This window comes from Thermodesulfovibrio sp. 3907-1M, from assembly GCF_040450955.1.
In the GTDB taxonomy this organism is placed as follows: domain Bacteria; phylum Nitrospirota; class Thermodesulfovibrionia; order Thermodesulfovibrionales; family Thermodesulfovibrionaceae; genus Thermodesulfovibrio; species Thermodesulfovibrio autotrophicus.
Genome location: NZ_CP144373.1, coordinates 171,640 through 400,648, shown reverse-complemented (window position 1 = coordinate 400,648; position 229,009 = coordinate 171,640). Strand labels below are relative to the sequence as shown.

General features: G+C 35.9%; 251 protein-coding genes, 6 tRNA genes, 1 other RNA gene, 3 pseudogenes, 2 CRISPR repeat arrays and 1 riboswitch (2 of these 264 running past the window's edge). Of the genes and pseudogenes, 86 read left to right on the top strand and 175 right to left on the bottom strand.

The genetic code is table 11. From position 1 onward, the window contains the following. The 10 genes from leuS to V4D30_RS02145 all read right to left on the bottom strand — a co-directional run. Positions 1-1,517 carry the 5' portion of a leucine--tRNA ligase gene (leuS, locus tag V4D30_RS02190; protein ID WP_353684619.1) on the bottom strand. It extends 1,036 nt beyond the left edge of the window, so 1,517 of the gene's 2,553 nt are visible here — the first part of the coding sequence; its start codon is at positions 1,515-1,517; its stop codon lies off the left edge, out of view. Between the two features lie 370 nt (positions 1,518-1,887). Further along, positions 1,888-3,351: an ammonia-forming cytochrome c nitrite reductase subunit c552 gene (locus V4D30_RS02185; RefSeq protein WP_353684618.1), complete on the bottom strand. Its 1,464-nt coding sequence runs from the start codon at positions 3,349-3,351 to the stop codon at positions 1,888-1,890. Positions 3,352-3,363: 12 nt separating this feature from the next. Continuing rightward, positions 3,364-3,801: a cytochrome c nitrite reductase small subunit gene (nrfH, locus tag V4D30_RS02180; RefSeq protein WP_353684617.1), complete on the bottom strand. Its 438-nt coding sequence runs from the start codon at positions 3,799-3,801 to the stop codon at positions 3,364-3,366. A 76-nt stretch (positions 3,802-3,877) separates the two neighbouring features. After that, entirely contained in the window at positions 3,878-4,555 is a 678-nt protein-coding gene (locus V4D30_RS02175) for a cytochrome c biogenesis protein CcdA (RefSeq protein WP_353684616.1), read from the bottom strand. Further along, entirely contained in the window at positions 4,552-5,034 is a 483-nt protein-coding gene (locus V4D30_RS02170) for a MogA/MoaB family molybdenum cofactor biosynthesis protein (protein ID WP_353684615.1), read from the bottom strand. Before V4D30_RS02170 ends, V4D30_RS02175 begins: the two co-directional genes overlap by 4 nt. Next, a complete protein-coding gene (locus V4D30_RS02165) occupies positions 5,031-5,465 on the bottom strand; it encodes an MOSC domain-containing protein (protein ID WP_353684614.1) in 435 nt (144 codons plus the stop codon). The genes V4D30_RS02170 and V4D30_RS02165 overlap by 4 nt, the downstream gene beginning before the upstream one ends. Positions 5,466-5,485: 20 nt before the next feature. Then, positions 5,486-6,322 carry a universal stress protein gene (locus V4D30_RS02160; RefSeq protein ID WP_353684613.1) on the bottom strand — a complete coding sequence of 279 codons (837 nt, stop codon included), beginning with the start codon at positions 6,320-6,322 and terminating at the stop codon, positions 5,486-5,488. Further along, positions 6,319-6,624, bottom strand: a complete 306-nt coding sequence (locus tag V4D30_RS02155; RefSeq protein ID WP_353684612.1) for an MTH1187 family thiamine-binding protein — start codon at positions 6,622-6,624, stop codon at positions 6,319-6,321. Before V4D30_RS02155 ends, V4D30_RS02160 begins: the two co-directional genes overlap by 4 nt. A gap of 13 nt (positions 6,625-6,637) precedes the next feature. After that, complete coding sequence (locus V4D30_RS02150) at positions 6,638-7,855, bottom strand: glyceraldehyde 3-phosphate dehydrogenase NAD-binding domain-containing protein (RefSeq protein WP_353684611.1); 1,218 nt, start codon at positions 7,853-7,855, stop codon at positions 6,638-6,640. A 21-nt stretch (positions 7,856-7,876) separates the two neighbouring features. After that, positions 7,877-11,953: a PEP/pyruvate-binding domain-containing protein gene (locus tag V4D30_RS02145; protein WP_353684610.1), complete on the bottom strand. Its 4,077-nt coding sequence runs from the start codon at positions 11,951-11,953 to the stop codon at positions 7,877-7,879. Between the two features lie 76 nt (positions 11,954-12,029). Between V4D30_RS02145 and purF the strand changes: the two genes are divergently transcribed. From purF to ssrA, 5 genes are all read left to right on the top strand, one after another. Next, positions 12,030-13,442 carry an amidophosphoribosyltransferase gene (gene purF, locus V4D30_RS02140; RefSeq protein ID WP_353684609.1) on the top strand — a complete coding sequence of 471 codons (1,413 nt, stop codon included), beginning with the start codon at positions 12,030-12,032 and terminating at the stop codon, positions 13,440-13,442. Continuing rightward, complete coding sequence (locus V4D30_RS02135) at positions 13,439-14,566, top strand: aminopeptidase (RefSeq protein ID WP_353684608.1); 1,128 nt, start codon at positions 13,439-13,441, stop codon at positions 14,564-14,566. The genes purF and V4D30_RS02135 overlap by 4 nt, the downstream gene beginning before the upstream one ends. Positions 14,567-14,575: 9 nt before the next feature. Continuing rightward, entirely contained in the window at positions 14,576-14,761 is a 186-nt protein-coding gene (locus V4D30_RS02130; protein WP_353684607.1) for a hypothetical protein, read from the top strand. Positions 14,762-14,794: 33 nt separating this feature from the next. After that, positions 14,795-15,244, top strand: a complete 450-nt coding sequence (smpB, locus tag V4D30_RS02125; RefSeq protein WP_353684606.1) for an SsrA-binding protein SmpB — start codon at positions 14,795-14,797, stop codon at positions 15,242-15,244. Positions 15,245-15,254: 10 nt separating this feature from the next. After that, positions 15,255-15,606, top strand: a transfer-messenger RNA (tmRNA) gene (gene ssrA, locus V4D30_RS02120). 38 nt (positions 15,607-15,644) lie between these two features. Here the strand turns inward: ssrA and V4D30_RS02115 are convergent. The 9 genes from V4D30_RS02115 to V4D30_RS02075 form a co-directional block, all read right to left on the bottom strand. Continuing rightward, entirely contained in the window at positions 15,645-16,370 is a 726-nt protein-coding gene (locus V4D30_RS02115; RefSeq protein WP_353684605.1) for a hypothetical protein, read from the bottom strand. Positions 16,371-16,424: 54 nt separating this feature from the next. After that, positions 16,425-17,852 carry an ATP-binding protein gene (locus V4D30_RS02110; RefSeq protein WP_353684604.1) on the bottom strand — a complete coding sequence of 476 codons (1,428 nt, stop codon included), beginning with the start codon at positions 17,850-17,852 and terminating at the stop codon, positions 16,425-16,427. After that, entirely contained in the window at positions 17,849-19,120 is a 1,272-nt protein-coding gene (locus V4D30_RS02105; protein WP_353684603.1) for a methyl-accepting chemotaxis protein, read from the bottom strand. The genes V4D30_RS02110 and V4D30_RS02105 overlap by 4 nt, the downstream gene beginning before the upstream one ends. Beyond that, positions 19,009-19,452, bottom strand: a complete 444-nt coding sequence (locus V4D30_RS02100) for an MCP four helix bundle domain-containing protein (protein ID WP_353684602.1) — start codon at positions 19,450-19,452, stop codon at positions 19,009-19,011. Before V4D30_RS02100 ends, V4D30_RS02105 begins: the two co-directional genes overlap by 112 nt. A gap of 261 nt (positions 19,453-19,713) precedes the next feature. Continuing rightward, positions 19,714-20,544, bottom strand: a complete 831-nt coding sequence (locus V4D30_RS02095) for a universal stress protein (RefSeq protein WP_353684601.1) — start codon at positions 20,542-20,544, stop codon at positions 19,714-19,716. Between the two features lies 1 nt (position 20,545). Then, entirely contained in the window at positions 20,546-21,295 is a 750-nt protein-coding gene (locus tag V4D30_RS02090) for a hypothetical protein (RefSeq protein ID WP_353684600.1), read from the bottom strand. Position 21,296: 1 nt separating this feature from the next. Then, positions 21,297-22,553 carry a sulfite exporter TauE/SafE family protein gene (locus tag V4D30_RS02085; protein ID WP_353684599.1) on the bottom strand — a complete coding sequence of 419 codons (1,257 nt, stop codon included), beginning with the start codon at positions 22,551-22,553 and terminating at the stop codon, positions 21,297-21,299. A gap of 52 nt (positions 22,554-22,605) precedes the next feature. After that, positions 22,606-22,749 carry a hypothetical protein gene (locus V4D30_RS02080; RefSeq protein ID WP_353684598.1) on the bottom strand — a complete coding sequence of 48 codons (144 nt, stop codon included), beginning with the start codon at positions 22,747-22,749 and terminating at the stop codon, positions 22,606-22,608. Positions 22,750-22,917: 168 nt separating this feature from the next. Next, complete coding sequence (locus tag V4D30_RS02075; RefSeq protein ID WP_353684597.1) at positions 22,918-24,210, bottom strand: sigma-54 dependent transcriptional regulator; 1,293 nt, start codon at positions 24,208-24,210, stop codon at positions 22,918-22,920. A gap of 52 nt (positions 24,211-24,262) precedes the next feature. On the opposite strand from V4D30_RS02075, the gene mutS reads away from it, so the two are divergent. Genes mutS through V4D30_RS02060 form a run of 3 tightly spaced genes read left to right on the top strand, consistent with a single transcriptional unit; the run spans position 24,263 to position 28,392 of the window. Next, positions 24,263-26,851: a DNA mismatch repair protein MutS gene (mutS, locus tag V4D30_RS02070; protein ID WP_353684596.1), complete on the top strand. Its 2,589-nt coding sequence runs from the start codon at positions 24,263-24,265 to the stop codon at positions 26,849-26,851. Further along, a complete protein-coding gene (gene coaE / locus V4D30_RS02065) occupies positions 26,844-27,455 on the top strand; it encodes a dephospho-CoA kinase (RefSeq protein WP_353684595.1) in 612 nt (203 codons plus the stop codon). Before mutS ends, coaE begins: the two co-directional genes overlap by 8 nt. Then, a complete protein-coding gene (locus V4D30_RS02060; RefSeq protein ID WP_353684594.1) occupies positions 27,442-28,392 on the top strand; it encodes a bifunctional riboflavin kinase/FAD synthetase in 951 nt (316 codons plus the stop codon). Before coaE ends, V4D30_RS02060 begins: the two co-directional genes overlap by 14 nt. Here the strand turns inward: V4D30_RS02060 and V4D30_RS02055 are convergent. Then, positions 28,381-30,246 (bottom strand): hypothetical protein, encoded by a 1,866-nt coding sequence (locus tag V4D30_RS02055; protein ID WP_353684593.1) that lies wholly within the window; start codon positions 30,244-30,246, stop codon positions 28,381-28,383. The genes V4D30_RS02060 and V4D30_RS02055 overlap by 12 nt on opposite strands. 87 nt (positions 30,247-30,333) lie before the next feature. On the opposite strand from V4D30_RS02055, the gene V4D30_RS02050 reads away from it, so the two are divergent. The 6 genes from V4D30_RS02050 (at position 30,334) to recG (ending at position 35,206) form a co-directional block, all read left to right on the top strand. Further along, positions 30,334-30,732 (top strand): tetratricopeptide repeat protein, encoded by a 399-nt coding sequence (locus V4D30_RS02050; RefSeq protein WP_353684592.1) that lies wholly within the window; start codon positions 30,334-30,336, stop codon positions 30,730-30,732. A gap of 10 nt (positions 30,733-30,742) precedes the next feature. Then, positions 30,743-31,114 (top strand): PA2779 family protein, encoded by a 372-nt coding sequence (locus V4D30_RS02045; protein WP_353684591.1) that lies wholly within the window; start codon positions 30,743-30,745, stop codon positions 31,112-31,114. A gap of 112 nt (positions 31,115-31,226) precedes the next feature. Continuing rightward, a complete protein-coding gene (locus tag V4D30_RS02040) occupies positions 31,227-31,451 on the top strand; it encodes a hypothetical protein (RefSeq protein WP_353684590.1) in 225 nt (74 codons plus the stop codon). Positions 31,452-31,582: 131 nt separating this feature from the next. Next, positions 31,583-32,074: a ribosome maturation factor RimP gene (gene rimP, locus V4D30_RS02035; RefSeq protein ID WP_353684589.1), complete on the top strand. Its 492-nt coding sequence runs from the start codon at positions 31,583-31,585 to the stop codon at positions 32,072-32,074. Positions 32,075-32,078: 4 nt separating this feature from the next. Beyond that, complete coding sequence (gene nusA, locus V4D30_RS02030; protein WP_353684588.1) at positions 32,079-33,137, top strand: transcription termination factor NusA; 1,059 nt, start codon at positions 32,079-32,081, stop codon at positions 33,135-33,137. Positions 33,138-33,142: 5 nt separating this feature from the next. Then, positions 33,143-35,206: an ATP-dependent DNA helicase RecG gene (gene recG, locus V4D30_RS02025; RefSeq protein ID WP_353684587.1), complete on the top strand. Its 2,064-nt coding sequence runs from the start codon at positions 33,143-33,145 to the stop codon at positions 35,204-35,206. Here recG and V4D30_RS02020 read toward each other — a convergent pair. Beyond that, on the bottom strand, positions 35,193-35,960 hold the full coding sequence (locus V4D30_RS02020) for a GGDEF domain-containing protein (RefSeq protein WP_353684586.1): 768 nt from the start codon (positions 35,958-35,960) through the stop codon (positions 35,193-35,195). The genes recG and V4D30_RS02020 overlap by 14 nt on opposite strands. Before the next feature lie 162 nt (positions 35,961-36,122). On the opposite strand from V4D30_RS02020, the gene V4D30_RS02015 reads away from it, so the two are divergent. Together V4D30_RS02015 and nth are read left to right on the top strand one after the other, a co-directional pair. Continuing rightward, positions 36,123-37,151, top strand: a complete 1,029-nt coding sequence (locus tag V4D30_RS02015; protein WP_353684585.1) for a zinc-dependent alcohol dehydrogenase family protein — start codon at positions 36,123-36,125, stop codon at positions 37,149-37,151. A 1-nt stretch (position 37,152) separates the two neighbouring features. Continuing rightward, a complete protein-coding gene (gene nth / locus V4D30_RS02010; protein ID WP_353684584.1) occupies positions 37,153-37,785 on the top strand; it encodes an endonuclease III in 633 nt (210 codons plus the stop codon). On the opposite strand, the gene fdhD is transcribed toward nth, so the two are convergent. Further along, positions 37,782-38,543, bottom strand: coding sequence for a formate dehydrogenase accessory sulfurtransferase FdhD (fdhD, locus tag V4D30_RS02005; RefSeq protein WP_353684583.1), 762 nt, complete (start codon positions 38,541-38,543; stop codon positions 37,782-37,784). The genes nth and fdhD overlap by 4 nt on opposite strands. A gap of 89 nt (positions 38,544-38,632) precedes the next feature. On the opposite strand from fdhD, the gene V4D30_RS02000 reads away from it, so the two are divergent. The 3 genes from V4D30_RS02000 to uvrB are packed head-to-tail and all read left to right on the top strand — an operon-like array spanning position 38,633 to position 41,953. Beyond that, on the top strand, positions 38,633-38,953 hold the full coding sequence (locus V4D30_RS02000) for an iron-sulfur cluster assembly accessory protein (RefSeq protein ID WP_353684582.1): 321 nt from the start codon (positions 38,633-38,635) through the stop codon (positions 38,951-38,953). A 3-nt stretch (positions 38,954-38,956) separates the two neighbouring features. Then, positions 38,957-39,928: a porphobilinogen synthase gene (gene hemB / locus V4D30_RS01995; RefSeq protein WP_353684581.1), complete on the top strand. Its 972-nt coding sequence runs from the start codon at positions 38,957-38,959 to the stop codon at positions 39,926-39,928. Positions 39,929-39,937: 9 nt separating this feature from the next. Further along, entirely contained in the window at positions 39,938-41,953 is a 2,016-nt protein-coding gene (gene uvrB / locus V4D30_RS01990) for an excinuclease ABC subunit UvrB (RefSeq protein WP_353684580.1), read from the top strand. Here uvrB and V4D30_RS01985 read toward each other — a convergent pair. From V4D30_RS01985 to V4D30_RS01945, 9 genes are read right to left on the bottom strand one after another with little or no spacing between them, the layout of a single operon-like run. Beyond that, a complete protein-coding gene (locus tag V4D30_RS01985; RefSeq protein WP_353684579.1) occupies positions 41,943-42,725 on the bottom strand; it encodes a helical backbone metal receptor in 783 nt (260 codons plus the stop codon). The two genes, uvrB and V4D30_RS01985, sit on opposite strands and share 11 nt — an antisense overlap. Further along, positions 42,722-43,225 (bottom strand): bifunctional adenosylcobinamide kinase/adenosylcobinamide-phosphate guanylyltransferase, encoded by a 504-nt coding sequence (gene cobU / locus V4D30_RS01980; RefSeq protein WP_353684578.1) that lies wholly within the window; start codon positions 43,223-43,225, stop codon positions 42,722-42,724. Before cobU ends, V4D30_RS01985 begins: the two co-directional genes overlap by 4 nt. Before the next feature lies 1 nt (position 43,226). Next, the gene (cobD, locus tag V4D30_RS01975; protein ID WP_353684577.1) at positions 43,227-44,264 is read right to left on the bottom strand and encodes a threonine-phosphate decarboxylase CobD; all 1,038 of its coding nucleotides are present in this window, start codon (positions 44,262-44,264) and stop codon (positions 43,227-43,229) included. Beyond that, on the bottom strand, positions 44,261-45,235 hold the full coding sequence (gene cbiB / locus V4D30_RS01970) for an adenosylcobinamide-phosphate synthase CbiB (RefSeq protein WP_353684576.1): 975 nt from the start codon (positions 45,233-45,235) through the stop codon (positions 44,261-44,263). The genes cobD and cbiB overlap by 4 nt, the downstream gene beginning before the upstream one ends. Then, positions 45,232-46,713, bottom strand: coding sequence for a cobyric acid synthase (locus V4D30_RS01965; RefSeq protein WP_353684575.1), 1,482 nt, complete (start codon positions 46,711-46,713; stop codon positions 45,232-45,234). The genes cbiB and V4D30_RS01965 overlap by 4 nt, the downstream gene beginning before the upstream one ends. Further along, positions 46,698-47,474 carry an adenosylcobinamide-GDP ribazoletransferase gene (cobS, locus tag V4D30_RS01960; RefSeq protein ID WP_353684574.1) on the bottom strand — a complete coding sequence of 259 codons (777 nt, stop codon included), beginning with the start codon at positions 47,472-47,474 and terminating at the stop codon, positions 46,698-46,700. The genes V4D30_RS01965 and cobS overlap by 16 nt, the downstream gene beginning before the upstream one ends. Next, positions 47,464-48,507 (bottom strand): nicotinate-nucleotide--dimethylbenzimidazole phosphoribosyltransferase, encoded by a 1,044-nt coding sequence (gene cobT / locus V4D30_RS01955; RefSeq protein WP_353684573.1) that lies wholly within the window; start codon positions 48,505-48,507, stop codon positions 47,464-47,466. The genes cobS and cobT overlap by 11 nt, the downstream gene beginning before the upstream one ends. Then, positions 48,501-49,160 (bottom strand): diphthine--ammonia ligase, encoded by a 660-nt coding sequence (locus V4D30_RS01950; protein ID WP_353684572.1) that lies wholly within the window; start codon positions 49,158-49,160, stop codon positions 48,501-48,503. The genes cobT and V4D30_RS01950 overlap by 7 nt, the downstream gene beginning before the upstream one ends. Continuing rightward, positions 49,148-51,127, bottom strand: coding sequence for a TonB-dependent receptor (locus V4D30_RS01945; protein WP_353684571.1), 1,980 nt, complete (start codon positions 51,125-51,127; stop codon positions 49,148-49,150). Before V4D30_RS01945 ends, V4D30_RS01950 begins: the two co-directional genes overlap by 13 nt. A gap of 30 nt (positions 51,128-51,157) precedes the next feature. After that, positions 51,158-51,355: riboswitch (cobalamin riboswitch) on the bottom strand. Positions 51,356-51,394: 39 nt separating this feature from the next. Between V4D30_RS01945 and V4D30_RS01940 the strand changes: the two genes are divergently transcribed. Then, complete coding sequence (locus tag V4D30_RS01940; protein WP_353684570.1) at positions 51,395-52,150, top strand: NAD-dependent deacylase; 756 nt, start codon at positions 51,395-51,397, stop codon at positions 52,148-52,150. A 26-nt stretch (positions 52,151-52,176) separates the two neighbouring features. Here V4D30_RS01940 and V4D30_RS01935 read toward each other — a convergent pair. Continuing rightward, positions 52,177-52,249 (bottom strand) — tRNA-Lys (locus tag V4D30_RS01935). Positions 52,250-52,300: 51 nt separating this feature from the next. Here V4D30_RS01935 and V4D30_RS01930 point away from each other — a divergent pair. Together V4D30_RS01930 and V4D30_RS01925 are read left to right on the top strand one after the other, a co-directional pair. After that, positions 52,301-52,783: a methylated-DNA--[protein]-cysteine S-methyltransferase gene (locus V4D30_RS01930; protein ID WP_353684569.1), complete on the top strand. Its 483-nt coding sequence runs from the start codon at positions 52,301-52,303 to the stop codon at positions 52,781-52,783. A gap of 15 nt (positions 52,784-52,798) precedes the next feature. Beyond that, on the top strand, positions 52,799-53,536 hold the full coding sequence (locus tag V4D30_RS01925; RefSeq protein WP_353684568.1) for a DUF815 domain-containing protein: 738 nt from the start codon (positions 52,799-52,801) through the stop codon (positions 53,534-53,536). Here the strand turns inward: V4D30_RS01925 and V4D30_RS01920 are convergent. The 13 genes from V4D30_RS01920 to V4D30_RS01860 all read right to left on the bottom strand — a co-directional run bounded on the left by V4D30_RS01920 (position 53,516) and on the right by V4D30_RS01860 (position 66,617). Next, the gene (locus V4D30_RS01920; RefSeq protein ID WP_353684567.1) at positions 53,516-55,030 is read right to left on the bottom strand and encodes a 2-isopropylmalate synthase; all 1,515 of its coding nucleotides are present in this window, start codon (positions 55,028-55,030) and stop codon (positions 53,516-53,518) included. The two genes, V4D30_RS01925 and V4D30_RS01920, sit on opposite strands and share 21 nt — an antisense overlap. Next, positions 55,008-55,829: a CDP-diacylglycerol--serine O-phosphatidyltransferase gene (gene pssA, locus V4D30_RS01915; RefSeq protein WP_353684566.1), complete on the bottom strand. Its 822-nt coding sequence runs from the start codon at positions 55,827-55,829 to the stop codon at positions 55,008-55,010. Before pssA ends, V4D30_RS01920 begins: the two co-directional genes overlap by 23 nt. Next, entirely contained in the window at positions 55,829-56,449 is a 621-nt protein-coding gene (locus tag V4D30_RS01910) for a phosphatidylserine decarboxylase family protein (RefSeq protein WP_353684565.1), read from the bottom strand. Before V4D30_RS01910 ends, pssA begins: the two co-directional genes overlap by 1 nt. Beyond that, positions 56,446-57,459: a ketol-acid reductoisomerase gene (ilvC, locus tag V4D30_RS01905; RefSeq protein WP_353684564.1), complete on the bottom strand. Its 1,014-nt coding sequence runs from the start codon at positions 57,457-57,459 to the stop codon at positions 56,446-56,448. Before ilvC ends, V4D30_RS01910 begins: the two co-directional genes overlap by 4 nt. 143 nt (positions 57,460-57,602) lie before the next feature. Beyond that, positions 57,603-60,311: an AAA domain-containing protein gene (locus V4D30_RS01900; protein ID WP_353684563.1), complete on the bottom strand. Its 2,709-nt coding sequence runs from the start codon at positions 60,309-60,311 to the stop codon at positions 57,603-57,605. A gap of 15 nt (positions 60,312-60,326) precedes the next feature. Continuing rightward, positions 60,327-60,695, bottom strand: a complete 369-nt coding sequence (locus tag V4D30_RS01895; RefSeq protein WP_353684562.1) for a hypothetical protein — start codon at positions 60,693-60,695, stop codon at positions 60,327-60,329. A 77-nt stretch (positions 60,696-60,772) separates the two neighbouring features. Continuing rightward, complete coding sequence (locus V4D30_RS01890) at positions 60,773-61,336, bottom strand: hypothetical protein (RefSeq protein ID WP_353684561.1); 564 nt, start codon at positions 61,334-61,336, stop codon at positions 60,773-60,775. A 10-nt stretch (positions 61,337-61,346) separates the two neighbouring features. Further along, positions 61,347-63,296: a tetratricopeptide repeat protein gene (locus V4D30_RS01885; RefSeq protein WP_353684560.1), complete on the bottom strand. Its 1,950-nt coding sequence runs from the start codon at positions 63,294-63,296 to the stop codon at positions 61,347-61,349. 38 nt (positions 63,297-63,334) lie between these two features. Then, entirely contained in the window at positions 63,335-63,904 is a 570-nt protein-coding gene (locus V4D30_RS01880; protein WP_353684559.1) for a hypothetical protein, read from the bottom strand. 86 nt (positions 63,905-63,990) lie between these two features. Further along, positions 63,991-64,743, bottom strand: coding sequence for a complement resistance protein TraT (locus V4D30_RS01875; protein ID WP_353684558.1), 753 nt, complete (start codon positions 64,741-64,743; stop codon positions 63,991-63,993). Positions 64,744-64,807: 64 nt separating this feature from the next. Next, positions 64,808-65,305, bottom strand: coding sequence for a DUF4410 domain-containing protein (locus V4D30_RS01870; protein WP_353684557.1), 498 nt, complete (start codon positions 65,303-65,305; stop codon positions 64,808-64,810). A 61-nt stretch (positions 65,306-65,366) separates the two neighbouring features. After that, entirely contained in the window at positions 65,367-66,161 is a 795-nt protein-coding gene (locus tag V4D30_RS01865; RefSeq protein WP_353684556.1) for a hypothetical protein, read from the bottom strand. A gap of 36 nt (positions 66,162-66,197) precedes the next feature. Continuing rightward, complete coding sequence (locus V4D30_RS01860; RefSeq protein ID WP_353684555.1) at positions 66,198-66,617, bottom strand: hypothetical protein; 420 nt, start codon at positions 66,615-66,617, stop codon at positions 66,198-66,200. A 262-nt stretch (positions 66,618-66,879) separates the two neighbouring features. Between V4D30_RS01860 and hisC the strand changes: the two genes are divergently transcribed. From hisC to V4D30_RS01840, 4 genes are read left to right on the top strand one after another with little or no spacing between them, the layout of a single operon-like run. Next, positions 66,880-67,941, top strand: coding sequence for a histidinol-phosphate transaminase (gene hisC / locus V4D30_RS01855; RefSeq protein WP_353684554.1), 1,062 nt, complete (start codon positions 66,880-66,882; stop codon positions 67,939-67,941). Beyond that, positions 67,938-68,513 carry an imidazoleglycerol-phosphate dehydratase HisB gene (gene hisB / locus V4D30_RS01850; protein WP_353684553.1) on the top strand — a complete coding sequence of 192 codons (576 nt, stop codon included), beginning with the start codon at positions 67,938-67,940 and terminating at the stop codon, positions 68,511-68,513. The genes hisC and hisB overlap by 4 nt, the downstream gene beginning before the upstream one ends. Further along, positions 68,510-69,238: an FAD-dependent thymidylate synthase gene (thyX, locus tag V4D30_RS01845; protein ID WP_353684552.1), complete on the top strand. Its 729-nt coding sequence runs from the start codon at positions 68,510-68,512 to the stop codon at positions 69,236-69,238. The genes hisB and thyX overlap by 4 nt, the downstream gene beginning before the upstream one ends. A 13-nt stretch (positions 69,239-69,251) precedes the next feature. After that, entirely contained in the window at positions 69,252-70,160 is a 909-nt protein-coding gene (locus tag V4D30_RS01840) for a cysteine synthase family protein (RefSeq protein ID WP_353684551.1), read from the top strand. 1 nt (position 70,161) lies between these two features. Here the strand turns inward: V4D30_RS01840 and V4D30_RS01835 are convergent, their stop codons facing one another. Next, on the bottom strand, positions 70,162-70,560 hold the full coding sequence (locus V4D30_RS01835) for a metal-dependent transcriptional regulator (RefSeq protein ID WP_353684550.1): 399 nt from the start codon (positions 70,558-70,560) through the stop codon (positions 70,162-70,164). Between the two features lie 344 nt (positions 70,561-70,904). On the opposite strand from V4D30_RS01835, the gene V4D30_RS01830 reads away from it, so the two are divergent. The 11 genes from V4D30_RS01830 to V4D30_RS01780 all read left to right on the top strand — a co-directional run bounded on the left by V4D30_RS01830 (position 70,905) and on the right by V4D30_RS01780 (position 87,052). After that, positions 70,905-72,137: a DUF1887 family CARF protein gene (locus tag V4D30_RS01830; RefSeq protein WP_353684549.1), complete on the top strand. Its 1,233-nt coding sequence runs from the start codon at positions 70,905-70,907 to the stop codon at positions 72,135-72,137. A gap of 30 nt (positions 72,138-72,167) precedes the next feature. After that, on the top strand, positions 72,168-73,733 hold the full coding sequence (locus V4D30_RS01825) for a hypothetical protein (RefSeq protein ID WP_353684548.1): 1,566 nt from the start codon (positions 72,168-72,170) through the stop codon (positions 73,731-73,733). Beyond that, positions 73,730-74,392, top strand: a complete 663-nt coding sequence (locus tag V4D30_RS01820) for an RAMP superfamily CRISPR-associated protein (protein ID WP_353684547.1) — start codon at positions 73,730-73,732, stop codon at positions 74,390-74,392. Before V4D30_RS01825 ends, V4D30_RS01820 begins: the two co-directional genes overlap by 4 nt. A gap of 1 nt (position 74,393) precedes the next feature. Continuing rightward, positions 74,394-75,902: an RAMP superfamily CRISPR-associated protein gene (locus tag V4D30_RS01815; RefSeq protein WP_353684546.1), complete on the top strand. Its 1,509-nt coding sequence runs from the start codon at positions 74,394-74,396 to the stop codon at positions 75,900-75,902. A 2-nt stretch (positions 75,903-75,904) separates the two neighbouring features. Further along, positions 75,905-77,224 (top strand): RAMP superfamily CRISPR-associated protein, encoded by a 1,320-nt coding sequence (locus V4D30_RS01810; RefSeq protein WP_353684545.1) that lies wholly within the window; start codon positions 75,905-75,907, stop codon positions 77,222-77,224. Beyond that, complete coding sequence (gene csx19 / locus V4D30_RS01805) at positions 77,218-77,781, top strand: CRISPR-associated protein Csx19 (protein WP_353684544.1); 564 nt, start codon at positions 77,218-77,220, stop codon at positions 77,779-77,781. The genes V4D30_RS01810 and csx19 overlap by 7 nt, the downstream gene beginning before the upstream one ends. Positions 77,782-77,794: 13 nt before the next feature. Beyond that, on the top strand, positions 77,795-79,702 hold the full coding sequence (locus tag V4D30_RS01800) for an RAMP superfamily CRISPR-associated protein (protein ID WP_353684543.1): 1,908 nt from the start codon (positions 77,795-77,797) through the stop codon (positions 79,700-79,702). A gap of 14 nt (positions 79,703-79,716) precedes the next feature. Beyond that, positions 79,717-82,248, top strand: coding sequence for a CRISPR-associated endonuclease Cas1 (gene cas1 / locus V4D30_RS01795; protein ID WP_353684542.1), 2,532 nt, complete (start codon positions 79,717-79,719; stop codon positions 82,246-82,248). Then, the gene (cas2, locus tag V4D30_RS01790) at positions 82,232-82,525 is read left to right on the top strand and encodes a CRISPR-associated endonuclease Cas2 (RefSeq protein ID WP_353684541.1); all 294 of its coding nucleotides are present in this window, start codon (positions 82,232-82,234) and stop codon (positions 82,523-82,525) included. Before cas1 ends, cas2 begins: the two co-directional genes overlap by 17 nt. A gap of 115 nt (positions 82,526-82,640) precedes the next feature. Then, positions 82,641-83,699: direct repeats of the CRISPR family, unit length 35 nt; unit sequence TCCAAACAGGAATCCCTGACGTCAGGGGCTGAGAC. A 463-nt stretch (positions 83,700-84,162) separates the two neighbouring features. Then, a CRISPR array of direct repeats spans positions 84,163-85,025; the repeat unit is 35 nt; unit sequence TCCAAACAGGAATCCCTGACGTCAGGGGCTGAGAC. Positions 85,026-85,375: 350 nt separating this feature from the next. Next, on the top strand, positions 85,376-86,158 hold the full coding sequence (locus V4D30_RS01785) for an inositol monophosphatase family protein (protein WP_353684540.1): 783 nt from the start codon (positions 85,376-85,378) through the stop codon (positions 86,156-86,158). Between the two features lie 3 nt (positions 86,159-86,161). After that, positions 86,162-87,052, top strand: a complete 891-nt coding sequence (locus V4D30_RS01780; protein ID WP_353684539.1) for a cation diffusion facilitator family transporter — start codon at positions 86,162-86,164, stop codon at positions 87,050-87,052. Here the strand turns inward: V4D30_RS01780 and V4D30_RS01775 are convergent. After that, positions 86,997-87,518, bottom strand: coding sequence for a hypothetical protein (locus tag V4D30_RS01775; RefSeq protein WP_353684538.1), 522 nt, complete (start codon positions 87,516-87,518; stop codon positions 86,997-86,999). The genes V4D30_RS01780 and V4D30_RS01775 overlap by 56 nt on opposite strands. Positions 87,519-87,565: 47 nt before the next feature. On the opposite strand from V4D30_RS01775, the gene V4D30_RS01770 reads away from it, so the two are divergent. Beyond that, on the top strand, positions 87,566-88,414 hold the full coding sequence (locus V4D30_RS01770) for a tetratricopeptide repeat protein (protein ID WP_353684537.1): 849 nt from the start codon (positions 87,566-87,568) through the stop codon (positions 88,412-88,414). A 1-nt stretch (position 88,415) separates the two neighbouring features. Here the strand turns inward: V4D30_RS01770 and V4D30_RS01765 are convergent, their stop codons facing one another. The 7 genes from V4D30_RS01765 to V4D30_RS01735 all read right to left on the bottom strand — a co-directional run bounded on the left by V4D30_RS01765 (position 88,416) and on the right by V4D30_RS01735 (position 93,199). Beyond that, a complete protein-coding gene (locus tag V4D30_RS01765) occupies positions 88,416-89,966 on the bottom strand; it encodes an AAA family ATPase (protein ID WP_353684536.1) in 1,551 nt (516 codons plus the stop codon). Beyond that, entirely contained in the window at positions 89,963-90,457 is a 495-nt protein-coding gene (locus V4D30_RS01760) for a L,D-transpeptidase family protein (RefSeq protein WP_353684535.1), read from the bottom strand. Before V4D30_RS01760 ends, V4D30_RS01765 begins: the two co-directional genes overlap by 4 nt. Next, positions 90,432-91,211, bottom strand: coding sequence for an S-methyl-5'-thioadenosine phosphorylase (mtnP, locus tag V4D30_RS01755; protein ID WP_353684534.1), 780 nt, complete (start codon positions 91,209-91,211; stop codon positions 90,432-90,434). The genes V4D30_RS01760 and mtnP overlap by 26 nt, the downstream gene beginning before the upstream one ends. 27 nt (positions 91,212-91,238) lie before the next feature. Further along, positions 91,239-91,312: transfer RNA gene (locus tag V4D30_RS01750), tRNA-Arg, on the bottom strand. Between the two features lie 18 nt (positions 91,313-91,330). Continuing rightward, complete coding sequence (gene queF / locus V4D30_RS01745) at positions 91,331-91,699, bottom strand: preQ(1) synthase (RefSeq protein WP_353684533.1); 369 nt, start codon at positions 91,697-91,699, stop codon at positions 91,331-91,333. Next, positions 91,675-92,679 carry a ferrochelatase gene (hemH, locus tag V4D30_RS01740; protein ID WP_353684532.1) on the bottom strand — a complete coding sequence of 335 codons (1,005 nt, stop codon included), beginning with the start codon at positions 92,677-92,679 and terminating at the stop codon, positions 91,675-91,677. The genes queF and hemH overlap by 25 nt, the downstream gene beginning before the upstream one ends. Continuing rightward, the gene (locus V4D30_RS01735; RefSeq protein WP_353684531.1) at positions 92,630-93,199 is read right to left on the bottom strand and encodes a flavin prenyltransferase UbiX; all 570 of its coding nucleotides are present in this window, start codon (positions 93,197-93,199) and stop codon (positions 92,630-92,632) included. The genes hemH and V4D30_RS01735 overlap by 50 nt, the downstream gene beginning before the upstream one ends. Positions 93,200-93,271: 72 nt before the next feature. Between V4D30_RS01735 and yedF the strand changes: the two genes are divergently transcribed. Further along, complete coding sequence (gene yedF, locus V4D30_RS01730; protein WP_353684530.1) at positions 93,272-93,856, top strand: sulfurtransferase-like selenium metabolism protein YedF; 585 nt, start codon at positions 93,272-93,274, stop codon at positions 93,854-93,856. 44 nt (positions 93,857-93,900) lie between these two features. Beyond that, entirely contained in the window at positions 93,901-94,512 is a 612-nt protein-coding gene (locus V4D30_RS01725; protein ID WP_353684529.1) for a tetratricopeptide repeat protein, read from the top strand. Here V4D30_RS01725 and V4D30_RS01720 read toward each other — a convergent pair. Next, positions 94,488-95,792, bottom strand: a complete 1,305-nt coding sequence (locus tag V4D30_RS01720; RefSeq protein WP_353684528.1) for a UDP-glucose/GDP-mannose dehydrogenase family protein — start codon at positions 95,790-95,792, stop codon at positions 94,488-94,490. The two genes, V4D30_RS01725 and V4D30_RS01720, sit on opposite strands and share 25 nt — an antisense overlap. 160 nt (positions 95,793-95,952) lie before the next feature. Here V4D30_RS01720 and V4D30_RS01715 point away from each other — a divergent pair, with 160 nt between their 5' ends. From V4D30_RS01715 to V4D30_RS01705, 3 genes are all read left to right on the top strand, one after another. After that, on the top strand, positions 95,953-96,249 hold the full coding sequence (locus V4D30_RS01715; protein ID WP_353684527.1) for a hypothetical protein: 297 nt from the start codon (positions 95,953-95,955) through the stop codon (positions 96,247-96,249). Positions 96,250-96,389: 140 nt separating this feature from the next. Next, a complete protein-coding gene (locus V4D30_RS01710; RefSeq protein ID WP_353684526.1) occupies positions 96,390-96,497 on the top strand; it encodes an RCKP-type rubredoxin-like domain-containing protein in 108 nt (35 codons plus the stop codon). A gap of 15 nt (positions 96,498-96,512) precedes the next feature. Continuing rightward, entirely contained in the window at positions 96,513-96,698 is a 186-nt protein-coding gene (locus V4D30_RS01705) for a rubredoxin (protein ID WP_353684525.1), read from the top strand. A gap of 33 nt (positions 96,699-96,731) precedes the next feature. On the opposite strand, the gene V4D30_RS01700 is transcribed toward V4D30_RS01705, so the two are convergent. From V4D30_RS01700 to V4D30_RS01665, 8 genes and pseudogenes are all read right to left on the bottom strand, one after another. Next, positions 96,732-96,806: transfer RNA gene (locus V4D30_RS01700), tRNA-Glu, on the bottom strand. 7 nt (positions 96,807-96,813) lie between these two features. Continuing rightward, positions 96,814-96,886 (bottom strand) — tRNA-Lys (locus V4D30_RS01695). A 352-nt stretch (positions 96,887-97,238) separates the two neighbouring features. Continuing rightward, positions 97,239-98,633 (bottom strand): hypothetical protein, encoded by a 1,395-nt coding sequence (locus V4D30_RS01690; RefSeq protein ID WP_353684524.1) that lies wholly within the window; start codon positions 98,631-98,633, stop codon positions 97,239-97,241. A 147-nt stretch (positions 98,634-98,780) separates the two neighbouring features. Then, positions 98,781-99,314: a hypothetical protein gene (locus tag V4D30_RS01685; protein ID WP_353684523.1), complete on the bottom strand. Its 534-nt coding sequence runs from the start codon at positions 99,312-99,314 to the stop codon at positions 98,781-98,783. Between the two features lie 457 nt (positions 99,315-99,771). Further along, on the bottom strand, positions 99,772-100,071 hold the full coding sequence (locus V4D30_RS01680) for a hypothetical protein (protein ID WP_353684522.1): 300 nt from the start codon (positions 100,069-100,071) through the stop codon (positions 99,772-99,774). Between the two features lie 306 nt (positions 100,072-100,377). Further along, positions 100,378-100,881, bottom strand: a pseudogene (locus V4D30_RS01675) (transposase); the annotation flags it as partial. A 46-nt stretch (positions 100,882-100,927) separates the two neighbouring features. Further along, positions 100,928-101,983: an HNH endonuclease family protein gene (locus V4D30_RS01670; RefSeq protein WP_353684521.1), complete on the bottom strand. Its 1,056-nt coding sequence runs from the start codon at positions 101,981-101,983 to the stop codon at positions 100,928-100,930. A 101-nt stretch (positions 101,984-102,084) separates the two neighbouring features. Then, positions 102,085-102,891: a DUF262 domain-containing protein gene (locus V4D30_RS01665; protein ID WP_353684520.1), complete on the bottom strand. Its 807-nt coding sequence runs from the start codon at positions 102,889-102,891 to the stop codon at positions 102,085-102,087. 208 nt (positions 102,892-103,099) lie between these two features. Here V4D30_RS01665 and V4D30_RS01660 point away from each other — a divergent pair, with 208 nt between their 5' ends. Continuing rightward, on the top strand, positions 103,100-103,489 hold the full coding sequence (locus V4D30_RS01660) for a hypothetical protein (RefSeq protein WP_353684519.1): 390 nt from the start codon (positions 103,100-103,102) through the stop codon (positions 103,487-103,489). Continuing rightward, a complete protein-coding gene (locus V4D30_RS01655) occupies positions 103,482-104,039 on the top strand; it encodes a hypothetical protein (protein ID WP_353684518.1) in 558 nt (185 codons plus the stop codon). The genes V4D30_RS01660 and V4D30_RS01655 overlap by 8 nt, the downstream gene beginning before the upstream one ends. A gap of 308 nt (positions 104,040-104,347) precedes the next feature. Here V4D30_RS01655 and V4D30_RS01650 read toward each other — a convergent pair whose 3' ends face one another. Next, positions 104,348-104,623, bottom strand: coding sequence for a DUF4145 domain-containing protein (locus V4D30_RS01650; protein WP_353684517.1), 276 nt, complete (start codon positions 104,621-104,623; stop codon positions 104,348-104,350). A gap of 407 nt (positions 104,624-105,030) precedes the next feature. On the opposite strand from V4D30_RS01650, the gene V4D30_RS01645 reads away from it, so the two are divergent. Both V4D30_RS01645 and V4D30_RS01640 read left to right on the top strand, forming a co-directional pair. Continuing rightward, positions 105,031-105,357: a type II toxin-antitoxin system antitoxin SocA domain-containing protein gene (locus V4D30_RS01645; RefSeq protein WP_353684516.1), complete on the top strand. Its 327-nt coding sequence runs from the start codon at positions 105,031-105,033 to the stop codon at positions 105,355-105,357. Between the two features lie 12 nt (positions 105,358-105,369). Next, a complete protein-coding gene (locus V4D30_RS01640) occupies positions 105,370-105,522 on the top strand; it encodes a hypothetical protein (RefSeq protein WP_353684515.1) in 153 nt (50 codons plus the stop codon). Positions 105,523-105,684: 162 nt separating this feature from the next. Here V4D30_RS01640 and V4D30_RS01635 read toward each other — a convergent pair whose 3' ends face one another. After that, positions 105,685-106,566: a TIR domain-containing protein gene (locus V4D30_RS01635; RefSeq protein ID WP_353684514.1), complete on the bottom strand. Its 882-nt coding sequence runs from the start codon at positions 106,564-106,566 to the stop codon at positions 105,685-105,687. A gap of 277 nt (positions 106,567-106,843) precedes the next feature. Between V4D30_RS01635 and V4D30_RS01630 the strand changes: the two genes are divergently transcribed. The 5 genes from V4D30_RS01630 to V4D30_RS01610 all read left to right on the top strand — a co-directional run bounded on the left by V4D30_RS01630 (position 106,844) and on the right by V4D30_RS01610 (position 112,717). Continuing rightward, a complete protein-coding gene (locus V4D30_RS01630) occupies positions 106,844-107,614 on the top strand; it encodes a hypothetical protein (RefSeq protein ID WP_353684513.1) in 771 nt (256 codons plus the stop codon). 32 nt (positions 107,615-107,646) lie between these two features. Next, complete coding sequence (locus V4D30_RS01625) at positions 107,647-107,868, top strand: hypothetical protein (protein WP_353684512.1); 222 nt, start codon at positions 107,647-107,649, stop codon at positions 107,866-107,868. Between the two features lie 204 nt (positions 107,869-108,072). Next, positions 108,073-110,355 (top strand): N-6 DNA methylase, encoded by a 2,283-nt coding sequence (locus V4D30_RS01620; protein WP_353685148.1) that lies wholly within the window; start codon positions 108,073-108,075, stop codon positions 110,353-110,355. A 1-nt stretch (position 110,356) separates the two neighbouring features. Continuing rightward, the gene (locus V4D30_RS01615; RefSeq protein ID WP_353684511.1) at positions 110,357-111,775 is read left to right on the top strand and encodes a restriction endonuclease subunit S; all 1,419 of its coding nucleotides are present in this window, start codon (positions 110,357-110,359) and stop codon (positions 111,773-111,775) included. Between the two features lie 240 nt (positions 111,776-112,015). Next, positions 112,016-112,717 (top strand): phosphoribosylanthranilate isomerase, encoded by a 702-nt coding sequence (locus V4D30_RS01610; protein WP_353684510.1) that lies wholly within the window; start codon positions 112,016-112,018, stop codon positions 112,715-112,717. A 37-nt stretch (positions 112,718-112,754) separates the two neighbouring features. On the opposite strand, the gene V4D30_RS01605 is transcribed toward V4D30_RS01610, so the two are convergent. Together V4D30_RS01605 and V4D30_RS01600 are read right to left on the bottom strand one after the other, a co-directional pair. Beyond that, complete coding sequence (locus tag V4D30_RS01605) at positions 112,755-113,465, bottom strand: nuclease-related domain-containing protein (protein WP_353684509.1); 711 nt, start codon at positions 113,463-113,465, stop codon at positions 112,755-112,757. A 138-nt stretch (positions 113,466-113,603) separates the two neighbouring features. Then, the gene (locus V4D30_RS01600; protein WP_353684508.1) at positions 113,604-113,864 is read right to left on the bottom strand and encodes a hypothetical protein; all 261 of its coding nucleotides are present in this window, start codon (positions 113,862-113,864) and stop codon (positions 113,604-113,606) included. Positions 113,865-114,046: 182 nt separating this feature from the next. Between V4D30_RS01600 and V4D30_RS01595 the strand changes: the two genes are divergently transcribed. Continuing rightward, positions 114,047-114,286 carry a hypothetical protein gene (locus V4D30_RS01595; protein WP_353684507.1) on the top strand — a complete coding sequence of 80 codons (240 nt, stop codon included), beginning with the start codon at positions 114,047-114,049 and terminating at the stop codon, positions 114,284-114,286. Between the two features lie 12 nt (positions 114,287-114,298). On the opposite strand, the gene V4D30_RS01590 is transcribed toward V4D30_RS01595, so the two are convergent. Then, on the bottom strand, positions 114,299-114,535 hold the full coding sequence (locus tag V4D30_RS01590; RefSeq protein ID WP_353684506.1) for a hypothetical protein: 237 nt from the start codon (positions 114,533-114,535) through the stop codon (positions 114,299-114,301). A gap of 289 nt (positions 114,536-114,824) precedes the next feature. Between V4D30_RS01590 and V4D30_RS01585 the strand changes: the two genes are divergently transcribed. The 4 genes and pseudogenes from V4D30_RS01585 to V4D30_RS01570 all read left to right on the top strand — a co-directional run bounded on the left by V4D30_RS01585 (position 114,825) and on the right by V4D30_RS01570 (position 116,193). Then, entirely contained in the window at positions 114,825-115,127 is a 303-nt protein-coding gene (locus V4D30_RS01585) for a hypothetical protein (protein ID WP_353684505.1), read from the top strand. Between the two features lie 457 nt (positions 115,128-115,584). Further along, positions 115,585-115,680, top strand: a pseudogene (locus V4D30_RS01580) (transposase); the annotation flags it as partial. Positions 115,681-115,729: 49 nt separating this feature from the next. Beyond that, positions 115,730-115,945: a hypothetical protein gene (locus V4D30_RS01575; RefSeq protein ID WP_353684504.1), complete on the top strand. Its 216-nt coding sequence runs from the start codon at positions 115,730-115,732 to the stop codon at positions 115,943-115,945. A gap of 41 nt (positions 115,946-115,986) precedes the next feature. Continuing rightward, the gene (locus V4D30_RS01570) at positions 115,987-116,193 is read left to right on the top strand and encodes a hypothetical protein (RefSeq protein ID WP_353684503.1); all 207 of its coding nucleotides are present in this window, start codon (positions 115,987-115,989) and stop codon (positions 116,191-116,193) included. A gap of 364 nt (positions 116,194-116,557) precedes the next feature. On the opposite strand, the gene V4D30_RS01565 is transcribed toward V4D30_RS01570, so the two are convergent. The 6 genes from V4D30_RS01565 to V4D30_RS01540 all read right to left on the bottom strand — a co-directional run bounded on the left by V4D30_RS01565 (position 116,558) and on the right by V4D30_RS01540 (position 120,436). After that, a tRNA-Phe gene (locus V4D30_RS01565) sits at positions 116,558-116,630 on the bottom strand. 80 nt (positions 116,631-116,710) lie between these two features. After that, positions 116,711-117,202 carry a pantetheine-phosphate adenylyltransferase gene (coaD, locus tag V4D30_RS01560; RefSeq protein ID WP_353684502.1) on the bottom strand — a complete coding sequence of 164 codons (492 nt, stop codon included), beginning with the start codon at positions 117,200-117,202 and terminating at the stop codon, positions 116,711-116,713. A gap of 2 nt (positions 117,203-117,204) precedes the next feature. Further along, positions 117,205-117,708 carry a 16S rRNA (guanine(966)-N(2))-methyltransferase RsmD gene (gene rsmD, locus V4D30_RS01555; protein ID WP_353684501.1) on the bottom strand — a complete coding sequence of 168 codons (504 nt, stop codon included), beginning with the start codon at positions 117,706-117,708 and terminating at the stop codon, positions 117,205-117,207. Between the two features lies 1 nt (position 117,709). Then, positions 117,710-118,360, bottom strand: coding sequence for a phosphoribosylglycinamide formyltransferase (purN, locus tag V4D30_RS01550; protein ID WP_353684500.1), 651 nt, complete (start codon positions 118,358-118,360; stop codon positions 117,710-117,712). After that, the gene (gene hemE, locus V4D30_RS01545) at positions 118,353-119,381 is read right to left on the bottom strand and encodes a uroporphyrinogen decarboxylase (protein WP_353684499.1); all 1,029 of its coding nucleotides are present in this window, start codon (positions 119,379-119,381) and stop codon (positions 118,353-118,355) included. Before hemE ends, purN begins: the two co-directional genes overlap by 8 nt. Then, positions 119,378-120,436 (bottom strand): radical SAM protein, encoded by a 1,059-nt coding sequence (locus tag V4D30_RS01540; RefSeq protein ID WP_353684498.1) that lies wholly within the window; start codon positions 120,434-120,436, stop codon positions 119,378-119,380. The genes hemE and V4D30_RS01540 overlap by 4 nt, the downstream gene beginning before the upstream one ends. A 22-nt stretch (positions 120,437-120,458) precedes the next feature. On the opposite strand from V4D30_RS01540, the gene V4D30_RS01535 reads away from it, so the two are divergent. The 4 genes from V4D30_RS01535 to V4D30_RS01520 are packed head-to-tail and all read left to right on the top strand — an operon-like array spanning position 120,459 to position 124,519. Then, the gene (locus tag V4D30_RS01535; RefSeq protein WP_353684497.1) at positions 120,459-121,982 is read left to right on the top strand and encodes a sodium-dependent transporter; all 1,524 of its coding nucleotides are present in this window, start codon (positions 120,459-120,461) and stop codon (positions 121,980-121,982) included. After that, positions 121,979-122,917: a biotin synthase BioB gene (bioB, locus tag V4D30_RS01530; protein ID WP_353684496.1), complete on the top strand. Its 939-nt coding sequence runs from the start codon at positions 121,979-121,981 to the stop codon at positions 122,915-122,917. The genes V4D30_RS01535 and bioB overlap by 4 nt, the downstream gene beginning before the upstream one ends. Position 122,918: 1 nt before the next feature. Then, the gene (locus V4D30_RS01525; RefSeq protein ID WP_353684495.1) at positions 122,919-123,641 is read left to right on the top strand and encodes a 6-carboxyhexanoate--CoA ligase; all 723 of its coding nucleotides are present in this window, start codon (positions 122,919-122,921) and stop codon (positions 123,639-123,641) included. Further along, positions 123,638-124,519 (top strand): diacylglycerol kinase family protein, encoded by an 882-nt coding sequence (locus V4D30_RS01520; RefSeq protein ID WP_353684494.1) that lies wholly within the window; start codon positions 123,638-123,640, stop codon positions 124,517-124,519. Before V4D30_RS01525 ends, V4D30_RS01520 begins: the two co-directional genes overlap by 4 nt. Here V4D30_RS01520 and V4D30_RS01515 read toward each other — a convergent pair. From V4D30_RS01515 to V4D30_RS01495, 5 genes are read right to left on the bottom strand one after another with little or no spacing between them, the layout of a single operon-like run. Continuing rightward, entirely contained in the window at positions 124,491-125,267 is a 777-nt protein-coding gene (locus V4D30_RS01515) for a flagellar motor protein MotB (protein WP_353684493.1), read from the bottom strand. The genes V4D30_RS01520 and V4D30_RS01515 overlap by 29 nt on opposite strands. Continuing rightward, a complete protein-coding gene (gene motA, locus V4D30_RS01510) occupies positions 125,257-126,123 on the bottom strand; it encodes a flagellar motor stator protein MotA (RefSeq protein WP_353684492.1) in 867 nt (288 codons plus the stop codon). Before motA ends, V4D30_RS01515 begins: the two co-directional genes overlap by 11 nt. Further along, a complete protein-coding gene (locus V4D30_RS01505; RefSeq protein ID WP_353684491.1) occupies positions 126,124-126,651 on the bottom strand; it encodes a PilZ domain-containing protein in 528 nt (175 codons plus the stop codon). Between the two features lie 14 nt (positions 126,652-126,665). After that, complete coding sequence (locus V4D30_RS01500; protein WP_353684490.1) at positions 126,666-127,307, bottom strand: OmpA family protein; 642 nt, start codon at positions 127,305-127,307, stop codon at positions 126,666-126,668. Further along, a complete protein-coding gene (locus V4D30_RS01495; RefSeq protein WP_353684489.1) occupies positions 127,304-128,065 on the bottom strand; it encodes a flagellar motor protein in 762 nt (253 codons plus the stop codon). The genes V4D30_RS01500 and V4D30_RS01495 overlap by 4 nt, the downstream gene beginning before the upstream one ends. 61 nt (positions 128,066-128,126) lie before the next feature. On the opposite strand from V4D30_RS01495, the gene miaA reads away from it, so the two are divergent. Beyond that, positions 128,127-129,059 carry a tRNA (adenosine(37)-N6)-dimethylallyltransferase MiaA gene (miaA, locus tag V4D30_RS01490; protein WP_353684488.1) on the top strand — a complete coding sequence of 311 codons (933 nt, stop codon included), beginning with the start codon at positions 128,127-128,129 and terminating at the stop codon, positions 129,057-129,059. A gap of 7 nt (positions 129,060-129,066) precedes the next feature. Continuing rightward, positions 129,067-129,570: a hypothetical protein gene (locus tag V4D30_RS01485; protein ID WP_353684487.1), complete on the top strand. Its 504-nt coding sequence runs from the start codon at positions 129,067-129,069 to the stop codon at positions 129,568-129,570. Here V4D30_RS01485 and moaC read toward each other — a convergent pair. The 15 genes from moaC to hydG form a co-directional block, all read right to left on the bottom strand. Continuing rightward, a complete protein-coding gene (gene moaC / locus V4D30_RS01480) occupies positions 129,567-130,040 on the bottom strand; it encodes a cyclic pyranopterin monophosphate synthase MoaC (RefSeq protein WP_353684486.1) in 474 nt (157 codons plus the stop codon). The genes V4D30_RS01485 and moaC overlap by 4 nt on opposite strands. Then, positions 130,037-130,768: an SDR family oxidoreductase gene (locus tag V4D30_RS01475; RefSeq protein ID WP_353684485.1), complete on the bottom strand. Its 732-nt coding sequence runs from the start codon at positions 130,766-130,768 to the stop codon at positions 130,037-130,039. The genes moaC and V4D30_RS01475 overlap by 4 nt, the downstream gene beginning before the upstream one ends. Beyond that, on the bottom strand, positions 130,755-132,284 hold the full coding sequence (locus V4D30_RS01470; protein WP_353684484.1) for a DHA2 family efflux MFS transporter permease subunit: 1,530 nt from the start codon (positions 132,282-132,284) through the stop codon (positions 130,755-130,757). The genes V4D30_RS01475 and V4D30_RS01470 overlap by 14 nt, the downstream gene beginning before the upstream one ends. Before the next feature lie 249 nt (positions 132,285-132,533). Next, positions 132,534-132,605: transfer RNA gene (locus V4D30_RS01465), tRNA-Val, on the bottom strand. A gap of 370 nt (positions 132,606-132,975) precedes the next feature. Next, complete coding sequence (gene feoB / locus V4D30_RS01460; protein ID WP_353684483.1) at positions 132,976-135,117, bottom strand: ferrous iron transport protein B; 2,142 nt, start codon at positions 135,115-135,117, stop codon at positions 132,976-132,978. Further along, positions 135,114-135,341 (bottom strand): ferrous iron transport protein A, encoded by a 228-nt coding sequence (locus V4D30_RS01455; protein ID WP_353684482.1) that lies wholly within the window; start codon positions 135,339-135,341, stop codon positions 135,114-135,116. The genes feoB and V4D30_RS01455 overlap by 4 nt, the downstream gene beginning before the upstream one ends. Further along, a complete protein-coding gene (locus tag V4D30_RS01450) occupies positions 135,338-135,568 on the bottom strand; it encodes a FeoA family protein (RefSeq protein ID WP_353684481.1) in 231 nt (76 codons plus the stop codon). Before V4D30_RS01450 ends, V4D30_RS01455 begins: the two co-directional genes overlap by 4 nt. 12 nt (positions 135,569-135,580) lie before the next feature. Further along, on the bottom strand, positions 135,581-136,732 hold the full coding sequence (locus tag V4D30_RS01445) for a carbohydrate porin (RefSeq protein WP_353684480.1): 1,152 nt from the start codon (positions 136,730-136,732) through the stop codon (positions 135,581-135,583). Continuing rightward, the gene (locus tag V4D30_RS01440) at positions 136,729-137,034 is read right to left on the bottom strand and encodes a DUF2325 domain-containing protein (protein WP_353684479.1); all 306 of its coding nucleotides are present in this window, start codon (positions 137,032-137,034) and stop codon (positions 136,729-136,731) included. Before V4D30_RS01440 ends, V4D30_RS01445 begins: the two co-directional genes overlap by 4 nt. 185 nt (positions 137,035-137,219) lie before the next feature. Then, the gene (gene purE / locus V4D30_RS01435) at positions 137,220-137,705 is read right to left on the bottom strand and encodes a 5-(carboxyamino)imidazole ribonucleotide mutase (RefSeq protein ID WP_353684478.1); all 486 of its coding nucleotides are present in this window, start codon (positions 137,703-137,705) and stop codon (positions 137,220-137,222) included. Next, positions 137,705-138,553: a zinc metalloprotease HtpX gene (gene htpX / locus V4D30_RS01430; RefSeq protein WP_353684477.1), complete on the bottom strand. Its 849-nt coding sequence runs from the start codon at positions 138,551-138,553 to the stop codon at positions 137,705-137,707. The genes purE and htpX overlap by 1 nt, the downstream gene beginning before the upstream one ends. Positions 138,554-138,692: 139 nt before the next feature. Then, positions 138,693-139,640, bottom strand: coding sequence for a [FeFe] hydrogenase H-cluster radical SAM maturase HydE (hydE, locus tag V4D30_RS01425; protein WP_353684476.1), 948 nt, complete (start codon positions 139,638-139,640; stop codon positions 138,693-138,695). Next, the gene (hydF, locus tag V4D30_RS01420; RefSeq protein WP_353684475.1) at positions 139,633-140,901 is read right to left on the bottom strand and encodes a [FeFe] hydrogenase H-cluster maturation GTPase HydF; all 1,269 of its coding nucleotides are present in this window, start codon (positions 140,899-140,901) and stop codon (positions 139,633-139,635) included. The genes hydE and hydF overlap by 8 nt, the downstream gene beginning before the upstream one ends. A 13-nt stretch (positions 140,902-140,914) precedes the next feature. Next, positions 140,915-141,217 (bottom strand): hypothetical protein, encoded by a 303-nt coding sequence (locus V4D30_RS01415; RefSeq protein ID WP_353684474.1) that lies wholly within the window; start codon positions 141,215-141,217, stop codon positions 140,915-140,917. After that, positions 141,192-142,697 (bottom strand): [FeFe] hydrogenase H-cluster radical SAM maturase HydG, encoded by a 1,506-nt coding sequence (gene hydG / locus V4D30_RS01410; RefSeq protein WP_353684473.1) that lies wholly within the window; start codon positions 142,695-142,697, stop codon positions 141,192-141,194. The genes V4D30_RS01415 and hydG overlap by 26 nt, the downstream gene beginning before the upstream one ends. 40 nt (positions 142,698-142,737) lie before the next feature. On the opposite strand from hydG, the gene V4D30_RS01405 reads away from it, so the two are divergent. Further along, on the top strand, positions 142,738-143,091 hold the full coding sequence (locus V4D30_RS01405) for a hypothetical protein (protein WP_353684472.1): 354 nt from the start codon (positions 142,738-142,740) through the stop codon (positions 143,089-143,091). 131 nt (positions 143,092-143,222) lie between these two features. Here V4D30_RS01405 and V4D30_RS01400 read toward each other — a convergent pair whose 3' ends face one another. The 11 genes and pseudogenes from V4D30_RS01400 to fabG all read right to left on the bottom strand — a co-directional run bounded on the left by V4D30_RS01400 (position 143,223) and on the right by fabG (position 152,155). Next, positions 143,223-144,704, bottom strand: coding sequence for an aspartate ammonia-lyase (locus V4D30_RS01400; RefSeq protein ID WP_353684471.1), 1,482 nt, complete (start codon positions 144,702-144,704; stop codon positions 143,223-143,225). Then, on the bottom strand, positions 144,701-144,961 hold the full coding sequence (locus V4D30_RS01395) for a TM1266 family iron-only hydrogenase system putative regulator (protein WP_353684470.1): 261 nt from the start codon (positions 144,959-144,961) through the stop codon (positions 144,701-144,703). Before V4D30_RS01395 ends, V4D30_RS01400 begins: the two co-directional genes overlap by 4 nt. 86 nt (positions 144,962-145,047) lie before the next feature. Beyond that, positions 145,048-145,329: a hypothetical protein gene (locus tag V4D30_RS01390; protein WP_353684469.1), complete on the bottom strand. Its 282-nt coding sequence runs from the start codon at positions 145,327-145,329 to the stop codon at positions 145,048-145,050. A 41-nt stretch (positions 145,330-145,370) separates the two neighbouring features. Then, positions 145,371-145,694: an iron hydrogenase small subunit gene (locus V4D30_RS01385; RefSeq protein WP_353684468.1), complete on the bottom strand. Its 324-nt coding sequence runs from the start codon at positions 145,692-145,694 to the stop codon at positions 145,371-145,373. Positions 145,695-145,719: 25 nt separating this feature from the next. After that, entirely contained in the window at positions 145,720-147,105 is a 1,386-nt protein-coding gene (locus tag V4D30_RS01380) for a [Fe-Fe] hydrogenase large subunit C-terminal domain-containing protein (protein ID WP_353684467.1), read from the bottom strand. 19 nt (positions 147,106-147,124) lie between these two features. Beyond that, positions 147,125-148,894 (bottom strand): NADH-dependent [FeFe] hydrogenase, group A6, encoded by a 1,770-nt coding sequence (locus tag V4D30_RS01375; RefSeq protein ID WP_353684466.1) that lies wholly within the window; start codon positions 148,892-148,894, stop codon positions 147,125-147,127. Positions 148,895-148,913: 19 nt separating this feature from the next. Next, positions 148,914-149,240: an NADH-ubiquinone oxidoreductase-F iron-sulfur binding region domain-containing protein gene (locus tag V4D30_RS01370; protein WP_353685147.1), complete on the bottom strand. Its 327-nt coding sequence runs from the start codon at positions 149,238-149,240 to the stop codon at positions 148,914-148,916. A gap of 90 nt (positions 149,241-149,330) precedes the next feature. Then, positions 149,331-149,738, bottom strand: a pseudogene (locus V4D30_RS01365) (hydrogenase iron-sulfur subunit); the annotation flags it as partial. Positions 149,739-149,911: 173 nt separating this feature from the next. Next, positions 149,912-151,150 (bottom strand): beta-ketoacyl-ACP synthase II, encoded by a 1,239-nt coding sequence (gene fabF, locus V4D30_RS01360; RefSeq protein WP_353684465.1) that lies wholly within the window; start codon positions 151,148-151,150, stop codon positions 149,912-149,914. A 6-nt stretch (positions 151,151-151,156) separates the two neighbouring features. Next, complete coding sequence (gene acpP / locus V4D30_RS01355; protein ID WP_353684464.1) at positions 151,157-151,393, bottom strand: acyl carrier protein; 237 nt, start codon at positions 151,391-151,393, stop codon at positions 151,157-151,159. A gap of 24 nt (positions 151,394-151,417) precedes the next feature. Next, positions 151,418-152,155: a 3-oxoacyl-[acyl-carrier-protein] reductase gene (fabG, locus tag V4D30_RS01350; protein ID WP_353684463.1), complete on the bottom strand. Its 738-nt coding sequence runs from the start codon at positions 152,153-152,155 to the stop codon at positions 151,418-151,420. 208 nt (positions 152,156-152,363) lie between these two features. Between fabG and V4D30_RS01345 the strand changes: the two genes are divergently transcribed. Continuing rightward, complete coding sequence (locus tag V4D30_RS01345; RefSeq protein WP_353684462.1) at positions 152,364-152,864, top strand: hypothetical protein; 501 nt, start codon at positions 152,364-152,366, stop codon at positions 152,862-152,864. Here V4D30_RS01345 and V4D30_RS01340 read toward each other — a convergent pair. The 25 genes from V4D30_RS01340 to V4D30_RS01220 all read right to left on the bottom strand — a co-directional run bounded on the left by V4D30_RS01340 (position 152,856) and on the right by V4D30_RS01220 (position 179,519). Beyond that, positions 152,856-153,611 (bottom strand): Wzz/FepE/Etk N-terminal domain-containing protein, encoded by a 756-nt coding sequence (locus V4D30_RS01340; protein ID WP_353684461.1) that lies wholly within the window; start codon positions 153,609-153,611, stop codon positions 152,856-152,858. The genes V4D30_RS01345 and V4D30_RS01340 overlap by 9 nt on opposite strands. Before the next feature lie 13 nt (positions 153,612-153,624). Beyond that, positions 153,625-153,747, bottom strand: coding sequence for a hypothetical protein (locus V4D30_RS01335; RefSeq protein WP_353684460.1), 123 nt, complete (start codon positions 153,745-153,747; stop codon positions 153,625-153,627). Positions 153,748-153,750: 3 nt separating this feature from the next. Further along, the gene (locus V4D30_RS01330) at positions 153,751-155,598 is read right to left on the bottom strand and encodes a nucleoside-diphosphate sugar epimerase/dehydratase (RefSeq protein WP_353684459.1); all 1,848 of its coding nucleotides are present in this window, start codon (positions 155,596-155,598) and stop codon (positions 153,751-153,753) included. A 366-nt stretch (positions 155,599-155,964) separates the two neighbouring features. Next, complete coding sequence (locus tag V4D30_RS01325) at positions 155,965-157,050, bottom strand: glycosyltransferase (RefSeq protein WP_353684458.1); 1,086 nt, start codon at positions 157,048-157,050, stop codon at positions 155,965-155,967. A gap of 403 nt (positions 157,051-157,453) precedes the next feature. Then, positions 157,454-158,734 carry a nucleotide sugar dehydrogenase gene (locus V4D30_RS01320; protein ID WP_353684457.1) on the bottom strand — a complete coding sequence of 427 codons (1,281 nt, stop codon included), beginning with the start codon at positions 158,732-158,734 and terminating at the stop codon, positions 157,454-157,456. A gap of 5 nt (positions 158,735-158,739) precedes the next feature. Then, positions 158,740-159,873, bottom strand: a complete 1,134-nt coding sequence (locus tag V4D30_RS01315) for a glycosyltransferase family 4 protein (RefSeq protein WP_353684456.1) — start codon at positions 159,871-159,873, stop codon at positions 158,740-158,742. After that, on the bottom strand, positions 159,852-161,177 hold the full coding sequence (locus V4D30_RS01310; protein ID WP_353684455.1) for a hypothetical protein: 1,326 nt from the start codon (positions 161,175-161,177) through the stop codon (positions 159,852-159,854). The genes V4D30_RS01315 and V4D30_RS01310 overlap by 22 nt, the downstream gene beginning before the upstream one ends. Next, complete coding sequence (locus V4D30_RS01305) at positions 161,167-162,381, bottom strand: glycosyltransferase (RefSeq protein ID WP_353684454.1); 1,215 nt, start codon at positions 162,379-162,381, stop codon at positions 161,167-161,169. Before V4D30_RS01305 ends, V4D30_RS01310 begins: the two co-directional genes overlap by 11 nt. Then, the gene (gene asnB / locus V4D30_RS01300) at positions 162,372-164,291 is read right to left on the bottom strand and encodes an asparagine synthase (glutamine-hydrolyzing) (protein WP_353684453.1); all 1,920 of its coding nucleotides are present in this window, start codon (positions 164,289-164,291) and stop codon (positions 162,372-162,374) included. Before asnB ends, V4D30_RS01305 begins: the two co-directional genes overlap by 10 nt. 5 nt (positions 164,292-164,296) lie before the next feature. Continuing rightward, positions 164,297-165,388 carry a glycosyltransferase family 2 protein gene (locus V4D30_RS01295; RefSeq protein WP_353684452.1) on the bottom strand — a complete coding sequence of 364 codons (1,092 nt, stop codon included), beginning with the start codon at positions 165,386-165,388 and terminating at the stop codon, positions 164,297-164,299. Positions 165,389-165,689: 301 nt separating this feature from the next. After that, positions 165,690-166,361, bottom strand: a complete 672-nt coding sequence (locus V4D30_RS01290) for a methyltransferase domain-containing protein (protein WP_353684451.1) — start codon at positions 166,359-166,361, stop codon at positions 165,690-165,692. Continuing rightward, a complete protein-coding gene (locus V4D30_RS01285) occupies positions 166,342-167,718 on the bottom strand; it encodes a flippase (protein ID WP_353684450.1) in 1,377 nt (458 codons plus the stop codon). Before V4D30_RS01285 ends, V4D30_RS01290 begins: the two co-directional genes overlap by 20 nt. Then, a complete protein-coding gene (rfbD, locus tag V4D30_RS01280) occupies positions 167,685-168,518 on the bottom strand; it encodes a dTDP-4-dehydrorhamnose reductase (RefSeq protein ID WP_353684449.1) in 834 nt (277 codons plus the stop codon). Before rfbD ends, V4D30_RS01285 begins: the two co-directional genes overlap by 34 nt. 13 nt (positions 168,519-168,531) lie before the next feature. After that, entirely contained in the window at positions 168,532-169,524 is a 993-nt protein-coding gene (locus V4D30_RS01275; RefSeq protein ID WP_353684448.1) for an SDR family oxidoreductase, read from the bottom strand. After that, positions 169,517-170,104: a dTDP-4-dehydrorhamnose 3,5-epimerase gene (gene rfbC, locus V4D30_RS01270; RefSeq protein WP_353684447.1), complete on the bottom strand. Its 588-nt coding sequence runs from the start codon at positions 170,102-170,104 to the stop codon at positions 169,517-169,519. The genes V4D30_RS01275 and rfbC overlap by 8 nt, the downstream gene beginning before the upstream one ends. Continuing rightward, a complete protein-coding gene (gene lhgO, locus V4D30_RS01265; protein ID WP_353684446.1) occupies positions 170,082-171,311 on the bottom strand; it encodes an L-2-hydroxyglutarate oxidase in 1,230 nt (409 codons plus the stop codon). Before lhgO ends, rfbC begins: the two co-directional genes overlap by 23 nt. A 197-nt stretch (positions 171,312-171,508) precedes the next feature. Beyond that, the gene (locus V4D30_RS01260) at positions 171,509-171,661 is read right to left on the bottom strand and encodes a hypothetical protein (RefSeq protein ID WP_353684445.1); all 153 of its coding nucleotides are present in this window, start codon (positions 171,659-171,661) and stop codon (positions 171,509-171,511) included. Beyond that, positions 171,658-171,858, bottom strand: coding sequence for a hypothetical protein (locus V4D30_RS01255; protein WP_353684444.1), 201 nt, complete (start codon positions 171,856-171,858; stop codon positions 171,658-171,660). Before V4D30_RS01255 ends, V4D30_RS01260 begins: the two co-directional genes overlap by 4 nt. A gap of 34 nt (positions 171,859-171,892) precedes the next feature. Next, the gene (gene rfbA, locus V4D30_RS01250) at positions 171,893-172,777 is read right to left on the bottom strand and encodes a glucose-1-phosphate thymidylyltransferase RfbA (RefSeq protein WP_353684443.1); all 885 of its coding nucleotides are present in this window, start codon (positions 172,775-172,777) and stop codon (positions 171,893-171,895) included. A 1,146-nt stretch (positions 172,778-173,923) separates the two neighbouring features. Then, positions 173,924-174,907, bottom strand: coding sequence for a UDP-glucose 4-epimerase GalE (gene galE / locus V4D30_RS01245; protein ID WP_353684442.1), 984 nt, complete (start codon positions 174,905-174,907; stop codon positions 173,924-173,926). A 491-nt stretch (positions 174,908-175,398) separates the two neighbouring features. Beyond that, positions 175,399-176,697 (bottom strand): nucleotide sugar dehydrogenase, encoded by a 1,299-nt coding sequence (locus V4D30_RS01240; protein ID WP_353684441.1) that lies wholly within the window; start codon positions 176,695-176,697, stop codon positions 175,399-175,401. A 98-nt stretch (positions 176,698-176,795) separates the two neighbouring features. Further along, positions 176,796-177,425, bottom strand: coding sequence for a hypothetical protein (locus V4D30_RS01235; RefSeq protein WP_353684440.1), 630 nt, complete (start codon positions 177,423-177,425; stop codon positions 176,796-176,798). Between the two features lie 149 nt (positions 177,426-177,574). Beyond that, complete coding sequence (locus V4D30_RS01230) at positions 177,575-178,084, bottom strand: UpxY family transcription antiterminator (RefSeq protein ID WP_353684439.1); 510 nt, start codon at positions 178,082-178,084, stop codon at positions 177,575-177,577. Further along, positions 178,072-178,653 (bottom strand): winged helix-turn-helix transcriptional regulator, encoded by a 582-nt coding sequence (locus V4D30_RS01225; protein ID WP_353684438.1) that lies wholly within the window; start codon positions 178,651-178,653, stop codon positions 178,072-178,074. The genes V4D30_RS01230 and V4D30_RS01225 overlap by 13 nt, the downstream gene beginning before the upstream one ends. Before the next feature lie 482 nt (positions 178,654-179,135). Then, the gene (locus V4D30_RS01220) at positions 179,136-179,519 is read right to left on the bottom strand and encodes a hypothetical protein (protein ID WP_353684437.1); all 384 of its coding nucleotides are present in this window, start codon (positions 179,517-179,519) and stop codon (positions 179,136-179,138) included. A 392-nt stretch (positions 179,520-179,911) separates the two neighbouring features. Between V4D30_RS01220 and V4D30_RS01215 the strand changes: the two genes are divergently transcribed. Then, a complete protein-coding gene (locus V4D30_RS01215) occupies positions 179,912-180,559 on the top strand; it encodes a hypothetical protein (protein ID WP_353684436.1) in 648 nt (215 codons plus the stop codon). A gap of 28 nt (positions 180,560-180,587) precedes the next feature. Here V4D30_RS01215 and V4D30_RS01210 read toward each other — a convergent pair whose 3' ends face one another. Further along, positions 180,588-181,991 (bottom strand): hypothetical protein, encoded by a 1,404-nt coding sequence (locus V4D30_RS01210; RefSeq protein WP_353684435.1) that lies wholly within the window; start codon positions 181,989-181,991, stop codon positions 180,588-180,590. A gap of 208 nt (positions 181,992-182,199) precedes the next feature. Between V4D30_RS01210 and V4D30_RS01205 the strand changes: the two genes are divergently transcribed. The 5 genes from V4D30_RS01205 to V4D30_RS01185 all read left to right on the top strand — a co-directional run bounded on the left by V4D30_RS01205 (position 182,200) and on the right by V4D30_RS01185 (position 185,619). Next, on the top strand, positions 182,200-182,505 hold the full coding sequence (locus tag V4D30_RS01205; protein WP_353684434.1) for a hypothetical protein: 306 nt from the start codon (positions 182,200-182,202) through the stop codon (positions 182,503-182,505). A 295-nt stretch (positions 182,506-182,800) separates the two neighbouring features. After that, the gene (locus V4D30_RS01200) at positions 182,801-183,028 is read left to right on the top strand and encodes a hypothetical protein (RefSeq protein WP_353684433.1); all 228 of its coding nucleotides are present in this window, start codon (positions 182,801-182,803) and stop codon (positions 183,026-183,028) included. Continuing rightward, positions 183,025-183,369, top strand: coding sequence for a hypothetical protein (locus tag V4D30_RS01195; RefSeq protein ID WP_353684432.1), 345 nt, complete (start codon positions 183,025-183,027; stop codon positions 183,367-183,369). Before V4D30_RS01200 ends, V4D30_RS01195 begins: the two co-directional genes overlap by 4 nt. A 193-nt stretch (positions 183,370-183,562) precedes the next feature. Beyond that, complete coding sequence (locus tag V4D30_RS01190; protein ID WP_353684431.1) at positions 183,563-185,389, top strand: ATP-dependent helicase; 1,827 nt, start codon at positions 183,563-183,565, stop codon at positions 185,387-185,389. Positions 185,390-185,421: 32 nt separating this feature from the next. Beyond that, positions 185,422-185,619, top strand: coding sequence for a helix-turn-helix transcriptional regulator (locus V4D30_RS01185; protein WP_353684430.1), 198 nt, complete (start codon positions 185,422-185,424; stop codon positions 185,617-185,619). A 31-nt stretch (positions 185,620-185,650) separates the two neighbouring features. Here V4D30_RS01185 and V4D30_RS01180 read toward each other — a convergent pair whose 3' ends face one another. From V4D30_RS01180 to V4D30_RS01150, 7 genes are all read right to left on the bottom strand, one after another. Beyond that, positions 185,651-186,151 carry a hypothetical protein gene (locus V4D30_RS01180; RefSeq protein WP_353684429.1) on the bottom strand — a complete coding sequence of 167 codons (501 nt, stop codon included), beginning with the start codon at positions 186,149-186,151 and terminating at the stop codon, positions 185,651-185,653. 234 nt (positions 186,152-186,385) lie between these two features. Next, positions 186,386-186,616: a hypothetical protein gene (locus V4D30_RS01175; protein WP_353684428.1), complete on the bottom strand. Its 231-nt coding sequence runs from the start codon at positions 186,614-186,616 to the stop codon at positions 186,386-186,388. Further along, positions 186,588-186,776, bottom strand: a complete 189-nt coding sequence (locus V4D30_RS01170) for a hypothetical protein (protein ID WP_353684427.1) — start codon at positions 186,774-186,776, stop codon at positions 186,588-186,590. Before V4D30_RS01170 ends, V4D30_RS01175 begins: the two co-directional genes overlap by 29 nt. Before the next feature lie 14 nt (positions 186,777-186,790). Then, on the bottom strand, positions 186,791-187,156 hold the full coding sequence (locus tag V4D30_RS01165; protein WP_353684426.1) for a hypothetical protein: 366 nt from the start codon (positions 187,154-187,156) through the stop codon (positions 186,791-186,793). Between the two features lie 52 nt (positions 187,157-187,208). Continuing rightward, positions 187,209-187,541, bottom strand: a complete 333-nt coding sequence (locus V4D30_RS01160) for a hypothetical protein (protein ID WP_353684425.1) — start codon at positions 187,539-187,541, stop codon at positions 187,209-187,211. After that, positions 187,520-187,750 (bottom strand): DUF1599 domain-containing protein, encoded by a 231-nt coding sequence (locus tag V4D30_RS01155; protein WP_353684424.1) that lies wholly within the window; start codon positions 187,748-187,750, stop codon positions 187,520-187,522. The genes V4D30_RS01160 and V4D30_RS01155 overlap by 22 nt, the downstream gene beginning before the upstream one ends. A gap of 48 nt (positions 187,751-187,798) precedes the next feature. Beyond that, complete coding sequence (locus V4D30_RS01150; protein WP_353684423.1) at positions 187,799-188,206, bottom strand: hypothetical protein; 408 nt, start codon at positions 188,204-188,206, stop codon at positions 187,799-187,801. Between the two features lie 296 nt (positions 188,207-188,502). Between V4D30_RS01150 and V4D30_RS01145 the strand changes: the two genes are divergently transcribed. After that, a complete protein-coding gene (locus V4D30_RS01145; RefSeq protein WP_353684422.1) occupies positions 188,503-188,673 on the top strand; it encodes a hypothetical protein in 171 nt (56 codons plus the stop codon). Positions 188,674-188,691: 18 nt separating this feature from the next. Here the strand turns inward: V4D30_RS01145 and V4D30_RS01140 are convergent, their stop codons facing one another. Then, on the bottom strand, positions 188,692-188,964 hold the full coding sequence (locus V4D30_RS01140; protein ID WP_353684421.1) for an HU family DNA-binding protein: 273 nt from the start codon (positions 188,962-188,964) through the stop codon (positions 188,692-188,694). 203 nt (positions 188,965-189,167) lie between these two features. Between V4D30_RS01140 and V4D30_RS01135 the strand changes: the two genes are divergently transcribed. From V4D30_RS01135 to V4D30_RS01125, 3 genes are read left to right on the top strand one after another with little or no spacing between them, the layout of a single operon-like run. Further along, positions 189,168-189,452: a hypothetical protein gene (locus tag V4D30_RS01135; protein WP_353684420.1), complete on the top strand. Its 285-nt coding sequence runs from the start codon at positions 189,168-189,170 to the stop codon at positions 189,450-189,452. Next, entirely contained in the window at positions 189,427-189,720 is a 294-nt protein-coding gene (locus V4D30_RS01130) for a hypothetical protein (protein ID WP_353684419.1), read from the top strand. The genes V4D30_RS01135 and V4D30_RS01130 overlap by 26 nt, the downstream gene beginning before the upstream one ends. Then, positions 189,717-189,953, top strand: a complete 237-nt coding sequence (locus V4D30_RS01125) for a hypothetical protein (protein WP_353684418.1) — start codon at positions 189,717-189,719, stop codon at positions 189,951-189,953. The genes V4D30_RS01130 and V4D30_RS01125 overlap by 4 nt, the downstream gene beginning before the upstream one ends. A gap of 19 nt (positions 189,954-189,972) precedes the next feature. On the opposite strand, the gene V4D30_RS01120 is transcribed toward V4D30_RS01125, so the two are convergent. Beyond that, the gene (locus V4D30_RS01120) at positions 189,973-190,305 is read right to left on the bottom strand and encodes a hypothetical protein (protein WP_353684417.1); all 333 of its coding nucleotides are present in this window, start codon (positions 190,303-190,305) and stop codon (positions 189,973-189,975) included. A gap of 286 nt (positions 190,306-190,591) precedes the next feature. On the opposite strand from V4D30_RS01120, the gene V4D30_RS01115 reads away from it, so the two are divergent. The 6 genes from V4D30_RS01115 to V4D30_RS01090 all read left to right on the top strand — a co-directional run bounded on the left by V4D30_RS01115 (position 190,592) and on the right by V4D30_RS01090 (position 193,694). Next, positions 190,592-190,798: a hypothetical protein gene (locus V4D30_RS01115; protein ID WP_353684416.1), complete on the top strand. Its 207-nt coding sequence runs from the start codon at positions 190,592-190,594 to the stop codon at positions 190,796-190,798. Positions 190,799-191,034: 236 nt separating this feature from the next. Beyond that, positions 191,035-191,373, top strand: a complete 339-nt coding sequence (locus V4D30_RS01110) for a hypothetical protein (protein WP_353684415.1) — start codon at positions 191,035-191,037, stop codon at positions 191,371-191,373. After that, a complete protein-coding gene (locus V4D30_RS01105) occupies positions 191,373-192,104 on the top strand; it encodes a hypothetical protein (RefSeq protein ID WP_353684414.1) in 732 nt (243 codons plus the stop codon). The genes V4D30_RS01110 and V4D30_RS01105 overlap by 1 nt, the downstream gene beginning before the upstream one ends. 14 nt (positions 192,105-192,118) lie before the next feature. After that, the gene (locus tag V4D30_RS01100) at positions 192,119-193,051 is read left to right on the top strand and encodes a ParM/StbA family protein (RefSeq protein WP_353684413.1); all 933 of its coding nucleotides are present in this window, start codon (positions 192,119-192,121) and stop codon (positions 193,049-193,051) included. 15 nt (positions 193,052-193,066) lie between these two features. Then, complete coding sequence (locus V4D30_RS01095) at positions 193,067-193,480, top strand: hypothetical protein (RefSeq protein WP_353684412.1); 414 nt, start codon at positions 193,067-193,069, stop codon at positions 193,478-193,480. Between the two features lie 7 nt (positions 193,481-193,487). Further along, positions 193,488-193,694, top strand: a complete 207-nt coding sequence (locus V4D30_RS01090; RefSeq protein ID WP_353684411.1) for a YgiT-type zinc finger protein — start codon at positions 193,488-193,490, stop codon at positions 193,692-193,694. On the opposite strand, the gene V4D30_RS01085 is transcribed toward V4D30_RS01090, so the two are convergent. Further along, positions 193,681-195,357 carry a DEAD/DEAH box helicase gene (locus V4D30_RS01085; RefSeq protein WP_353684410.1) on the bottom strand — a complete coding sequence of 559 codons (1,677 nt, stop codon included), beginning with the start codon at positions 195,355-195,357 and terminating at the stop codon, positions 193,681-193,683. The genes V4D30_RS01090 and V4D30_RS01085 overlap by 14 nt on opposite strands. A 372-nt stretch (positions 195,358-195,729) precedes the next feature. On the opposite strand from V4D30_RS01085, the gene V4D30_RS01080 reads away from it, so the two are divergent. Further along, positions 195,730-197,682, top strand: a complete 1,953-nt coding sequence (locus tag V4D30_RS01080; protein ID WP_353684409.1) for an AAA domain-containing protein — start codon at positions 195,730-195,732, stop codon at positions 197,680-197,682. Positions 197,683-197,737: 55 nt separating this feature from the next. After that, positions 197,738-198,028, top strand: coding sequence for a hypothetical protein (locus V4D30_RS01075; RefSeq protein ID WP_353684408.1), 291 nt, complete (start codon positions 197,738-197,740; stop codon positions 198,026-198,028). A gap of 26 nt (positions 198,029-198,054) precedes the next feature. Here V4D30_RS01075 and V4D30_RS01070 read toward each other — a convergent pair whose 3' ends face one another. After that, a complete protein-coding gene (locus tag V4D30_RS01070) occupies positions 198,055-198,357 on the bottom strand; it encodes a hypothetical protein (protein WP_353684407.1) in 303 nt (100 codons plus the stop codon). Positions 198,358-198,527: 170 nt separating this feature from the next. On the opposite strand from V4D30_RS01070, the gene V4D30_RS01065 reads away from it, so the two are divergent. Beyond that, the gene (locus V4D30_RS01065; protein ID WP_353684406.1) at positions 198,528-198,950 is read left to right on the top strand and encodes a hypothetical protein; all 423 of its coding nucleotides are present in this window, start codon (positions 198,528-198,530) and stop codon (positions 198,948-198,950) included. Here the strand turns inward: V4D30_RS01065 and V4D30_RS01060 are convergent. The 29 genes from V4D30_RS01060 to V4D30_RS00920 all read right to left on the bottom strand — a co-directional run bounded on the left by V4D30_RS01060 (position 198,947) and on the right by V4D30_RS00920 (position 225,656). Next, on the bottom strand, positions 198,947-199,243 hold the full coding sequence (locus V4D30_RS01060) for a hypothetical protein (RefSeq protein WP_353684405.1): 297 nt from the start codon (positions 199,241-199,243) through the stop codon (positions 198,947-198,949). The genes V4D30_RS01065 and V4D30_RS01060 overlap by 4 nt on opposite strands. Before the next feature lie 50 nt (positions 199,244-199,293). Beyond that, a complete protein-coding gene (locus V4D30_RS01055) occupies positions 199,294-202,101 on the bottom strand; it encodes a conjugal transfer protein TraG N-terminal domain-containing protein (protein ID WP_353684404.1) in 2,808 nt (935 codons plus the stop codon). Next, positions 202,091-203,488, bottom strand: a complete 1,398-nt coding sequence (locus V4D30_RS01050) for a conjugal transfer protein TraH (RefSeq protein ID WP_353684403.1) — start codon at positions 203,486-203,488, stop codon at positions 202,091-202,093. The genes V4D30_RS01055 and V4D30_RS01050 overlap by 11 nt, the downstream gene beginning before the upstream one ends. A 151-nt stretch (positions 203,489-203,639) precedes the next feature. Continuing rightward, positions 203,640-205,019: a transposase gene (locus V4D30_RS01045; protein ID WP_353684402.1), complete on the bottom strand. Its 1,380-nt coding sequence runs from the start codon at positions 205,017-205,019 to the stop codon at positions 203,640-203,642. A 113-nt stretch (positions 205,020-205,132) separates the two neighbouring features. Then, positions 205,133-205,582, bottom strand: a complete 450-nt coding sequence (locus tag V4D30_RS01040; protein WP_353684401.1) for a TraV family lipoprotein — start codon at positions 205,580-205,582, stop codon at positions 205,133-205,135. A gap of 23 nt (positions 205,583-205,605) precedes the next feature. Further along, positions 205,606-206,322, bottom strand: a complete 717-nt coding sequence (locus V4D30_RS01035; protein WP_353684400.1) for a PH domain-containing protein — start codon at positions 206,320-206,322, stop codon at positions 205,606-205,608. Positions 206,323-206,336: 14 nt separating this feature from the next. Next, positions 206,337-207,545 (bottom strand): TraB/VirB10 family protein, encoded by a 1,209-nt coding sequence (locus V4D30_RS01030; protein ID WP_353684399.1) that lies wholly within the window; start codon positions 207,543-207,545, stop codon positions 206,337-206,339. Positions 207,546-207,550: 5 nt separating this feature from the next. After that, positions 207,551-208,828, bottom strand: a complete 1,278-nt coding sequence (locus V4D30_RS01025; RefSeq protein ID WP_353684398.1) for a type-F conjugative transfer system secretin TraK — start codon at positions 208,826-208,828, stop codon at positions 207,551-207,553. Further along, positions 208,828-209,400 (bottom strand): TraE/TraK family type IV conjugative transfer system protein, encoded by a 573-nt coding sequence (locus V4D30_RS01020; protein WP_353684397.1) that lies wholly within the window; start codon positions 209,398-209,400, stop codon positions 208,828-208,830. Before V4D30_RS01020 ends, V4D30_RS01025 begins: the two co-directional genes overlap by 1 nt. Next, positions 209,397-209,543, bottom strand: coding sequence for a hypothetical protein (locus V4D30_RS01015; protein ID WP_353684396.1), 147 nt, complete (start codon positions 209,541-209,543; stop codon positions 209,397-209,399). The genes V4D30_RS01020 and V4D30_RS01015 overlap by 4 nt, the downstream gene beginning before the upstream one ends. 70 nt (positions 209,544-209,613) lie before the next feature. Continuing rightward, positions 209,614-209,880, bottom strand: coding sequence for a type IV conjugative transfer system protein TraL (traL, locus tag V4D30_RS01010; protein WP_353684395.1), 267 nt, complete (start codon positions 209,878-209,880; stop codon positions 209,614-209,616). 47 nt (positions 209,881-209,927) lie between these two features. Further along, on the bottom strand, positions 209,928-210,230 hold the full coding sequence (locus tag V4D30_RS01005; RefSeq protein WP_353684394.1) for a hypothetical protein: 303 nt from the start codon (positions 210,228-210,230) through the stop codon (positions 209,928-209,930). A 25-nt stretch (positions 210,231-210,255) separates the two neighbouring features. Then, complete coding sequence (locus V4D30_RS01000) at positions 210,256-210,873, bottom strand: OmpA family protein (protein ID WP_353684393.1); 618 nt, start codon at positions 210,871-210,873, stop codon at positions 210,256-210,258. Continuing rightward, entirely contained in the window at positions 210,833-211,606 is a 774-nt protein-coding gene (locus V4D30_RS00995; protein ID WP_353684392.1) for a type-F conjugative transfer system pilin assembly protein TrbC, read from the bottom strand. Before V4D30_RS00995 ends, V4D30_RS01000 begins: the two co-directional genes overlap by 41 nt. Continuing rightward, positions 211,582-212,586, bottom strand: a complete 1,005-nt coding sequence (locus V4D30_RS00990) for a TraU family protein (protein WP_353684391.1) — start codon at positions 212,584-212,586, stop codon at positions 211,582-211,584. Before V4D30_RS00990 ends, V4D30_RS00995 begins: the two co-directional genes overlap by 25 nt. Further along, positions 212,564-213,193, bottom strand: coding sequence for a hypothetical protein (locus V4D30_RS00985; protein WP_353684390.1), 630 nt, complete (start codon positions 213,191-213,193; stop codon positions 212,564-212,566). Before V4D30_RS00985 ends, V4D30_RS00990 begins: the two co-directional genes overlap by 23 nt. A gap of 1 nt (position 213,194) precedes the next feature. After that, complete coding sequence (locus V4D30_RS00980) at positions 213,195-215,204, bottom strand: hypothetical protein (protein WP_353684389.1); 2,010 nt, start codon at positions 215,202-215,204, stop codon at positions 213,195-213,197. Beyond that, the gene (traN, locus tag V4D30_RS00975) at positions 215,205-217,679 is read right to left on the bottom strand and encodes a conjugal transfer protein TraN (protein WP_353684388.1); all 2,475 of its coding nucleotides are present in this window, start codon (positions 217,677-217,679) and stop codon (positions 215,205-215,207) included. A 208-nt stretch (positions 217,680-217,887) separates the two neighbouring features. Beyond that, a complete protein-coding gene (locus V4D30_RS00970; RefSeq protein ID WP_353684387.1) occupies positions 217,888-220,413 on the bottom strand; it encodes a TraC family protein in 2,526 nt (841 codons plus the stop codon). Position 220,414: 1 nt separating this feature from the next. Further along, the gene (locus V4D30_RS00965; protein ID WP_353684386.1) at positions 220,415-221,356 is read right to left on the bottom strand and encodes a conjugal transfer protein TraF; all 942 of its coding nucleotides are present in this window, start codon (positions 221,354-221,356) and stop codon (positions 220,415-220,417) included. Beyond that, complete coding sequence (gene lepB / locus V4D30_RS00960) at positions 221,353-221,961, bottom strand: signal peptidase I (protein WP_353684385.1); 609 nt, start codon at positions 221,959-221,961, stop codon at positions 221,353-221,355. The genes V4D30_RS00965 and lepB overlap by 4 nt, the downstream gene beginning before the upstream one ends. Beyond that, entirely contained in the window at positions 221,900-222,226 is a 327-nt protein-coding gene (locus V4D30_RS00955) for a hypothetical protein (RefSeq protein WP_353684384.1), read from the bottom strand. Before V4D30_RS00955 ends, lepB begins: the two co-directional genes overlap by 62 nt. Then, on the bottom strand, positions 222,223-222,969 hold the full coding sequence (locus V4D30_RS00950) for a DsbC family protein (protein WP_353684383.1): 747 nt from the start codon (positions 222,967-222,969) through the stop codon (positions 222,223-222,225). Before V4D30_RS00950 ends, V4D30_RS00955 begins: the two co-directional genes overlap by 4 nt. Positions 222,970-223,017: 48 nt before the next feature. Continuing rightward, positions 223,018-223,509 (bottom strand): lytic transglycosylase domain-containing protein, encoded by a 492-nt coding sequence (locus V4D30_RS00945; protein WP_353684382.1) that lies wholly within the window; start codon positions 223,507-223,509, stop codon positions 223,018-223,020. After that, positions 223,499-223,858 (bottom strand): hypothetical protein, encoded by a 360-nt coding sequence (locus tag V4D30_RS00940; protein ID WP_353684381.1) that lies wholly within the window; start codon positions 223,856-223,858, stop codon positions 223,499-223,501. The genes V4D30_RS00945 and V4D30_RS00940 overlap by 11 nt, the downstream gene beginning before the upstream one ends. A 16-nt stretch (positions 223,859-223,874) precedes the next feature. Next, positions 223,875-224,165, bottom strand: a complete 291-nt coding sequence (locus V4D30_RS00935; protein WP_353684380.1) for a VRR-NUC domain-containing protein — start codon at positions 224,163-224,165, stop codon at positions 223,875-223,877. Positions 224,166-224,226: 61 nt separating this feature from the next. Next, entirely contained in the window at positions 224,227-224,418 is a 192-nt protein-coding gene (locus tag V4D30_RS00930) for a hypothetical protein (protein ID WP_353684379.1), read from the bottom strand. Further along, complete coding sequence (locus V4D30_RS00925) at positions 224,399-224,986, bottom strand: hypothetical protein (RefSeq protein WP_353684378.1); 588 nt, start codon at positions 224,984-224,986, stop codon at positions 224,399-224,401. The genes V4D30_RS00930 and V4D30_RS00925 overlap by 20 nt, the downstream gene beginning before the upstream one ends. A 1-nt stretch (position 224,987) precedes the next feature. Beyond that, a complete protein-coding gene (locus tag V4D30_RS00920) occupies positions 224,988-225,656 on the bottom strand; it encodes a hypothetical protein (RefSeq protein ID WP_353684377.1) in 669 nt (222 codons plus the stop codon). A gap of 268 nt (positions 225,657-225,924) precedes the next feature. On the opposite strand from V4D30_RS00920, the gene V4D30_RS00915 reads away from it, so the two are divergent. Then, positions 225,925-226,116, top strand: coding sequence for a hypothetical protein (locus tag V4D30_RS00915; protein ID WP_353684376.1), 192 nt, complete (start codon positions 225,925-225,927; stop codon positions 226,114-226,116). Between the two features lie 89 nt (positions 226,117-226,205). On the opposite strand, the gene V4D30_RS00910 is transcribed toward V4D30_RS00915, so the two are convergent. The 4 genes from V4D30_RS00910 to V4D30_RS00895 are packed head-to-tail and all read right to left on the bottom strand — an operon-like array spanning position 226,206 to position 227,421. Then, the gene (locus tag V4D30_RS00910) at positions 226,206-226,706 is read right to left on the bottom strand and encodes a metal-dependent hydrolase (RefSeq protein ID WP_353684375.1); all 501 of its coding nucleotides are present in this window, start codon (positions 226,704-226,706) and stop codon (positions 226,206-226,208) included. Beyond that, entirely contained in the window at positions 226,687-227,094 is a 408-nt protein-coding gene (locus tag V4D30_RS00905) for a hypothetical protein (RefSeq protein WP_353684374.1), read from the bottom strand. Before V4D30_RS00905 ends, V4D30_RS00910 begins: the two co-directional genes overlap by 20 nt. After that, positions 227,075-227,281 carry a helix-turn-helix domain-containing protein gene (locus V4D30_RS00900; protein ID WP_353684373.1) on the bottom strand — a complete coding sequence of 69 codons (207 nt, stop codon included), beginning with the start codon at positions 227,279-227,281 and terminating at the stop codon, positions 227,075-227,077. Before V4D30_RS00900 ends, V4D30_RS00905 begins: the two co-directional genes overlap by 20 nt. After that, entirely contained in the window at positions 227,257-227,421 is a 165-nt protein-coding gene (locus V4D30_RS00895; RefSeq protein ID WP_353684372.1) for a helix-turn-helix domain-containing protein, read from the bottom strand. Before V4D30_RS00895 ends, V4D30_RS00900 begins: the two co-directional genes overlap by 25 nt. 843 nt (positions 227,422-228,264) lie before the next feature. On the opposite strand from V4D30_RS00895, the gene V4D30_RS00890 reads away from it, so the two are divergent. After that, positions 228,265-229,009: the 5' end (the start) of an ATP-dependent RecD-like DNA helicase gene (locus V4D30_RS00890; protein WP_353684371.1), read on the top strand. The gene runs 1,004 nt beyond the window's last position; the window shows 745 of its 1,749 coding nt (coding positions 1-745); its start codon is at positions 228,265-228,267; its stop codon lies beyond the right edge, outside the window.

Genomic DNA, 229,009 nt, shown 5'->3' with positions numbered 1-229,009 from the left:
AATGCCTCTTCATCATGAAGTGAGCAGTATCTCACAAAATACCATGAGGAATCCACAAAGGTATCCATTGTGTCTGTCTCTCTTCTGGCATCACCACCGCATAGAGGGCATTTTGTTCTATAAAACTCGTCAACATATTTAAGCGGAGACTCACCTTTACCTGTTAAGCTTACATTTTCAGGAAGTATCACCGGTAAATCCTTCTCAGGCACTGGAACAATACCGCAGTGGTTGCAATAGATTATGGGAATTGGTGTTCCCCAGTAGCGCTGTCTTGAGATTCCCCAATCACGAAGCCTGTAATTGACTGTTTTCTTGCCAAGTCCTTTTTCCTCAATGTAATCTGCCACTGCTTTTTTGCCCTCTCGGGATGTAAGCCCTGAAAATGCTCCTGAATTAACCATAACTCCTTCTTCTTCGTATGCCTCTTTGATGGGTACGGGTAAATCCTTTTCAAAAGGTTTTATGACGACTTTTATAGGAAGCCCATATCTTACGGCAAACTCAAAATCCCTCTGGTCATGGGCTGGAACGCTCATTATTGCGCCTGTTCCGTATTCTATAAGGACAAAGTTAGCAATCCATATGGGAACTTTTTCTCCGTTAAGGGGATTTATTGCATATTTTCCTGTGAATATGCCTTCTTTAATCTCAGGCTCACGCTGAAGCTTTCTTATTCTCTTTAAAGCCTCCCTGTCCTCACAGAGCCTTTCTGCAAGGGGATGCTCTGGTGAGATACACATGAATGTTACTCCAAATATTGTATCTGGACGGGTTGTAAAGATTCTTAATGCCTCATTCATTCCATCAATGGGAAAATCAACCTCAACGCCTTCACTTTTTCCAATCCAGTTACGCTGCATTGTGAGAACCTTTTCAGGCCAGCCAGTGAGTCTGTCACAGTCCTTAAGCAGCTCTTCAGCATAGGCAGTAATTCTTAAAAACCACTGCTCAAGCTCTTTCTGTTCAACCTGAGACTCACATCTCCAGCAGGCTCCGTCAATTACCTGCTCATTGGCAAGAACTGTGGCACAGGAAGGACACCAGTTAACAAAAGATGATTTTCTGTAGGCAAGCCCTTTTTCGTAAAGTTTAAGGAATATCCATTGATTCCATCTGTAGTATTCAGGAGAGCATGTGGTTACCTCACGCCGCCAGTCATAGCTCAAACCAAGCTTTATTAGCTGAGATTTCATGTGGTCTATATTCTCATAGGTCCATTTTGCAGGATGCACTCCGTGCTTTATTGCTGCGTTTTCAGCAGGAAGTCCGAAGGCATCCCAGCCCATTGGATGAAGCACACTGAAACCTTTCATCCTCTTGTATCTTGCAATAACATCGCCAATTGCATAGTTCCGGACATGTCCCATATGAATTCTTCCTGATGGATAGGGAAACATCTCAAGGCAGTAAAACTTCTTCTTTGAAGTGTCTTCATTTACTTCAAAAACTCTGTTTTTAAGCCACTCATTCTGCCATTTTGCCTCTACGCTTTTGAAATCATAGTTTTGATTCATACTGCCTTATCTGCCTCCTTGTGAGTTTTTATGGTTAATTATAACATATTGCATTTTACATTATTACATTAAGTAGACACTGCTTAAGCTCGGTATAACAGAGTGATAGGTCATTCCGAACGAAGTGAGGAATCTTCTCTTACTAAAAAAAGAAGGGATTGCCACGCCTGACTCTGTCGGGCTCGCAATGACAGAAAAGAGGAGACACTGTCTTCGCCTCTGGATGACATTTGAGTTGTCATCGTATATTAGATCATACACGAGGAGAAGGGAGGACAGAAAGGGCGTTAAGAAGCATAGATAAATTTAATGAAAATTAATAAAAAAGCCTCTGTTCTCAAAAAAACAAGAACAGAGGCTTTCTAATGAATTACTTAAGTAATGCTTCTATATTTTGCTGCGTTCCGTATGGATCTCTAAATTCCTGTTCAGGCTTAAAGTTAAGTTTCTTTTCTCCACGATTGTTAAGATATTTCTTAAGTTCAAGATCTATATTTACAGGAACCTGCTCTCCAGCCTTTGCAAGCATTGTTCTTAAAATCGCCTCAGACTTTGATGCATAGGCAGTAGCATCAGCAAGAATTCTTCCAGCTTCAGTAGGATTATGGAAACCAATAGAATTTTCAGCACCAATAAAAATAACTCTGTAGAGTGCCTCAAGATATAAGTCTTTTGCCTTATTGTAAAGACCCTGATCAAGCTTTTTTCCGCTTTCCTGTGCTTTATTTGCGATTTCAAATAACTTTGCAGTAACTGCTGTCTGATATCCTGCCCTGAGTAGCAAACTCATTGTTCTGTCCTGAATTGCAATTACCTGCTGTTTTAGCCATTCAGGTGTTTCGCCATGACATTGCAGACATGCTTTCATGTCAGACTTTAGCGGGCTCATAATTCTATGCTCAGAAACTTTAAAGCCTCCCATTTTCTTATAGGGCATATGACAGTCTGCACAGGAAACTCCAGCATTCCAGTGAATAGAGTTATTTGAGAAAAATTCAAATTCAGGATGTCTTATATAGGCAAGCTTAAATCCCGTGACAGCCTGTTTCCACTCAGCGTAAGCTGGATCACTTTTTAGAACTTTTATAATGTTTTCAATAGAAATTCCTCCAAGTTTGCTTCCCTGCCATGGGAAGAAAACTCCTGTTGGTTTCATATCTTTATCTCTTGGAACAACATAAGTTACATGGCACTGAGCACAGATGATGCTGCGCATCTGCTGATGAGTAATATTGTTGGTATCAACTCCCATTGTCTGCAAAGCTTTAACAAGAGTAAATCCTCTTCTTATCTGTAATGAAGCATCCTTTGGATTGTGGCAGTCAATACATGAATCTCCGAGTCTTCTGTGTTTTTCAGGTATCCAGCTCCATACTTCTTTATAGGGTCTGTTATAATAGGCAAGTCCGTATTTTGCTTCAAGCTCAGGTGCATATGAGGTTTTACAGGTAAGGCAAACTCCGCCTGGCTTAAGTCTTGAAGGATCAATTTCAAGCTGGTCAATTACTCTGTAAAAATGCGACCTTGGTTCATTATATTCAATGCCAAATCCCCATCCATTGTAAAGCAATGCCATAAAAGGATACTCCGAGAGTTTATCGTAGATAACCTTATCCGCATCCCACCCCCTCTTGTACTTACTCTTTCCAGCTGGCGTTGGTTCCTGTGATTGCTTATACATCTCATAGTGAATTGGATAAACCTTTCCCCATACTTCAGGATCAACTTCATTTTCTGGGATGGTTGTTGCTTTAAATTCCTTTGCTTTTTCAGGAGAACATGCAAACAGAATAAACAAAGCTAAACACCATAAAATGAAGCTAAATCTTTTCATCAAAACACCTCCTTAAAGGGTTTCTCTAAAACCTGCCTGTCTGTGGGATATTCTTCTATGACAATCCCAGCATTTTCTATCTGACACATCAATTCGGGAAACCATTCCTTCATGACATCTGATGCAGTTCTGCTGAATTGTTTTTGTTCCATGAGCAGAGATTGTTATTCTATCAGGAACGCTTCCTGAATAAAAATGCACTATATCCTTTGTTCCATCAATACCCTTCCATACATAGAAATTAACCTTTGAATCATTGGGTAGATGACAATCAACACATTTAAGTGTATTATGCAGTCCTCCTTTCATTAAGGTTATGTATTGTTCCTCCATGACATGGCATTTAGCACAAAATTCTGAAGAGTTGGTTTTTGCAAGAATCCGAGGAGAAAGGATAGCTACAATTATAAGAAAAATTGTTACTGAAATAATTATCCAGCCCCTCCCCATAATTCACCCCCCTTTTTTTTTGTTTTAGGCTGTTCAAATCTTCACAGTTAAATTATACCTAACCTGCCGCCAAAACTCAAACTGTTGCTATTCCAAAAATCATTATTAGTCCTAAAATTATTAATAAAAATCCAATGATGTAATTGAGCCATTTGAAAAGCTTCATGAATTTTCTCAGATATCGCATGGCTGTATCAATCAATAAAGAAGACAGCATAAAAGGTATAGCAATTCCAAGTGAGTATGCTCCGAGCATTTTTAATCCTGTAATCACGCTTCCACTCATGCCTGAATAGATTAAAATACTTCCAAGCACAGGTCCTATACAGGGTGACCATCCTGCTGCAAAACCAACTCCAATAAGGAATGCTCCAAGTGGTGTGCCAAATTTTTGCAGTTTTATGTTGAGCCTGAATTCTCTCATCAGTAAACCTTTTTTTATAAGTCCAATAAGAAGCAAACCAAATAAAATTAAGAAAACTCCACCAATTGTTCTCAGATAATCCTGATAATCAAAGAAAATACTTCCAATAAGTGAACTTCCAGCGCCCAAAGCAAGATATACAGTTGAAAAGCCAGCAATAAACAAAAGAGTGTGAAACAAAATACGGAGTTTAGAACTACCCTGAGAAATTTCAGTTATTGAGAGTCCTGAAAATAGTGAAACATATACGGGAAGTAAAGGTAAGATACAGGGAGAAAAAAAGCTTAAAAATCCACCTGCAAAAGCTGCAGTCAGTGTTATCTCATTCATCTACCGCAGTCAGAAGGATCTCCCATGAGTTTGTCCATTGCATGGGGAAGTGCATCCATTATTGTTTCTAAGGATTCTCTTACAGCTTTCGGGCTTCCAGGAAGATTTACTATTAAGGTTTTTCCTCTTATACCGGCAATTGCTCTTGATAAAATTGCGGTCTTTGTTTTCTTGTATCCTTCCCATCTCATAGCCTCTGCAATTCCAGGAACTTCCTTTTCAATAACTTCACGGGTTGCATCAGGGGTTACATCCCTTGGATAAAGCCCTGTTCCACCATTTGTGAAAACTAAATCTGCTGTGGATGAAGCTTCAAGAATTGCTCGCTTTATTTCTTCCTTTTCATCTGGAACTATTCTGTAAAAAACAACATCTGCCCATGAAGAAACCATCTCCTCAATAACTTTTCCACTCATGTCTTCCCTTTCACCCTTTGAACCTTTATCAGAAACAGTAATTATGGCAACTTTGTATTTCATAGCATTAATATTTCATCTCCAACTTTAATTTTTCCTCCCTTCAAAACTCTTGCAAAAACTCCCTCTTTTGGCATGATGCAGTCACCAATAGTTTTAAAAATCTCACATTTACTATGACAGCTTTTACCGTGCTGAGTAATCTCAAGGATACATTCTCCAACCTTTAGCTTTGTTCCCACAGGAAGGCTTAGTAAATCAACTCCTTCAGTGGTGATGTTTTCTGCAAAATCTCCATAGTTGAGATTTAAACCTTTTGACCTCATTTTCTCAATGCTTTCAATGGATAGCAGACTGATCTGTCTGTGCCAGTGGGAGCCTGCATGAGCATCTCCTTCAATTCCAGAGTTTTCAATAACCATTGCCTCTGAAACAGCTTTTTTTGTTGTCCCTTTGTTTTTGCTTATGTTTATTGAAACCACCTTACCAGTCATAATAGCATTATAAAACAAATTTAAGGAATAAGCAAAACAGGTTTCACAGAATTTTTTATAACACTCTCAGCAACACTTCCAATTATTACTGCCTCTGTATAGGATCTTCCCTTAGAACCCAATACAATCAAATCTACCTCTTTTGATTTTTTAAGAATCTCTTCTGCTGGACTGCCTGATATAACTTCATAATGAAGGGTTTTATCAATTTTTTGAATCTGCTGATGAGCTTCTTCTTTCAGATTGCCAATATATTTCTCTATCTCTGAAGGTTCTTCAATAATCCCTCTTATCTTCTGCTCTGGCACAACATGTAAAATTTTTAATTCAGAACTCCATTTTTTTGCTATTTTCCGGGCAATCTCTAAAGCTTTTAATGAATAAGTAGAAAAATCTAAAGGGCATAGAATTTTTTTTATTTTTATAGCCTCAGGACTGATCTCTTTAAACTCCTCTCCCTTCACAATCAAAACAGGCACCTTCAATCCCTTAAGAATTCTTTCAGAAGTGGAAGGTCTTGTTATGTGTGTCTTAAATCCCATTACTGCAAAGGCTTTTTCATCTTTTATAACTTCTTTTATGCTTTCAATTAGCCTTCCAAAAGCAACTTTAAACTCCACATTTACCTGCATTCTGCCAAGCTCTTCAGCCAGTGATTTCAGTTTCTCTTCAATCTTCTTTTTTTCTTTGCTAATATAAGGCATTAAATAAGCAGGTGGAGTAAGGGTATACTCCATTATATGAAAGAGGCAGAGGCTTTCACAATCAAAAGTATCCTTAAGCCAGACTGCATATGAAAGCACGCTCCGGGTAGCAGGTTTAAAATCTATAGCAACATAAATTTTCTCTGGATTCATTTTTTCACCATTTTTCCAAGTTTTTCTTCAACAGACTTAATCTTTGCCTCAATTCTTCCTTTAGCGCCTTTTCTGTCATCAATCTTAATATCAATTACTACTCTTTCTACTTCTTCCATTAGTGCGTCTCTACATCTTTTTATAAGATCCATTACTTCATCCCATTCTCCCTCTAAAATTGTTCCCATTGCGTGAAGTTTATAGGGAATTCCGCTGTTATCAACAATTTTGATTACCTTTGCCACATATTCACTTACACTTACGCCTGCTCCTAAGGGAACTATGCTGAATTGTGCGAGCATGTTCTACCTCCTATCAATAAACATCTTCAGCAACCTTTACTGTAAGGTCACCGAGCATGTTTGTGTAACTGCCAAGCTCATTGTCATACCAGCCATAAATAACTGCCTGAGTTACAGGAATCTGCAACTTGTCAGTAACTGGTGCACCAATGTTGCACATCTTTGATATATCAAGAGTGATCATCGCCGTTCTTGTGTGAGTTTCACTTCCCTCAATTATTGCTGCAGGACCAAAAAATCCAATTATATCAGTGGATACTTTCTGATCTTCTGTGAAAAGTAGATATCCTCTCTTTTCCCTTTCTTGAGCTTCCCTGTAAATTTTGTTTATAAGCTCTCCATCAATTATGTTGTTGTCTTCATCTCTAAAAGCCACAACAAGTATTATTAATGACCCTGTTACAACAGGCACTCTTACAGATTGAGCAATAAATCCTATATTTTTCATTTCCGGTAAAACAAGTGCAAGGGTTTTTGCTGCTCCTGTGCTTGTAAGAATTATGTTATTCATGGCAGAACGAATTTTTCTTAAATCTTTTGCGTCTGTTTTTGGAACTCTGTCAAGAACCTGTTGAGAGGCTGTTACTGCGTGAACAGTTGCCATGGACACACTCAGGATTCTTTCAGCACCAAAATAATCAAGAAGAGGTTTCATCATATGGGCTAAACATGTAGTGGTGCAAGATGCACCAGAAATGATTATGTGTTTTTTGCTGTCATACATCTCCTCATTAATTCCCATTATCACTGTAATAGAGTCTTCTGGGATGTCCTTAGCTTTGTCTTTGATTTTAAAAGGAGCGCTAACCAACACTTTGTATGCTCCAGATTCAAGATGCCCTCTTACTGAACCCTCTTTTGCATCAGCGGGCAATGTGGGATCAAGAAATTTTCCTGTTGTATCAACAACAAGCCTTGCACCATGTTTTTCCCATCCAATTTCTTTTGGATTTCTATTTTCAGTAAGAATCTTTACCGGGATTCCGTCAATAACAATTGTAGAATTTGCTTCATCAATTTTTTCTATGACTGATTTTGAACGATAACCGTAAAGATAATTATGAAGTCTGCCATAAGTGGAATCATGCTCAATATAAAAAGCAACATCTTTTAAAGATTGTCCAACTTTTCTGCCAAGATTAACAACAATCTGAGAAAACTGTTTTCTTCCCACATGATGCCATAAAGTAAGCTTACCGATTCTTCCAAGACCATTAATTCCCAGAATCATTTTTAAACCTCCTTTTTAGTTTTAAAAATAATCACCTGTAAGATAAATTGTTTGCGTTGGATGCTTTCCAAGATATACCAGCCCATTTCTGCCGTCAATGCTTATAAAGTCTCCCTTTTTGAGTATCTTTTTCCCAATTCTACATTTTTTCTCGTTCTGATAAACAATCATTCTTGAAAAACCAACAACACAGGTTTTACCAAGTTTTGTGGCAATTATGGAGGCATGGGATGTAGAGCCTCCTCTTGCAGTAAGTATTCCATCTGCTGAGGCGATGTGAACAATATCATCTGGAACAGTATCTGCTCTCACAAGAATGACAGGCACAAGCGGGTCTTTTTGTTTAAACTCCCTTATGTCATCAATGTCAAAAACAATTCTACCAGAGAGAGCTCCACCACTTACACCTATACCTGTCCCGACTTTGCTTTCCGTCAAAGATTCTCCGGGAATGAATACACTCATAAGCTGCCTTTTAGCATAACTCATCTCCCTTGTCTGAAGAATGTATAAATCATTTCTACCCCTTCCCTCAAAGGTAAACTCAATTTCCTGATGATCCCATCTTTCTTTGTAAATCAACTTCTCAGCAATTTCCAGCAGAGATTCATAAATTTCAGGGAATGCTTCTTCAAGAGATTTTTCACTCTCTCTTCCTTCAATAATTTTCTGCTCCACTGAAATAGGATAAGTTTTTACCAGTCCAGAAACAATGTCTTCACCCTGAGCTCCTGGAGTATAATCACCCCACAACATGAGTGTATCTGTGGATTCTTTAGGATTTCTTGTAAACAGAACACCAGAACCAGAATTTGCATCAAGATTTCCAAATACCATCTTCTGAACAATGGCAGCTGTGCCCCAGTCTTCAGAAATTCCAAGAATTTCTCTGTAAGCCTTTGCCTTACCTGAATACCAAGAATTGAAAACCTGTGAGATTGCTATCTCAAGTTGCCTCCACGGGTCTTCCTCTATATAAATCCCTTTTGATACTATAAAATCTTTATATGCCATTGCCACTTCTTTCATCTGCAGTGGTGTAAACTGAATTTTAAGCTCTGCTTTATATTTTTTCTTAAAATCGTTGATAATGCTGTCAAACTCATCTCTATCCAGTCCAAAGGACATTCCCCAGCACTGTAAAAATCTTCTGTAACTGTCCCAGACAAACCAGGGTTTGCCAGTTTGTTTTATAAGTCCCTCTATGATTTTTTCATTTATTCCAACATTTAAAAAAGAATTCATCATACCTGGCATTGATAAAGCTCCACCACTTCTTACAGAAACAAGTAAAGGATTTGCTGAATCTCCAAAGGTTTTCTTTGTAAACAATTCAAGCCTTTTCATTGCCGAATGAATTTCCCTGTTCAAATGTTCTTTAACAGGTTGAAAATTATTTATTGCTTCTTTGCAACGGAAGACCTCTGTCGTTAAAATAAATCCAGGAGGAACAGGGATCCCCTTATTTGTAAGTCTGATTAAATTGTGCCCTTTATTTCCAAGATGAATCCTATCATTGATTTCTTCTCTTGGATGATAAATATCACACAGAATTTTTTTCGGGTCATAGGTCATTAAAAGGTCAAGGTCTGTGTAAGTTAATTTTTCTGCCTGATTATAGGAAGCCTTGATAATTCTACTGATTAGTCTATCAAGCTGGCTTAATCCAGGATATTGAATAACCATTTCCCTTAAAAATTTTTCTGACAGAGCATTGACAAGTTCAAAGTCTTTAAGTTCCGTGCCTTCAATATTATTTGAAAGTTTCATTATTATTTTTTTTAGCCATCTCTTATAGGGTGCTGTGCAGTATGTGTTTACAATGTCACTTACAGATTCTGCAAGATTTCTGAAAATATCCATATACTGTGAGAATGTAAATCTTCTTATCTCCAGAGCAACAGAAAGCATTGACAGAGTATTAATGTATTTCTGCGAGGAAATCCCATTTAGTTCAAGAATTCTGCCAAAAAGCTTAAGATACTTCTCTATCCTGAAAAGAGTTGCCCGTGTGATGAAACTCAGGTCTATGGATTGTTCAATTTCATCAAGAAGGCTGTTAAGCAAATTTTCAAGTCTCAGGAAAAAAGAAAGAGCATTAAATTTTCTCTCACTGTATCTTCCTGATACAGATGGAATTCCTGCAACAATATGCCTTTTATGTGTTATATCTTCAAAAGCCTCATATTTTTCCGGTGAAACTATGATTTTTTTGAGACTCTCAAGATATGTTATAAGGGATTCAACCTTTCTGGATAAAGAACTATCCCGCAAAACATCAATTAAAAAACTTGCATCAGGCAAACCCTGATAAAAAGCCTCTTTTAAAAAGCTTTCAATCTCAACAATTTCTGTTTTGTATTTTGCATGAAGTAGTTGATAGAGCCTTATCGTTAACATTGCCTTGTTTTTTACAATCTCGCTTACAGGGCAGGATTCAATCTTACTTACCAGCACATCTAATGGAGTGGAAAGAATACTCTGTAAGGAGGAATCATTTAAAAGCTTTTGAAATAAGTATTGAAGCTCTTTCAGATGTTCCTCAATTAAATCAAGCTCTTTCAGGATTTCTTCAGACAGATAGGGCTCAAGAATTTTCCTGTCAGCAGAGATCCAGAATTGGACTGTTTTTTCCAGTAGCTCAAGCAAGAGAGGGCTGCTTTCTACATGAATCTGTTTTCTTATAAAATGCATAAGAGGGTCTCTTCTCTTAAATATTTCATCAACCTGAGTGGAAACTGTTCTTAATTGACCTTCTGCATTTATTTCATTGAAGTAAACAGGTATTTTTTTGAGAAGTGGCTTAACAAGATAAAATACTTGAGAAATGTCAGAATTAAGAAGCTTTGTTATGTCTCTCTGAAAAAGATCAGTATCCTTTATATGAATGCCTCCAAAAAATAGATAAATACTGAGTGCTGAAATAAGCTCTTTAGATTCTGAAGGACTCTTTGAAATCAAATCAAAATATAACCTGAGATTACTTACATGGTATTGATTAACATTTATCGTATAATCTCTATAAAATCCTCTAAACTGAGGAGCATGAAAACCTAACAGAATTAAATGCTCTATGTAGGAATTTAAAATCTCTGGCGTTTTCAATTTATAAACAGCACTGCCAATCTCCTCAAGACAAAACATTACAGATGCAGGCAGAAGATAAAAGAATTTATCAAATTTAGAAAAGACAGCATCTAAAACCAGTGTGAATTTTTTAACATCAATGTTTTTGAACTGCAATAAAAAATTCCTCACAGTACGCCCGAGCTCTCGTAGAGAAAACTCATGAAGCTCTTTTAAATCTTCTGTATCCAGTATCCAGGAATGGTAGTAAACCATGACCTGCAGATTAATCCATAAATCAGCAGAATCAGAGAAATTTTTTGGTAATTCTCTCAATTTATTGAAAAATTCCGTATCAGAAGGAATACTCATCAGTCTATTTATGTCATATGTTTTTGAAGTTTCCTGCGCCATTATCTCTACTTCATTAAATAAATCTTCATAAGCATGCTTTATGAATTTTACTCCATCGGGAAAGAATTTTTTAAAATACTCATCAAGTCTCTGAATTGAAAGAAAGGACGAGTAAAATGCGTAGAGATATTTCTGATAAAGAACTGTAAAGGAGTTTATTAGTTGTGTATCTTTAATGTCTTTTTTTATAATTTCTCTTCCTATATTTTTCAGAACTCCAAGCTGGGAAATGTATCTGTCAAGAGGGATTGCATTAAAGTATTCAAAAACCTCTGAAATAGTGTTTGTATAGAAATAGTTTTCATTAGCTTTACCTTCTTCAAAAATTTTCAGGATAATTTTTAAAATAGTCTTTAAAAATGCGTTTTTTTCTTCAGTCTGCTGAAAGCCTTCAATGAGGTAGTGAATTAAGACAGAGGTTGCCTCACATCCTTGAGGGTCCTTAAAATAGTAGTTTGCATATTTTGTATAGTGAGTTTCTATTTCCTGAGCTATCTCTGAGTCGTAAGGAGAGTATCTCAGTTTTTCAACTAGGGTAGTAACATTTTTAAAAATTCCAGGATAAGAGGAAAAAACAGCAGTTATTTTATCAAAATCTTTTTCCACACTCGTCTTCATTTACATTTTAATTATATCAAAATTTTATAGTAATCAGAAGCACTCCTATGTTAAAATAATAAAAACCCTACATAAAATGAGTAAAAACAATCTCTTTTATGAAATCCATGAAGAATGCGGAGTCTTTGGTATCTTCGGTCATCCTGAAGCTGCCAATCTTACCTATTTAGGACTTTATGCTCTTCAGCATCGTGGACAGGAAGGTGCTGGAATTTGTTCCTCTGATGGAACAAAACTATACCTTGAAAAATCCCTGGGACTTGTTGCTGAAATATTCAACGAAAAGGTTTTAAAAAATCTACCCGGACACATTGCAATCGGACATAATAGATATTCAACAACAGGTTCAAGCACCATAGAAAATGTTCAACCACTCATGGCAACATACTCTCTTGGAAGCATTGCAATTGCTCATAATGGAAATCTCGTGGACATAGATAGATTGAAAAGCAGACTTGAAAAAGATGGAGCAATATTTCAAACAACCTCGGACAGTGAAATAATTTTGCATCTTATTGCAAGAGCAAAGGATGGTGAGGTGCACGAAAGAATTGCAAATGCAGTAAGACAGGTAAGAGGTGCTTTTTCACTGCTTCTGATGAATGAAAAAGAATTAATCGCTATCAGAGACCCCTATGGAATTAGACCACTATCATTGGGACAGCTTAGAGATGCCTATGTAATAGCTTCAGAGACATGCGCTTTTGATTTAATTGGTGCCACATATATAAGAGACATTGAACCTGGAGAGATGCTGATAATCAGTGAAGATGGCGTAAAATCCTTAAAGATATTTAATTCTGCTCCGAAAGCTCACTGTGTATTTGAGTTTATTTACTTTGCAAGGCCTGACAGCTATATATTTGACCATGTTTGTGTGAATACTATAAGAAAAGAGCTTGGCAGACAGCTTGCAAGAGAAAACCCTGTCAGAGCTGATATAGTTATTCCAGTTCCTGACTCAGGAGTTCCTGCTGCACTTGGATATGCTGAGGAAAGTGGAATTCCCTTTGAATTTGGCTTGATCAGGAATCACTATGTGGGAAGAACATTTATAGAGCCAAAACAGAGTATCAGACATTTCGGCGTTAAAATAAAGCTCAATCCTGTAAGAGAAGTTTTACAGGGTAAAAAAGTTGTTGTAGTTGATGACTCAATTGTAAGAGGAACAACCTCAAAAAAAATCGTAAAGATGATAAGAGAACTTGGTGGAGCAAAGGAAGTTCATATGAGAATAAGCTCACCTCCCACTGTAGGACCATGCTTTTATGGAATTGACACGCCAACAAGGCAGGAACTAATTGCTTCCTCCCATAAAATTGAAGAAATAAGAAAATACATTACCGCAGACTCTCTCGGTTATTTGAGTCTTGAAGGGCTGAAAAAGATTATTCCCAATTCAGAGCTTTACTGCATGGCATGTTTTAACTGCAAATACCCCATTGAGTTTGAATCCAGGAAAGTAAGCCAGATGGAGCTTTTTCAATGAATACACAGCCTCTTGTAAACATTTACAGGATAAATCTTAAAATCAAAAAATATGAGAGAGTTCTGATTTTTACTGACACTATAAGAGAAGATGAAGCTATCCCAGAGAGTGAAAAGTCAAGAAGAAATGCTTTACCCGATGTAGCAAAAAATCTTGAAGAAATTGGAAGAACCTTTTGTAAAGAAGTTCTTTATGCAGAATATCCAGCAACAGGAGTTCATGGAATGGAACCACCAGAAAAAATATGGAGACTTGCTTTCGGAGATAAAGCAATAGATAATCTTAAAAAAATAGAGTTGTTTGATAAACTTCTTAACAAAAATATTTCCAGAAAACAACTGTTGGATGCTAAAAAAATACTCAAAGAACATTGCAGAAATGCTGTCAATGCAGTGATTGCTCTTTCTAATTTTTCAACGAGTCATACGAACTTTAGAGACCTGCTTACAAAACTCTGTGGTGCAAGATATGCGAGTATGCCGCTTTTTGATGTTTCAATGCTTGAAGGAGCTATGTGTGCTGACTGGATAAAACTCAATAAAAAAGGAGTTGCAATAAAGAAAATCCTTGACAGCATTTCAAAACTTCTCTTAGAAACTCCAAATGGAACAGAAGTTGTGTTATTTAAAGGAAAAAGAAAAGTTCATATTGATTCAGGAATCTTAAGCAGAAAGGGTTCCTTTGGAAATTTACCTGCAGGAGAAGTCTTTTTTGCTCCTGTGGAAGGTTCAGCAGAAGGAAAGCTTGTCATAGAATGGGCACCTACGAGAAAGCTCAATTCACCTTTGATTTTAAATGTTAAGCACGGTAAAGTTACCTCCATAGAAGGGAATGAGCCTTATAGGAGAGAACTTGAGGAAAAATTAAATAAAACAGCTGAAAATAAAAATATAGCAGAGCTTGGCGTAGGAATTAATGACAGAGCGACCAAGCCTGACAACATCCTTGAGTCAGAAAAAATTCTTGGAACAGTGCATATTGCTCTGGGCGATAACTCATCCTTCGGTGGCAAGATAAGAACACCATTCCATCAGGATTTTATATTTTTCAAGCCCACTTTATATTGTATTGATGAGAATGGAGAAAAAATAAAAATTTTGGAAAAAGGCAATCTTCTGGTATAATACACTATTATGAAAGCGATTGTTGAAATAGAGTTTAAAGATTTGCCGGTAGAAAAAATTCAGAAAATACTTATTGAGATGCTGCATGCCTTGAAGGTTTCTGAATATATTGAAGACAGTAAATTCCAGATATTTACACCCCATGGAGTTGTTACTGAAAAGTGTATTCTTGAGGCGAATAAGGTAGTTGCCTGAAGAAGAAATCCTCTGCTGTAAGCAGAACAAAAAATGTCAATAAAAATCGTTTGCCAGAATAAAAAAGCCTACGCTGACTACAATATTGAAGAAACAATTGAAGCTGGAGTTGTTCTTACAGGAACTGAAGTAAAATCCTTAAGAGAAGGCAAAGCCAATTTAAAAGACAGCTATGTAATAATCAAGGATGGAGAAGCCTGGCTTCTTAACTGTCACATAAGTCCTTACAGCCATGGAAACATTTACAATCATGACCCTTTGAGGACGAGGAAATTACTGCTTCATAAAAAAGAGATTGAAAGACTGAGAGGCAAAACCCAGCAACAGGGCTACACGCTTATCCCTTTAAAGCTATACTTCAAAGGTCCCTATGTGAAAGTTGAGATAGCCCTTGCAAGGGGTAGAAAAAAGTATGAAAAAAGAGATATAATTAAAAAGAAAGAAGCTCAAAGAGAAATTGAGCGTGCCCTTAAAAACAAATGATCTTTAACAAGGGGGCGAAAGGACTCGACGGAGGTAGTGAGGGCTAAGCTGCATGCCGTGGTTCCTGCCACCACGTAAAACAGGTAGGGAAAACACAACTGCCAACAACGAATTGGCACTCGCTGCTTAATTAAAAGCAGCCGTCTTTCTGAGTTCTGCTCTGAGGCTCAGGAAAGGCGTCATAAATCAGAGCTACTCTTAAGCACTTAACCCGATGCTTAAGGGGAACTCTCAGGGTTGTAGGAACTGAGTTAGCCAGTGGAAGGGCAGGCTTAGTTCCGAAACTTAAAACTTCCACTAAGCATGTAGAAGCTTAGAAGTAGCACCTTCGGACGCGGGTTCGATTCCCGCCGCCTCCACCAAAAAATAGTTTATAATCAATAAGCTTTTGTAACAGTTATCAAGGCATCTGTTCAATCTTTTCGCTGTTTTCTGTAAACCATGCCATGAAGCAGAGTTCTATGGGTCTGTAGCCTGTTTTATTGGCAAGGGTTTCAACTTCTCTTATGAACTCCATGTCATCATAAACAGTCATCTTTCCTGCTTTTGTAAGTATTTCATTTATCACTTTTTTTACAACTTTATCAGGCATTACTGTGTCAATGCCACCCATCATCCTTAAATACTGATAGGTAACCAGTCCAACACCTTTAATTTTCCCGATTGGGTCATTTTTCCAGTCAGCAAGGGATGAGTTTTTTGCCCATGTTCTCAATGATTCTTTATCGTTATTGGAAAGCTCTGAAAAGTATTTTGCTATCTCCTTTACCACATTCCACGATCTTGAGTTTTTCCATATATGGAAAGCTTCTTTATAGTCAAAATGAGCAAGACAGGAAAGACTGCTAATTCTTCCTGTTTTTACAAATTCAGCTTCAAAAGCTTTAACTTTGGCAACCACAACCTGAAAGTAGTTAACTCCAACGGATGTGAATGCAGCATCAAGAATCATCAACGAAACATTTCCACTCCAGCGCTGAGAGTTTAAACAACGGTCACAAACTGTTTTTAATTCTTGCAAATCTTTTATCCGGGAACTGATTAAATTCTGTAAATACATTTCAGATTTCCTCGCAGTTTCCTCAATCTCTCTACAGATAAAAGCAATGCTCTCAATTCTCAACAAAGATGCGCTTCCTTTTAAAGAATGGGAAAATTATTCTTAAATTATCCAATACTTTCACTGTTTTAAAGGAATGTAAATTTCAAATTTTGTTCCTCTGCCAGGTTCGCTTTCAACAAAGATAAATCCATTCAACATCTGAACAATATGATATACTGTTGTCAATCCAAGCCCAGAGCCTTTCTCTCCTTTCGTTGTGAAAAAGGGCTCAAAAATTTTCTCTCTTGTCTGCTCATCCATCCCGACCCCTGTGTCTTCTACAGACAGACATATGTATTCTTTTGCAAGCTCTTTTTCGCCAGTGAGGCTTATAAATTTATCCGGTATCTGTTTTACTTTAGCCTGAATCCTTATCTCACCACCTTCAGGCATTGCATCCTGTGCATTTAAAACAAGATTTGTAATTATTTTTTCTATATCTGTTTTGTCTGCAAATACTGTAAGAGGTCTTCCTTCAAAATCCAGGATTAAATCAATGTTTTCTCTTAATGAAGCTTTGAGAAATGTAGATAGATTCTTAATCACATCTTTTAATTCTATAATCTCAGGATTTTTCCCGAATTCTCTGCCAAATCCAAGTATCTCTTTTATATTCATTGAAACAGAGTCAACTATTGAAAGAAGTTTTTCCATGTATGATTTTGCCTGCTCAGTATTTTCTGTTTGTAAAGCAAGCTGGGCAAAACCTTTTACTCCTGTAAGCATGTTTTTTATTTCATGAGCATAACTTGATGTAAGCCTTCTTACAGACTCCATCTTATGTGAAATTATAATCTGCTCTTCATATTTTCTCAGCTCTGTTATATCTGTCAGAAAAAGGGCATAGCCATTTTCCTCCTCAAGTCTTATTCCCCTTAAACGGAAATTTTTTCCACCGGATTTTATCTCTTTTAAATAGCTATTATGAATCTCATAAAGAGATATCTGCGGAAATATCTCAAAGATGTTTTTCTTTATCGCTGTTTTAAGTTGAGTATACTTCAGAAATGACTCATTACAGTAAGTGATTTCACCTGAAAATTCCAGCACCACAACTCCTACAGGAGAATGCTCAATAATATTAAATAGTTTTCTAAGCTCTATCTCAGCAGTCTTCCTGACTGTGATGTCTCTTACAATCTGAACAGCTCCAATTATGTCACAGACTTCATCCAGTAAAGGATGAGCAGACATTCTTATCCATGCACCTTTGCCATCATAAAGCTTTGGAGCAAATGTTTCTATCTCAACAGTTTCTCCTTTTATGCTTAAGTCTTCTGGATAGCTGATTTCAGGATTTAAAACATAGTCAACTGGCATTGGTCTTCTGCAACCATAAAATGGCAGTGAATACTCAAAATTGCCCTTGCCAATTATCTCAGCTTCCTTAACTCCTGTAATTTCCTCCATTACCCTGTTCCATAATAAAACTCTTCCATCTAAATCAATGGCAAAAACCCCATCTGGCAATAGCCTTATTATCCTTTTTAAGATGTTTTCTTTCACACTTTTACTCCTTTTATAGCCTCTGTAAGCTTTTTAATTACATCATTCAGATTTTCCACTTCCTTTGTTACCTCTTCTGTTGCTGTCTTTACATCCTGAGCAAGAATGCTTGAGCGCTCTGCAGAGTGTGCAACCTCATCGCTTGCTGAAGACTGCTCTTCAGTTGCTGTTGCTATCTGTGTTATTGCATCCTTTACTTTCTGAGAATGCTCGGCAATTCTCTTAAGGGATCCTTTAACCTCGCTCAATGCACTCAAAGCCTGAGAAACCTGCTCTGCTGCCTTATCCATGTTTTTTATTGATTCACGGGAATCTGCCTGAACACGGGTTATCTTCTGGGCTATCTCCTCAGTAGCTTTAATTGTTCTCTCTGCAAGCTTTCTCACCTCATCTGCCACAACAGCAAAGCCTCTTCCCTGCTCTCCTGCCCTTGCAGCCTCTATTGCTGCATTCAATGCAAGAAGATTTGTCTGGTCTGCAATGTCCTTTATCACAGTAACAATGTCTCCAATTTCTTCAACACTATTGTTTAATGAATCAATTGTTTTTTTCAACTCCATTGTTGAGTGATTTGCTGATTGCACAATATTTGAGGCTTTATCAGAAAGGCTGACTCCTTCAAATGCAAGCTTTTCAGATTCTGTTGCCAGCTCAGATGCTTGAGCAGCGTTCTTAGCAATGTCTGTTATTGTCTGACTCATCTCTTCTGCTGCAGTCGCAATTTGATGAGCCTGAGAGGTTTGTTCATTTGATTTTTCCTTAAGTGTTTCAACATTCTTATGAAGGGAGTTAACAGTTGATTGAATCACAGTGGTTGTATTAATTATGTTTTTTACAAGAGACTGCGTAAATTCTTCAACACTTCTTATTGCCCTTGCAAGAACTCCTATTTCATCTTTTCTTAATCTGTAACCTTTTCCAAATCCTATTGCTGAAAAGTCTCCCTTGGCAACCTCATCAAGCTTGCCTGCCATGTCCGGTAAGGCTTTTAATGCCCTGTTTACAAAAAACAGAAGCAGATTTATTGTTAGGGCTGATGCGATGAATATCACAGAAAAAAGATAAAAATTTCTTTTCATCAGGGAAAAGGCATTTTCCTTTGTTTTGTTAAATCTTTTTTCCTCTTCATTTATAATCTTTGAAAGAATACCATCTCTTATGTTTCTCCAGAGTTCTGTAAGGGTTTCAGATTTTCTGAAAGCTTCATCTTTTTTCCCTGTTCTGTAAGAGAAATTATCTCTTTTACCTCTTTCTGCAAATCCTGCCATTGCTTTGATAGTTTTTTAAGTTCTTCTGCATTTTCTTTGCTCAGGGTTATTGCATCATTAATGTCTTTTAAAGCTTCTTCATGGTATTTAATAGCATTCTGTTTTGATTTTTCATCCTTTGGATTTATAATCACATTCCTTACCGATGCTATCATCTGTGTTGCATCTGTTTTTATTTCCTGAAGTGAGGAAAACAGCTTAAAATCTCTTTCAATAATCTCTCTTATCGTGTTTTCAGAGCTTTTTTCTGTAAAGTAAAAGAGAACAAACAAACCAAGCAGAGTTATTACTGTTACGGCATTAACAAGATGAATAAGCCTCATAATTGTCATGATTATCCCTCCGTTATGATTTTAATTATTGAATTTATTGATTTTTTTTTGGGGGGGGGTAAAAGTATGGTTGATAAGCCCCTTGAAAAAGCCGAGAAAAAATTTGATTGTATAAAGTAAAACACAAACATTGTAAAAAATCCTTTAATGAAGAGATTCTTCGCCTGCCTTGGCAGGCTCAGAATGACAGCATATCTGGCATTAATGCCTTCTGTCATTCTGAGGGATCTCAATGACCCCGAAGAATCTCTCTAATTATTTTTACTTCTTTCTTACAACTATTACTGGTCTTGCTGAGGTTCCAATAACTCTCTCTGTTACGCTTCCCATGAAGAACTTCTCTATCCCTGTCCTTCCATATGTCCCCATTACTATTAAGCCAACAGCATTTTTATTCGCCACATCAACTATCTGCTCAAAGGGCTCTCCCTTTGCAACAACAGTCTGAATCTTAACTCCTTCACGCTCAGCTGCCTCTTTTACCATCTTCACAGATTCCTCTGCGTATGGTATGTTCTCATCCTTTTTAGCAACAGAAACAGCAATCAACTCACTGTTAAACCTTTTTGCTATTCCTATTGCCTCTGATGCTGCGATCTGACTGTAAACTGAGCCATCTGTTGCGATAAGTATTTTATCAAAATTAAGTGTAGCACCGACCGGGACAACTAAAACCTTACATGGAGCATTACCAATTACTTTTTTACCTACCGCGCCGAGCATTACTCCTTTTTTACCAAGTATTATTAAGTCAACGCTGTTTTTTATTGCTTCATCAACTATGTATTTGTAAGGCTCTGGTCCTGTATAGCTTATTGTTTCGCATTTTACACCTACTTTATCTGCCACTGCCTTAACATCATTAAGAGCCTGCTTTGCTCTTTTTTCTATTGCATCTATCAGTTGTGGAAGCGTCTCCACAAACTCTGCTGCAAAAATTGGCACTTCAGCAACGCATATGGCATAAACTGTGCTTCCACAGGGCTTTGCAAGCTCAACTGCTGCCTGTGCTGCAAACTTTGCTGCCTCTGAGCCATCTGTTGCGATAAGTATTTTATCTACCTTTGTTAATGGACATGCACCGATTGCCATCTTATACCTCCTTCTTTACTTTTGCTTTTTTTGTTGAAAGCCCTAAGCCTTCAAACAGGTAGAGAACTCCAAATCCATACCAGATAGTATACAATATATAAAAGGCTAAGAGAGCTGTTGCTATACCTGCTTTCTCTGAAATCTTAACAGCCTGAATTCCGTAAAAATTATATGCAGGCTCAATAGCTGCTGTCATAACCTTTTTAACAAAGGTGGCATCTTCAACCTTTTTCTGAAGTGTAAGCTTCTTATCTATAAGACTGAAGGCATTGTGCCACTGTCTGAACATCTGTTTCATTTTTTCATCATCGGTGACTTCATATTTTCTCTTAATGTAATCACCATTGTTATGATACATCTGGTCAGCATCTTCAATAGCTGCAGCCATGATGGCTCCAAAATCCCCTGTTATGCGAACTTTCGAACCCTGAACCTCAGCCTTTGCTCCATTCACTGTGAAGACTTTTGCAATTCTTTCAGCCCTCTTCTCTGCATCACCTGGTTTGTCAGTGGGCTTCTTTACGTCAATTACCATATCCAAAAGTTTACCTCTGTATTTTTCCACATCCTTCTTCAGTTTTGGAATCTGATAGCATGAACCCTTTGCAAGCTTGTTAAAAAGGTCGTCACTGTATTCAAGTCCATTCATTCCTCCAGGGTATATTGGTGAAAAGATTAGTATCAATACACCTACAAAGCTTGCAAGTAAAATCAATCCCCATGCTAAATGTTTCTTCTGTGCATTAGCCATATTAAACCTCCTCTCTAAAGGCTTTTAAATTCTTAAAGAAGCTTCCCAATACCCATACTGCAAATCCACCAATTGCTACCCAGAATACAATGTTTCCTATGAGAATTAATATATCGCAGGCTTCCTTTGAAATTGCCCATATTTCAAGGCTTCTGAGTTTGTCAGGAACAACACTTGCTCTGTTTGCAAATCCTGCTAAGATTGTCAATACCCAGAATCCTCTTATTACCATACCAGGAACAACTTTTGTTGTAAGTGCTCCAATCTGAATTCCAACAAGTGAGCCAAGAAGTAGTCCCATTGCAAGTGTGTAAAATACATAACCGTAAATAGCATACTGAGTTATTGAGGAATAACCAGCAGTAAATATTATCTGGAATATATCAGTTCCAACGGTTGTTGGAGTTGATACACCAAGAACATAGACAAAAAGAGGAAATGTCACAAAGCCACCACCAACTCCCATGACTGCTGCAAGAATTCCTACGACGAAACCGCACACTGTAACAAAAAGCCATGATATTCTTCTTCCACCAAAGTCTTCGTCAAAGTAAATCATAGGAGGAATTTTAACCTTCTGAATATTAATTGCAAGCTGTGTTGTTGTTAGAGGTCCTCCATGGGCTCCGGCTTCAGCAGTCACTCCTTTCTTTCTTGCCCTGCTTAGCTTTATATAGTCTCTTAATCCATAAAAACCGAGGAAACCAAGTATTACAGCATAAACGATGCTTATAAATGCCTCACTTGCCACTGGATTCCAGTTATAGATATATCTCTGTATGTAACCACCTGTTGTAGCACCTAAAACTGAACCAATAACAAAGGCAACTGCAAGACCTACGCATACATTACCGAGTTTTCTGTGAATGACTGTGCCCATAATTGCCTTTGCAAAGATGTGAAACTGGTCTGTTCCTACTGCAAGAATTCCCTTAACACCTGCTGCCATAAGTGCAGGTGCGATGATAAATCCTCCACCTGCACCAATACATCCTGTAATTAATCCTGCTGCCATTCCAACTGCCATGGATGCAATGAAAACGGTTGTTGTGTAATAGGATGGTGCATAGGCAGATTTGCCTCCTAAAATGTCTGCTGCACCAAGAAAAGATACAAGAAGTATCGGAGAGATAAAAGCAATCAAAATGAGCAACCTCTTTTTGTTTCTGAGGATGTTATCGGACATCTGCTTTTCCCAGCGGGCTTGGTATATCGCACCCGCCATCATAAGTTCGTAAATTTTCCTTAACTTATTCATTCCACAGCCTCCTCCTTTTAAGATTTTTGGTTTTTAATAAAAAAATCATTTCTTAAACAAAACACTTTAAAATCTTTCTTTTTTCACCTCCCTTCTTTTTTTGTTTTTCCTTCTCACAGAGTCTGTCAAACTCCTTTGGCTTTGAAAAAGTTATTAACACAAGCAAATCTTTTACCTTTTTCCAGACCTTTTTCATTAATAATCATTAATGCAATACAGATGCCAGATAGAAAACAAAGAATGGCAAAGCTTTTAAATGGATAGAAACATCGTATTGCAACATATTGTTGCATTTTGTTGTCTATTGAAAAGTTTTTAGTTTAAATTTAAGATGTTCATTGCAACAAAATGTTGCAATGAAAAATTATGTAGCAATTTTAAACTGTTTCAGTTTTCTCTGAAGCTGCTGGCGATGAATTCCGAGAAGTTCAGCTGCCTTTGAAATATTGCCTCTGCTTTTTTGCAAAGCAGACCATATGAGCTCTTTTTCAAAATTTTCAACAGCTTCTCTAAGGCTACCAGGGGAGATTTTTTTAGAATGGGAAGTTTTTATTAAGTAAGAAGGCAGGTCCTTAACTGTTATTTCCGTTGAGTTTGTAAAGGCAATTGCCCTTTCTATAATATTTTCAAGTTCACGGACATTTCCGGGAAAGGAATAGTTCATTAATGTGTCAAGGGCTTCCTCTGTAATTCCTTTAATATGAATATCCTTTCTCTTGGATGAATGCTTTTTAATAAAAAATTCTGTAAGCGAGGGAATGTCCTCTTTTCTTTCTCTTAATGGAGGAAGTTCTATGTGAATTACATTAAGCCTATAAAACAGGTCTTCTCTGAAACCACCCTCTTTGCATGCTTTTGTTAAGTCTTTATTTGTGGCTGCGATGAATCTTACATCCACCCTGATTGGTTGAGCTCCACCAATTTTTATAAACTCTCCTTCCTGAATAACCCTTAAGATCTTCGTCTGAAAGAGAGGAGAAACATCACCAATTTCATCAAAAAACAATGTGCCATTGTGAGCCCATTCAATAAGTCCCTTTTTTGTATAGTTTGCTCCCGTGAAAGAGCCTTTTTCAAAGCCAAAAAGTTCAGATTCAAGCAATGTATCAGGAATTGCTGAACAGTTTATCACAATAAATGCGTTGTCTTTTCTTTCACTCATATTGTGAATTGCCCTTGCCACAAGCTCTTTACCCGTGCCTGACTCTCCTGTAATAAGGACATTGCTATCTGTAAGGGCTGCCTTTCTGATACCACAGTAAACATCTTCCATTTTTCTGCTTATTCCAATTAATCCTGGTACTTCAACCTGGGGTTTATCTTTAAATTTTTGAAACACTTCAGAAACAGCTTCATTTTTCAAAGGCTTCTGTAAAAAATCAGTAGCACCAAGCTTCATTGCCTCAACAGCTTTTTCAATATCTGGCTTGCCAAAAGCAATTACAGGCATGTATTGTTTAAGCTCCATAAGTCTTTTTTGCCATCCCTCTGAATCAATATCAAGAAAGGCAATGTCATAAATGGAAAGATTGGTTGATAGAGAAGCTTTTGTTTTAATAGATTTTTTTAATGTAATCCCTATTGAATCAAAAATCCTGTAAAGTTTTTCTGCTTCTTCAGAAATAACAAGAACACTGAAGGACCTTAAAAAAACCATGAACTAAAATAGAATATTTAATGCAGGGTTGTCAATACTGTATAATAATTAAATGAACTCCATGAAAATCTCACAGGAACAGTTCACTCCTCTTATGAAACAATACTTCAGAATAAAACAGCAGTATAAAGATACTATAGTTTTTTTTAGACTTGGCGATTTCTATGAAATGTTTGGAGAGGATGCTAAAATTGCATCAAATATTTTGGGATTAACACTTACATCAAGAGATAAATCAAAAGAATCTTTCCCAATGTGTGGAATTCCTTATTTTGCCGCGGATTCTTATATTGAAAAACTACTTCGTGAAGGTTATAAAGTAGCTATTTGCGAACAGACTGGAGATCCAAAAACAGCAAAAGGAATAGTGGAGAGAGAAGTTGTAAAAGTCTTAACTCCAGGGACATATCTTCCAGAAGGAATCAAAGAAAATGTTTACATAATGGCAGCGTGTCCGCAAAAAATATCCTATGAACAGGGGAAAAAGGGAATTGCCTTGGCAGATATCTCTACAGCTGAGTTCATTGTTTATGAAACTGAGAAAAATCTTTTTGATGAAATTGAAAGATTTGAACCAAAAGAAATAATAGTTCCAAAGTCTCTTGAAGACCTCTTAAAATTTGAAAACTTAATCAATCAAAAAATCTTTACTTTCATTGATGACTGGAAATTTGACTACATGCTTGCTTATAGAACCCTTGTTGAACACTTCAGAATAGCCTCTCTCAAAAGTTTTGGAATAGAGGAGTTTCATCCTGCAGTGCAAGCAGCAGGAGCACTCTTGAAATACCTTGAAGAAAATAAACAGCAAACCCAGTTTAAGCAATTAAAGGTTTTGAATCTCTCAGAATTTATTCTTCTTGATGGTTCAACTAAAAAAAATCTTGAGATTTTATCATCCCTTGATGGGGATAAAGAAGGCTCACTTTTGTGGATTTTAGACGAAACAAATACTCCAATGGGAACCCGTCTCTTAAGAAATGCTCTTTCCTGTCCGCTTTTAAACAAAGCTGAAATAGAAAAAAGACTTGACGGAGTAGAGGCATTTTTTAAAGATTACGCTTTAAGAGAAAACATTGACAAAATCTTAAAAGACTTTCCAGATATTGAAAGACTTGGATTGAAGATTAAAAGGGATAACATAAATCCAAGAGAACTCAAAGCATTGAAAGATGCATTGCATAGGATTCCAGAACTTAAAAAAACGCTTTCAATAAATGATTCACCAGTTATTCAGGACTTATCAAACCGCCTTTATGAACTCAATGAGCTCGTATCATTGATAGAGAATGCTCTCATAGATAACCCTCCAAACACAGTAAATGAAGGGGGAATTTTCAGAGATGGCTATAATTCAGTTATAGATGAGCTGAGAGTATTAAAAAATCAAAGCAAAAACTATATTTTAAACATGGAAGCTGAAGAAAGAATGAAAACTGGAATTAATTCTCTTAAAATTGGCTACAACAGAGTTTTTGGTTATTACATTGAAGTAACAAAGCCGAATTTAAAGCTCGTTCCTCCGCACTACATAAGAAAACAAACCCTTTCAAATGCTGAGAGATTTGAAACAAAAGAGCTTAAAGAACTTGAACAAAAAATACTCAGTGCAGAGGAAAAGCTTAAAACTCTTGAAGAAGAATTATTTAGAGAATTAATTAAAAGAGTTTCTCAACACACAGAGCAGATATTTAAAAACGCAGAAGTAATCGGATACATTGATTTTCTTTGCTGTCTTGCAAAAGTTGCATCAAAATACAGATATACAAGACCTGAAATCACAGAAGATAAAGTAATAGAGATTGTAGAGGGAAGACATCCTGTAATTGAAAGACTTATCCAGCTCGGGAAATTACCCGAGCAGAGATTTATTCCCAATGACTTATCCATTGGCTCAGAAGACCAGAGAATTATCATTCTTACAGGACCAAATATGGCTGGAAAATCTACATACATGAGACAGAATGCTTTAATTGTTCTTATGGCACAGATTGGCTCTTTTGTTCCTGCAAGGCAGGCAAAAATCGGAATTGTTGATAGAATCTTTACCCGCATAGGTGCTTCTGACTATCTCGGTAAAGGGCAGAGCACATTCATGGTTGAGATGATAGAGGTAGCTAACATTCTTAATAATGCAACAGAAAAAAGTTTTATAATACTTGATGAGGTTGGAAGAGGAACAAGCACTTTTGATGGAATAAGCATTGCCTGGGCAGTTGTTGAGTATATTGCAGAGAAAATCAAGGCAAGAACTATTTTTGCCACTCATTATCATGAATTAACAGACCTTGCCTTCAGCTTTGATTGTATAAAAAATTACACTGTAGTGGTTAAAGAATGGGGCGATGAGATAATATTTTTGAGAAAGATACAGAAAGGTGGAGCTGACAAAAGCTATGGAATTCAGGTTGCCCGTCTTGCAGGGCTTCCACAGGAGGTTGTCTTGAGGGCAAAGGATATATTAAAAAAACTTGAGAAAAAAGAATTCCAGACCTTTCGCCCAAAGGCAAAGCAGCTTGATTTATTTTTTCAGGGAGACCCTATCGTTGCCGAGATAGCAAAAATTGATATAGAAAATATCACACCCGAGAAAGCATTAAAAAAACTTAAAGAGCTTAAGGAGATGCTGAAAAATGATTAAAGTAGGACTTACAGGAAACTTTGGAATGGGTAAAAGCACTGTGGCTGAAATCTTCCGAAGTCTTGGTGCTTATGTGATAAGTACTGATAAAATCGTTGAGGAACTCTTAAATGAAGCTTCAGTAATAAACGAAATTAAAAGACTTTTTGGACAGGATGTTGTTTCAGGGGGAAAACTCAACAAAAAATATATAGCTCAGATAGTTTTTGACAACCCCCTTATGAGAATATATCTTGAGAATATTCTTCATCCAAAGGTATTTGAAAAGATTGATGAAATAATAAAAAAAATTCCTGAAAGAGGAGAACCTAAAATTGTAGTTATTGAAGCACCTGTTATTTTTGAAAGAGGCTATCAGAACAGATTCGATGTAATTATTACTGTTTGGACTCCTGATGAAATAGCAATACAAAGGCTTCAGAAAAAAGGAATTTCAAAGCAGGAGGCAATTAAGAGACTCAGAGCACAGTTTCCAATTGAGATGAAAAAATCAAAATCAGATTATATAATAGATAATTCAGGGAGTGTGGAAAAAACAAAAGCTCAGGTGGAAGAGATATTTCAAAAATTAACAGCACTGGAGCACAGATATGCAGGTAATTAGAAAAATTGAAAAACTTGATTATCCAAACCCTGTCATAACAATAGGAAACTTTGACGGAGTTCACATCGGGCATCAGAAAATTTTTTATTTTGTAAAGAGAAAGGCAACCGAGATTAACGGAACCTCAGTGGTCATAACTTTTAACCCCCATCCAATTAAAGTTCTCTATAAAGAGCATCCCCTTAAACTGATTACAACCAATGAAGACAAAATAAAGCTAATTGAAAAATGTGGGATAGATTTAACAATTTCTATACCTTTTACTTATGAGTTTGCTCAGATAGAGGCAGAGGATTTTGTAAAAGACATTCTTGTTGAAAAATTCAATGCAAAATGGATTGTCGTAGGATATGATTACAGATTTGGCAGAGCAAGAAAAGGAGATAGAGAACTACTTAAAAAACTTGGTGAAATTTATGGATTTAAAGTTACTGTGCTTAAAGCCTATAAAAAAGGAGGAAAAATTTTAAGCAGCACAGCTGTAAGAAATGCTCTTTTTGAAGGCAACATTAAAGAAGCAAATCAGTTTCTTGGAAGAGCCTATCATGTGGATGGTAAAGTAATAAAAGGTATGTCAAGAGGCTCTTCAATTCTTGGATATCCTACTGCAAACTTTGTTCCTGAGCAGGAGATTATTCCAAAACAGGGAGTATATGCAGTTAAAGTCACAATACCTGGGTTAAAAACCTGTAATGGAGTGGCAAACATTGGTAAAAATCCAACTTTTGGCAATATAAATATGAGTTATGAGGTTCACATCCTTGATTTTAAAGAAAATCTGCTTGGCAGGACCATAAGGGTTCACTTTATTGAAAGAATTCGGGATGAAAGAAAATTTAATTCACCCGAAGAACTAAGGGAAAATATTGCCAGGGATATTGAAAAGGCGAAAAAAATTTTTAAAAAAGACAGAACGAAGTTGTTTTTAGATTTTTAAATTTACAGGGTCAACTTCAACTTTAAAAGAAATGCCTTTAAAAAATTTTAATTTTTGAGCAGCTTTATTGAAGTCATCTATAAGCCTTTTTTTATCTTTTGCTCTCAGAATAAAAACAAATTCACCATTTTCATTTTTCGTAGGTCCCATAATTTCTCCGGTTACATGACTTTTTAGAAAATCCTTAATCTCATTTAATACAGACTCGGAAGCAGACTCTTTTATTTTTATTATCAACTTTATAAGCCTTGAAAATGGAGGGAAAGCCGCTTCCTGCCTGTGTTTTAACTCATAAAGGTAAAAATCTTTAAAATTGTATGAGCGAATAAATTTAAAAAATTCATTTGAAGGATTTCTTGTCTGAATGAATAAGTCTCCATCTTCTCTGATCAGCTGGCTTAGAGATAAAACTTTTGCAAAAGCTCTTTCAAGAGTCCTGTAATCAGGAATAAAAAGAAAAAAATCAAAATCCACAACAACAACTCCCTTAAAAACAGGAAGATGTCCTTTTTTTACTTTTCCTGTCTCAGCTACCCAGACTCCATGATACTCTTCAGTCTCAAGTTCCATTTCTTTAATCTCACTCTGCCTGCCTAAAAAAATATTTTTAAGCTCATCTTTAATTCTTTCAACACCAACTCCGACTGGATGTATATCAACTCCAGAACAATAAAGACACTGTTGCGGAGCTTTCATAACAAACCCGCATCTAAAACACTCAACTGTTTTGGTGGATTTGTGAAAAGTCATGCTAAGCCCGCATTTTTCACATTTAATCACTTCTCCACATTCTGAACAACGAAGAAGACTGTAGCCACTCCTTGGACAGGTAACAAGAATTCCCTCTTTATAATTAAGTTTCATATAAAGCAATGTTTCCGGATGAAAAATGCTTTGATATGGCTGCCTTAAAACTTTTATCTGAGGATGTTTCACTCTATTGAAATCCTCTATAAATTCGTACTTCCCTCTAAGTGCATTGTAGTAAGAAGTTGTGGATGGCATAAAATCTGTAAGCACTACAGGACATCCTTCAATAAATCCTCTCATTATAGCGCAGTCTCTTGCATGATATCTTGGAGATTGTTCTTCTTTGTAAAGCCAGTGGGATTCCTGTGATACCATAATCAATGAAAGTTTTTTTACAGGGGCAAATATGGCAAATCTTGTTCCCACGATAATTTTTGCTCTGTTTTCAATTATTTCTTTTATTGAAAACAAAATCTCTGAGCGAGACATTTCACTGTGAAGGAGGACAACTCTGCAGTCCAATTCCTTTAAAGTGCTGTAAAGTCTCTGGGCATCTTTTTTTTCAGGCAGCATTAAAAGAATTGCTCCGTCTACGGATAAAAGTTTTTTAACCGTTTCAACCATTAACTTCATCTCATAGAAAAAATCAGGACAGTGAACGAGAAATGCTTTATAATTCCCCATATTCGTGCTATAAACGATCTTTGAAAGAGTTTCATCATTTAAAAAATAATGCTCTAAATGAAAAGAAGTTAACTCAGTATGATGCCTTGATACTTTTTTATTTTTTATTCCTTTAAGCAATCTCATAATCTCTTCAAAAAAAGTAGCCCTTAAAACTGAGCCTATCTCAGAAACATAATAGTAACTCATCCAGTAAAGAAAATCTATGAATTTTTCTTCATAAGCTCTACCAATAATTGCCTGAATTCTCTTTATTTGCATTATTTCTTCAGGTTTATCAGTGCCTTTTATAACAATGCCTTCAACAGTTCTATTTTTAAGTGGAACTTTAACAGCAAATCCCTTTAGATCTACATCTTTATCATATTGATAGGTAAGTGTTTTTAGTTTAAAGGGAATTGATACATCAAAATAAGGCATGAACTAATTATAACCCTTTTATGGTATAATTACACAATGCTGTTAAAACTGTTAATAGCAATCTGTCTGATAATCACAGGCTGCAGCATGCCGCAAGTCGTTGTTTTACATGACCCTTTGACAGCAGAGGAACATCTTCAGCTGGGATTGAGCTATGAAAAAAAAGGGCTTATTGATGAAGCAATAAAGCATTATCAGGATGCATCAAAATCTGATGCAAGAGGGTTTCTCTTTCTCGGAAATTTATATTTAAATCAAACTAAATATGATGAAGCTGAAGAATATTATAAAAAAGCAATGAAAAAAGACAGCAAACTTGCTGATGCTTATAATAATCTGGCATGGCTTTATTACTTAAAAGGTGAAAAACTTGAAGAAGCTGAGGAATTAGTTAAAAAAGCTATAGAAATTGAAAAGAACAAGCCTGATAAAGTTAAGATTTATCTTGATACACTTGAAAAAATTAAAAATCAAAAATCAAAATAGGAGGTGCCTTATGTTTAAGAAATTTCTTTCAGTTTATCTCATCGTAGCAATCCTTATTATTGGCACAGTTCAGTCATTGAGTGCTGGAGTTATTCCATCGGAGATGACCCTCAATGTAAAAAGTCAGGATATGGAAAAAGTTCAGAAATTTCTTGAAATGAAAATAGTTTCTCAGAGACTTAAAGATTTTGGTTATTCTGAAAAGGAAATCATGGATAGACTTTCAAACCTTGATGAACAGACATTACATAAACTTGCATTAAAAATTGATGAAATAAAAATTGCTGGAGATGCAGGAGCTGCTGTTATCTTAGCCCTTGTAATTATTGCCTTAGTAGTGTTAATTATTAACCTTACAGGGCATAGAGTAATGGTAAAATAATATATCTCATAAAGGGGTTGACAAAAAGATTAAACCAATGGTAAAAAAATAAAGTCAAAGGGATTTCAGTTTTTAGCTCAAATTCTAACGTGAAAGGAGGTGACTTAAGAAGATGAAGAAAATATTGGCATTGGTAGTTTCATTAATTCTTATGGTATCCTTTAGCTTTGCATTAGGATGCAAAAAGGCTGAGGAGAAAAAACCTGCTGAGGCACCAGCACCAGCTCCAGCTCCTGCACCAGCTCCAGCTCCTGAAAAAGCTCCTGAGGCTCCAAAAGCTCCTGAAAAAGCTCCTGAGGCTCCAAAAGCTCCTGAAAAACCTGCTGAGAAAAAATAGTTTAGCAGGATACAAACAAAAGCAACACCGGGAGTCTTTTCCTGGTGTTGCTTTAAATTCCTTAAAAATGTTAAACTTTCTGAAAGAGTGGGTTTCCCCACTCTTTTATTTTGATAGATTTGAGGAAGTTCATGAATATTAAAGAATTAAAAGAAAAAATAACAGAATACGCAAAAGAAGTTAGCGAACAGGAAGGAGTTGAAATCCTCAATGTAGAAATACATCCTGGAGGAAAGGGATTAATTTTAAGAATTTTTATTGACAAAGAAGAAGGAGTAACTATTAAAGACTGTGAAAATTTCTCAAGAGCTATAGAAGCAATACTTGATGTGGAAGACCCTATAAAAAGTTCTTACACTCTTGAAGTTTCTTCTCCTGGTATTGATAGACCTCTTAAAGAGAAAAGGGATTTCTTAAGAAATATTGGAAGAAATGTAAAAATCACCACAAAAGAAAAGATAGCTGATCGCACTTTTTTTATAGGGAAAGTTATTGATGCTGGAGATGATTGGGTAAGAATAGAAATCAAGGAAACAAAAAGGAAAGGAACAAAAAAATCAGAATCAGCACTTCTCTTTATACCTTTTAATAAAATTTTAAAAGCACAGGTCTATATAGGGTAGGAATATGGGTAAAGAGCTTAAATTTCTGGTAGAACAGATAATGAGAGAAAAGGGAATTACTAAAGACGCTGTAATAGAGCTTCTTGAGGCAGCTCTTATTTCAGCTATAAGGAAGAAATATGGCAATAAATCTTCAATTAAAATAAAAATTGACCCTCAAACTTTTGATATTAATATCTTTGAAATTAAGAGAGTGGTAGAAGAAGTAAAAGACCCAGCAGGTGAAATCTCCATAGAAGAGGTAAAGCAAAAATATGTTGATAAAGGTATTGGAGATACAGTAGAAGTGCCTCTGTCTATTCAGGATTTTGGAAGAATCGCTGTTCAAACCGCAAAGCATGTGCTCTTTCAGAAAATAAGAGAGATTGAGAGGTTACAGATTTTTGAAGAATTTAAAGACAAAGTTGGTAACATAGTTAGCGGTACAGTGTTAAGAAAGGAAAAGGGGAATTTCTATATTCTCGTTGGAAAAGCAGAAGCTGTTCTGTCAGAAAAGGAAGTCCTGCCACAGGACAATCTAAAAAGAGGAGATATTATAAAAGCCTATATATTTGAAGTAAAACAAACATCAAAAGAGCCTGTAATAAAACTTTCAAGAACCCATCCAAATTTTGTAATTGGACTGTTTACACTTGAAGTGCCAGAAATTCAGGATGGAATAGTCCAGATAAAAAGCATTGCAAGAGATCCAGGAGAAAGAACAAAAATAGCTGTTGCATCCCGAGATCCTTCAGTGGACCCTGTTGGAGCCTGTGTTGGAATGAAAGGAACAAGGGTTCAGGCTGTTGTAAGGGAGTTAAAGGGTGAAAGAATTGACATAATTCCTTACAGTGATGATACGAGCTTCTTTATCGCAAAAGCTCTCACTCCAGCAACTGTTCTCAAGGTAGGTATAAATGAAAAGGAAAAAACAGCAGTAGTGGTTGTTGAAAATGACCAGCTTTCGCTGGCAATTGGTAAAAAAGGACAGAATGTAAGACTTGCTTCAAGGCTGACAGGCTGGAGTATTGATGTATTGAGTGAATCAGAATATGCTCAGATGAAACTAAAAGAAAATGTTTGAAATAAATGAATGGATTAAACCTTCCCGTTCAGTACCTAAAGGGTGTAGGTCCTAAAAAAGCCAGTCTTCTTAAAAAGTTAGGCATACAAACAGTTAAGGATGCTTTATACTATTTTCCTTTTCAGTATGAAGACAGAAGAAATAAAAAAAGCATTTTTGATATAAAACCAGGAGAAATTGTTGGTGTAGAAGGACATATAGTTCAGATTAATGAATTAAAAACAAAAACCAATCTATCAATAATTGAAGCAATTATTTCAGATGCAACAGGCTATCTTAAAGCAAAATGGTTCAATCAGCTTTATTTAAAAAAGATTTTAAAGGAAAAACAAAAAATAAAACTTTTTGGCAAAGCTCAGATTGACTGGAGAGGAGCTTACATAGAGATTGTCAATCCAGAATATGAAATCGTAGAAAACTTAAACTCTCAAGCTCAGGAAATTCTCCCTATATACAGGCTCACTGAAGGTATATCCCAGAGGCAGATGCAATCAATAATGCAGGCTGCAGTAGAATTTTCAATTCCTTTTATACAAGAGCATTTACCTGAAAAAATATTAAAAAAATTGAGTTTACCCTATCTAAGCGAAGCTATAAAATATGTGCATTTTCCACCAAAAGACGCGGATGTAAAGAGTTTAAATGAAAAAAGCTCTCAGTTTCATAAAAGAATTATCTTTGATGAGTTATTTTTACTTCAACTTGGAATTCTTATGATGAAACAGAACAGACTTGCTGAAAAAGGTATATCTTTCAAACCAGAAGGAAAACTTTTAAGAAATTTTCTTGAAAATCTTCCTTTCCAGCTTACTACTGCACAGCAAAAGGTTATAAAAGAGATTCTTCAGGATATGGAAAAACCTGTTCCAATGAACAGGCTTCTTCAGGGAGATGTGGGTTCAGGTAAAACAGTTGTTGCCGTGGCAGCAATGCTTGCTGCCATTGAGTGTGGATATCAGGCAGCTCTGATGGCACCAACAGAGATACTTGCAGAGCAACATTACATAAATATCTATTCAATGCTAAAAGGATTACCTGTTAATGTTTTAATTTTTACGTCCACTTATAACAAACATGCGAACCTTATTGCCTCAGGAGATGCAAATCTAATTATTGGCACACATGCTTTAATTCAGGAAGATGTTCACTTTAAAAACCTGGGATTTGTTGTTATAGACGAGCAACACAGATTCGGAGTAATCCAGAGGGCAATACTGAAAAAGAAAGGACTTAATCCAGACACACTTGTAATGACAGCAACTCCTATTCCAAGAACAATGGCACTTACTGTTTATGGAGACCTTGACTACTCTGTGCTTGATGAACTTCCTCAGGGAAGAAAACCTGTTTTAACAAAGGTTATAGAACCACAGAATAAAAAAGTAGTTTATAAGATGATAGAAGAAGAAGTTAAATCTGGTGGACAGGTTTATGTTGTCTATCCTTTAATAGAAGAATCTGAGGCAATGGATCTGAAATCAGCAACTCAGGGATATGAAGGCTTACAAAAGCTTTTTCCTCAATACAAAGTTGGGCTTATTCATGGAAAAATGCCATCAAAACAGAGAGAAGAAATAATGAAAGAATTTCGGTCTGGAAGAATTCATATTCTTGTTGCTACAACAGTTATTGAAGTTGGCGTAGATGTTCCAAATGCCACTTTAATGATAATAACACATGCAGAGAGATTTGGACTTGCCCAGTTACATCAACTAAGAGGAAGGGTGGGAAGAGGAGCGAGACCTTCAAAATGCATTCTCATGCCTTATAAATTAACGGAAGAGGCAAAGCTGAGGCTAAAAGCAATTGTAAACTACTCTGATGGATTTAAAATAGCGGAAGAGGATATGAAAATAAGAGGACCGGGAGAACTCTTTGGAGTTAAACAGTCAGGAATGCCTGATCTGAAAGTTGCTGACCTATTACGAGACCAGAGTGTCCTTGATACCGCAAGAAAAGAAGCAGAAATAATCTTAAGAGAAGACAGAACTCTTAATTCATATCCAAGAATAAAAGCTCTGCTTGAAGAATTCTGGAGAAACAAAGTTGAGATATTTATGACAGCTTAAATCCTGCATTTACATGCCTTGAAGCAAGTTCAATCCTGTTTTTACCTGTCCTTTTTGCCTGAAGAAGTGCCATGTCAGCTCTCTGTATTGCCTCTGTTAAAGTATCATTTGTTTCAATCTCTGCTATACCAATACTTACAGTTATAAAAATTTTTTCATTCCCGATTTTAACTGCTTTTTTAGCTATATTTTCTCTTACCCTTTCCATCGCCATGAATGCCTTTATTTCATCGGTTTCTGGAAGTATTATTAAAAACTCTTCACCTCCGTATCTTGAAACAACATCACCTGTTCTTAAAAAATTCTTAATCTGCAGAGCAATGTGATTTAAAACTTTATCTCCAGCAAGATGTCCGTAAGTGTCATTTATGGATTTAAAGTTATCTATATCAAGCATTGCTATAGATAAATGCTGTGAGTGCCTTTTTGCTCTTGCCATTTCCTCCATCAGTCTGTTCATTCCTGCTGTTCTGTTGTAAACTGAGGTTAATTCATCAAAATAAAGCTGATTTTCAAATTTTTCCAAAGATGTATGAATTATTTTCTCCATTTTTCTTCTCATAATCTTAGCAATTAATAAATTTACTGCTAATGTGATTATTCCTGATAAAGAAGTCAGCAATATAAACTCTTTTCTGTCATAGGTCCCAAATACAAAAATAAAAGATAAAATTATCATAAAAGCAGCAATGTTTAAGGCAAAAAATTTATTTATGTCTTTTGTTATGCTCATTACCATTACTCTTGGATTCATCCTCTTCCTCCTTAAGTTTTTTAAGAAATAAAAAAAACAAAATCCATGCCAGACTAAAATTTACTTTAAAAGCACGATTTAAATAACACTACCTGTCAAAAAATAGGCATTTTTTACCTAATGGGGTCAAAATTTCCAACAAAGTGTAATATAATATTTTCTATGAAAGCATGGGTCATAGCTGAAATAACTGAAATCAGAGATAACGATCCTTTAACTCTCATTGAAATGAAAAATCCTGTACCTGAACCAGGTGAAGTAGTTATAAAAGTTCATGCCTGTGGAGTCTGTCACACTGAAATTGATGAAATAGAAGGAAGAGCAGCTCCCTCATTTTTACCGATAATTCCAGGGCATCAGATTGCAGGTGAAGTTATAGAAACTGGCAGAGAAGTGAAAAAATTCAAAATTGGTGACAAAGCTGGTGCAGGATGGATTTATTCAGCATGCGGTAAGTGTGAGTATTGTTTAAAGGGACTGGAAAATTTATGCAATAACTTCAAAGCAACAGGAAAGGATGCTCATGGTGGATATGCAGAGTATTTTAAAATTAACGAAAATTTTGCTTTTCATATTCCTGAAAATCTTGATTTTGAAGAGGTTGCCCCACTTTTCTGTGCAGGTGCAATTGGTTATAGAGCTTTAAAGCTTACAAATCCTGAAAACATGCAAAACATTGGTCTTGTGGGTTTTGGAGCATCAGGACATCTTGTTTTGAAAATGGTAAAATTTCTACATCCTGATACAAAAATCTTCGTATTTTCAAGAACACTTCCAGAAAGACAACTGGCTATGGAACTGGGTGCATACTGGGCTGGAAACTTTGATGAAAATCCTCCTGAAAAACTTGACTCTGCAATTGATACAACTCCAGTATGGAAGCCACCTGTAAGTGTGCTTAAACATCTTAAACCAGGAGGCAGGCTCGTAATAAACGCAATAAGAAAAGAGGAAATTGATAAAAATGAACTTTTGAACATTGAGTATTCAGGAGATTTATGGCTTGAAAAAGAGATTAAAACTGTGGCTAATATCACGAGAAAAGACATTCAGGAGTTTCTTCACATTGCCTCAAAAATTCCAATAAAGCCAGAGATTGAAATATATACCTTTTCTGAAGCAAACAAAGCAATCAAAGAGATAAAGCAAAGAAAAATAAGAGGGGCAAAAGTTTTAAGGATTGGAGGATAAAATGAACAATAAAGAAAAAGTCTTAGAAATAATTAAGAGGCTTGATTCAAGATATCCGAATGTAAAAACAGCACTCAATTTTAATACTGCCCTTGACTTACTTGTGGCAACAATACTTTCAGCTCAAACCACAGATGTAAACGTAAACAGGGTTACTGAAAATCTGTTTAAAAAATACAGGACAGCTCGTGACTATGCAAATGTTTCCATTGAAGAGCTTGAAAATGACATAAAAAGCATTAACTTCTATAAAAACAAAGCAAAATATATAAAAAACCTTGCAAAGGAATTAATTGAAAAATTTAACGGAGAAGTGCCAAAAAAAATGGATGAACTTGTTACACTTCCAGGAGTTGGCAGAAAAACAGCAAACATCGTGCTTTGGAATGCCTTTGGAATAAATGAAGGAGTGGCTGTTGACACCCATGTAAAAAGAATTTCAAAGCTTTTAGGCCTTACCAAAAATACAGACCCTGACAAAATTGAACAGGATTTAATGGAGATAACACCTCGTGAATACTGGGGAAAACTCTCTCACTTGCTCATAATGCTTGGAAGAGAAATCTGCAAAGCTAAAGCACCACAGCATAAAATATGTCCATTAAATGATATCTGTCCAAGTAGCGGGATTTAAAAAGCTACCCTTTCAGGATTGCTGTAAATGTTAAATCTGTTGCCTCTTAAAAAACCTATTACTGTTAAATTGACTTTTTGAGCCATTTCTACTGCCAGAGAAGTAGGGGCTGTTCTGCTTACAATTATGGGAATTTTCCATTTTGCAGTTTTCAGTGCCATCTCTGAAGAAATCCGTCCACTTACGAGCATAATTTTACCTTTAAAGCCCACTCTATTGAGCAATGCCCATCCAATTACTTTGTCCACTGCATTATGTCTACCTACATCTTCTGCAATAAATAAAATCTCTCTGTCATCTGCCAGTGCTGCAGCATGAATGCATCCTGTTGTTCTATAAAGATTTGATTTTTCCTGAAACTCTTTAAAGAGACGAAATAAAGTATTCTGCCCGACTTTCAGATCATCATCAATGCTACCTTTTACATCACTTAAAAAACTTACAGAACTCATACATCCTGAGGTAATTGTTTTACCATCAAGAGAAACATGTCCTTCAAGTTCAACCCTGGCATTAATCTCTTTTTCATTTTCTTCAATAATTATTTTCTCAGGACACCACTCTCCCTTTAAAATATCTTCTGTCATAAGAAAGCCTATAACGAGTTCTTTGATCTGCACAGGAGAAGCAGATAGAGAAACAACTTCCTCATTGTTTACATAAATTTTTATTCTTTTTTCCACAGCCACAGTATCATCCACTTCTATAGCCTCATCTTGTTTAACTCTAACTATTTTTTTATTTTCAAGTGGTTGCATAATTGTATTTTAGCTCATTAATTTTTTTCTTGCAAAATATTTTAAAAAACTGCTATTCTGAAGTTAGAAAAAATTTTCAGGAGGTAGCTGTGTTTAGTATCAGTTCAAAAGCAGCCGAAAAGGCAAAAGCAATCCTTAAGCAGGAGGGCAAAGAAGGTTGGGGTTTGAGAATATTCTCAGCAGAAGGATACTGCAGCCCCTCATTCGGTCTTGATATTGATGAAAATCCTCAGGAAGGTGATGAAGTAGTGGAAAAAGATGGATTAAGGGTCTTTATGGATAAACAGACCTTTGATCTACTCAATGAGCTTGAACTTGACTACTATGAGGATGAAGAACAGGAAGGATTTATTCTTAAAGGTCCAATGCCTTCATGTGGACCAGGCTGTGGAGGTTCCTGCGGCGTATAAGCGATGTTCCCAGTTCATCGTCCAAGAAGACTGAGAAAAACTGAGATTCTGAGAAAGATGGTGAGGGAGACAACCCTCACCCCTCAGAATTTTATTTATCCCATGTTTGTTGTCCCCGGGAGAGGAGTTAAAAATCCTATTTCTTCAATGCCTGATTGTTTTCAGGAAAGTGTTGATGAAGCAGTAAAAACAGCCAAAGATGTGTTTTCCTTAGGAATTCCTGCAATAATTCTATTTGGAATTCCAGAACATAAAGATGAGAAGGCATCATCAGCCTATGATGAAAATGGTATTGTTCAGACTGCTGTAAAGGCAATAAAAGATGCTCTGCCAGACTTAATTGTCATTACTGATGTATGCCTTTGTGAATACACATCTCATGGACACTGTGGAATTATAAAAAATGGAAAAATAGACAATGACTCTACCCTTGAACTGCTTGCTCTTGAAGCAGTATCACATGCACGGGCAGGTGCAGATATTGTTGCTCCCTCTGATATGATGGATGGAAGAGTGGGGAGAATACGCAAAATGCTTGATGATGAAGGATTTAGTGATGTTGTTATTTTGTCTTATGCAGCAAAATATGCCTCCGCTTTTTACGGACCGTTCAGGGAGGCTGCACAGAGTGCTCCAGCCTTTGGTGATAGACGCTCCTATCAGATGGATCCGGCAAATCGGAGAGAGGCTCTCAGGGAAGTTGCTCTTGACATTGAAGAAGGAGCTGATATTGTAATGGTTAAGCCGGCACTGGCATATCTTGATATTATCTCAGATGTGAAAAATAACTTTTCCGTTCCTGTGGCTGCATACAATGTAAGTGGAGAATACTCAATGATTAAAGCTGCAGCTCAGCTTGGCTGGTTGAATGAAGAAGCTGTAATGATGGAAGTTCTTACAGCAATAAAAAGAGCTGGTGCAGACCTTATTCTTACATATTTTGCAAAAAAGGCAGCAAAATTACTTAACAGTTAAAATTTATTGATGGATAAATATATACTTCAAACTTCCTTTAAACCAAAGGGAGACCAACCAAAAGCAATAAAACAGCTTGTTGATGGTATAAAAAAAGGATACAGGCATCAGGTTTTACTCGGTGTTACTGGCTCTGGGAAAACCTTTACGATTGCGAATGTTATTGCTAAAGTAAACAAACCAACCCTTGTTATTGCCCACAATAAAACACTTGCAGCACAGCTTTATGGAGAATTAAAGGAACTCTTCCCATACAATGCTGTTGAATACTATGTAAGTTATTATGACTACTATCAACCTGAAGCATACATTCCAGAGACAGACACATATATTGAAAAGGATGCACTGATAAATGATGACATTGACAGAATGAGGCATTCTGCAACCCTTTCTGTTCTTACTCGCAGGGACGTTATAGTGGTAGCCTCTGTATCGTGCATATACGGAATTGGCTCTCCCGATGACTATATGTCAATGCACATAAACATTGAAGAAGGAATGATTACTGAAAGAGATGCACTGTTAAAAAAGCTCGTTGAAATTCTCTATACAAGAGCAGAGAATGAATTCAGAAGAGGAAGTTTTCGTGTAAGAGGAGATGTGGTTGATATTTATGCCTCCCACTGCCTTGATAAAGCTTATAGAGTTGAGTTTTTTGATGATGAAATTGATGCCATATACGAGATAGACCCACTTACAGGACGAAGGCTCAAAAGAATTCAAAGAATATTTATTCCACCAAACAGCCACTGGGTAACACCTGAGCCAAGACTGAAAAGAGCAGTTGAAACCATAGAAGAGGAACTGCAAGAAAGAATTAAATATTTCAAAGACAGAGGTGAGAATCTTTTTGCTGAAAGAATTGAAAGAAGAACCCGTTTTGATCTTGAGCTTTTAAGTCAGTTTGGGCACTGTCACGGAATTGAAAACTACTCAAGACATCTGAGTGGAAGACTTCCCGGCGAGCCACCGTTTACATTGATAGATTACATTTACGCAGGTCCTTCAAAGGGAGATTTTTTAACAGTGATTGATGAAAGCCATGTTACAGTTCCTCAGATAGGAGGAATGTATGAGGGTGACCGCTCTCGTAAACAAACGCTTGTTGATTATGGATTCAGACTTCCCAGTGCCCTTGATAATCGTCCTCTTACCTTTAAAGAGTTTGAACATAGAATGAATTATGTAGTATATGTTTCGGCAACGCCAGGTGATTATGAGATTGAAAAGTCTGGTGGCAGAATTGTTGAGCAGATTATAAGACCTACAGGACTTGTTGACCCAAAGATTGAGGTGCGTCCAGCTTCAAATCAAGTTGAGGATTTACTTGATGAGATTCAAAAAAGAGTTGAAAAAGGAGAAAGGGTTCTTGTCACCACGCTCACAAAAAAGATGGCTGAGGATTTGACTGACTACTATACAACTCTTGGCATAAAAGCAAAGTATCTTCATTCAGATATTGATACCCTTGAAAGAGTTGAAATTCTGAGGGATTTAAGACTTGGCAAGTTTGATGTTTTAATTGGAGTAAATTTACTCAGGGAAGGGCTTGACCTTCCTGAAGTATCCTTAGTTGCCATATTTGATGCAGACAAAGAGGGATTTCTCCGCTCTGAGAGATCACTTATTCAGACAGCAGGAAGAGCCTCAAGAAACGTAAATGGCACTGTAATTCTTTATGCAGACACAACTACAGAGTCAATGAGAAAAGCCATTGAAGAGACTGAAAGGCGAAGAAAGATTCAACTTGAATATAACAAAAAAATGGGTATTGTCCCAGAAACAGTAAAGAGTAAAATCAAGGATATACTATCATCAATCTACGAGAGAGACTACTTTACTCCTGATGTTGTTAAAGAAGAGGTGGAAGAATATGAACTCAGTGAAGACACATTAAAAAGGCTTGAAGCAGAAATGAAGCATGCAGCAGAAAATCTTGAGTTTGAAAAAGCAGCAGAGATAAGAGACAGGATATTTAAAATAAAAGAAAAGATGATAAAGTTAGGATTAAAGCTTAATTCTTGATTTTTACACCTGCCATCTCCCTTATTCCTTCAATTATTCTTGGGCTTAGATGGTATATTTTATCACTTATAAAGTAGATGTTTCCTTTTTTGAATGCATTCGTGTCTTTCAACTTTAAAATAAGTCTTTCATAGACTGTTTTATGCCCTGCGCCAAAAAAAATTATCTCTGGATTTAACTTTATAACTGTCTCTATGTTGATTGATGAAGTCTCTGCGATATTTTTTAGTCCAAGCAGATTCATAACCTCATTTATGTGAGATGATTTCCCAGCAACTGTAAGAGGCTCAGCCCATATTACAAATAATGCCCTCTGTCCATTGAAAGGCTTTTTTATTTTTTTAATGCTTTCTTTAAATTCACGGGCAACAATTTTAGCTTCCCTTTCCTTACCAATTGCAATTCCCAGTCTTATTAATTCATCAGGCATGTTTTTCAGAGTCTCTGGAGCATAAACATGAACTTTTATACCGAGCTCTACCAGCCTGTTGTAAACCTCCTTGGGAGTGACATCCTTTGAAATTATTACAAGGTCTGGTTTTAAAGATAGTATCTTTTCATAGGATGGATCCATCATACCTCCAGCTTTTGGTTTTTTAGTTACTTCCTGAGGCCATTTGCAGTAGTTGGAAACTGCAACAAGCCTGTCAATTGCTCCAAGATAATAAACTGCCTCTGTAACTGATGGCGCAAGAGAGATAATTCTCTGAGGCTCAGCAAAGCCTGTTGTCGCGAGAATTAAAAATGTTATAAAAGATACCAGAATCCTCATTTTATTCTTAGAGCTTTTCCTGCAATCATTAAAAAGGCTTTATCGCATATATCCATTATCCTCTGATTTGCAGTTCCTGCAATATCAATGAATTTTCTTCCAAGCTCTCTTTCAGGAATTATTCCAAGTCCAACCTCATTTGCTACGATAAATATGTGAATGCTATCTTTAACTTTTTTTAATGAATCAATAAATGATTCAGTGAACTCCTCATAATCATATCCTTCAATAATAAGATTTGTAAGCCATGTGGTAAGACAATCAACTACCACTGAAGAGTTCTCAGGGATTTTCATAATTGCCTCCATTAAATTTATGGGCTCCTCTATGGTAATCCACTGGCTGCCTCTTTCTTTTTTATGTCTTTCAATGCGTTCTTTCATCTCATTGTCAATAGCTCTTGCTGTAGCAATATAGAAAAGCCTCTTGTTTATTTCTGCTTCTTTAAGGGCAAATCTTGTTTTTCCGCTTTTTATACCACCAAGAATAAAAATAATCATATCAACTCCTTAAAAACTCTTTCATTTCTTTAAAAAATCTCTCATTCTCCGCTCTGCTCTTTACAGAAACTCTTATGAAGTTTTCATTGAGTCCATAAAAGTTTGAACAATCCCTGATGAGGACTCCTCTTTCAATCATGTACTGGAAAACGCCTTTTTTGGGAATTTCAAAGAGATAAAAATTTGCTACTGATGGAAAGTATTTGAGTTTAAGTTCATTAAGGGATCGTTCAAAAAAGTCCTTCTCACTTTTAAAAAATTCATAACTCTGTCTTTTAAAATCTTCATCCCTGATTATTTCTTCTGCTATCAATTGGGCAAGGCTATTTATACTCCATGGATGTCTATATTTTTTTATTCTTTCAACAATCTGGATGGAAGCAACAGCATAACCGAATCTCAATCCAGCAAGTCCGTAAAACTTTGTAAGGGAGCGTAAAACAATAATATTCGGTGATACTTCTCTGAAAAGACTTTCCTCTGGAACAAAATCTATAAATGCTTCATCAACAACAAAAATGGTATCTTCGTAAAGAGAGGCAAGTTTCAGGATTTCACTCTTTTCAATCAGCCATCCTGTTGGATTATTGGGATTGCAGATAAAAACCATTGCATATTTTCTTTCTTTCATTGTTTTCCATAGCATTTCAATAATTTTCTCTTTACTCAGAGAAAAAATTCTCTCAATATCGTTTATATCATTGAATTTACAGGCTCTTTCATACTCTGTGAATGTTGGTTCTAATAACAGTACAGATTCAGGCTTTAATGCCTGAACTGTAAGATATATGAGCTCTGTTAAACCGTTCCCGCATATAATCTTTTCTGATGGGATATCATAAAGCTCAGATAAGGTTCTTACAAAAGCTCTCGCTTCAGTGTCAGGGTATTTGTGGAGAAATGGAAATTTTTCAATAACCTTTTTCTTTATTTTTTCAGGTAAAGGAAGGGGATTAACAGATGAGCTCATATCTAAGATTTCATATGGAGACTTTCCTGTAAGCTCTGAAACAGTGTAAATATCGCCTCCGTGTCTCATAAAATGCTCCTGAGAACAATAGATGTTGAAATAAATATAAAGCTGCTTGTGATGATAATTTTAATGCTTAAATTAACATCTTCTCGGCTGACAATTTTTAAAATATCTCCAATAAAGGGTTTTTCAACAAAAATGCCCTCATAGTAGTTGGGACCTCCCAGTCTTACTCCTAAAGCACCAGCTATGGCTGCCTCAGGTATTCCACTGTTTGGGCTACTATGTTTTTTCCCATCCCTTAACATAGTCTTTAATGAATTTTTTCCTGAAGAAAAACCAGCGACAATAAATGAGCTTAAAACTATGAGCACTCCAGTTATTCTTGCAGGAATATAGTTAAAAACATCATCCATCTTTGCTGAAAACCATCCAAAATCTATGTATCTTTCATTTTTATAACCTACCATTGAGTCAAGAGTGTTCACAGTTTTATATAAAACTAAAAAAGGAAAACCACCAATGAAAAAATAAAACAATGGAGCAATGACCGCATCAGAGAGATTTTCAGATAGGCTTTCAATAATTGCTATTCTTATCTTTTCTTCTGAAAGATTCCCTGTATCCCTTCCAACAAGAGCTTTCAGTGAAAGCCTTGCCTGAACTAAATTTCCTTCATCTAAAAGCTTATTTACCCCCTTAGCTTCATTAATTAGACCTCTTAAAGCAATAAAGAGACTGCTGAATATGGCAAGAAAAATAAATGAAAATAGCCACGTAATATGCGAAAGTTTGCTTAAAATATCTAAAAAATAAACAAAAATAATTGAAAATAAGAAAACAATGAATGTTACTGATAAAAAAAGCAAAAAGCCTCCAAATCTGCCTGTGAGTTTCATATCTCTTAAAAATTCTTCAGTTTTTTTAATGAGTTTGCCAATTGCTACAACAGGATGGTATCTTTTAGGGTCTCCGATTAAAAAATCAATTAAAAATGCCAGAGCTACTGTCCAGCTTTCAACATAAAGTATCTTCATAGTCCTGATATTTTCCATATTTTATCCATATCAAGATGTTTTTCCATTGTTTCTGCAAGGCTATCTAAAAAAGATTCTTTAAGCTTTCTCCATGAAAAGGTATAATTAATTGGGGTTAATCCCTTTTTAGTTCTTTGTCTGTTTATTAGCCATCTTCTTAAGGCATCACTTTCAAATGCTCCGTGAATATATGTTCCCCAGACATTCTCAGAGCAAAATCCATCAAACAGTGTCTCATCTGTTACTCTTCTCTTTATTTTGAAGAGATTTAACTCTCCATAACTCACTCCTTTATGAATTTCATAACCTGTAACTCTCACTGAAGGCTCAGAACATAGATAGCCTTCAACCTGAGTGGTTATTTTCTCAGGATAAAACACTGTTTTAACAGGCACCATACCTAAGCCATCAAACTCCTTGACAGGAGTTTCAACCATATAAGGGTCCTCCAGTTTTTCACCGAGCATCTGAAATCCACCGCATATTCCGATTATTTCAACTTTATTTTTTGCAAGCTCCCTCAATGTTTCATCAATCTTTAGCTCTCTAAGAAGCTTTAAATCCTCAAAGGTTTTCTTTGAGCCGGGAATGATTACTACATCAGCATTAAACAGGTCTTCTTTTCTTAATGAATAAACTAACTCTACATCTGGCTCAAATCTCAATGGCTCAAAATCACTGAAGTTTGATATGTATCGTAGTCTTAAAATAACTATCTTTACTGCATCATCTGAATTAAAGGAAAAAGAGTTTGATAGCCTCGCTGAAACTCCGTCTTCCTCTGCTATTCCGGTTTCATCCATATATGGAAGCACACCAAGACAGGGCTTTTTTATCATCTCTTCAAGCTTTTTTATTCCTGGTAAAAGAATATCTATGTAACCTCTGAATTTGTTAATTATAAAACCTTTAATAAGTTTGTCATATTCTTCAAGAAGCTTTACAGTTCCATAAATTGAGGCAAAAACTCCACCTCTGTCAATATCTCCCACAATAATAACAGGTGCTTTAAGATAATCTGCAACAGCCATATTAACAATGTCGTTCTCAAGAAGGTTTATCTCAGCAGGACTTCCAGCACCTTCAATCACTAAGAATTCGTATTCCCTGCATAAATAATCAAGTGATTTCTTTACAGCTTCCCACAGATTCTTCTTTCCCCAGTAAAAATCATCTGATTTCAAAGTCTTATAAAGCTTACCATGAACAACAACCTGAATACCCTGTTCACCAGCTGGTTTAAGTAATACAGGATTCATATGAACTGAAGGAGTAATACCAGATGCCTCTGCCTGAATTGCCTGAGCAACTCCTATCTCTCCTCCGTCCTCTGTAACAAAACTCTGTAAACTCATGTTCTGGGCTTTAAATGGTGCAACTTTTATACCTCTTAGCCTTGCAATTCTACATAAAGCTGTAACAATCAGGCTTTTCCCACAATTTGAAGATGTTCCCTGTATCATCAATAACTTAGCCATCTCACAGACAACAAAAAGCAAAGAATAAAAACAATCTCTGTTATCTCAACAGTAGCTCCAAGATGGTCTCCTGTTATTCCGTTGAACTTAGTTTGAAAGAATTTTTTTAGAATTATTAGAAGTATGCAAAGTATAAATACAACCAGAGGCAAAAAAATAAAAATTTTTAATGTAAAGTAAATCAGTAAAAACGAAGGCAAGGATGAAGATAGAATAAACTGACCTTTATTGATTTTTCCAATAAATATAGCTCCAAGACCTGTGTTTTTTGCAGGTTTTCCATAATACATTAACGGAATTACTGACCACCTTGAAAATGTAAAGATAAAAATAAGTGTCATGAATTGATTTATCTCAATAAGTTCTTTAAAAAAAACAAATCTGCAAAGAATATCAAATACTGATACCACAACTCCTGCAACACCAACTGTGCTATCCTTCATTATTTCAAGTCTTCTCTGTATGTCCTTTTCTTTCTGACCTGTTTCTCTGTAAAAGAGAGCATCAAAGGTGTCTGAAACTCCGTCAATGTGAAATATTCCTCTCAGTGAAAATAAAAATAAAAGTAAAATAATTGAGATAACAGCAGACGAGAATATATAGTTTAATCCTTTAATCAATAAAACAGAAACCGCTCCCTCTAAAAGTCCCACAAAAGGGAAAAAAATAACTGAGCCTGCAATATTTTTTTCATTAATTTTCTCTGCTTTTAAAGGTAAAACAGTTAAAAATGAAAGAGCAATGAGAAATCTATTTATCACTTTTACTTACACCTGCCTCATCAAAAGTTGCCATCTCTCTATAAATTTTTAGCCCTGCTTCAATAACTGTCATGGCAACTGCTGCACCAGTTCCTTCACCAAGCCTCAGGTTTAAATCAACTAAAGGCTTAAGTCCAATAAAGTCAAGTGCTTTTTTATGCCCCCTTTCAACAGAGTTGTGTGAGGCAAAAATGTAATCTTTCACAGATGGATTTATACAGTAAGCAATCAAAGCTCCTGCTGTTGAGATAAATCCATCAACTATAACTGGAAGCCTTAAATGGGCACAGCAAAGGACAACTCCTGCTATTGCTCCTATCTCAGGCCCTCCAATCTTTGATAAAACATCAAAAGGGTCTGAAGCATCAGGTTTGTTTATCTTTATTGCTCTTTTAATTACTTCAACTTTTCTCTTGAAGGTTTCTTCATCTATGCCTGTTCCCTTGCCAGTAACTTCCTCAACCGGTGAATTTGTAAGAACGCTTACAACTGCAGAAGAAGGTGTTGTATTGCCAATTCCCATCTCTCCAGTAGCAAAGAGATTATAACCTTTTTGGTGATACTCTTTTACAAGTTCTATGCCGATTTCTATACATTTTATTGCATCACTGCGAGTCATTGCCATTCCTTTTGCAATATTTCCAGCTCCCTTTACAACTTTTTTTGATACTAATCCATCAATCTTTCCAAAATCGTAATCCACGCCCACATCAACAACCACAACATCTGCTCCTGCATGTCTTGCCAAAACATTTATACCTGCTCCACCTCTTAAAAAGTTAAAGACCATCTGGGCAGTAACTTCCTTTGGATAGGCAGAGACACCTTCCTCTGTAACTCCATGATCAGAGGCAAAAACAAGCACAGCCTTTTTCTTTATCTCAGGCATCGGATTTTCATAAATAGCAACAAGCTTTGCTGCAATCTCCTCAAGCCTTCCAAGGCTTCCCGGTGGTTTTGTAAGATTGTTAAGCCTTTCCCATGCAATCTGAATAAACTCTTTTTTTAATGGTTGAACTTCAAGATTTAACATCTCCATATCTCAAGAAAAAGATTTTTGTCTTTCCTTATCTTTTTTCCAAACGAAAATCTTATAGGTGACTTAAAAATCGGTCCGTCATAAACAAATGTATGATACTCTCCTTTTTCACCGCACAGATCAACATTTTCTAAGGCTTTTAAATTTTTAATGAAATCAAAATCAATTTCCCTTCCAAGCCATTCACTACCAAGAAAAGAGGAGTTTGTTGAGCAGACTATTGCTTTAAAACCAGATTTTATAAACTCTTTAAGAAGCTTTTCCCTCTCTTCATTCCACAATGGCAGAATCGCCTTTATCCCTGTCTTACCACATACCCTTTCAACCCATTCTCTGTGCTCCTCAAGGTCAATATCACCAAATACTCCTGCATCAATTCCCTGTTTTTTTAATTGCAAAAGAGTTTTTTTAAACTCCTCTTCATAGCTTTCCCATGTTGTTTTTCTTTGAATAACTGGGATGCCGATAGCTTCTGCCTGAGCTTTAATTAGCTGAGAGCTTAGTCCGTGAGAGCGGGAAAAATCTCCCTGCTCTGAAAGCATATTAACGAGATAGACCACATCAATACCATTTTTCATTGCCCTGTGGCAGGCTAATGAGCTATCCTTTCCTCCGCTCCATGAAACAAAGGCTCTTAAAATAGCCATCTCACTCCTCCAGTAATTGTTCTTCTTGGCATTGGATAATACTGAACATACTCATATGCTCTGTCAAAGAGATTTTCCACAGACAGTGTAAACTCAAGATTTTTTACTGGTCTGTATGAACCTTTAAGATTTACCACAGTAAAATCGCTTTTATCAACGACTTTTCCATAATTTTTAGATGAAGGATTCCAATCAACAACCTTCTCATCTGCATTGTAGTTGGCGATTAATCGTAAATCCCATTTATCCTTCCCAGCCATTATTCCAAACGAAGCTATGCATTTTGGTGTGTATTGAAGAGTTTTCCCATATTTTTGAATCTCCGATTCATCTTTAGTTGAGTATCTCGTATGGTATGTAAAGTTAACAAAAGGCTTAAGTGACAGACTTAGTCCGCTACTTAATCCAATATCGTATGAAATACTTCCTTCTATACCCTGAATTGTTGCTCCTGAAACATTTTTAAATGTTTGAGCATTAAGAATGCTGTCATAATAGCTTAGGATTTTATCCCTGAACTCTGAATTAAAAAATGTAAGCTCTGTATTGAGGAAATCCTTTGCATAAGAGACTCCCACATCATAGGACCTACTTTTTTCTGGTTTTAAATTAGGATTACCTAAATAATGAGTTCCCCATGAAGAAACATAGTCAGCTGCGAGCTCATCGGGTGCAGGTGCTCTAAAAGCAGTGCCAGCATTGGCTTTTATTGATAAATTCTCTATGATTTTGTATAAAATGCCTCCTCTGATGGTTACATGGTCAAGACTTTCTTTTCTTGGCTTTAAACTGTTAATACCCTCTGTTGGCAGTATTTCATTTTCAAAGTAGTCATAACGAACTCCTGCATTAAGAAAAAGTTTTTTATTAAAAAAGCTTAATCTACCTTCAGTAAACACTCCGTAGCTGTCATACTCTGAGTTGGGATTGTAAGGAGCACCTTTGTTTCTTGAGCTTTTAATCTCTATTCTGTCCCACTGCCCTCCAATTATTACTCTGTGGTCATCTATTGAGAATATCTTTTGAATGCTTGCTCCCTGTGTGGTAGTCTTTTTTAAGGTAATATCATTCGGTGTTTCCCAAGCCCCTGCTATAGAACCTTCATAATCTTCTCTTGTATCCCTTGTAAAGTAGTATCCAGCTTTTAAGGTTTCTGTTTTATACTCTAAATCAAATCTGTTTCTTTCAATGTCCTTGTAATCATCAGGGTCTGGTGAGTATCTTGCTCCAGGTGAGCCGATCTTCCATCCTTTCCAATGCTGAAATCCAAAAGATATATGTTGTTTATCAAAAAAGCTGTATCCTAAGCGGGCTGATAAAGATTCATCATTGTAGCCAGTGTTTTCTATTTTCCCATAATTTTTTGCTGAGTAGTCATCAATTGCAGAACGGCTTCCAGAGAGATAAAAATCAAAATCTCCTTTCTTACCATTTAATTCAGCCTTTGTTTTCCAGAACTGCCATGAACCAGACTCTATACCAGCTGAACCATGTATGCCTTCTTCTTTACCCTGCTTTGTGATTATGTTAATTACACCTCCCATTGCCGAAGAACCATAAAGAACTGATGCAGGTCCTTTAACTATCTCAATTCTTTCTATATCATCAATTGGTATTGTTGCAAGATTTACTGTTCCTGCACGATTTCCATTTATAAGAACGAGAACTCTGCTTTTAAGGTCATCAAAAAGGTCTGTCCAGAATCCTCTTAATCCGATTTTGCTTGTTAATAATCCCGGATATTTATGAATATGACCAATTGCTGATTCTGTAATTAAGTCTCCAGCATTTTTTGCCGTAGAATTTTTAATCTCCTCCTGTGTTATAACCTGAACAGAGTAAGGAACATCCTTTTTAGGCTCTTCAATCCTCGTAGCTGTTACAACGATTTCATCAAGCTGAGTTTCAGCTGCCAAGATTGGCTGATAGAAAAGTAAGAAAAAACAAAGAAAAAAAAGGAAAATCATGGCAAATCCCTCCCTCGAGGAGTTGGAAGCTCAAGGAGCCTCCAGCTGGACAGGTCTTCCGGCTTTGGGCTCAGACTCCTACTTGCCCGCCTTCCCGGAGATTTCTCTCCAGTGGCTTAATGGGCTTTCGTTCCCAACACGGCTGCGGGGCAGCGGGGGATTCTCACCCCTCTTCCCTTAGTCCAGCCAAGAAAGTATACAAGATTTATCTAAAACTGGTCAAATATCTTGACATAACCCAATCTTTTTGATATCTTTTAAAGAACTATGAATTTAACCTATCAGGAAAAAATTAAAAAGGCTTCACAACTTATTAAAAACTCCACCTATGCTGTAGCTTTCACTGGAGCAGGAATTTCTACAGAATCTGGAATACCTGATTTCCGAAGTTCCGGTGGACTATGGCAGAGATTTAGAATTGTAACATATCAGGAATTTATTTATGACAGGCAAGCAAGAGAAGAATTCTGGAGAATGAAAAAACAACTCATTCATCATCTCACGAATGCAAAGCCAAATAATGCACATATTGCCCTTGCAGAGCTTGAAAAAAAGGGATTTATTAAACATGTCATAACGCAGAACATTGATGGACTTCATCAGATGGCTGGCAGTAAGAGCGTCATTGAACTTCACGGGAATCAAAGAGGTGCAATCTGTCTTGACTGTGAAAAACTTTATAAAATGGATGAAGTATTGAAAATGCTTGAGGAACAGCTTGATTTAAGATGTTACGACTGTGGCGGCATAATAAAGCCAACAGTTGTATTTTTCGGAGAACCAATGCCTGAAAAAGAACTCGTTATGGCACAGCAGATCGCCAATCAATGCGACCTCATGCTCGTGATAGGAACATCTCTTCAGGTTGAACCTGCTGCTTCGATCCCGAGAATTGCCCATAAAAGAGGTGCAAAGCTTATCTTCATAAATAAGGCAGAAACAGACTGGGACTGGATAGCAGAAATAGTATTTTACGGTAGTGCTGGTCAAGTTTTAAAAGATATAGAGGAAAAAGCTGCTTAAGGCTATATGCGGTGAATAAAAATCAATGAGCCGTGCAGGATTCGAACCTGCGACCCGCTGATTAAGAGTCAGCTGCTCTACCAGCTGAGCTAACGGCCCACAAATTTAGAATACAAAAAAATAAGCTAAAAGGTCAACTTTAATTGGTTTATGTATGCTATCATAATAAAAATGTATTCTGCCTGCGTAAAAACTCCTGTTGGTTTTCTTGAAATTTTATTTGATAATTCATTAGCATTAACGAAAATATCTTTAACAAATTTTGAAAAAACATGCATTCCAGAAATTGCCTTGAATTTTGTTGAACAGCTGAATGCGTATTTTGAAGGAAAACTCTCAGAGTTTAATTATCCTGTAAACATCCAGAATGTATCTGAGTTTGATAGAGCAGTTCTTGACTTAACCTGTAAAATACCATATGCTCATACTACTACATACAACTGGATTGCTAAAAAGCTTAATACGTCGCCAAGAGCTGTTGGACAGGCTTTAAAGCGAAATCCTTTACCGATTGTTATTCCCTGTCATAGAGTGATAAGATCTGACGGAACCATAGGAGGCTATAGCCTTGGAGTAGAGGCAAAACAGTGGCTTATAGAACATGAAAAGTCTTTGATTCTAATAAAATCTTAAGTTATAATAAAATTTATGTTTGACAATTATCAGGCATTCGCATGGAATGGAAAAGCCAGACAGCTAAAGCCTATTATAAGGATTCCAAAACAAAACATTAATGAACTTTACGGAATTGAAAAACAGAAACAGTTGCTTATTGCAAACACTAAGGTTTTTATTGAAGGCAAAAGAGTAAATAATGTTCTTTTATGGGGTGAAAGAGGAACAGGTAAAACTACACTGATAAAGAGTTTACTTAATTACTTTAAAGAAACACCTTTAAGAATGATTCAGGTACTAAAAAATGATATTATCACCATTCCATATCTTTATGACATGATTTATGAAAATCCTAATTTCAGGTTTATTATTTTCATTGATGACCTATCTTTTAATGAAGATGAGCAGGAGTTTAGAGACTTAAAAATTATTATGGATGGTGGAATTGAAGAAATTCCCGAAAATTCTGTTATTTATGCCACTTCAAACAGAAGAAATCTTATGCCTTCTTTTTCTCACTCTGACAATGAGCTTTTCCCAGAGGATAGCCTGCAGGAGCGGGCATCTTTAATTGAGAGATTTGGCTTGAGAATTGGATTTTATAGATTTTCAGAAGAGCAATACCTTGAAATAGTTAACTATTATGCAACTAAAGATGGAATAACTATGCCCCATGATGAATTAATGAAAAAAGCCCGCGAATGGGCTTTAGTTCACGGCACCACTGGAAGGTCAGCTTATCAATTCGTCTTAAGCCTTCAGATTCTTTAAAGCAAGTTTATTCAGAGCATTGATGTAGGCTTTTGCAGAGGCAACAATTATATCTGTATCAGAGCCATGTCCTCTTACAGTATGTCCACCTTCTTCAAGAATAACTGTTACTTCTCCAAGAGCATCTGTTCCACCTGTTATTGCCTTAATCTCAAATTTATTGAGTTCAGCCTTTGAACCTGTAAGTTCAGTTATAGCTTTGTAAACCGCATCAACAGGTCCATCACCTGAGATAGTAATTTCTTTTTCCTCTCCGTTTATCTTCATTTTTACTGTAGCTGTCGGTTTTTTCTTTGTTCCGCTTGCCACCTCAAGGTCTATAAGTTGATAAACCTCTGCTATTCTTAAAACTTCATCGGAAACAAGTGCCTCAATGTCTTCATTAAAGATATATTTCTTCTGATCTGCAAGCCTTTTAAATCTTTCAAAGGCTCTGTTTATCTCTTCTTCTGTAAGGCTAAAGCCAAGTTCTTCAAGTCTTTTCTTGAATGCATGTCTTCCAGAGTGTTTACCAAGCACTATTTTTGAGCTGGGAATTCCTATGTCTTCAGGTCTCATGATCTCATAGGTTGTTCTTTCCTTGAGAACTCCGTCCTGATGAATTCCTGCTTCATGGGCAAAGGCGTTTGCTCCAACAATTGCTTTATTGGGCTGAACAACCATTCCTGTAATCTTGCTTATAAGCCTGCTTGTTCTGTAAATTTCCTGAGTAACGATTCCTGTGTCAGCTTTAAAGAAGTCGTTTCTTACTTTAAGTGCCATAACAATCTCCTCCAAAGCTGCATTTCCAGCTCTCTCACCAATTCCATTAATTGTGCATTCTACCTGTCCTGCGCCCTTAAGAATTGCAGTGAGAGAGTTTGCCACCGCAAGTCCAAGATCATTATGACAGTGAACACTTATTGTGGCTTTATCTATGTTAGGCACGTTGTTCAAAAGATACTCAATGAGCTCTCCATACTCCTGCGGAATTGTGTACCCCACTGTATCTGGAATGTTTACAGTTGTAGCGCCTGCTTTTATTACTTCTTCAGTAACTTTACAGAGATACTCCCAGTCTGAACGGGTTGCATCCTCAGCTGAAAACTCAACATCATCAGTATACTGCCTTGCTTTTTTAACAGCTTTCACAGCTGCTTCAATAACCTGCTCTCTGTTCATTCGTAGTTTATATTTTAAATGTATATCTGATGTGGCAATAAATGTATGAATTCTTTTTTGTTCTGCCGGTTTCAGTGCCTCAGCTGCTCTTTCAATGTCTTCATCACGGGCTCTACATAATCCAGCAACAACCACTCCTTTTACTTCCTTTGAAATTCTGTTTACTGCCTCAAAATCTCCTGGTGATGCAATGGGAAATCCTGCTTCTATTATGTCAACACCGAGTTTTTTAAGCTGTTTTGCCACCTGTATTTTTTCATCCACATTCATTGATGCACCAGGAGATTGCTCTCCGTCTCTAAGTGTTGTGTCAAATATTTTTATCCTTCTCATTCTGCACCTCAAATTTTGATTCTTTCGGGCTTATGCCCTCAGAAAAATGCAAAGCATTTTGTCTTCCTTTTTTAATTAAAATTATTATATTTTCAATTATACCTGAAATAACATAAAGGCTTGCAAGTATGAATACGGCAAAAGGCGGATGGATTACGATGAAGAAAATCAAAAGAATAAAAAACAGAAGTATCCAAAATGGCTTTTTTTCCTTAAAGTCAACCTCTTTCAGTCCATGGAATTTAAGATTGCTAACCATCATAAAAGACAAAATAAATGTAAGCACAGGAAAAATTAAATTTTTTTGGGGAGTAAAGTTTAGTATTTCCTGACAGAAAATAACTGTAGCAGCAAGCATTGTAGCAGCGCCCGGTATTGGTAGACCTTTAAATGATTTTGTGCCTCCAACTTGAATATTAAATCTTGCAAGCCTTAAAGCTCCGCAGGCAGCAAACAAAAAAGCTATTGCAAATCCCACTCTTCCAAAATCAAAAAGTGCCCATTTGTATATAAGAATTGCAGGAGCAACGCCGAAAGCAACGAGGTCTGAAAGAGAATCAAGCTCAACACCGAATCGTGTGGTTGTTCTTGTAAGTCTTGCAACCCATCCATCAAGTCCGTCAAATATATTTGCAAGAATTATTGCCCACGCAGAATGAATAAACTTTCCATTTATTGCTGTTATTATTGCATAAAAGCCAAAAAACATACCGCAAAGTGTAAGTGCATTTGGAAGAATGTAAACGCCTTTTCTGGGTTTTTTATCCGGATCTCTTATTTTCTTTTTTGCTTTTACCATTACTGTAACAATGCAATTATTGTCTGTCCAGCTTTAACTTTATCTCCCACTTTCACTTGAATTTTAAAAGAAGATGGAAGACAGACATCAACTCTGGAACTGAACTTTATCATGCCAAATCTTTCTCCTTTTTTAAGGCTTTCTCCTTCTTTTACCCAGCATACCGCCCTTCGTGCAATAGAACCCGCAACCTGCCTTACGACTATATCTCCATAGGAAGTCTCAAGTTTTATTTTTATGTTTTCATTCTCTCTGTAAGCCTTCTCTTTAAAGGCTGAGAAAAACTTCCCGGGCGTATAAATTATTTCCTTTACAACCCCGTCAAAGGGCGCTCTGTTAACATGAACATCAAGGGGTGACATGAATATGCTGATTTCTGCGTAACCATTAGGACAGAAACTTTCACTGCTCTGTCTTATCTCTATTACCTTGCCATCAGCAGGAGAAACTACACAGTCAGGGTCTGCTGGTGGATTTCTTTCAGGATCACGGAAAAAATAAAGAAAAAATAAACAGATGACAAGACACGCAATTGCCAGAGGTTCTAACCATAAAAGGTAAAAAAAGGAGCTTAAGAATAATCCCCCAGCAACATAGGGTATTACTTCTTTCCTGATCATGCTTTTGATTTATCCACAAGCTTTGAAGTTTTAAGCCATGGCATCATTGCTCTTAATTTTTCTCCAACCTTTTCAATAGGATGTTCCTCTCCCTTCTTAGTAAGAGCATTGAATGTGGGTTTACCAACTTTGCATTCAAGGATCCATTCTTTAGCAAAACTGCCATTCTGGATTTCTTCAAGAATTTTTTTCATTTCAGCTTTTACAGATTCGTTGATAATCCTTGGTCCACGGGTTAAGTCTCCATACTGGGCAGTATTACTTATTGAATAACGCATTGTTGATATGCCACCTTCATAAATTAAGTCTGCAATGAGTTTTACTTCATGGAGACACTCAAAATAGGCAAGCTCAGGAGGATACCCCGCTTCAACCAGTGTTTCATAAGCTGCAGTTATAAGAGCAGTCAAACCACCGCATAGAACAACCTGTTCACCAAAAAGATCAGTTTCTGTTTCATCCTTAAATGTTGTCTCAATAATTCCTGCTCTTCCACCGCCAATACCCACTGCATATGCAAGGGCAACATCTTTTGTTATTCCTGAAGGGTCTTGATGAACTGCCATAAGACATGGAACACCCATTCCCTTTAAATATTCACTTCTTACAAGATGTCCGGGCCCTTTTGGAGCAACCATGAAAACATTTATATCCTCTGGGGGAACTATCTGCCCAAAGTGAATGTTAAATCCATGGGCAAAGGCAAGAAAAGCACCCTTTTTGATATTTGGCTCTATTTCTGTTTTGTAAAGCTCTGGCTGGAGTTCATCGGGCGTAAGAATCATTATTACATCTGCTACCTTTGAGGCTTCGGAGACTGTCATAACAGTTAGCCCGGCATTTTCAGCTTTTTGCCAGCTTTTGCCTTTTCTTAGTCCAACGATTACATCAAATCCGCTGTCACGAAGATTATTTGCATGAGCATGTCCTTGACTGCCGTATCCTATTATTGCAATTTTTTTACCTTTAAGTACATCTGTGTTTACATCAACATCATAATAAATCTTCATTATTCCACCTCCATAAGAATTTAAAACTTAACAATTATAACACACACATTATTCTGTTAGCTAATTGTATGTTTTTTACAAATGCCTTATGGTTAAGGAAAACAATAAAAGCTACTACTACAAAAAGAGAAAGAATAAATTTTTTACCTCAATACAATCGTTCCATTTACTGAGATATGCTTCAATAAAGCCTTTATTGGAAAGTCGTCATCAGCTATGTTTTCAATGGCATCTTTATTGCCTACAACAATGAGATGTTTTCTTGCCCTGGAGACTGCTACATTCATGAGTTTTTTGTCCTTAAGTAGTCGGCTTCTCTGAAACTCTTCTGTCTTTGCACATACGCAACTTAAGATTATTACATCCCTCTCCTCTCCCTGAAATGTATGAACTGTTCCAATAGTGAGATCTCTCAAATTTCTAAGACTGTTTCTCAACTTCTCAACCTGTAATCTATAAGGGGCAATAACTCCTACCTGTTTTAAGTCTATCTCCATTTGTAAATCACTTATTATCTCAGAGATCACTCTAATCTCTTTTTCGTTATACTTACTTCTATTACCCTTTGAAATACCCTTTACATCAATGAATGTAAGATTTTTCTCAAAAAGCATTGATATTTTAGAATTTTTTATAGCTAATCTGTCCTCCTTTGTCTCAACTCTCAATCCATAGTTGATCAGAGCATCACAGAACTCAATTATAGTTCTTGCACATCTGAAATGCTCCTTTAATCCTATATATTTTTCTTTGGTTATTTCTTTTATAACATAGTAAGCAGTTTTATCGTATGTAAGGTATGGCTTCATATCTTGAGGTATCTGGATGTAGTCTCTATTTGTTATAACCGGACCAAGCTGATTGTCATCTCCAATGGCAATGAAAATCTTACCTCTAATAAATAAAGGAAATACATAGCAGAAAAGTGTTTGGGCTGCTTCATCAACTATTACATAATCAATTAAATCTACTTCCTGTTTGCAAACATTGGTAGATGTGAGAGCAGTGGTGATTACAACTGGTGCAAATTTAAATATTATATCCTCTGACCCCCAGAACTTTCCTTCTTCTATGGAATTCTTTTTCTTTTCAATGTCGTTAAGCCACTGCTTATTTTTAGCCAACTCCCAGTAGTTAAGCTCTCTTTTTCTGATAAAGTAAAGCTTTCTAACCTTTTCAAAGAGTTTTTCCATGCTATCTGTGTTTTCATTGACAATCCTTTGTAGTTTTTCAGCAAGATCTTCAAACTCTTCCCTAATACAATTTAATTCACATACTCTGGGCAGGAGACTTATTGTATGCTTTTCACGATTGTAGATTTCTCTACAGGTTAAGTATTTTCTATCTTTTAATGCTGGCAGAACCAATCCTCTCTCATGGCAAAATTCAGCGAGCGATTCCTTGTATTTTTTGCCGAAGAATAGAGAAAAGGGAAATAAGTTGGCATTCCATTGATTAAGCCTGTCAAGGAGGAAATTAAGGGTTAGTAAGTGCTCTTGAACAAAATTTTTCATTGATTGCTGGTCTGTGAAAAAAAGTTCAAATTCAGTGGTAGAAAAATTTTGTAGTAGCAGATATTTTTCTATAAACTTTTTTAAAATCTCAACTTCTTCGGCAAGCAAATTAAAACTCTCTTCAATACTCCAGGGAGGAATCTGTTTAACTTCATTAACAAAGTCAAATAAATACTCAACGAAGTCTTTTATATAGTTACTGCTTCCAAGCCTTACATATCCATGAAGAATTTTTCCTGTTTTAAGATGTCTTTCTATTTTACAGTCAAACTCCTTAAGCTTTTTATAAACATTGTCAACTGCTCTGTTGTTTGTGCTCGTTATCACTGTTTTTTTACCTTCAAGAATCATATCTGCTGCAAAGGTAGCAATAAGGTGAGTTTTGCCTGTTCCTGGCGGTCCTTCAATAAGAGAAAATCGTTTATTTATCATGCTTTCGTATGCCTCTCGCTGAGATTTTGTAAGCTCGTAATCAAGAATAGCAATATTTTTTATCTCACTCTTATTAGCTTGTCTTTCACTTTCAAAATTCCATAGCTGAGATATTTTATTTTTAGTCTCTTCATCAAGTTTTTGCTTCAACTTACTTAAATCATCGGCAATCTTCTTTGTAAATCGTTCATCCTGATATAGGTATATAATGCCAATCTTATCTTCCTCAAGGCCATCTAAGTTTTTTCTCTGATTCTCATCCTGTAAAATATTTTCCTGAAGCTTATCTGAAACTAACTTTGCTCTAATCTCTTTAACACTATTCAGCATTGACAATACAATCAAACCTTCGGAGAGAAGTTCAGGAAGTGTTATTAAATGAAGATGACTTAATCCTGCAAGTATCTCCATCATTTTTAAGTAGAACTCAAAATCTCTCTTGCTGTCATCTTTTTCTTTAGGGATAGATATTGAGTCTTTATTGTCAGATTTTGACTGTTCCTTTACTTTCTCTATGAGATTTCTATTGAACTCCCTTGAGGTAGCAATCAATTTCTCTTCAGATGTTTCCAGTTTTATTTTTGTCAGAGCACAGTAAGCTTTTTTATCTTTAATCTTTATCACAGGAAAAGCGAAAGCTATTTTTAGCTCAGATTCTTCTTCTGATTTGACCTTTTCAATCAACTCTTTAATCCTTGCTACTATTTCCTCATCTCTAATTACTTCCAATAGATCAAGATTTCCATATCCCTTGTTTTTAATACCATTTAAAACATCAACAATGCAGTTTTCAGGCAGAAAGACTAAATTATCAGGCTCTTCTGGTATGAGAAATTGATTCTTTTCAGCGGACAGAAAATCCAGATAGTGGTCAATTAAATCAACTACCAGCTGTGTGTCTTTCAATTTAAATCGTGATATTTAAACTTTATTAGATTTTCTCTCTTTTTGTAAATCCTTTACACTTAAAAAAATTCCAGATATTGATAAAATGGTCAACCCTATAAGCCCCCAGCCCGCATTTGCGTTAGCCTGAAATAAAAATATCAAACATATCAAAAGAGAAACTCCTGCGGCTACAATTCTTAATTGGTGCATTTTGAGCCATGATAAAGCAGCATAAGAAAATAATGAAACCAGGAGCAAATAGGCTATACCACCAATATGATATCCCGTTTGATAAAGATTAACTATGTTTCCGAAAAATCTTTCCTCCCATGAAACAAGAGGCATGAACCATAAAAAAATTCCAGCTACACCGAGTATTACTCCAATAATTCTTCTGTCCATAAAGTACCTCCTTTTTAAGTTTTGAATTTCTCAAAAATTTCTATATAATTTTAATTTCAACTGCATATAAATCCCTTTTAAAATCCTCTCTTCGGTTTGCTTGTTTCCTTTTGCATTACCTCTCTATCACTCTGGTCAGCTTTTTTAGATAAAGGTAAATGAGTGTAAGTTACATATACCTCTGATGATACCCATGGTGCTATTATTTTGATCTCAATATCCTTGAACTTCCATACTGCTAATCCATCTGCAAGCCATGGTTTAACATATTTTGATGGTTTTCCGTATTTGGATTTAAGCTGTTCGTAAAGCACATAAAATTCGTCCTTATTCATTGAAAGGGGGAAATAGTAAACTATCTGAAATAATGTTCCTTGAAAAAACCACAATCTTGCCATAGAGAGATTTTCTATAGATAAGCCTTTAAAATCAAAAGCTTCAATATTAGGATTGCTAATATCTCCCTTGATTATTCTATAACCTGAATTAACAACTCTTCCACCTTCTTTTTTCATAATAGATAAAGCTTCGTCTTTAGTTGTTTTTCCAACAATCAAGCCAAAGGGTCTTGGTTCTTCAGCAAAAGCATTAATAAATAGTAGTAGAACAAAAATTAAAGATAAAAATATCTTTGTTCTCATAGCTCCTCCATTATCTTTTATTTTGTTCAAGATACACTCCTGATGAGGCAATAAAACCCCATAACCAGCTACCATATCGGGAAAAATATACTTCCTTTCCCTTAATATATAAACTATCAGAAATCCCTTTCAAAAGAGATGCACCTGCAAGAAGGTTTTCTTTGCTGAAGGTATCCTTAACAGCCTGTATCTGCTTTGATGTCCACTGTCTTTTGTTTTCATCCTTTATTTTTGATAAATCAAGGTTTAATAGCTTTTCCGGGTTTTTCTTAATCTCTCTGTAAAATCTCTCAATCTCTTCATGAGTAATTTTTACAAAGGCATCCTGTTTCTCAGGATGAAGCATTGTAACCATAGCCCATACGATTCCGCCAACCATAAATACAGGATTTCTGTTTCTAAGAGCTGGTTTTCTCTGACTCTCTCTATATAAACTCTGAGAAACTTCTTTCTGAATTAATTTTTCTGCCACTTGTGCCATCTGTTTTTGAGTGCTTGCATCCTTTTGTATTAACTCTGTAAAGGAAACGGTTCCATAGGGAATTTCAATGGAAACAATTCTACTGTCTGCCTGAGAGCCCTCAATATAGCCAATTTTTGTATTGCCACTTCCTATGTCTATCACAAGGGCTTTTGAATGAAATTTTTGCGGAACAGCACCTAAAATGTTGTAAAAAACCTCATCTTGCTTAGTAATGAAAAACACATCTTTCCCTACAAGCTTCTTAATTTTTTCTGAAAGTTCATCCCTGTTTTTTACATTCACAAGGGCACTACTTGCAGCAATAAAAATGTTTTTTTCATCAACTCCATATTGCCCTTTGATTATATTGAAAAGCTCTTTTACAGCATCAACTGTTTCCTTTATAGCCTCTTCAGAAAAGACTCCCGTCTCTTTAACACCTGTGATTATCCCAGTATTTATACTTTTTCTGAATTTTTCTTCCACATTATAGAATCCCTCTTCCTTTGATGGAGAAATAGAAAGTACCATAGCCTTTACACCCTTTGATCCAATCTCTATTCCACCATAAACTGCTTTATTCTTCTCTTTCTCTTCAAGAGAAGCAATTTCCAGCAAGTCTAATAATACAGCTTGAGCATCCATTTCTGCTCCGATGGATTTATAAAGATTATAAGCCTTATTTAGATACTCTCTGGCAAGTTCCCTATCTTCTTTATTAAGATAATAACGTCCAAAATATCTATATCCATATGCCTCCCAGTATTTATCTCCTACCTTTTTTACCCTTTTTAATCCCTCATCAAGATAAAAATAGGCATTCTCAAAATCTTTAATTTCGAGATAAGTCCATCCAAGATTAAGCATGATCTTTCCACTATTATGATAGTCTCCATGTCTTTCGTTTATCTCAATTGCCTTTTTGAAGTATTCTATAGCTTTTTTGTAATCCTTTTTATCACAGTAAACTGCTGCAATATTATTGTAAGTATGAGTTTTATATTTTTCATTGTTTTCAAGCTTTAATGCCTCTTCAAAATATTTTAAAGCTCTGTCAAGTTCACCTTTTTTATGGAAAATTAACGCTATATCATTAAGGTTTGTCGCTTCAAAATCTCTTTTTCCGAGTTTCTTTGCAAGATCAAGGCTTCTGCTATAGTATAAAAGAGCATTATCTAAATCACCTTTATAACTATAAGCTGAACCAAGGTTATTGTAAATGACCATCAGCTCATCATCCCTTACTGCGTATGCCTCTGTCTTCTTTAAAGCCTCAATAGCAAGATTTATATCTCCTGTTTCAATATAAGCTATTCCAAGACAGAAGTAGGCATAAACGCTTCTTGGATATAGTTTTACAGCTTTTTTACCTGATTCAATGGCTCTATGATAATCTCCAGCTTTAAAATAGTTGAAACATTTGTCAATTTCTGTTTGAGCATAAGAGACAGCTGATAAAACCAAAGTTAAAATAAAGCTTATAATTATTTTTTTCATCTCTGTCTCCTACAGTTATTTATGAAAAACTCTGTTTCTTAATCTTTTGTAAATTTATTCAACAGTTTATCCAGTTTCAATGCAACATCATCACAGGCTTCACTGAAGGCTACTTCAAAGGCACAGGGAAACTTAAGATTACCGATAAAACATGCTTTACTCATTTCAGCTTTTGCCTTACCTTCTCCTTCAAGTTCTGTTACTGTGTTATTGGCTTGAACTTTAACATAAACTTCTCCCAGAATCTTTGTCCCCCAGAAGTTATAATCCGTGCTCACCTTTGTTGGAGTAATTCTGATAATCGTCGCATTTGGAGATGTATTTTTTACCTCTTCATCTTTTAAAACAGCATACCCAATGAGATTATTTCTTAAAGACTTAACAAGACAGTCTGAAATATCACCTGTCACAACTGCTTCAGTTGTTAGTCCTCTCTTTAAATTTGCTTTAAACTGAAATTTATCAACAATAACTACTTTTTCAGCAAATTGAGGATTAATAACTCTGCCCGTTTCCCATTCTACTTTAGTGGTTAAAGGGGAACATCCATAAATAAGACATAAAAAACAAAAAATGTATAACTTAAAATAGAGAAAAATGTTTCTCATCTTTCCTCCACGCATTTTTAAATAAAAGTTATTAAAAAAGGCTGGCATTAGCCAGCCATTAAATCCTGTTAATCACACACTTAACTTTAGAACATCCCCCCTATTTGTGATGCTATTCTTTCTGCAATAGTTCTTGCTGCCTCTGTCTTGTCAATGTTTGTCTGCTGTGCGGTGCATACTATCTTGGTTCTGTAAATCTGCCAGTTTGTGTTTATCTCCTGTTTTGTCTGTATGGTGGTTGACGAGCCTGTCTGAGCATTGGTAACCATCTGTCCTGTTACGGGTTTGTCTGTCTTTTCTCTAAGCTCAACGTCAACTACCCCTGCATATGTTTCAACTTTCAATGCTTTTCCAATTAATGCACCACCTAAGCCACCTACTACTCCTCCAATTAAACCAAGTGCTATAGACGTATCTCGGGACTGACCAATCAAGGCTCCTGAACCTGCTCCAATCAGAGCGCCTTCAACTGCACCTTCCTTTGTGCCAGTCTGTCTGTAATAATCCATGTAAAGCACATTTACCTGAATAATGTATCCTGCTTGAGATGGATCCTGCACTACCTGATAACCCTTTGAGACTAGTCTACTTGCTATGAGATTTTGTAGCATTCCTGTGTCAACTTCCTGCATGTCAGACGTGTTGTTTACTGCTACGAAAACTGTCCTGTTTTTTGCTTTAGCAATAGGGTCAAGAAATATCGTGTCCGTCATCTTAAGTTTCACTTGCATGTCAGAGTGTTCAATAGCATTAATCATCTGCCCACAGCCTGTAAGCTGAACTGCTAAAAGTAAAACTACTACTCCTGATAATGCTTTAAAAACTTTTGTGTTTCTCATAACTAACTCCTTTACACCCCCATATTTTATTCATTTACAAATATTACTAAAAAAAGCTAAAAAATTACATGTTAGCTACGAGATAATCAATTATCTGTTCAGCAAGTTTATCTAATGCTTGAGATGTTGTTCCTGCAAAAATACTTCCACCAGAGGATTTACCTTCTGCTTTAAGTTCAGTAATTTTTCCTTTTGCAGAATCTATTAGTTCCACCTGAGCTTCAACTGTTGCTCTACCTGCAAGAGCCCCAAACATTAATCTACCCATGGTACTTACACCAGACACATTTGTAATATTAACAACCACTTTTAACTCAGGATTTTCTACCAGTTTTTTGTCAAGACCCTTTTCTTTTGCTTTTTCAATAAGTTTTTCTTTTAGCTCTTTAACTTCGTCCTGTCTATCATTTAAAGTAGTTGTTACTTCAAAATTCATCGTTTTGTAGTTAGATAGTTTGCCCTGTAAGTTCATAGATTCAACAGGCTGGATTGAACCCGTAGATGCACAGCCAGACAGACTAAATAAAGTAAAAATTAAAAACAAAGTAAAAAATTTTTTCATTTCTCATCCTTCTAAAGCAAAAATAAAACAGGAGGCATGTTTCGCCTCCTGTTTTTAGTTTTTAGAAGCTAACAGTTAAAGCTCCACCAACTTCTGTTGAGTGATTTCGTGGTTCTAACCAACCTCTACCAAGTGAGTCGTAAGCAACTTCTGAATCCTTAACATTCCAGTATTTAACGTAAGGACCAAATGACAGCCCCCATGAAGTAAATTTCTTTTCCACATTAATACCTGCTCTTAAACCATAACCAGACTTCTGTGTGTTTTTAATGTCTTCGTAGCCAGGAAGATACCCAAGATAGCTTGTTACCTTACCACGAACGAAGAAGTCATATTCAGCATAAACGTTTCCTTTCCAGTCTTTAGCGAATTCATAAGTATAGGAGACTCCTACAGGAATGTAGTAGTATCTAATCCAGCGTTTGTACCCCCAAGCACCTTTGTCTGTCTTCATGCCCTGAGAGTCGTCAACTAAGCTACGGTAGCCAAATCCTGTGTAAGGTTTAAGAGTCATCTCAGGTGTAATTTTCCACTCAGGCCCTGCAATAAGTCTTGCTTCGAATAAGACGTCGTCAATCCCGTCCATATTGCCACTTATTGGAGATGAGTAGTCAACAGAGCCTTTTGCAAGCTTAAGCTCAGGTCCTACTGCGATTTTCCAATCTTTTGCTACGTCAATCTTAAGAGTGTACTTGCCTGCAATACCGTAAAACCAACCTTTCTCAGTCATAACGTCAGGTTCTTTGTAAGTGATGTGGCTAATCTCAGGACCAACAGTAAACTCATGCTCCAAAGCATAGGCATTAACCCCAACAAACATTAAGACTGCTACAAACAATACAGAAAGTTTACGCACTGATTTTTCACCTCCTTTCTTTTAGATATTACCATTTTATCTGCAATCTCCCTTCTGATCTATAGGACAAAAACCACCTTGTGGGACTAAAGTGTTTTCTTTTGGTAAACTCTCAATCATTCGTTCTTTACCGTTAGGGTTTTCTTTAGAGTCAGAATCTATTTTTGCCTGGTTGTTTTTGTTAGTTTCTCGTACAATGTTTAACCTTGTTTTATTTCTTATCTTTGTTTTTTGAGTTTCTTTTTGTGGTTCTGCTTGTGCTGGTGTCACCAGCAAATTTTTAAGGACACTCATTATTTGAGAGTCTCCAAAGTAGATAGTTGTTTTATCTGGACACCTGCATAAAAGAGCAGGTACCTGGTTTAATCCTATACTTCTACAGATTCCTTTAAGCTGAACTGCTAAAAGTAAAACTACTACTCCTGATAATGCTTTAAAAACTTTTGTATTTCTCATAACTAACTCCTCCGCAATTTAAAGATTGTTTAAACCTACAAATTCCTGTAAATCAAAAACTTACAACTCTCTCTAATTTTCAATTACCTCCATCCTTAAATAGTTTAAAACAAATTCTGGGCATAAAGTAAAAAAACAATGTTGCTACAATGTTGTGTAAAATGTAAAATTTTATCATAAAACTTTTAATTTTGCAATCTCTTTCAGTTGTTGTCTTTTAGTTAGTTGACAATATTTTAATGACCAATTATGATAAAAATCTATGAACAAATTGAATCCGGAATCTATTACAAGAAAAAATATTCAGAAACTGAAGCCATATCAGGCGAAGGAGATTCCTTGTAAAATCAAGCTTGATGCCAATGAATCTCCCTTCCCTGTTAAACTATCTGATTTTATTTCAGAAATTAATATTCCTCTAAACAGATATCCTGATCCAGAAGCCATTCTGCTAAGAAAAGCTCTTGCCAGAAAAGTAAAACTCAGCCATAAAAACATAATGCCTGGAAATGGTTCTGATGAATTGATCTATTACCTGATTCTTACCTTTGGAGGTCCTGTTCTTTATCCAGCACCTACCTTTGCAATGTACGGAATAATAGCTCAATCAGTTGGAGTTGAAACAGTTGAATGCAGTCTTGATAATAATTTTGATATAAACGAGGAAGAATTCTTGAAACTAATTAAGTCAAAAAAACCGCGTTTAATTTTTCTCAGCTCTCCAAACAATCCTACAGGAAATATCTTTTCAACTGATAAAATTTTAAAGATCATAGAGTTTGCCCAAAAAAATTCATCAATCGTGGTTATTGATGAAGCCTATCAACCATTTTCAAGTGAAAAAGGATTTTTACCATTTTTGAAGGATTATGATAATCTCTTGATTTTAAGAACTCTGAGCAAAATCGGATTTGCTGGATTGAGATTGGGATATCTCATAGGAGAAGAAAAATTTTTAAATGAAATAAACAAAGTAAGACTTCCCTACAATGTGGATTCTATTACCCAGTATGTGGTAACAGAGGCTCTTAACAGGTTTTATCCCGAGATAAAAAAATTCATCTCTCAGATTATAAAAGAAAGACAGAGGCTTTACAGGAAACTATTAAGAATCCAAAAGGTGAAAGTTTATCCATCGGAGGCAAATTTTATATTACTGCAAGTTGAAAATAGTCAAAATATTTACCGAAAGCTTATAAAATTTGGAATTCTTGTGAGGAACCTTTCTTCAGTTATAAATAATGCTTTAAGAGTAACAATTGGAACAAGCGAGGAAAATGAGGAGTTTTTAAAAACATTAAAGAGGATATTGGAGGAGACGTGAGAAAAGCCTCACTAAAAAGAAAAACAAAGGAAACAGATATTAAAATTGAGTTTAACTTAGATGGAAATGGGCAGGCTGATATAACTACATCCATTGGATTTTTAGACCACATGTTTGAACTTTTTGCTTTTCATGGAAAATTTGATTTAACTATTGAGGCAAAAGGTGACATACATGTAGATTATCACCATTTAATTGAGGACATGGGAATTGTCTTAGGCAAATGTATTGATAAAGCTCTGGAAGATAGAAAAGGTATAAAAAGATACGGTTTTGCATCAATTCCAATGGATGAGGCACTGACTCAAGTTTCTTTAGACATCGGAGGCAGAGCCTTTCTTGTTTACAATGTTCCATTTGAAGGATGTATCAGGGATATTGATATTGGACTCTTTGAAGAGTTTTTCAGAGCAGTTGTTAACAATGCAAAAATAAGCTTGCATGTTAATGTCCTTTATGGGAAAGATCTCCATCATGTTGTTGAATCCATGTTTAAAGCCTTTGCAAAAGCAATACATGAAGCAAGCAGAGTGGTGGGAGAAAGTTTGCCATCCACAAAAGGCACGCTATGAAAGAAGCCTCTCTTAAAGTATCAATTCTTAGTCATACACCAGACCCTGAAGAGGTGGTTGCTCTCTCTGCAAGACTCTGTTACAGTTCTGTAGGAGTTGATGAATTAAAAGAGAAATTAACAGAAGATGAGAAAGAGAGATTAATCAATCTTTTAAGAGAAAGTGGACATCTGAGCCCTTTTGAACATGTAAGTTTCAGTTTTGCTGTTGAAGGAATCTCAAGGGCATGTTCTCATCAGCTTGTAAGACATAGAATTGCCTCCTACAGTCAACAATCGCAGAGATATGTGAGTGAAGAAAAGGGCTTTGACTTTATAATTCCTCATACAATAAATAAAAATGAAGAAATAAAGAAAATTTTTCTTGAGGCGATGCAAAAAGCTCATGAATACTACTGCAGAATTCTTCAGGCACTGGAAAAACAGGGATTAAAAGGAGAACTAGCACGGCAAGATGCAAGATTTGTGCTTCCAAATGCTGCTGAAACCAAGATAGTTATTACAATGAATGCAAGAGAATTACTTCATTTTTTCAGAGTTCGCTGCTGTAATCGTGCTCAATGGGAGATAAGAGAACTCGCAACAGAGATGCTGAAACTTGTAAAAAAAATTGCTCCAAGACTTTTTAAAGACGCAGGACCCGCATGTCTTAAAGGAGCCTGTCCTGAAGGTAAATTCAGCTGCGGAGAGATTGAAAAAGTAAGGAAAAAGTTTAAAAAATTGTGATATAATAATTTTTATGAGCGTTTTAGATGTTATAGGAAATACGCCACTTATAAGGCTTGACAGAATTAATCCAAATCCGAAAGTATTGCTATACGGAAAATTTGAGGGAGCAAATCCTGGTGGTTCTGTTAAAGACAGAACTGCTTTTTACATGATAAAAGAAGCAGAAGAAAAAGGCTTACTTACAAAGGATAGAATAATACTTGAACCGACTTCAGGCAATACAGGTATAGGGCTTGCGATGATTGCTGCAGCTAAAGGATACAGGATAAAACTTGTAATGCCTGCCTGTGTGAGTGTGGAAAGAAGAAGAGTCCTTGAAGCGCTTGGTGCAGAATTAATTCTATCTTCTGCTGAAGAAAGCACTGATGGAGCAATAAAGCTTGCCTATCAGATATACGAGGAAGCACCTGAGCTTTATTTTATGCCAAATCAGTTTGACAATGAAGCCAACATAAGGGCTCATTATGAAACAACTGGAAAAGAAATTATAGAGCAAACAAAGGGTGAAGTCACTCATTTTGTGGCAGGGATGGGGACAACAGGAACAGTTATGGGCGTAAGTAAACGCCTTAAAGAGTTTAATAGCAATATTCAGATCATCGGAGTTGAACCTGTGCCAGGACACAGAATTCAGGGATTGAAAAATATGTCTGAATCAATTGTGCCTAAAATTTTTGATCCATCAAGGCTTGATGAAAAAATTTATGTAAATGATGAAGAAGCATTTGATACAACGAGGAAATTAGCAATAAGAGAAGGAGTATTTGTTGGAATGTCCTCTGGTGCTGCAATGCATGTAGCATTGAAAAAAGCCAGTGAACTTCGTAGTGGAGTTATTGTTGTAATTTTACCTGACAGGGGAGACAGATACCTTTCAACATCACTTTTTGCATCAATCTGCAGCAAATGCCCACCGTAATTTAAGAGATGCCTTTAAAATTTTTCGTAAACTCAATAATCTTCTTTATTGTTTCCTCTGATAAATCATGTTCCATCTTATGAGCATCTCTTTGAGCAGATTCTGGAGTTACTTTAAGAATTTCAGTTAAAAATTTATAAAGTATTTTCTTTTTATTTTCAATTTCTTTTGCTATTTTAAGTCCTTTTTCAGTTAGTGTAATATACTCATATTTCTGATAGTTTATCAAACCTTTTTCAGCAAGGCTTTTTGCAGCAATAACTGCACTGGAAAGTTTTACATTTCTTTTTTTTGCAATATCCTTTATTCTTGCAATAGGAGCAGTTTTCAAAATTTCAAAGATATCATATAAATAGTCTTCAAGATTTTCAGTTAGTTCTAATTTTATTTCAGCATTCACATAATTATTATAACATAAAACCAAATTAATCCATGTTTTTATGAAACTGTTTAAAAAGTTACAAATTCTTGAAAATCAATAATTTATAGCTTCCCTAATTTTCAATTACTTCCGCTTATCATTCGGCTTTTCCTTGTCATTCCGAGGGTGGCATCCCGCCCGAGGAATCTCTGACTAATTCCAATACTGAAAGACAAAGAGGAGATTCCTCACCTGCCTCTGGCAGGTTCGGAATGTCAGAGAAAAACGCTCGGAATGACAAAGAAAAAAGGATGCACCATCGGAATAACATAAAAAGTTGACATAAATATCAATAATGTTTTATATCATTCAAATCAAACTTTATGAATAATAGGTTTGACACCATAATACTTCTGGTTGGCACAAATCCTTTACCAAATTTCGTTGTTCTTAATTACTTCCTCAAAACCAATCTCAATATAAATAAAATCTATCTCATATACTCAGAAGAAAACAGACAGATTAATCAAAGCGGAACTCGTAATTATGCAGAAAACATTCAAACTCTCACAAAAAAAAGATACCATAACAGAAATTTACAATTCTGTTTCGTTCCTCTTTCTGATGTAAGCTCGCCATCAGCAATTAATCATGACCTCAACCAACATCTGAAAAATAAACTTTCCTCTTTAGAAGTTCATCTTAACTACACAGGTGGGACAAAGGTAATGGGAATTCATGTTTACAAATGGCTTGCTGAATACAAGCATTCAGCGTCTTTTTCCTATCTTGATGCAAGAAACTTCAGAATCGTCTTTGACAAAGAAAAATCATTCACGCCTGATCTCAGATGTGAAGTAATTCTTACAATAGATGAAATTATTGAGCTTCACGGATATATAAAAGATAAAAAAATTTATCATGAAGACTTCAGCAAAGCATTATCATGTTTTAAAGAGCTCATAGAAAATGACAGACTTAAGGAATTTTATAATGCATATAATAGAAGGCTATTTACAAAGGGTGATAATCTTATAGAAAAAGTAAAAGATATCTCCGATGAACTCAGAAACAGTAAAGTAAAAGAGCCTCTGATCAGCATTTTTCAAGCCATGCCCGAAGAGTTCAGGTTATACGACAAAGATGGCTCCTTCAAAGAACCTACCAAAAACAAGCAATTGAAAGAAACTGTAAGGTTTCTTGATGGAGGATGGCTTGAACAGTATGTCTTTGACATGGTTAAAAAACATTTTTCCTTCAGTAACTTCCATATAGAAAGCAACATAGAGATAAAAAAGCCTGAGTGGGGGAATCAAAAGTTTGAACTTGATGTTGTACTCATCAAGGGCTATCAACTAATTGGAATCTCCTGCACCACCTCTGACAGAAGAGGTCTTTGTAAAAGCAAAGGATTTGAGATATTCCTCAGAACAAGGCAGATTGGTGGAGATGAAGCAAAAGCTATTTTAGTAACAAGACTTGATGAAGAGCAAGCGAAAATACTGAATTCAGAACTCAGCATTGATACAGGAGGAGGTGAAAGCTTAATAGTTCTCAGTGAAAGGGATTTAAGGGAAGAGGTCTTCGTTGACCGAATAAAAGAATTAATTAAATAGATTTTTTAATCTCTCTTAAAGGAGGTATTTATGTGTTTTGGCGTGCTACTTGACACAGTATCCATCCAGAAGTATATCTTCAGTACCAACAATCTCAAAGAAAATCTGGGTGCATCCTTCATAGTTGAAGAGAAAATCTACAAAGTCTATCTTGAAGAAGCAATCAAAGAAGTATTTGGTGAAGTGAACAGCTCACTACTGGAGGACTGGAAAAACAAACCTGAAAAAATAGCAATAAAAAAAGACGCACCCTATGAAGTAGGTTATGTCGGTGGAGGAAATGCTTTCTTACTTTTTGCCGATGAAAACAAAGCAAGGCAGTTTATTGAACAATGGAGTAAAATGCTTCTTGTTTACTGTCCTGGGGTCACAGTAGCTGCTGCTATTGGCAGAATTGATCTTAATGACAACTTCTCCCAAACTCTGAAGACTCTTTTTGAAACTCTCGCCGAAAACAAAGCAAAATTCGTTCCGCAAACAGTGATTCCAAGACATGGCATCACAGCTGATTGTGCAAGAACTGGTTATTCCAGAGAGGTATGGTGTGATAACCTTCCATCTGATGAGAGGGATTACATATCAAGTGTTGCCAATGCAAAGATAGCGGTAGTAGACCAAGCAACTAAGAAATACAGGGAGATTTTAAAAAATGTGATTGAGGAAAATGCTCTACCAGAGCAGTATGATTTTACAAATGAGCTTGAACAGCTTGGTCAGAAAAAACATAAAGACAGCCACATAGCTATCGTTCACATAGATGGAAATAATATGAGTAAAAGATTCATGAATCAGAAAACTCTACCTGATTTACGGAAGCTCTCAGTCTCCCTGACTGAAGCAACTCTCAGATGCTTTAAGATAATGCTCAAAAGACTCATTGAAGAGATTCCAAGAATGAGTAATGACTTTGAACTGCACAAGAAAGATAATAAAACGATACTCCCAGTAAGACCGATAATCATAGGTGGAGATGACATAACCTTTGTATCTGAAGGCAGGCTTGGAGTATGGCTTGCGAAGTTGTTTCTTGAAGAGTTTGAAAGACAAAAAGTTAGTGATGGATTACGAATAAGTGCCTGTGCAGGTGTGGCAATTACAAAGACAAAATATCCTTTTTACAGAGGTTATGCTCTTGCCGAACAGCTTCTTAAAAAAGCAAAAGACAGAAGAAAATACGAAAGAGATGATGGCTCATGGATTGACTTTCATCTTTCCTATGGAGGATTCTCTGGCTCTATTGAAGAGATAAGAAAAAATCACTATCAATTCTCCGGTTACTCGCTTACATTAAGACCCTATAAACTCTCTGAGCTTGACGAACTCTTAAAAGGAGTATATGAACTAAAGAAAAAGGATAAAAGAGGCAAAAGCATGTATCCAAGAACAAAGATAATGAAACTTAGAGAAGCCCTTTACTCTGGCAGGCATGCACAGGAATTATTTGAGATTGAGCTTAGAGCAAGGGGGATACGATTACCAGGATACAAACATTTTAATGGAACAAAGCTTGTTATAGATGAGAAAACTCCATATCTTGACATGATAGAGCTCATGGAGCTTTATCCAGAGTTTGCACTAAATGGAGGCGAACAATGAAACAGCTTAAACTAAAGATTGAGTTAAAGTCTGCTTGCCTTGTAGGTTCTGCTGAAGGCTTTGGTGCAGTTATTGATTCAGATGTAGTGTTTGACGAGATTGGCATTCCATATGTTCCTTCAAAAAGAATTAAGGGATGTCTTAGAGATTCAGCTACAGAGGTATGTGAGATGCTTAGTTCTGCTGGCATAAAAATCTTTGACCTCACAAAGAACTCATCTGAATACTTGATAGTGAATCAACTTTTTGGAAGCCCAGGCTGTGAAAAGCCTTCCCCTCTGTTTATCTCAAATCTCACAGTTAAAGATTATGATGAACTCAGACAATGGCTTAGTTACTGTATGGAAGAATATCAAAACATTGTAAATCCTGAAGGAATCAGAAAATACTACACAGAGATCAGACAGCAAACATCCATTGAAAAAGGAGTGGCTAAGGAAGGCTCTCTTAGAACCTGCAGAGTTTTGAAAAAAGGAACGGTTTTTGAAGGCACAGTCTTACTTAAAGAGAACACTGATTCATTTCTAATGCTTCTTTCCTTTGCCTGTTTAAATCTCACAAGACTTGGAACGAGGCGAAACAGAGGCTTTGGTGAGATAAGATGCAGTCTACTTGAAGGAGAAAAAGAGTTAGATTTTATAAAGCAAATGGAGGGTTAGTATGCAAGCAATAAGATATCGCATAACTGCATTGTCACCACTTATTTTTAGTTCTAACACAGGAGATCCCAACATGGTTGCAACCCTTGATTATATCCCTGGCAGTCATCTAAGAGGTCTTTTTGCAAATGAGTTTATAGAGAAAAATAAGCTCAATGCTGTAGCAGAAAGCGATGAGAGATTTTTCAAGTGGTTTATAAAGGGCGAGATAAAATTCCTCAATGCCTACATTGCAAGCAGAGACTACCAAAATGAATTCCAGATACATTATCCTGTGCCTCTTTCCATACAGAGGGAAAAGCACGATGACAGTAAAATCTACGATTTACTCCTTACAGAGATAGAAGATGAAGAAATACAGACAAAACCCTTTGATGGCAATTACTGCAGACTGAAAGAAAGCAGCATTTATCTTGAAAGTCTCAATAAATCTATTAACTTCCACCACTCAAGGGACAGACACACGGGAGTTGCGAAACAAGGAATTATATTCAACTACGAGTCAATTGATGAAGGACAGGTTTTTGAGGGATTCATACTCAGTAGTGCTGAGAATCTGCTGGAATTTAAAAAGAGTTTTCCCCAAGGTGTTTACTATCTTGGACGGTCAAAAAGTAACCAGTATGGAAAAGTAAGATTTGAGATACTTAGCGATGAACCCTTTGAGTTTTACTCTGAGATAAAAGATTCAGATATTAAGGCTGGTGAGGCTGTTCTCACACTGCTTTCAGATACGATCATTTACAATGAAAATGGCTTTCCTGTAGTTGATATAAAGGAGTTTGAGAGAGCTATAGGCTGTCCTGTAAAGAAAGCTTTTATCAGAGCTAAAGAATGGGAAGGATTTATCTCAGTTTGGAGACTTAAAACACCTCTTGAGATATGCTTTACAGCAGGCTCTGCATTTATCATTGATGTAAAAGAAGATGATATACCCAGACTCAGACAGCTTCAGAAAAAAGGCATAGGTATGCTCACCCATCTTGGATTTGGAAGATTTGTTATTGGATGGCAGGAAAGTGAGAAATACTACATAGCACAGAAAGATAAAAAATACAGCAAACCTGTCAGTACTCCTCCACAAGCTTTAAAATCCATCATTAGTTCGCTTGCAGAAGAATTCCTCATCGCTAATACTCAAAAAATTGCAATACGCAAGGCATCAGAATTTGAAAAAAATATTCCGCCAAAATCCCTGCTTTCAAAGCTTGAAAAGGCTGTTACAGAGGATAAACTTACCGAACTTCTTAAGAATCTCAAAACAACAGCGAAAAATCATCTTACAAAATGCAAAACCAGTGAGCAAACCCTCTATGATTTCCTCGTTGATTTTCTGAAAAAAGATAATCACGAGGAACTCAAAAATCTTCTAAATGAGCATAATTTTAATAGAATCTTAAGGGATTTTGAGCTATTTGATATCAATAACTCAGATATTTTGACAAAACTCAAAAAAACCTATCTCTCAACCCTTCTTTCCGTATTAAGGAAAATGCAAAATAGGAGGTAGACATGGTAAAGGGAAAACTCATACTTAAAGGAATCATTGAGCTTCTATCGCCTGCAATTATCGGCTCTGGTATGGAAGAAAACAGTGACCTTGATGTAATGAAAGACAGTGCTGGCAGACCATTTATACCTGCCACATCCTTTATCGGTGTACTCAGACATAAGACAGAAAATGTAGGGATTGATAGTTCTAAGATTGAATACTTCTGGGGGACAAAACGCTCTGATGAGGAAAATTCAACCCAGAGCTCCATTGCCTGTAGTGATCTTTTACCCATTGGAAATGTTTCTGTGTCATTTCGTGACGGAGTCAGAATCAACAACAAAAAGGGCATTGCAGAGGATAAGGCAAAATTTGACTACGAAATAATAGACAAAGGTAGCACCTTCAGTCTCAATCTTGAGATAACTCTTAACGGAGTTGAGGACGACTTTAAGAAACAGATGCTCGCCACCATAGTTGAGCTTCTTAAAAATGAAAAAGTTCGCGTCGGTGCAAAAACAAGCAGTGGCTTTGGCAGAATGAAACTTAAAGACCACAAAATCTGTGAGTTTGACTTCTCAAGAAAACAAGACGTTGTCAACTGGTTTAAATACCGCAGGACTGACATACTTCCTGAATCCACTGTCTTTCAATACAGTCCCATAAAACTGTCTGAAAATAAGTTTACAGTAGATGCCTTCTTCACAATTAAAAACTCTCTTATTGTTCGCTCCTACTCAGTGGATCCAAATCTACCTGACACAGAGCATATAAAATCAGGGAATGACTATGTTCTTCCAGGCACCTCACTTAAAGGTGCAATCCGTGCAAGGGCAGAAAGAATTATAAACACACTTGAAAAGCCAATGAAAATTCTGGATTTCCTCTTTGGCAGTGCAGGAGCTAATGTTGATAAACCCATAAAAGGAAGGCTTATAGTTGAAGAGACAATTCTCAAAGACTTTCCCTCTGAAGTTCAAACCAGAATAAAGATAGACAGATTTACAGGTGGCACAATTGAAACTGCTCTTATGGAGACAAAGCCTCTGTTCAGAGGCAAAAACGAAAGCCTTTTCCATGTAAGATTGACCATAGAAAACCCTGAACCCCACGAAGTAGGACTAATACTTCTTTTACTAAAAGACCTCTGGACAGGAGACATTGCTGTGGGAGGAGAAAAGTCCATAGGAAGAGGAGTTCTTGAAGGTAAAACAGCAGAGATAAAATACAACAGCCTGAACATAGTAATTGATGATCCATCAAAACTTAAAAGCGAAGACAAAAAGAAGCTTCAGGATTTTGTAGATGCTTTGGTAAACTATGGAGGTGAAACATGTTAGTTGCCAATGGACTTGAACTAAAGAAAATACAATCAAAAGTTGTAATCATCTCTGAAATTGATGACCTAAAAAAGACAGTCTCAAGCTATTTTGAATCTCCTGCGTATGCTGTTGCCTATCTCACCAATGAAGTTCTGATTGGAAAGTTTATAAACGGAGAGTTTGAGTTTTACCAGAACAAAAAAATAAATCCAGACTACTTAATTAAGTTACGAATATTCAACCTCAGGCAAGAACTTTTAGTATGGCAAACAGAGGAAGGATTGAAAGGAAGATTGAGAATTGATGAAGAAGGAGAAGAAACCCATGTAGTTGATGCCCGTCAGGTGTTGTGGGGCACAGATAAAGAGGATTATGGTAATGGCTGGACAAGGATTTTTGAGGAAAGAGGGACTCAACTAATACTGCCTTTTAGCAAATTTACCGTGGATAACAAAAAAAATCGTCTCTTTATCAGAACGAGAAACTATGTCCATTTTAATTCTGAAACTCATCTCGCTACATACAATGATTGTAGATTCATTGAATTTTTAGACAGCAAAAATCAACTTAAATAAAGGAGGGAATTCAATGAAGCATAAACAAAAAAAAACATATATTAAGCAGCAACAAAATAATAAGCAGCAACAAACCACAGATATTTACTCTCATGCTCCTTACAACTTCATTCCACTTAATAAAGAAGTCATCCCTGCTGAAAAAATACCTGAGTTTGACAGATACCATAAAGACAGATACACTGGCTACATTGATCTTGAGATAAAAACCTTGACGCCTCTTTATATCAGAGACACCCTTACAGAGGACGAATACAGAGAGAAGTTAATCAAGGAAAAGAATAAAGAGCAATACATAAATCCAGACTTCTTCTCACCAGGAGGCATCCTTCGCATCCCAGGTAGCTCCTTAAGAGGAATGATAAGAACTATGGTTGAGATAGTGAGTTTTGGAAAGTTTGAGTTTTTTGATAACAGGCGTCTATACTTTAGAAGCTTTGCTGATAAATGTAAAAGATTCAGAAATGAGTATACAAGCAAGATACAACCAAAAGCAGGCTTCCTTATTAAGGAAGGCTTAAAATACTACATAGTTAAGACAGAATATAAGAAGATACCTAAAGAGGAAGTAGAAGAATTGGTTAAAGATGCAAAGCCCTTTAATTTCTATTCTGTTAAATACAAAGACAAAGATGGATATCTGGTAGTGTCAGGACATATGGATAACAAAAAACATGAATACTTCGTTGCAAAACCTAAAAACTACAACGATAAAATTCCTCTTTCCGAAGATGATATTTATGATTACTTGAATGATAAGACAAGAAAAGCAGAGATAAATCTCATAGAAAAGCTTAAAACTGAAAAAGAAGTCCCATGCTTTTATAGTGAATACAATGATCATAGAGGGAAAAAGAGAATTGCCTTTGGACACACTCTCATGTTTCGCATTCCCTATGAAAAAACCATTGGAGACCATATCCCTGAAAACCTTAAAAATAAAAATATCATGGACATAGCAGAAGCTATATTTGGCGTAGAAACAAGCCATGCAAGCAGGGTATTCTTTGAAGACGCCTACTACACAGGCACTGATAATCCACTTCTTGATATGTCAATCCCAAAAATTCTCTCCTCACCAAAACCAACGGCTTTCCAGCATTATCTGGAGCAGGATGAAAAAAATCTTGAATTTTTTCCCAATAATCTTGCCCATTACAACAACAGCAATAATATTCGTGGCTACAAACTCTACTGGCACAGGGATGCAAATAGTAAGCCAGAGGTATGGCAGGAAGAGGAAATCTCGTTTGACGAGAAAGAGTTTAATAAATTTATACAAACCATCAAAATCAACATAAAAGACATAGAAAAATTCATCTATTCTGAAAAAGTGAAAGTAAAACAAAAAGGGAAAGTAAAACAAAAAGGGAAAGTAAAACTTAAATTAACAGAACTACCAGCAGATTTGAAACTAAAATTCTACGATGCCATAGGCATTTACGAAACCCAGCACACAAAGATCACCCCTGTAAAAGAGGGCACCTTATTCCGTGGCAGGATCCGTTTTGAAAACCTATCAAAGATTGAACTTGGAGCACTGCTTTTTGCCATTGAACTACCAGAGGGCTGTGCCCATAAACTTGGAATGGGAAAGCCTCTTGGACTTGGCTCCATTAGAATTACTCCAAAACTTTATCTTTCAAACAGGTGCAAAAGATATAAAGATTTATTCTCCGAATGGAACGAACCATTAGAACCTGTTAACGCAGAAGAGTTTAAAAAAGCCTTTGAGTCCTACATTCTTGAAAAACTCGGAGACAAAACAAAAACCAGCCTCTGGAATCAGGAAAGGATGAAACGACTCAGAATAATGCTTGATTTTATTCATAAACCAGACAACAAGGATACCGAATACCTCTCTCTTGAAGAATTTAAACAAAGAAAAATTTTACCAAAACCTCAAGATGTAATAAAATAAAGGGTCTAACGAGTATGCAAAATCTCTTCAGTGATATTCACTGGTTCAGAGTTAAGGCAGGCTTTGAGGCAAAAAATACTCTATCCACATCCGTTTACTCAATTATTGAAGCAGTTACAAAAGAAGTCAACAATGCAATCGCCTTTAATAATGAAAAAATAATTTTTCACATTAACGAAAAACCCTTAAAATACAGACTTAGTAAAAATAAAAAATTTCATGTCACATTTTTACTTCTCACGACACCACAGCAAGCAACGATTTTTTATAATGCCATTCAGGTTTACTTTCAAGACCCTTGGAACTCAAGAAACATTAGGCTTCTGGAAATCTCACCCCCTGAATTCAGAAACTACTCCCTACTTTATGAGGAACTTTACGAAAAATTAGCAAAACAGCAAGAGCTATGTATTGATTTTCTCACACCTCTTGCTTTCAAACCATCACATCCCAAAAAAAGAGCTCATATCTCATTATCAGAATTTCTTTCTCTGCTGTCATCAAGACTTAAAAGACTCTTCCATATAGAAAGCTCAATCACATTTAATGAAGAAAAAACAGTCTTTCTTCCCTACTGGAGTTATGAAGAACTTGCTGTAGAGTCTCTTTCTCAAAGAGGCAACACAAGATACATCAACGGATGCACAGGCAAAATATATCTTCGTGGCGAAGTTGACACCGTGCTTCCCTATCTCATATTGTGTTCAGAACTCCATGCAGGCAGTCATTTATCCTATGGCAGAGGCTACTACATAATCTATCAAGATAATTCACCATCATACATCAACTCAATTCCCATCATAGAAACTCTCCAATTCTATGTTGACAAAAACAAAGAAAAATTTAATGGCTTAAACTCACAGGAAATAACAAAACAGCTTTACAACTCATTCATTACTGCCGATTATGAACCTAATGCTTCAGAAGCTTTCATTGCAGACAATATACTTACTGAAAAACTATACTGGAAAGACCAGATTTTGCACTCTTTCATCTACAAAATCCTGAAAAATCCAGTTGACAACATACTGCCTCTTACAGTGCTGAGCTTTAGACCCCACATTTCAGGCAAAGACATAAAAGCTCGTATTGACGAACTCATAACCTCTGGATATGATAAAATCCTCACCTTCAGCATAGACGGATTTTATACTCAGATAGACCATACTAAACTCTTAAACCAGCTAAAAAGAATCATTCCCCTTTCTGATCACTTCATAATAAAACTTATTGAAAAACTTCTTAAAGCTGGCTACATTCATGAAGGCAAGCTTCTGACCCGCAAAAAAGGGCTCCCCATGGGAAGTCCACTCTCTCCTCTTCTTGCAAATATTTATCTTATTGATTTAGACAGAGCCTTAAACGACAGTGAAACAGTTGCCCTCCGACATGCCGATACCTATCTTATTTTCTCCTTAAGTGAAGAAGCGTTAAATGAAAAACTCAATCAAGCAAAACAGTTACTGCAAAATCTAAATCTCAGAATAAATGAAAGATCAATAAAATATGACAGTCAAGAATCCATAACATTTGCAGGGATAGACATCCAGACACCACAGCATCAACAACGATTGAGAAAACCTCTCTACATAGCCACCCCAGACACCCATCTAAGCATCTCTTCCGACACAGTAAAGATCACCAATGCGCAGGGAGAAAATCAAACAGTGCCACTCAACAGAATAAGCGAAATAATAATCAATACTGATACGGTAATCACCACGCCCATGCTCAGAAAATGTATAAAAAACAACATTCCTCTGATCATAGCTTCAAACTTTATGTCTCCTGTAATCATTGTCAAATCAGACCATAAATCCCACTACGAATCCATAGTAAGACACACTACAAAGTATTACTCTCTCACAGATGAGATGATAAACCTTTATGCAAAACAAATTGTCTCTTTAAAACTAAAAAGCTATGAAATATTCCTCACTTATAAGCGAAATCTTTTTGCCAGTCCAATAAAGGACAAACTTAAACATCTAAGACAAAAAATCATAGAAGCAACCACCTTAGAGACAATCCGCGGATACGAAGCCATAGCTGCAAAAGAGATTTATGCAGCACTGAACTTACTCATAAAAAACCGAGACTTCCATATAAAAACACGAAAAAGAAAAACTCCCGATCCTATAAACTCCCTGATGAATCTATGCAGCCACCTTACATTCAACAGAATCAGAACCGTTGTTTGCTCCAATGGACTTAATCCTTATCTTGGATTTCTTCATAGTCCTGACAACAACTATGAATCTCTTGTAGCAGACCTGCAGGAACTTTTAAGAGCAAAGATGGACAACTTTATAGTAAACCTCATAAACCTCAAAGTGATTGAAAAAAAAGACTTTAAAGAAATAGACGGTGCCTTTGTATTAAAATCATCAATGCTTGATACCTTAATAGTTCATTATGAAGAGTATCTGAACAAATTTTATAGCATCGGTTCATCAACCTTAAACGATTTCATCTATGCTCAGGTAGAAAAGATTAAAAATTGGATCACAAAAGATGAGGAGCTGATCTTTGAGATACCGTGGTAAGAGATTCAATGAGTATGTAGTAGTTTATGATATTTCTGATAACAGAGAGAGACTTAAGGTAGATAGGATTCTCAAAAACTATGGATTCAGGGTTCAAAAAAGCGTTTTTGAGTGTAAACTAAATGAATTTCTTAAGAAAAAGCTTATTGCTGAACTACAGGCTCTTAATGTGAAAACAGGATTCATAAAGATATATCTTCTTACAGACATAGTAGATGCAAAAACCCTGGGAAGACCGTCACCATCAATTGATGATAAAGATGCATTTATTGTATAATTTCAATGCGAATATGCAAACCTATGTTGAAAAGTTGTTGAAAACTTTCAAAACTGCAGAGGTTTGCAAAAACGCCCAAAAAAGCTCTTTGAAAACAATGGGTTACAGAGGAATACTCCAAACAGGAATCCCTGACGTCAGGGGCTGAGACTTTATTATCCCTTCATGTAACACTCCAAACAGGAATCCCTGACGTCAGGGGCTGAGACATTGTCTCCTACTACAAATAGTTCTTCAACTGCACTCCAAACAGGAATCCCTGACGTCAGGGGCTGAGACAAAGTATGAGCCTGGTTAGCCATAATGGCTCAGTCCAAACAGGAATCCCTGACGTCAGGGGCTGAGACAAAGGGGACTTTACGGAGCTCTTCCTCCGTGTCCAAACAGGAATCCCTGACGTCAGGGGCTGAGACTTTCACTCAGAAGACAGCTTTTACAACCTTAAGTCCAAACAGGAATCCCTGACGTCAGGGGCTGAGACCCGTGTTGAAATAAATAACATCGTAGTCGCCATAGTCCAAACAGGAATCCCTGACGTCAGGGGCTGAGACTTTGCAGTAGACAACCCAAATTCTTCAGTAAGCCTCCAAACAGGAATCCCTGACGTCAGGGGCTGAGACCCCTTGGGACCCCCAAAAGAGTCTCAAAAAATGTCCAAACAGGAATCCCTGACGTCAGGGGCTGAGACTTTCACTCAGAAGACAGCTTTTACAACCTTAAGTCCAAACAGGAATCCCTGACGTCAGGGGCTGAGACACAGAATATCTTTCTCTATAGACTCTAGTACAGGAGTCCAAACAGGAATCCCTGACGTCAGGGGCTGAGACTCTGTTTATCCAGACAATAAAAGATGGCTTCCCAGTCCAAACAGGAATCCCTGACGTCAGGGGCTGAGACCCCTTGGGACCCCCAAAAGAGTCTCAAAAAATGTCCAAACAGGAATCCCTGACGTCAGGGGCTGAGACACCCATGTTTCTTATAAATTCGATCAGTTCGTGTCCAAACAGGAATCCCTGACGTCAGGGGCTGAGACTCTCTGAGAGTGATATACTTTTTACTTCTTTTTGAAGTCCAAACAGGAATCCCTGACGTCAGGGGCTGAGACACACGGGCTAAATCCCCATGCCCACGGTGGGCTGTCCAAACAGGAATCCCTGACGTCACTCTTTTTTTTGTCATTCCGAGCGAAGCGAGGAATCTCCTCAGTTTTTTTCAGCATCGGAAGAACTCAGAGATTCCTCAGGGCATCGAGCCCCTCGGAATGACAACCTTAGTCCAAACAGGAATCCCTGACGTCACTCTTTTTTTTGTCATTCCGAGCGAAGCGAGGAATCTCCTTTGTTTTTTTCAGCATTGAAAGACTCAGAGATTCCTCGGGTGGAATGCCACCCTCGGAATGACAACCCTAAGCTGTCATTGCGAGCCAAAGGCGTGGCAATCTCATTCTTCTTCCATAGGAGAGCAAAAACAGTGAAAACTCAATCACCATCAATTGATGATAAAGATGCATTTATTGTATAATTTCAATGCAAGTATGCAAACCTATGTTGAAAAGTTGTTGAAAACTTTCAAAACTGCAGAGGTTTGCAAAAACGCCCAAAAAAGCTCTTTGAAAACAATGGGTTACAGAGGAATAGTCCAAACAGAAATCCCTGACGTCAGGGGCTGAGACGCAGGCCCTTGGGACCCCCAAAAGAGTCTCAACTCCAAACAGAAATCCCTGACGTCAGGGGCTGAGACTTTCAGCCGCTCTCTTTAAATCTTTGTAAAGCACGAGACTCCAAACAGAAATCCCTGACGTCAGGGGCTGAGACTAGAAAGCGGTGTGAAAAAACCCTGTAAGATCTCCAAACAGAAATCCCTGACGTCAGGGGCTGAGACATCGTAGTCGCCATACTTGGCGACTATATTTACTCCAAACAGAAATCCCTGACGTCAGGGGCTGAGACTTTAAATCATGCATCAACACGAGCTGGGTGACTCCAAACAGAAATCCCTGACGTCAGGGGCTGAGACCTTTTCAAATCATGATAAAGCACGAGCCTGGTGAGTCCAAACAGGAATCCCTGACGTCAGGGGCTGAGACCCCATGGGCTCCAATAATAATTTTCTTAATTTCGTCCAAACAGGAATCCCTGACGTCAGGGGCTGAGACTATCCCCAGCTTTTTTTGCTTCTCGGGGGCTCTTCTCCAAACAGGAATCCCTGACGTCAGGGGCTGAGACTATCCCCCCTTTTCCAAATACGAGGCTATAACCCTCCAAACAGGAATCCCTGACGTCAGGGGCTGAGACAAAAATGGCCCAGACTATTGTTTTCTATAGATAGCTCCAAACAGGAATCCCTGACGTCAGGGGCTGAGACAGGCTTGCGGTGTCTTAATTCCTAGGGTAACGTCCAAACAGGAATCCCTGACGTCAGGGGCTGAGACGTCGTAGTCACTTGCGACTACGACAGTTACAACCTCCAAACAGGAATCCCTGACGTCACTCTTTTTTTGTCATTCCGAGCGAAGCGAGGAATCTCCTCAGTTTCTTCCAACATCGGAAGAACTCAGAGATTCCTCAGGGCATCGAGCCCCTCGGAATGACAACCCTGTCTCCAAACAGGAATCCCTGACGTCACTCTTTTTTGTCATTCCGAGCGAAGCGAGGAATCTCCTCAGTTTCTTTCAGCATCGGAAGAACTCAGAGATTCCTCAGGGCATCGAGCCCCTCGGAATGACAACCCTAATCTGTCATTTATCCAAACATGCAGGACAAAGACAGGTGGCTGAGACAGAAAGTGGAAGTTCTGCTGGCTTAAAATCTCTTTTTCTTTATCCGGCATTTTAGGCTATAATAAAAGCTTATGGAGATAGAATTCTTAAGAAACATCGGACAGAGCCTTTTTAAAGAAATCTCTTTACTGAAGCCTCAGTTCAATAGAACTGTTCTGGGAAGAGGTGCTTCTGGAGATACCACATTCCCCATTGATAAATTGGCTGAAAACAGAATAATTGAGGCATTTGAAAAAGAAGGCGTCAAAATCAATATAATTTCAGAGGAGATAGGCTCAAAAATAATGCAGGACAATTATCCAAGCCTCATAGTTGACCCAATTGATGGCAGTAAAAACGCTGTATCGGGTATTCCCTTTTTTTCTACATCAATTGCAATAGCTGATGGAGGCACATTAAAAAGTCTTAAATTGGGTTACATAATAAATCTCGTAAATGGCGATGAATTCTGGGCTAAAAAAGATGAGGGTGCTTTTTTTAATGGAAAGAGGATTAAAGCCAGAGACAATACAATGCCCGTAATAATTGCATTTGAAGCCTCAACTCCATATAATGCTATAAAACACATTCTGCCTGTATTCAAAATGGCAAACAGGGTAAGATGTTTTGGAAGCACAGCTTTAGACCTTGCATATCTTTCATCAGGCTCTATAAATGTGTTTGTTGTTCCAACGCCATCAAGAATATTTGATTTTTCAGCAGGAATACTAATTGCAAAAGAATCAGGTGCAATCATTACAGATATAGAAGGTAATTCAATTGATGATCTGAAAGTTGCCTTTAATACGAAAACAACCCTGTTAGTTTCTGCCAATGAAACACTTCATAAAAAAACCCTGGATTTAATAAAATAAAAAATGAAACAGTCATCTACAAAAAAATTATCTTTAGCTGTTGGAATAACTTTTTTTATTTTCATTGTTGAGGTTATCGGTGGGCTCATCAGTAATAGTCTTGCTCTTTTCAGTGACGCTGGACATGTTTTTACAGATGCTTTTGCATTGATTTTAAGCCTTCTTGCATCAATTATTACTAAAAAACCATCTGGCAGAAAAGCTACCTATGGGTATCATAAAATTGGAATACTTGCCGCATTTATAAATGGAGTAAGTCTTATTGTAATTGCCGGTTTGATATTTTTTGAGGGTTATCAAAGACTGCTTAATCCTCCAAAAATTGACTCTGATATAATGCTTCCTGTGGCAGTATTCGGTTTTCTGGGAAATCTTATGATGGCATGGATTTTGGGACACAGGCATGAAGATTTAAATATTAAAAGTGCTTGGTTACACGTAATTGGAGATACCATATCATCAGCAGGAGTCATTATAGCGGGCTTAATTATAAAATACACAGGCTGGCTAACAATTGATCCAATAATAAGCTGGTTTGTAGGCTTTATTATCATTACTGGTGGAGTAAGAGTTATTAAAGATTCTCTTTGGATTTTTCTTGACTTTGTCCCAGAGGGATTTGATGTGGAGGAAATAACAGAGAAAATAAAAAAGATTAAAGGAATAATTGATGTTCATGATATTCATATCTGGTCAATTGGTTACGGTGTTCCCGCCTTTTCAGCTCACGTGGTAGTGGACAATCAACTTTTAAGTGAGGCTGATAAAATAAGAAAAAAGATTGAAGAGAAACTGGGAGACATAGGCATTAAACATAGTGTTATTCAAATAGAGTGTATCAGGTGCGAAAACAGTTCAATTTACTGTAATTTTGGAAATCATAAACACCACTGAATCTTTTAAGCATCTGTTCAAGCTGAAACTGAAAGTTTAGATGAAGCCCTTCCAGTTGCCTGAGCTTTTTTAGTTTCTCCAGTGGAATCTGCTCTTTGATTTTATCGCAGATAAAATTTATACAAAAGGCATCTCTTGCAAAGAGCACGCATCCAGAGTTTTTAAGAAAAAAACACATTTCAGGAAATTCAGGTTCTTCAGGAATTTCCACTCCATAAAGGAGATTTATTAAAAGAAGCTCGTCAGAGTATTTAAACTCTATATTTTTCCCGCAACAAGCTTTACCTTCCTTTCCACATTGAGCACATATTAAACTCATTCCACAGAAAGCTCTTTCTCTGTTTTCCTGAAGTATAAACTCTTTTAACTGGTCAAGTAGGAATTCTATTCTGGATAACTGCCCTTTTGTCTGCAGTTGTTTTATCCTGTTTTTTAAATTCTCTATTTTTTCAGTTATAAGATGCATAAATAATTTTAACCTATTAGCATCTTCAATTATGATAAAATATTTAAATGCAGAGTTTAATTGTAATTATTTTACTGCTTCTTCCATCCCTGCTTTTTGCCAGTGAGTCAACCTATGTTTTTGTTATTGACGAAAACTATAATCCTGTGCAGGGTTATAAGCTTCTTGGAACTCAAAGAGACGATATTTATATCAGCAAAATAGAGCCTATAAAAAAATGGATTACTAATTTGCGTTCGCAACTGATTGTTATGCAGGATGGGTATGTTTATTCTGTAAGAGATTCTATTATTGTGGATAAAAGAAAGGGGATTGCATTGCTATTGATTGATTTTTCACAAAAAAAACCTCTTTATTTTAATCCAGAAGAAGTTTTAATTGACAGAGATATAAAAGTGCTTACTGCAAATAAGAACGAAGCTTACTCAAAAATTAAAACCCTATTTCCTTCAGAGATAAAAAAAGAAGCCAGAAAAGAAAAAATCTCTGACTATACTGCCTTAGCTGAACAATACGAAAAAACAGGGCAGTGGAGCTTGGCTTTATCAGTTTATGAAGATATTCTGAAACATAAACCTGAGGGCAACATTATAAATAAAATTGCGATTCTTTATTATCGTCTTGGCAATTTTAAAAAAGCAAAGGAGTACTTTAAAATGCTTTCAAAAGATGAACAGACTGTTGCAAGACTTGTTGGAATCTGTATTATTGAGAAAGATTTTGAAGAGGCTTTAAAGTTTATCAAAAATTCAGGTTTAAATTCTGCTTATATGCATTATCTGAAAGGTATTCTTTATTATTTAATCGGAAACAAAGACAGGGCTTACAAAGAAGTCTCCATACTGTTTCCTTTGAACAATGAACTTGCTCAAAACCTTAGAGATCTTCTAAGATAGGCTAATCAACAGGCTTTAAATCAAGAATTTTCTCCACATTAAAATTTCTTTCCTCGTTTCTAAGCATACAGAAAGCTTTTAAACCAAGAAACGTTTTATCACCGTAGCGCATTGGTCCTATGTAAACAGGCTTTAGCAGTCTTTTTGACTTTACATCTGTTGATTTAAGATAAACAATCTCTAATTTTTTTCCATTCTTTATCGCATTCTCTATTATTGAGATTTTTTCCTGAATGGGAAGATTTTTTTCTGCATGTTTATACTGAAACTCAGTGAGAAATCTTACAATTCTTCTGTCAAGAAGAATATGTTTCTGGCATACGGGTCTTTTTAGTATCAGCCCTTCCAGAGAGCGACATCTTGAAAGTGCAACATAAAGCTGTCCATGAGAAAATGTTCCTCTTCCTATGTCAACTATTAATTTATCAAAAGTTAACCCCTGACTTTTATGAATTGTTATAGCCCATGCAAGTTTTAGTGGATATTGTGTAAACTGTCCTATACTCTGAGTTAAAATTTTTTTCTTTTCTTTATCATAGTAAAACTCATACATCTCCCATGTAAATGGGGTAACCTCAACAGTCTCTCCATTTTGAAGCTCTACAGATATAATATCAGGCTCGGTTTTTCTTAATTTTATCTCAACTATTTTACCTATATCTCCGTTTATCCACCTTCCTTTTGTATCATTATTAAGAAGCATTACCTGAGAGTCAACTTTAAGTATAAGCTCCCGAGATGTGGGAAGATCCTGTTCGTTGAACTCTCCATCAATAAAGCCATAATACTTGAATTCTTTACTTTTTATCTTTGAAAGCTTCTCAGAATTTATCTTTTCAGCCATTTTATTTGTTGTCGTAAGATAAACATAAAAATCATCCTCACCTGGCTCAAAATCAGGATTAACCCTTTTATTCAGTCTTTCAATGATTTCATCGTTAACAGTGTTGTTTCTTATTGAGTTGAGAATTTCAAGGAATTGAATGTCAGACTGTCTGTAAACCTTTTCAAGTTCAATGAATTCAAATTCAGATTCATTAAAAACACTGGAGCTGAAAAAATAAGGAGTTTTATAAAACTCTTTAAAAATGCTTTTTTCTTTTGATGTCACAACAGGAGGTAGTTGATACAAGTCTCCGATAAAAATCATCTGAATGCCGCCAAAAGGCTTCTTTTTCTTTGGTCCATGTATTCTTAAAAAAGCATCAATGCAATCAAGAACATCTGCCCTTACCATTGATATTTCATCAATAACAATACAGTCAAGCTTTTTATAAAGATCTGGATTTCTTGGCTTTATCTCCTTTATTTTATGAATGGTGATGTCAGGTTTAAAATTAAAGAAGGAATGAATTGTCTGTCCTTTAACATTTACTGCTGCCACACCTGTTGGTGCAAGAACTGCGACTTTCTTTTTTGTATTTTCTCTGAAATAAGTTAAAAATGTTGATTTTCCTGTTCCTGCCTTTCCTGTTATAAATAGGTTTTTATCTGTATTTTCCGCTAAGTTTAGAGCTTTAAGAAACTCCTCATTTAAATCAATCTCATTCATGGCAGAATCTCTACTGGAGTCCCCTCAGGAACCATCCTCCATATTTCATCCATCTCTTTATTTGTGACAGCAATGCAGCCTTCGGTCCAGTCATCAATTATGTGATATTTGCCAAGATACTCCACTTTTTTTGAAAGCCCGTGTATCATTATTCCACCACCAGGATTTACATGAAGTTTTGCTGCCTGTTCAATATCTTTTTCGTTTGGATATGAGATTTTCAGTGCCCTGTAAAAACTGCTGTTAGGATTTCTTCCCACTATGTAATATCTTCCCTCAGGAGTTTTTCCATCTCCTTGAGATGTTTTTTTTCCAGTTGGATTTTTTCCAAGAGCAACTCGATAGGCTTTGAGTATTTTACCTTCTTTCATAAGAAACATAACTCTTTTTGACTTAATAACAACCACTAAATCAGCAGTTTCATAGGCAAAGACATGGTTAACTGAAAAAATAAAAATTAGAAAACTAAAAAGAAGCGTTCTTAAGAGCATCTTTGCAAAGGCAGTTCCTTTCATCAGGTAGTTTTTTGATAGTTTCTCTTATAAGTAAACCTAATGTATCAACAGAGTCTTGCATCGTTTCAATAACTTCCTTAACTGTAAGAGGCATCTTTGATATTCCAGCAGCATAATTACCAACAACAGCAACTGCAGCATAACAGATCTCTAACTCTCTTGCCAGTGCAGCCTCTGGCATAATTGTCATACCAATAATATCAGCACCTATATTTTTAAAAAATCTTATTTCAGCAGCTGTTTCAAGTCTTGGACCATTCACACATATGTACGTTCCGTGAGGAATCACATTAATTCCAAGTCTTCTTGCTGTCTCTAATAAGTAGTATCTTATCTCACTGCAGAATGGTTCTGTGAAATCTATGTGGACGACTTTTTCTTTGTCATAGAAAGTATGATCTCTCATGCCTTGAGTTAAATCTATTATTTGATGGGGTATTACGATACTTCCGGGTGGTATGCTTTCGTTTAATGAACCTGTGGCAAAAACTCCGAATATTCTCTCTATTCCGCAGAGTTTAAATCCATAAATGTTGGCTCTGTAGTTAACTTTATGAGGTGGTATGCTGTGCTTTTCACCGTGACGCCTGAGAAATAAAACTTCCAGAGTGTCAATTTTTTCTATTTCATAGGGACAGGAAGGTTCACCATATGGAGTTTTTATGGTGAGGATCTCTTTTTTTATCTCTGATTCACTGAGTCCGCTACCACCAATTATTCCTATTTTCACCTGCTTTATACTCTGCATTTATTTAAGTGCGCCCAGGAGGATTTGAACCCCCGACCTACGGATTCGTAGTCCGCCGCTCTATCCTACTGAGCTATGGGCGCTAAAAATATTATAACACATTAACTGTCTTCAGAAGACACTTTGATAATGGTCTTCACATTTCCTCTTGGATTGAAATCACCCATTACTTCCAGTGCTCTTGGCTGAAGAAGATTGTAAAGATCCTCATAGATTTTATTTGTGACTGCTTCGTGGGAGATGTATTTATCTCTGTAAGAGTTGAGATAAAGCTTTAATGATTTCAGCTCTACGATTTTTTTGTCAGGAATGTAACTTATTTTTATTGTCGCAAAATCAGGATATCCAGATCTCGGGCATAAACAGGTAAATTCAGGAAAACTTATTTCAATTCTGTAATCCCTCTGAGGATATGGGTTATCCCATGCTTCAAGTTTTGCTTCTTTTACAGCTTTTTCACCGTAAAGCATTTTTCACTCCCTCCCTGTAAACATTCTAATACAAGATTTTTCAAGGCTTCAATAAACTTTGACGAAGTATTCAATGAATCAACACGATAAAGTTGTAATCCTAAATCATTAGCCATTTTTTTATATACAAAATCAATCTCATAAAGAGTCTCAATGTGATCAGAAACAAAGCTCACAGGAACTATCAGAATTTTTCTTATTTCTGTTTTACTGAGTTCTTTAATCACTTCTTCAGTTGAAGGCTTTACCCACTGAAGGGGTCCTGTTCTACTCTGAAAGCATATTTTAAACTCTTTTAACTTCATTTTACTAGCAATAGCATTTACAGTTTTTTGCACTTCTGAGATGTAAGGGTCTCCTTTTTTATGAAGGTAAATAGGAATACCATGAGCACTGAAAAGAACAAAACACTCACTTCCGTGTCTTTCAAATGCCTTTTCAATTTGTTCAATCCATGCCTCAATAAATAAAGGATAATCACACCAGGAACTTATTATCTTGAATTCAAAATTTCCATTTGTAAGCTCCCTGAATCTCTCAACTGCTGAGGATGTGGTTGCACTACAAAACTGTGGATAAAGTGAGACTGCCACCACTTTTTTTATATTTAACTTTTTAAACTCCTCCAGAGAGTCTTCAATAAAAGGATGCCAGTATCTCATTCCGACGAGAACATGAAAATCCTCTCCCAAGGCTTCCTCTAAAGCCTTTGCCTGTGCCTCTGTGATTTCCTTTAAAGGAGACTTTCCTCCGATTTTTTCATAAGCTTTTTTTAGTTTGCCTGCTCTTACATTTGAAATAAGCCATGCAAGAGGTTTCTGCATAAATCCAAAGTTTGCAATATAAGGATCAGTAAAAAGGTTATAAAGAAAGGGTTTAACTGCTGAGAGGCTATCAGGTCCTCCCATGTTAAGTAACATTACTCCGATTTTATCCATTCCATCTCCTGTAAAGATTGTTTTCAATTCCCATGCTGTCAAGAAGTTTTCCTACGACAAAGTTCACCATATCATCAATTGTCTGAGGATTATGATAAAATGCAGGCATGGGTGGTGCTATAATAACTCCAATTCTGGCAAGTTTCAGCATATTTTCAATATGAATTGCACTGAGGGGAGTCTCTCTTGGAGAAATTACGAGTCTTCTTCCCTCTTTAATTATTACATCAGCAGCTCTTGTTATTAAATTGTCAGCATAACCAGTGGCAATTGCAGAGAGAGTTTTCATTGAACATGGGACAATAAACATTCCACGGCTTTTACAAGAGCCACTTGCCACAGGCGCATCAATATGATTTTCAAAATAAATTTTTATGTTTGGTTTTTCATATCTTTCTCTAAACTCATTAAAACTTTTAATTTCTGTCTCATACTCCATTACCTTTGTGGCAGAGCTGGATAAAATTACTGATACTTGAAAAATTTTAGAAACTTCCTCAAGAAGTCTTATTCCATAAATTATGCCTGAAGCTCCTGTTATTGCCAGTATCAATCTTTCCATTATTTTATCCTAACATATTGATAAACTCTCCTGAAAATAAATTAAAATGAAATAAAAACATTGGAGGGAAATATGGAAATTGATGCAAGAGGCTTAGGATGTCCAAAGCCCATCATCCTTGCTGAAGAGGCATTGTCAAAAATAGAAGAAGGAGTTGTCACAGTAATTGTTGACAATGAAGGTTCTATGGAGAATTTAAAGAGATATGCTACAAGATTTGGTTACTACTATGAAGTTGAAAATGAGGAAAACTACTGGAAGGTAAAGATAGTTAAAGGTTATACCTGTCAGATTTCTTCAACAGCAGAAAAGCAGACGAAAAAGGATTTGCTGGTTATTATCTCATCTGATGTAATTGGTAAGGATGAAAAATTAGGAAGAGTTCTTATGAAAGCCTATTTTGAAACAATCATAGCTACCAGGCAACTTCCACAGATGATTTTTTTAATGAATACAGCTGTGAAACTCTCTACCATAGATGAGGAGTTTATTTCACTTCTTAAAAAAATTGAAGAAATGGGCACAGAGGTATTTACCTGCGGAACATGCCTTAAGTATTACAATCTTGAAGATAGTTTAAAAGTTGGGTTCAGAGGCACAACAAATCATTTTGTTGAAGGAATGTTTGATTTTAATAAAACTGTATGGATTGGCTAATATAGTTGTTGAAATAAAAGGGGAAAACAAAATAAAATTTAAATATGTCTCAGGTAAATAAAAACTTAAAATTCATAAAAAGAAAAAAGCATGATATTGCAATTGCAAAATACACAAGAATTATAGAAAAAGACCCTAATAATTATCAGGCTTATAAAGAAAGGGGAAATGCCTATTACAGGAAAAAGCTCTATCATCTTGCAATAGCAGATTATACAAAGGCAATTGAGCTAAAACCAGATTACTTTCTCGCATACAATAACCGCGGAATAGTTTACTCAGTTTTAGGTCTCTACGAGCTTGCAATTGCTGATTATAATAAAGCTATTGAATTAAAGCCAAACAATGGAATGCCTTACAACAATAGAGGATTCACTTATCTATTAATGGGCAGATTAGAAGAAGCTGAAAGAGATATTAGAAAATCAATTGAACTTAATCCTAACAACATATATGCATTAAACAGCATGGCAGAGCTTTTTGCCATGAAAGGAATGCCAGAAGAAGCCTGTAAATGGCTTATAAAAGCAATTGAAAAAGGTTACAACAACTGGAAATATCTTAAAACATCAAAAACATACGATCTTATTAGAAATCATCCCTGTTTTCAAGCTATTGTTGAAAGAAATTTTCATGGTCTTCCTACACTGAAATAACTAAATCCTATTTGTTTTACTTTCACTGGATCATAAATATTTCTGAAATCAAAGAATAAATTACCCTTCATAAGTTTTTTTATTCTTTCAAGATCAAGATTTCTGAATTGATTCCATTCAGTAACAACTACAAGAGCATCAGCATCTTTTGCTACAGAGTAAGCATCTGAGCAGTAAATTATGTTTGGGAAAACCTTCCTGGTATTTTCCATAGCCTGAGGGTCGTAAACTTTAACTGTTGCTTTTCTATTTAGCAGACTCTGAATGATGTACAATGCAGGAGCCTCTCTTATGTCATCTGTATTGGGTTTGAATGATAAACCAAGTATACCAATAATTTTCCCCTCAACTTTGTCGTTAAATGCTTTTATTATTTTTTGAGTTAATCTTTCCCTTTGATTTTGATTTGCCTCAATGGCAGCCTTAATAATACGAAGCTCTACCCCTTTTTCTTCAGCAATTCTGACAAGTGCCATTGTATCCTTTGGCAAACATGAACCACCAAACCCTATACCTGCATGAAGAAACTTAGGACCAATTCTTCCATCAAGTCCCATTGCCTTTGCTACAGTATTGACATTTGCACCAACTGTTTCGCATAGTGCTGATATTTCATTAATAAATGAGATTTTTGTCGCAAGAAAACTGTTTGTAGCATATTTTATTAATTCAGCTGTGGGTATATCAGTTATTACAAAAGGAGTTTCTATCAAATACAAAGGTCTATAAAGGTCTTTCATTATGGCAATTGCCTGTTCACTTTCTGCACCAATTACAACTCTATTAGGACGCATGAAATCCTCAACTGCAGAGCCTTCTCTCAAGAATTCTGGATTTGAGACAATATCAAATTCAACGCTTTTTTCAAGATTTTTTTTGATGATTTCTTTTATCTTTAATCCTGTTCCAACAGGAACTGTGCTCTTCGTAACAATAACTTTGTAACTATTCATATTTTTTGCAATCTCTTTTGCAACTTCTTCAACATAATCAAGATTTGCAGAACCATCTCCCCGGGGTGGTGTTCCTACAGCAATAAATATTACAAGAGATTCGTTAACTGCTTCATCAATGCAGGTAGTAAATTTTAATCTATTTTCCTTTAAATTTCTCTTTACAATGTCCTCAAGTCCTGGTTCATAAAAAGGAATAATTCCCTTTTTTAGTTTTTCAATTTTTTCCTGATCCTTATCAACGCATGTTACGAAAACTCCAAATTCAGCAAAGCAAGCGCCAGTTACGAGTCCTACATATCCTGTGCCAATTATAGCTATATGCATTAATTATCCTCCGTGAAAAAGTTTAATAAGTTATTATAACCAATTTTGTTCATCAGCTTAAAACATGTGATCGTGGTTAGGACTTAAACCTGAATACCACATCCTAACCTTAGAGAATAAGATAATTGTTATTTTCAGAGACTTCATGATATAATTTTTTATGCCAGTTACGGAAATAGAAGTTTATGAAACTCTGAAAGAGCATGTTGGAGAAAAATCCGCAAAAACTCTTCTTGAATTCATCAATGTAATGGTAGAAAAGGAATTTGAAAGAAAAAAGGATATACTCGCAACAAAACAAGATATAGCTGAGTTAAGATCAGCAACAAAACAAGATATAGCTGAGTTAGAAGTAAAAATAGAGAGGGTCCGGGCAGACCTTATAAAATGGATGTTTATTTTTTGGGCTGGTCAGATTGGTGCTCTTACAGCAATTCTTGCTCTGTTTTTTAAGTAACACTGGTAACTCTATCAAGATTTAAACCTGCCAAACTAAACAATCTTCAAAGACTATTGTCTTAACTTGAAAGAGAGGTTTGATTGACTTTATAAATATTTTTATTTAAAATAAAGTAAAAATTATAAGGAGGTTAAAAAATGGCAGTTTTTAAGTGTAGCAATTGCGGGGCTACAAAAGAAGGAAGATGTAAGCCTCAGAAATGTCCAAAATGTGGACAGAAAGGAACAATGCAAAAAGTATCCTAAAAAAAGGAGTCTTAAATGAGCGGAGAGAATAAGAAAAAATTAGTATCTTACAGATGTTGTCACTGTGGATACATTTATGAGCCTTCACAAGGGTGTGAAAAAAATAAAGTAAAACCTGAAACATCTTTTGAAGAAATACCAGAAGACTATCGCTGTCCTGTATGTAAATCTAAAAAGTCAGGATTTGTTCCGGTAAAATAAAAAAGCCGCAGATAATATCTGCGGCTTTTTTAACGTCCCCAAGGGGATTTGAACCCCTGTTACCGCCTTGAAAGGGCGATGTCCTAGGCCTGGCTAGACGATGGGGACATATCAATGAGCCGCGTTGGATTCGAACCAACGACACCCGCCTTAAAAGGGCGGTGCTCTGCCTGCTGAGCTAGCGGCCCGTGTGCAACTTTAATAATTTAAACTTTTAAGTTGATTTTTGTCAATAAATATAATTAAATGGGTATGGAAGCCACTTTTATTTCTCTTCTTGGGAAGTTTTTTATAAGGGACTTCTCTCCCTTGAGTCCAGTATTGGTTGTAGGGGATTGGAAGAGGGTGGCAGTAAGGCTAGCTCCGGCACCTGGTGCTGGGGCGGGTGTACCAGAAAATACTTTGGTACACTTTCGTTAACCAGGTGCAGCATTCATTAGACTATATTTTGCGGAAGGAAGAAATAGAATTCTGATTAAGATTCAAAACTTTTTACTACTTGAATCTTTAAACTAAACTTAAAAGACATAATTTATCCCGTCAGTGTTTATAATAGTTAATCATGATTTGTAGATCCGGCTTAATAAGTTCTTCAAACAATTTATAAGCAAAATTCATTTCTTCTTCTGTCTGGTATATCTGTCCGCTTATCACTTCTTTTATTTCCCTTTCAAAGCAAAAGTAAATTTTCTGAAACCAATTCTTAAAATTTATTTTAATTTCCTCCTCTATTTGCTTACGAATTTCTGAAATATGTGGATTAAATTTACTTACAGTATCTAACGTATAATATTTTAAAATATTACTGCTACTGCGAGTGTGTAAAATTAGCCAGTTTTCACTATATTTCTTCGGATCATATTTATTTATTTTTTGGGAAATTGCTTTTATAAATTTTTTATAATTTTCCGATAGATAAGAATAGGGATCAAACCTAAAAACTTTTGGCTCTTCTCCTTTTAATTCTTTCTTAACTTCTTCAAGTGAGTCAATACCTGTCAACTCTACAGCTATCTTTTTTCCGTCTTTTGCTATCAAAACAAAGTCTGGAGCCTCGCTTTTTAAAATTTCTCCAATATTTGAATAAACTTCAGGAATACTGCAAAGAAGCCAGCACAATACCCACAATTCTTCATTTTTCTGTATATTTTTATGTATAATTAACTTCTTAGATAATGATTCATTCCAGTATTTTGCTTCGACAGCTAAAAGGATGAGTTTAATCAACTTTTCTTTCTCTTTTTCATCTCTCCAAAAATTTAAATAGACTTTCTCATTAAGTTTGTTGATTTCATTTTCCCAACGACTGAATATTGTATCTTTTTCTTTCACTTCTTTTTGTAGTTCAGGAATGCCTTTTAATAAAAGATAGGAATCTAATACCAAACTATTTAATAAATAAGAATGAAAATAAATCTCGGGATATTTATAATATATTTTTTCTCTATAACAAATATCATTCTTAACATATCCTAAAGGGGATATAGGTATTAAAAATGGATCTTTTTTTCTCCAGAAAAATAATACTGGATTTTTTTCCCATTCCCAGAAAAGTTTGCTCTTTTCATTCCATTTTATCCTTTTTGTATTCTTAAAGCAGTAAAGAACAATTCTTTCAAGATAAAAGTTGTCAATTTTATCACCTTTTGGAATTAAATTTTTTAGCATATCTAAATCAGAGATGTTACTTATTGCTTTCATAAATATATAATACTCGATAAAAGATAAAACGATTTCTTTTTCGTTGAATCCAATTAATATAACTTCTTCTTTACCTGAATCTAAAAGATTGCATAGATATTCAAAGCAACCAGGACATATACTTTTAGTAGAAGCTAATTTTTTAACTAATCTTTCAATTATTTTTGAAAATAATACAGGATCTTTCCAAGACAATTCCATTTGATTGTAAATCTCTTTCAATCTTTTTAACATTTCATTTATAGAAATTTTGTTCCATAAAAATTCGAAATACCGGTTTATTTTTTTTTATTAAGTTTTCTATCTTATCTAAATCTGAACTTTGAATTTCCTGTATTATCTCAGATTTTAAATTGTTAAGCATCATGATTATTTATTTTATCACTTTTTTGTTTTTAACTCATTATAAATAAATTTCTCTACTCTTTCCAAAAATAAATCTCTTGTATTTTCAACAAAATCTTTCACAGCTAAAAAATGATTTTTTGTAATTCGCATTTTTGCATATTCACAAATTTTCTTTCCTGGATGGATCAAGTTTCTCAGCTCCTTAACGTAATTAAGTAACCAGTCTCCTAATTCACCCTCTTCCGATTCTTTTGTTTCTCTATAAGATATCCATCCAGCTTCAAAAGAAATTAACAAAAGCTCTCCGAGTCCATATTTTGTAATTTCTTTGTCACGAATCTTTTTCTTTTCAAGTAAAGATTTAACAGCTTTTTCGGTTTTTTCTGGAAAGAGATCTGCCATACTTAAAATAATTGCTTCAAGGACAGCAGCGGCCATAAATATACCAGCCAGATAAGATCCAGCTTTCTCGCATCTCTCAATTTCTTGCCGTAGAATGTTTAGATATTTTATAAGATCATTGAATTGTTCTTCCCTAAGTAACGGTTTGTATTTTGGCTGATCCATAAAAAAATAAAAAATTTGACAAATTATTCCTGTGAATATTCCATTACCTCAACATCATAGTGTCAATTCCGAATTGCCTCATTAAAAATCTAAAGGAAATTTTTAAAATTTTCCATAAGTCAACCTAGGGGGAAGAGGATGGCTTTGAGCTTAAAAACAAAAAAAGAACTAACAAAAAAGCTTGCTAAACGCTATCAAAAAGCCAATAAGAAAAAAATCTAAAATGTTTGTTTACGCTTAATGGTGTATGATTCTCAAATATAAAATTCAAGAAATTCTTAATCTGAATATCATTTGAATGAACCATCAGAAATGGCATTATTTATGTTAAAAAAATCTCTGTTTTTCTTTGAATCCAAATGCCTTCAAAGTCCATTATTTTCTTTACAGCTTTTTGAGGTTCATTGGTATTCAGTTCTAAGCTGATGTGCTCTAAAAGTAATTTACAAGTCCCTCTTTAGTAGTTTTTGATAAAAGCGCTGATATGCCTATAATTTTTTTCTGGAAAATTTGCAGGTCTTATCCTTTTATAGTTCCAGACAGATTTATCCATTCTTAGAGAAAAATCAAAATCTTCTGGTAGCCCTTCTCTATCATCTGTAAAGTCAGCCCTGTATAAAAGGGCTTTTTCTATGATTTCTTTTTCTTTGAGCTTTCGTATTTCATTATAAGGCGTTAGAAGTTCGAGTTCTAAAAAATTCACTTTGTTATGGGGGGTAGCCAAGGGAAAGCATAATTTCCCTGTAAAGGGCTTCATCACGAAGAGCAATTTTCAATAAATTCTGCATCCGCTGTTTTTTGAGTTCAAGCCATTTTGTGCCAAGGTGATTTAAATCTGGAGTCATTTTTCTGAATAATATTTATCTATTTCCCAAACTCCCTTCAATTATTTTTATCTCTTCCTCCATTAAATATTTATACACGAGTTTATCAATTTCCCTTCAAATTCTTTGAGTTATGGTCTTGTTTTGTTATTGAGTTAAAGGTCGGATAAGTCGGTCCCAATATCAAATTTATTGCTTCAAGTATATTACTTTTACCGGCACTCACTACTGTCCCAATGTTAAATCAATAAATTCAATTGGTTAGAATTATCATCATCTGAATTAATACTACCATTTTGCGAAAATAGTTGCAAAATGGGCATTTTCTCAAACAGGCTAATGCTCAAAATCTGTAAAATAGTGTAGAGGCTCTGCTGCAACTTCAGTTGCTTTTTAATTATTGCCACAAGGACATATACAGATATTGCTATCCAGATTTGTGTTTTTACAGAATTTTCCGATGTGCCGTAAAAAGCCTTTATCCTTAAATGTTGTTTGATCCATTTAAAGAATAATTCCACCTGCCAGCGACAGCGGTAAAGTTCTGCTATGGTCATTGCAGGTAAAGTGAAATTGTTTGTCAGGAATATAAGGGTCTTGTTATTGTCTGCATCAAAATACTTGATACGCCTTAATCTCCCAGGATAATCCTTATGGGCATAGAAACATTTAAGCAGTATAATCTGGTCGCATCTTACACTTGCCCTTTCATCAACAGGATTTGAATAAAGCTTTTTAAACCTGTTTATTTTTCTTTTTCATCAACTGCTTCCTTTTCAAGTCTTATCTTTAACTAAATTCAACTCTCCAATCTTCTGATGTAAGACCTAAAGTCTCTATCATTTGGATACAAAAATTATAGATATCTTTTGCAGATAAATTTACTTCCATAAAAGCACCATTGATAAGTTCGCGTACTTGACGAAATTGATTTTTATTTCTACCAACAAATCTCGGAAACTGGCGTATTATTTCTTCAAATTTTTCTAGGTCTGATTCTATAATACAATTAATCGTTTTTTCCATTACATCTCTCCAAGATAGGACTTCAAACTGTTTTCTTAAAATGTATAATTTTTTGGGTCTAGTCCCTGTAATATCCTCATTATATTGGGTAAAATTTTCATCTCCAAAATATGGCCATATAGAAATGGCGATTTCTGATAAGTATTGAGCCCTTTTTTCAATATCTTCCTTTTTCCAAGAAGTTATTTCATTAAAATATTTATTCATTTCAAGATGACTATTACCCAAGTATTGTTTTTTTGTTTCAAAATCTGCATTGGAGAGTTCTGGGTTATATGCCGTTAGTGTTAGGTTGCCTATTGTATGAAGCAAAAGTTCATGAGTTATTCCCCAATCTTCTCCTAAGTGCTTTTGCCACCATTCGCTTAATGTTTGGGGCATTATATGTTCAATAGTAAGGTCATCAAACAGCACCTGCTCTTTATGAGCATAATTTTCTTCAATAGACTCAAGAATTAACTTAGCTTTAACTTGTAGGTCTCCACTACCATAAAGTTTCTTATTTACTAATTTCGCTTTAAATTCTGCATCCTTTGGGTAATTTTTACTTTGAAGTATAGTTTTTATGTTACTAAGCAAATCTCCTTCCATCCTTTTTGCCTGAGAATAAAGGGGAGGAAAAATTTTATTAAGTTGATTTGTCGGGATATTACAAATAAATCTCCGAATTATAAAATTTTCAAGGATTTTCAATATCTCTATCAGAGTTTCTTTATTTATTATTCTTTCTTCATATTCTCTAAAAACATTTAATAAGAAAGGATATGCTGTTGTTACTTCAAGTCTATTGAGACGCTTGAGCATTCTTTTTATTTTCAAATCTTCTTCTTTTTCTGGATTAATTAACTTTTCATAATATTTTGAATAAATTGACAGATTTTTGAGATATTCTAATGGATTATTATTTTCAACTTCTTCTTTTAGTGTAAAGTAAATTTCATTTTTTTAACTTGTTTACCATTTTTCATTAAATAATGTCTAATAAACTCTGTTAGATTTTCACTGAGAGAATCTTGCATTGGTTTCCAATATTCTGAATATATTTTTTCTTGGTCATTTATATGGATTTTCATAAGGAAATAGTTACGGATTAAATCAGACTGGGTTAAAGCACGTCCTTTTGCGTTAAGACTCTCAAAAACGAGATGTGGATTATCATCTCTATCAAGGACAATACTAACAACTATTAAATTATTTATAATTAAATTTTTAATTCTTTCTATATCAAAATTATCATTACTCAATTTTCTTTCAAAATATTTATATGCCTTATAAATGTTATGAGAATTATTTATTTCTTCTATCTCATTGTATCCGTATCTGATTAATTTTTCAAAAATATCTCTATCAACATTTGTCGGTAAAAGTTTTAAATAATCAATTCCTTGCTTATATGGATTAGTCAAAAGAGTGTTTGTTATCTCATCAGCAAGCCGGGGCGACTTATCACGTATCAAAGCCAGTATAATAAAAAGTGTTGTAAGTCGTTGTTGTCCATCTATTAAAAGATACTTCGTAACACCTTCAGGGACAGAAGTAGTTGGCATTGTTACTATAGAACCCAAAAAATGAGTACGGGGATTTTCCATTTCGTAAAGTTCCAAAATATCATTCCATAATATTTCCCATTCGTTATTACCCCAGTCATATGAACGTTGAAAAAGTGGAACAACATATTGTTTTGTTCCTTCAAGAATAGGTTGAATTTTTGTTTCAGATGCCTTCATATTTTTTCCCTGCAATTAAATTTTCCACACATCATCTAAAATTTTCTCAATCCTTTTTCTGCTTTTTCTAAAATTTCTATACTTTTTTCATTTCCTTATATAAAACCATAATCCGTAGTCAAAAATAGCACCTCCGTTGGAAAATGGCTTTCAATAATGGATTAAGCAAGCCATAATATATTGTCAAATTCACCAAGGAGGTGCTGCAATGAGTATAACACAGGGCATATTAAAGTTTCAACTGATAACTGAAAAATCCAGAGAGGTAGTTACATCTTTTGCTGGATTACCTCTGGCAATAGAGACGATGAAGGCAATGAAAATACCAAAGCTTATAGCGAAGAATCTCAAGATAAAGAAGAGGGAGACGGGCAAATACAGTGAAAGTGATTATATAGAGAGTCTTCTTAGTTTATTTATCTCTGGAGGAGAATGTATAGATGACATAGAGAGATTAAGGAGTGATGAGGGATTAAAGGAACTTGGATTAAAGTTTCCATCGGCTGAGTCAGCGAGATTTTTTCTTTATGGATTTCACGATGAAGAGATAATAAAGCAAAAGATGGGGCGTATAAAGAAGAGTGCATTTGGTGCCTGAGGAGACTGTTAAACTGAAAGGTCTGGAAAAGATAAAGAAGGCTTATATATTAAGGGCAACCAGAAGGCTTTCACCTCAAATACCAACGATAGATCAGGACACCACGGTAATACCGAGCAACAAAGAGGAGGCACTTCCGACATATCTTAGGCATGATGGATACCAGCCACTTATTAACTACTGGACTGAGGAGGATTTAATATTGGCGGATGAATTCAGGGATGGTAATGTTTCTGCCTCATTTGACTGTTACACATCACTTTATCGTTCAGTAGAGATGCTGCTTGACAGTGTAAGGGAGGTGATGGTTAGGACAGACAGTGCTGGGCTTAACTATGAAGAATTCATAGACAGATTAGAGGAAGGGTTCAAAGTAAAAGGCAGGCATATAAAGGTTTACTATGCAATAAGTTGCGACATGGTAGATGCATTAAAGAAAGAGATAGAGAGACTACCTGATGAAGCATGGAAGCCGTTAAGGAAGATAACGGAGAAGGGACTAGAAGAAGGGCGGAAGGAATGGTCGGAAGTCAAAAACTGCACCTTATAGGTGAAAAATATGGTGATTGCAAAATGTCATTACGGATTATGGTATTAAAAGTATAAAACTTTTCTGAGAATAACTAAATTAAAATGAAAATCAAATTAATTTTTATCACGATTTTTAATTTGGTCTTTTTTGGTTTTAGGTAATTTTTCATATAATTCCTTAATTTTTCTCGGATGGCTTATCATTCGTTCTACAATGAAATTTATAATTCCAAATAACGAAAATACAATCTCTTCATTGTCTCTGATATCTAATACCCCAGGATGAACAGCTTCATTACCTATAATACGTATCGTATCCAAAGCTCTTTATATTTCAGGAGGAAGTCCCTTTTTTACTAAAGTACCAATTGCTTGATTTAGGTTTTTCTCATCTTCACCTAAGTATTTCACAAGTTTTTGAATTGCTAAACGAAGTAAGGCTGCTGCCCCTCTTGGTGAAAACTTTGCTATTTGAGCTGTCTCTTCATAATCTAATCTAACTTCTTTTGGCATGTCAGAATTCGGGAGAGGGAGTAAAACAGCAGAAGAAATAGGATAAACTATTTCTGGTTTCCCTTTCTTTTTATCATTCAACCAAAGCATAAAATTTTTACAGTAATCACAAATTGAAACCCAAATTTCTTCTAATACTGTGACAGGGACTCTCAGGTCGTGAGAATGGGTAAATTCTGGTTTCTGTAATTCTTTTAAATAACGTGTTCCAAGGCATTCTCATTGATGTTTTGTACATATTTTACAATAAGGACATGTAAAGGCGGACTCCATAAAATTAGGAGATACAAATTCCATTATTAATATAATATCACAAAAAATTTTAAAATTGAGCTATTTTGTGTATGGATTGATGATAAAACTAAATTGAAACAAAGAGTTGAAATTAAGAGAAATTTGATAGAGTGCTTTCCCAAACCTTGCTTTTTTTAAAATTTAAACCTAAATATTAAATATCAAAACAAATATCAAAAAAACATTACACCAAAAATTGGAACATGCTCAAATATAATCCGAAAAGACTCAACAACGCTATAGTCTGGTTTGCAAAAAAGCATTTTGAAAAGACAGGAAAATATCCCACACTCACACAGATTTTGAAATATCTTGCTTTTCTTGAATTTGAATCTGTCAAGGAATGGGGTATTCCTGCTTTTGGTTTAAAATTTAAAGCCTACAAACATGGTCCTGTTCCGGAAGAAATTTATTTTAAACTGAAAAATCTCGAATCAACAGATCCTGAACTTTACAAATTGAAAAAACATGATGATCACATTGTAATAATCCCTGTAAAAGAGGCTGATGAAGATCGTTTCTCAGTGTGAGAGATTGAAAAAATGAAGGAACTCATAGAGATTTATGCTGCAGAATGGATTAAAGCTCAGGACTTTTATGAAGCCTCGCATCAGAAAATAAAAGCCTGGAAAAAAGCTTATGAAAGAGGAAAGAGAACAGAAATGTGTTGTATGAAGATGAACTTGAAGATATGACTGAATATTTGAAGGAAATTTTATTTGAGAGGCTTGAGTTTTTCAAAGAAGTAAACCAGATCAATTTCTGATTAGATCATGGTAAATTACATCAACTTGTAAAAAGATAAGAGTATCCTCTTCAGAAAGTAAAAAAAGATAAAATTCTTTTTAAGAGACTAATCAGACTCTTTTACCATAAATATTTCTTATTCTATTAGTTAATCGTTCCTTTAACTCTTCTTTATTTTCATAAAAAATGGTATTAAATTGTTTTATATCAAAAGGCAACTTATCCTTAAAAATTTCATTACATAAAGGAATTATTCCCTTATTTAATCCCGCAGCGTATCCAAATTCAAACATTACATTGAGATTTGGATCCTCTCTACCTTTTTCGGGAGTCAAAACACATATCACAAATCTGCTTTCTTTTATTTCACTCATTATTTTATCTATTATGTAACCAGTGTAATCAATTTTATCTACTCGAATAAGACTGTATCCTAAATTTTCTAAAACATCTTGAATAGTCTGATATATTTCTTGTAGTTCTTTATCGTCCTCTTTAAAAGGCATAGCAACAAAGACTTTATTGGTTTCTAACTCCAGCTCTTTTCTGAGTTCTTCAATTTTTTCATAGCCTTTTGGAGTTATTTGAATATATTCTGGTTTTACAGGAGAATTATTGAAAATGCCTCTTTCAGCTTTTACATATCCTAAAGGTTTAAGTCCATCTTTAATTAGATTAATAACCTCTCCATCAGTGATTGAGTAACTCATGGCAGCTAAATAAGGAATAAGTACCTTATTTAAAACCGTATCAGAAAAATCAAGGCAATTCTTGAACTCGTTCTCGAATAAAATTGATATAGAGTCTTCGTAACTTCTACATAAACTTCTAGGGGATATAGGTTCCATATAATATTCTTCTAGGTTATTTAAAGCTTTAAGTACTCTGTAAAACTTTTCAAAAACACTTGCAGGTTTTCTATAAGTTGCCTGCTGAATTATTTCTCCTACATTAGAACTAGATAAAAGTACTTCGTTTCCATATTCATACATAGAGACAAAACCACTGGTTAGTATTATTGCAGGTGATGTAACGCATTCCAAGCAGTATCATGATTCAAAAGCGCTGATAGATGCTTTACACTTTATACAAGCTCTTGCTGAATACTCAAGTGTATTTGTCTTAATAGGAACTAAAAGTCATGATGGGGGCAATCTCGACTTAATCAAACATGTATCCACCAAGTATCCAGTTTACATAAGCAGCACTCCAGAAGTAGTTTACCTAAGTAAGGCTGGGAAGTTCTCAAAAAGCTATGTAGGTGCAGTGTTGGCTATTGCAAGCTTACCAATACTTGGGAAGAATCCTGATGTCTCTGTTGCTGATGAGTTAAACAAGTTACGTGGTATGATAGATGAAAGTCTAAAATTAGATAGCAGTACTCCGCATCTGTTTGTATCTCATGGAACGGTAGATAAGGCAGTAGTTAACTCAGGAAGCGTATTACCAGAGTTTGACTATACTCAAGAATCCCTTGAAGGGCTTTCAGTTAAGTGGTGTTTATTGGGTCACATACACAGGGCACAGAAAATTGGCAGCAAAATATTTTACGCAGGTAGTCCTATTAGAAGACAGATAGGTGAAGATGAACCAAAAGGTTTCTGGATACACGACCTTAAGAAAGACAGCCACAACTTCGTAGAGCTACCCGTAAGACACATATATCAGATTGAAGTAAGTGAGAACAATATTCCAGAGCTTAGCTATAATCCTGAAGACATTGTAAGGGTGGTGGTGAAGTTAAAAGAGAATGTAAACCAGGATGAACTGTTAAGAGAAGTAGAGCAGCGGTTTAAGGGAGACAACGTAAAGATTCAGAAGATAGTGATGCCTACTCACACTGTAAGGGTAGCAGGAATCTCAAAGAAAACCACACTAATTGAAAAGTGTGAAACACTGATGAAGTCAATAGGAATAGAAATGACTGACTCTCTAAAAAACAAAATAAAGATAGTCGAATTTTGTGATCCAGATGAGATTGAAACCATCGCAAAAAGCAGACTAATCGAGATAACAAAAGATAAACAAGTAGTGATATAATAAAACAACAAAAAACCTAAGGAGGTTTAAAAGTGAAAGAAAAGGAAAACTTAACAGACTTTGGGTTAACAGAACTGGAGCTAGAAATCCTTAAAGAAAATGAGAAGCTTAAATCTGTATTTAAAAAAGCACTTATTGAAGTAGGAGTAGACCCCCAAAAAGTTGAAGAAAACATAGACAAAGTTATAAGTTCTGCTGAAGTATACATAGTTGATGAAGACGGTAACGAAATACCTATTATGATTAACCACTAACCTACCCTAAAAAAAGACAAAAAAAAATCCTGCCCCTGGGGGGTGGGGCAGGACTTTTATTTAAAGAGAGCGGCTATCTCTGCCGCTCTCTTTAAATCCCTTTTAAGGACGAGGTTAGTGAGCCATCTAGGCTCACCAATCTCTCTTTCAACCCGGAGAATTATCTTCTCCGAGTCGAAAAATGTAATATCATAGTCGCCATATCTGGCGACTGTCGCAAAACCTGAAGAAATTGTAAGGCAACTTTGGGTTTATAGATTATTAAACGAATATAACTATCCGAAAGAAAGGATAGATGTTGAAAGGGTGATTTATTTTGGCTCAAGAGATTCTGGTTTAGCAGATATAGTTGTCCTTCAAGAAGACCTTCAGCATCCCTACATAATTTTTGAAATAAAAAGACCTCAAAGAACCGCAGGGTTAGAACAATTAAAGAGTTATTGTAATGCTGAAGGAGCACCGATTGGTATTTGGTCTAATGGAAATGAAACAATAAGGCTTCACCGAGAAGAACCTAATATCTTTGTAGAAATTCCAAGAATACCCAAGGCAGGAGAAACACTAAGAGATATTTTAACTGAAAGATGGACTCTTAGATGGCTTGAAGAGCATGATGAATTAAAGCAAGGTAAAACTACCCTTAAAAAGATACTGCTAGACCTAGAGGAGCTTGTTTTAGGCAATGCAGGAGTAGACCCATTTGAAGAGACTTTTAAGTTAATCTATGCCAAACTCTACGATGAATGGAGAGGGATTAACGACCCATATTATCAGTTAGAATTCTTCGTTGGTGACAGAAGCCCAGAACAAGTAAAAAGAGCAATTGCAAATCTATTAGAAGGAGCAAAGAGAGAATGGCAAGGAATTTTTGAGCCAACAGATAAAATTGAGTTAAGAAATGACCACTTAAAAATTTGCGTTTCCTTTCTTGAAAAAATAAAACTTTTCAATTCTAATCTTCGGATCATTGATGAAGCATTTGAGTATCTAATTCCTCAGGTTTCCAAGAAGAAAGAAGGGCAGTTTTTTACTCCCCGCCCCATTGCAGATATGGCTGTTAAAATGCTTAATCCTAAAGCTGATGAGTTTATTATTGATCCTGCTTGTGGTCCTGCTGGATTCCTTTTACATTCTGTAATGTGGGTTGCAGGAGGCATGATAAGCGGTAAACCTCTACCTGAAAATGCGAGAAACTTTGCTCAAAACAAGATTTATGGAATTGATTTTGCAAAAAAAGCCGTAAAGATAGCCAAAGCAATTAACCTCATTGTAGGGGATGGCAAGTCCCATGTCTATAAAGACAACTCATTAGCGCCTCATACATGGGAAGATGAAACAAAATCAGGTTTAAGAAGCAGGCTCTTAAGATTTCCTAATAATCTTGAAAAAGACAGGGAAAATCAAGAAAAGTTTTTGTACTTTGATTTTGATGTCTTAATAACCAACCCACCATTTGCTGGAACAGTAAAAGAAAGGGATATCTTAAAACTCTATAAACTAGCTGAAAGAAATGGAAAGTGGGAAAACAAAACCGAAAGGCACATTCTCTTTTTAGAGCGTTCTCTCCAATTTATAAGACCTGGTGGAAGAATGGCTATTGTTTTGCCACAAGGCTTACTAAACAATACAAATGCTGAATACATCCGCAGATTTATTATCGATGAGGCAAGAATTTTAGCAGTGGTAGGACTGCATGTCAACACATTCAAACCACATACAGGAACAAAGACAAGCATTTTGTTCTTACAAAAATACACAGATGAAGAAAAAGAGAAGACTCAACAGACAAAGGCAAAATATGAAGGTGAATGGGAAGAATTTTTGAAAAAACTAAAAGAAAAATATCAAGATTTAACCTGGGATAGTTCGGTAGCTGAACAAGAAATTCCTGAAGAACTAAACTCTTTCTTGGAAACCTATTTTGAAAGCAGAGAAGAAATTGAGGAATTACCAGAAGATGTGGCTGAAAGTGAAGAAACAGAAGAGACAGAAGAAGAAAACAGAGGAAAGAAAACCCTTAATGTTTTAGTTCAGGAGAAATCCGAATTAGACGAAGTATTAAGAGAAAAACAAGAGGAGTTAAAAAGTGCAAACCCTGCAAGAAAAGCTGAATTGAGAAAAGAAATAAAGACACTACAAAGTAAGATAAACAAACTCACCAAAGAAATCTCTCAAAGGACTTTAGCAGGACAGATAAGCTTAGTTCTAAATGAGGATAGGATAACATCTGCCTTTAAGAAATACTGGCTTGATGGAAAAGTAATGCAGGAAATAGATTATCCGATTTTCTTTGCTGTTAATGAAAAGCCAGTAAAGGATGAAAGCGGGGACTATAGATACAAGAAAAACCCTGATGGCTCTCTTGTCTTAGATGAATACGGACACCCGGTAATTGATCACGACTTGGACGAAATAGCAGAGGCTTTCATTAAGTTTGCCAAAGAACAGTTAGCAAAAGGCGATAATCATTTTGATTTTTGGAGGTAATATGGCAGTATTTAGCGTTATAAAATTATCAGAACTTGAAGGAGCAAAAAGGATTGATGCAGAGTATTACGACCCAGAGTATTTAGAAGTAAAACAGAAGTTATTAAAGAAAAAATTTGTATATTTCAAAAATCTTGTAAAAGAAATTATTCATCCCAAGGAAATAAAAAGAGAATATGAAGAGGAAAAACAAGATTATCTATTTTTACTTGCCCAAAATGTAAGACCATTAATGTTTGATCTATCAGAAAAAAAGTTTATTTCTGAGGAAAAAGCAAAACTAATGCCTAAAAATTTGTTAGAAAAAGGGGATATACTATTTGTAAGGTCAGGGAATGTAGGAGATTTAACAGTTTATACAGGAGAGCCTAAAAAAATTATTGCTTCTTCAGATTTATTAATAGCAAAACCAACTTTTAAATTCTCTTATTATTTAGGGGTCTTTTTAACTACCAACTATGGACAGAAAATTTTGATAAGAGGAATTTATAGCGGATTACAACCTCATATTGCACCAAGTTATATAAAAACAATACCCATCCCTATATTACCTGAAGAAATAATCAGAAGAACAGAAATACTGTATTTAAAAGCTCAAAATCTTTTAAAACAAAGTGAATCTCTTTACTCCCAAGCCGAAAGCTTGCTTTTAGAAGAACTCGGGCTTAAAGACTTCAAGCCAAGATACAAAAAAACCTATACTGCTAAACTTTCAGATACCTTCTCTGCTTATAGAATAGATGCGGAATATTTCCAGCCTGTGTATGAGGAAATCTTAAGCACTGTTTCTAAAAAACATCGGATAGAATTTTTAAAGAAAATTTTTGATTTTAGACGGGGGATTTTTATATCTACCGATTATTACACAGAAGAAAAAACAAGTAGACCATACATTAGGATAAAAGAACTCACAGGTAAGACAGGTATTGATGAATCTAAAATTATTTACATTAAAGATAACTACCCGATAGATGAAGCTAATAGCCTTCAAGAAAATGATATTGTTATTGCTATAATTGGTGATACTATTGGAAAAACAAACAGAATTTATAAAGAACTTTCTGGTGGTTTTTGTTCAAATAATACAGGCAGATTAAGAATTAAAAAGGAATTAAACAAAGAAATCATCCCGGAGTATGCGGAAATATTGTTTCAATCGGTGATTATCCAAAGCCAAATTGAAAAGAAAAAAACTCAAACAGGGCAACCTAAAATTTCGGATAAAGAAATAAAATCAATACTTATCCCCATTCTTCCCCTCTCAACCCAGCAACAAATCGCCTCATTAGTTCAAAAATCTCACGAGACAAGAAAAAAGGCAAAGGAATTATTAGAGATAGCAAAAAAAGCAATAGAGATTGCTATCGAAAAAAATGAAAAAGAAGCACTGGACTATATTTCCAAATCAGAGGAAAAATAGAAAAGACCCCTATGAGTTAATATTTACACCCTTTGGATTATAGGGAGTAATTAATGAATCTCTACACCCCCCCAACTTTTTCACTTACTTCATACTCCCAATCCCCTGAAGAAGGTGGAATTCTTAACAGCTCTCTCCAATCTGCTTTCCATAAAGTATGTCAAAGAATAACTTAAGCCAAAAGTAATAAAAAGTAATATAAAATAGATAGCAATCTATTCTACTTTTAAGGAGGTTTTCATGCTAAGTTATCAAGTAAAAATCTGTGGTATTCGTTCAGCACACGATCTTAAGGTTGTTTCAGAGGCAAAACCAGATGCTGTTGGCTTTATCGTAGGAGCAAGGCATTTTACCTTAGATGCGGTCAACCCTGACTTTGTAAGGCTTGCCATATCAGTCTTACCAGAAGAAATTGTACCCGTTATGGTAACTCACGTAACAACAGCTAAGGAAGTTCTCAGTCTTGTAGAGCAAACAGGATGTAGTGTTGTTCAACTACATAGCGACATATCTCCTGAAGAAATTTACACTATTATGAAAGTAGCCCCTGAGCTAACACTTATAAAAGCATTTCATGCAAACGTTCCAGGGTCAATTGCTACAATACCGCTTTATACAAGCTTTGTAGATGCTATAATACTTGACACAGCAGCAGACAACAGGGTTGGCGGGACAGGTAAAACACACGACTGGAAAGTAAGTGCAAGAATAAGCATGGGATTAAGCAAGCCAGTTATTCTAGCTGGAGGTCTAAACCCAGATAACATAGAGCTTGCTATACTACAGGTTAATCCTGTAGCAGTAGATGTAAACAGTGGTGTAGAAGATGAAGATGGAAATAAAGATTTTAAAAAAGTAAAAGCATTCATAAAAAATGCAAAGCAGGCATTTGAAAGAATGAATAATGTCAACAACTCTTTAGTAACATCCAGCGTAAGATAAAAAACTAACCTTAGGAGTTAAGCCAGAAACCACTGGCTTAACTCTCACATTTAAAAGCTTTCTTAGCTTTATCTATAGCCTTTGGACAAACTTTTTCAGGTAAAGAATCAATGTAACTCTGTAGGTCTTCCACTTTTAAAACTTTATAACCAAAAGTAGGGCTTTTTATTTCCAGGGTAGCTTTTGGGTTTGTAAACACCACAACTGCATATACAGGAATATCTATTCCATAAGAAGAAAGCAACTCTCTTATCTCCCAGTAATTTTTTGTTACTTGTTTTCCAGGGTTTTTGATAAAACCTTCGTAAGTTCCTTTTTTGCCAGTCTTTACGCAACGCCAACCTGTTCTTTCTTCATAAAGTATAGTTCCTTTGTGATTTTTGACTTCAATAAGAATCACCCCTTTAGGTCCAACGACGATACAGTCTACGTCTCCATTGCTTTGTGTCTGATACCCGTAATAAGCAGTATAGCTGTCAGACAAGATTCGTCTTAAAGTCTGTTTAAGAACATTTTCTCCTTGAGCACCTGATTCAAGCCTGATTTTTCGTGGGTTAACTTTTTGAGAGTTAACAAAAAGCAAAACAGATACTATTAAGCCAACAAGACCAACATGAGTTATAGGAGTAAAAAAAGTAAGAACAGAGACAAAGAATACCAGGGTAGCAATTAGCTTTTTTTGGATACTGCTGTTTTCCAACTTGTTAAGGCTTTCATTGATGAATGATGATAAGACGATTTCTCTCAAGGGATACCCCCTACAACATTTTTTATAAATATTACTCAAAGTAAAAAACGGGGACTCATTAAAAAGGGATTGCAATAAAAAATCCCTGTAATGGATTAATTCCATTACAGGGTTTTAAAAAGTGCGAAAATTAAACAGCTACCTTGAGATAGCTCTGGAAAAGTTTGTTTTGTATTCTTGAAAAATAAATTCGAATTCCTTCAAAACTCTTTCTCTTAACTTTTCCATTGTCTTTCCAACATAGAGGTCATCTGGTTTTAATACCAGCAGTCCGCCTATAGATATTACTAGCCCGTATTGAACTAAAATCTGTCTCAACAAACTTCTTTTTACCTCAGCCTCTCCATCAACTGAGGTAAAAACAAAAAAGATATAACCTTCTTTGATATAACTTTCCATTTTCCCTCCATTAAAAATTTTTTTAACCCCAAAGGGGTTCATTATAAAATTTTTAAACCTTTATACTCTTTTACTTACTTATTTTCTACTTTCTACATAGATATTACTTTTGTCTCTTGACATAATTTATAACATAGAGTAATATTTATATAAGTCAAATACAAATTTACAGGAGGTAAACTATGGATGTCAAGGAATTCTGGATGTGGGTACCTGAAGACGATGACGAAATATCATCAGCTAAAAGAAAAGACCCAAACCAAGATATAGAAGAAATGATTAATCAGTATTCACATAGAAAACGTAAAAATAAAAAAGAGATCGAAATTTCTGAGGAAAAATCAAGAAGGCATTATGATTATACTATGAATCCAGCATATAGTCATCTTCTAAGTAATGTTCACAACAGTATCGATGACTAACCACTCTTGTTCTTACGCTTTATCTTTTTCAAAACTGTAGGCTGCTTCTGCTACTCGGGCTATCCCTTTCATTTCATAAATTTGTTCTTTTGTAATCATAACTGCAGCCAAAGGTCTTAAGTAATCCCCTAGCTTATCAAAACTATATAATGCTATATTTACTCTATCTAAAGATTTGCTCTCTTCAAAAAATTCAAATAGTTTGTCTAAAGGAAGTGCAAAGTTCAAGTTTGCTTTACTATCAGCCATTCGTAAGTAAAGACCCCCTGTATTAGATTTCACCAAATCAAGTGTGTCTATAGAAACCTTTGGAACCCCAAAGGGGTTTCTCATATTTTTTACTCCCTAACTAAATATTACTTTCTGTCTCCGTGTTAGATCAAAATTCAATGTCCCTGAAAATGGGTATTGGTTAGATCATAATTCTGTCCCTGAAAATTCATCCGATTAGTCCTTAATCGGAAGTTAAAATAATCTTGTGTCTGTGTATAAAATATATGGTTTTGAAAATAAAATAACCTGAATGAGGAAAAGGGACATGGAAAACCACAAGGAACTCTATGAAGCAGCAAAGGAAGAAATATTCAGGCAGGCAGTTGAGAATGTGTTTGGAGATGCTTTAATGGGTGAGCATCCAGGTATAAAAAGGCTTCTTGAGGAAACGATTAACCAGATAATGAAATCCGAAAGGCAGATATTTCTAAAAAATAGCCCTGGGAACAAGGCCAATGGCTATTACCCTCGTCAGCTCTCTGAAGGCTCCTTCTGCCTTGACCTTAAGTCCAAACAGGAATCCCTGACGTCAGGGGCTCTTTGTTTGTCATTCCGAGCCTGCCCATAATTTGTCATTCCGAGCCTGCCCATAATTTGTCATTCCGAGCGAAGCGAGGAATCTCCTTTGTTTTTTTTCGGCATTGAAAGACTCAGAGATTCCTCGGGTGGAATGCCACCCTCGGAATGACAACCCTAAGGTCCAAACAGGAATCCCTGAAGTAAGGGGCTAAGACCAAGGTAAATCTCAACTATGATGAATGGGGATAGCCCTTCAGGGGCAGAAGGATATCTATGGATTTTATGAGTTTTTTGGCTCAGAGAGTAAGGAAGGCTGAGAGCATCAGTTGTGTTTTGTGCATTTAAAGAGAAACATAAGGAGGAATATGGGGAAGGAGGCATCCAAGGAGTTTCTCAAAAAGCTTCATCAGATAAAACAATTCAGTGCAGGTCTTGCGGAGGCTGTAGAGAGGTTTAAAGCCCTCTGAGATAGATACCAGAGAAGTTATCCTTATTTTATGAAATAACTGAAGGAGAAGGCAGAGAAGTATTTTAATTTCCTTAGATATCCTGAAAATATAAGAAGACACATATACACAACCAATGCAGTAGAGAACTTTAACCGGAGGATAGAGGAGATAAGGCTCAGGCTTGGAGGATACTTTCAATCAGTTGAAATACTTGAGACGAATCTGTTTTTGCAGAGGGAGCGATTATTACAGGGCAGATGGAAAAAACCCGTCCCTATACTCAAGGCTAATGCCTATGAACTCAGACAGATTTTTAACAGAAAATTCTATGGCCAGACACAAAACTCTTGACAAGTGCCACCTCGAAGATAAGCTAACTGAGATAATCAAAGAAAAAATATATAAAAAAGGGGGATAAAAACCATAGCAGATACTGTAGTTTATTTTTTACCTTATAATTTGGCTAAAGAACTCCATTTAACTGATGAAAACATTGGTCAGTTATTAAAACTTCCAAGTAAACAGGAATTCTATGCAATAGCAACAGATTTTGATGGCACGTATGACAGTCTTGAAGATACACTTAAGCTGTTTTTTGCTGAAGATAAAGCAAAGGAGATCGCATCAGTACTAAGAAATAAAGCCATAGCAACACTTGTTATATAACTTCTACATAGCATACAAAAGCTATATTAATCCCCGGAGTAACAGAAGAGAATAAAAAACTAAGGGATAATTTCTGTACCTTTAAATCTGTAGTCAAAACGCCAGGAGTTACCAGTAAGTACAAAATATTACTGTCGTAAAGCTTATAAGGCTTCTCCTTAGGCTTTGCTGATTTTATCTTTATTTCAGTTAGCATCTTACGGTATCTAAACTATCTAACTTTACAGTTACCGTCATAAATACCGTCAAAATTATCTGGCTTTACCTGAACCATAATGGACAACAATGAACATATTTTGATTGATTTTTCTATATTTTTTCAAGTCTTCTGGGCAATAACGCACCTCAGTGGACTATAATTAAATGGGCAGGGACGGAATCGAACCGCCGACACGGGGCTTTTCAGGCCCCTGCTCTACCGACTGAGCTACCTGCCCATTTAAAATAAAGCAGGTTAATTATTTAAAAATAATACATTTTACCTTAAAAAGTCAAACAGAAACGCAATGTTTGCTCATTAAACGCTACTTTTAAATTTTTTCTTTAGTGCCTTTTCCACAACTGCAGGTACAAGGTTTTTTACTGAGCCTCCAAAATATGCAATTTCTTTAACAATACTGGAAGAAAGAAAAGAGTATTCTTCAGAAGGCATTAAAAATACTGTTTCAGCTTCTTTAAAAAGTCTCCGATTGGCATGAGCAAGTTGAAGTTCAAACTCGTAGTCTGAGACTGCTCTTAACCCTCTTACAATAGCCACAGCTCCCTTTTCTTTTAAAAAATCAACGAGAAGACCATCAAAGGGTTCAACTTTTAAATTTTTAATCCCCTTTGTTGTTTCTTTTATAAAATGAACTCTCTCTTGCACAGTAAAAACAGGATTTTTTTTATAACTTGATACTGCAACAGCAACTATAAGCTCATCAAAAATTTTAAGTGCTCTTTTGATGACATCAAGATGTCCATTTGTTATAGGATCAAATGTTCCTGGATAAATTCCTATTTTCTTCACTCTTACCTCCTGTAAACAGTTAAAAGAGTATCACCATATTTATAGCATTTATGTATTTTAAGAGCTTTAAGTCTCTCCCTTAATGATTCATTTTTGTAATGCTGCAGTATCAATAATCCGTTTTCTTTAACAATAAGTTTTTTTTCAAATAGTTTGAATAATCTCTCCAGCTCTCCTGATTCATAAGGAGGATCTGCAAAAATTATGTCATATGCTCTGGAACTCTGCTCAAGAAAATGCACTGCATCCAGATTGTAAACTTTTGCTTTATCGGAGAGTTTCTTTTTCTGGACGGTGTTTTTTATAAAGATGCATAAAACAGGATCCTTTTCTACAAATATTACCTCACGGGCACCTCTTCTTAATGCCTCTATTCCAACAAAGCCTTTACCTGCATACAGGTCGACAAATGTTTTATCCTCAACATCCTGTAAAATATCAAAAATAGCCTTTCTAACTACAGCAGGAGTTGGTCTTACTGTATTTTGTGCCCTGAATTTACTCATTTTATTGTCCTAACTCAGGATTTGTAAAATACTTTTCAGGAAGGCTATAATTTAAAATTTTTACTTTTCTTCCTTCTACCTTAAGTCTTCCCTGAGCAAAAAGTCTTATTGCCTCAGGATAAATCTTATGCTCAAGCTTTAAAATCCTCTCAGAAAGGCTATCTTCTGTATCCTCAGGATGAACTGGCACAGCTGCCTGAATAATTATTGGACCTGAATCAACTCCCTCATCAACAAAATGAACAGTGCATCCACTTATTCTAACTCCATAATCAACTGCCTGTTTCTGCCCATGAAGTCCGGGAAAAGAAGGTAGTAGGGCGGGATGAATATTCATAATTCTGTTTGGAAAAGCATCAAGCAATGGCTTTTTAACAATTCTCATAAATCCAGCCAGAACCACCAATTCAACACCTCTGGTTAAAAGCTCATCTCTTATTTTTTCATAAAATGCTTCCTTCGTAGGAAAATCTTTTGGATTGATGTAAAGATAAGGTATCCCGTGTTTTTTAGCTCTTTCAATTGCATAAGCCTCTGGATTGTCAACTATAAGAATCTCTATTTTTGCAGGAAGGCTTCCAGCTTCAATCTCATCAATTATTGCCTGAAAATTAGAACCTCTTCCTGAGGCTAAAACTCCTATTTTAAGCACGGTTAACCTCCTCAAAACGAAATTCATGAATAAAATCAACAACTTTTTTTAATACATCCACACTGGTATTGATATTAACACCATGACCAAGATTGAAAATATGAGATTTTGCACATCTGCCATCAATTAATATGGTTTTTACTCTTTTTAAAACTTCATCTTCTCTACCAAGAAGCACCAGAGGATCAAGATTTCCCTGAAGTGGTCTATAATCAAAATTCAAACAAGCCTCTTTGATATCTACTCTCCAGTCAAGACTAAAAACATCCACTTCTAAATCTTTAATATGATTGATAAGCCCTGAAGTATTTGGGCAGAAATAGATTAAAGGAACAGTTGAAGAAAGTTTTTCTATAATTTTTTTTAAATAGGGTTTGCAGAATATGGCATAATCGTATGGAGAAAGAATTCCAGCCCACGTATCAAAAATCTGAACTGCATGAACTCCTGCTTTTATCTGCTCAAGAAGATACTGCATGGTTGCATCAGTAAGAATTTCCATGAGATTATGAAAGTTCTCTGGTTCCGAGAAAATAAATCTTTTTGTATTAATAAAATCCTTTGAAGAACCACCTTCAATTAAATATGTAGCAAGAGTGAATGGCGAGGCAGAAAAGCCTATCAGCGGAACATCAAGTTCTTTTAATAAAATTTTAATTGTCTTAAAAACAAAATCTATAGCTGGCAATTCAAGAGGTCTTAAAATTTTTAACTCACTCCCTGTTCTTACAGGGGGTGAAACCTCTGGTCCTTTATCATTTATAAACTCTACTTTTAAACCCATTGCCTCAAGGGGAATCAAAATATCAGAAAACAAGATTGCTGCATCAACATCTAAAATTTTTATAGGTTGCATTGTCACTTCCGCAGCGATTTCAGGAGTTTTACACATTGTAAGAAAATCGTATTTCTGCCTTATTTTTTGATACTCTGGCATGTATCTTCCTGCCTGTCTCATGAACCATACAGGAGTATAGGGAGGTCTCACACCTTTACAGGCTTTCAGAAAAGCATCTCTCATGTAAATCTCCTTGGGATGTAATTACATTGAGGATCTTCATCCATATAGTCATCTTTTAAACAATAGGCACGAGCTCTGCATCCTCCGCATACATTTAAATATTCACAGACTCCACAACGCCCTTTATAGGATTTAAAATCTCTCAGTTCTTTGAAGAGTTTTGAGCTCTCCCATATATCACGAAAACTCTGGTTTTTTAAATTACCGGCTGAAAGCGGGAAGTAACTACAGGGCATTACATCTTCATCAACATTTATAAGACATATAAGCTGAGCTGCCACGCATCCTTTCGCTCCTCCAGTTGAAAACTTCAGGGATCTTCTCTCAAACTTTTCACCCTCTTTTTTTGATTTCTCTAAAATTATTCTGTAATACTGAGGAGCACAGGTTGGTCTTACAAGCATGTCCTTTTCATTTTTCTCCATCTCGTAATGCCAGTGTAGTATTTTTTCATAGTCTTCTTTATTTATAAGCTCATTAAGCAAATCCTCACCTCTTCCAGTGGGAACGATCATAAACATATACCAGGCAGTTGCTCCAAGCTGTTTTGCAAGATGATAGGTATCTTCAATAAATTTTTGATTTCTTTTCGTAAATGAAGAATTTATTAAAAAGGGAATTTCATACTTCTTAAAAAGCTTTGCAGCATTTATTGTTGCTTTAAATGCACTTTTTTGCTGACGAAAGTCATCATGCGTTTTTTCATCAGGACCATCAAGGCTAAGAGAAACCATTTTTATATCCACATTTTTAATTTTTTTACAGATTTCATCATCAACCAGTGTCCCATTTGTTGCCATGCATATTCTTAAATTCTTACTACGCCCGTATTCTGCAATATCAAATACATCCTCTCTTAAAAGAGGCTCTCCTCCTGTGAGAACTATAACAGGTTGAGCATAGGAAGATATATCATCTATGATTCTAAAACATTCTTCCTTTGGAGGATCAGGATGTTCCTTGACTACTTCTTCTGAAGAAGAACGACAGTGAATGCAGTGAAGATTGCATCTACGGGTTATCTCCCATGCTATCCATTTTGGCTCAAACTTCATTTTTTATTATAATATATTTTCTATGCAGGAAAGAGTATCATGGGGTTCAAGAATTGGTTTAATTCTTGCCGCAGCAGGCAATGCTGTTGGACTGGGAAATATTCTCAGATTTCCTTCAAAGGCTGCTTTATATGGTGGTGGAGCCTTTATGGTTCCCTATTTCATTGCTCTGCTCCTTCTGGGATTTCCATTAATGATCGTTGAATGGGTCATAGGAAGATATGCAGGCAGACGTGGTCATGGCTCTATGACTGGAATTTTAGGTCTTTTTTTCAATCATGCAAGCTGGGCAAGAATTCTTGGCTCAATAGGAGTTGCCATACCTTTACTTATTTGCATGTATTACATATACATTGAATCCTGGACCTTGGGCTTCGCATTTCTTTCTCTTTTTGGTCAGATGCCAACTCCTGTAATCAGTTCTGATACTCATGAAGCAGTCAAGCCATATGTAAGTTTCTTTAAAGAATATACAAAACCTTCAACTATGGCTTATCTTTTCCTCCTTTTAACCATTGCAATTAACTGGTTTATTCTTCAAAAAGGTTTAAGAAAGGGAATAGAAATTACAGCAAAAATCGGGATGCCAGCAATAATTATCTTTGGAGTTTTTCTTGGATTAATATGCATTTCAGCAAATGAATGGAAGGGATTTGAAGGACTGAAATTCATATATAATCTTAATTTTTCAAAAATTTTGGATCCCGTTGTCTGGGTTGAAGCCTCTGGACAGATATTTTTTACACTTTCCTTGGGAATGGGAGCAATTGCAGTTTATGCAAGTTATGCAGGAGCTAAAGAAGATGTTGTAAAAGCAGGACTCTGGACCGCTTCAATTAATGAATTTGTAGAAGTTGTGATAGGTGCTTCAATTGCAATTCCAGCTGCTTTTGCAATGTTTTCCGCTGTAGCTATTCCTGAGCTTGCCAAGGAAGGAACTTTTAGGCTTGGCTTTATGACAATGCCTGCTGTGCTAATGAATTTTCCATCTGGATGGCTTATTTCATTTATATGGTTTTTGTTGCTTTTTCTGGCAGCTCTTACATCTTCCTTAGCATTAATCCAGCCTTTAATAGCCCTTTTTGAAGATGAAATGAAGTGGGAACATACAAAGGCAGTCACAGTATCAATGATTTTAATAACTCTTGGAGCTCATTTTTCAGCGTTTATGCCTGATTTTATAGATGAGCTTGATTTCTGGGCAGGATGTTTCATGCTTCTTGGATTTGGATTGATTGAAATAATTGTCTTTGTATGGATTTTTGGAATAAATAACTTTTACAAAGAATTAAAACTGAATACAACGCTTAGATTACCAAAATTATTTGTCTATATTGTAGCCATTGTCTCTCCGATTTTTATTTTTGTAATACTCTACTTCTGGGTAATTAGAGATTTTAAAAATGTAGTATTCACCGATAGCATTACAAAAATTGTGGCAAGATTATTCATTTTATTATTTCTTGTATTTCTCTCTGTTATCGCAGTGAAAAGCCGTGAGATTGTTATGAGAGATATAAGATATATGAGGGTAATGAAAAAATGACATCTGAGTTAAACTCAAAAGAGGCAACACTGAAATTTTTAGAAACTACAGACTTTTATGAATTAATCTTTATGGCAAACTCAGAGCGAAAAAAATACAAAAAAAACAAGATAGAGCTATGTGCAATAGTGAATGCAAAAAGTGGAGCCTGTCCTGAAGACTGCTCTTTCTGTTCTCAATCCTTAAGATGGAAAACCCATGCACCAGCTTATCCTTTAATGGATAAGTATGAGATTCTAAAAAGAGCCCTGGAAGCAAAAAACTACAAAGTTAAAAGATTCTCAATTGTAATAAGTGGAATAAAACCATCAAAGCAAGAAATGAAAAAAATTGCTGAGGCTATTGAAACAATTGCAAAAAATGGAATAAAACCTTGTGCTTCCTTAGGACTTTTAAATTATGATGAAATTTCCTATTTAAAAGATTACGGACTTCAAAGGCTGCACTGCAACATTGAAACTTCAGAAGATTTTTTCCCTAAAATATGCACAACCCATAGTTTCTTAGATAAAGTCCGCACGCTGGAGGCAGCAAAAAAAGCCGAAGTTTCGGTATGTTCAGGTGGAGTTTTTGGAATGGGAGAGACATGGAAAGATAGAGTTGACATGGCTTATTTTTTAAAAGAATTTAATGTGGATTCTGTTCCTATTAATTTTCTTACTCCAATAAAAGGAACTCCTCTTGAGAGCCAGCCTGTTTTGTCTCCCTTGGAAGCATTAAAGATTATCGCAATGTTTAGATTAATACTGCCAGATAAAGATATAAGAATCTGTGGGGGAAGACCATTGCTTGGTGAGTTTGCATCGTGGATTTTTATTTCTGGAGCAAATGCTTTAATGACAGGCGATTATTTAACAACTCATGGAAGAAGTTATAATGATGATTTAAAATTCGTAGAAAATCACGGACTTGAGGTTGACCATGTGGTCCCTTAGAATGAGAGCCAGCAGAGTTGAACATGATAAAGAAATTCATATCTCTGGAGCAGAGGGAATTTACAAATTTGATGAACTGGAGAGATTTCTTAAAAAATTTTTTAAAAGGGCTACGGAGCATCCAAATGGTTTTCCAGATAAAATTTTTTTTACACTGGAGAAAATAAAAGAGCAAATTCAGTTTATTAAAGCCCTTCCAATAAAAACTGTATTCTGTGAAACTCCTGAAAAAGCCAAGGAAATTATTAATGAGCATTTAACTAAACTGGGAATTTCAGAAAAGGCAATCACTACTGGCTGGAATGTAATAAAGGGACAGAAAATGAGAGGAGCTGCATTAATTGATTGTTTAACCGGAGTCAGGATTGAACCTAACAAAGAAAGAGGTGTAAGAGTGTCAAGAATTCATATGGATAAAAAAAGAAAAATACAGGTTCTAAGAAAAATTAAAAATCTTACATCTGAGCCTCAGAGAGTTATTGAAGCAGTAACAGTAGCATCAAAAGTAGCATCATGTTCTGAAGTGGTTGCTGAAATTTGTGTATCTGATAATCTAAACTATACTACAGGATACATTGCGTCAAAAGAGTTTGGATATTTAAGAATAACGAACATAAAAAAACATGGCGAGGCCATTGGTGGAAGAGCCTTCTTTGTTAAAACTCCCTTAAAAATTGATAAATTAATAAAATTTCTTGAAAAAACTCCTGTAATCGTCATATGAAATACAAAAAGGTGGTCTTAATAGGAAATCCCATAGCAGGGGGAGGAGCCTTAAAAAAGATTAAAAAAGCAGAAAATATATTGAAAAACAAAGGAATTTCAGTGGAAACTCTGCTTACTAAAAAAAAGGGTGATGCTCAAGAATTTGCTAAAAAGATAAAAAATAGGGAAATACTTGTTATTGCTGCAGGTGGAGATGGAACATACAATGAAGTGGTAAACGGACTTGCTTTTTCTGAAACTCCAATGGCAATCCTTCCAATGGGAACAACCTCAGTTCTTGCAAAGGAATTGAAGATTCCAGATAATATTGAAAAGGCAGTTGATATTGCTCTTAGAGGAAATGTTCAGAGGGTTCATCTTGGAAGAATAAAAAATCAGGAGAAACAAAGACTTTTCATCCTTATGGCAGGTATTGGTTTTGATGGAATGGCAGTGTTTGGAGTAGATTCCGAAAAGAAGAAATATTTTAAAAAAATAGCCTATATCTTAAGTGGAATAAGAACCCTGATTAATTATGCACCCCAGGAGCTTAAAATTTATGACTCTGCAACGAAAAAAGCATACAGTGCTGTTATATGTAAAGCTTCATGTTATGGAGGCTCTTTTAGGATTGCGCCGGATGCAAGCTTAAAAAAGCCCAATTTTTATGTTTTTCTTTCAAAAACTCGTTCTAAACTTGAGCTGAGCCTTCAGATTTTAGGTGTAATTATCGGAAAGCACATTAAGATGATGAATACTGATTATTTTAAAACTGAGGCTTTAAAAATCACAGGAGATGCCCATGTTCAAATAGATGGTGATTATTTTGGAAAAACTCCTGTTGAAGTTGAACTGATCAGGGATGCCCTTAACCTTGTTTTTCCTGAATATAATTAGTTTGTGATGGTGTCTGTCCCTTTTCAAACATTAAAATAATGCTTATTCTGCGATTTCTCGGATCCTTTGGATCATCCTTTATAAGTGGCATTGTATCAGCATAACCAACAACTCTTGCAATCTTTTCCGGTGCAACTCCATTTTTTTCAAGCTCTCTTCTTGCTGAAGAGGCTCTTGCAGTGGAAAGCTCCCAGTTTGTAGTTTTGCCTCCTCTGAAAGGCACAGCATCTGTATGACCTTCTACTGCAATTTTTGCCGGTTCATCCTTTATATTGTCTGCAACTACCTTTAAAATCTCCCGAGCCTTTTCAGTTGGCTCTGCCGAGGAAAGAGGAAACATTGGTTCACCTTCAAGATCAACAATCTGTATTCTTACTCCTCCTTCAACTGTATCTATCATGATGTGATCTTTAAGCTCTTTAAGTTTTTCCTCAATTGCCTTTTTCATCTGCTCTTTAAATCGTTCTGCAGGATTTTCTGCTTGAGCTGGCTTTACTTCTTCATGAATTGCTGAAGTCTGTTGCATAAAAGACTGACCTGATTGGAAAAGATTGAAATTGGTAAAGTAATCGGCAATTGCAGCTCTTTTTGCAGGTTCAAGCATGGAAATTAGCCACAACAGTAAAAAGAAAGCCATCATGGCTGTTGTAAAATCAGCATAGGCTACTTTCCAGCTTCCGCCATGATGAGCTTCATGTCCTTTTTTAATTTTTTTAACTATTATTGTTGTTTTAGATTTATCTGCCACTCTTCAATGCTCTTATTTCTTCTTCTAATTCATGGAAAGTGGGTCTTAAATGAGGAGGAATATTTCTACGAGCAAACTCAACAGCAATCTGAGGAGCTGCTCCGCTTACAAAGGCTATCAATGCAGACTTTATTACCTGTAAGTATTCTTTCTCATGATTTACGCTTGCTTCAAGCCTTCTTGCTAAGGGACCAACAAATCCGTAGCACATAAGGACTCCCATAAATGTTCCAACTAAAGCTGCTCCCACAGAATGTCCTATAACTTCAGGAGGTTCCTTCATTTTACCCATTGTTAAAACAACTCCCAAGACTGCTGCCACAATTCCAAGTCCAGGGAGACTGTCAGCAATATTAAGAAGATTTCTTGCAGGTCCTGATTCTGTTTCATGTAATGTTTCAATCTCACTGTCAAGAATACTTTCAAGCTCGTATGGAGAGACCGTTGTTGTCATTACTGTTCTCAGGGTATCCGTAAGAAGTGCCATTGCATGATGATTTTTCATAAACTTAGGATATTTAGAAAGAATAGTGCTGTTTTCAGGCTCTTCCACATCTTGCTCAATTGATATAAGTCCTTCTTTTCTGATCTTTGTAAAAAGCTCACTTAAAAGTAATAGCGTATCCATGTAGTCTCTTTTTGAATAACCTTTGCCACCTGTGATTGTTTGGATTGTTCCTTTAATAACGCCTTTTAATACATGCGGAGGAGAAGCTATTACAAGTGCACCTATAGCAGCACCGAATATTATAAGAACCTCTGCTGGCTGAAAAAGAACTGAAAGATTCCCTTTTTCAAGAAGATAACCACTGATTATGCTTCCAAGGACAACTAATCCACCAATTACTACAAACATCTATAATTCCCTTTTCTGTCTCAATATCTGTCTTTGACGATGAAAAACAAATCTTACAATATGATCTCTTATATCCTCATCTATGTTGACAAATTTTACAGCCACTCTGTAACCGTTATTTATCAACTCAGATTTTACAACTTCTCCGTAAAGAAATAATGCCACAGGAGAAGGTGCTTCAAGAACCATCTTTAATTCAAGGATATCACCTTTGTTATAGGATGCATCAGAGATAAAACTCATTCCACCTCCGCTTATATTTACCTCAGTTAGTGGAAGTTCACAAAAACCCTCTTGCCTGAAGCTCCATAAATTAATTAGATAGTCCAGCTTTGCGTTGATGAGTTTTATCCATTGAGCAACTGCTTTATCCGAGGGCTCATCAGAAGGAGTATGAGGGAAACTTACTTCTCCAGATATTCTTGCCTTTACCTTTTGTCTTTCTTCAGGAGAAATCAATCTAACTCCAAGAGGTATAACGGCATCTACTCTTGAAAACTCTCTCATTCTCTGATATGTTTCTTCCATATTTACCATTATACTCATCGGAGTATGATAAGTTCAACCCTTCTGTTTTTTGCTCTACCCTCTTCAGTATCATTGGAAGCAACAGGCCTGTATTCACCATAACCTGCGATCATAAATCTGTCTGGATTGAGTCCTTTTTGAAGTAAAAAATGTAGCACTGACGAGGCTCTTGCAGCAGATAGCTCCCAGTTTGATTTATATATAGAAGAGCTTATTGGAACATTGTCAGTATGCCCTTCTATTGCAACTTTCCCCGGGATTTCCTTTAATTTTTCAGCAATTCTTGTGAGTGCATCATAAGCTTCAGGTTTCAGTTCAGCTGAACCCGAGCTAAATAAAAGAGCATCTGGGAAAGTTATTACAACACCTCTGGCATCTGATTTTATGTTTATTCCTGAAATATCATTTAAAAGTTTTCTAAGGTCTTCAATAATTGCTTTATTACGGTCTTCTTCAAATGATATTGGCTCATCAATAACTTTGAACACTTTTCTTAAAGAAGTGGTCATTTTTTCAGCCTTTGTAATATCAACTGTAGACAGAGCATAGAGAGCCACAAAAAAAGTAAACAGAAGAGTTAGAAAATCAGAATATGATATAAGCCAGCGATGAATATTTTCTTCCTCGTTGTTGTTATTTTTCTTTCTTGGTTTCATATTCTTTCCTTCTGACGCTCTCTAACAAAGGATTCAAGTTTTGCCCTTAAAAAGTATGGATTCATTCCTGCTTCTATTCCAAGAATCCCTTCAACCATGAGTTCCATAAGAAGAATTTCATCTTCAAGCTTGTTAACTATTCTTTTTGCAATGGGAATAAATATAAGATTTGCAGAACCAACTCCATAAATAGTTGCCACAAAAGCTGTTGCTATTCCTATACCAATTTTTGATGGATCCGTAACATTTTTTAAAACATGAATGAGTCCAAGAATAGCTCCGATAATTCCAATAGTTGGAGCAAATCCTCCTGCAGAATCATAAACCCTGGCAGCTCTTCTTATAATTTCTTCATAGGCATAAATCTCTTGCTGAAGTGATTCTTTAATAATGCTCGGAGAAAGTCCATCAATTACATAGGTAATTCCTCTTTTTAAAAATGAGTCATCAATTCTATCAACTTCTTCCTGTAAAGCCAGAAGCCCTCTTTTCCTGGCTATAACCAGAAGATCAAGAATGGTCTCTATGGTCTCCTCAAAGTTGACATTTCTACTGAAAAATATAAATTTTAAGCTAACAAAGGCTGTAATTATATCTTTCAATGGAAAGCTTAAAATAGTAGCTCCCAGAGTTCCTCCAAATACAATAATAGCCGCTGCTGCCTGAACAAGATGTGCTGTTGTGCCCCCTTCAGCAATGTTGCCGGCAATAATAGCACCAATCCCGATGATTAAACCAAGTAAAGCTACCAAATCCATTTCTTAAATTATAAAGAGATTAATAAAATTTATCAATGGCTTTTTAAGTATAATAAATTCTATGAAAAGAAAAATTTTAATTCTTTTGGGACCTACAGGAGTTGGAAAAACAGAAGTATCAATCAGGCTTGCTAAGCTTTTAAATGCTGAGATAATAAGCTCGGATTCAATGCAAATCTATAAATACATGGATATCGGTACTGCAAAACCTACCTTAGAGCAAAGAAAGGAAGTAGTCCATCACATGATAGACATTGTTAATCCCTGGGAGTATTTCAGCACAGGAACATATATTGAAAAAGTGAAAAAAATTATAGAAGAAATTTTTCAGAGAAATAAAATTCCATTGATTGTTGGTGGTACAGGGCTTTATCTGAGAGCCATGACAGAAGGAATTTTTGAAGGTCCTGAAGCTGACTGGAGTTTAAGAAAACAACTCCTGAAAGAAGAAAAAACTCAACCTGGCAAACTTTACGGGCTCCTGAAGAAAGTTGACCCTGATTATGCGAAAAAAATTAATCCCGCTGATTTAAGAAGAACAATCAGGGCACTGGAAGTGTTTTTTAAAGAGCAAAAAAATATTACTGAGTTTCATGTAAAACTTACAAAACCTCTGCCCTATGATTTTATAAAAATCGGACTTACAAGAAACAGAAAACAACTATATAGCTTGATTGAAAAAAGAGTTGATGAAATGATTAAAAAAGGACTAATTGAAGAAGTAAGAAATGTTTTAAACCTGATAAAGAAAAATGCAGCTGGAGACTTCCCATTACCGGCATTACAGGCAATAGGTTACAAGGAGATAGCTGGCTGTCTTGCTGATTTATACAGCCTTGAGGAAGCAGTTAGGCTTATAAAAAAAAGAACAAAAATGTATGCAAAGAGGCAGTTTACATGGTTTAAAAAAGAAAAAGATATAATGTGGTTTGATATAACAGAAATTCACGATCCTCAAGTGATTGCAGAAAAAATTTTTCAATTTTTAGTATAATATTTTTGTGAAGCTGATTAGAATATTAATATTTATCGGACTCCTTATACTGCCATTGAATTTACATGGAGAAGTTTTACTCAATCAATGCAATGTAGCTGATATTAAGGGTTCATTTAATTTGATTATCTACTCAAATTCCTTCATCAATGACCCTGAAACCTTCTTGGTTCTTGATAAAGTGGATGATATGGTTAAAATAGTTCCCTATGCTTCAGAGTTTAAATACAGAACAATGGAAAATCTCACCGAAAAAGAAGCTTTGAAAATAGCTGAGGAAATTTTAAAAAGTGCTTATGTGAGTTCTATAAAATGCTCTGCCATATCAGTTGGAGGAAATCTTGCAGGTTATGAATTAAAACCAATTTATTTTCCCTGGGTATTTGGAATCCTCGAGCCAGTTGAAACAGTTTATAAAAAGGAAGGAGATTCTATTTTTATTTTTATAAGACTTAATCCATATGTAGAAAGACAGCTCTATTTCGGAGGAGACTCAGATAAGGAAAATTAAACTCTAACAAACTCTCCGCTTTTACCTCCAGCTTTGTAAACAAGCTTTATATCTCCAATTATCATCTCTTTGTCAACTGCTTTACACATATCATATACTGTAAGCGCTGCTAAAGAGGTTGCAACCATTGCCTCCATCTCAACTCCTGTTTGCGATGTTGTTTTTACAGTGGTTTTTATTTTTACCTGAGAGTTTTCTTCATCAGGTTCAAAATCAATCTCAACAGAGGTAATTGGAAGTGGATGACAGAGCGGAATAAGATGGGGAGTCATCTTTGCAGCCATAATTCCAGCAAGACGGGCAACCTGAAAAACATCACCTTTTGCAATTTCCCTATTTAAAATCATTTTTAAGGTTTCAGGCTTCATCTTTACAATGCCTTCAGTGATAGCAATTCTCTCTGTTACAGGTTTTCCTGTAACATCAACCATCCTTGCCTGTCCTTTTTCATCAAAATGAGTAAGGCTCATCGTTCCTGCTCTGATGGCCTTATAAGTATTTCATTTATACTGACATGCTCGGGCTGGGTTACAACATAGTATATAGCCTCTGCAATGTCATGAGCTTTTAGTGCTCTCATTGCTCCTCTGCTTTTTATCCATTCTTCTGGCATATTTTCACCCCACTGAGTTGCAACAACACCTGGCTCTATTACTGTAACACGAATGTTGTATTTTATCAACTCCTTACGAATTGATTCAGAAAAACCTATAACAGCCCATTTCGTAGCACAGTAAACAGACCACCCCGGAATTCCAACTCTTCCAGCTACTGATGAAATATTCACAATATGACCACTTCTCTGAGGAATCATCATTTTTACAGCTAAATGGGTGCAATGAATAAGCCCTGTAAGATTCAGGTCTATAACTTCTTTCCATTCATCCGGTGAACCGTTTTCAATGTAGTTAAAAATTCCCCTTCCAGCATTGTTAATCAGAATATCAAGTCTCTGAAAAGAATCTTTCAACACCTCAAACGCTCTTTCAACTTCTTCAGGTTTTGTAAGATCAGCTGAAACACTGACAACATTTGCTCCATAGGTTTTAAGTTTCTCAGTTAAATTATTCAATAACTCCCGAGACCTTGCTACTAAAACAAGATTAGCTCCCTCACGGGCGAATTTCTCAGCAGTTGCCAAACCTATGCCTTTTGATGCACCTGTTATGAGTGCCACTTTTCCTTTAATGGACAACATCTGGACTACCTCCTTTCTTTTTATAAATTGGTCTCCGGAAAAACATAATAGTTAAAAGCATTGAAATCATTCCAACGCTGAGTATCCAAAAGGCTTCATTAAATGCAATTGCTTGTGCCTGTCTAATAAGTTCCTTATAAATTGCTCCTTCAGGCGGTAGTAGTGCTCTTGGCTGCAGATACTCATTCAATTTTTCAATAGCTATTTGATAGGGAATATCATAGGGAGTGAGATTTTCTATAAGTCTAAACTGATGAAACTGAGCTCTCTGAGAAACAATTGTTGTAACTATTGCTGTGCCTACAGAACCTCCTATGTTTCTTATAACACCGTTCAGTGGTGTTGCATCCTGCATTTTTTCTTTTGGAATGTAAGCTACTGTCATTGCTGCCAGAGGAGTTATAACAAAAGCCATACCAAGAGCAAGAACAGCTCTTGGATACACAAAGTCCCAGAACCCTGCCTGAAGATTAAATAAACTCATAAGATGAGTTGAGTAGGCACACATAATTATTCCAAATGCAAGGGGTATCTTGGGATTTATCCTGTCAACGATTTTTCCACTTATTGGGAAAGCTATAAACTGAATAATTCCTGCAGGTCCAAGAACCAATCCTGCTAAAAATGCTGTATATCCCATTAAATTCTGAACATAGATTGGCAAAAGAATAATACTTCCGAAAAGATTGATAAAGGTAAAAAACATTACGAGATTTCCGAAAAAAAAGTTTTTATCTTTAAAAAGTCTGAAATTAACAATAGGATGTTCTGCTCGCTTTAGCTCCCACCATAAAAGAGCTATAAGACTTACAATACTTACCACAAATAGAGTGATTATAAATTTTGATTCAAACCAGTCTTCTCTTTCGCCTTTATCAAGCATTACCTGAAGACATCCAATGCCCAATGCTAAAAAAATAATCCCAGGATAATCAATTTTCAGTTTTTCTTTCTTTTTCAAATAATGAGGGTCCTCTATAACAAGATAGGTCATCAAAATGGATATGATACCAACAGGAATGTTTATATAATAAATCCATCTCCATGAAAAATTATCAGCAATCCAGCCTCCAACAATTGGACCAAGTATTGGTGCCATTATTATTCCCATTCCATAAATTGCCATTGCTGCGCCGTATTTTTCCTTTGGAAATGTTTCAAGAAGTATACTCTGACTTAAAGGCTGAAGTCCTCCACCGCCAATTCCCTGAAGAACTCTAAACAATATTAAAGATGTAAGACTCCACGCTGTTCCACATAAAAAAGAGGAAATTGTAAAAAGAGCTATTGAAAAAATCAGATAGTTTTTTCTTCCAAAAACTCTGCTTAACCATCCAGCCATTGGAATTACAATGGCATTTGAAACAAGATAGGAAGTAATAATCCATGTTGACTCATCAACTCCAGCTGAAAGACTTCCCTGAATGTGCCTCAATGCAACATTATTTATTGTTGTATCAAGAATCTCAATAAAGGTAGGCAACATCACTGTTAAAACTATCCAGAATCGCTTCATTTGAATATTATATAAAAAATAGAGTGTAAGTTAGCAATAACTTTATTAAACCTGAAATTGTCATTAGAATTAAACTGGATTGAGCAACTTTAGCGTTTTTATGTAACACTTCTTAACCAAGGAAGACGAAAGAACCCCTCACCTTCGGCTTGGAATCAAATAGTGGAGAAACCAAGGGTATAGTTTAAGGCTCTGAAAAAACTACATTATGACCTAAAAAGTGAAATTCGTATACCCTTGTTTTTATTATGGGCGATGAGGGATTTGAACCCACGACCTCTTCCGTGTGAAGGAAGCGCTCTCCCCCTGAGCTAATCGCCCAAAACTTTTGAAATATAACAACTTTTTGAGTTCTCTGTCAACCCTTTTTTGTCAACTGTCACTGAAATCGTAACCATAGAGTTTTTGTTGGTTTGAAAAATAAGGTTTTCTATCTGTTTAATTGCTTGCTTTTTGTGTTCTACAGACAGATGACTGTAACGCATTGTTATTTTAATGTTTTTTTATGCTGGAATGACTAATTTACTTTAGCTATCAATTTGCCTGATCTTTATTTCCAATTTTTGATTATCTTATCCATATTGTAGTTGCCTATACAGACAGAACAGTCTTCTCCTTGGAGCGGTATTATACCACTCCAAGGAGAATTACTGTAGCAGTTAAAATGTCAGTTAAGCCCATAGTTGCTTTCTTAAAATCCCAATAATTTTCCGCCTTGATAAACTATAAAGGCAGTTATCCATGGCAAAATTAAGTAAATAACCAGTGTCTGTCCTAAGGTTTTCCAACCAAACTCAGCTCTTAATGTAAAGGCAAAGGTAAGGCATGGTAGATAAAGCAGAACAAAAACTAAGAATGCGTAAGCACTCAATGGACTGAATACTGTTTGAAGCTTTTCTTGAAGCTTTCCTGGTTGTTCTTCTGTTTCCCAGCTTTTTATGCCAAAACTTGAAAAAACATTATAAAAAGCATCTTCCACAGCAGAGATAAATCCAATAAAAATATCTCTTATTTCTTCACTGAAAGTAGGCTCTTCTTTTTTTTCTTCAGACTCTGGAGCATAAATCTGTGCCATTGTGCTAACAACTACTTCTTTTGCTATTACACCTGTTATTAAAGCTGAAGTAGCCTGCCAGTTACCAAATCCAAGAGGTTCAAAAACAGGGCTTACTGCTTTCCCGATTTTACCAAGATATGACTTTTCTTTCTCCACTCCATATGGTGTATTTAATAAAAACCAGAATACAATAGAAGAAGCAAAAATAAATGTTCCTGCTTTAATCAGAAAATGTCTTAGTTTCTGCCATGTGTGAATTTTTAGATCTCTCAATGTTGGAATTCTGTAAGGAGGAAGTTCCATAATAAATGGCGGAATTGGACCTTTAAGGATTGTATTTTTAAGTAAAAAGCCAGTTACAATTGCTATAACTACTCCTAATATATACAAAGACCATAGCACAGTAGCTCCATTGGCGGTGAAAAAAGCACCTATAAAGAGCACATACACTGGAAGCCTTGCACTGCATGAAAAAGGTGGACATATCATTGCAGTGAGCTTTCTGTCTCTTTGTGTTTCAAGAACTCTTGTTGCATAAATTGATGGAACATTGCATCCAAATCCGAGAATCAAAGGAATGAAAGATTTTCCATGAAGTCCTATGGAATGCATAAGTTTATCCATAACAAAAGCAGCTCTTGCCATATATCCACTTCCTTCAAGCAAAGTCATAAGAAACATTACAATTCCAATAAGAGGAACAAAAACAAGCACTGCTCCAACTCCTGCAATAACTCCTTCAGTAACCAGGGAAACAAGCCATTCTGGAGAGTTTAAAGCATTAAGCCCAAGTTTTGCCCAGTGTGTAATTGGTCCTGAAATTAATCCATCTATCCAGTCACAGAAAGGAGAAGAAAAATCAAAGGCAAACTTAAAGACAAACCACATAACAGCTAAAAATATCGGTATACCAATGTATCTGTTTAAAACTACTTTGTCTATCCTTTCTGTAATGTCTACTCTTCTGCCATTCTTTTTTTTTAAAACTTTTTCTGTAACACCATGAGCTATTCCATATCTTATTTCAGTAAGCATTGATTCAATGTCCTGCTCGTGGAATTCAAGGAAATGTGATTTTGCTCTCTGAAGGAATTCCTCATCTGCTCTAAACCCTATCTCCTTAAAAATTCTTTCATCTCCCTCAAGAAGCTTTAATGAAAGCCATCTTATCGGATAAGTATCAGTTAATTCTTTACGGGACTGTATTGCCTCTTCAATTATCTTCAATGAGTTTTCCACCTCTTCTCCGTAATTAAGTTTTGCAGGCTTGAATTTATCTGGAGCTGCAGCAATTTCCTTTAAAGCCTGAAGCAATTCATTTACTCCCTCTTTTTTTGTTGCAACAGTTGGAACTACTTTTATGCCAAGTAACTGCTCCATTGCATTTGTGTTTATCTCATAACCCTTTTTCTTTGCTTCATCATAGATATTCAGGGCAACCACCACAGGAATTCCCAGCTCAAGAAGCTGAACTGTAAAATAAAGGTTTCTTTCAAGGTTTGTGGAGTCAACAACATCAACTATGACATCTGGCCTTTCTTTTACAAGAAAATCCCTTGCAATAACCTCTTCTTGAGTATAAGGGCTAAGACTGTATGTTCCGGGAAGGTCAACGAGATTTACTTCAAGATCATCAATCTTAAATGTTGCTGTCTTTTTTTCTACTGTTACTCCAGGCCAGTTACCTACGTAAAGATGTGTTCCTGCTATTGCGTTTATAAGGGTTGATTTTCCTGAGTTTGGATTTCCTGCAACAGCAACTTTAATTGTTTTCATTGTATTACCTCCACTTCTATTTTTTCTGCTTCATGTTTTCTCAATGAAAGATGATAGTTTTTGACAACTATATCAATTGGATCGCCAAGAGGAGCAACTTTTTCAATAATTATCGGCTCTCCATCCAGAACTCCCATATCCATAAGTCTTCTTTTAATTATTCCCTTTGTTTTTATTGATAAAACCTTTACCTTCTGCCCAACTTTAACCTCACTTAGTTTCATTGAATCCTCCTTACCAGAATTTTCATTGCCATTCCTCTACCGATGGCAATTCTTGAATCATCAATTTTTAAAAGAATGGGACCTTGCCCTTGATTGCTCAATACTTCAATGACTTTACCAACAAAAATCCCTATATCTCTTAATCTGCAGTAAATAGATCTGCCTTTTCTTGCAAAATCAACAACTTCCACTTTTTCTCCATTATCCACCAATGCAAGCGGTATCATTCTAAGCCTCCTTTAAAAATTTAAATTCCATCTAACACCATAAACATGACCTGCCTTTGTGTTGTCAGACTCACGGGCAGTGTCACGAATATACTGGTAATCAAGGGTTATATCTGAGCTAAGAAATTTGTATGAAAACAGTTTAAACTTCACATAAGACTCAAATACCTGACTGTGCTTGAGCTTCTCATTCTTTGATGGAGTTTTCAGATAGGCATAGCCAACTCCTACTTCATCGTCCTTCCTACCCCATACGCTTCCATTGAGATTCAATCCCAGTGAAACCATTCTGTTGTAATCCAGCCTGGCTGAGTCATCCTGCCATCCTGCACGGAAGAATGCTCCAAGAGTGTCTTTCAGCAGTTGCTGGTCAAATGATACTCCTATTCCTTTTAATGCCTTGTATGCATCAGCATCCCAGTTTTCAAATCTTTTATTCGTTGTGTAGCCATAAATCCTGTAGTTTCCCTCACCAAGTCCTGTCTCAAGCTTGTAACCAATCTGTGCTCCTATCCAGTTGTATCTTTTCACATCCATTGTCTCGTTTTCATTTTTTGAACGCATTCCAACTACTCTCAGATGAAATTTACCAGCTTCAAACTCTGCTGCGACTCCAGCATCATAGCTTGGAAGATTTGCAAGGGGGTTGTGGACCAGAGCTTCATTCATGAACTGCTGTAATTCGTCAGCTGCATAGGCATTGTCATCAATAAAAGCTGTTGAGTCAATTATTCCTGCTGTAAGCTTGATGGATACTTCTTTTTCAATTGGAAACCTGTGAGAATACCATAACTCCTGAAGATGATCCCTTGCATGTCCATTGATGTTTCTCAAGTCTACAAATAGATCATCTGCATTTGGATTAAGAACAAAGGGATAGTTTGCGCTTTCTGAATGAAATCCACTTCCTTTTGCAAAGCTTGCCCTTAAGAAGAATTCGTCATTTTCAGTAGGCTTAAGGGATACATTAAAGTCAATCACTGCTGAGCCACGGTCTTTTGTCTTATCATTCGTGTCAGAATCTACATATCCCTTTGTCATGTGCAGCCATTGATAGACTGTAGTAGCTGAGCCAGATACTGAAAGCCAGTCTGTTACATCCGCAGCAAACACGGAAAAAGGAAAAACAAGGAAACTCAATAAAATGATTTTTAAACCTCTCATGCTAAACCTCCTTTTTGATTTAGTTTTTTTAAGTCATCAAAATATTTTCTCAATGTGCATAAACCGCAACTGTGACACATAAAGAAAGGAATTCCCTTTGCACGAGCAAAATTAATAACATCGTCCCTGATAGAGTGGGAAACCTTGTTTGTGAATACCACAATAGCATCAACCTTACCAATCTTCCTTGTTACTTCTTTGCATGGCTTTGTGAACAACTTGAGATTAATTCCTCTCTGGCTTGCTTCTTTCAAATAATGACTCTTAAGCCTGTCCATACCACCAATTAATAAAACACTCATGCTGACCTCCTTTAGATTTTATAAATAATATTTTATAGCTCTAATTTTATAAAATAAATAAACTTTTGTCAAGAGTTTTTTATTAAATTTTACAAATACAAATATCTTTTATCTATTCAAATTAATTAGAAAGAATATTTAATCAGGGGTTATCAGGCAGGAATGTTAATTGAGTTAAATATTTTTTACTTCTTTTTTATCTTCTCTGATTTCTCTATAACCGTATTGTACATCTCTTTTCTTTTATGTTTGAGCCTATCTCTTATTTCAGGATATTTTAAGGAGAGAATCTCACAGGCAAGGTAAGCTGCGTTTTCAGCTCCATTTATTCCAACTGTTGCTACAGGAACTCCAGGAGGCATCTGAACAGTTGAAAGCAAGGCATCAAAACCATTTAATGCACCAGATGCAACAGGAACTCCTATCACAGGAAGGGTTGTATGTGCTGCTATAAATCCTGCAAGATGAGCAGCCATTCCTGCAGCAGCAATTATTACTTCTATGCCTCTTTGTTCAGCCTCTTCTGCATATTTTTTTGCTCTATCAGGTGTTCTGTGAGCTGAACACACATCAATCTCAAAAGATACATCCATCTCAGACAGAACCTTAGCTGCCTTTTTCATTACATCAAAGTCACTGTCACTTCCCATTAAAATCAATACATTTGCCATTAGTAACCTCTTGCCATTGCTTCAAGACGAGCAATTCTTTCCTCAATTGGTGGATGTGTGCTGAAAAGTTTCATCAGGCTACGACCGGAAAGAGGATTTACAATGAACATATGGGCTGTTCCGGGATTTGCATCCATTGGTATTGCCTGGCTTGCATAATGTAGCTTTCTCAAGGCATTGGCAAGATAAAGAGGATTGCCTGCGATTTTTGCACCACCTTCATCTGCCGCATACTCACGAGCTCTGCTAATTGCAAGCTGAATGATCATCGCTACAATTGGAGCAATGATCATCATAAGAAGAGCAACTACTGGATGACCACCTTCATCATCATCGTGTCTTCCACCTCCAAAAATCATTGCCCATTGAGCCATCTGGGCAAGATAGGATATTGCGCCTGCGATGGTTGCTGCAATGGTGCTTATAAGAATGTCTCTGTGTTTTATGTGAGCAAGCTCATGACCTATGACTCCTTCAAGCTCCTCACGGGATAGTATTCTCATAATTCCGGTTGTCACGGCAACGACTCCGTGTTTAGGAGACCTACCTGTTGCAAAAGCATTTGGCTGTTCAGAATCAATGATATAAACCCTTGGCATTGGAAGTCCTGCTCTTTGTGAAAGCCTTCTTACGATACTGTAAAGCTCTGGAGCTTCAGCTTCTGTAACTTCTTTTGCTCCATACATGGCAAGAACGATTTTATGACTGAAAAAGTAAGCAAAGAAGTTCATGCCAAGAGCTAAAATTAAAGCAAAAGTAGCTCCCTGCTTACCACCAATGATAGAGCCAATAAAAACAAAAAATACTGCAAGAAAAACCATTAAAACCATTGTTTTCAATGTATGCATAGTAAACACCCCCTTAAATTCTTAATGTATTTACTAAAAATTTAACATTTATCAGGTCATTAAGGCAATACTCTTTTTACACCTTAAATTTCATAAAAGTTAACCTTAATTAAAGTATGGAGGAGAAAGCATCACACCTTCAACATCCTGTCATTCCGATGCTATTTAAAAAGTTCTTCCAGAACTCGTATGAACCTTTTGATTGTCCTTTTCCGGGGTAAATCTCATAAAAGGTTCTGTATTTTTCAGGCGTTATGTCAGGCATGACAACATTTGCACCTGCCTGCAGGGCTTTTATTCCCAGTTCAGGAGAGATTGTTCTCAGGGCTGTTGTTGCAGGAATGTTTGCCTTGGGAAGCAGTATTCTCATAATTGCAAGCGTTTTCAGAGTTATAAGAGGATTTCCAATCGGTGCATCTTTAAGCGGAGTTTCAGGATGGGGAATAAATGGTCCTACTCCAAGCATATCAAGTTCAAGCTCTTTCATAAGAATGATATCCTCTGCAAGGGATTCAAGAGTCTGTCCCGGCAATCCTACAATTACTCCTGAGCCTGTTTCATATCCAAGCTCTTTGAGCCATTTAAGACATTGAACTCTCTTTTCAAAAGTCGTATCAGGCTTTAATGCCTTAAAAAGCTTTTTATCTGATGTTTCAAACTTAAGCAAGTATCTATCAGCACCAGCTTCTCTAAGCATTGCGTAGTCTTTGTAACTTAACTCTCCAACTGAAAGAGTTACAGCCACGTCAAACTTTTTAATCTCCCTTACTACCTTGCTGAGTTTTTTAACACTCCAGAAAGGGTCTTCACCTGACTGTAAAACTACTGTTTTAAAGCCCGCATTTACTGCATCACAAGCAAGTTCAACTATCTCTTTTTCAGTCATGCGATAGCGTGTAAGTTTTCGGTTATCCCTTCTTATTCCGCAGAAAAGGCAGTTACACTTGCAGTAGTTTGAAAATTCAATTATTGCCCTGAGATGAACCACATCTCCATGAGTTTTTCTTCTTACATTATCAGCAACTTTAGCCAGTGTTTCAAATGAAACATCTGTAAGAAGCTGTAGAATCTGAGTTTTGTCAATCATAAATCCTTTTTTTTAATCTGCTTAGTATCTCTATCTCCTCTTTCATATCTTTTCTTGTCTCATCAATAATTGCCTGAAGATGGGGAAACGGAGAAAGTGCTCTGTGAAGAACTCCATGAATATGAGCCATTATTACGCCATAGTTGACAATCGGAACTCCTGCTTTTTTTGCCTGCATGATTCTGCTTAGCATCTCTTTACGATTAAGCATACAGGCACCACAGTGAACAATCAACTTGTATTCATTGAGAGGTTCTGGAAGCGGTCCGCCTCCTGCCTTTACATCTATCTCAAGCTCTCCACCAACCTGAGCTCTGAGCCATCTTGGAATTTTAACTCTTCCAATGTCATCTTCAACAGGATGATGGGTACATGCTTCAGAGATTAAAATCTTATCCCCTGGCTTGAGATTTTTTACAGCTGTAACTCCCTCAACAAGAGTTTGAAGGTCTCCTTTGTATCTGGCAAAGAGAATAGAAAAAGAAGTAAGTCTCACATCAGAGGGAGTATCAGCGGCAACTTTATTGTAAACTGAAGCATCGGTTACTACAAGCGAGGGCTTTCTATTGAGATAATTGAAAGCATGGATTAGTTCTCTTTCCTTTACAACCATTGCCATTGCTTCACTGTCAATTATGTCTCTGATCACAATCTGCTGGGGAAGTATCAGCCTTCCCTTTGGTGCTGCCTTGTCAACTGGAATTACGCAGATAACCACATCTCCGGGATTTATGAGGTCTCCAACAACTGTGGGCAGTGTCCAGTCCTTTGGTGCATGATTTATTAATGCCTGTTTAAGTTCGTCTATTCCATCACCTGTTAAAGCACTTACAAAAACTTTTGGCTCAGGATAATCAGATTTTTTAGCCTCTGGATAAAGGTCAATCTTGTTTATGACATAAAGCACAGAAGTTTTAGTTTCCTGAGCCCTTTTTACTACATCCTTCTCATACTCACCAAATCCCTTTTCTGGGTCAATCACAAGCAATACAAGATCTGTTTTCTCAAGAACCTCATATGATTTCTTCTTCCTCAGCTGCCCGAGTTCACCAACATCATCAATTCCTGCTGTGTCAATCAGGACAACAGGACCAAGTGGAAGTATCTCCATTGCCTTTGAAACAGGATCTGTCGTTGTTCCTGGAACATCTGAGACTATGGCAAGACTCTGCCCTGTAAGGGCATTAATAAGTGATGACTTCCCCGCATTTCTTCTTCCAAATATTGCTATGTGAAGTCTTTGACTCCTTGGTGTTGTCATGTTTTTGCCTCCTTCATTCGCTTACTGTAACCTTGCAGAGATTGACCACAGCTTCTTTTTCCTTTATCTTTTCCCACTCATTTGATACAACCGCATATCTCTCACTTAGATAAATAACCTCAGCAGGAAGAAACGACTCCTCCTTATGTCCAGCTATGTATGAGTGTCTTTTTCCCATAATCTCAACGAACCAGATGTTGGCACCGTATTTTTCTTTAACAAAATCAGCTATTTCAGAGAGTTTTTCAGTGAGTGAACCCTTCTCAGCCTTCAGCCTTTCCTCTTCAATCTTAGAAATAAAGGTCTCTTTCTCCATTCTTAATCCTCCCGTAGTATTCAAGAAGCTTGTCATAAACTTTCTCTGAAACACTCTCTTTCAGCTCTTCAAGCTCTTTCTGAATTACCTTTTCACCAGCTGTCTTAGTCTCAGGTGAGGCAAAGTCATCAAGCCATTCTCTGAATGTGAGCACTGCATTAAGTTTACAGAATACGGCTTCTTTACCAGTTCTAAGCAGACTCATAATACGCTCACCTGTTCTTCCACAACGATATCCTGCTGTGCAAAAACTGGTTATATAACCCATCTCTGCAAGCTCACGGATAACCTCATCAAGACTGCGTGGGTCTCCAATCTCAAACTGCTGACGCTCAAGCTCCTGCTCTGTGAGCCTGTCTGAGTATGCTCCAATACCAATCTTCGTTGAAGCATCTGTCTGAGTAATCATTCCAGAGGCAATAATCTCTCTTCGGATATGAGCTGGCTCACGGGCAGTAAGAATCATTCCTGTATATGGCACTGAAAGTCTTATAACTGCAATAAGCTTTTTAAAATCTTCATCGGACACCTTGTATTTTGTCTCCTGAATAAACGGTGTATTTGCAGCAGGCTCAAGTCTTGGGAAAGAGATTGTATGAGGACCGATTCCAAACTGTCTTTCAAGGTCTCTTGCATGATAAAGAAGTCCCATAACCTCAAATCTCCAGTCATAAAGCCCAAAAAGCACTCCAAGTGCTACATCGTCAACTCCTGCTTCAAGAGCTCTGTGATGACAGTAAAGTCTCCACTGATAGTTGTGTTTTATAGTTCCCTTGGGATGAAGCTTTGCATAGGTTTCATGATGATATGTCTCCTGAAACACCTGATATGTGCCTATTCCAACTTCCTTGAGCATCTTTAAATCATCAATGCTCATTGGTGCAGCATTTACATTAACCCTTCTTATCTGACCATATCCGTTTCTTGTTTTTACTCTGACTGAGTAGATTGTTTCAATTGTATCTCTTATGTATTGAGGTCCTGTTGCAGGATGCTCTCCATAAACAACAATTAGACGCTTGTGTCCAATCTCTCCTGCTAAAACCTCTGTTTCTCTCTTTATCTCCTCAAGTGTGAGAACTCTTCTTTTTATCACATGGTTGTCTCGCCTGAAGCCACAGTAAAGGCAGTTGTTCACGCATAGGTTTCCACAGTAAAGGGGAGCAAAGGTTACAACTCTGTTGTCATAGACTTTTTTCTTTATCTTTGCTGCGGTGTCAAAAATCTCCTGCCATAGTTCAGGCTCTTTTACATTGAGAAGTGCTGCTGTTTCGTCAGGCTCAAGTGTTTGAATTGAAAGAGACTTTTTAAGTATCTCCCTTATTCTTGATGGTTCTGGATCTTGATTTTTACTGAGCTTTTCCCATATCTCTTCATCATTAATGAAGTCCCTGCCATTTTCCATATATCTTGTTACTTCATCCTCTTTTATAACCATGTCCATCCATGCTTTTTCTTTTTTTGTTAATGTAGCTATCATCTTAAAAACCTCCTTTTATTTGTTTTAAGAGTGTTCAAACTTGCAAGCTCTTGAAAATCAAGAACTTGCTAGCCTTTATAATTTTCAATTGCCTCCTTCACCTTTCTCTGTATTAAAAGGCTCAGAGATTCCTCGGGGGATTGACCCCCTCGGAATGACAAATGAAAAAGAAATCCTCCCTTGGAATGATGACCATAACGTCATTACGAGCCTTCTTTTTATCATTCAAAACCCTCTCTTTATCATTCCAAACCTTCTTTTTATCATCCCGAACCTTCGCTTTGTCATTCCGAGCCTACTATACTTTGTCATTCCGAGCCTGCCAGAGGCAGGCGAGGAATCTCCTTTGTTCTCACTATTTCAGAGATTCCTCGGGTATGATGCCACCCTCTGAAGGTGAGGAATCTCCTCCTTATAATAAGGATTGCCACCGCCCGACTCCGTCGGGCTTGCAATGACAAAAAAGGGTAACCTCTGCCTTCGGCTCGGGACGAGCCCTCGGAATGACAAATAAACCCATTGTTGCTATTCTTCACAATCATTATTGTCTTCTCTATGCCTAATTCTGTAATTGCGAGACTGCGTATGCTGGCGAAGCAATCTCGCTCTTAAATACTTAATTCCGGCAAAGCCGGGTGTTGTTAATTCTTGTGGCTGAGTTATACTTTTTATTTCTTCTTCAGTGAAAAAGCCTTTTTCAATGAGAAGCTCTTCAACCCTTTTTCCTGTAGCCAGTGCTTCTTTGTAAATCTCTGCGCAGGTTTCATATCCAAGATAAGGTGAAAAGGCTGTTATAATGCAGGAGCTTTTGTCAAATAGTTCCCTACATCGTAATTCATCAACTGTTATCCCAGATACACACTTTTCTCTAAAAATTCTGCAACAGTTTTTAAGCATTTTGATTGCGCCAATAATTTCATGGGCTATAAGCGGTAAAAAGGGATTGAGCTCAAAATTTCCAAGACTGCAGGCAAAGCTTACTGCATGATCGGATGCAACCACTTTTATCCCAACCTGAGTTACCATCTCAGGGATAACAGGATTTACCTTTCCTGGCATTATTGAAGAACCAACCTGAACTGCAGGAAGTCTCAGCTCTCCAATCCCTGCCCGTGGACCTGAACTTAAAAATCTCAAATCAGAGGCAATTTTTATCAAATCAACTGCAAGAGTTTTTAAAAATCCCGAAACCTCTGAAAAAGTATCTGTATTCTGGGTTGCCTCAAATAGATTATCAGCCTTTGCAAGAGGCAGTCCTGTGAGCTCTCTCAATTTCTCCACAGCAATCTCAATATATGCCTTTGGACAGTTAAGCCCTGTTCCTGCTGCTGTTCCACCGAGATTTATCTGACGAAGTCTTTCCACTGCTTTATTAAGCCTCCACCAGTCTCTGTTTAATGCCTCTGCCCATGCAGAAAACTCCTGCCCCACTGTAACAGGAACTGCATCCTGCATCTCTGTCCTGCCTACCTTTAAAATCTTTGCATACTCCTTTTCCTTTTTCTGAAACTCTCCCTGAAGAAGAGCAACCTCCTGAGCAAGCTCTCCTGTAAGTTTTACAATGGCAGCCTTGACCGCTGTTGGGAAAACATCATTCGTTGACTGATTCATGTTTACATCTTCAAGAGGGCTAATGATGTCATATCTTCCCTTTTCAAATCCAATGTGTTCAAGGGCTCTGTTTGCAATGACTTCGTTAATATTCATGTTAATTGATGTTCCAGCACCACCAGAAAGAGCGTCAACGATAATTTCACTGTCAAGAGCACCTTGAGCAACTTCATCACAGGCTTTAAATATGGCTTTAGCTTTAGTTTCATCAAGCAGTCCTGTTTGTCTGTTTGCAAATGCACAGGCTTTCTTAACCATAGCCATTGCCCATATGAGCTCTCTATGAGGAGTCTGTCCTGTGACAGAGAAATTCCCCCTTGCCCTTAAAGCATGAATTCCATAGTAGGCATCACGAGGAACAGCAATTTCACCCAATGAGTCTTTTTCTACTCTCATGGATTCTCCTTAACCGGTATTAAAAGACTCTTTACTGTAACGCCTTTTATCATACCCAGTTTTCCTGTAAGAGAGCCTATCTTGTCTGTATTGCCTTCTACAAAAAGAGATATGAGTCCTGTATCTGTATCTTTTTGAGGGATTCCCATTCTTCCGATAATTATCTCTGAATGCTCTGAGAGGATTTTATTTACTAAGGAAGCATTCTTTTTTCTTTCACTGACTATTACTCCAACAATTCCAATCTTTTTATTCATCCTTTGACCTCAGGTTTTTCCCTCTGTCTCAGGGAAAATTAACTCTAAAGCCCTTACCTCAGGATAAAATCCCTCGGTTAAGGCAGTTATCCAAATACTACACTTCCACCTTCGAAAACCTGTTTCAGAACTAAAAGATCATTAAAAATATCTTCATCTTCTATTTCTTCCAAGACTTCTTCAATAACCTCGCTTAGTTTTCTCACATAGTCTTCGTTAAGGATAAACCAGTCATTGTATGTATCATTTATTGCATCAAAATCATAAAGAAGGTAGCTTTTTCTTGAAAGAATCCCAGCAATCTGTATCAGTCTTTCAATTGTAGCAAACCAGTATTTTCTATTTCCCAGACTATAGTAAACCACCATCTTTATCCTCTTTTAGCCCGGGACAATGCCCGGGCTAATTTTTAAACTCTTGCCTTATAATGCGTATGAAGCAGTGCTTCACTGACTTCGCTCAGAGGATGATGGGCAAACTCAGAGTAAAATCTCTTTATCATCGGATTTTCATGGGAAGCAGCCATCTTGAATTTTTCTCTGAGTATCAAATCATCTTTGTATTGTCCTGCCTGCCTTGTCTTTATAATATTAAGTCTCTGTCTTCCAACCGGGGTATCAAAAAAGTTGTTACTGATTATCTCTCCAGAGCCGAGTCTTGGAAATCCTGTAAGTAAAATAACTGATGTTAATCCTGCAAACTTTATAAATGCTCTTCTTGTTATATTACCCATTGTTCACCTCCTAATTATCTCTTTTTCATTTCTTTATTGAACCGGCAAAGGCATAAAGAAATTTTTCCCATAGACCGAGTTCAATTGGATGAACAGGCTGTCCACCACCGTTTATACATCCTCCAGGACAGGTCATTACCTCAATGAAGTGATAAGGGCTTTTACCTGCTACCACATCTTCAATCACCGGTTTAAGATGCGCGCCTTCTGGTCCTATCCCATTGACAACGCAAACTTTTATATCAATCTGCTTTGTTTTGAAAACTTTTTCGTATTCTGGTCTCAATGGCACAGGTATTGTGGCAGAAACAACAGGATGCCTGTATCCTCTTACATCCTCAAAATCCCACTGCGGACTCATTGCAGATGGCTCAAGCCCTGAAAGAACATGGAAGGCAAATCTCAATGCTGCTTCCATAACTCCACCACTAACTCCAAAAATAGTTGCACCACCTGTATATTGCATAAAATCTTTTGGCTGTCTTTCTTCAGAAAGTTTCATTGGATCAATGTTCAGTTTTTTCAAAACCTCTGCAAGGTCTCTTGTTGTAAGGACTGCATCAACATCTCTCATCCCAGATTTCTTTAAAAACTTTCCTGCAGAGTCAAACTCAGGACGGGATGCTTCAAAAATCTTTGCTGTGCATGGCATTACTCCAACGGTATAAATATTTTCGGGCTTTACTTTCCAGATTTCTTTCGCACCGTATGTTTTTGCCGTGGCTCCTGCCATCTGTTGTGGTGATTTGCATGAAGAAAGATTTGGTAATACTTTTGGATAGTAAACCTCAGCATACCTTACCCATGCAGGACAGCATGATGTAAACTGAGGAAGAGGCTTATGTTTAAACTCTTCAACTTCAAGGACTACTTTTTTGCCCCAGAGTTCAACTGGAAGTTCCTTTAGTCCTGAGTGAGCTGCAACTCTTGCAAGAAGTTCTGTTCCTTCTTCAAGAATTGTCTGGTCAGCAGCAAAGTTGTTTTCATAAATATCAAATCCTGCTTTTTTTAAAGCTGCCCAGAGCCTTCCTACTGTAAGTGTGCCAGGTTCTGCACCAAATTCCTCTGCTATTGCAACTCTTACAGCAGGTGCCACAATTGCAACAACCTTTGTTTTTTTATCCTTAAGCTTTTCAATAACATAGTCAACAAAGCTCATCTGCTCAATTGCACCAAAGGGACAGTTAAGCAAACATTGACCACAGTTAATACATCGGTCAACATCAATTGAGTGCTTCTCTCCTACAGAGCCCTTAACAGCTCCTGCAGGACATACGGTTCTACAGGTATCGCATCCAACACATGTTTCCTGATCAATTTTGATAATTCCTCTTAACTCACCTTTCCGATAGGTTCCTGTGTCTGCACTAACTCCGCCATCCCCTTTAAAAGTCTTGACTTTTCTTACCATACAACCCCCCTTGTTTTAGTTATTTTTTACCTCTTGGAGTGTAATGAGTGTGAAGCAGTTGATGAGACTTATGTCCAAGAGGTTCCTTAAGGAATTCTCTATAAATTGCCTGAATTTCTGGGTTTTCATGACTTTTCCTGATTTTAAGCTTTTTATCTCTTTCGTATATTCCTTTAATACGATTTTCTCTTTCCTCAACTGTAGTTGGAATTGGCTGCCCGCCTCCACCAATACATCCACCAGGACATGCCATGATTTCTATAAAGTGATAATCCTTAAGCTCACCTGCTCTTACCTTATCCATAAGCTGCCTTGCTGCACCGAGTGAATGAGCAACAAGAACCTTTACTGTTACTCCGTTCATATTTACGGATGCCTCTTTAATGTCCTTCATTCCTCTTACATCTTCAAAATCAAGCTTTGGAAGGGTTTTCCCTGTAACAACCTCATAGGCTGTTCTCAATGCTGCTTCCATAACTCCACCCGTTGCACCAAATATCTGAGCTGCACCTGTTCCCTCACCCATTATTGGATCATAGGGTTCATCGGGCAAACTGGCAAAATCAATTCCTGCCTCACGAATCATCCTTATAAGCTCTCTAGATGTAAGCACTACATCCACGTCTCTCGTAATATTTGGATTGTTCCAGTATTTAGAAGCTGCATTCATCTCTGGACGAGCTGCCTCATATTTCTTTGCTGTGCATGGCATGACAGATACAACAAAGATGTCTTCAGGATTTATCCCTTTTTTCTCAGCATAATAGGTTTTTGCAATAGGTCCAAGCATCTGCTGAGGTGATTTGCATGTTGAAACATGGGGAATCAGATCTGGATAAAACTCTTCAATAAACTTTATCCATCCAGGTGAGCAGGATGTAAACTGTGGCAAAACACCGCCATTTTTGATTCTGTGAATAAGCTCATATCCTTCTTCCATTATTGTCAGGTCTGCTGACCAGTTTGTATCAAAAACAGCATCAAATCCAAGTCTTTTAAGTGCAGCAACCATTTTCCCTGTAATGTCAGTTCCGACAGGAAGTCCAAAGGCTTCACCTATTGTCACATGAGTTGCAGGTGCAGTCTGAACAACCACATGTTTTTTAGGATCAGCAATTGCTTCCCATACTTTCCATGTGTCATCCTTTTCAACGATTGCAGCAGTCGGACATACAAGAGCACACTGACCGCAGGCAACGCATTGAGTCTCGATGAGAGGCAGTCCGCCTTTTGGTCTTACAACCGCATCAAAGCCGTTTCCATAAAGTTCAAGGGCATCAACTGTTTGAAGAACCTTACAGGCAGTAATACATCGCTGACAGACAATACATTTATTCGGATTTCTCACAATAGAAGGAGATGAATCATCTATAGGAAAATCTTTTTTCTCTCCCTGAGGTCTTATCTGTCTAACATTGAGCTCTGCACAGATTGCTTGCAGCTCACATATTCCATTTTTCGGACAAGTTGGGCAGTCAAGATGATGATCACTTAGCATCATCTCAAGATTAAGCTTTCTTGCCGCAATAACTTTTGGAGTATGTGTACGAACTACCATGCCTTCTTCAACGGGTGTATTGCAGGATGATACAAAGTCTTTTTTACCTTCCACTTCTACAACACAGACCCTGCATGCTCCAACATCATGTTTGATGTGTCTTAATCCAACATGCTCAAGAAAACAAAGAGTAGGAATTTTAACTCCTGCCTTTTCAGCAGCCTTAAGTATTGTCGTTCCCTCTGGCACTGTAACTTTTTGCCCATCAATTGTAAGTGTTACATTAGCCATGTTTATCCTCCTTCTAAATTTATTTCATCATTATCGCTTGCCAGCCAGGATTGGCTGGGATTGAATGCCCACAACTTCCTTTAATGTGTGCATCTATATCATCCTTACAGTACTGAAGAGCGAACTTTACAGCCTTACCTGCCATTTTCCCGAGATCACACTTGCTTGATGCACCAATATCCTCTGCAAAATCATAGAGAAGAGAGACTTCTCTATCTGAAATTGAGCCATCAAAAATTTTTTTGACAATTTCCTGCATTCTCTTTGTGCCGATTCTACATGGAATACACTCAGCACAGGAGTTTTGTTGAGCATAGTCAAGGAAAAACTCAATTATTTCTGCCATGCATTTATCCTCTTCCCAGAAAAGCTTTCCTGCTGAACCAACTGTGGCAACAGTTCTTGAAAGAGTTAACCAGTCAACATCAACAGGTGTTTTAATTGAAAGAGGACCGAGAGCTTTTATTTTTCCAACAAAATCCCTTGCAACCTGGGCAAATTTAAGTCCTTCTGCTCCTGAGATCCACTCAAGTCTTACCCTTTCCTTTGGAATTCCTATAATTTCAAGAAATCTTGTAAGTAAGTTGAATCTCCTGTTGGCATAATAATTTCCAGTTCTGTAATGACAGTCTCCTGGATGACAGCCAGCAACCAGAACACCATCAGCACCTGATAAAAAAGCCTTAATGATAAACTCTGGTTCAACTCTTCCTGAACAGGGAACACGAATTGCATACAAATTAGGTGGGTAACTATACCTCAAAGAACCTGCCAGATCTGCTCCTGCATAACTACACCAATTGCATAAAAAGGCAATAATCTTAGGCTCGAAGCCCTGCTCCATGGCAAAACCTCCTCAAAATTTTTAGTTATTTGCTTTCTTAGCTTTTAGCCAGCCTTCTGGCAGGCAGGTTCAGTGAGTTTTTAGAAAGGCTTCTGCCTTTTTAGACCTTCTTGGTAGGATTTTGATTAATTATACCCGAAGCTAAAAATTTTGTCAACCCCTGTAACTTCCCTTTAAAATTTTTTAAATACAAGGGAAGCATTTGTTCCACCAAAACCAAAGGAGTTTGTCATTGCATATCTGATTTCTTTTTTCTTTGGTTTATAAGGAACATAGTCAAGGTCGCATTCGGGGTCTGGGTTGTCAAGATTAATGGTTGGCGGGACAATATTTTCATAAATACTTAAAACTGTAAAAATCGCCTCAACTCCACCAGCAGCACCAAGAAGATGACCTGTCATAGATTTTGTAGAGCTTACGCAGAGTTTGTAGGCATGTTCACCAAAAACTGTCTTTATTGCCTGAGTCTCAAGCTCATCTCCCTGTTTTGTTCCTGTTCCATGAGCATTTATATAGTCAACTTCTTCTGGATGAATTCCAGCGTCATTTATTGCCATCTTCATACATCTTGCTCCACCCTCTCCTTCTGGTGCAGGTGCTGTAATATGATAGGCATCTGAACTCATTCCATATCCGACAACTTCTGCATAAATTTTTGCTCCTCTTTTTAAAGCATGCTCAAGCTCTTCAAGAATAATAATTCCACTTCCTTCACCCATTACAAATCCATCTCTATCAATGTCAAAAGGTCTGCTTGCTTTCTCAGGCTCATCATTTCTTGTTGAGAGAGCTCTCATTATGGCAAATCCTGCCACCGCCATTGGTGTGATAACAGCCTCTGTGCCACCTGCAATCATTACATCGGCATCTCCATATTGAATCATTCTGAAAGCTTCTCCAATTGAATGATTTCCTGTTGCACAGGCAGTTGTTACTGCAAGATTTGGTCCCTTTATTCCATATCTTATGGATATCTGACCAGCAGCAAGATTAACGATAACCATAGGAATAAAAAATGGACTTACCCTTTTCCATCCTTTCTCAAGCAATACTTTGTGGTAATATTCAATGGTTGGAAGTCCTCCCATGCCTGAGCCGATCACAATTCCAATTCTTTCAGAATTCTGAGGAGTGATTTTTAAACCTGAATCCTGCAATGCCATCTCAGTAGCAGCAATTGCAAAATGGATAAATCTATCCATTTTTTTTATTTCTTTTTGTTCAATGTAGTTTGCTGGATCAAAACCTTTAACTTCTGCTGCAATTCTTACAGGATAGTCTTTCGCATCAAAATGGGTAATATAAGAAACTCCTGATTTACCCTGAAGAATTGCCTCCCATGTAGATTTAACATCAAGACCGAGAGGGGAAACCATCCCCATCCCGGTCACAACAACTCTTCTTTTGCTCATAAAATATTATGCCTGACCTGTTTTGTTTTTTATGTAGTCAATTGCATCCTTCACTTTGCTAATCTTTTCAGCATCTTCATCGGGAATCTCAATACCGAATGCCTCTTCAAATGCCATAACAAGCTCAACAGTATCAAGAGAGTCTGCTCCAAGATCCTCCACAAAGGATGCTTCAGGTGTTACCTGAGATACTTCAACCCCAAGCTGTTTTGCTATAATTTCCTTTACCTTTTCTTCTACCATTACTTACCTCCTCCTTTTTCTTTTTTACATGTACATTCCGCCATTTACATGAATAACCTGTCCGGTTATGTATCCAGATTCTGGCAAAGCCAGAAATATTATAGCATTTGCAACATCCTGCGTTGTTCCAAACCTCTGAAGAGGAATCATGCGAAGCATCTCTTCTTTAACTTTTTCAGGCAACTGCTCTGTCATAGCTGTTTGAATAAAACCCGGAGCAACAGCATTAACAGTGATTCCACGGGAAGCATACTCTTTAGCCAGTGTTTTCGTTAAAGCTACCAGTCCTGCCTTTGATGCTGAATAGTTAACCTGTCCGGGATTTCCAATAAAAGCTACAACAGAGGCAATATTTATAATTCTACCATACTTGTTTTTTGACATGATTTTAACTGCTTCACGGCAGCATAAAAATGCTCCTTTAAGGTTTATGTTTAAAACAGCATCCCATTCTTCATCTTTCATCCTTATGAGAAGATTATCTCTTGTTATTCCTGCATTGTTTACAAGAATATCAACTTTAGAGAATTTTTTAACTGCTTCATCAAAGAGTTTTTTTACATCTTCTGAATTAGAAACATCGGCTTTAACTCCTAAAGTTTCAACACCATAAAGAGATTTAATTTCTTCTGCAACTTTTTCAGCATTCCCACCATTTATATCAACAATTACAATGTTTACTCCTCTTTTAGCAAACTCTTCTGCAGTTGTTCTACCGATACCTCTTGAAGAACCAGTTATTATAGCTGTCTGCCCTTTCATAAAAAACCTCCCTTCATCAGTATTCCCTAAAAATCAAATTATAAAAAAAATCTTTCTAAAAATTCCACTCCATTATAAACCCTAAAATTAACAACTTGAATTCCGCATTTTTAAGCACATAAACTTAGGTTGTCATAGTCAAGATTAAATCTGACATTTCCTGAATAAGATGTTTATACTATGCAGAAAGAAAAAAAGGGGGGATTAGATGACAGTAGAGAACAGTTTTACAGGAATTTTATCAAGTAATCTTCAGAAAGAAGATATACCGAGCATTTTTTCTTTGTCATTCCGAGCCTGCCATAGGCAGGCGAGGAATCTCCTCCTTATAATAGGGATTGCCACGCCTTCGGCTCGCAATGACAGAAAAGAGGTGTCATTCCATGTCTTTTCCTTTGTCATTCCGAGCGTCAGCGAGGAATCTCCTCCTTTCTCACTATTTCAGAGATTCCTCGGGTGGAATGCCACCCTCGGAATGACAATGAAAAGTTGGGATACCACTCTCGGAATGACAAAAAAGTTCTGGATGACAGAAAGAGATGCTCGCAATGACAGAGTAAGAATTGTCATTCCGAGCCTTTTTCCTTTGTCATTCCGAGGAGCGTTAGCGACGAGGAATCTCCTCCTTATAATAGAGATTGCCACGCCTTCGGCTCGCAATGACAAAAATGAAGTGTCATTCCAAGCCCTCCAGCTACGCTCAGGGTAAACTCCGCGAGGAATCTCCTCCGCCTCTTTTTGCCTTGCTCCACCACTCAACTAAAAAAGCAAGAAAAACTCCTGCAAAAAGTGAGCTTACGGCAGCCAAAGCAATAATCAACTTCCTTTTAGGCTTTACAGGAGTCTCTGAGGAATTAGGATTTTCTATAACATAAAGAAAGAAATTTTTGCTTTTATCAGTTTTCACCTTCTCTGAAGCAATCACTTCTGAAAAGGCAAGAGAGGCTTTATCAAGCTCCGTCCTGAACTCCTCAATAGCGGTCTTCAAAATCTCTTCTGCAAGCTTTCTATCCCTTTGCTCTGATGTAAACACAATGCTTCCTGTTTTCTTATCTATGTCAGCTTTAAACGATGGAACAACACCTGAACCATAAGTCTGCCTTACTTTATCTCTCAACTTTTTCTGAAATTCTGCACTATAGAGTATTGACAGACTCAGATTAGTCGCATCTAAAGACCTGCCTTGCTGAAGAGGAATTATAAAGGATAATTTACTATCTCTTACAAATTGATTAGCTTTAAGATTTTCAATCATCGCCTGAGTAATAAAAGAATCCACCCACAGCGTTGCCCTCGCCTGATAAATATTCGGCATAATAAAGCTAACCACGGCTGCAACAAAAACACCAAGCACAAATACACCAGCAACATACTTTATTCGTTTTTTAAGAATAAGAATTAACTCATAAAGATCAATCTCATCGGAGTATTTTTCTTTTATTTCCTCCACATTCATAAATGACCCTCCACTATTGATTTATTTTTAGTAAACTTAAAATCTTGCCTTTTGCATACTCTGAAATATTAAAAAATCTAATTTCTTTAACTTCTGAAAGCTCTTCAATAGAAAACACTAAAACAAACTCCTCCATCAATTACTTTCCCTTTTTACAGGAATTTATGAATTCAGATAAAGTTTGTTTTATCTTCATATTTTTTTCATCACTTTCGTTTCTTATTATTTCTTCCAGTTTTTTCAGAAATGATTCAATATAATCAAACGATAATCTATTATCTTCCTTAGCAATGAAAACTCTTTCATTTTTTGTGGCAGTCACTCCTTCTTCTGAAGTTAGTATATTCTCAAAAAGATTTTCACCTGGTCTTATTCCGATAAATTTTATATCAATGTCTTTGTATGGCTCAAATCCATGTAATTTTATAAATCTTTCAGCCAGATCAATAATTTTTACAGGCTCTCCCATGTCAAGCACTAGGATTTCTCCGCATTTACCAATAGCAGAAGCTTGAAGAACAAGCAGTACTGCTTCAGGAATTGTCATAAAGTATCTCTGCATATCCTTATGTGTTACTGTAATTGGACCCCCATTTTTTATCTGTTCCATCCATAAGGGTAAAATGCTTCCTCTGCTGCCGAGAACATTTCCAAATCTTACAGAAATAAAATCAGTCTTGCCATATTCATTAAGGGCTTTACATATATATTCAGCCACTCTTTTTGTCATCCCCATAACACTTATAGGACTAACAGCTTTGTCCGTAGATATTAAAATAAACTTTTCCACATTGTATTTTCCAGCTATATTAGCCAGATAATATGTCCCAAATATATTCACCTTAACTGCTTCATCAGCATTATACTCCATCATGGGAACATGTTTATAAGCAGCTGCGTGGAAAACAATATCTGGCTTGATTTTTTTAAAAATTTGGTCAAGTTTCATATGGTCTCTGATATCTGCAACAATAAATTTAAAGCTTTTCAATTCAGGGAAAAATTTATTTAATTTAACCTCCATATTAAATAATTCTGTTTCATCAATGTCAAGCAAAATAGTTTCCTTTGGAGCAAATTGGGCAGTCTGAATCACAAGCTCTGAACCAATAGAGCCTCCTGCTCCTGTAATTAATATCTTTTTATTCTGAAGAAAACTTTTAACTTCTTCAAAATTAATATTTACTTCCTGTCTTCCGAGAAGATCTTCTATTTTTATATCTTCTAACTTCTTTAAATTTATCTCGGGTTTTTCAAACTGATAAAGCTTGGGTATTATTTTTATTGTGCTGACACCTGCATTTTTAGCCGAAATATATATATCTATGAGTTTTTTATGACTCAGTGAAGGAATTGCTATTATTATAGCCTCTATCTCTAAATTTTTGATTACTTTTCCAAGATTATCAATACTGTCGTAAACTTTTAAATTTTGTATATAAGTTCCTATTTTTCTTTTATCATCATCCAAAAAACCAACAGGGCAAAAACCGCTAAAATTTTGTCTTTTAATATCCCTTAAGATCATTTCTCCCACATTACCTGCTCCAATTATAAGAGTTCTGAAACCTTCCTTAAACCTTTTCCCTTTAAAAATTTCAAAGTAAAATCTCTTGGATATTCTCAAGAATGAGATACATATGAAGGATATGAAACAATCAATAAATACGACACTTACCGGGATAGAGGAAAGTTGTATGAATTTCTGAGGCAAAAATAGGAGGTACTGATAATTTCGCAGAAGAAAAACTGAAAGAAAAATTATAAGAGAAGCTGTTGTTAAGGAATTTAAAAGCTTTGGTATATCAGCAAGAGAAAAATACCTCCAAGGGATCTTATATACTTTAAAAAGCCATAAACAAAAAATTTTAACAAAAACAAAAAATGAAACACATATGAAAAAAATCTCTGTATATTTAGGGGGGCATAATAAAATCAAAACGAAATAAAAAAGCGAGATATAATGAAAGGATAATAATTGAGACATCTCCAATAAGAAAAAAAATTAATCTTTTTAATGGAGTGGGAGTTAGAAACTTAGACTTCTGAATACGAATTTTTTCAGTAAGATTCATTCTTTTAAAGTCTTATGTAACACGGGCTGTTCATATTATAGGTTTTTAATATCACTTCTCTTACTTCTTCATTAGTTTTTGGTAAAAAACATTTCATTCCGGGCAATCTTTCAAGCCATTCTACTTCTTCTGTTTCATATAATAAATTGTGAGAAAAACCAATTTTTTAGTAGCCTTTATTTCTCCTTTTACTATCAGGTCAAGTTGTAATACTGAGAGTCTTTGTTCTTCAGTAATCAGTTTTTCATCTTCTGCTTTTTATTTACTGATCGCATGTTTTACTTCAGGTTAATCTTTTTAAGCTTCAAAATTTTCCAGTAGAGATAAGTATAAAGTATGCAGAAAAAAATGCAACAGACAATAAGAATTTTTATATTATTCCAGAATAATAGGGCAGGAACAATTGCAAGGGCATTTATAACCCAGAGAAAAACAGAGGTCAAAGGATTTCTTATTTCCGGAGAATAAATATTAAATAGGCGTTTTATAAAAATTTTGTAAATTAGCATATGGAAATGGAGTCCATCTGGACTCATAGCAGATCTTTTTCTTAAAATGCGTTTTCTGTAAATAGAAAAAAGGGTTTCGTAAACCGGATATAGATTTACCGTAAAGGCAAACCATGCAGAAACCTGAGGATGCTTTTTCACAAGAAGGACACTCGCCACTCCTATTAAAAATCCTGTAAAATAGGCTCCCCCGTCTCCAAGAAAGATAAGTCCAAAGGGGTAGTTTAAGAGAAAAAAGCCAAGAAGAGAAAAGGAGGCTACAACGCATATACTTGTTATTTCGTAATCTCCAAGTTTATAGGCAACAAAAGCAATAGCCATAAAAATCATCATGGAAACCATACTTGCAAGCCCGTTAAAGCCGTCAATTATGTTTATAGCATTTGCTATTCCAACAAGGGCAAAAGCTGTGAACAAAAGTGAAATTACCTCAATTTTCAAAAGGCTATCAAAGAAGGCAATATCAACTCTTATGATTTTTACCTCAAGAAATTTAAAAACAAGAAGTGCAGATAAAATGAGAAATATCATTCTTATCTTAGGATGAAGCTTTCCTGAGAGGTCTTCCAGAAATCCTGCTAAAAAAGCAGGAAAAGAAAAGAGAACAAGAAGAGGAAAATTTGAAGAAAAAGAAACTTTTAGTAAATTTTTAAAAAGATAGGCTGAAATTAATGCTAAAGTGATTCCTGAGAATATGGCAAGTCCTCCAACTCTTGGAGTAGGAGAGAGATGAAAGCTCTGAGGTCCCATATGCAGATGATCCGTAAGAAAGGTTTTATATTTTTTAGCCAGAAAGATGATTAAAAGATTGAGAAAAAAGGAAACAAAAAAAGCTATAGCCGCAAATTTAATCATTTCTAACCCTAACATTATTCCACCATTCAATTAAAAAGGCAAAAAATATTCCCAAAAATAAAGAACTTATACCTGCAACCATTATTATTAAACCTCTTCAAATAACTTATCTCCCTTTCCTTCCTTTAAAGCCTCTTCAAGATAATTTAAATCCTCTCTATTTTTATAAATTTCTCTAAGCCTTTCAAAAACCTTTTTTTAAAATCAAGGCCATCAATGATACACTTATGTTATTTGTGTTTGTAGAAACCTCCTTACTAAGAGGAATAATGAAAGAGATTTTATTGTTGTTTACAGATTGAAGCAAGCTTAAATTTTCAAGAAATATCCGTGAATACAAGGAATCAACAGAGAGGGTTGCCTTCCTCTTAAACTCCCTTTCCATCTACCCCTCCTATTTTATTTACAAAGCCCAGTATATAAAATCTTTATCTTTTTTAAACTCTTCAAAACAGGATCTTACATCAATAAATATATAGGGAGCTTTCATAATATTTTTAAATATTTCCTTTGAATAATTTCTAAATTCATTATGCTTAACAGATACAATTACACAGTCATAAGGAGCAAATTCATCAATATTTTTGATGAGTTCTATTCCATACTCTTTTTTAACCTCTTCAGGATAAGCAACAGGGTCATAAACAAAGACATTTAGCCCAAGCTCCTTTAATTCTCTCACTAAATCGTAAGATTTAGAATTTCTTATATCTGGAACATTTTCCTTAAAGGTTATTCCCATAACCAGAACTTTGGCATTGGCAATACTTTTTCCACCTTTAATCATAAGTTTTAGAGTTTTATAAGCTATATAGGAAGGAATTGACTCATTTATGTTTCGTCCTGCAAGAATAAGCTCAGGAACATGACCAATTTCCATGGATTTATAAGCCAAGTAGTAAGGGTCAACCGGTATACAATGACCTCCTACGAGACCCGGTTCAAACCTTAAGAAATTCCACTTTGTATAGGCTGCCTTTAATACCTCCCTGGTATCTATGCCCATTTTGTCAAAAATTATAGCAAGCTCATTCATCAAAGCTATATTTATATCCCTCTGAGTGTTTTCTATTACCTTAGCAGCCTCTGCTACCCTTATACTTGGTGCTTTATATATGCCTGCGCCAATAACGGAGCCGTAGACCTCCGCTATCTTCTCAAGAGAATACTCCGTATCGCCTGCAACAACTTTAACAATCTTTTCAATGGTATGTTCTTTATCTCCAGGATTTACCCTTTCAGGTGAATATCCTACCCAAAAATCCTCTTTCCACTTAAGCCCACTTTCCTTTTCAAGAATAGGCACGCATATTTCTTCCGTTGCTCCGGGATATACGGTAGATTCGTAAACCACTATAGCCCCTTTCTTCAAATTCTTACCTACAACTCGTGAGGCATCTCTCAGATAGGACAAATCAGGATTTTTGACCTTATCAACTGGTGTAGGAACAGCAACTATAACAAAATCGCATTCTGAGATTCTCTTTTCATCCTCTGTAAACTCAAGATTGGGATTATTCAAACTTTCAGGCAAAACTTCCCTTGTGGAATCCACACCCCTTTTTAACTCTTCAATTCTATCTTGGTTCTTATCATATCCTATAACCTTATACTTTTTAGCAAGCAAACATGCTAAAGGTAATCCTACATAACCAAGACCTACCACACATATTTTTTCAACCATTTTTCTTACCTCTTCCTGAGAATTTCTTCAATTAATTCTAACATCTGCTTGACCACAACCTCATCGCTGAACTTATCTTCTACCAACTTTCTTCCATTATATCCCATTTGTTTTAAGGTCTTTTTGTCAGAATTTAAAACCTTTTCAAAGGCTTCAACCAGAGATTCTACATCTCTCACTTTAACCATAAAACCATTATAACCATCTAAAACAACCTCCCTGCATCCAGGGGCATCCGTGGTAATTATAGGTTTTCCCATAGCCATAGCCTCAAGCAAAACCCTCGGAAGCCCCTCCCTATAAGAAGGAAGAACTACTACATCACTTTTACTAATGAAGGGTCTCACATCTTCCGAAAATCCAAGATAATTTATAATACCCTCTTTATGCAAATTTTCTATATATTCCCTTGGAACACAGGAAGGATTATCTTTATCAAAATTCCCTAAAATCCTAAATTCTACATTACTATATTTGGATTTTATGATCTTTGCAGCTTGCACATACTCCTTAATTCCCTTTTCCCAGAGAAGGCGCGCTATAAGCAGGAATTTAAAAATTGAATTTTCAGAGATATCCTTGCAAAACTCAGGGTTAAATCTCTCAGTATCAACACCAGAACCATAGATAACCTTTGCTTTTTCTTTGGAGATAATATTATTTTTTATAAACTCATTCATATCATCAGAATTTTGAAAAATCACATAATTAGTTTTTTTGAAAGCTAACTTGTATAAAATAACCACAAGAGATTTTAGAATGGAATTTGAAATAAAAACATGTCCAAGTCCCGTAATTACTGCTATATTTGGAATACCAAGAAAATTTGCTGCTAAACTTCCATAAATATTGGGTTTAATTGTATAATGAATAGCAAGGTCTGGTTTAATCTTTGAGTAAGTTCTTAAAAATTCCAAAAAGAGCTTTAAATCTTTGATAGGATTTTTACCCTTCCTTTCAAGGTGCCTCAAAGGTATAAAAGGAAACTCCTTTTTGAGTTTTTCTGCATAGTCATCTTCAGGAGCTATCAAATACACATCAAAACCTTTTTCTTTTAAGGTTCTTGCAAGTCTAAACCTGAAGTTATAAAGACTAAAGGCAGTATTAGAACAAAGAATTATGCGCTTTTTTCTTTCCATCTTAGCTTTTTCAAGTAGTAGATAAAAGTAATGTAGCTCAACCCTGAAAGGAACATTACATAAGCATATCTCTTCCTTACTATAGGTCCGTAGTTTGGCTCAGCTACAACATGAAGCCATACAAAACCAAGACAAAGCAAAAGTAAAAACCAGAAATAAATCTTCTTTCTGTGAAAATATATAGTGAAGGGTAAAAGAAGCCAAGCAAGGTAAAGATACATTGCTTCAAAGGGCGTTATGTAGCGGGCAATTGTTCCACCTGCAGTTAAGCCTTTTGTAAACCACACCTCAGGAAGGGGAGCAAAGAGGCCAACAAAAAGTGCCCTTGGTGTGTATTTAATAAAGTCTAATACACTGTAAAACCTTACCTCTTGGTCAACAGCTCCTGGTGTTCCACCAAGATATGTAATCCAATAAACTCTCCATTCAGCTAATCTTTTAAACTGTTTGTCAATAAAACTCGGTATGAAAGGTATAGACTTCCATTGTTGTATTTGTGTCTGTGGTTGTGTCTGTATTTGTGTCTGTGGTTGTGTCTGTATTTGTGTCTGTGGTTTTAAAGGATATATAACCAGAAGCACTATGAAAAGTATTGCAAAGGCTTTAAAATAGCCTCTTGCGTTAGAGAATTTTTCCACTATGTTAAAAACAGCCAAGATAAGAGTTAAACCTATAAAAAGGGCATAAAAATAAGATATTATTTCAAGAGCATATCCTCTTCCAACAATCCAAAATAACACTCCACCCATGAATCCGCAGGCAATTGAAAGAACATTTTTCCAAATTTCCTCTTTGAACGCATTAACTATGGCAAACATTGTTAGGAACATACCGGCTATATACAAACCATCTTTGTGTATCTGGGTAGTCCATGTTAACGATGTAGGCATCAAGACAAAAATAGTTGCAAAGAGAAAAGATAGTTTGTGAGAAATGTTAAACTCTCTGTATATGGCGTATAGGAGAACCCCAGAAAAGGCATGCAGAAAGGCGTTATAAAAAAGCATAATCCATGGCTCGTAAATACCGGTAAGTGCATAGAACAATGCGGTTATACCAGACATAGATTGATAGCTTGGCTCTGGTCTTAAACTCCAAACAAACCAGCCTTCTATAGCTATCCTGCGCGCCAACTCAACAGCTTCGGTATGAAACAGTATCCAGTCTCCTCCAACCAAAAGGCCGTGTCCCCAATGAGCTTGAGGAAACAGAAAAGGTAACACGAAAAACTGAATTAGAAAACCTACCAGCAAGGTGTAAAGATAATATGCACCAAAAATTAAGGACAAATTCTTAAGATTCAAGCACCCACCTCCACTCTTCAATAATCTTTTCAATCCTGAAATCTTCTGCTCTTTCTAAAGCCCTTTGTGAGTAATGGGCCCTTAACTTGTCGTCTATTAAAAGCCTTCTTAAGGTTTCAGCCCACATTATTTCCTTTTCTTCCAGAGGTTCATCTGCCTTCTTAAATTTTACCTCAAAAACGGGCATAAGAACTCCATATTCAGCAAACTCTGGTTCCTGTGTCTCAATCCTAAAATCCCTATCAGGTGCAAGTATCTCCCTTGGACCACTTCTACAATCTGATGAAACAACAGGAACTCCACAAGCCATAGCTTCAACCAGAGCATTTGGAAAACCCTCCCACAAGGAAGGAAACACAAAAAGCTCAGCCCTCCCTATAAACTTGAAAGGATTCTTCTGAAATCCAAGAAAGTAAACATCAAAATCTTCTGAAAGCTTATCCCTATCCCATACAAAGGTTTTAAGTCCAAGAGTTTGAGATAGCTTAAAAAGATACTCCTTTAGCTCGCCCTCTCCAAGGATTACAAGCTTTAACTCTGGAAACTCTTCTTTTAGCTTTTTGAAGATTCTCAAAAGATGCCACTGGCCTTTTTGTTTGGTGAGTCTTCCTGCAGTGATGAGAACAGGATTTTTAAATATTACTTCATACTCATAAAGAGGCTCTTTTGTCAAGCCTTGGATCTCCTCAATGGGGTAAGGGTTGTAAATGACTTTAATCTTTTCTTCAGGAACGCCAAGTCTAATAAGGCTCTCTTTAACGCCCTTGCTTACTGCAATTACAAGGTCTGCCCTTGGATAAAAAATTTTGATAAGTAAAGAATTAAGTTTTCTCAAACCCTTATGTCCGCTCTCCTGATCCATGCGGACCGATATAATTGCCTTGTGCTTTTTAAAAGATTTGGAGAGCACATTTACAAAGTTTGCCCTCTCAAGAAAGGATACAACAGTTGAACTATTTTCAAGTTTTGAAGATAATCTTAAGGCATATAAAGGGATATATAAAGTTTTCAGTATGGGATTGGTTCTAATGGAATGTTTTGAAAGAATCTCTACAAGGCTTTCATCAACTGGGTAATTAATCTCTCTCTCAAGAAGGAAAACCTTTTTTGGCTTTAAAAAGGATAAAATTCTAATTAATACCCTTTCTGCGCCACCGCCTGCAAGAGAATTAATAAGAAAGCAAAAACTCTTTTTTATACCCATCTCTCCCTCCATATCTCAAAGACAAACAAAAGCCAGAGCTTGTTGTGGTTAACTCCCCTGTCTTCAAGGTATGATTTTAGCAATCTTTCTACCTCATCAGGATTAAAGATGCCCCCTTTTTCTATCCTTTTCCTGTCTAAATACTCCCTGTAAAGACCCTTAAGCTCACTTTTAAACCACTCGTATATGGGAACTCCAAAGCCCTGTTTGGGCCTTTCAAGAATCTCAGATGGTATATATTTATACAGCACCTTTCTAAGGAGATACTTACTTTTGCCGTTTTTGTATTTAAATTCCGCAGGAAGTCTTGAAGTCCATTCAACTACCTTGTGGTCAAGGAAAGGCTCCCTTCCTTCAAGGGCTACCCCCATGGTAGCTCTATCCACCTTTACAAGTATATCGTCTGGCAGATAGGTTTTCAAATCAAGAAGCATCATAGAGCTTAAAGGGTCAAGGGAATTCACAGAAAGCCACTGGGTTAGCTTCTTGCCAGAGCCAAAGCCAAGCTCTTTTAAGTCATCTTCCAGAAAATACTTCACTGCAAGGTCATACTGGTCAAGAAGGCTCTCTGCCTTAAGAACCTGTCTGAGTTTTATATACTTATCCCTAAAGTTTGTATATTTGGGAAGAATAAACTTAAAGCTTTCATAAAGCTTTAAGGCAGTTTCCGGAGATAGCAAATCAAGTAAAGAGGTCCATAAGCTTTTCAATGGTAGTTTTTTTAACTTCTGTATCTTTTCTGCTATAAGCCAGTATCTTATATATCCGCAAAACTGTTCATCTCCTCCATCAGCAGAGAGAGAAACCTTTACTTTTTCCTTTGCAAGCTTTGAGACCAAAAAGGTGGGTATGGCAGAAGAGTCTCCAAAGGGCTCATCGTAAAGCTCTGGAAGTCTGGGTATTATTTCAAAGGCTTCTTTTGGCGTGCAGTAAAGCTCTGTGTGCTCTGTGCCAAGGTATTGGGCAACCTTTTTAGCAAAAGGAGCTTCGTTGTAAGTCTCTTCGTAAAAACCAATGGTAAAGGTTTTAAGTTTTATCCCCTCTTTGGAGAGAAGAGCGCAAACAGTGGAAGAGTCTATACCTCCGCTTAAAAACATCCCAACGGGCACATCAGAAACAAGCCTTAGCTTAAAGCTTTCAGTAAGAAGGCCTTCAAGCTCCTCTGCAAGCTCTTCTTCTGGCCTTTTTAACCACCTTTCCCTTTCTTCAAAACCTTTTAAAAAGTGTTCTTCTGCGCTCCAGTAAGGAAATTCCTTTATTTCTCCCTTTGAGTTTATTACAAGGAAATGCCCCTGCTTTAGCTTGTAGGTGTTTTCAAATATGCTGTACGGTGCTGGTATGTAGATGTATTGTAGATATAAGGAAAGGGCGGTTAAGTTTAGTCTTTTTTCAAACTTTGGGTGTTTGTGAAAAGCTTTTAGCTCTGAGGCAAACATAAAAAGCCCGTCTTTGTGGTACCAGTAAAGAGGCTTTACTCCAATTCTATCTCTGCAAAGGATCAACTCCTTCTTTTCCCTGTCCCATATTGCAAAGGCAAACATGCCCCTGAATTTATGAACTGCGGAAAATCCCCACCTGTGAAAGGCTTTAAGAATTACTTCTGTGTCTGAATTGGACTTAAAGCCATATCCTTCCCTTTCAAGTTCCTTCCTTATTTCTCTGAAGTTATAGACCTCTCCGTTATAGGTAATAACAAGGTTTTCAAACTCCATGGGTTGGTGGCCCATGGGTGAAAGGTCAAGGATTGAGAGCCTTCTGTGTCCAAGGGCAAGCCCTAAGGAATCTTCTATGTAATTTCCCGCATCATCAGGCCCTCCGTGAGATAGGATATCCCTCATAGCGGTTATTGTGTTCTCAAGGTCATAATCTCTTTTGAAGTTTAAGTCCCAAAATCCTACTATCCGGCACATGACGGCTAAAATTCTAAGTTTTTAAAGAAAAAAGGTTGATAAGTTCCCAAGATTTTATCGTATTTTTTTCTTTTTATACTCAAAGCAAGTTTTAGTATAAATGAAGATTTTAACTTTAGGGCTAAAAAAGTTATTGTTCTCTTTAACCTAAATACAATATGTTCTTGCATCAAATTTGACAAATTCATATTTTTAATCTCTTCATAAACAAACTTAGCTTCATTGAAATCACAGTTCATGATAAGATTTTTCAACAATTCAAGTTTTGTGTGATATCCTAAATATGATCTTAAGTTGTTCTTTATTTTTTCTGGAATCCTGTTTTCGTTTTCTTGCCAGAATTTTTCGATAAACTTTATAACAGCTTTGCTAATTTCTATATTATAATTCATCGTAATAGATTTATCATGCCTTCGCCAAAAGTATAGAATTTTATCTAAGAAAAGAAACTTTCCCTCCAATGTAAGATAACACCAGGTTGGAAAATCCACCAACCTAATTTCCTTAGGATATTGAATAAAGCCACCTATTTTTTGAAGTTTCTTCTCATTTATAAGAACACTTCCAGGATAAATAAAGTTTAATCCTAACAAAAAATAATTCAGAGCTGCTCCAATTGGATCATTATTAATTATCCTTTTATCAAAATGCATATATTCAACTATATCTATAATGTTGCTATCCATCCATATTCTACCAGCTTTTCCGTGTAATAGAGATATATACTTTCTTTGGTTCTCGTCTATACTATTTAAAGCCATTATTCTATATTCCAATGACTTCTTTGTTAAAACATCATCACCCTCAAGATATCCTATCCACTCTCCTTTACACTCTTTAAGAGCGGTATTATAATTCTCATCAAGGTACAGAGGACCTTTATTCTTTTCATTTCTTATAAACTTTATCTTTTTGTTTTTTTTAGCATACCTCTCAACAATATAGGGAGTTTTATCCGTAGATGCATCATCAAGAATTATCATTTCCCAGTTCTCATAAGTTTGACATAAAACAGATTCTATGCATTCAGCAATATAATTCTCATGATTATAAGTTAATGTAATAATAGAGACTAAAGGCTCATACTTAAACTTCATGATAATATCTTCCTTTCACAAAAGCTTATAAACTCTCTAAGAGCCTTTCCCCAATCACCCTCAATACACTCTCCAAACACTCTATCGTATCCGCCCAGCCGTTGTAGTTTAGGATGATTATGTAGATTTTAGGATAGTTATTCATTTTCCACCCTTACAAATATCTTTTTTAAATCCTCTACGAACTTTTTAGGTTCTTCTTTTATTACTTGTCTATAATACTCAAAATCTTTATATCTTTCTTCAAAATTTTCAAAACAATCTTTTATTATTATTTTTATTTACAATTTTAGTTATATTTTTAGGAATTCTTTTCGGTATTTTCATTTATAGCTACTATTAAATATTGTACCACTACAAATTCTTCAAGCAATCCCATAAACACTTTGTTAACGAGATTTCTCTTTAAGGGTAATTTATAAGTCACACGTTCAATTTTAAAACCGGTTTCATTAAATAAATTTATAATATTTTTTTTACAAAAAAATCTTAAATGTGTTTTGTCAAGAATTCCTCTTTCTACATATCGAAAATCCCCTTTAAGAAAAATAGTAAACATCGTTCTAATTTCTCTAATGTTAGGAATACTACTGATAATATAACCTCCGGACTTTAGATATTTTTTAAGTTTTTTAAGAGTACTCCAAGGGTCAATAAGATGCTCTAAAACATCGGCACATATAATTATATCAAAAAAATTAGTGGGGAATGGTAGGTTTTCTGGTTCCTCTATATCACAACATATAAAATCATCTAAGTTCTGTTTCTGACCCATATCGACTATATCTATACCTACCACATAATCTGCCTTTTTTAGTTTTTTAAGTTCTACTAATGTGGCTCCATAACCACAACCTATTTCCAAAATCTTATTATTTGGATTTCTAGGGATTAACTCTATAATATCGTAACGGATATTCGTGTAATAGTCCTTCTGCTTTTCAGTATAAAGATTAATCTTTTTCCTGTCCATATTTCCCTCCTTTTAACAAACTTATCAAATACTTAAGACATATATTGTCCAATGCATACCAATATAACATCAGTGTAACAAATGTCTCAGTAACAATTACAGATATACAAGAGCCTATATATGAAAAATAGGGAACTAACATAAAATTTAACAATAAGTCTAAAAACCCTCCAAGAATTACCGCTCTTGTAAACAAGAAATCTTTCCTTTTTCCCAACAATATATGAACTGCAGGGACATTTACTCCAATAACAAGAGGTACAAGTGCAAGCAACTTGATACTTAGTGATGTTTGATATAAACTTTGCCCAGCTAAGATTTTCGTTATAAAATCAGAAAAAAATATCAACATAAAACCTATTATAGACGTATATAGAGCTATTATTATTCCAATCTTTCTCAAAAAACTATTAGCAGTTCCTCTCGGGATCTGCCTCGCAGTATAAGGATAAATAGATTGTGAGATAATACTATTTAAAGAATTAATCGTATCCATCAATCTTTTAGCAATTGAGAAATATCCTACAGTAGTATTATCTGAAAATATACCGAGAACCAACACACTATTCATTTTATACATGTTAATACCTATTGTAGAAACAAATATATGCCACCCCTCTTTTAGCTGATATTTTAGCTTTTCAAGTCCTGTAAAATAAAACTTTATATTGAAATCCTTGAATATAATCCACAAAGCCAAAACACCAGCAACTATAAACCCAAGAGAGTTTATAAGAGGAACATAAATATAATCAGAAGCTTGACGAACAAAAGCAAAAATCGCAAGTGTAAATATCAGCTTTGCAAGAATATTTAAAAATGTTATATATTTCATTCTCTCCATTCCTTGAAAGAACCAAACAGGAAACAAAGTTTGCCCCACTACCATACCAAAAGTCAAATAATAAATGAGCCAATCTCTTTTAAACTTTTCAAAACTAAAAACAATAGCAGACATTATAATAAAAGACAGTAGTAAAAGACCAAATTTTATCAACATTACCGAGCTAAAAATTTCTGATACTTTATCTTTGTTTTCTCTATGTATAGCAATTTCCCTTGTAGCAGAAAGATTAAAGCCGTAATCAGTCAAGATATTAAAATACATTATAAAAGCCTGAGCAAAGGCAATAAGCCCAAATTTTTCAGGTCCTAAAACTCTTACTAAATAAGGCAAGGTAATCAAGGGGAAAATATAATTTGCAGCCTGAAGTGTACTTAAAGAAAGGAAATTAGAAAAAAGTCTTTTTTTATCATCTGATATAACTTTTATAAAATTTATATGTGTCTTTGAAAAATCAAATCCCCTCATTTCCCTAAATTTCATAATAGATTGATTTCTAACTCCTCTTTCCACTTCCTTATCTCAATTCCCAAATCTTTACAGATTTTTTCACAACTCATCACCGACCACCTTGGTCTTTTTGCAGGAAGATTAAAGTCTGCCTGATAGGCAGGAAGTATTAGCTTTTTAATACCCTTTATTCTGAAATATTCCTTTGCCCATTCATAGCGAGAAGCATAGCCAGAATTGACAAGATGGTATAATCCTGTAAGTCCCTCTTCAATTGCCTTCATTGTTACCTCAACTATCGTCCTTGTTGAAGTTGGCACAGAAAACTCATCTACCGCAATCTTTAAATATTCCCTTTCCTTTGCCCACTCTTCAAGCTTATAAAGAAAATTCTGTTTTCCCTCACCATAGACCCAACTTGTTCTGAAAATAAGATAATTTTCAAGAATTCTCTGAAGGAAAAATTCTCCAAAAAGTTTACTTCTACCATATTCATTTATTGGATTAGGTTTGTCATCTTCAGTATAAAAACCCTCTTTTGTTCCATCAAATACATAATCAGTAGAAAAATGAATTAAAAAAGCATTAATTTCTTTGCATGCAAAAGCTAAGTTAGCAACACCAAAGGTATTTACCGCAATTGCATCTTCACGAAAAGACTCTGCCTTATCAACAAGATTATAGGCTGCGCAGTTAATTACTATATTAGGTCTTAGCTCCTTGAGGATTTTAAAGACCTTGTTTGTATCTCTTATGTCAAGCTCTTCTTTTGAAAATGCTATAAAATCTATAGATTTGTCTGTAAGGTGTTTTATAAATTCCTTTGCAAGTTGACCTTTTGAACCTGTTATCAAAACTTTCATGTCTTTTCACCTCTCATATCATAACACCTTCTTGAATCAGCTTCTTATACCATTCAACCGTTATGGTTTTTGGGTCTTCTGGATCAAGCTTTCCTTCCTTTAAGGCATTCCATATTTCTACGGCTCCAAGCTCGGCATTATAATCGGGTGTGAAGCCTAACTTATTTTTTATTTTTTGAAAACTTACTCTATAGCTCCTGTGATCAGGAAGACCATACCATTCATACTCAAAGGGTATGCCTATTGCCTCTGCCACCCTTTTTGCAAGGTTAAAAATCTGGTAATTCTGCTCGTCAGAACCTACATTAAATATCTCTCTGTTTACAAGCTCTGAAGAAGCATTAAGGGTAAGGAAGATAGCCTTACATACATCCTTTGCATGAACAAAGGGTCTCCATTGAGTGCCATCTCTGAGTATGGGAATTTTTCCATTTTTAAAAAAGCCTCTTACCATGCCGTTAATGGCTAGGTCAAACCTCATTCTGGGTGAATAGCCATATACAGTGGCAAATCTTAGTATAACCACTGTAAAGCTATCATCTGCCAGAGGTAAAATCTCTTCTTCAGCTTTAAGGTTTGCCTTTGCGTAGGTTGTCAAAGGGTTTAAAGGTGAGTTTTCATCCACTATACTGTCCTGAAAACCATAAACACTGCAAGAGGAAGGGAAAATGTAGCGTTTTACTCCCATAAGTTTTGATATAACTGCTACTCTAAACCTGCCAAGATAATTAATGGACCATGTTTTTACAGGGTCAAGCTCTCCGGTTGGGTCGTTAGAAAGTGCTGCAAGGTCTATAACCGCATCTACATCTTCCAGAAGTTTTCTATCAAAAAACCTTATATCATCTTCAACTATAATAAGCTTATCGTTATCTTGAGGTAGTTTATCCTTTCCAAAGAAAAATCTATCAAGCGCTATAACATTGTAACCTTTTTCAAGCAAGTAAGGAACCAATACGGACCCTATGTATCCTCCTGCACCGGTTACTAAAATTCTTTCAATCATTGCCTTTTTCCTCCTTGTATATGAAGTTTATTTCACCTATTATATCCCTCAAAAAGGGAGCGTTTTTGTCCTTTTCTGACAAAATGGGTTCTCTGATGGGCCAATCTATTCCTATATCTGGGTCGTTCCATCTTATAGACCTATCATGTTCTGGAGAATAATACTCATCCACCTTGTAAAGGATTTCTGTATTTGGTACTAAAGTGAGTATAGCATGCCCAAATCCCTTTGGGACAACTATTTGCCTTTTGTTATATTCGCTCAGGATAACACCTATCCACTTAAGAAAGGTGGGACTTCCCTTCCTTAAATCTACTACTACATCATATATAGCTCCTTTTAGGCACCTTACCACTTTGGTCTGAGCTTTTGGTTCAAGCTGGAAATGGATGCCTCGTAAAACGCTCGGTTGAATACTAAGAGAATGATTGTCTTGCACAAAATTAAAGTATAATCCCAATTCTTCAAAATCTCTTTTGTTGTAGCTTTCCATGAAAAAGCCTCTGTGGTCTTCAAAAACGGTAGGCTCAAGAATGTAAACTCCGGGTAAAAGGGTTTCAAGCTTTCTGAATTTTCCCATTTTGACAACCTCCCAAAATGTAATTTTCTACAATATACCTTGTAAATGGAAAGCTTGCAGTAAAGGCGGGAGATATGGCATTTAATACATGAATGCTGCTTTTATCATATTCTATAACAAAATCATGAACAAGTTCTAAAGAATTTATATCAATAAGTTGAGCCCTTATTCCAGGTCTGCTCCAAGTATAATGTCCATTTTTCGGAAAATATCTTACAAGTTTTGATGCTTCTATGAGCATATAACCTTTTATATACTTCTTTATCTCTTGAAAAGCAACATCTCTAAATTTTGAATTCTTGAAAAAAAGGAGACTTTCCCACTTTAAAATCTCTAAAAATTCTAAAAGATTGAACTTTTTAAAGCCATCGTAGTTTTCTCTCCAGAAGCATGGAGTTGCAGTGGGTCCTACTTTAATTTTTCCATCAACTTTAATCGTGAAATGCACACCTAAAAAAGGATTTTTTAAGTTGGGCACAGGGTATATATTTCTTTTAATAAATGTTTCTGCACCTTTATACTCAAGGTAAAGACCTTTAAAGGGCACAAGAATATAGTTTCTTGAATGTCCAAACTCTTTTGCTATTTTATCCGCATATAGACCCGCACAGTTTATTATTTTTTCAGCTTCAAAGATAATGTCTTTTGCCATTAAAGAATTCTCATCAAGCCTTTTTTGAAACGGAGTGTTAAAAAGTATTCTAACTTCCATCTCTTCAAGGTCAGTCTTCAAAGAACTTAGTACCTCTAAAGGGTCAACGGTAGAAGTTTTTGGGCTCCATAGTGCAAACTTGTAAGTTTTAGCATTAGGTTCTAATTCTTTTAATTCCTTTTCATCAATAACATAAAGTTCTACCCCGTTTACATCTCCTCTTCTTTTTAATTCAAATAGTGTTTCCAGATCTTCCTCACACTTTGCAACCACTACCTTGCCACATTTATTAATTTTTAATCCCTTTTCTTCACAATATTTTGTTAACTCTTCATTTCCCTGTCTTGTAAACTTTGCTTTTAGAGAATCTGGATAATAATAAAATCCAGCATGTAGGACTCCACTATTTCTCCCACTTGCATGTTTCCCAAGATTTTCCTCTTTTTCAATTATTAAAATGCTTTGATTAGGAAATCTTTTTCTTAAGTTATAAGCCAAGCTTAAACCTATTATACCCGCTCCAATGATAAGAAAATCAGTTTTAATTATACCCATATTCCTCTTCAACCTTAAACTCAAAATTCATAAAATCTCCCCTTTTGCAACTTTTTCCAGATATTTTTAGTTTAACATTTAACTTACTTATATACTTCTCCCCTAAAATCAACCCTTTCAATAAAAAGGATTCTTTCTTCTACATCCAACTTTAAAATTATTCTGCTTCTGCCTTTTCTCAGTCTATAATATCCTTCCTACTTGTCATAGAGCTTTTTAACATCAATATTAACCTTTTCACCCTTTAATTTTGTCGAAAAATTTTTAACTTCTTCTTTAATTTTATTCCAAACATTATTTTTTTCTATAAATTTTAAAGCCTCTTTTGAATATACTATTTTCCACTTCATACTTCAATTTCTTCTATAAATTCTATCTCTCTATCTTTTACTGGTTCGCCATAAAGTTCTTCTATATCCTGCATTTCTTCTTTAGATACAAGAGGTAAATTTTGTAAGTATAGCTTCAACATTTCTTCTTGTAAAGCTTCTTTCACAGCCTTTTTTATTAGCTGATAAAATTTTTCTGAATCTAACATTAATTGCATTTCTAACACCCCCCTATTTTAAAAATTAAATTTGTCATAAAATCTCTCCCATGGCAAGCTTTTCCAAATATTTTCCGTATTCAGTTTTCTTCAAGGGCTTTGCAAGTTCAAGAAGTTCTTCCTTTGTTATCCAGCCATTTCTGTAAGCTATCTCCTCAATGCAACCTATCATAAGCCCTGTCTTTTTTTCTATGGTTGCAACAAACTCTCCTGCTTCAAGGAAACTATCATGAGTCCCCGCATCAAACCAAGCAAATCCTCTTCCAAGAAGCTTTACCTTTAACTCTCCCCTCTTTAAATACTCATTATTTATAGAAGTAATCTCAAGCTCTCCTCTTCCTGAAGGCTTAATACTTTTTGCAATCTCAACAGCCTTTTTATCATAAAAATACATTCCAACCACAGCATAATTGGACTTTGGCCTTTTAGGTTTCTCTTCTATAGAGAGAACTCTACCTTCTTTATCAAATTCAACAATTCCGAATCTTTCAGGGTCAGAAACATAATATCCAAAAACAAAGGCGCCTCCTTTTTCCTCAACCTCTTTTTTTGCCGATTCCATAACCTTTGGAAGGTCATGCCCAAAGAAGATATTGTCTCCAAGAAGATAGAGCACACAATCGTTTTTTATGTAAGGTTCAGCGAGGATTAAGCCTTCTGCAATACCTTTTGGTTTTTCCTGAATAACCCAGTCTATTTTCATACCAAGTTTTTCTCCGTGATTGAAAATTTTCTTATATAACGGTTCATCTTCTGGATTAATTACAAATATAACTTCTCTGATTTTTATAAGCATGGCAAGGGAAAGAGGATAATAAATCATAGGCTTGTTGTAAAGAGGAAGAAGATGCTTATTGATAACCTGTGTAACTGGATATAGTCTCGTTCCAGAGCCACCTACAAGAATTACTGCTTTCATTTTATGAGTATTTTTATATTTTTAATATTTCCCAACATAGTTAATCAATTTCTCAGTAACAAAAGTTGTATTCTCTCAGGATTTTTCTATTTTCGCTCAATATTTTTTCTTTGTCAACTAATTCTATCATCCGTCGCCTTCCCCTTTTTTGTAATTCAACACATACCTTTTCATTCTGCAACTGCCCATACTTTGTCATTCAAAGCCTTTTTCCTTTGTCATTCCGAGCTTGCCCATACTCTGTCATTCCGAGGAGCGTTAGCGACGAGGAATCTCCTCCTTATAATAGAGATTGCCACGCCTTCGGCTCGCAATGACAGAAAAGAGGTGTCATTCCATGTCTTTTCCTTTGTCATTCCGAGCGTTAGCGAGGAATCCCCCTCTTTCTCACTATTTCAGAGATTCCTCGGGTGGAATGCCACCCTCGGAATGACAGAATAATATAATACCACCTTCTGAATGACCTTTCAACTTGTCATCCCGAGCTTCTTTGTCATTCCGAGGAGCGTTAGCGACGAGGAATCTCCTCCTTATAATAGAGATTGCCACGCCTTCGGCTCGCAATGACAGAAAAGAGGTGTCATTCCATGTCTTTTCCTTTGTCATTCCGAGCGTTAGCGAGGAATCCCCCTCTTTCTCACTATTTCAGAGATTCCTCGGGTGGAATGCCACCCTCGGAATGACAGAATAATATAATACCACCTTCTGAATGACCTTTCAACTTGTCATCCCGAGCTTCTTTGTCATTCCGAGGAGCGTTAGCGACGAGGAATCTCCTCCTTATAATAGAGATTGCCACGCCTTCGGCTCGCAATGACAGAAAAGAGGTGTCATTCCATGTCTTTTCCTTTGTCATTCCGAGCGTTAAGCGAGGGATCCCCCTCTTTCTCACTATTTCAGAGATTCCTCGGGTGGAATGCCACCCTCGGAATGACAATGAAAATGGCATTAAGCCCCTCGCAATGATAAAAAAAGAAGTTCTGGATGACAGAAAGAGATGCTCGCAATGACAGAGTAAAAATTGCCATTCCGAGCCTTTTCTTGTCATTCCGCCTTTTTTTGTCATTTCGATATTTCAGTTTGTCATTCCGAGCGAAGCGAGGAATCTCCTCCGCTTTAAATGATCGGTGAAAGCGAAATAGTTCACTATCTTAGCTTCTTTTCCCATTCATAGGCGGTTTTTATAATGTAGTGAAGGTCATCGTATCGGGGAGTCCATCCAAGTGTGCTTTTCAGTTTTTTGCTTTCTGCTACAAGTTCTGGTGGGTCTCCATCCCTGCGTCCTGTTTCTATTACTTTAAAATCAACGCCTGTTACTTTTTTTGTTGCCTCAACAACCTCTTTAACAGAGTATCCATGTCCGTATCCGCAATTGAATATTTCGCTTTTACCACCCTGAAGTAAATAATCAAGCACAATTATGTGGGCATCTGCAAGGTCATCTACATGGATGTAGTCTCTTATACATGTGCCATCCTTTGTGGGATAGTCAGTTCCATATATTTCAAGATAGGGTCTTTTGCCAAGTGCTGTTTTTACTGCAACTGTTATGAGATGTGTAGCATCTTTTCTTCTCTGTCCCAATCTGCCAGAGCCATCAGCGCCCGCTACATTAAAGTAACGGAGAGATATATATCTGAAATCATTTGCCTGAGCCACTTCATGTAGCATCCTTTCCACCATCGCCTTTGAGTGTCCATAGGGATTTATAGGATTAAGCGGTGCATTCTCATTTACAGGGCATTTTTCAGGTATGCCATATACTGCTGCTGAGGATGAAAATATAAAGTTTTTCACACCATACTCAAGGCATGTCTCCACGAGATTAAGGGTATTGCAGAAGTTGTTTCTGTAGTATTTCACCGGTTCTTTTACTGATTCTGGTACCACTATGGAGGCTGCAAAATGCATTACTGCATTGGGTTTGTATTCTTTGATTGTCTGCTTAAGAGTTTCTCTATCTGATAAATCTGCAACCACAAGCTCTCCATAAAGCACTGCTTCAGGATGTCCATAGGAGAGGTTGTCGTAGGTGAGGACACTGTATCCCCTTTCGCCAAGCATTTTAACTACATGGCTTCCAATGTAACCTGCTCCGCCTGTGACAAGGACTTTAATTTTAGAGTTCATCTTTATCTCCTATGCAGTTTATCTAAAATTTTTATTGTCCCGTGCCAATTTTCCTCTCATTTCAAGTCCTTCAGCTATGCTCAGGTAACTCCGTGATAAATCTCCTCCGCTTTTTCTTTACTGAAAGACTTAGAAATTACTCGAGACTTAGAGATTCCTCGGGTGGAATGCCACCCTCGGAATGACAAAGTAAAGTTGGAATGCCACCCTCGGAATGACAGAATAATATAATACCACCTTCTGAATGACCTTTCAACTTGTCATCCCGAGCGTTTTTCCTTTGTCATCCCGAGGAGCGTTAGCGACGAGGAATCTCCTCCTTATAATAGAGATTGCCACGCCTTCGGCTCGCAATGACAGACTCGGATAGCAGAAGGGATTGCCACGCCTTCGGCTCGCAATGACAGAAAGAGAGGCTCGGGATGACAAAATAAGACGATAATCATAAGACGATGATACAATAAAATGATATATCATTTTCATTGAAAAACTTATGCTCTTACCACATTCGGATAAGCTCTTGACTTAATAAGATTTCGGGTATCTATGATTAGCTTTGAATTCTTCACAATAAAATCAGGGTCATAAGCACTGTGGTCAGTAATGATTACAACACAATCATATACGGATAGATTATCCTGCTTAAGATCAATGGATTTCTTACTGAATTTATACCTTCTTGTTTCAAGAAGTTCAGGTATGTAAGGGTCATTGTAGTCCACTGAAGCTCCTTTTTTCTCAAGAAGCTCCATTAGCTTTAGTGCTGGAGACTCTCTGGTGTCATCAACATCTTTCTTGTATGCTACTCCCAGTATGAGAATTTTTGCTCCTTTTATTGAAATCCCCCTATCGTTTAATGCCTGAATTATCTTTTCTAAAACATAGTATGTTATGTAGGTGTTAATCTCACCTGCAAGCTCAATAAACCGTGTATGAAAGTCATATTCACGGGCTTTCCATGTGAGATAAAAAGGATCAATAGGAATGCAATGCCCACCAAGTCCTGGTCCTGGATAAAATGGCTGAAATCCAAAAGGTTTTGTCTTAGCAGCCTCAATAACTTCCCAGATATCTATTCCCATACGGTCAAAGAGGATTTTTAATTCATTTACAAGAGCTATGTTTACAGCACGGTATATGTTTTCAAGGAGTTTCGTTGCCTCAGCAACCTTTGTGCTTGATACAGGAACTGTTTTAACAACTATCTGCTCATAAAGGGTTTTTGCCACCTCAAGACATTGAGGAGTAAAGCCTCCTACAACTTTTGGTAGTTTTGATGTGCTAAATTCTTTATTGCCAGGGTCTTCTCTTTCTGGTGAATAGGCAAGATAAAAATCAACACCAGCTTTAAGCCCTGAGGTTTCAAGAATTTTTCTCAGGTCTTCATCTGTTGTTCCAGGATATGTGGTTGACTCAAGAACAATAAGCTGTCCTCTTTTCATATATCTGGCAATGGTCTGTCCTGTATTGAAGACATAGGTTAAATCTGGTTCTCTATACTTATTCAATGGTGTGGGAACGCATATTATTATGCTGTCTGTTTCTGAAAGCTTTGAAAAATCAGTTGTAGGATGAAACCCTGGAAGAATTTCTGAGATGGTAGAGCTGTCAATGTGCTTTATATAACTTTTTCCCTGAGAAAGAAGATTTACTTTCTTTTCATCAATATCAAAGCCATAAACCTGAAAACCTGCTCTGCAGAACTCTATCACAAGTGGTAAACCCACATAGCCAAGTCCAATTATGCCTAATTTAGCCTGTTTTGTCTTTATTTTATTGATAAGTTCCATAGGCAGTCTCTGATAAATCTCTTTACCAATTCTTTTATATGTTGTTTGATATTGTCTTCAAGAAGTTCAATCAATCCCTGTTTTTCCAATTCATTTATCTATGCAGCAGTCAATACTTTATCTTCCAGTCTTTGAATTCTTAATCTCATATCATCAATAGCTTCTTTCTGAGATAAAGCTTTATTGAGGTCTCCTCTGATTTTAGATACTTCTAAAAATACTTCGTCAATTCTGGCATTAGTCTCGTCAATACGTTTGTTGGTCTCATCAATTCTTTGTGTGTTCATCATGATCTCTGTTTTTAGTTCTACCCTGAGTTCATCTATGCGTTTGTTGGTCTCATCTATGCGCTTATTCGTTTCATCAATCCTTTTGTTCATCTCGTCAATACGTTTGTTGGTCTCATCAATTCTTTGTGTGTTCATCATGATCTCTGTTTTTAGTTCTACCCTGAGTTCATCTATGCGTTTGTTGGTTTCATCTATGCGCTTATTGGTCTCATCAATAGCTCGTCTAATATCTTTAAGCTCACTCTCAATACTTGCCTGCCTTGATTCAATTGAACCCATTCTTGACTCAATTGAGTTCATCCTTGCATTAATTGATTCAATAGCAATTGCAAATCCCTGAAGCTGCCCCGTTACTGTTGCCTTAAAATCCCTTAACTCTTCCTTTATCTCTCCTAAAATCAAATCCTTTATCCTGTCTACTACCTTTTCCCACTCCATAAAATCCTCCAGAGCAGTTTTTTAATATTTTATATTATAAACAATTTTTACGGACTTAACTACACTATGGTATTAATTCAGGCTTTTTTCAATGCTCCGCCTTCTCAGTTACATAAGCACAAAGGCAAATGTAACCGAGCAGGCTAAAACTAAACCAGTTCTACTTCAGAGGCATCTATCCTAACACTTACAGACCTCTGAAGTATATGTATTGAAAGAATCAAATAATGCTGTTTTTCCTTTTTCTTAAGTATGCCAACAACTCCCTGAAGTGCACCACTTTTTATCCTTACTGTCTGCCCTTCTTTGAGGTATGGATATGGATCTATTTCTTTCTTGCTCTCTATTGCCTTTTTAAGGGGGTCTATCTCTTCATCTGGCACAGGTTCTGGCTCACCTGAAGGATTTTTAATAAAATTTACCACTCCAGGAGTTTTAAGAACCCTGAGCATTGATTCATAGCTTTTCTCAATGTATACGAATAGATAACCCGTGAAAAGCGGGAACTTGACAAGCTTTTTCCTGTCCTTCCACTTTCTCAGTCTTTCAACTGCTGGAAGAAATGCTTCTATCCCCGCCTTTTTAAGTCTTTCAAAAACCTTAAACTCATGCCTTGATTTCACATAAATCGCATACCACTGAAACACTAACTCTGCCATAGATAAAAAACTCTTGCATCAATGTTTTTTAACTCCGCAATCTCTTTTTCATCAAAGGTTGCAACAAGCACTGCATCAAAATCTATGTCTTTTATTTCCTCTTTTGTGTAAACAGTGTGGTTAAATATTTTTTTCTTATCTCCATTAAGGCTAACTACTCCAGCAATTTTTATTGGTAGCCCCATTGATGAAATTATGCACAGTTCTGCAAGCTCTCCACTGCCCCAGAGCACAACCCTTTTTATTCCTGATTCAATCATGGCTTTGTATGTCTGGTCTATTTTTTGTTTAATTTCTTTAAAATAGTTAAATGATCTTGCCATGTAGTTACAAGTAAGACGTGCCTTTTCCACAAACCCTTTTGGTGTTAGAATATACTTTATTCTTTTACCATCAAGGTTTTTAATCTTAATGCAACCCTTTTTGTAAAGTCTTTTTATGTATGAGTTTGTAAGTCCAAGAGCTATGCCAAGCTTTGATGCCAGGTCTCTCTGAGTAATTGCGGGATTTTCATGGATATACTCAAGAATCCGCATTGATATTTCTTCTGATGGATTTATTTTGTTCATATTTAGAACAATAACATTAAAGATTATTGAATGTCAAGTTTTTTTGTTAACCCAGATAGAAAATGTTATCGTATATTAGATCATGACTTATAATTTAACATACATGAGGAGAAGGGAGGACAGATTAGCAGGCGAGGAATCCCCTCTTTATAATAGGGATTGCACGCCTTAGGTTCGCAATGACAGATTCGGGTAGCATAAGGTATTGCAACGCCTTCGGCTAGCAATGACAGAAAGAAGGAGACACTGCCTTCGGCTCAGGATGACAAAGTGGGGTGCCATTCCGAGCTTTAGCGAAGGAATATTAAAAACAAATCGCTTTTTAAGTAGTCTTCACAATCCCTTGAAAATCCTATCGGGGCGAGCGGATTTGAACCACCGACCCCCTGCTCCCAAGGCGGGCTGAATAATAAAAAGTGGCTTGTATGCTTGATTTGTCAAAGTGATTTTTTCAACTTTTTATGCCTTTTATGACAATTTTATTACAATAACCCAACACTCTTTAGTATCTCTGCCACTTTTGAGTCAACCTTTGCTATCTCTTTCAAAGCTTTCTCTATCCTGTCTTGTCTTTCCTCCAGTTCTTTGTTTTTTCTCAAAGCTGGTTGGAGTGCTGTTCTACGATCCCAGATAACAAAACCAATTACTCCTATAGTTTGGGCAACTACTACACCAATAAGAACATAGATAAGCTGTTGTAAGCTGTCAATCCTTTGGTTTACTGCTTTAAGCCCTTCTTCAATCTTAACTTCAAGCCTTATAAGCCTGTCTCTGTCATCTTGAGTAAATGGAACTTCCTTTGCAAAAGAGACTACTGCTGTAAGTAAACTCAAAAGAATTGAGGTTACAATTAGTACTTTTTTCATACTTAATTTTATATTACTACAAAGGAAAAATCAATAGATGAGATTTTTTAAAGAGAAGTTAATCCAAGATTTTACCCAAACCCTCATCTGTTAAAATAAAAATAAACAGAGGCTGTTTAATATGAATAAAGGGTTATTTTGTCATTCCGAGGGGCTCAATGCCATTTTCATTGTCATTTCCGAGGGTGGTATCCCACCCGAGGAATCTCTGAGTCTTCCGATGCTGAAAAAAGTGGAGGAGATTCCTCGCCTGCCTCTGGCAGGCTCGGAATGACAGGGAAAAAGACTTGGAATGAAGAGTAGAGGTAATTGAAAATTAAAGAAACTTGCAAATTCTTGATTTTCAAAAACTTGTAAGTTTTTGAACAGTCTCATAAACAAGGAGGGAAAATATGAAAATTAAGCTTTTGCTTTTCTTGGGTTTATGTTTATTCCTGTCTGCGTGTGGTCCTATACAGCATTCTGATTTAAACAAAGCATTACTTCCTGAAGATAGCAACATTGAGTGCCAGGACAGAGAATGCTACATAAAAACATTAGGACTTGATAAAAATCCTGAAAATCCCTTAACAGCTATAGTAGCTCTTCCTTATAATAAGGAAGTAGAGTTAAATGTTTGGGTTTTTACTCCTTTTGTAAAAAGCAAAAAAGGTGATATAGAGCTTTGCATAGCAAAAGCATTAAAACAGGTTATCCCTCAATCAGCAGTGTATTTTGAATATAAACCAGATGCGGTTGTAGTATATGAAATCAATAGAGTATTTATGAGCGGTGATGGAGCTTTAATAAGAAGGTCAACGTTAACTTCGAGGAAGTGTAGTTGGTTTACAGAAATATACGGCAAGCTTACATTTACGAAAAACAATAAGACTATAGAACTTAACGGAGCAGGAGCAAAACCTGGTCTGATGAGATGGGGAGACCCGTATTATACTACGTGGAATGCGTGTCTTGATGTGGCAAACAATATTTCAGACGTGCTTATTAAAGAAGGATACATTAAAGAGTCTGACGTTAAAAAAGCTCAGGTAGAAAAATAAAAGGGAGAGTAAAAACTCTCCCTTTGTTTTATTTCGTAGTAAATGGATATTTATACTTCAGTAGTTCCTGACTTGCATGATGAAACATTTCGTTGAAGATGCTCCAGTATCTTGGGTCACTTGCATGAATTTGAACTATTGCATCGCCTGTTGAGCACTGATCAGCATTGGATATACTACCGCATAAAACTGCTTTTCGCATGTCTATTCTTGATACAAATACTCCTACGCCACCAGGAGTATTTTGCACATTAGGGCTAAGCCACTTGTTAAAAATTTCATCAGCAACTCTTTTGGCATCGCCACTGTATGCCTGAGATGGGTCAAGTTGATATTTGGAATAAACAAACGGAGTAAAGTGTGCGGTAGTAGACGTCGTAGGAGAAAATCCACTTGCCATAAGTCCACCTACTCCGCCAATTGCACCACCTCCTAAAATAATTGCTATTTCTCCTAACCCCGCTAGTGCTCCTAATCCTCCAGTTAGGAGCCCTAATAATGTTCCTCCCAGAAATACCGCCAAACCTGTCCAGCCTTTTTTGGTTTGACTCCATTGATATACCAGTGTTTCGTCTATAGGAAATGTGTGGTTGCCTTTTACTTTTATAAAGTCATACGAAGTGCTTCTTATTGAGTTTCCCGGGTTTAACTGGAATTCACCGTAGCTTTGACTTACTCTGTGTGGAAATACCATGTAGTATTCAGGATACACAAAATACTTTACCGTAGTCGTTACTGCAGGATTACCTACAAGAAGTCTTATCGATGCAGTAGGATTGTATGTTGCACTCTGAGCAATTGTTTTGTCATATCCAGCGTCAAGGTATTCTTTTACTTTTGCATCATATTGCATAAATTGCTTTTCAATTTCATTTAAGATGTCAACTCCAGGACTTTGAACTGTTCCAAGTGGAAATTTACTCGCCTTCTGAGCTTCACAGGTTGCATTTTGGTTTGGATTCCAGTTAAGAAATGCAAAATTGTACAAAGATGGTCCAAGAAAGTGTTTAAAGTCTCTTGGCGTTATTCTTTGTATTTCCCCTCTTATCCACGGTCCAGCTTGCCAAATACGCATGAGAAATATTGTACCTTTTGCTTTCTCCCTTTCGTATTTTGCCAAAATCAATGGAGATGGGTCAGAAGGAAGTTCAATTGTTGTGGATATTTGACTTGCAGGTATTTGAAAATAAACCGCTTCTTCCTTGCCTGCTTGTCGAATAAAACTAAATATATCAATAAATCCAGGTTGTGATAGATCAGTTGCTTGAGGTAAAGTATCAGCATATGCTTTTGTCTCAATCATTGGAGTTACAAGAAGCATAGATACAATGATTGGGAATAATATCAAAAAAAGCTTTTTCACTTTTACCCCTGCTCCTGCACCTTCATAGTGTTGTTGCTGAAGCTGCCAGCATGCCATTGTAAAAAGCATTAATACCGCCAAGACTAAACAGATTACTTTCAGTTTGTTACCTCCTTTCTATTTTTTCTCTCTATAAGATATATGCACTCTCTAAATGCATATATAAGTTAGAGAACAAAAAAAAGAAAGGGGGTGAGAAAGTGAAAAAGTTCGCTTTCGTTGTGTTGCTTATTTTTGTTTTGCCAGTTTTTGCACATGCAGAACAGAAAGACCACAAATGCAAGATAGTTGCTTATGGGAGCTCTACTTTCATGCCACCACAAAGATTTCTGAAGTTGAGTTTACCACAACAGACATTGAGAAAACCATCCAGGACTTTCCGAAATTGATTAAGCAGTATAAGAAAGAACTACTTCAGAATGCGGAAAAAGGATTACTGGCTTTATATGCAGTTACAAATTTTGAAACACTCAATAAAAAGAAAACGGCCGAAAAATATGAGCTGATTTATGAAGATGAAAATGAAAATGCAGAATATCAAATTCACGTTGAAATGGCAGCGTATAATACCATCTCAAAATAGAATTAATCATTAATCAAACATGAGATCGGCAGATGTGTATCTGCCGACCTTCTGACATTCATTTAAACGGCTTTTAAGAGGTTTTTTCTGGGACGATTTATCTATAGATTACCCTAAGAAAACGGCTTATAAACGATTCTACGCCCTTGCCCGCGCTACGGCAGGCGGGTCAGTCTTGCTTATTGCATATTTAGAGACACAAAAAAACGAAAAGAAAGGAGGTAAACATGGTTTACCTAAAAAGATACACTTGTACGGTTTGCCATAAAAGCTTTCTATTTGTTAAGGAGCCTAAATGGAACTTTTAATCCTCATGAGGTCGCTAAACTGCTTAAAGTTAACAGAAGAACCCTTTACTATTGGATTCAGAAAAAGCAAATATCTTTATGTGAAAATTAACAGAAAACTCATCAGATTTAGACCTCAGGACATCCAGGACTTCATCCAAAACCACTTTGTCAAGGCTACTGATGTTGACGAAGTTGTAGATGAGATACTCTCAACAATCAAGTCAGAGGTTTGACAGAAATCACCACCAGAGAGAAGTCAGTGCCTGTTACAAATGAAAGCACTTTGTCCTTTGAGGTTTACTTCAGAGATTACTACCTACCATGGTGCAGAAAGAGACAGGTTTATTATGAGACAATGAAAAAGTATTTTCTTAATGTTGTCCCTGATTGGTTTAAGCAACTTAAATTAAACCAGATAAGCACTAAAGAATCTGAAATGCTTCAAAGTTACTTTATGGAAAAAGACTATACAATAGCAACAGTAAACAGGTACTTTAAGATATTCTTAGCTAGTATGACTAAAGCTTATGAGTGGGACTTAATTTCAGAGCAGAGGCTCAAAGCTATCAGGTAGCTTTCACAATCCCTTGAAAATCCTATCGGGGCGAGTGGATTTGAACCACCGACCCCCTGCTCCCAAGATGGGTGTTCTATCAAAAAAAGGAAGAAAAAACAAAGAGATAGATAAACCACTACTATCCACATGTGGTTAATGCAAAATTTTTTCACACTTACCTCTATTTTATAGGCAAAAGTAATATTTATTAGTGAAAACAGCTTATAAAACAGCGGAACTTAACTATTCTCAACTGCAATCAGTTCGTTTTACCGAAAAACCTCTCCTCGTTCTTGCAGGTGCAGGAAGTGGTAAAACAAGAGTCATCACTCATAAGGTATCTTATTTGATTGAAAACAACTATCCCCCACATAAAATTCTTGCCATCACCTTCACGAAAAGAGCTGCCAATGAGATGAAAGAGAGAGTTTTTAAATATACAGGAGTTGAGTCAAGATGGATTTCCACTTTTCACAGTTTTTGCCTCAAGATAGTAAGAAGTTTTGTAAAGTTTCTCAACAACGGACTTAAACCTGATTTCATTGTTTATGACGAAGATGAGGCATTTAAACTGTTTAAGAAAGTTTGTAAGGACAACTACTTTGACCAGGACCAGGCTCTAAATCTGTTTAAAAGAATTTCATACCTCAAACAACACGGAGAGATAAATGATTCCGTTTTTCAGGATTACAGGGAACTGAAAATTTACAAAACATACGAATCCGCACTCATTCAATGCAATGCCGTTGATTTTGACAACATTCAGCTTTTTGCATATAAATTACTTGCAAATCCTGAAATAAGTAACTACTTTAAATATATGTTTGATTACATTCTTATAGATGAGTTTCAGGATACGTCTCCAATTCAATACTCCATCGTAAAAAGCATAACAAAGAATGGCAACATTACAGCAGTTGGAGACCCACAGCAGAGTATTTACGGTTTCAGAGGAGCGGTTGTTGACAATATTTTGAAGTTTATCAATGAGTTTAATCCAAAGATTATAAAACTTGAGGAAAATTACCGGAGCTGTAAAGTGGTTCTTCACGTTGCAAATACTGTTTCAGAATTGATAGACGAAAAATGGAAGTCACTTGTTGTTAAATTGAAGAACACAAAAACCGATGAGGGTACAGTAAAAATTGCTCTCCATGAGGATGAACACTCTGAGGCATTATGGATTTTAAACAATGTTAAAGCACTGACTGAGAGTTTCTCACTTTCTCAGATTGCCATACTTGTAAGGGCAAGATACATTAAGCCTGCAATCAAAGAAGTTTTTGCCAGAGCAGGTATTTTACTTGACGACGTGGATGATTACGATTTCTTTAAAAGAACTGAAGTCAGGGATGTTCTTTCCTATCTCAAGTTTGCTTATAACCCATCGGATTACGTTTCCTTTGAGAGAGCCATCACAACGCCACCAAGAAGGATAGGAGAAAAAACTTTAAAGCAAATAGCAGAGTTAAACGAAACAGACTACCTTAAAGCAACAAAGGTTTATGCAAACACAGCTAAAGGGAACAAAAGGGATGCTCTCTTAAGTTTTGTAAGGTTTATAGAGTATCTTCAGGGATTCTTAAATGATCCTGCTCAGGCTTTAAATATAGTTGTTAAAACAACCAGCTATGTTGATTACCTTAAAGAAAAATTCAAAGACGATTGTGAGGACAGGTTTGCTTCCATAAAAGAACTTTTTGTCTTGTTAAAGAGATATAAAAGTCTTAAGGATTTCATTGATGATACTCTTCTTTACAATGGAAACAGAAGCGAACGACAGGCAGTCAAGCTGATGACTGTTCACACAGCAAAGGGACTTGAGTTTGACGCCGTGTTCTTACCCTCGCTGGAAAGAGGTATTTTCCCTGATGTCAGATGTGAGTTTGATGAGGAAGTCAGATGCTTTTACGTTGCAGTAACAAGGGCAAAAAAGTATCTGTTCCTCAGTGCCTGTAAAACAAGGGAAAGATTTGGCAGCAGACAGGGGTCAGCTCCGGGGAAATTTTTTGATTATATAAAAAATGCATATATATAAAATAGAAGAATTCAAAAAAAAAGGAGAGAAATATGGAATTTGAAAGGCTTGCTTGTATTATCAAATTTGCTCGGCTAAAAAGAGGGTTAACTCAAGAACAAGTGGCTAAAAAAGTTGGTATAACAACTTCATACGTTACGTCTCTTGAAAATAGCATAAGAACGTCAAAAAATACTGCAAAAGTAATTTTGCATTCATTAGGGGTTCATCTTGCTGTTATAGATGACTAACTTTTATATCCATCCTCTCCTCCTTTGTTGCTTAGAAATGATAATCAAAAATTTTATAAATGTAAACTTCTTCCTTAAAATTATTTTCAAAATAGGAAGGATACTTTTTTACGATTTCAGGAATTATGAACATTGGTTCTATTCCCCAGTCAGGAATGTATGCGTAAAACCCTTTCTCAAGATAAGCTTTACGGGCTATCTCAAATAAACTTGGATGTTCCTTCTCAAGTTCCTTACAAATGGCTTCAAATCTTCTTCCCCTTTCTTTTTTAAGAGCAGCAAGTAGATGCCTTACCTTTATTCTGGCTATTTTTATTTTTTCACCATCTACTTCATATGTTTCAATTTTTATGTCATCTTCCGGTATTTCATACACTTCTGCAAGCCATCTTATATCACCTTCAAATTCATCCGTTACCACTGCATAATCAACTCCTCTAATTTCTTCAACTATGTCTTCCTCTGAAATTGAATCATAAATATCCCTTATTTCATCAAGATTTTTTGCAAAACAAAATACTCTGCTATGCATATTTCCTCCTTTTTTGTTTTTTTATATAACAATAAAAAAAGCCAAAGATAATTAAAATTTTGGCTTATTTTTTTGGTTATAAATTTTTTGGTACCTTAAGCAATCTCAACAGAGTAAAGAAAGAGTCTTCTTCTACATATTCTCTAATAATATATGAAATTCTTTCATCCATGCTGTACCCCCATAAAAAATCATTAAATTCTTGACAACATAGAGAGGGGATAAACCCCTCTCTTATTGTTTTGTTATTTCATATCCTTCTTCAACCAGCAGCTCACACATACAATCACCACAAAGGGGTGAACCACCGAAGGCTAAAATTGCTTTTATTCCCTGTATCGCTTCTTCTCTGGAATCTGCAAGCCAGTAGAAAACTGAAGTCTCCCAGTTACAATAACCACATTTACGATCAAAACCTTCGTCTAATTCTATAATGTCATCTACATGGAAACCAAAAAGTTGCATGCTCTCCTCCTTTTAAATTTGTTGTGTCAACATCAGTTTTGTTTACATTGATATATTTGTTGTAAATTTCTTCAACAACATTTTCTACTTCCTGCGGGGTAAATAAAACAATCAGAGGACTTTCTTTTATTATTTCTTTTATTGTCTCTTTGGTAAGCATATTAACCTCCTTGCTTAAAACTTTTCTCCTAATACTTCCAATAAATGTGGGTTCTCTTGTAAAAGTTTAAAATCATCTACAGAATTGAGAGAAACTATTACCCCATACCAATTACGTTTTAAATCTCTTATTAGTGCTCTCTGAAAAGGTTTAGGACTTTCGTTGAATGGAATGGTTTTTTTGTCAGAAAAATATTCTTTATAACAACTTTCACAAACATATTTCTCTAAATAAATGTTACCACCTCGTTCAACCCAAAATACCGCATAAATTTTTTCTGCTTCGTAAGAGTCTGTATAAAGATAATTGTTGCACATGTCGCAAATTATTTGTCTGTTTATAGAAAATTTTTTTGTTTCTATTTCAATAATTTTTTGCATACAAAAACCTCCTTTTAAGTTTTTTTTGATTTTTATATTTAATAAATTGTCTTTATACTACACATTCCAGTTCTTCAACTTTTTCTTTATCTTTTTCTTCGGGTTGTCCTTTAAGTGTGCTTTTGTTGACTTGATTCCTCTGATACAATATTTTTCTATAATTATGCCACCATTTTTTTCTTTCTTCCTTTAATTTCATTTCTAAATCTTTTAGTTCTTCATTTGTTATTTCTATGCCATTTGCCTCCAAAAAACTAATTAGAGCCTCAGTTTTTATATACAAAATTTTCCCTTTGTTTTGTTTATTCAGCAAAAACAAGTATGTCATACTATCATCTAAAAGTATTTTCTTAGCGTCTCTCTTTAATATCCTAATGTACCCCATGCTCCCTCCTTTTTACTTTCTTCTACTCGTGCATCCTGTTTCATCAATGTCTTCAGTCTTGCCACTTTGTCAACAAGTCTTACTATGAACGCTATTTCTCCAAATTCTTCCCTGAGTTCAAAATAACTGTTACCATAATCAGCGTTCTTCTTCAGCAACAGCGTTTGAACTTCAGACGCTATTGCACTTAAAATTTCTCTCTTAAGCATATTGACCTCCTTGAATAGATTTTGATGGATTGGTTTTATTCGGTAAGCCTACTTTGATGTATCTGCTTTTGTATTACTCCCATTAAGTCTGTACCTTACCCTTGCTTTCACTTTCCTCGCCAGTGCTATCATAAACGGTTTCATCTTACGATTCATCCTGAAATAGTTCATTCCAATCATGGCTACCCTGTACGGTGTAAGCGAGAAATTGTTGGTCAATGTCTTTTCCATCCAATTGTTAATACGACTCCAACGGGCATTGCTTATCGTAAGCCCTGTTAACAGAGTGGAAAGCTTTTTCCTTTCCCTAATAGGAAGTGCAGAGAAAACTTTTTTAAAAAGTGCACGCCTTTCCTGTTCTGAGAGATTGATAAGAATATCCAATAAGATGTACAAACGCTCTTTCTCCTGATAGGAGAGGATAAGGTCAACGAGAGCAGAATTTTTAACTTTCATAAAAAACACCCCCTGTTTGATTGATAGACATATAAATACTTATATGTTATGTCAAAAAAAAAGTGTTAAAATGTGCAAAAAATCATAAAACCCTCCTTCCCTTCTGAGCGGAAGGTTCAAAAAAAATTCGGGATTGCTCCCTACTCAATGAGACAAAGAAAGGTGAAAAGAGAAAAGCCTGTTAAGGCTAACCTGATTTTTTATTCGGACAGCCCCTACTGAACTCCGGCTTTATTATATTATTACTTTTTGGTAGAAATTTGCAAAAAACTTCAGTTTGCATATACAATGATTATATGAAAAAACAAAAACCAACAAGGAAAAGACCTATACTTTTGCACATCAACGTTACAGAAGAAATAGCTCAGCAACTAAAGGCAATCGCAGAGAAACAAGGAAGAACAGTTACAGAGCTGGCAAGAGAAGCATTTGCAAGGATAATAAAGGAATACACGGACAGGCAATGACCTGCCCGTGTGAAAAAGCTATTTAACAGCCTCTTTCAAGCTTTTACCTGCTGAAAATTTTGGTACTTTTGTTGCAGGGATTTTAATTTCCTTTCCTGTTTTGGGATTCCTGCCTTTTCTTGCTTTTCTCTGTACAACAGAAAATGTTCCAAATCCTACAAGGCTGACTTTATTGTTTTTCTTGAGAGCCTCAGTTATTGACTCAACAATAGCATCAATAGCCCTTGCAGATTCAGCTTTTGTTAAATCAGCTTTCTTTGCAACAGCACTGATTAATTCAGTTTTTGTCATATTTTTTCACCTCCTTTCATTGAAAAATCAAAGGGTTATGGATAACAATAACAGATTTTATTTGAATTGTCAACTAAAAATAAAGGGCTTGACATAGGTATATGCATTGTATATAATAAAAATAAGATATTTGATCTTTGACAAGAAGAAGTAAAATAAAAAAGAGAGCATAGCTTTTTTAAAATAAACCAAGGAGGTCAATCATGGCTGAAAGAGCTGATAATTATAAAGTACTTCAGGAAATGAAAAAAAGAGACCCTCGTGCAGCGATAACATGTCAGGAAATCTTGAACCAGATACTGAATGCTGCGAGAGAAAGCGGTGAACCGATAACAAGTGCGATAGTTATAACAGATGAAACAATGACAGAAGAGGAAGAAGAGATGGCACTTTTTGAAGGATTTCTCAAGGAAGGCTACCCTCCAGATGTGGCAGAGAAAAAAGCCAGAGAGTGGTTAAAAATTGAAGAAAGACTTTTCAGGGAATAAAAGAGAGTTAATGATGGCAGAAAGTGCTTTTAAATATAAACCCAACGAAATAGAAAAAAAATTGGTTAAAAAGATGCTTGAGGATAAATTCTATTATCGGATAATAAATCTTGGAGATGAGAATACTACCCCTGAGGAACAAGAGATGGAATTACTGAAAGCATACCTTCAGGATGGTTATCCCCTGGAAGAAGCAGAAAAAATAGCCAAACAGGATTTACAGGAATTTTTAAAATTTGTAAATGAAATAAATAGGGAGGATAGATGAAAACAAGAAATGTTAATAATATTAACGATAATGGTCTGGCAGACTTTTTGAGGGACTGGAATCCTGATAACCCTGATGGCAGACTTTTTAATGGAGATGGAGAGGAAATTGTAGGAGAAAAGAAAAGGGAAATTATGAATCTGTTTAAGCAATATATGTTAAGTGGTTCACATATCCATACATGCAAAATAGTGAGTTTGGATAGATATAAAAGAAAAAAAGAGAAAAAATAACATAAAGAAAAGAGGGGGATTAAATCCCCCTTTCTTTTTTTAAGGTTTTTTTGATAGTCATAACTATTTCTTTAATTTTTTCTAAATCTTCTGTAACTCCATAAATTTTTACAATTCTTGCAATCCCACTATCTTGAATATCCACTTCCCCAAATTCTTGAAATGCTTCAAAATATTCAAAGACCTTGCGTGATGCACTGTTGGTAATTGTTCCAATCAAACAAGTGAACCCGAATTTTCTGGTATTGATGTAGAAGAACAGCGGTTCATTGTTAATTATTTCCTGTGCTTTCTCTGCTGGGAGTGAAAGACTGCTTAAAAGTTTTCTTAAGTTTTCAATTCTTTCAACCATTTTTTTTCCTCCTGAAGGTTTTATTTTTGAGCCGCTAATGCGGCTTATTTACGAAATTAAGCCCTCCAGAAGGAATGAATTTCTCCCTAATGGGAGAAAAACCCTTCGGAGGGGAAAGGGTATTGTTCGAGTGATCTACTTAACTTAGTGCTATTTATATATTACTCTTTGCTTTATGAGGTAATAATTAATTTGCCAAAAAACTAAAAACAAAGGGGGTTTTATGCGAAAAAATGGTGATTATGATTTTTCTTTCCGCTGTCCCCGTTGTGATGGATTTCTGTATATGGCAGATAAGTTAGACATTCCTAAACGCTATAATCCAGAAAAGGCTTTAGCTAATGGTAAGAAACCTAAAAAATATTTTTCAAAAATGTTTATTTGTATCAATTGTGGCAGAATTTGGGTCTTTGAAAATAATGATTTATACCTTTACCCTCAAGGGACACCAAGAAAAGAATTTTTAACCCAAAAACTCTTCAAGAAGTCCTAACCCGGTCTTTAGAACTCAGATAAGGATTGCTAAAGTATAGGTAAAGACAGTTAAAGTATGTGTAAGGGCGGGTAAAGTATAGGTAAAGCACTTTCCCTCAATAAAAGATGATTAAAAAAGTCCTTACCCGGTCTTTACCCGCCCTTACCCTATCTTTATCAATCCTTACCTTATCCTTACCCTATCTTTACCTGCATTTACAATTAATCTTAAGACTGCAAAAGTAATATATAACTATGAAAAAGACATTTAAATTCACATTAGACACCGAAACAGATTTGGATGTTATTCAAATTATTGAAAGAGTCCCTAAAGCTTTTAGGTCTCAATTTTTGGTTGAAGTGGTGAGGATTGTGAGTTCAAATCTGGTGAACTATGTCTTAACTCAATCTCAAAGTAAAAATTTAAATTTATCCGAACAGGTAAATATCAACAATAAAAAACAAGAGACTCCTGTTCAAAATCATCAGGTAATTAATAATCAAGCAGTTGATATTCAAGAAGTTAATAATCAGGAAGTTAATAATAAAGAAAAAACAAGGTTAAATATTTCTAAGCTCTTTGGAGGTTTTTAATGTTAGAAAAGCCACATCTTCTTATAGCCAACAATACTGATGATGTAATAGCATGGATAAAAAAACAGAACTGTCTCTTAAATGAAACCATTGAACCTTATCCTGAAATAAGTTCTCTGGAAAAGTTTGTAACCTACCATTACTGGTCAAACTCTGAGTCTGTAAATGTTTTTCAGGTTAAAGGGACTGCTCATCCTGATTACATAGGAATAACATGGATAGATATGCTTAAAGCAGGTAAGAGAATGCCCTTAAACCTTTCTCTTTTAGCTGAAAATCCTGACTACTACTTTCAGAAAACAAAAAAAGAACCTGTAATGCATTACACAAAAATAAATGACAAAATTTTTATTTCAGGAGAGGGAAATCACAGAACTGCAATAGCAAAGGTTTTATTTTATTGCACAGGAGATGCGATCCTGCACGGGGTTGAATATAATGAGTATCAGATAGATTTTAAACTGAAAGAACTTTACGAGAAAACAAAAAGCCTGCTTTTCAGGAAATTTCCGCATATAGAAATAATTCCTGAAAATAGAATATTAAAAAGAGAAGACACTTCTGGCTGGAAAAAAGATTACTACACAAACTACTTCAAATTAATTAACCACAGAAAAAATAAGCAAATTGAAATATCGGGCAACGAACTTGAGACTATTTACATGGATTTTTCCAGCTTCAATATACTGAAAAGTTTCTTTTCAAAAAGCATTATTAAAAAAATTTTATAAAGGAGGATGCCTTAATGAGTTTTGCAGGAATTGATATAGGCTACGGTTATACAAAGGTCGTTTATGATGGTGGTCAATTCATTTTTAAAACCACTGTGGAACCTTACATTCATTCTGAGAAAGTATTTGGAAAGTCTCCTGATGTTGTGTATGTGAATGGCAATGGATACCTTGTTGGTCCTGATGCTTTACCCAGAATGCAGGTAACCAAAGATTTTGTCGGTAGTGAGTCTTACTATGCGATAATTGGATACTGTTTGAATGAAATATACAGGAAAACCAATTCTGTTTTATCAGGTATAGCACTTGGATTGCCCCCTGCCCTTTATAACGAAAGAAAAACAATACTGCTCAGAAACAATCTTGAAAGAGCAGAATTGTCAATAAACAAAAATTTTATCCCTATTCCTGATAAAGTAGCTTTTGTCCCGCAAGGAGTGGGAGCTTACATTGATTTTGTATATAACAACCCTGAATTTGTGGATAAGGATGTAATTGTAATAGACATTGGTTATTACACAGTGGATATGATCTTCATAAAAGAAGGCAAGTTTATTCCCAGAGCTTCGGAGAGTTATCCTTCAGGGATGGAACTTTTATTAAGCAGGATTTGTTCTGATTTTTCAGAAAAGTACGGAGAATTTATAACCCCTGTACTTGCAGAGTCAATATTAAAAAAGGGAAGTTTTACATATTTTGGTAAAGAGTATAAGTTTGACGCTCAACATGTTCTTGAAAAATTTTATATCCCTGAACTGGCAAGAAGAATAAAGGAGTATTCAATTACGCTTAAAAACAACTACTTTGAAATTGATTCCATTTCAGCTATTGTTATAACCGGTGGTGGTGCTGTATATGTTAAGGATATGATAGAGGGAGCTTTTATCCCTGATGAGCCTCAATTTGCAAATGCAAGAGGGTATAAAATTTACTTGCAACAGTTATAAGGTAATATTCACTATATGGCATTTCTTGTTTATGCTAAAAACGCTAAATACATTAAAATTTTAAAAAGTCTTTTATTAAAAGAAAATTGTTTGGTTTTTGATACTGAATTCCCAGAGGCAGTTATCACTATGAAAGACCCTCAAAAGTTTATCCCTCAAGAGATAAAAAAACACTTTCATATTGAAATTGTTGATGATTTCAAAAAATTTCTTAAAGGGTTTAATTCTCTTGTGGAAGTTGTTACTCCTTCTGCAGGATTTAAAGCAGGAGACACGGTAAAATTCGTTAAAGGACAATATGAGGGATTAGTAGGAATTGTAAAAACTGTAAATAAACAGAACCTTGAAGTTGAGATAGCAGTCTGGGGAAGAATTGTAAAGGACGTTGTTGAATATGATGAAGTTGAAAAAATTGTTAGTGTTTTTTAATTGAAAAATGCAAAAATTTAAAAAGTGTCTTTTCTGCAAAGATGGAATAATGGAGAGGAAAATTAAAAATGAAACCCTTTTCTGTAAAAGGAAATCTGTAACTATTTCTAATTATGTAATTTATGAGTGCAATACATGTGGAATGTCTATTGTTGATCGAAAAACTTTAAAGAAGTCTGGAAAGAAACTGAGAAAAATTTTTAAACCATCATAAAAATTTCTTCAGATTCATTATCCATCATTACACTTTTCTGGATTTCAAGTTTTTCCACTATTTTATTGATGAACATTTCATCTATACTGTTAACCAGTGCAAACCAGTAACTGTTGACTGTATTTTTCTGCCCGATACGGTGGAGTCTATCTTCAGCTTGTAGCATTTTCGCAGGAGTCCATTCGTATTCAGCAAAAACAACGGTACTTGCCTCAGTAAGTGTAATGCCTTCAGCAGCAGCCATGATTGTAGCTATGAACAGAGGAGATTTACCAGACTGAAAATACTCAACCATTGCCTGTCTATCCCTTGCAGATGTTTCCCCTGTAAGAACGGGTGGTTTGAGATGATGGAATGTTTCTCCGAAAAATTTTGCAACATCTCTGTGATGTGTAAAAACAACGACTTTTTCATTGTTAAGGGTGTCTTCAAGGAATTGCACGATGACATCCTTCTTTTCCTCAAAAGCCATTCTTCTGTATTCGTTTATTAATGGAAGTGCAACAGAGCGTATGCGGAGTTTTTCAGCTTTCAGTTGCTGTAAGAGTTCTTTGTTGTTTTCTTTCTTTATTTGCTTTATTTTCTTATTTATTTCCTGAATCTGGTTTATAATGTTTTTTGTTCTTTCTTCAAGGGATAAGAAACTGTTGCTTACAGTTTGTTTAACAGGGACAACTGTTCTAATTTTATCTGGCAATTCTCTGAGAACATCCTTTTTCTCCCTTCTGAGCATTACAGTTGATCTTAGAATTCTTCCAAGTTCCTCAACGTTTGATGCACCAGAGAAGTCCCATACTTTTTTAATTCCCTGCTTTGTCGGTATTTCTTTTCTATGTGCCGCACAGTATCTGAAAGTAAACTTAAAGAAATCATTAAACCTTTCAGGATATAACAAATTAAGAATCGGGAAAAGTTCCACAGGTCTGTTAAGCATGGGAGTTCCTGTAAGGGCGATGATTTTTGCGTGGGGGTTGCTTCTACAAATTCTCACAACTTCCTTTGTTCTTTGAGCTTCAGGATTTTTAATGTAGTGAGCTTCATCAAGCACTATGCAGTTAAGGTTGTAAAAATGCTTATCCTTCAGTATGTCGTAATTTAAAATGTAAATATGAACAGCAGTTTCCTGAGTGAATCCATTTTTACCTTCAACAACTTCAATTTTTAAAGGTTCAATTAGCCATTTATTTAATTCTTTAAGCCAATTGTATTTTACTGATGCAGGGCAGATTACCAATGCTTTAGGGTAGATTTTTTGTTTCAAAAGCCAGTTAAAGTAGCCAGCTGTTTGAATGCTTTTACCAAGTCCCATTGAGTCTGCAAGCAGAACATTTTTCTTGCGAACAAGGAATTCCACCCCCGCACGCTGATATGGATAATAGGAAAGACCCTGAGGAACAGGAACAGGGAAGTTTGTATCTGCTTTTCTGCTTAACTCTATAACATTGTTGAGTTTGTTGTAATAGTCTTTAAGATACTGCGTAAGATAAATAACCTCTTCTTCAGGATAAAGGTTTAATATTTGACTGTTTGACTCAATAAAATTTTCTACAGATGAGAAATAATTTAAATCAAGATACCACGCACGATACTCTGGAGACCATCTGAGCTTGTGTTGCTTAAAAAGAGAAATGATACTTTCATTGTAAGGGATGAAAAAGTACACTTTTTCCTTAACAGGGCGAATGGCACTTGAAAAAGCCCTTTTTACTCTCATTTAATAAATATTACTCTTGAAAAAAAATTCTTTATATGAGTAATATTTATGCATAAATCACCTTCCACGGAGGTAAAACATTGCTTAGGCACTCTGATTTAATCAATGCGTGGCTTGAATATATAAGATTAGAGGAATTAGTTAATTTAAAAATTAATGAAAAAAATGTTCCACATGACACTTACTATAATGACTTAAATATTATAAACAGCATGATAAAATCAAATGGTACAGAGTTAGTTATAAAATTCCACAATCTTGACTATATAAAACATATAGTTACGCAAACAGTGAAAAACTCACAGGAAATAAATAATTTTATTGACCAAAAAAAATAAAACTTCTAATAATGAATTCAACGAAAAAGAATCAGATATAAAAGAAAAAATAAAAAGAATTTTAGACGATGATTTTGACAGAGAAGAAACTTTCTATTGTCTTTTCCCAATTATCAGAGAAAAAATTTCAAACAATGATTACTATTACTACCCTCTTTTTGTTTTAAACTTTTCCGCAAAGATTGGTGATATTATAATGCCAATATTTGAATCAAACGGAAATAACAATTTTTATAGCTTTTGCTTTAATACTGCTACTCTTACAAACTTTGTTGTGTGTAAACCCGTATTTATCAATATATTTAAAATGGATATTGATGAATTTGACAGTCTTGATACTAAAAAGCCACTTCTTACTTTTATAGTTACAGAGCTTCTCAAGGAAGAAAAAGTAGAAAACCTTGATTTTGCTACTGCTTTTTTAAATCTTAAAGATTACTGTAAAAGAACGTTAAAAGTATATTATCCCTTTGGTAAATTTGAACTCTGGAACAAAGATTTCATAATTCTTGACAGCAAATTAGAAATAATTGAAAGCGTAAAGATAAAGAAACAATTAAATGTCCTTAAAAAAGATGAATTTGATCCCGAAAAGTTTCCTAATTCTGCGGCATACAGATATTTATACGAAAAGCAGCAGATAAGTTTTGAAGACTACAACAAAGCGGATGATACAATTTGGTATGGAACATTTCATTCTTTTGAGTTAAGCCATGGGCAGGGAATACTGTTACAAAAACTTGCCAAAGGAGAGAATCTTATTGCAGTTCAGGGGCCTCCTGGAACAGGCAAAACAACAATTCTAATGTCTATCATTGCTAACATTCTTACAGAAAGAGCTATAAATATAGCAAAAGGCGGGGAAGATTATTCAACCCTTATCTTGGTAGCCTCAACTGCAAATAAGGCAGTTGAAAACGCCGCTAGAGAGTTTATCGATGCTGATAAAAATCCTCAACTAAAAAAACTCCCTATCTACACAAACGATGGCTTTTACTTTATTGGTGGTAAAAAAGAAAATATATCAGCATCTATAGGAAAAGTAAGCAATTTCATCACGCATCTTGAAAACATACAATGGAATCAACAACTTGAGGAAAAATACCAGAATTTAAAAGAAGAAATATTGCAAAATTATTATGAATTTATGGATTCTTTAAATACACTGAAAGATTTAAAAAACAAATATAGCGATCTAAAAAATAAAATGTTAATAGAAATTTCAAAACTATCAGATTTAAATTATGACACTTCGGATATAGATAAAATTATAAATGATATAACAAAAAAAATAATAAATTTTGAAGAAAAATATAAACTTCATGCCCGAGATAACTTAAAGCTTTTGGTAGATATTATAGACCGGTATGAAAAATGGGAAAAACAAATTCTGAACATGAATTTAGACAAAACTAAACTTGTAGAACTAAAAAACTCCCAACAGTTTTCTACATTTTACGAAGATTTTTTAAGACTTTCTTCAAAACTAAAGAATAAAACGCTTATAGAAAAAATACTTTCTCTTTTTGTTAATAAAGACAAGATATTAATTGAAAATTTCGTACTTAAATATAGAAAACTTTTTGAAATGTTAAGCTTTAACCCAACAGAGTTGCTAAATTGTAAAGTTTTTAAAAACTCCATGCCAGAAATTGAGAAGTTGATCAATTTCATTGAAGAACCTTTGCCTCATGACTTTTTTGTTAATGAAGAAACTATAGAAAACTTAAAAACTTATCTTCTGTCTTTCAATTTAATACAAGTAAAAGAACAATTAGCTGAAATAGAACAGTGTGAACATTTCAAATGGATAAATGACAAAGCAGGTATATTTAAGTTTTGGAAATCAAACTACGAAAAGACAAAAAATTTATTTCTACTTGCATCCGAATTTTTATATTTATACGCACTAAAAAACAGAGCCTATATCATCTGAAAAATCTATAAAAAAGTTATTCTTAGAAGCACCTGAAGAGCCCGATATAGATACAATGCTTGAAAATTATTTAAATAGACTGTGGTCTAAATGGGGAATTGAATCATTACCTGCCTTACTTGATTTCGTGTATTTCGAAACTGAACCCATGTTATATGTATCCAGAAAAGGTGAATCTCTTGATTTTAGTACAATAAAAAAATATGAAGGGATAAAGAAAATAAAGTGGACTGACGAACAGTTAAAAAAATTAAAAGAGATAGGAAAATCTATAAAAGAAAAACTTGATAAAATGCCTCTACCTGCTCAACCCGTTATGCCTTTGTTAACCTTCTATTTATCATAAAAAATTTTAAAACAAAAAAGCGGGAGTTAGCTCCCGCTGATGTTTTCAACTTTTTCACTTATTGAACTATCAATTTTCTTCTGTATCTCTTCGTATTCCTGCCACAACATTTGAAACTCATCTACAATTGTTATCATTACCTGTTTTTCCCTGCCTCTTAAGTCTTCATGAACCTTCAATGCCATCATAGGGCCAACTATGATGACTTTACCATACTGGTTGCATATTTGTTTTAAAAGAATCATTTGTGGCTCTACTTCTTTGTTTAACTTAACAGAGCCATTCACATAAAAAAATAAGAAATTTTCCTTTGAATATCCTTTAATCATGTTACCCTCCATTTTTTATTTTTTTGCCAGAAAGCACTGGCAACTTTGCGAGATTTTTCGGTGAGACCCTACTTGAACTAAATCTATATAAATATTACTCTTGACGATATTGAAAAAATTTTGTTATAAGAGTAATATTTATATAGAAACCCTTTTCAAAGGAGGCAAAAATGAACAATGAAATAAAGAGATATAAGAAAGAATTACTAAAATTAAAAGAAAAACAAAAAAAATATGATTATGCAAAACTTATTCCTATTTTGATTATTGGTATTCCTATTATAGTAGCTTTATTTGCTGCCATAGAATTTCATTTAAATATAGCCGAGGCTTTAACCGTTTTTGTTGTCGCAGCTTTTATTGTTATGCAAATTTCTTATGCATTTAATTTTGAAAAGGATATTCCTACAATTGAAAAAGAATCAAAGAAAAACATTAATAATAGTAATTATGATAATGATTTTGTTTTTAAACATGACGACTATTCTTCCGAACACTTTGAATCTCAAAATTTTACTTTTGATAGCAGTTATGAGGATGATAGATACGGTGTAAATCCATTTAGAATCGGTGGAAAATGGTGGCAAGATTAGCTAATCATAGAAATAGGTTCCTTTTTAATTTTATCGTAGAATTTTAAATGTGCTTTTAAATCAATAATAAACTCATTTGTAATTTCAAACTTATAAAGAAGTTTACCAAATAGAGAAGTAAAATCGTATCCCATTATAAAAATACTGTACCCCTCTTTTAAATCCTCTGGTAAAATATCAACAGGAAAACTAAACTCTTCGTTAAATATGCATACCACCTTTTGCAAAGATTCGTCATAGTTGAATTCATAACTTACATTTGTTAAGTTATTTTTGTCTGTAAAGTATAACAAAATAATTCCGGTATTTAAGTTAATTATAGGAAATGGAAATAACATATTGATTACCTCCCTTTAGGTGGGTTATTTAAAACTTCTCGCCCTTTACTTCCATATGTTACTTTTGTCTTTACAGGATTCCGTCTGGCTCCAGCATTAGAGATTGGATATCCTTCCACTTTTTCTTGTGTAGTCTCAATATTTTGCATCACAGTATTTGAAAAATTCCCTACATCAAGTTTTAAACCTGTTTTATTTTCCACTTTTTTGACATATTCTTTTATCATACCGTAGTCTCCTCTGTATATTGCATCAATAACATCCTTATGTGCTTTAATATAGGCATCATCTGAATTCATAAATCCAACAGAAAGTGCACCACCATATCTTTCTTGAGCAATAGCAGAGACAATTAAAGGCATGGTATTAACATTCAGACTGCTGGATAAACTTTCAGTTTCTCTATATTCTTGAGCGTATTTAGATGCTTCAGAATATTTCGTTGAATCAGAAAACATTTTAGACCATTCACTCCCTGTAGCATCTGAAGATTCCCTACCCTGAAAACGGGAAAAACCATCCGAAAATATTCTTGCAATTTCATTCTGTACTTGGTCAAAATTCCGACTGGACCCATAAGTTTCATCTGTATATACAGTATTAGCAGAAAGACCTCCCCCCATATTGGCTTTACCAGCAGGAATAGCTCCTCCACCAACTTGAGTTCCCATGTTTACATCTAATGAACCTCTCCCTGTTATAGACCCTCTGTGCCCGGAATCCCCAGAAAATCCTTTTTGTATTTGAAATCCTTTTCTAAATAACCCTTCAAGTTGTCCTCTTTCACCCTCAGTAAACATATCCTTATGCTGACTGAACCACTTGTAGGTTTCATCCAATCCTTTTGTTCTTATTGCGTCCTGCATCAAAGAATAAAGTTTTGACTTAGCTGCCTCTGTTCTTTGACCAAGAGCGGTGGTAACAGGTATCATATTGACATCAGTCATTCTCCATCCATCTTTTGTTAAGACATAAGAACCTTCTTTTCGGCTTACATAACCAGTTCCTGTAAATTGAGCCCCTTGGAATACCTCTGCTTTTCCCATTTGCTCAGGGGTCATTCCTAACGCTTTAGCTTTTTCCCATCCTCCCATTGATTGTCCCATGGAATGTCGTGCAGAATATTCTGTAGCCTTTGCTATGTAATCAGATCCAAGAGCTTTTCCTGCCAACGCCCTACCCGCATCTGTTCCTATATCTAGATTTTTAAGCCCTTTTGCGTAATTATCAGCTCCTCCTGCCGCCCAAAGCTTGCCTCCAATGGTCGTGGCTGGAAGTATTTCACTTTTAAAGATACCTTCAGGATTTCTTATTGCACTAACTCCATATTGTTGTCCACTTCCCTGGGGAAGAGATGCAATGCTACCAGCAAGCATTGCAAGTGCAGTTCCACCAAACCTGATAATCATGGCTGTTATAACGCTTGCAATCATAAGACCAGACCACCTTAATCCACCAAAGGTAGCAGCAACCTTAGCCGCATATCCGGGATAACTAAGTACTTGTGCTAACCCTACATCAACTCTTCCACCAAATGACATGGCAGCAGCTGCGTCTTCCGCAAGGGTAACTCCAAGTCCGTGTATAATTGCATCTATAACCCCCCAGAGAGTTAACCATACAAATAAGCCTGTTATTATAGATAAAGCCCTTCCTACTAAAGGAGTAACAATAAACAGCGTTAACAATGGAATGGCGGATACTGCAATTGCCATGAGAGACTCTTTTATAACTGGTAACCAGCTGTTGGCATGAACGGCAAGTCCGATAAACTGAGACATTGTATTGGTTGTTGCAAGCCTGCTTATGCTGACTGACGGAGCTGAACTAAAAATAACATTCTGTAATTCTTCACCAAGTGTCCGCTGAGCTCCAAAAAGAGGTATCGTAATGGAATTATTATCTTTGAATGTTTTTGCTAACGTACTTTCTATTAAGGTTTTACATTGATTATAAGACGCAGGAACTGTTACATCAAACCCTCTTGCTGCACATGCATTTTTGAATGCCTCTTCCCACGTGGCCGGGTTATTCATTACACCAATTAAATAATTCCCTACTTCTGTACAGGTAGCAGAAACACCATTGGGATTACTACTATCATATTTCACCGTATAAAGAGAAGGATTCCTTGATTCACTAATTACTGTATCGTATTTCTGCTCTCCACTTGCTATTTTATCTGCATCCAGTATTGTTCCCGGTCTTGCCAGCTCAACAAAAACACAGTCCTTGATATAGTTATAAAGTGTTTGCCTAAGATTTGCAGATAGCATTACAGGGTCTGCATAATCAATTACTTCCCAGCCTGTTCCTCCAGAGTTAAGTCTATAATCAGATGCAGGATCAACGCTTGTTGAGAAAATTTCAATCATTCCTATTTCTATCTTGTTTAAAATTCCAGCCAGCGTGGCTATACCTCTTGGAATACCATCTATCTGATAGGGTCCTCTGTTTAATTTTTCATCGTAAATTACAAGCGAGTCTTTTGGGACAACCAGTGCTGCATACAGTGTTAACCCAGCCAGAACTGGTACAGCCCAGCTTAATCCCCCTGTTTTTGCCCCAGTTGCTATTTTGATATAAGTAGCAACAAAAATACATATAGCACCAAGAACTGCCGCAGAGATAATTAATCCATTGTAGTTTCTATCACTAAGGATTAAAGCAACTAATTTCCATGCTTTTACGGCTGCATCATAGCCACCATACGTGATATACTCCCATGTGGCAGCCTGAACCACACCGGGCACTAAAATTAAGGATATAAAGATTAAACTTATCAAACTTTGTCTTTGCATTTTACTGACCATATATAGCCCTGTGAGCAACAAATTTACCGTATTTCTGAGACAGCTCATTATAAACCTTATCTTGAAAAGATTCAAACGCCTGTGCAACTTTGAGGGTAGATTCCACCTCGCCCATTGAGTTTCTGTAAATTCCCACAACCGTATCTACTCCTTCCCACATTTTTCTTTCCATTTTTTCAAGAAGACTGAGTAACAACGGAGCGAAATTACAGGGTTTGTCAGGTTTATTTGGATCATTTGTTTTTTCAGATACTGCCTGTAAAGCACCAACCGCTTTGTGTAGCTTGCTGTAAATGTCAAGATATGCTTGCATAAAAAGTCCTTTTGCTACAGGATCTGCAATGACAGCAGTAACTGACTGATCTCCAGATTGAACCGCATATCTAAGCATTAACTGAACGGGTATAGGAGACGTCTGAGCGATTGAAAGATAACCCTGAGGAGGATTGGTTCTGCTTGCTATTGAATTTTTAGCCCTCTCAAGTATATCCGCAACTTTATCCCTTAGAGATTGTGACGTATCCTCAACGCAGGCACTTTCAGGGCTATTTTTTCTATAAAGTTTTCCTTCCTTCAAAGCCTGAAAAACTGATTCAGAACAGCCAGGTGTATATTTGTGAACGCTTGCGGTTTCATTGTTATCTATTCTTATAACGACGTCTCCAACCAATGCTCTTATGTAGGGAATAATATCAGTATCTCCGTACCGCTGCCCGAAGTATTCCAGTACTCCGTTTCTGCTACCTGAGAATAAGTTATTAAGTTCTGTGCTACAACCTTCTATAAAATTAGTTGCAGGGACTTTGTCCTGTGATTGAGTTTTAACGTTAGACCCGAAAGCCATAAGATTTTTCCATAGATCGGTAAATCCCGTGCTTTTTAATGCAGCTTCACTTGCCGCTACAAACTGAGATTCCACATTATCTTTAGTTAAGTCTATTGTAGTAAAAGGTTTCATTACTGCACACTCATTTAACTGAAGACTGTTTAAAGCATCAATAATTTTTTCAGCGTCCTTAATTTCAGTTCCAAGAGTACTGCTTAAAGTGTTCAACGCTATCTGGAATGCTACCATTGGTGCTGCCTGAATAAGTCTTTGAAGTTTCTGAACCAGATAATCAAAGTTGACAAAACTGAATCCCCCCATGAATATGTCAATACCACCACAGCCTGCTTTAAGTCTTGGTTTCTCTATACTTACAAGGTAATCAGTAGAAGTCGGAATTCTTGCACTAAAAGAGCCTGCTGTAAAATAACCACGCTTCTGCCCTTCAAAGTAGTTAGGAGCCGTTGAGGTATGCTGGTCAAACCATGTATCCAGCCAGCCAGCTGTTGCCCCTCCTGAAGTAAAAAGTAAAATTAGGATAATAGCTACAATTTTTTTCAAGATAATCACCTGCCCTTTTTGGTTTTTATAGTTTTCATGTTAAATATATTACTTTTGTTTTTGTGAAATTTTTTCGGGATTTAACTTTTTTAAAATGGCAATTTTCACATTTAAAGGAAGTTTTTCAAAATCAGAGTGAACTACTACCACTTTAAGAAGTGGTAGCTTCTATAGGAGTTTGTGCATTATTAATGCACCTTATCCTATACAGGTGGTCACTACACCCTACTACCCCTATTTGCCTATATGTAGCAAACACAGGGCTACCTTTTAGTTTTCCAAAAACTCTTAACCTTGTAATTTGCTTTAAACCACTTATTAAATCATGCCAGCTCTTTTTGAATTTCTTTAGTATGTTTCTCGCTCCGTTTACATCGGCATTGATTAATCCATTTAATGATTTAAATAATTCCCTTTCTATTCTTCTATCAGGTGTATAGTTTTCTTTAGAAACAACACTATTAATAGTGCTGTCTACACCTGATGTGTATGCTTCGTTGATTAGTATAGTTTCTATACCATGCTCTTTTGCCTTATATTCCAAAGCATTAGATACTTTACCATATGGCAGTAATCTTAACATTTGATTTAGTAAATCTGGTAAGTTACTTTCTTTGTTTTTAACTTTTTGAATATCTCCAATTACTATTTTTGAAACATTGTATTTTTTGGCTAAATTCACTATTAAGTTAGAAACTTTATGAGTGTAATCTCTTATAAGGTTGTTTATCTTTTTCTGTATTCTATGCAACACCTTTTCTACTTTATTATATGGTAGTCCTTTATTTTTTAAATTATCTTTCTTCTTTTGCCATTTGGCTAATTTTTTGAGATACTTTTGTAAAATAGATTGAAAACCTCCACCATCTACTATATAGGATATAGGCTCATTTTCTATTACAATGGTGGCAAAGTTAGATACTCCGTAATCTATTGCCATTACTTTATCGTATTTATTTTTTGTATCTTCTATTTCCTTTTCATAGATTATATTCAATCTAAAGGTTATATTTCCATAGGCTTTATAAGGCACTATTTGGATATTTACTATGTTTAGTTTTTGTAAATCTATACCAGTATTTATATAGATATAATCATCAGTGAAGCCAAACTTTTCTTTTAGATATTCTTTTAAATCTTTTGGAATACTTAGTCTGATTGTATTTCCTTTTATCTTAAAACCTGTTTTATCGTAGGTTATAGTTCTATGGGGAGCGGTTTTATCCACATATTTAGGTGGTTTTACTTTGTTAGGATATTTAGATGGATTTTTAAGGTGGTCAAAAAAGTTTTTCCAAGCCCTGACAAGTTCTTCTATAACAATTTGAGCTGTTCTACTATGTAATGATTTTTTATGAATAGAAGTATTTTTGATTTTATTGTATATATCATACTTATTTACTTTAGCCAATTTATTATGTAAGAGATAATTACACTCATTCCAAAGTTTCCCAGCATGATATGTAAGATAACCAAGAATAGTTTTAGTTTTATCATCTATTTTGTTTAGCTCTATCCTCAAAGCTCTCATGTTATAATTATATCACAATTCATCACCATCTTATAGAAGATGGTGTCTTCTTGTGGTTTTTTTTGATAAATAAAATCATCTCTATCCCCTATTTCAAACATTATATCCCCTCCTTATTGCTCTGATTCTTCGGATGGCAAGGTATTGATATTTTGCAATATCCATTGAGGGTCTTCAACCACTAGATAGATATATCTGGTAGAATAAAATTCTTTACCTTGTGAATCTTGATAAGGAAGAATCATCACTCTTACAATTTTTGGTGGTGCTAATATTGGAGTTTTTGGGTCTCTGAGTAATTTAGTAAGTTTATCAAATAACGCTGTTCTATAACTTTCTTGCACAGGGTCATATTCTTTAGCTAAATTTTTTGCGTCTTTGGTTTCTTCAAGCTTTAAAGTGTATCCTTTCAATGATTCATTATAGGCTTCCTTTATAGGTACGCATTTCCCCTCTTCCATTAAAGGACAAGTAAAGGATTCACTATAAGGGTTCACTACTGAGGCACAACCATAAGCACCCATCAGTAAAAGACAAACTAAAAAAATTAAATATTTTTTCATGTTTTCCTCCTTTATTTCTTTTGTTATTCTGATTTTTTTGGTCGCCATATTTCTGTTTTTCTTGCAAAAAAATCCTGATTTTCTGTTTCTATATTTTTATTATTACTGTAAAATTCTTCGTTTTTTTGGAAAACGGGTTCTGTCTCATTTTCTTTTTTAACTTCTAAGGATTGTGCTGTTAGAGAAGATTTATAGTTTTTTTGTTCTTCCACCTGTTTAAGAAAGCTACCGCAAAATCTACACTTGACTGCTTCTTTTTTGATAATCTCTCTACAATAAGGGCATTCCATAAAATTCTCTGTATTTACCATTTTGTTTGTGTTTTGTGCTTGAGCTACCGCCTGAACAAAAAGTTCAGGTTTGGCTATCCAGCGGGCTACTGTAAGTCCCATCTCTGCCGCAGACTGAATGAGTAAAGTTCCATAACCAAAAATCATACCTAAAATATCTCTTTTTATAGATATGTTATTTAACTTATCAAGAGGAGTTTCTTTAGTGTTCAATGCAAATACGCCGTATTCAAGCAAAACTCTGCGATCTGTAACTATCCATAAGTGCCTTATTCTTTCAATATGAGTCCAGACTAATACCACTACTCCCACAATAAGTGCTAAAGGCTCTTTAAAATAGTAAGTAAAAGCAACACCAATAAGCATTATTAAAATTGCTGAAAAATAAACTATCCAGTGTTTCCTTGCGATATATACGATTTTTTCTCCTTCGTAGAGAGACGTTCTCATCTTCTTCCCTCTTATTAATCTTTCAAGTTATATTCCTTGATTTCCAGCTCCACGCCCTCACTTATAACAAGGGTGACATTCCTCGTAGCCTGTATCTCTATAACGGGAATTGTCTGCTGAGCAAGTTCAAGATAAAACTTCTGGATACTCTGAGCCGCCTGCTGTACTCCTGCGCCAATTGCTGCCTGTGCTGCCTTACCTGTATCCAGAGTTGTTATAGTACCTGAACCTGTAACATTGTAAGTGTATGCCTGTGTTCCCGCTACCTGTCCTATTCCACCGAAAAGTCCTGCAATCAACGACCTCACTATGTGAGCTCCCATCTTTGATACAACCCTACCACGAAGTCCAATTTTGCCGTCGTTGTCAACTACAAATCCTTTCACCTTCTGGTCTATAACCGCATTTCCTTTTCTATCTATACAGCTCAGGGATACAAGCCTCAGATGTGCCCTCTCGTCTGCAAGAGAGCCAAGTCCTTCTGCAATCACAAAACATCCTTTAAGATTTGCTTTTACTTTGTTGGGTAGTACTGCTGGGGCTTTTATCCTGAACAGTGCTGGCATCGGATTTCCCTCCGCTTTGCTTATCGCTGGTGCATCTAAGCCTGAAAGCAGGGTCGCCTCCATAAAAGAAGTTGGTAAATAATACTTTTTTTTTGTGTCTTGTTTTTTCTCTGGTTCTTTTTTTTCTTGTATTTGTTGACTAACCATGCCTATTCCTCCAATTGTTTCAACTTTTGGTGGCTCTGGTGTTTTAATAACCCCCGGTTCCCCTGATGGAATTGGCGGCATATTAGCTATTGGAGTATGTGGGGGCGGTGGATTAAAAGCCGGTGGTGTCATTTTTGCCTGTTTTTCTTTTTCTTTTTCAAGTTTTTCCTGTTCTTCTTTCTTTTTCAGTTCTTCTTCCATTTTCTTTTTGTCTTCTAATATCATGTTTACTTTTTCCTGAAGTTCACTTATTTTCCTCTGAGATTCAGCAAGTTGAGTTTTTTCAAGCATTCCAGAATCAAGTTTAATTTCTTTTGTTGTTTCTCTGTTCTCTACTACACGCTGTTGAACATTTCCTCCTCTTGACCAAATATATCCAATTGTCCCTACGAAAATAATTGCTATAATTACAAGAATCATAATTACTTTCCTTTTATTTTCCGGGCTGAGATTGTTAAACTTTTCAGTCAATTTTGTTTTTATGTCTTTTACATTTTGTTTCTTTTCCATATTCGTTACCCCCTTTTACTTTCTATAATGAGTAAAGTTGCCCTTTCACCCGGATTAAGTTTAAGTCTATCAAGGCTTATAGCAAGTGGAGATTCGGTTATTTCTTTTCTTAGGAAATCTTTTTCTTTTATCTCAACAGCTTTGGATGCAATTACATGAAATACTCTAACGTTCATCCCCACTCCTTCCAGAGTGTATAAAGCAACTTCTCTTATTTTTATGTCCTGATAAAGGTTGTATTCTTTGTTTTGTCTAATCATTTCTGCTTCTGGTGGAACTCTACCTGCCATAAATTCTTTTATGTAATTAACTATTTGTTTTTCATAAGCCATGCCTTGATATTTGTCCATTGTTTCTTTGATTTTCATTTCTTTATCTTGTAAATAAACTGTTACAGCAGGTATTTTATCTGGTACTGCAATAATGGAATAGACCTTATCACCACAAACCACATAAATATCAACTGGTATATTAGAGTAATCATGTTTTGCCCCTATTTTCTTTATTAAAAACTTCACAAAAGCATTTTTACCTGAAATTTTTACCTGTATTCCTTTTTCTTCTGAATAAACAACATCTTTTATATCCACAGGGCAAACTACTCTGTTTATATCCGAAGATGACATCTTAACAGCAGTTGCTTTTTCAGGTCCCACTATGAAACTTGTCCCCGAAATTTCTCCCATTAATTCTTGAGACGCAAACTCAGGAGCATTTTCAAGAAGAAAAACAGGAGAAGATGGAGATTGGCTGTTCTTGTTTTGCAAAGACTGTAAAGATGAAGAGGTAACTACCCCAGATGCTTGTTCCACCGGAATATTGTTTGGTAGTGTTATGCTATCTAAAGGAGCATTTTCCTGTTTTTGAGCTGCCTGCGGTATGTTATTTAAGTTGCCAAATGGAAGTGCCTGAGGCTTTGTAGAATTTACGGAGACAGATTCTCCCTTGTTAATTTCCACTTTTCTATTAACAGGACAGGCAGCAGAAAATCCCTTAACCCCTTCACATTGAGACATTTGTTCTTTTGTTACAGGGGCTAACAAAGATGAATGTACCCAACCTTCCACCCCAGATTGAGTTTTTATTTTTAACCAATTGTTTTGTTTTTCTATTTCTGTAACAACCACCCCTTGCTTAAGATAATGAATAGGAGCCCCCTGAGTACTGGGTGATTCTCTTACTACAGCATTCCCTTTTGTTTGCCACAAATCCCCAGTTTGTGCATAAACTGTAAAAGGTACTGTTAATAAAAGTGTTAAAACTATAAATAACTTTTTTACCATTATTCTCTCTCTCCTTCCTTGTATTCTTTAAATTCATAAACTTGAAATTTACCATCTTCTATTTTGTATTTCAGCTTGTATTGTCTTGTTTCGTTTGTAATGAATTGTTTGTCCTGCGTCCATTGTGAGAGAAACCCCGAAACTATTATTGCTCCTGATTGTCTTTCAACCTTAATTTGAGTTACATAGTAAGCGCTTGACACATTACCTGCTTCTATCCTTGTGGCAAGATCATAGAAAATTTTTTGATACTCAGGATAAACAGAGGGAGAAACAAGTTTAAGAAAATCATTAAACTGAGCTCTTGCAACAGCCGGATTATAATTAAGCGTAAGTTGACACACGTATCTTACCATTGCTTTTAAGTATTCATCAGAGGCATCTGTGCCAGATATAAAAACTTGAGTGCTTATTGATGGCGGAATAATGATTATTTTTTGAGACTTATACAGACTAACAGTAACAATACTGTTAACAGCCAACAGGATACATAGGAATATGACAGCAAATTTTAATAACCTTGCCCCATAAATGTAATTTGCTTTTTCTTCAAAATACTTTTGAATTTTCATTCCCTCTCCTTTTGGTTGGCTTTTTTGTAATAGTCAACAATATATTCTATTACCGCACCAAGAGAACGAACCTCTATATTGTTTTCCACTAACAGCTCCGCTTTCAGTTTCTTTAACTCCTTATGTACCCTATCGCTTACCATAATTGAATGCCTCCTTTGTATACTTTGCATAGATATTACCCCTTGCATATTTTTGTTTTAAAAAAATTTTTTATTCGTTGAATTTTTTCTCAAAGAAGTTAGGAGCACCTTGAAAATTGATAAGCCCTATTTTGTACAGGAAATGTTTAAGAAAACCTCTTGGATATTTCTTTTTAGACTTGAAATACAACCAGGGAACTACAAACATCAAAATCCAGAAAATATACCCAAATATCAAAGCAAATACGAAAAACAGCATAACCATAGCAAATTCATCAGATTCCATAAACAATATTTGATGTGGTTTATGCAAATATTGTGGTACCCTATACCTCATTTTACAACCTCTTTTACGCCCACCCTCCCTGCCCCTGTTGTTATTTTTTAAAAAATCATATTGAGAGAACTAACGATAGAATCCGCCTTAAGTAAAGCAGCACCACCCAAAACAGCAGGAATAGCAGTAAACACCTGTCCCTTAATTGCATTCACGGCACCTAAAGCTATAGCTCCAATGCCACATACAAATCCAATTGGTCCCTTAAGAATATCCTCCACCGCTATTTTGTAAACATCATAAGCAAAAGTACCCTGAGCTGGAGTACTAACGATAGCCATCGCTTCGGGGGCAACAAACATAACTGCCCATAATCCAATTATCCCGCCCAAAAGTATTTTTGTTTGCATATACTTCACCCCCTTCCTTTTTAAATTATTTGCATTTGATTTCTACTTTTCTGTTCATCGCTTCTATATTACTCTCAGAAGTTTCACCCATACCTTTGATTAAGGACAAAGTGATTCCTTTGGTCTTTAAATAATCAGCAACTGTTTGTGCTCTTTTAGCAGATAGAACAAGGTTGTAGCGTGCAGGACCTGGAGGGCTTGCATACCCTAAAACTTCTACCTCTTTATCTTTAAAACAATTGAAATTTTCATCTAATCTTTTTCTTTCTGATGGCACTAAATTATATCTGTCAAATTCAAAATACACTGTATGAGAACATTGAGTTGATGTTTTTTCAACTTTATTCAATTCTTTTTCCTGTAATTTTTCCTGTTGTTTTGATGGCTTTATTTCCTGTTCAGGGGCAGGTTCTTCCACCTTTAGGCTTAGCAATATTTTTTGGCTTGGAACAAATGCGCTTAAAGGAGCTCTTTTTGCGTCAGTAATTACAAAAGTATCGGTAACAGGATACTGAATTATATCCCCTTCGTCCTTGTAGGAATATTCCTTAAACTCAATGCCTGTTCCTGATGCATAAGCCGAAACTGTAAAACAAAAAACACTAATTGCCAATGTTGAGTGCAAGATTTTTAATATTTTCATTCTTTGCCCTCTCTCCTATAAGTTTTAAATGATATTCCAGAGATACATCGCCATAAGATACAAAAAAGTTTTTAACTTTTACCGAATTAAGCCCTTCGCTGAGTCCTTCAGGATTTTCAAGTCCATTCACGTAAACCACTGCTGGCACCCTTTGAATGTTGTATTTCTTGTAAAGAAACGGGTCTATAAGAAACTTCACAGGATACATTTCACATTCACCTTTACAGTAAGGGTCTTTTTTTATAACTGAAGTGATCCATTGTGCAGTAGGAGTTATTTTTTTTATGCCTCCAATTGTTCCTCTCATCACAAAATATATATTACTTCCAATTTTTGATGCCTGTTTGATGTAATTTCTAATTGTTGTTTCAGGCATACTTGATGAGACAAAGATGTATATTCTTTCATTCTCCGAAAGAATATTATTTTTCTTCATTTGAGAATAATACTGTGTAAGTTTATCTGCTTTTTCACCTCGCAGAATGGCTTTTAATTCTTGTTTAAATTCTTCCACATGCATCTTAAAAACTGGAGACTGCGACATCTGATATGCTTCTTGGGCTTTTTTAATAGCTTCTTCATTATGTGGGATATTAGGTACATTTAAATTTTTAGCTTTCTGATTAACTGAATTTACCATCCCCTCAAGTGATTGTCCATAGCCTACAAGAGCAAACAAGCCAAGGGATGCTAAAATTATGATTGTTTTTAAAACATTTTTCCTAAACAACATTTCACCCTCTGAAATAACATCCAACTAAAATTGTCTGGTGCATTTTGACTCGTTCCAAAAGGAGGATTTTTCCCTGTTTCCCATATAATTGATGGTCTTCCTATGAACATCGGTTCACTCCTTACCGGTTTTAACACGTGCATCTTGTAGTGAGACTTTATCCAGATTGGTGTTATTACCGCACCACAGTAATCAACTGCTGTATCCCAGTGCAGTGCTTCTCTATTCATCTTGTAAACCATTCTTGCTGCTAACCCAGCGTTTGCTTTTATGTAATTAGCCTCAGAAATGCCGCCAGTCAGTGGATAACTGCTTCCCCAACTACCCATGCACCAGAACAGCGGGTCCAGTGGCTTCCATGCAGTAGCAGAGACACTATCCGCAATACAGGCAAGTTGTGCAACGGGATTACCGAAGAGCAGTGCTTCGGGGTTAAGTAAAAATCCTACGAGATCATTATTCCACGTCGGGTCTATCTCAGTTATATAAGCAAGGTCAAAACCTTCAGTAGGAACACACGGAATGTCTACAAATAAATCAAGAATATGCCATACTGGGAAAACGTACCAGTGAGCGTTCTGTTTTGTATAGGGAGTATTTGTATTTACCGACCCCTGTTTTGTTCCCGGCTCAGGGCTCTGTATTTCTACTCCGCCTATTGTACTAAAGCAATAAGGCACTTTTGTTGTTTCAATTATTCGTGAGGGATTCCAATAAGATACGGTTACTCCTAAAACGACATTGTTCCCTCTGCGGCATAGACAGATGATTGCATTGATTTTATCCGGGTCAGGCAAATTACTCGGTCCTTTAATTTCTATACCAGCAATTTCTACAGGAAACATAGCATCCCAGCGAATGTCCGTTACAGGATTAATAAAAGATGCCCTGCATTCCTGTCCTGCACGTGCAGTAACAGGCAAAATAAGTAATCCACAAAACAAAAGCAAAATCAACTTATTTAGAAGTCTGTTTACCATTTTTGTAAACCCCTATTTCATTAATTACCAGCATTCTATTTTGAGCACTCAATATTGATGGAGTTTTACTTACGTGAAACTTTTTTACCATCTCAAGAGTAGCCATATAAACTGTTTTCTTAAGCATTTTCTCTGCCTTTAAAACATCTCCCTGGGTTGCAAAAAGCATAACATTCCAGTTTTTTAACCAATCCTGTTTTTGTAACCATGTTATTTCTTCAACTGAGTTTGCATTGAAAAATACAAGTGTGTAAGGAAAATTCATGTAATCAAGTGGATTGAAACTGAAACCTTTTGGATATATCACTTTCCCATTCTCATCAACGATGTCATAGGGAAGTGTATAGGTAGGATCAACGCTAAACATTCTATCCTGCCTTGCCTTGCCAAGATTTAAGGAAACTTTAGTTACCTTTGGTAAAGATTGCTTATACTTGTTCATAACTGCTTGCCAGTTTATACTTTTTACTTTACTCATGAGTTCTTCGTAAGCATCTGGTTCTGCAATTGGATAGGTTGCACCGTTGGTACCTATCACCTCTGCTTTTATATCAAAGCAAAAGATCACAAAAATTATTAATGCTAAAATAAAACTTTGAATTTTCACCTTAATACCCCGGTAGTGTTTTTACATTTCCTGAAGTACATATCATATCCTGCCCGGCAAGTCTCAATGTTTGTAATAATGTGGAAGCGGCACCAAAATCATTCATGCATCTACAGGGAATATCCATTTCCTCCCCTGCTTGTACAGGGCAAACTCCTTTTTCGCAGGTTCTGTAATAATAAACATACTGTCCTGTTTGCCCTGCCTGTCTGGCATTTACATTTCCTGCTATACCTACTTGCGTATCTTTCATTGCTACTCTTACCCTACATGCTTGTTCACATGCATCAGACTTAGTTTCTGTCCCTACCAAAAAAATTTGATTAGGATAACTTTTCCATTGATTATTTTCGTATCTTATGTCGTTAAAAGTGATTTGTCCTTGAGATTCGTTGTATTGAGTTGATGGTACTATTGTAGCAAGCCTCTGTTTTGCTTTTGATAAATCAACTCCTTGAGATATGCAAGTGTAGATTCTTTCAATCCTCCAGTAGTCAGGGCAGTATTGTTGCCCACAGAAAACTCTACATTGAGGCAAAGGTCTTAACCCTGTTCTTATTCCATTTTTGACAGTATAGACACCGTCAATTATTTCGTCTTTTAAAACGCAGGTAGGGTCTTGTTCAAATGTGCTACATGTATCACTAATACTTTCCTGTTTTTCACAATAATCCTGCACTTCCACATTCACAAGTCCGTATCCTTCACCACATCCGCACACTGCAACTTTTGTTTTTGTTCTTAAAATACTGTTAGGAGCAACCGCATTAAAGTAAGGAGTTACGTCTACATTAAGCTCCCATCTCCAGCTTGTACTAAGTTCGCATGCGCCAGGAGGACCACCCGTAGGAGATGTCCAGTTTCCATAAGGACCGTTCCATGCAAGAGTATCATTAAGCCAAAACTGAATCCAATCATCCCATGCTGCATAAACTATTCTTGCACTTTTTATCTTATCTGGTTTTTTAATTAATAAATCGTAATACAATTGGTGAATATCACAACAACCACACCAGTAGTCATCTCCCTCCCACCCTAAAACGACTTGAATACATTTCTCCCCACAGGCACGAACCTGTCCCCCATTGCCACTAACAGGGGATATGATGTCATAAAGCCCTAAACGAAGTTCATTGGTGTTTCTTGTAACAGCACATGAATTAAGAACAAATTGAGTCTGTTGATTAGCTGCTACTATAAGGTTGTAGTAACTATCAGGTTGACTCTGTTGAGATATAACAAGAGATTCAACCGCATTACCAATAGACATTGGAGACTTATAATAAACCTCTGGAGATAATGCTCCAGAACCTCCTTCTGCTATTGTACAATCTTTTGTTTTTTGTCCATAAAAGTATATAACTGCACCATCAAGTCTGGCATCAGAAACAGCATACCGAGGATTTGCCTGTTGAAATGCCCCCGCTACTGCACCACCAAAAATTTTTAAAACATAACCTATGTTTGTCCATACTAAATTGCTACCACAGGAACTGTTAATACAAAAACAACCGCTTAAATCAGTCAATCCTACCAACTCTGTTGTTAATTGTTTTGTTTCTTCATTGTATATAAACAATTGAGGTCTGCAATTCATCCACGTTCCGGGATCACAAGTAATAAATCCATTTGTGCATATACCTGATATGTTATAAAACGCAGCGGCTTTATCCATTTTTCCGTCTAAATCACTATCCCAATACACATCAGCATCAAAATCTCCTGTTCCTTTAGGCTTAATTAATACAGTTAAAAACTCCTTGCTACTTGGGCATACCAATTGCACCTGCCCACTTAGCGACTGGTCAAGAGTTTTAAGTAAATCACTACCAAGTAATGGATTCATTAAGTTTTTTCGTAAACTCTCTTCTGAACCTGCTCTTTGTTTTAAAAGGTCTCTACTTGATTGAGCAGCAGTTTTAGGGTCAGAGTCTCCAGCAGTTAATGAATTTATGCAAAAACAAATAAATATAACCAAAGTCAGTAACCCTATAAATACATTACTCCGCATTTATCTCCCCCAGTTCTGCTGAACCTGTTGTTTAAGTTGAGGTTCAAGATTTTGTCTTATATTACGCTGTATGTCTTCAATATACTCGCTGAGGTCAATTTTGTTAAAATCAAGTGCTTGAAACTCTTCAGGTAGAAAACCTCTGCAATTTGGAGATTTTGGATCGCCCCATGCACCATTAGGTTGAAATCCTTTAAGTTGAGGTCTTCCCTGTTCGTGTATTATTCTTGCAAGTTTACTGTTGAAACAACAGAAACCTTTGGCTTTTTGCACACAGCCAACGAATTTCCATTTCTTAATACAGTATTCACCAACCTCATGGCAGTATCCAGAATCGTTGAAAGTAGACGTCATAATATCCTGTTGATCACATTTTTTCATAAATAAAGCCATTGCTAAACCTACGACTGCCGTTGCTATATTTAACACACTTCCATATTCAAGAGCTACTAATATAGACTGTGCAGCCACATTTACCGCGGAAGAAAGAACAGGGTCTTTTATTATCATAGATGTAGCTAACCCAACAACAGAGTTTGCAAGCCCTGATTGTTTTAAATATTCCGACATCGTACTTGCAGTTAGTGTATCTGCCGAGATACTTGTATCAATGCGTACAGTCATTCCACCTGAGACAGGGTTACCGTAGGTTAACGCCCCTTGTTTTATCATCCCATCTACCCATGCTTGTGCTTGAGTTCCTGTTAAAGTACCTGCTACAGGGTGAACAACTTTATCTACTACGCCATTGTTAAATGTTATTATTGCGTAATTAGCAGATAAACTTTTAACTGTAAAAGTTCCGACATTTATAGCCTGATATACACCAGCTATTGTTTCTGCTACTTTTCCTAAATTCCCTACTCCTCCTCCAATAGACCCAGTAGAATCGTAAAGTTTACCTCTGGATTCGTTACAACAGTTATGAAAACCAGTATCTACTCCTGATTTTCTGCATCTCATGCCTTTGCCGTTAAAAATATATATCGTTCCAAGACAATTGCCCTGTTCGTCTCGTGGTCCGTCATCTTCATATCCACTGGGTATAACATCCCCTTCATCTTGTAGTTGGTTTTGTGTGATACACTGATACGAAGAACACATCCATTGATTGTTTACCTGCTGGCATTGATAATTCCCAAGTGGACAGCCATACCCTGTAAAACACCCCTGAGGTTGTAAGGTTCCGGTGCTACAGGTTGCAGTTGCTTCACATTTGCCCGTAGATGGGTTATATGTTCCACCTGCTGGACAGGCAGTATGACAGGATGTGGTACATTGGTTCTGAGTATCGTATTGAACTCCATTCAGAGAACATTGCCACTTTGTAACTGTAGAACTATGTGTTACACATGTTTGCCCTTTTGTACAGGTAGGAGGGTTACCTGAACAAGAATAAGACCCTAGCGGGCAACTATACCCTGTAAAACAACCCTGAGGCTGCAAAGTTCCTGTACTACATGTTGGATTTAGTTCACATTTTCCTGTTGAAGAATTATATGTTCCACCTGACACACAAAGTGGTGTGATGTTATAGTTATACCCCCCCATTGTATATGACCAATAACTACTGTTCCAGTTTTCATAACAATAATATTTATAGTTATTAAGAAAACTATACTGTGGTGGAAGAGGAGCGTATGAAATATAATTTATAGCAGGATTCCAACAACTTGACGCATAACAAAGATTTATATCTTCTATTTTTACCCAACTTCCGTTACTGCACACAAATCTGGCCATCATATCGCAATTATTCCACGAATGATACCTCCCCCCACCAGCAACAACATCACCATTTCGGGCATAAGGAAGTCTAATTGGTAAGGGACTAGTACAATAATACTGACACCGCTCACACCACCGCCAACAATGTGCAGTATATCCAGTTGCAGGGGCACAATTCCCGGCTTCAAAAACAGTTGATTCACATTTCTGAGTTTGAGAATTATATGTATATTCTGAAGGACAGGACGGCTGTTGGTACTGAGGAAAACATTGTGCAGTCTGCAAACAATTATTATTACAGGTAGTTAAATCACTATAAATCTGCCCATTTGTAGGGCATTGATAATCAGTTACAGGTACCTGCCGAGACGAACACACTCCCTGAGTAACAGTTGCTTCACACTTTTGAGTCTGAGAGTTATATGTATACCCTGAAGGACAACTTGGTTGCTGATACTGAGGATTACATGGAGTTAATCCCTGAGAACAAATGTATCCCTGCGGTGTCTGTGTGCATGCAAAGATTTCATTTTTTTCAACATCGCCATTACCATTCAAGTCAACTGCACAGGAATTGTCAGGCATTGTATAACCCGGTGATTCACTGCCTCCACTAACATTAACTGATTCACATTGTTTTGTTTGAGCATTCCAGACGTATGCACCTGGGCAAATAGGGTTTGAAACACAAACTTTATTTTCTGTTGAATATATGTAGGGAGACGGGCATTTTCCGTAAACATCCAAAGGTGCTGTCGTGCAGAAACCGATAGTGCCATTGAACGATGTAGGATAGCCCCCATCTGCAGGAGTACAAATAGGCGTTGTGGTATCTGCATAGACAATCTGCATTTTAAACAACTGTTTTGGTAAAGGTAAGTGCGAAAGATACAGAAAATCAAAAACCAGAGTTTCAAAAAAAAATATTAAAGCTATTAATATGGAAGTTACAGTTTTAACCATTCCTATACTTCCTTATCATCTCCTCTATTGCCTGTTCGTAACTCATCCCCTGAGAAACCATCTGCTCAATTTCTGCAATTTCTTTAGGGTTGGACGTGTAAACGTAGTAAGAATAAGGGTCAACTTCTAACCGTACTATACCAATTCCAAAAGTATCACTATGTATGAAAATTTCCGAATATTTTGGAGCATTGTACTTTACCGATTTAAGTAAATTCATAGTAAAATCATCAAAAGTGATTAATTTTAAATCCTTTGCTCTTTCAAAATCGCTACTTTCAAGGAAAAATCTGAATTCACTTGATGAGTTGATAACATCTCCAACTCTACCAAAATGTTTTAAATCAAGTATGCTTTGAGTGATTATCCCGAAACTACCTCCATACTTTCTTGCTCTACGATAACCTTCTTCAATAACCTTTTTAAAAACTTCTGTATCCTGTAAAAACTGCCATGCCTCATCAAAAATAACCATACGAGGGTTTTGTCTATCACTTAAATACAAATCCATCGTTGTCATGTTTATAACCTGTAACACCACGACCTTAAAAAGGTCTTCCAATGCTTTTAAATGCTCAAGTTCAAGCACTACAAAATCATCATGTTCTATGTTGAAATTAGATTTCCCATTAAACCACCTTCCATATACACCACTGGAAGTGAACTTGCTTAAATTAAATGCAAGATGAGTAGCTATTAATCTGAAATCTTCAACGCAGGCTTCTTTGCCTTCACATAGAATTTCTTTTTCATCATAGTATTCAGGAAATCTTGCTAAATACTGTTGAACGTAGTCTATACAGGCATCTTCATCAAATCTGTTTATTGCCCATCTAACCGCTGCGCCTATAAGGTTAACAACACTTTCATGGTTCACTCCTTGTGGTAATACTCCCGTTGAGGAAATAGACATTTGTAAAATGATATTCGCAATAACTGGAATATCGTTTACAGGGTCTTTTATGTTAGAGAATGGATTTATGCATATATCACTTTCAGGAGAAAATTCAAGGTACTTGCCATTAAACATTTTTACCAATTTTTTATAGCTACCACCAATATCTACAATTCTTATTTTTGCTCCCGCTCCATAGTAATTTGTAACAATAAAGTTTGTTAAAAAAGATTTTCCTTTACCTGAAGGTGCTGCAATGTAAAAGTTATAGTTTGACGCACCTTTACTAAATAAATTTATCCCTATAATTTGTCCTTTTCTGCCCAAAAACATCAGTACAGGTTCTCCAGTCCCACAATAATCTGTCTGTAAAGGGCATAATGCAACCAATGTCTCATTTGGCACTATAAAATCTCTATCTAGTAAAGTTATTGTTTTATGGTCAATTATGAATCCAAAAGGTAAACTGTAAATAAACAGCGGAGTAAGTATAGTTTTGTCTTCCTGCATTACTGCACCTGTTGATTCCCAAAGCCTTATCACTTTATACGTTGCTGTTCTTGTCTGTTCCTCATCTTCCGAATAAACCCAAACTATAGGAATAATTCTGAAAAATTTTTCTCCCTTGTCTATTCTGTCAATCGCCCAGAAAAATTCTTCCTTTTTTCTCATAAGAGAAGGTATGAGAGAACCAACTGCCTGTTGCCCGAATACAAGATTGGCTTTACCATGCAGTTTAGTCTTCATATCTTCAACCAGTATGTTCAGGGTAAACCAGAAGGGTGTATTTATTTGCAGAATATCTCCTGATACCCCATCATAACTACCTGTAACCCTGTTAGCCCAGAATGCATCTATTTCTGCAGGTAAGTTCTTTACTGTTACACATCTGAAAAATCTTTTTGCTTTTTTCCCATCTGGCATACTCCCTGTAATCTCTATCGTATTTTCTCTTACATTGATTTCAGTTTCAGAGAGAATAACTTGCTTATTAATCGGGCTGTATGGATACCATAATTCAGGATTTTCAAAATTTCTCAAATTTAACACTTTTCTTAAAAAAGAAATATATGTCTCAACCCCTACATGCTCAGGTAATAAGTTTGCTGCATGTAAAGTTTCTTTTGTGGAAGTTATAATTTCTTTTAACTGAGTTTCACTTACATTTTTTGCTGGCATTTTTATAGTAAAAAATAAACGATAATTTCTTACAGGAGGATTACCATATTTCTTGCTTTCATAGTGTTTTCTTAAAGACTGATAGCTTTTTTTGATATAATCAGGGGCATACACTTTTGATTTTTCGTAATGGTCAAGATATACTGAAACATCTGGGTCAGCATATAATATAAACTGGAGAACACTACCAACAGGATAGCCGATACGGAATAGTCCTTCAAGAACTTTCAAAGCTTGATAACCAAGTGCAAGAACAGGGCAACATTCAAACATTATTCCATAAGTGTCATCCTGATTGTAGAAAATCTTTCTTGTTTCATCAAAAGCAACAGGAGATAGGTATTTACTTAATTTGTCCCTTCTTAAATTGTTATATAATTCTGCTCTTTCCAAAGAGGTTAATTCAGGTTCTTCTTTTTCTAAGCCTAAAAGTTTTAATAACATCTTACTTCACCTCTTTATCTTTATTATTTTTTTTCCATAAAGGAGAAGGTTCTGTTGGATCAAGGCTTGTTCCTTTTTGAAACTCATAAATTCCATATCTCTCTGGCACTTCCCCCTCCAGCATTCTTATAGCTCTTGCCGTTCTTATATATATCTCATCAAGAGATATTACCCCCGCACTTATAGGCATATATTGCCCTGTTTTTTTGCTTACAAGTATTATCGTTGGAGTAACTTCAATAGCGAAAGTTCTTTGAGCAGATGGATTTTTGGTTATATCAACCACTTTTATAGGAATACCATCAGCTTCCGCGTATTTTAAAATCTTTAATTGGCTTTCACAATAGGGGCAATGAGGTTGTACGAACACAATGTAACCATACTCTTGTGCGTTTTTTCTTGCAAACTGTCTTAGTTCACTTTGAGTTAGCTCAGCTTTTTCAAATAGTCCCGGACCCACAATTGGTATATCTCTTTCCGTGCTGAGTTCAGGATATTTTTGCCATACATACCCTGAATAGTGAGTAAATAACAATGCCTTTTTTCTTGCTACATCCTGTAAATTGTAAAATTCATAAACATTTTCCTCTGTTGGTCTCTGAACAGCAAGCTTAAGGTAATAATCGTAAATTTTTTTAAACTCATCAGGATGCATGTAGAGAAGTTCCTCATAAGAGTACTCTTTAAGAAGTTTTGGTTTCCATTGTTGCTCTTTAGAGTCTTTATCCTGTGTTGCTACTTCCTTGTTTTCTTTTTCCTCTTTTTTAGGAGCAGGTTTTACATAATTCTTATACCACCACCAGCCTTCCTTTGTCGGAGAATAGTAAAAAGGAGTGTTTTTCTGGTTATCTTCTGCTTTTTTAGGTTCAGTTTGAGCGTATCCAGAATATGTAACCAGAATAACAGCCAAAAAAATTATTATGCTTACTATTTTTCTCGTCATATTATTGGAATTGTTTTGCAAAGTATTTTGCTAAAAGGTACTAACCCAAAGTATCTGGAGTCATAACTGTCCTTGTGAGTTCCTGCAACAAAGTAATAACCATCTGGTATTCTGATTTCACAATAAGAGTTCCCTTCATTATCAACTTTTTTTGCAGCGAGATTTAATTTATCTTGAGAAGGGAACATACAGGGATTAAATGGAGTTACAGGTTCTCCTGTTTTTGTTTTATGCTTTGCAGCCCCTATAAAAGAGTCATTACAGTAGTAATCATCGCCTTTTATTTTTAGAACACTACCAGGAGCACAAAAAACTTTTTTAGTAAGATAACGACCTTTTGCAATAGGGTCATCAGGATCGGACATTATAATAACATAATCGCCTTCTCTTATCTCTTTTGAAAAACTTTTAATGAACAAAGTTTTATTAAGACTTTCTCCTGTTGATATAACCAACGAATTGGCAATGCCCCACCCAAACAATGCAGAAACAACTAAAATCACAATAACAAATAGAGCCCTTCCTTTGTTTTCTTTAAACAAATTAATTTTTCCCATCAGAAGTTTTTGTTCTTGTTTCAATTTTTGGTGTAAGGTTTTTAACACGATCACCTCCCAAAATTACATCTGAAGTTATAATTACATTTCTTTTTGGAGTTGAATTAACTATTGCTTCTACGACGTCAATCCTGCGTTGCAGTTCTTTATCATCAATCTGTCCTGTAACGTAAAGGTCTCTAAGCGTTGCTACATACCCCTTAAGGTCAAATGTAACTATCTTCTGGCTGAAAAACTGATCGTAAACGAACACCACTCCTGACGAAACTACGAGAGAAATTAAAACCGTTACAAGTATTTGTTTTAGTCTCATTTTTTCTCCTTTGCGTCAGTATTGCTTTTGTTAAGTAAAGATTCAATTAAAGGAATATTGGCCCCGTATACTGGTTGACCATTCACGACCAGAAAAGGAGTTCCTCTCACTCCAAGCTTGTTTGCAGTTTCAGTATAAAAGTTTATGGTGCTTTTTGCTGATTCCAGACATTCAGGGCTTACCTTAAAATTTTTCCCCGGTGTAGACATTATTTCGTGATAAGCCTTCTCTTTGTTTTTACTGCACAGCAGGTAGCTTATTTTCTCCTGAGAACCGTTATGAAATGGCAGGAAGAACAGGTATTCCGTTACGTCCTTTCTTTTGCTCATAAATTGATATACTTTCTGACAGAAAGGACATTCAGGGTCAGTAAAAGTGATAACTTTATTCTTTCCTGTGCCTACTTTAACAGCTTTATCAAGAGGTAGAGATTCAATCTTTTTAGCCATTAATTCCTGTCTGCGTTCACCGGTAATAGATTTGCCTGTAGTTGTCCACAGTTCACCAAAAAAGACGTACCCGTCAGGATGATAATAAATGATTTGCCCCCCTGTTCCAACAACTTCGTATATCCCTTTAACTGGCGTTTCTTGAACGGACTCTACATCAAAATTCGGGAAAGTTGATTTTAATCTTTTAGCGATTTCATCTAAGGAGTTCGTGCTTTCAGCATAGAGAATTCCTGTTACAGCAACAAAAAGAAGAAAAGCCACCATTGATACTAACATTGTTGTTTTTTTCACGTTATCCTCCTTTTTTTTTAGTTTTTACTTTTTATTATTACTGCTTGACTATTCTGCTCTGGTGTAAGTATAAGGCTTTATAACTTCATAGATTTTTTTGCTATACTTGACTCTTTTGTAACTGCTTGTTGCATTGTAACAACCAACAGCCTCCCAGGTGTAGCCAAGTTTCTGTATGCATTGACTTAATATCCATGCTCCTACGTAAATGTTGTAACAAGGGTCCCAGAGCCAGCTAACATTTTTAAGTCCATAATTCTTTAAAACAGGTATCCATGACGAATTAATTTGCATCAAGCCAATATCGTAAGTGCCATTTTTATTTTTATTGAGAGCGTAAGGATTAAAATTACTTTCTACTTTGGCAATTCCCCAGAGTAAGTGTGGGTGTATCTGATAATATTCTCCCGCTTGAATAAAACATTGATTTAAACTTTCAGCATTAAAAGTAAATTTTTTTTCATTTTCATAAGAAGTTTGTGCGAATGCAAAAAGAGTCATAAAAACCACGCAAATGACCAATAAACTCTTAACAAACATGCATGGTCTCCTTGCTGCATTTGTTTTCACAGAAATGACGACTTGATGTTTGTTTTCTTGCATTCAGAATTTTTTTTGCTTTTTTAACTTCTGGTTCCACTTTTTGCATCACTTTTTGAGCTTTTGCAGCACCTACAATAAAACAGAGAAGCCCGTAAGCATTTTTTTCCCAGAACTTTATCACTTCTTCAGGGGAGTCATTGTACTTTTTTAAAAACTTTTCGGTTTTCTGTGGATTTTTAATGTAGTTGCACAAATCTTTATAGTAAAGATGAACCAATTCGGCAAACAAGCGTTTTAAATAGGTTAATTTTGGATTATTATAGTCTTGATCTGCGTAATAAAACATTTTTTCACCCCTTTCTTTAATTTTTTGTTTGTTTAATAAAAGTTATTAAATCATCAAGACTTTTAACCACCAGAGCAATTCCGCCCCTTGATGCAACATCATCAAGAAACTGTTTTTGTTTTTCTGTAAGCTTACTGTTAACCTTGCACTCAATTGCCACAAATTTGCCCTCAGGACTGCAAGCAATAATGTCTGATGCTCCTGCCTTACCCATTTTTATCGCTCTTTTCCCGTTTTTACTTTCAAGAAAAATAAATCCTGAATTATTTCTTAAAACGATGTAACCATTGAGAGAAAGATAATCCATACAAGCCCTCACTAAAGCAGACTCTTTTTTTGAGTTTTTTCTTGTTTGCCCTGTGGGGTGATTATTCTCTAAAAATTTTTCCCCATTGTTCAACAAACTCTTTAACAGGGCTTTTGTTGTTTTGCTTCTTATTAATAGCATTAAATGCTTCCTCTGATATTTTGATTTCCTCAATCACGAAAGTATTTTCCAGATAAGGGGTAATTGATATTAAAAATTTGTCATCTTTCATCTCAATTATCATTGTTGCCATTATTTTCTCCTGATTTTTGTATGTTTTTACTTAAAGTTAAGTTTAGAGAGTTAATTTTTTCAGCGTAATCAGTTATTATTTTTGCAATTTTATTTACCCCTTCAAGGTTGCCTGTATTGGAGTACTCAAGTCTTACCCTGCCAAGTACTTTGAAACCAATTGCTATCTGGGCACATTCGTTTGAGCGTGGGATAAAAACCATTGCATTTCTTGCCCTTGCAAGAGTTTCTTTCACTTCGTCTCTGTCATTCAACTCCTGCCAATTTTCGTGATTGTAAGCATAAAGGGATGGAACGACCTTTTTAATTTCTTCCCAGAGAGAACTGCTCAGCTTTTTAACTTCTTCAATTGCTTTTTTTGCATCCTGCAAAGAAACAGTAAATCCCGTGTTTTTCATGATGTTGTTCACTACCTTGTCAAGGTCAAATATTGAACGAACAATGTTTGCAGGGATGGATGCGTTGCTTACCCTGATAACGATGCTTCTTGGATTTTGAACCAATCTCTTCTTCTTTTCAATGATAATTTCCTTTTTGCTTTTTGTCTGGGTCTCCGTTGTTTCTGTCATTTTAAGTACCTCCTTGAGATGATTTAATTTCAATATCAATATTACCTACAAGGCTTTGTAATATCTTTTTTGCCGTGATAAGATTCTTCCCTTTTTCTCCTACGAGAATCCCCACAGAACCATTTTCCGTATATACGGTTGCCTGCCCAAGAGAGCGAAAGTAAATAACCCTGCTGATTTTTTCTTCAAAAACAAGCAGGCTTGCTATAAGGTCTTCAATGTCCGGTTTGTAACGAACAAAAACAAATTTGCCTTCAGGGAAATATTTTTTGATTTCATCAGAGTTTTTTATGTAAGCGTGAAAAATTTCATTGAGCTCTTTGTTAGTGTATTGCCTGTCAGTTTTTATTAGAATTTTGAAAAGATTTTGAAAAATAGCAACCTTTTTTATCTGTAATCCGTAATTGGTTAAAATATCCCTGAAAAAATACTCAAGAATTTTTCTGATGTATTGAGGGCTTTTCTGGCTAAGGAAAATTGTTGCCCCTTTAACCTGAAAAACTGCCGCCCATCCTGAATCGCCGATTTTGTAGTCCTGTGCTGCATGAGTCTTTGGCAAAAGTGCAAAAAGGTCTGTTCCTGAAATGTGAACAAGATAAGCGTTTTTATCGGGGTCTTTTCTTACAACGATAAAAGGAATAAGGTAGCCAATTTTTATTAAAAATTGCATGTATTTTTTTATTACTCTCAAAACCTAAAAAATGGTTTAAAATTTTTTTGCAAAAAAAGTAATATATAAATAGATTTAAATTAAGTAGATTCCGAAAAAATTTAAGAATTTTCTTCTCCCCCCTTTTTTCTGTTTCCCCCTCAATGTAGGGCTTTTATTTTTTTAGTTTTTTATTTTTTTAGTTTTTTTATCTTTTTTCCCCTTTTTTTCAGAAATTTTAAGTTGCCCTACATTGTAGGGATTCAGAAAACCTTTAGGGAGGAGAAAAATGATGAAATATCAAGTAGTGGAGAAAATCAATTCAGATTTCCTGTCAAAGGTGACAGGATTAAAAAAAGAAGCAATTGAAGAAGTGTTCATGATTGGAGACACCTTTAGAATCAAAGAAAAAAGGTTTAAAATTATTTACAGAACAAAAGAAAACAACGAGATTATTTTCATTTGTCATGTATGGAATTAAGGCGGGGTTATCCCGCCTTTTTTTGTTTTTAAAAACTATGTCACGACATAGTTTTTGTTCGGGAGCTTCCAACGAGAGAAAAAATTTTTTTATTTCAAAAAAAATAGCATACCAGCCAGGAGGGAAAAACTAAGCAGATATTCTGCTGGTGAGCCTGTTCTCATTAAGCCTAGAGTGAAAACTCTTTTTGTTGGATGCAGTACAGGAACGGTTGAACTTAGAGCATCCTCAAGCACATGCAAAATGCACCCAATAGAGAGAAAAAATCCTCCATAAAAAAGGAGATAAATCAATGTTTCTGAATTAAACACAGAAAAAAGGGATATATATTTGCCGACAGGGAAAACCAACGCATTAATTTTTAATTTGAATTTCAGATAGCTCCATAAAAAAATTGCCACTCCGATGTATCCAGCAAGCCAATGACTGAGTCTTCTATGATTTTTTCTCCACCTTTCACTTTCGTAATCGTGTCCTTCAACTGCATCAGGGATTATGCTGCCAGCTGCCGCAATAACGCTACCTGCAAAATTCCCTGTTAAAAGCATGGTAATTGCAAAAGTCGAAATTTTATGATTTATCCACTTCATTGCCCCTCCTTTTTTTTAAGGAATGAATCCATGCTTTTATGTCTTTTACTTTGAATCTGTATTTACCATTCACTTTTTCAGCAGGGATAACTTTGTTTTTGACCTTATAGAACGTGTATCTGTAAGGCAAGGAAAGTGCTAAAGCAAGAGCGTCTATACCTTCTATGGCTTCATCATCTTCAAATGTTGAAAGTTCCTCCGGGATTGTGGCGTCAAATTTCAGGGAATTTTTTATCCAATTGATGATGTCTTCAACGTCATAGAGATAGTATCTGCCAATTTTAACCTTTTGCAGAACAATCCCTGCTCTCTCGGCATAAACCAAAACGTTTGGTTTAATATTGAGAATTCTGCAAACTTCCGTTTCGTTAAGCAGCAATTTTTTCAAATTTTTTCTCCTTCCATTTTTTTAGTTCTTCAAGTGGAAATCTCAAAAAATGCCCTATCTTTATGTATGGAAGGTTGTGTTTTTCCATGTACCAGTTAAGAAGAGTTCTGCTTTTTATGCCAAGCAGTTCCATTGCTTCTTTGGTTGTAATGAGGATTTTTTCTAATTTTTTCTCTTCTCTACCCATTTTTTTAAATCCTCCACATTGAAAAGGTAGTTTCTTCCCGTGAGCCTTATATGAGGAATTTTTTCTTTTTTTAAGGCTCTCTTTAACTGTTCTGGTTTTAAACTTAACATGTAAGCTGCTTTTTCAATATTTACCAGCATGTATATTTATTACTTCTGGTTTTTCTCAATAAGAAAGCATGTGATTAACGTGATCCATAATGCCCTGGAATTCACTTAAACAGGTCATGGTTTTCTTTTGAGGAAAGAAAAACAGGCTTTGTAATTTTTGCAAAGTTTTTTTGCGTTTCCTGTTTCAATAACTACGAAGTAGTTATTGAAAGTTTTTTTCTTTATTGTAGGTTTTGTATATAGTATTCAATATCTAATACCAAACCAACAATAAGAATCTAATAATACATACTCTCTTTAGTTGGATCTATAATCGTACGCTTTATAATGAGCTATTAATATGTATTATATTCCTTACACCGGTTAATCGCAAAAAAGTTTTTATTTTTCAATAATTTACAAAAATTAAAAAAAGGATTTTGGCAAACAAGGGCAAATTAAGCTAATTTTAACCCCTCTGCCGGGAAGTACTTTCCCGTATCCGTAAGGGAGGAGCATTTACATTTCAAATTAAATTGACCATTTTAGTCAATGTAATCTGTTTTCAAATTAAATTGACCATTTTAGTCAATGTAATCTGTTTTCAAATTAAATTGACCATTTTAGTCAATGTAATCTGTTTTCAAATTAAATTGACCATTTTAGTCAATGTAATCTGTTTTCAAATTAAATTGACCATTTTAGTCAATGTAATCTGTTTTCAAATTAAATTGACCATTTTAGTCAATGTAATCTGTTTTCAAATTAAATTGACCATTTTAGTCAATGTAATCTGTTTTCAAATTAAATTGACCATTTTAGTCAATGTAATCTGTTTTCAAATTAAATTGACCATTTTAGTCAATGTAATCTGCCCGAGGAATATATATTTATATGCCAACTATAACTGGAATAATTATAAACCAGATAACAACCAAATCAGGAACATGGGTTCAGCTTAAAAGCAGAACCTGGGTTTATATTCCTGATGTGATAAGTGATTCCCTTTTAGGGGCTAAAGGAAATTTTTGCGGAGAAAGAAAACAACGAAAAGGATGTAAACCTTTTATTTATGCTAGAGAATATTCTATCCCTGAATATTTTGATATTCAAAAAGTAATACCAAAATTAGTGCAATATTTAGAGAAAATAAATTTTAAAAACAAATCGCTGTTGAAAATTCAGATCATTCTGAATTTTCTGGTTTATTTATTTGTAATTGGAAAACTTACTCTGATGAAGAAAATCGCAAAGTGGAAATCGGAAAAAATCTTGCATTATTGTAAGTATCCCTACGAATTTTATCTTAACGGACATCTTGATTATCCTTCAACAGACGTTATAGCACAGGCTTTAATGATTGATGAAAAACAGAAAATATATCCTCTTGCTTTCTTTTTGCTTGAACATGCCTATAAAAATGGTAAAGAAAACATAAAAGTTGAGGAACTTTACAGTGCTGTAAATAAAAGGTTGAGAGAAAAAATTTCTTTAGATGAATTCATAAAAATCATATCATCAGGGAGGAAGATGGTTCTTGTTGACGATAAAGTGTTTTTAAATCGTGTTTATTATCTTAAACAGAAGTGTCTTGAAATTGTATCAAAGAAAAACTCTCCTTCTCTCTCTTTATCAGGTT

Coding starts and splice junctions, on each gene's coding strand:
- nrfH (WP_353684617.1), bottom strand. CDS start 3,801: ATGGGGAGGGGCTGGATAATTATTTCAGTAACAATTTTTCTTATAATT.
- htpX (WP_353684477.1), bottom strand. CDS start 138,553: ATGCATACATTGAAAACAATGGTTTTAATGGTTTTTCTTGCAGTATTT.
- V4D30_RS01160 (WP_353684425.1), bottom strand. CDS start 187,541: ATGGGGTACATTAGGATATTAAAGAGAGACGCTAAGAAAATACTTTTA.
- V4D30_RS01305 (WP_353684454.1), bottom strand. CDS start 162,381: ATGGGTATAAAAAAGAGTTTTTGCTTTCTTATTAATTCTCTTGCAGGC.
- V4D30_RS01020 (WP_353684397.1), bottom strand. CDS start 209,400: ATGAAAATTCAAAAGTATTTTGAAGAAAAAGCAAATTACATTTATGGG.
- V4D30_RS01920 (WP_353684567.1), bottom strand. CDS start 55,030: ATGAGAAGGATAAAAATATTTGACACAACACTTAGAGACGGAGAGCAA.
- rfbD (WP_353684449.1), bottom strand. CDS start 168,518: ATGAAAGTTTTGATAACAGGTTCAAAAGGTCAACTTGCAAAGGAATTT.
- lhgO (WP_353684446.1), bottom strand. CDS start 171,311: ATGGGTATAATTAAAACTGATTTTCTTATCATTGGAGCGGGTATAATA.
- V4D30_RS01800 (WP_353684543.1), top strand. CDS start 77,795: ATGAAGCATAAACAAAAAAAAACATATATTAAGCAGCAACAAAATAAT.
- V4D30_RS01115 (WP_353684416.1), top strand. CDS start 190,592: ATGGCAGATAAGTTAGACATTCCTAAACGCTATAATCCAGAAAAGGCT.
- V4D30_RS01445 (WP_353684480.1), bottom strand. CDS start 136,732: ATGAGAGGTTTAAAAATCATTTTATTGAGTTTCCTTGTTTTTCCTTTT.
- V4D30_RS01395 (WP_353684470.1), bottom strand. CDS start 144,961: ATGAATAAAAAGATTGGAATTGTTGGAGTAATAGTCAGTGAAAGAAAA.
- purE (WP_353684478.1), bottom strand. CDS start 137,705: ATGGCAAATGTATTGATTTTAATGGGAAGTGACAGTGACTTTGATGTA.
- V4D30_RS02105 (WP_353684603.1), bottom strand. CDS start 19,120: ATGGCAGGATTTGCAGAAAGAGGTAAAAGAGATAATTTCTCTTACAGA.
- bioB (WP_353684496.1), top strand. CDS start 121,979: ATGACATCTGAGTTAAACTCAAAAGAGGCAACACTGAAATTTTTAGAA.
- V4D30_RS01275 (WP_353684448.1), bottom strand. CDS start 169,524: ATGATTGAAAGAATTTTAGTAACCGGTGCAGGAGGATACATAGGGTCC.
- V4D30_RS02050 (WP_353684592.1), top strand. CDS start 30,334: ATGCCGCAAGTCGTTGTTTTACATGACCCTTTGACAGCAGAGGAACAT.
- V4D30_RS01440 (WP_353684479.1), bottom strand. CDS start 137,034: ATGAGTGTTTTATTAATTGGTGGTATGGACAGGCTTAAGAGTCATTAT.
- V4D30_RS01165 (WP_353684426.1), bottom strand. CDS start 187,156: ATGCAAAAAATTATTGAAATAGAAACAAAAAAATTTTCTATAAACAGA.
- uvrB (WP_353684580.1), top strand. CDS start 39,938: ATGGATAAATATATACTTCAAACTTCCTTTAAACCAAAGGGAGACCAA.
- V4D30_RS01000 (WP_353684393.1), bottom strand. CDS start 210,873: ATGAAAATATTAAAAATCTTGCACTCAACATTGGCAATTAGTGTTTTT.
- traL (WP_353684395.1), bottom strand. CDS start 209,880: ATGAGGTATAGGGTACCACAATATTTGCATAAACCACATCAAATATTG.
- V4D30_RS00970 (WP_353684387.1), bottom strand. CDS start 220,413: ATGTTATTAAAACTTTTAGGCTTAGAAAAAGAAGAACCTGAATTAACC.
- V4D30_RS01215 (WP_353684436.1), top strand. CDS start 179,912: ATGAAAATTAAGCTTTTGCTTTTCTTGGGTTTATGTTTATTCCTGTCT.
- V4D30_RS01135 (WP_353684420.1), top strand. CDS start 189,168: ATGGCTGAAAGAGCTGATAATTATAAAGTACTTCAGGAAATGAAAAAA.
- V4D30_RS00925 (WP_353684378.1), bottom strand. CDS start 224,986: ATGACAGAAACAACGGAGACCCAGACAAAAAGCAAAAAGGAAATTATC.
- V4D30_RS02015 (WP_353684585.1), top strand. CDS start 36,123: ATGAAAGCATGGGTCATAGCTGAAATAACTGAAATCAGAGATAACGAT.
- V4D30_RS01645 (WP_353684516.1), top strand. CDS start 105,031: ATGCTCAAATATAATCCGAAAAGACTCAACAACGCTATAGTCTGGTTT.
- nusA (WP_353684588.1), top strand. CDS start 32,079: ATGGGTAAAGAGCTTAAATTTCTGGTAGAACAGATAATGAGAGAAAAG.
- V4D30_RS01330 (WP_353684459.1), bottom strand. CDS start 155,598: ATGTCTCAATTATTATCCTTTCATTATATCTCGCTTTTTTATTTCGTT.
- V4D30_RS01025 (WP_353684398.1), bottom strand. CDS start 208,828: ATGGTAAAAAAGTTATTTATAGTTTTAACACTTTTATTAACAGTACCT.
- V4D30_RS00910 (WP_353684375.1), bottom strand. CDS start 226,706: ATGAAGTGGATAAATCATAAAATTTCGACTTTTGCAATTACCATGCTT.
- V4D30_RS02085 (WP_353684599.1), bottom strand. CDS start 22,553: ATGAATAAGTTAAGGAAAATTTACGAACTTATGATGGCGGGTGCGATA.
- hydF (WP_353684475.1), bottom strand. CDS start 140,901: ATGACAACACCAAGGAGTCAAAGACTTCACATAGCAATATTTGGAAGA.
- V4D30_RS01175 (WP_353684428.1), bottom strand. CDS start 186,616: ATGCAACTTTTTGGTTTCCATGTAGATGACATTATAGAATTAGACGAA.
- hydG (WP_353684473.1), bottom strand. CDS start 142,697: ATGATAGCTACATTAACAAAAAAAGAAAAAGCATGGATGGACATGGTT.
- V4D30_RS01735 (WP_353684531.1), bottom strand. CDS start 93,199: ATGGAAAGATTGATACTGGCAATAACAGGAGCTTCAGGCATAATTTAT.
- V4D30_RS02045 (WP_353684591.1), top strand. CDS start 30,743: ATGTTTAAGAAATTTCTTTCAGTTTATCTCATCGTAGCAATCCTTATT.
- miaA (WP_353684488.1), top strand. CDS start 128,127: ATGAAAAGAAAAATTTTAATTCTTTTGGGACCTACAGGAGTTGGAAAA.
- V4D30_RS00930 (WP_353684379.1), bottom strand. CDS start 224,418: ATGGCAACAATGATAATTGAGATGAAAGATGACAAATTTTTAATATCA.
- V4D30_RS01765 (WP_353684536.1), bottom strand. CDS start 89,966: ATGAATGAGATTGATTTAAATGAGGAGTTTCTTAAAGCTCTAAACTTA.
- cobT (WP_353684573.1), bottom strand. CDS start 48,507: ATGTTAAATCTTGAAGTTCAACCATTAAAAAAAGAGTTTATTCAGATT.
- V4D30_RS02160 (WP_353684613.1), bottom strand. CDS start 6,322: ATGAATCCAGAGAAAATTTATGTTGCTATAGATTTTAAACCTGCTACC.
- V4D30_RS01660 (WP_353684519.1), top strand. CDS start 103,100: ATGAGTATAACACAGGGCATATTAAAGTTTCAACTGATAACTGAAAAA.
- V4D30_RS02155 (WP_353684612.1), bottom strand. CDS start 6,624: ATGCTCGCACAATTCAGCATAGTTCCCTTAGGAGCAGGCGTAAGTGTA.
- mutS (WP_353684596.1), top strand. CDS start 24,263: ATGAACTCCATGAAAATCTCACAGGAACAGTTCACTCCTCTTATGAAA.
- V4D30_RS01145 (WP_353684422.1), top strand. CDS start 188,503: ATGAAAAAACAAAAACCAACAAGGAAAAGACCTATACTTTTGCACATC.
- V4D30_RS00940 (WP_353684381.1), bottom strand. CDS start 223,858: ATGTTTTATTACGCAGATCAAGACTATAATAATCCAAAATTAACCTAT.
- V4D30_RS01985 (WP_353684579.1), bottom strand. CDS start 42,725: ATGAGGATTCTGGTATCTTTTATAACATTTTTAATTCTCGCGACAACA.
- V4D30_RS01340 (WP_353684461.1), bottom strand. CDS start 153,611: ATGAATGTGGAGGAAATAAAAGAAAAATACTCCGATGAGATTGATCTT.
- V4D30_RS01385 (WP_353684468.1), bottom strand. CDS start 145,694: ATGGGTAATATAACAAGAAGAGCATTTATAAAGTTTGCAGGATTAACA.
- V4D30_RS02090 (WP_353684600.1), bottom strand. CDS start 21,295: ATGGCTAATGCACAGAAGAAACATTTAGCATGGGGATTGATTTTACTT.
- V4D30_RS01090 (WP_353684411.1), top strand. CDS start 193,488: ATGCAAAAATTTAAAAAGTGTCTTTTCTGCAAAGATGGAATAATGGAG.
- V4D30_RS01225 (WP_353684438.1), bottom strand. CDS start 178,653: ATGAACAAAATAAATCCATCAGAAGAAATATCAATGCGGATTCTTGAG.
- V4D30_RS01140 (WP_353684421.1), bottom strand. CDS start 188,964: ATGACAAAAACTGAATTAATCAGTGCTGTTGCAAAGAAAGCTGATTTA.
- V4D30_RS01120 (WP_353684417.1), bottom strand. CDS start 190,305: ATGGTTGAAAGAATTGAAAACTTAAGAAAACTTTTAAGCAGTCTTTCA.
- hemB (WP_353684581.1), top strand. CDS start 38,957: ATGTTCCCAGTTCATCGTCCAAGAAGACTGAGAAAAACTGAGATTCTG.
- V4D30_RS01335 (WP_353684460.1), bottom strand. CDS start 153,747: ATGGAGGAGTTTGTTTTAGTGTTTTCTATTGAAGAGCTTTCAGAAGTT.
- cbiB (WP_353684576.1), bottom strand. CDS start 45,235: ATGAAGATACTTTATGTTGAAAGCTGGACAGTAGCTCTGGCATTTTTA.
- V4D30_RS02100 (WP_353684602.1), bottom strand. CDS start 19,452: ATGACAATTATGAGGCTTATTCATCTTGTTAATGCCGTAACAGTAATA.
- coaE (WP_353684595.1), top strand. CDS start 26,844: ATGATTAAAGTAGGACTTACAGGAAACTTTGGAATGGGTAAAAGCACT.
- galE (WP_353684442.1), bottom strand. CDS start 174,907: ATGAACTCTAAAATTAAAGTCCTTGTCACAGGCGGAGCAGGTTACATT.
- purF (WP_353684609.1), top strand. CDS start 12,030: ATGAGTAAAAACAATCTCTTTTATGAAATCCATGAAGAATGCGGAGTC.
- V4D30_RS01095 (WP_353684412.1), top strand. CDS start 193,067: ATGGCATTTCTTGTTTATGCTAAAAACGCTAAATACATTAAAATTTTA.
- V4D30_RS01880 (WP_353684559.1), bottom strand. CDS start 63,904: ATGAGAAACATTTTTCTCTATTTTAAGTTATACATTTTTTGTTTTTTA.
- cobU (WP_353684578.1), bottom strand. CDS start 43,225: ATGATTATTTTTATTCTTGGTGGTATAAAAAGCGGAAAAACAAGATTT.
- V4D30_RS02135 (WP_353684608.1), top strand. CDS start 13,439: ATGAATACACAGCCTCTTGTAAACATTTACAGGATAAATCTTAAAATC.
- V4D30_RS01475 (WP_353684485.1), bottom strand. CDS start 130,768: ATGTTGTCCATTAAAGGAAAAGTGGCACTCATAACAGGTGCATCAAAA.
- V4D30_RS00945 (WP_353684382.1), bottom strand. CDS start 223,509: ATGTTTGTTAAGAGTTTATTGGTCATTTGCGTGGTTTTTATGACTCTT.
- moaC (WP_353684486.1), bottom strand. CDS start 130,040: ATGAGCCTTACTCATTTTGATGAAAAAGGACAGGCAAGGATGGTTGAT.
- queF (WP_353684533.1), bottom strand. CDS start 91,699: ATGCTTTACGGTGAAAAAGCTGTAAAAGAAGCAAAACTTGAAGCATGG.
- yedF (WP_353684530.1), top strand. CDS start 93,272: ATGGAAATTGATGCAAGAGGCTTAGGATGTCCAAAGCCCATCATCCTT.
- V4D30_RS01910 (WP_353684565.1), bottom strand. CDS start 56,449: ATGATCAGGAAAGAAGTAATACCCTATGTTGCTGGGGGATTATTCTTA.
- V4D30_RS01600 (WP_353684508.1), bottom strand. CDS start 113,864: ATGGAAAGTTATATCAAAGAAGGTTATATCTTTTTTGTTTTTACCTCA.
- rimP (WP_353684589.1), top strand. CDS start 31,583: ATGAATATTAAAGAATTAAAAGAAAAAATAACAGAATACGCAAAAGAA.
- V4D30_RS01505 (WP_353684491.1), bottom strand. CDS start 126,651: ATGGAAGAAACATATCAGAGAATGAGAGAGTTTTCAAGAGTAGATGCC.
- V4D30_RS02055 (WP_353684593.1), bottom strand. CDS start 30,246: ATGCCTTATTTTGATGTATCAATTCCCTTTAAACTAAAAACACTTACC.
- V4D30_RS01785 (WP_353684540.1), top strand. CDS start 85,376: ATGGAGATAGAATTCTTAAGAAACATCGGACAGAGCCTTTTTAAAGAA.
- asnB (WP_353684453.1), bottom strand. CDS start 164,291: ATGTGCCGGATAGTAGGATTTTGGGACTTAAACTTCAAAAGAGATTAT.
- V4D30_RS01045 (WP_353684402.1), bottom strand. CDS start 205,019: ATGAGAGCTTTGAGGATAGAGCTAAACAAAATAGATGATAAAACTAAA.
- cas1 (WP_353684542.1), top strand. CDS start 79,717: ATGCAAAATCTCTTCAGTGATATTCACTGGTTCAGAGTTAAGGCAGGC.
- csx19 (WP_353684544.1), top strand. CDS start 77,218: ATGTTAGTTGCCAATGGACTTGAACTAAAGAAAATACAATCAAAAGTT.
- V4D30_RS01930 (WP_353684569.1), top strand. CDS start 52,301: ATGTATGCTATCATAATAAAAATGTATTCTGCCTGCGTAAAAACTCCT.
- V4D30_RS01185 (WP_353684430.1), top strand. CDS start 185,422: ATGGAATTTGAAAGGCTTGCTTGTATTATCAAATTTGCTCGGCTAAAA.
- V4D30_RS01470 (WP_353684484.1), bottom strand. CDS start 132,284: ATGAAGCGATTCTGGATAGTTTTAACAGTGATGTTGCCTACCTTTATT.
- V4D30_RS00900 (WP_353684373.1), bottom strand. CDS start 227,281: ATGGGTAGAGAAGAGAAAAAATTAGAAAAAATCCTCATTACAACCAAA.
- V4D30_RS01715 (WP_353684527.1), top strand. CDS start 95,953: ATGCCAGTTACGGAAATAGAAGTTTATGAAACTCTGAAAGAGCATGTT.
- V4D30_RS01825 (WP_353684548.1), top strand. CDS start 72,168: ATGTGTTTTGGCGTGCTACTTGACACAGTATCCATCCAGAAGTATATC.
- V4D30_RS01585 (WP_353684505.1), top strand. CDS start 114,825: ATGGAAAACCACAAGGAACTCTATGAAGCAGCAAAGGAAGAAATATTC.
- V4D30_RS01780 (WP_353684539.1), top strand. CDS start 86,162: ATGAAACAGTCATCTACAAAAAAATTATCTTTAGCTGTTGGAATAACT.
- V4D30_RS01125 (WP_353684418.1), top strand. CDS start 189,717: ATGAAAACAAGAAATGTTAATAATATTAACGATAATGGTCTGGCAGAC.
- pssA (WP_353684566.1), bottom strand. CDS start 55,829: ATGGTAAAAGCAAAAAAGAAAATAAGAGATCCGGATAAAAAACCCAGA.
- fabG (WP_353684463.1), bottom strand. CDS start 152,155: ATGAAAGGGCAGACAGCTATAATAACTGGTTCTTCAAGAGGTATCGGT.
- V4D30_RS01950 (WP_353684572.1), bottom strand. CDS start 49,160: ATGGCTATTTTAAGAGCCTTTGTTTCATGGAGCGGAGGAAAGGATAGC.
- recG (WP_353684587.1), top strand. CDS start 33,143: ATGAATGGATTAAACCTTCCCGTTCAGTACCTAAAGGGTGTAGGTCCT.
- V4D30_RS01150 (WP_353684423.1), bottom strand. CDS start 188,206: ATGAAAGTTAAAAATTCTGCTCTCGTTGACCTTATCCTCTCCTATCAG.
- V4D30_RS01325 (WP_353684458.1), bottom strand. CDS start 157,050: ATGATTAAATTTGCGGCTATAGCTTTTTTTGTTTCCTTTTTTCTCAAT.
- V4D30_RS01840 (WP_353684551.1), top strand. CDS start 69,252: ATGAGCGTTTTAGATGTTATAGGAAATACGCCACTTATAAGGCTTGAC.
- V4D30_RS01590 (WP_353684506.1), bottom strand. CDS start 114,535: ATGGCTGATAGTAAAGCAAACTTGAACTTTGCACTTCCTTTAGACAAA.
- V4D30_RS01455 (WP_353684482.1), bottom strand. CDS start 135,341: ATGAAACTAAGTGAGGTTAAAGTTGGGCAGAAGGTAAAGGTTTTATCA.
- V4D30_RS01235 (WP_353684440.1), bottom strand. CDS start 177,425: ATGGAGTGGGAAAAGGTAGTAGACAGGATAAAGGATTTGATTTTAGGA.
- cobD (WP_353684577.1), bottom strand. CDS start 44,264: ATGAGACACGGAGGCGATATTTACACTGTTTCAGAGCTTACAGGAAAG.
- V4D30_RS01770 (WP_353684537.1), top strand. CDS start 87,566: ATGCAGAGTTTAATTGTAATTATTTTACTGCTTCTTCCATCCCTGCTT.
- V4D30_RS01680 (WP_353684522.1), bottom strand. CDS start 100,071: ATGAAGCCCTTTACAGGGAAATTATGCTTTCCCTTGGCTACCCCCCAT.
- V4D30_RS01260 (WP_353684445.1), bottom strand. CDS start 171,661: ATGAAGTGGAAAATAGTATATTCAAAAGAGGCTTTAAAATTTATAGAA.
- V4D30_RS01945 (WP_353684571.1), bottom strand. CDS start 51,127: ATGATTTTCCTTTTTTTTCTTTGTTTTTTCTTACTTTTCTATCAGCCA.
- V4D30_RS01710 (WP_353684526.1), top strand. CDS start 96,390: ATGGCAGTTTTTAAGTGTAGCAATTGCGGGGCTACAAAAGAAGGAAGA.
- hisC (WP_353684554.1), top strand. CDS start 66,880: ATGAACAAATTGAATCCGGAATCTATTACAAGAAAAAATATTCAGAAA.
- fdhD (WP_353684583.1), bottom strand. CDS start 38,543: ATGCAACCACTTGAAAATAAAAAAATAGTTAGAGTTAAACAAGATGAG.
- fabF (WP_353684465.1), bottom strand. CDS start 151,150: ATGAGCAAAAGAAGAGTTGTTGTGACCGGGATGGGGATGGTTTCCCCT.
- V4D30_RS00915 (WP_353684376.1), top strand. CDS start 225,925: ATGATGAAATATCAAGTAGTGGAGAAAATCAATTCAGATTTCCTGTCA.
- nth (WP_353684584.1), top strand. CDS start 37,153: ATGAACAATAAAGAAAAAGTCTTAGAAATAATTAAGAGGCTTGATTCA.
- V4D30_RS02165 (WP_353684614.1), bottom strand. CDS start 5,465: ATGACTGGTAAGGTGGTTTCAATAAACATAAGCAAAAACAAAGGGACA.
- V4D30_RS01320 (WP_353684457.1), bottom strand. CDS start 158,734: ATGGTTGAAAAAATATGTGTGGTAGGTCTTGGTTATGTAGGATTACCT.
- V4D30_RS01520 (WP_353684494.1), top strand. CDS start 123,638: ATGAAATACAAAAAGGTGGTCTTAATAGGAAATCCCATAGCAGGGGGA.
- V4D30_RS01380 (WP_353684467.1), bottom strand. CDS start 147,105: ATGGTAAGAAAAGTCAAGACTTTTAAAGGGGATGGCGGAGTTAGTGCA.
- V4D30_RS01110 (WP_353684415.1), top strand. CDS start 191,035: ATGAAAAAGACATTTAAATTCACATTAGACACCGAAACAGATTTGGAT.
- V4D30_RS01005 (WP_353684394.1), bottom strand. CDS start 210,230: ATGCAAACAAAAATACTTTTGGGCGGGATAATTGGATTATGGGCAGTT.
- V4D30_RS02175 (WP_353684616.1), bottom strand. CDS start 4,555: ATGAATGAGATAACACTGACTGCAGCTTTTGCAGGTGGATTTTTAAGC.
- V4D30_RS01030 (WP_353684399.1), bottom strand. CDS start 207,545: ATGGAAAAGAAACAAAATGTAAAAGACATAAAAACAAAATTGACTGAA.
- V4D30_RS01155 (WP_353684424.1), bottom strand. CDS start 187,750: ATGCTTAAGAGAGAAATTTTAAGTGCAATAGCGTCTGAAGTTCAAACG.
- V4D30_RS01720 (WP_353684528.1), bottom strand. CDS start 95,792: ATGCATATAGCTATAATTGGCACAGGATATGTAGGACTCGTAACTGGC.
- V4D30_RS01220 (WP_353684437.1), bottom strand. CDS start 179,519: ATGAAAAAAGTACTAATTGTAACCTCAATTCTTTTGAGTTTACTTACA.
- V4D30_RS01685 (WP_353684523.1), bottom strand. CDS start 99,314: ATGGATCAGCCAAAATACAAACCGTTACTTAGGGAAGAACAATTCAAT.
- V4D30_RS02060 (WP_353684594.1), top strand. CDS start 27,442: ATGCAGGTAATTAGAAAAATTGAAAAACTTGATTATCCAAACCCTGTC.
- V4D30_RS01940 (WP_353684570.1), top strand. CDS start 51,395: ATGAATTTAACCTATCAGGAAAAAATTAAAAAGGCTTCACAACTTATT.
- V4D30_RS00920 (WP_353684377.1), bottom strand. CDS start 225,656: ATGCAATTTTTAATAAAAATTGGCTACCTTATTCCTTTTATCGTTGTA.
- thyX (WP_353684552.1), top strand. CDS start 68,510: ATGAAAGAAGCCTCTCTTAAAGTATCAATTCTTAGTCATACACCAGAC.
- V4D30_RS01070 (WP_353684407.1), bottom strand. CDS start 198,357: ATGATTAAAGGATATTCAAAGGAAAATTTCTTATTTTTTTATGTGAAT.
- V4D30_RS01100 (WP_353684413.1), top strand. CDS start 192,119: ATGAGTTTTGCAGGAATTGATATAGGCTACGGTTATACAAAGGTCGTT.
- hydE (WP_353684476.1), bottom strand. CDS start 139,640: ATGATTGACAAAACTCAGATTCTACAGCTTCTTACAGATGTTTCATTT.
- V4D30_RS01230 (WP_353684439.1), bottom strand. CDS start 178,084: ATGGCAGAGTTAGTGTTTCAGTGGTATGCGATTTATGTGAAATCAAGG.
- V4D30_RS01885 (WP_353684560.1), bottom strand. CDS start 63,296: ATGAAAAAAATAATTATAAGCTTTATTTTAACTTTGGTTTTATCAGCT.
- V4D30_RS01525 (WP_353684495.1), top strand. CDS start 122,919: ATGAGAGCCAGCAGAGTTGAACATGATAAAGAAATTCATATCTCTGGA.
- V4D30_RS02185 (WP_353684618.1), bottom strand. CDS start 3,351: ATGAAAAGATTTAGCTTCATTTTATGGTGTTTAGCTTTGTTTATTCTG.
- motA (WP_353684492.1), bottom strand. CDS start 126,123: ATGTTTGTAGTAATTGGTGGATTAGTTGTCCTTGGAAGCATAATCAGT.
- V4D30_RS01495 (WP_353684489.1), bottom strand. CDS start 128,065: ATGGATTTGGTAGCTTTACTTGGTTTAATCATCGGGATTGGTGCTATT.
- V4D30_RS01450 (WP_353684481.1), bottom strand. CDS start 135,568: ATGATACCGCTTGCATTGGTGGATAATGGAGAAAAAGTGGAAGTTGTT.
- V4D30_RS01635 (WP_353684514.1), bottom strand. CDS start 106,566: ATGTATGAATATGGAAACGAAGTACTTTTATCTAGTTCTAATGTAGGA.
- V4D30_RS01925 (WP_353684568.1), top strand. CDS start 52,799: ATGTTTGACAATTATCAGGCATTCGCATGGAATGGAAAAGCCAGACAG.
- V4D30_RS02170 (WP_353684615.1), bottom strand. CDS start 5,034: ATGAAATACAAAGTTGCCATAATTACTGTTTCTGATAAAGGTTCAAAG.
- V4D30_RS02095 (WP_353684601.1), bottom strand. CDS start 20,544: ATGGCAATCGGTGCATGTCCATTAACAAAGGTAGATAAAATACTTATC.
- V4D30_RS00895 (WP_353684372.1), bottom strand. CDS start 227,421: ATGCTGGTAAATATTGAAAAAGCAGCTTACATGTTAAGTTTAAAACCA.
- V4D30_RS02145 (WP_353684610.1), bottom strand. CDS start 11,953: ATGAAGACGAGTGTGGAAAAAGATTTTGATAAAATAACTGCTGTTTTT.
- V4D30_RS01105 (WP_353684414.1), top strand. CDS start 191,373: ATGTTAGAAAAGCCACATCTTCTTATAGCCAACAATACTGATGATGTA.
- V4D30_RS01860 (WP_353684555.1), bottom strand. CDS start 66,617: ATGAGAAATACAAAAGTTTTTAAAGCATTATCAGGAGTAGTAGTTTTA.
- V4D30_RS02040 (WP_353684590.1), top strand. CDS start 31,227: ATGAAGAAAATATTGGCATTGGTAGTTTCATTAATTCTTATGGTATCC.
- V4D30_RS01390 (WP_353684469.1), bottom strand. CDS start 145,329: ATGGTGGTTTACTATAGTCTGGGAAATAGAAAATACTGGTTTGCTACA.
- rfbC (WP_353684447.1), bottom strand. CDS start 170,104: ATGGGAAAATTCAGAAAGCTTGAAACCCTTTTACCCGGAGTTTACATT.
- V4D30_RS01345 (WP_353684462.1), top strand. CDS start 152,364: ATGACAGTAGAGAACAGTTTTACAGGAATTTTATCAAGTAATCTTCAG.
- V4D30_RS01415 (WP_353684474.1), bottom strand. CDS start 141,217: ATGGAGAAAGAGACCTTTATTTCTAAGATTGAAGAGGAAAGGCTGAAG.
- acpP (WP_353684464.1), bottom strand. CDS start 151,393: ATGGTAGAAGAAAAGGTAAAGGAAATTATAGCAAAACAGCTTGGGGTT.
- V4D30_RS01370 (WP_353685147.1), bottom strand. CDS start 149,240: ATGGCAGAAATAATTGAGTTTTTCCTTGACTATGCTCAACAAAACTCC.
- V4D30_RS01535 (WP_353684497.1), top strand. CDS start 120,459: ATGCAGGAAAGAGTATCATGGGGTTCAAGAATTGGTTTAATTCTTGCC.
- V4D30_RS01315 (WP_353684456.1), bottom strand. CDS start 159,873: ATGGAAAGAAAAAAGCGCATAATTCTTTGTTCTAATACTGCCTTTAGT.
- V4D30_RS01015 (WP_353684396.1), bottom strand. CDS start 209,543: ATGGTAAGCGATAGGGTACATAAGGAGTTAAAGAAACTGAAAGCGGAG.
- V4D30_RS01875 (WP_353684558.1), bottom strand. CDS start 64,743: ATGAGAAACACAAAAGTTTTTAAAGCATTATCAGGAGTAGTAGTTTTA.
- V4D30_RS01075 (WP_353684408.1), top strand. CDS start 197,738: ATGCTTGAAAATTATTTAAATAGACTGTGGTCTAAATGGGGAATTGAA.
- V4D30_RS01255 (WP_353684444.1), bottom strand. CDS start 171,858: ATGCAATTAATGTTAGATTCAGAAAAATTTTATCAGCTAATAAAAAAG.
- V4D30_RS00980 (WP_353684389.1), bottom strand. CDS start 215,204: ATGCGGAGTAATGTATTTATAGGGTTACTGACTTTGGTTATATTTATT.
- V4D30_RS00990 (WP_353684391.1), bottom strand. CDS start 212,586: ATGGTAAACAGACTTCTAAATAAGTTGATTTTGCTTTTGTTTTGTGGA.
- V4D30_RS02020 (WP_353684586.1), bottom strand. CDS start 35,960: ATGAATCCAAGAGTAATGGTAATGAGCATAACAAAAGACATAAATAAA.
- V4D30_RS01065 (WP_353684406.1), top strand. CDS start 198,528: ATGAACAATGAAATAAAGAGATATAAGAAAGAATTACTAAAATTAAAA.
- ilvC (WP_353684564.1), bottom strand. CDS start 57,459: ATGAAGATTTATTATGATGTTGATGTAAACACAGATGTACTTAAAGGT.
- V4D30_RS02130 (WP_353684607.1), top strand. CDS start 14,576: ATGAAAGCGATTGTTGAAATAGAGTTTAAAGATTTGCCGGTAGAAAAA.
- V4D30_RS02080 (WP_353684598.1), bottom strand. CDS start 22,749: ATGAAAAAGGTCTGGAAAAAGGTAAAAGATTTGCTTGTGTTAATAACT.
- V4D30_RS01500 (WP_353684490.1), bottom strand. CDS start 127,307: ATGAAACCAAGAAAGAAAAATAACAACAACGAGGAAGAAAATATTCAT.
- V4D30_RS01810 (WP_353684545.1), top strand. CDS start 75,905: ATGGTAAAGGGAAAACTCATACTTAAAGGAATCATTGAGCTTCTATCG.
- V4D30_RS01650 (WP_353684517.1), bottom strand. CDS start 104,623: ATGCTTTGGTTGAATGATAAAAAGAAAGGGAAACCAGAAATAGTTTAT.
- V4D30_RS01965 (WP_353684575.1), bottom strand. CDS start 46,713: ATGGCTAAGTTATTGATGATACAGGGAACATCTTCAAATTGTGGGAAA.
- V4D30_RS01760 (WP_353684535.1), bottom strand. CDS start 90,457: ATGCTCTTAAGAACGCTTCTTTTTAGTTTTCTAATTTTTATTTTTTCA.
- V4D30_RS00955 (WP_353684384.1), bottom strand. CDS start 222,226: ATGAGACTAAAACAAATACTTGTAACGGTTTTAATTTCTCTCGTAGTT.
- V4D30_RS01295 (WP_353684452.1), bottom strand. CDS start 165,388: ATGAAGTTTAAGTATGAGCCTTTAGTCTCTATTATTACATTAACTTAT.
- V4D30_RS01595 (WP_353684507.1), top strand. CDS start 114,047: ATGGATGTCAAGGAATTCTGGATGTGGGTACCTGAAGACGATGACGAA.
- V4D30_RS01180 (WP_353684429.1), bottom strand. CDS start 186,151: ATGCATAGCAGAGTATTTTGTTTTGCAAAAAATCTTGATGAAATAAGG.
- V4D30_RS01725 (WP_353684529.1), top strand. CDS start 93,901: ATGTCTCAGGTAAATAAAAACTTAAAATTCATAAAAAGAAAAAAGCAT.
- V4D30_RS01400 (WP_353684471.1), bottom strand. CDS start 144,704: ATGAGAGTAGAAAAAGACTCATTGGGTGAAATTGCTGTTCCTCGTGAT.
- V4D30_RS01640 (WP_353684515.1), top strand. CDS start 105,370: ATGAAGGAACTCATAGAGATTTATGCTGCAGAATGGATTAAAGCTCAG.
- V4D30_RS01240 (WP_353684441.1), bottom strand. CDS start 176,697: ATGGAACTTATCAATAAAATAAAGACAAAACAGGCTAAATTAGGCATA.
- V4D30_RS01170 (WP_353684427.1), bottom strand. CDS start 186,776: ATGCTTACCAAAGAGACAATAAAAGAAATAATAAAAGAAAGTCCTCTG.
- V4D30_RS00965 (WP_353684386.1), bottom strand. CDS start 221,356: ATGACGAGAAAAATAGTAAGCATAATAATTTTTTTGGCTGTTATTCTG.
- V4D30_RS01615 (WP_353684511.1), top strand. CDS start 110,357: ATGGCAGTATTTAGCGTTATAAAATTATCAGAACTTGAAGGAGCAAAA.
- V4D30_RS00995 (WP_353684392.1), bottom strand. CDS start 211,606: ATGTTGTTTAGGAAAAATGTTTTAAAAACAATCATAATTTTAGCATCC.
- V4D30_RS01820 (WP_353684547.1), top strand. CDS start 73,730: ATGAAACAGCTTAAACTAAAGATTGAGTTAAAGTCTGCTTGCCTTGTA.
- hemE (WP_353684499.1), bottom strand. CDS start 119,381: ATGAGAGATGCTTTTCTGAAAGCCTGTAAAGGTGTGAGACCTCCCTAT.
- V4D30_RS01200 (WP_353684433.1), top strand. CDS start 182,801: ATGGAACTTTTAATCCTCATGAGGTCGCTAAACTGCTTAAAGTTAACA.
- V4D30_RS01775 (WP_353684538.1), bottom strand. CDS start 87,518: ATGCATCTTATAACTGAAAAAATAGAGAATTTAAAAAACAGGATAAAA.
- V4D30_RS01210 (WP_353684435.1), bottom strand. CDS start 181,991: ATGCTTTTTACAATGGCATGCTGGCAGCTTCAGCAACAACACTATGAA.
- V4D30_RS01705 (WP_353684525.1), top strand. CDS start 96,513: ATGAGCGGAGAGAATAAGAAAAAATTAGTATCTTACAGATGTTGTCAC.
- V4D30_RS01895 (WP_353684562.1), bottom strand. CDS start 60,695: ATGGACAGAAGAATTATTGGAGTAATACTCGGTGTAGCTGGAATTTTT.
- rfbA (WP_353684443.1), bottom strand. CDS start 172,777: ATGAAAGCAGTAATTCTTGTAGGTGGCTCTGGAACGAGACTATATCCA.
- V4D30_RS02150 (WP_353684611.1), bottom strand. CDS start 7,855: ATGATTCTGGGAATTAATGGTCTTGGAAGAATCGGTAAGCTTACTTTA.
- V4D30_RS01375 (WP_353684466.1), bottom strand. CDS start 148,894: ATGGCTAATGTAACACTTACAATTGATGGGCAAAAAGTTACAGTGCCA.
- V4D30_RS01665 (WP_353684520.1), bottom strand. CDS start 102,891: ATGAAGGCATCTGAAACAAAAATTCAACCTATTCTTGAAGGAACAAAA.
- V4D30_RS01830 (WP_353684549.1), top strand. CDS start 70,905: ATGAATAATAGGTTTGACACCATAATACTTCTGGTTGGCACAAATCCT.
- V4D30_RS01290 (WP_353684451.1), bottom strand. CDS start 166,361: ATGGACAGGAAAAAGATTAATCTTTATACTGAAAAGCAGAAGGACTAT.
- V4D30_RS01870 (WP_353684557.1), bottom strand. CDS start 65,305: ATGAAAAAATTTTTTACTTTGTTTTTAATTTTTACTTTATTTAGTCTG.
- V4D30_RS01690 (WP_353684524.1), bottom strand. CDS start 98,633: ATGTTAAAAAGATTGAAAGAGATTTACAATCAAATGGAATTGTCTTGG.
- V4D30_RS01035 (WP_353684400.1), bottom strand. CDS start 206,322: ATGAGAACGTCTCTCTACGAAGGAGAAAAAATCGTATATATCGCAAGG.
- V4D30_RS01815 (WP_353684546.1), top strand. CDS start 74,394: ATGCAAGCAATAAGATATCGCATAACTGCATTGTCACCACTTATTTTT.
- rsmD (WP_353684501.1), bottom strand. CDS start 117,708: ATGAGTAAATTCAGGGCACAAAATACAGTAAGACCAACTCCTGCTGTA.
- V4D30_RS01205 (WP_353684434.1), top strand. CDS start 182,200: ATGCAAGATAGTTGCTTATGGGAGCTCTACTTTCATGCCACCACAAAG.
- V4D30_RS01055 (WP_353684404.1), bottom strand. CDS start 202,101: ATGGTCAGTAAAATGCAAAGACAAAGTTTGATAAGTTTAATCTTTATA.
- V4D30_RS01610 (WP_353684510.1), top strand. CDS start 112,016: ATGCTAAGTTATCAAGTAAAAATCTGTGGTATTCGTTCAGCACACGAT.
- V4D30_RS00935 (WP_353684380.1), bottom strand. CDS start 224,165: ATGGATTATCTTTCTCTCAATGGTTACATCGTTTTAAGAAATAATTCA.
- feoB (WP_353684483.1), bottom strand. CDS start 135,117: ATGAAAACAATTAAAGTTGCTGTTGCAGGAAATCCAAACTCAGGAAAA.
- V4D30_RS01040 (WP_353684401.1), bottom strand. CDS start 205,582: ATGAAAAAATATTTAATTTTTTTAGTTTGTCTTTTACTGATGGGTGCT.
- V4D30_RS02075 (WP_353684597.1), bottom strand. CDS start 24,210: ATGGTTTTTTTAAGGTCCTTCAGTGTTCTTGTTATTTCTGAAGAAGCA.
- V4D30_RS01540 (WP_353684498.1), bottom strand. CDS start 120,436: ATGAAGTTTGAGCCAAAATGGATAGCATGGGAGATAACCCGTAGATGC.
- smpB (WP_353684606.1), top strand. CDS start 14,795: ATGTCAATAAAAATCGTTTGCCAGAATAAAAAAGCCTACGCTGACTAC.
- V4D30_RS01890 (WP_353684561.1), bottom strand. CDS start 61,336: ATGAGAACAAAGATATTTTTATCTTTAATTTTTGTTCTACTACTATTT.